This is a genomic window from Streptomyces sp. NPDC022910 (assembly GCF_055561075.1).
In genome coordinates this window covers 1-220,981 of sequence record NZ_JBVHHL010000001.1, presented here as the reverse complement: position 1 = coordinate 220,981, position 220,981 = coordinate 1, and the positions used below count along the sequence as shown (strand labels likewise).

At 70.6% G+C, this 220,981-nt stretch carries 226 protein-coding genes, 1 tRNA gene, 2 rRNA genes, 8 pseudogenes and 2 riboswitches (1 of these 239 cut by a window edge); of the genes and pseudogenes, 123 read left to right on the top strand and 114 right to left on the bottom strand.

What is annotated here, in order from left to right:
* Positions 1-1,210: the 5' portion of a sensor histidine kinase gene (locus ACZ3TS_RS01185; RefSeq protein ID WP_467612267.1), read on the bottom strand. 47 nt of this gene lie to the left of the window's left edge; the window shows 1,210 of its 1,257 coding nt (coding positions 1-1,210); it begins with the start codon at positions 1,208-1,210; its stop codon lies beyond the left edge, outside the window.
* Entirely contained in the window at positions 1,201-1,854 is a 654-nt protein-coding gene (locus tag ACZ3TS_RS01180) for a response regulator transcription factor (protein ID WP_467612264.1), read from the bottom strand. Before ACZ3TS_RS01180 ends, ACZ3TS_RS01185 begins: the two co-directional genes overlap by 10 nt.
* Before the next feature lie 56 nt (positions 1,855-1,910).
* On the opposite strand from ACZ3TS_RS01180, the gene ACZ3TS_RS01175 reads away from it, so the two are divergent.
* The 4 genes from ACZ3TS_RS01175 (at position 1,911) to ACZ3TS_RS01160 (ending at position 4,611) form a co-directional block, all read left to right on the top strand.
* Positions 1,911-2,171: a hypothetical protein gene (locus ACZ3TS_RS01175; protein WP_467612262.1), complete on the top strand. Its 261-nt coding sequence runs from the start codon at positions 1,911-1,913 to the stop codon at positions 2,169-2,171.
* 142 nt (positions 2,172-2,313) lie between these two features.
* Positions 2,314-3,099 (top strand): COG4705 family protein, encoded by a 786-nt coding sequence (locus tag ACZ3TS_RS01170; protein WP_467612259.1) that lies wholly within the window; start codon positions 2,314-2,316, stop codon positions 3,097-3,099.
* Positions 3,100-3,152: 53 nt separating this feature from the next.
* Positions 3,153-3,581 carry a BlaI/MecI/CopY family transcriptional regulator gene (locus ACZ3TS_RS01165; protein WP_467612256.1) on the top strand — a complete coding sequence of 143 codons (429 nt, stop codon included), beginning with the start codon at positions 3,153-3,155 and terminating at the stop codon, positions 3,579-3,581.
* A 4-nt stretch (positions 3,582-3,585) separates the two neighbouring features.
* Entirely contained in the window at positions 3,586-4,611 is a 1,026-nt protein-coding gene (locus tag ACZ3TS_RS01160) for a M56 family metallopeptidase (RefSeq protein ID WP_467612253.1), read from the top strand.
* 386 nt (positions 4,612-4,997) lie between these two features.
* Here ACZ3TS_RS01160 and ACZ3TS_RS01155 read toward each other — a convergent pair whose 3' ends face one another.
* Both ACZ3TS_RS01155 and ACZ3TS_RS01150 read right to left on the bottom strand, forming a co-directional pair.
* The gene (locus tag ACZ3TS_RS01155; RefSeq protein WP_467612250.1) at positions 4,998-5,675 is read right to left on the bottom strand and encodes a phosphatase PAP2 family protein; all 678 of its coding nucleotides are present in this window, start codon (positions 5,673-5,675) and stop codon (positions 4,998-5,000) included.
* A 438-nt stretch (positions 5,676-6,113) separates the two neighbouring features.
* Positions 6,114-6,782, bottom strand: a complete 669-nt coding sequence (locus tag ACZ3TS_RS01150; protein ID WP_467612247.1) for a DedA family protein — start codon at positions 6,780-6,782, stop codon at positions 6,114-6,116.
* 326 nt (positions 6,783-7,108) lie between these two features.
* Here ACZ3TS_RS01150 and ACZ3TS_RS01145 point away from each other — a divergent pair, with 326 nt between their 5' ends.
* From ACZ3TS_RS01145 to ACZ3TS_RS01135, 3 genes and pseudogenes are all read left to right on the top strand, one after another.
* The gene (locus tag ACZ3TS_RS01145; protein WP_467612245.1) at positions 7,109-8,443 is read left to right on the top strand and encodes an MGDG synthase family glycosyltransferase; all 1,335 of its coding nucleotides are present in this window, start codon (positions 7,109-7,111) and stop codon (positions 8,441-8,443) included.
* Entirely contained in the window at positions 8,440-9,192 is a 753-nt protein-coding gene (locus ACZ3TS_RS01140; RefSeq protein WP_467612242.1) for a polysaccharide deacetylase family protein, read from the top strand. Before ACZ3TS_RS01145 ends, ACZ3TS_RS01140 begins: the two co-directional genes overlap by 4 nt.
* Before the next feature lie 163 nt (positions 9,193-9,355).
* Positions 9,356-10,320 (top strand): annotated as a pseudogene (locus ACZ3TS_RS01135) (transposase family protein).
* Between the two features lie 100 nt (positions 10,321-10,420).
* Here ACZ3TS_RS01135 and ACZ3TS_RS01130 read toward each other — a convergent pair.
* Positions 10,421-12,643 (bottom strand): transglycosylase domain-containing protein, encoded by a 2,223-nt coding sequence (locus ACZ3TS_RS01130; protein WP_467612239.1) that lies wholly within the window; start codon positions 12,641-12,643, stop codon positions 10,421-10,423.
* A gap of 435 nt (positions 12,644-13,078) precedes the next feature.
* Here ACZ3TS_RS01130 and ACZ3TS_RS01125 point away from each other — a divergent pair.
* A pseudogene (locus ACZ3TS_RS01125) lies at positions 13,079-13,327 on the top strand (response regulator); the annotation flags it as partial.
* A gap of 193 nt (positions 13,328-13,520) precedes the next feature.
* Here ACZ3TS_RS01125 and ACZ3TS_RS01120 read toward each other — a convergent pair.
* The 3 genes from ACZ3TS_RS01120 to ACZ3TS_RS01110 all read right to left on the bottom strand — a co-directional run bounded on the left by ACZ3TS_RS01120 (position 13,521) and on the right by ACZ3TS_RS01110 (position 17,108).
* Entirely contained in the window at positions 13,521-14,696 is a 1,176-nt protein-coding gene (locus ACZ3TS_RS01120; RefSeq protein ID WP_467612236.1) for a PP2C family protein-serine/threonine phosphatase, read from the bottom strand.
* A 187-nt stretch (positions 14,697-14,883) separates the two neighbouring features.
* On the bottom strand, positions 14,884-16,530 hold the full coding sequence (locus ACZ3TS_RS01115) for an ATP-binding SpoIIE family protein phosphatase (protein ID WP_467612233.1): 1,647 nt from the start codon (positions 16,528-16,530) through the stop codon (positions 14,884-14,886).
* A gap of 173 nt (positions 16,531-16,703) precedes the next feature.
* Entirely contained in the window at positions 16,704-17,108 is a 405-nt protein-coding gene (locus ACZ3TS_RS01110) for a Fur family transcriptional regulator (protein ID WP_467612230.1), read from the bottom strand.
* Positions 17,109-17,602: 494 nt separating this feature from the next.
* Between ACZ3TS_RS01110 and ACZ3TS_RS01105 the strand changes: the two genes are divergently transcribed.
* From ACZ3TS_RS01105 to ACZ3TS_RS01060, 10 genes are all read left to right on the top strand, one after another.
* Entirely contained in the window at positions 17,603-17,827 is a 225-nt protein-coding gene (locus ACZ3TS_RS01105) for a hypothetical protein (RefSeq protein WP_467612227.1), read from the top strand.
* An 816-nt stretch (positions 17,828-18,643) separates the two neighbouring features.
* On the top strand, positions 18,644-19,486 hold the full coding sequence (locus ACZ3TS_RS01100) for a 1-deoxy-D-xylulose-5-phosphate synthase N-terminal domain-containing protein (protein ID WP_467612224.1): 843 nt from the start codon (positions 18,644-18,646) through the stop codon (positions 19,484-19,486).
* Complete coding sequence (locus ACZ3TS_RS01095; protein ID WP_467612221.1) at positions 19,479-20,483, top strand: transketolase family protein; 1,005 nt, start codon at positions 19,479-19,481, stop codon at positions 20,481-20,483. Before ACZ3TS_RS01100 ends, ACZ3TS_RS01095 begins: the two co-directional genes overlap by 8 nt.
* 116 nt (positions 20,484-20,599) lie before the next feature.
* Positions 20,600-21,916, top strand: coding sequence for a M24 family metallopeptidase (locus ACZ3TS_RS01090; protein WP_467612218.1), 1,317 nt, complete (start codon positions 20,600-20,602; stop codon positions 21,914-21,916).
* A gap of 64 nt (positions 21,917-21,980) precedes the next feature.
* Positions 21,981-22,889, top strand: a complete 909-nt coding sequence (locus tag ACZ3TS_RS01085; protein ID WP_467612215.1) for an NAD(P)-dependent oxidoreductase — start codon at positions 21,981-21,983, stop codon at positions 22,887-22,889.
* Between the two features lie 116 nt (positions 22,890-23,005).
* The gene (locus ACZ3TS_RS01080) at positions 23,006-23,932 is read left to right on the top strand and encodes an NAD(P)-dependent oxidoreductase (protein WP_467612212.1); all 927 of its coding nucleotides are present in this window, start codon (positions 23,006-23,008) and stop codon (positions 23,930-23,932) included.
* A 2-nt stretch (positions 23,933-23,934) separates the two neighbouring features.
* Positions 23,935-24,840 carry a cupin domain-containing protein gene (locus tag ACZ3TS_RS01075; RefSeq protein ID WP_467612209.1) on the top strand — a complete coding sequence of 302 codons (906 nt, stop codon included), beginning with the start codon at positions 23,935-23,937 and terminating at the stop codon, positions 24,838-24,840.
* Positions 24,841-24,849: 9 nt separating this feature from the next.
* On the top strand, positions 24,850-25,179 hold the full coding sequence (locus tag ACZ3TS_RS01070) for a Dabb family protein (RefSeq protein ID WP_467612206.1): 330 nt from the start codon (positions 24,850-24,852) through the stop codon (positions 25,177-25,179).
* Positions 25,176-25,898, top strand: a complete 723-nt coding sequence (locus ACZ3TS_RS01065; RefSeq protein ID WP_467612203.1) for an enoyl-CoA hydratase/isomerase family protein — start codon at positions 25,176-25,178, stop codon at positions 25,896-25,898. Before ACZ3TS_RS01070 ends, ACZ3TS_RS01065 begins: the two co-directional genes overlap by 4 nt.
* A gap of 120 nt (positions 25,899-26,018) precedes the next feature.
* Positions 26,019-26,813 carry a FadR/GntR family transcriptional regulator gene (locus ACZ3TS_RS01060; RefSeq protein WP_467612200.1) on the top strand — a complete coding sequence of 265 codons (795 nt, stop codon included), beginning with the start codon at positions 26,019-26,021 and terminating at the stop codon, positions 26,811-26,813.
* Between the two features lie 64 nt (positions 26,814-26,877).
* Here the strand turns inward: ACZ3TS_RS01060 and ACZ3TS_RS01055 are convergent, their stop codons facing one another.
* Positions 26,878-27,006 carry a hypothetical protein gene (locus ACZ3TS_RS01055; RefSeq protein ID WP_467612197.1) on the bottom strand — a complete coding sequence of 43 codons (129 nt, stop codon included), beginning with the start codon at positions 27,004-27,006 and terminating at the stop codon, positions 26,878-26,880.
* Positions 27,007-27,344: 338 nt separating this feature from the next.
* On the opposite strand from ACZ3TS_RS01055, the gene ACZ3TS_RS01050 reads away from it, so the two are divergent.
* A complete protein-coding gene (locus ACZ3TS_RS01050; RefSeq protein WP_467612194.1) occupies positions 27,345-28,031 on the top strand; it encodes an SDR family NAD(P)-dependent oxidoreductase in 687 nt (228 codons plus the stop codon).
* A 330-nt stretch (positions 28,032-28,361) separates the two neighbouring features.
* Here the strand turns inward: ACZ3TS_RS01050 and ACZ3TS_RS01045 are convergent, their stop codons facing one another.
* The 3 genes from ACZ3TS_RS01045 to ACZ3TS_RS01035 all read right to left on the bottom strand — a co-directional run bounded on the left by ACZ3TS_RS01045 (position 28,362) and on the right by ACZ3TS_RS01035 (position 29,007).
* Positions 28,362-28,487, bottom strand: coding sequence for a hypothetical protein (locus ACZ3TS_RS01045; protein WP_467612191.1), 126 nt, complete (start codon positions 28,485-28,487; stop codon positions 28,362-28,364).
* Between the two features lie 89 nt (positions 28,488-28,576).
* A complete protein-coding gene (locus tag ACZ3TS_RS01040) occupies positions 28,577-28,816 on the bottom strand; it encodes a hypothetical protein (RefSeq protein ID WP_467612188.1) in 240 nt (79 codons plus the stop codon).
* 117 nt (positions 28,817-28,933) lie between these two features.
* Positions 28,934-29,007: transfer RNA gene (locus ACZ3TS_RS01035), tRNA-Pro, on the bottom strand.
* A 300-nt stretch (positions 29,008-29,307) separates the two neighbouring features.
* Here ACZ3TS_RS01035 and ACZ3TS_RS01030 point away from each other — a divergent pair.
* Together ACZ3TS_RS01030 and ACZ3TS_RS01025 are read left to right on the top strand one after the other, a co-directional pair.
* Positions 29,308-29,727: a DUF7144 family membrane protein gene (locus ACZ3TS_RS01030; protein ID WP_467612185.1), complete on the top strand. Its 420-nt coding sequence runs from the start codon at positions 29,308-29,310 to the stop codon at positions 29,725-29,727.
* 728 nt (positions 29,728-30,455) lie between these two features.
* A complete protein-coding gene (locus tag ACZ3TS_RS01025) occupies positions 30,456-30,653 on the top strand; it encodes a hypothetical protein (RefSeq protein ID WP_467612182.1) in 198 nt (65 codons plus the stop codon).
* A 41-nt stretch (positions 30,654-30,694) separates the two neighbouring features.
* Here the strand turns inward: ACZ3TS_RS01025 and ACZ3TS_RS01020 are convergent, their stop codons facing one another.
* The 5 genes and pseudogenes from ACZ3TS_RS01020 to ACZ3TS_RS01000 form a co-directional block, all read right to left on the bottom strand.
* On the bottom strand, positions 30,695-33,385 hold the full coding sequence (locus tag ACZ3TS_RS01020; RefSeq protein WP_467612179.1) for a winged helix-turn-helix domain-containing protein: 2,691 nt from the start codon (positions 33,383-33,385) through the stop codon (positions 30,695-30,697).
* A 207-nt stretch (positions 33,386-33,592) separates the two neighbouring features.
* On the bottom strand, positions 33,593-34,507 hold the full coding sequence (locus ACZ3TS_RS01015; protein ID WP_467612176.1) for a YceI family protein: 915 nt from the start codon (positions 34,505-34,507) through the stop codon (positions 33,593-33,595).
* A gap of 144 nt (positions 34,508-34,651) precedes the next feature.
* Entirely contained in the window at positions 34,652-35,740 is a 1,089-nt protein-coding gene (locus ACZ3TS_RS01010; RefSeq protein ID WP_467612173.1) for a maleylacetate reductase, read from the bottom strand.
* Complete coding sequence (locus ACZ3TS_RS01005) at positions 35,737-36,606, bottom strand: intradiol ring-cleavage dioxygenase (RefSeq protein ID WP_467612170.1); 870 nt, start codon at positions 36,604-36,606, stop codon at positions 35,737-35,739. Before ACZ3TS_RS01005 ends, ACZ3TS_RS01010 begins: the two co-directional genes overlap by 4 nt.
* 49 nt (positions 36,607-36,655) lie before the next feature.
* A pseudogene (locus ACZ3TS_RS01000) lies at positions 36,656-37,135 on the bottom strand (aromatic-ring hydroxylase C-terminal domain-containing protein); the annotation flags it as partial.
* A gap of 69 nt (positions 37,136-37,204) precedes the next feature.
* Between ACZ3TS_RS01000 and ACZ3TS_RS00995 the strand changes: the two are divergent.
* The 4 genes from ACZ3TS_RS00995 to ACZ3TS_RS00980 all read left to right on the top strand — a co-directional run bounded on the left by ACZ3TS_RS00995 (position 37,205) and on the right by ACZ3TS_RS00980 (position 40,598).
* Positions 37,205-38,776, top strand: a complete 1,572-nt coding sequence (locus tag ACZ3TS_RS00995) for an AAA-type ATPase lid domain-containing protein (RefSeq protein ID WP_467612167.1) — start codon at positions 37,205-37,207, stop codon at positions 38,774-38,776.
* Between the two features lie 5 nt (positions 38,777-38,781).
* The gene (locus tag ACZ3TS_RS00990; RefSeq protein WP_467612164.1) at positions 38,782-38,877 is read left to right on the top strand and encodes a helix-turn-helix domain-containing protein; all 96 of its coding nucleotides are present in this window, start codon (positions 38,782-38,784) and stop codon (positions 38,875-38,877) included.
* 59 nt (positions 38,878-38,936) lie between these two features.
* Entirely contained in the window at positions 38,937-39,293 is a 357-nt protein-coding gene (locus ACZ3TS_RS00985) for a DUF779 domain-containing protein (RefSeq protein WP_467612608.1), read from the top strand.
* A 75-nt stretch (positions 39,294-39,368) separates the two neighbouring features.
* Positions 39,369-40,598, top strand: coding sequence for a phosphodiester glycosidase family protein (locus tag ACZ3TS_RS00980; protein ID WP_467612161.1), 1,230 nt, complete (start codon positions 39,369-39,371; stop codon positions 40,596-40,598).
* Positions 40,599-40,601: 3 nt separating this feature from the next.
* Here ACZ3TS_RS00980 and ACZ3TS_RS00975 read toward each other — a convergent pair whose 3' ends face one another.
* The 6 genes and pseudogenes from ACZ3TS_RS00975 to ACZ3TS_RS00950 all read right to left on the bottom strand — a co-directional run bounded on the left by ACZ3TS_RS00975 (position 40,602) and on the right by ACZ3TS_RS00950 (position 45,280).
* Positions 40,602-40,796 (bottom strand): hypothetical protein, encoded by a 195-nt coding sequence (locus ACZ3TS_RS00975; protein WP_467612159.1) that lies wholly within the window; start codon positions 40,794-40,796, stop codon positions 40,602-40,604.
* Positions 40,797-40,945: 149 nt separating this feature from the next.
* A pseudogene (locus ACZ3TS_RS00970) lies at positions 40,946-41,236 on the bottom strand (hypothetical protein); the annotation flags it as partial.
* A gap of 69 nt (positions 41,237-41,305) precedes the next feature.
* Positions 41,306-42,415: an acyl-CoA dehydrogenase family protein gene (locus ACZ3TS_RS00965; protein ID WP_467612156.1), complete on the bottom strand. Its 1,110-nt coding sequence runs from the start codon at positions 42,413-42,415 to the stop codon at positions 41,306-41,308.
* A complete protein-coding gene (locus ACZ3TS_RS00960; protein ID WP_467612153.1) occupies positions 42,394-43,575 on the bottom strand; it encodes an acyl-CoA dehydrogenase family protein in 1,182 nt (393 codons plus the stop codon). The genes ACZ3TS_RS00965 and ACZ3TS_RS00960 overlap by 22 nt, the downstream gene beginning before the upstream one ends.
* The gene (locus ACZ3TS_RS00955) at positions 43,572-44,543 is read right to left on the bottom strand and encodes an NADPH:quinone oxidoreductase family protein (RefSeq protein ID WP_467612150.1); all 972 of its coding nucleotides are present in this window, start codon (positions 44,541-44,543) and stop codon (positions 43,572-43,574) included. Before ACZ3TS_RS00955 ends, ACZ3TS_RS00960 begins: the two co-directional genes overlap by 4 nt.
* A 164-nt stretch (positions 44,544-44,707) precedes the next feature.
* The gene (locus tag ACZ3TS_RS00950) at positions 44,708-45,280 is read right to left on the bottom strand and encodes a helix-turn-helix domain-containing protein (protein WP_467612147.1); all 573 of its coding nucleotides are present in this window, start codon (positions 45,278-45,280) and stop codon (positions 44,708-44,710) included.
* A gap of 93 nt (positions 45,281-45,373) precedes the next feature.
* Here ACZ3TS_RS00950 and ACZ3TS_RS00945 point away from each other — a divergent pair, with 93 nt between their 5' ends.
* The 8 genes from ACZ3TS_RS00945 (at position 45,374) to ACZ3TS_RS00910 (ending at position 53,131) form a co-directional block, all read left to right on the top strand.
* Entirely contained in the window at positions 45,374-46,309 is a 936-nt protein-coding gene (locus tag ACZ3TS_RS00945; RefSeq protein WP_467612144.1) for an NAD(P)/FAD-dependent oxidoreductase, read from the top strand.
* 29 nt (positions 46,310-46,338) lie between these two features.
* Positions 46,339-47,877: an ATP-dependent DNA ligase gene (locus ACZ3TS_RS00940; RefSeq protein WP_467612141.1), complete on the top strand. Its 1,539-nt coding sequence runs from the start codon at positions 46,339-46,341 to the stop codon at positions 47,875-47,877.
* Entirely contained in the window at positions 47,874-48,344 is a 471-nt protein-coding gene (locus ACZ3TS_RS00935; protein ID WP_467612138.1) for an NUDIX hydrolase, read from the top strand. The genes ACZ3TS_RS00940 and ACZ3TS_RS00935 overlap by 4 nt, the downstream gene beginning before the upstream one ends.
* Before the next feature lie 76 nt (positions 48,345-48,420).
* A complete protein-coding gene (locus tag ACZ3TS_RS00930) occupies positions 48,421-49,806 on the top strand; it encodes an NADP-dependent succinic semialdehyde dehydrogenase (protein WP_467612135.1) in 1,386 nt (461 codons plus the stop codon).
* Between the two features lie 24 nt (positions 49,807-49,830).
* Positions 49,831-50,061, top strand: a complete 231-nt coding sequence (locus ACZ3TS_RS00925; protein ID WP_467612132.1) for a DUF6213 family protein — start codon at positions 49,831-49,833, stop codon at positions 50,059-50,061.
* Positions 50,062-50,266: 205 nt separating this feature from the next.
* The gene (locus ACZ3TS_RS00920; protein WP_467612129.1) at positions 50,267-51,370 is read left to right on the top strand and encodes a type III polyketide synthase; all 1,104 of its coding nucleotides are present in this window, start codon (positions 50,267-50,269) and stop codon (positions 51,368-51,370) included.
* Entirely contained in the window at positions 51,367-52,584 is a 1,218-nt protein-coding gene (locus ACZ3TS_RS00915; RefSeq protein ID WP_467612126.1) for a cytochrome P450, read from the top strand. The genes ACZ3TS_RS00920 and ACZ3TS_RS00915 overlap by 4 nt, the downstream gene beginning before the upstream one ends.
* 7 nt (positions 52,585-52,591) lie before the next feature.
* Positions 52,592-53,131: a cupin domain-containing protein gene (locus ACZ3TS_RS00910; protein ID WP_467612123.1), complete on the top strand. Its 540-nt coding sequence runs from the start codon at positions 52,592-52,594 to the stop codon at positions 53,129-53,131.
* 63 nt (positions 53,132-53,194) lie between these two features.
* On the opposite strand, the gene ACZ3TS_RS00905 is transcribed toward ACZ3TS_RS00910, so the two are convergent.
* On the bottom strand, positions 53,195-54,421 hold the full coding sequence (locus ACZ3TS_RS00905; protein ID WP_467612120.1) for an acyl-CoA dehydrogenase family protein: 1,227 nt from the start codon (positions 54,419-54,421) through the stop codon (positions 53,195-53,197).
* A 184-nt stretch (positions 54,422-54,605) separates the two neighbouring features.
* Here ACZ3TS_RS00905 and ACZ3TS_RS00900 point away from each other — a divergent pair, with 184 nt between their 5' ends.
* On the top strand, positions 54,606-55,250 hold the full coding sequence (locus ACZ3TS_RS00900; RefSeq protein ID WP_467612117.1) for a TetR/AcrR family transcriptional regulator: 645 nt from the start codon (positions 54,606-54,608) through the stop codon (positions 55,248-55,250).
* Positions 55,251-55,348: 98 nt separating this feature from the next.
* On the opposite strand, the gene def is transcribed toward ACZ3TS_RS00900, so the two are convergent.
* Positions 55,349-55,888 (bottom strand): peptide deformylase, encoded by a 540-nt coding sequence (gene def, locus ACZ3TS_RS00895; RefSeq protein WP_467612114.1) that lies wholly within the window; start codon positions 55,886-55,888, stop codon positions 55,349-55,351.
* A gap of 142 nt (positions 55,889-56,030) precedes the next feature.
* On the opposite strand from def, the gene ACZ3TS_RS00890 reads away from it, so the two are divergent.
* The 5 genes from ACZ3TS_RS00890 to ACZ3TS_RS00870 all read left to right on the top strand — a co-directional run bounded on the left by ACZ3TS_RS00890 (position 56,031) and on the right by ACZ3TS_RS00870 (position 60,778).
* Positions 56,031-57,269 carry a MurT ligase domain-containing protein gene (locus tag ACZ3TS_RS00890; protein ID WP_467612112.1) on the top strand — a complete coding sequence of 413 codons (1,239 nt, stop codon included), beginning with the start codon at positions 56,031-56,033 and terminating at the stop codon, positions 57,267-57,269.
* Positions 57,270-57,288: 19 nt separating this feature from the next.
* A complete protein-coding gene (locus ACZ3TS_RS00885) occupies positions 57,289-58,017 on the top strand; it encodes a type 1 glutamine amidotransferase (RefSeq protein WP_467612109.1) in 729 nt (242 codons plus the stop codon).
* A gap of 235 nt (positions 58,018-58,252) precedes the next feature.
* Positions 58,253-59,278 carry a 6-phosphofructokinase gene (locus ACZ3TS_RS00880; protein ID WP_467612107.1) on the top strand — a complete coding sequence of 342 codons (1,026 nt, stop codon included), beginning with the start codon at positions 58,253-58,255 and terminating at the stop codon, positions 59,276-59,278.
* 207 nt (positions 59,279-59,485) lie between these two features.
* Positions 59,486-60,436 carry a cytochrome c oxidase assembly protein gene (locus tag ACZ3TS_RS00875; RefSeq protein ID WP_467612104.1) on the top strand — a complete coding sequence of 317 codons (951 nt, stop codon included), beginning with the start codon at positions 59,486-59,488 and terminating at the stop codon, positions 60,434-60,436.
* A 183-nt stretch (positions 60,437-60,619) separates the two neighbouring features.
* Positions 60,620-60,778 (top strand): hypothetical protein, encoded by a 159-nt coding sequence (locus tag ACZ3TS_RS00870; RefSeq protein ID WP_467612101.1) that lies wholly within the window; start codon positions 60,620-60,622, stop codon positions 60,776-60,778.
* A 3-nt stretch (positions 60,779-60,781) separates the two neighbouring features.
* Here the strand turns inward: ACZ3TS_RS00870 and ACZ3TS_RS00865 are convergent, their stop codons facing one another.
* Genes ACZ3TS_RS00865 through ACZ3TS_RS00850 form a run of 4 tightly spaced genes read right to left on the bottom strand, consistent with a single transcriptional unit; the run spans position 60,782 to position 64,832 of the window.
* Positions 60,782-61,987 (bottom strand): sensor histidine kinase, encoded by a 1,206-nt coding sequence (locus tag ACZ3TS_RS00865; RefSeq protein WP_467612098.1) that lies wholly within the window; start codon positions 61,985-61,987, stop codon positions 60,782-60,784.
* Positions 61,984-63,696, bottom strand: coding sequence for a sodium/solute symporter (locus tag ACZ3TS_RS00860; RefSeq protein WP_467612095.1), 1,713 nt, complete (start codon positions 63,694-63,696; stop codon positions 61,984-61,986). The genes ACZ3TS_RS00865 and ACZ3TS_RS00860 overlap by 4 nt, the downstream gene beginning before the upstream one ends.
* 9 nt (positions 63,697-63,705) lie before the next feature.
* Complete coding sequence (locus ACZ3TS_RS00855) at positions 63,706-64,062, bottom strand: hypothetical protein (protein WP_467612092.1); 357 nt, start codon at positions 64,060-64,062, stop codon at positions 63,706-63,708.
* 11 nt (positions 64,063-64,073) lie between these two features.
* Positions 64,074-64,832, bottom strand: coding sequence for a LytR/AlgR family response regulator transcription factor (locus tag ACZ3TS_RS00850; protein WP_467612089.1), 759 nt, complete (start codon positions 64,830-64,832; stop codon positions 64,074-64,076).
* Between the two features lie 77 nt (positions 64,833-64,909).
* On the opposite strand from ACZ3TS_RS00850, the gene ACZ3TS_RS00845 reads away from it, so the two are divergent.
* From ACZ3TS_RS00845 to ACZ3TS_RS00830, 4 genes are all read left to right on the top strand, one after another.
* Positions 64,910-65,413 carry an Lrp/AsnC family transcriptional regulator gene (locus ACZ3TS_RS00845; protein ID WP_467612086.1) on the top strand — a complete coding sequence of 168 codons (504 nt, stop codon included), beginning with the start codon at positions 64,910-64,912 and terminating at the stop codon, positions 65,411-65,413.
* Positions 65,414-65,536: 123 nt separating this feature from the next.
* Positions 65,537-66,349 (top strand): dimethylargininase, encoded by an 813-nt coding sequence (ddaH, locus tag ACZ3TS_RS00840; RefSeq protein WP_467612083.1) that lies wholly within the window; start codon positions 65,537-65,539, stop codon positions 66,347-66,349.
* Complete coding sequence (rocD, locus tag ACZ3TS_RS00835; protein WP_467612080.1) at positions 66,346-67,566, top strand: ornithine--oxo-acid transaminase; 1,221 nt, start codon at positions 66,346-66,348, stop codon at positions 67,564-67,566. Before ddaH ends, rocD begins: the two co-directional genes overlap by 4 nt.
* Positions 67,567-67,683: 117 nt before the next feature.
* Positions 67,684-68,631, top strand: coding sequence for a GNAT family N-acetyltransferase (locus ACZ3TS_RS00830; protein WP_467612077.1), 948 nt, complete (start codon positions 67,684-67,686; stop codon positions 68,629-68,631).
* On the opposite strand, the gene ACZ3TS_RS00825 is transcribed toward ACZ3TS_RS00830, so the two are convergent.
* The 4 genes from ACZ3TS_RS00825 to ACZ3TS_RS00810 all read right to left on the bottom strand — a co-directional run bounded on the left by ACZ3TS_RS00825 (position 68,612) and on the right by ACZ3TS_RS00810 (position 71,226).
* Complete coding sequence (locus ACZ3TS_RS00825) at positions 68,612-69,088, bottom strand: TIGR00725 family protein (RefSeq protein ID WP_467612074.1); 477 nt, start codon at positions 69,086-69,088, stop codon at positions 68,612-68,614. The two genes, ACZ3TS_RS00830 and ACZ3TS_RS00825, sit on opposite strands and share 20 nt — an antisense overlap.
* Positions 69,089-69,218: 130 nt before the next feature.
* Complete coding sequence (locus ACZ3TS_RS00820; RefSeq protein ID WP_467612071.1) at positions 69,219-69,410, bottom strand: hypothetical protein; 192 nt, start codon at positions 69,408-69,410, stop codon at positions 69,219-69,221.
* Between the two features lie 327 nt (positions 69,411-69,737).
* Complete coding sequence (locus ACZ3TS_RS00815; RefSeq protein WP_467612068.1) at positions 69,738-70,766, bottom strand: SDR family oxidoreductase; 1,029 nt, start codon at positions 70,764-70,766, stop codon at positions 69,738-69,740.
* Between the two features lie 112 nt (positions 70,767-70,878).
* A complete protein-coding gene (locus ACZ3TS_RS00810) occupies positions 70,879-71,226 on the bottom strand; it encodes a helix-turn-helix transcriptional regulator (protein ID WP_467612065.1) in 348 nt (115 codons plus the stop codon).
* A 134-nt stretch (positions 71,227-71,360) separates the two neighbouring features.
* On the opposite strand from ACZ3TS_RS00810, the gene ACZ3TS_RS00805 reads away from it, so the two are divergent.
* From ACZ3TS_RS00805 to ACZ3TS_RS00785, 5 genes are all read left to right on the top strand, one after another.
* Positions 71,361-72,203, top strand: coding sequence for an anti-sigma factor antagonist (locus ACZ3TS_RS00805; protein WP_467612062.1), 843 nt, complete (start codon positions 71,361-71,363; stop codon positions 72,201-72,203).
* A 42-nt stretch (positions 72,204-72,245) separates the two neighbouring features.
* Complete coding sequence (locus ACZ3TS_RS00800; protein ID WP_467612059.1) at positions 72,246-72,614, top strand: low affinity iron permease family protein; 369 nt, start codon at positions 72,246-72,248, stop codon at positions 72,612-72,614.
* A gap of 113 nt (positions 72,615-72,727) precedes the next feature.
* Positions 72,728-72,916, top strand: a complete 189-nt coding sequence (locus ACZ3TS_RS00795; protein WP_467612056.1) for a hypothetical protein — start codon at positions 72,728-72,730, stop codon at positions 72,914-72,916.
* Between the two features lie 238 nt (positions 72,917-73,154).
* Positions 73,155-73,880 (top strand): lysophospholipid acyltransferase family protein, encoded by a 726-nt coding sequence (locus tag ACZ3TS_RS00790; RefSeq protein ID WP_467612053.1) that lies wholly within the window; start codon positions 73,155-73,157, stop codon positions 73,878-73,880.
* 427 nt (positions 73,881-74,307) lie between these two features.
* Positions 74,308-75,033, top strand: a complete 726-nt coding sequence (locus ACZ3TS_RS00785; RefSeq protein WP_467612050.1) for a LysM peptidoglycan-binding domain-containing protein — start codon at positions 74,308-74,310, stop codon at positions 75,031-75,033.
* 116 nt (positions 75,034-75,149) lie between these two features.
* Here the strand turns inward: ACZ3TS_RS00785 and ACZ3TS_RS00780 are convergent, their stop codons facing one another.
* The 9 genes from ACZ3TS_RS00780 to ACZ3TS_RS00740 all read right to left on the bottom strand — a co-directional run bounded on the left by ACZ3TS_RS00780 (position 75,150) and on the right by ACZ3TS_RS00740 (position 82,490).
* A complete protein-coding gene (locus ACZ3TS_RS00780) occupies positions 75,150-76,748 on the bottom strand; it encodes an alpha/beta hydrolase (RefSeq protein WP_467612047.1) in 1,599 nt (532 codons plus the stop codon).
* 137 nt (positions 76,749-76,885) lie between these two features.
* Complete coding sequence (locus ACZ3TS_RS00775; RefSeq protein ID WP_467612605.1) at positions 76,886-77,641, bottom strand: urease accessory protein UreD; 756 nt, start codon at positions 77,639-77,641, stop codon at positions 76,886-76,888.
* Positions 77,638-78,315 carry an urease accessory protein UreG gene (ureG, locus tag ACZ3TS_RS00770; protein WP_467612044.1) on the bottom strand — a complete coding sequence of 226 codons (678 nt, stop codon included), beginning with the start codon at positions 78,313-78,315 and terminating at the stop codon, positions 77,638-77,640. Before ureG ends, ACZ3TS_RS00775 begins: the two co-directional genes overlap by 4 nt.
* 47 nt (positions 78,316-78,362) lie before the next feature.
* Complete coding sequence (locus ACZ3TS_RS00765; protein WP_467612041.1) at positions 78,363-79,037, bottom strand: urease accessory protein UreF; 675 nt, start codon at positions 79,035-79,037, stop codon at positions 78,363-78,365.
* Complete coding sequence (locus ACZ3TS_RS00760) at positions 79,037-80,758, bottom strand: urease subunit alpha (RefSeq protein ID WP_467612038.1); 1,722 nt, start codon at positions 80,756-80,758, stop codon at positions 79,037-79,039. Before ACZ3TS_RS00760 ends, ACZ3TS_RS00765 begins: the two co-directional genes overlap by 1 nt.
* A complete protein-coding gene (locus tag ACZ3TS_RS00755; protein WP_467612035.1) occupies positions 80,751-81,062 on the bottom strand; it encodes an urease subunit beta in 312 nt (103 codons plus the stop codon). The genes ACZ3TS_RS00760 and ACZ3TS_RS00755 overlap by 8 nt, the downstream gene beginning before the upstream one ends.
* Positions 81,063-81,074: 12 nt before the next feature.
* On the bottom strand, positions 81,075-81,377 hold the full coding sequence (locus tag ACZ3TS_RS00750) for an urease subunit gamma (RefSeq protein ID WP_467612032.1): 303 nt from the start codon (positions 81,375-81,377) through the stop codon (positions 81,075-81,077).
* 375 nt (positions 81,378-81,752) lie between these two features.
* The gene (locus tag ACZ3TS_RS00745; protein WP_467612029.1) at positions 81,753-82,016 is read right to left on the bottom strand and encodes a TetR/AcrR family transcriptional regulator; all 264 of its coding nucleotides are present in this window, start codon (positions 82,014-82,016) and stop codon (positions 81,753-81,755) included.
* A 198-nt stretch (positions 82,017-82,214) separates the two neighbouring features.
* Entirely contained in the window at positions 82,215-82,490 is a 276-nt protein-coding gene (locus ACZ3TS_RS00740) for a type II toxin-antitoxin system Phd/YefM family antitoxin (protein ID WP_467612026.1), read from the bottom strand.
* A 152-nt stretch (positions 82,491-82,642) separates the two neighbouring features.
* Between ACZ3TS_RS00740 and ACZ3TS_RS00735 the strand changes: the two genes are divergently transcribed.
* The 4 genes from ACZ3TS_RS00735 to ACZ3TS_RS00720 all read left to right on the top strand — a co-directional run bounded on the left by ACZ3TS_RS00735 (position 82,643) and on the right by ACZ3TS_RS00720 (position 85,238).
* On the top strand, positions 82,643-83,278 hold the full coding sequence (locus tag ACZ3TS_RS00735; RefSeq protein WP_467612023.1) for an ATP-dependent Clp protease proteolytic subunit: 636 nt from the start codon (positions 82,643-82,645) through the stop codon (positions 83,276-83,278).
* A gap of 7 nt (positions 83,279-83,285) precedes the next feature.
* On the top strand, positions 83,286-83,588 hold the full coding sequence (locus ACZ3TS_RS00730) for a hypothetical protein (protein ID WP_467612020.1): 303 nt from the start codon (positions 83,286-83,288) through the stop codon (positions 83,586-83,588).
* A gap of 361 nt (positions 83,589-83,949) precedes the next feature.
* Positions 83,950-84,145: riboswitch (cyclic di-AMP (ydaO/yuaA leader) on the top strand.
* A gap of 3 nt (positions 84,146-84,148) precedes the next feature.
* Positions 84,149-84,622 (top strand): C40 family peptidase, encoded by a 474-nt coding sequence (locus ACZ3TS_RS00725; RefSeq protein WP_467612017.1) that lies wholly within the window; start codon positions 84,149-84,151, stop codon positions 84,620-84,622.
* Between the two features lie 79 nt (positions 84,623-84,701).
* The gene (locus tag ACZ3TS_RS00720; protein WP_467612014.1) at positions 84,702-85,238 is read left to right on the top strand and encodes a DUF6328 family protein; all 537 of its coding nucleotides are present in this window, start codon (positions 84,702-84,704) and stop codon (positions 85,236-85,238) included.
* A gap of 108 nt (positions 85,239-85,346) precedes the next feature.
* Here the strand turns inward: ACZ3TS_RS00720 and ACZ3TS_RS00715 are convergent, their stop codons facing one another.
* Positions 85,347-85,805 (bottom strand): ATP-binding protein, encoded by a 459-nt coding sequence (locus tag ACZ3TS_RS00715; RefSeq protein ID WP_467612011.1) that lies wholly within the window; start codon positions 85,803-85,805, stop codon positions 85,347-85,349.
* 250 nt (positions 85,806-86,055) lie between these two features.
* Between ACZ3TS_RS00715 and ACZ3TS_RS00710 the strand changes: the two genes are divergently transcribed.
* Positions 86,056-86,916 (top strand): helix-turn-helix domain-containing protein, encoded by an 861-nt coding sequence (locus ACZ3TS_RS00710; RefSeq protein ID WP_467612009.1) that lies wholly within the window; start codon positions 86,056-86,058, stop codon positions 86,914-86,916.
* A gap of 9 nt (positions 86,917-86,925) precedes the next feature.
* On the top strand, positions 86,926-87,150 hold the full coding sequence (locus ACZ3TS_RS00705) for a DUF397 domain-containing protein (protein ID WP_467612006.1): 225 nt from the start codon (positions 86,926-86,928) through the stop codon (positions 87,148-87,150).
* Between the two features lie 141 nt (positions 87,151-87,291).
* On the opposite strand, the gene ACZ3TS_RS00700 is transcribed toward ACZ3TS_RS00705, so the two are convergent.
* A complete protein-coding gene (locus tag ACZ3TS_RS00700; protein ID WP_467612003.1) occupies positions 87,292-88,419 on the bottom strand; it encodes an 8-amino-7-oxononanoate synthase in 1,128 nt (375 codons plus the stop codon).
* 146 nt (positions 88,420-88,565) lie between these two features.
* On the opposite strand from ACZ3TS_RS00700, the gene bioB reads away from it, so the two are divergent.
* The 4 genes from bioB (at position 88,566) to ACZ3TS_RS00680 (ending at position 92,771) form a co-directional block, all read left to right on the top strand.
* Complete coding sequence (gene bioB / locus ACZ3TS_RS00695) at positions 88,566-89,753, top strand: biotin synthase BioB (protein ID WP_467612000.1); 1,188 nt, start codon at positions 88,566-88,568, stop codon at positions 89,751-89,753.
* A complete protein-coding gene (locus tag ACZ3TS_RS00690; protein ID WP_467611997.1) occupies positions 89,746-91,026 on the top strand; it encodes an adenosylmethionine--8-amino-7-oxononanoate transaminase in 1,281 nt (426 codons plus the stop codon). Before bioB ends, ACZ3TS_RS00690 begins: the two co-directional genes overlap by 8 nt.
* Position 91,027: 1 nt before the next feature.
* Entirely contained in the window at positions 91,028-91,744 is a 717-nt protein-coding gene (gene bioD, locus ACZ3TS_RS00685; protein WP_467611994.1) for a dethiobiotin synthase, read from the top strand.
* A 364-nt stretch (positions 91,745-92,108) separates the two neighbouring features.
* Positions 92,109-92,771, top strand: coding sequence for a class I SAM-dependent methyltransferase (locus ACZ3TS_RS00680; protein WP_467611991.1), 663 nt, complete (start codon positions 92,109-92,111; stop codon positions 92,769-92,771).
* On the opposite strand, the gene ACZ3TS_RS00675 is transcribed toward ACZ3TS_RS00680, so the two are convergent.
* Positions 92,772-93,146 carry a fic family toxin-antitoxin system, toxin component gene (locus tag ACZ3TS_RS00675; protein ID WP_467611988.1) on the bottom strand — a complete coding sequence of 125 codons (375 nt, stop codon included), beginning with the start codon at positions 93,144-93,146 and terminating at the stop codon, positions 92,772-92,774.
* 4 nt (positions 93,147-93,150) lie between these two features.
* Entirely contained in the window at positions 93,151-93,414 is a 264-nt protein-coding gene (locus ACZ3TS_RS00670; RefSeq protein WP_467611985.1) for an antitoxin, read from the bottom strand.
* 214 nt (positions 93,415-93,628) lie between these two features.
* Here ACZ3TS_RS00670 and ACZ3TS_RS00665 point away from each other — a divergent pair, with 214 nt between their 5' ends.
* From ACZ3TS_RS00665 to mug, 16 genes and pseudogenes are all read left to right on the top strand, one after another.
* The gene (locus ACZ3TS_RS00665; RefSeq protein WP_467611982.1) at positions 93,629-94,444 is read left to right on the top strand and encodes an ABC transporter ATP-binding protein; all 816 of its coding nucleotides are present in this window, start codon (positions 93,629-93,631) and stop codon (positions 94,442-94,444) included.
* 48 nt (positions 94,445-94,492) lie between these two features.
* Positions 94,493-97,060 (top strand): ABC transporter permease, encoded by a 2,568-nt coding sequence (locus ACZ3TS_RS00660; RefSeq protein WP_467611979.1) that lies wholly within the window; start codon positions 94,493-94,495, stop codon positions 97,058-97,060.
* Between the two features lie 44 nt (positions 97,061-97,104).
* A complete protein-coding gene (locus tag ACZ3TS_RS00655) occupies positions 97,105-97,995 on the top strand; it encodes an LLM class F420-dependent oxidoreductase (protein ID WP_467611976.1) in 891 nt (296 codons plus the stop codon).
* Between the two features lie 8 nt (positions 97,996-98,003).
* Entirely contained in the window at positions 98,004-98,129 is a 126-nt protein-coding gene (locus ACZ3TS_RS00650; protein WP_467611973.1) for a hypothetical protein, read from the top strand.
* 320 nt (positions 98,130-98,449) lie between these two features.
* Complete coding sequence (locus ACZ3TS_RS00645; RefSeq protein ID WP_467611970.1) at positions 98,450-98,944, top strand: hypothetical protein; 495 nt, start codon at positions 98,450-98,452, stop codon at positions 98,942-98,944.
* A gap of 6 nt (positions 98,945-98,950) precedes the next feature.
* Positions 98,951-101,131, top strand: coding sequence for a M48 family metalloprotease (locus ACZ3TS_RS00640; protein ID WP_467611967.1), 2,181 nt, complete (start codon positions 98,951-98,953; stop codon positions 101,129-101,131).
* Positions 101,132-101,249: 118 nt separating this feature from the next.
* Positions 101,250-101,669, top strand: coding sequence for a GNAT family N-acetyltransferase (locus tag ACZ3TS_RS00635; protein ID WP_467611964.1), 420 nt, complete (start codon positions 101,250-101,252; stop codon positions 101,667-101,669).
* A 20-nt stretch (positions 101,670-101,689) separates the two neighbouring features.
* Positions 101,690-101,966: pseudogene (locus ACZ3TS_RS00630) on the top strand (GNAT family N-acetyltransferase); the annotation flags it as partial.
* A gap of 122 nt (positions 101,967-102,088) precedes the next feature.
* Positions 102,089-103,414, top strand: a complete 1,326-nt coding sequence (locus tag ACZ3TS_RS00625; protein ID WP_467611961.1) for a hemolysin family protein — start codon at positions 102,089-102,091, stop codon at positions 103,412-103,414.
* On the top strand, positions 103,411-104,442 hold the full coding sequence (locus ACZ3TS_RS00620) for a hemolysin family protein (RefSeq protein WP_467611958.1): 1,032 nt from the start codon (positions 103,411-103,413) through the stop codon (positions 104,440-104,442). The genes ACZ3TS_RS00625 and ACZ3TS_RS00620 overlap by 4 nt, the downstream gene beginning before the upstream one ends.
* 602 nt (positions 104,443-105,044) lie before the next feature.
* Positions 105,045-105,884 (top strand): SGNH/GDSL hydrolase family protein, encoded by an 840-nt coding sequence (locus ACZ3TS_RS00615; RefSeq protein WP_467611954.1) that lies wholly within the window; start codon positions 105,045-105,047, stop codon positions 105,882-105,884.
* A gap of 472 nt (positions 105,885-106,356) precedes the next feature.
* On the top strand, positions 106,357-107,901 hold the full coding sequence (locus ACZ3TS_RS00610) for an FMN-binding glutamate synthase family protein (RefSeq protein ID WP_467611952.1): 1,545 nt from the start codon (positions 106,357-106,359) through the stop codon (positions 107,899-107,901).
* 19 nt (positions 107,902-107,920) lie between these two features.
* A complete protein-coding gene (locus ACZ3TS_RS00605) occupies positions 107,921-108,700 on the top strand; it encodes an alpha/beta hydrolase family protein (RefSeq protein WP_467611949.1) in 780 nt (259 codons plus the stop codon).
* A gap of 359 nt (positions 108,701-109,059) precedes the next feature.
* Positions 109,060-109,419: a DUF4326 domain-containing protein gene (locus ACZ3TS_RS00600; protein ID WP_467611946.1), complete on the top strand. Its 360-nt coding sequence runs from the start codon at positions 109,060-109,062 to the stop codon at positions 109,417-109,419.
* A gap of 82 nt (positions 109,420-109,501) precedes the next feature.
* Complete coding sequence (gene purB, locus ACZ3TS_RS00595) at positions 109,502-110,944, top strand: adenylosuccinate lyase (protein ID WP_467611943.1); 1,443 nt, start codon at positions 109,502-109,504, stop codon at positions 110,942-110,944.
* Positions 110,941-111,486 (top strand): G/U mismatch-specific DNA glycosylase, encoded by a 546-nt coding sequence (mug, locus tag ACZ3TS_RS00590; RefSeq protein ID WP_467612601.1) that lies wholly within the window; start codon positions 110,941-110,943, stop codon positions 111,484-111,486. Before purB ends, mug begins: the two co-directional genes overlap by 4 nt.
* A gap of 4 nt (positions 111,487-111,490) precedes the next feature.
* On the opposite strand, the gene ACZ3TS_RS00585 is transcribed toward mug, so the two are convergent.
* Genes ACZ3TS_RS00585 through ACZ3TS_RS00575 form a run of 3 tightly spaced genes read right to left on the bottom strand, consistent with a single transcriptional unit; the run spans position 111,491 to position 112,881 of the window.
* Complete coding sequence (locus tag ACZ3TS_RS00585) at positions 111,491-111,934, bottom strand: hypothetical protein (RefSeq protein WP_467611940.1); 444 nt, start codon at positions 111,932-111,934, stop codon at positions 111,491-111,493.
* A gap of 57 nt (positions 111,935-111,991) precedes the next feature.
* Positions 111,992-112,714, bottom strand: a complete 723-nt coding sequence (locus ACZ3TS_RS00580; protein WP_467611937.1) for an ABC transporter permease — start codon at positions 112,712-112,714, stop codon at positions 111,992-111,994.
* 2 nt (positions 112,715-112,716) lie between these two features.
* A complete protein-coding gene (locus ACZ3TS_RS00575) occupies positions 112,717-112,881 on the bottom strand; it encodes a hypothetical protein (RefSeq protein WP_467611934.1) in 165 nt (54 codons plus the stop codon).
* A 57-nt stretch (positions 112,882-112,938) separates the two neighbouring features.
* Here ACZ3TS_RS00575 and ACZ3TS_RS00570 point away from each other — a divergent pair.
* From ACZ3TS_RS00570 to ACZ3TS_RS00560, 3 genes and pseudogenes are all read left to right on the top strand, one after another.
* Positions 112,939-113,316 (top strand): annotated as a pseudogene (locus tag ACZ3TS_RS00570) (sensor histidine kinase); the annotation flags it as partial.
* 14 nt (positions 113,317-113,330) lie between these two features.
* Positions 113,331-113,993 carry a response regulator gene (locus tag ACZ3TS_RS00565; RefSeq protein ID WP_467611931.1) on the top strand — a complete coding sequence of 221 codons (663 nt, stop codon included), beginning with the start codon at positions 113,331-113,333 and terminating at the stop codon, positions 113,991-113,993.
* Positions 113,994-114,140: 147 nt separating this feature from the next.
* On the top strand, positions 114,141-115,298 hold the full coding sequence (locus ACZ3TS_RS00560) for an ROK family transcriptional regulator (protein ID WP_467611928.1): 1,158 nt from the start codon (positions 114,141-114,143) through the stop codon (positions 115,296-115,298).
* Between the two features lie 129 nt (positions 115,299-115,427).
* Here ACZ3TS_RS00560 and ACZ3TS_RS00555 read toward each other — a convergent pair whose 3' ends face one another.
* Positions 115,428-116,189 (bottom strand): GntR family transcriptional regulator, encoded by a 762-nt coding sequence (locus ACZ3TS_RS00555; protein WP_467611926.1) that lies wholly within the window; start codon positions 116,187-116,189, stop codon positions 115,428-115,430.
* A 266-nt stretch (positions 116,190-116,455) separates the two neighbouring features.
* Positions 116,456-117,340, bottom strand: coding sequence for an RNA polymerase sigma-70 factor (locus ACZ3TS_RS00550; RefSeq protein ID WP_467611923.1), 885 nt, complete (start codon positions 117,338-117,340; stop codon positions 116,456-116,458).
* Between the two features lie 163 nt (positions 117,341-117,503).
* Here ACZ3TS_RS00550 and ACZ3TS_RS00545 point away from each other — a divergent pair, with 163 nt between their 5' ends.
* Entirely contained in the window at positions 117,504-118,334 is an 831-nt protein-coding gene (locus ACZ3TS_RS00545; RefSeq protein ID WP_467611920.1) for an alpha/beta fold hydrolase, read from the top strand.
* A gap of 323 nt (positions 118,335-118,657) precedes the next feature.
* On the opposite strand, the gene ACZ3TS_RS00540 is transcribed toward ACZ3TS_RS00545, so the two are convergent.
* Positions 118,658-118,900, bottom strand: a complete 243-nt coding sequence (locus ACZ3TS_RS00540; RefSeq protein ID WP_467612598.1) for a hypothetical protein — start codon at positions 118,898-118,900, stop codon at positions 118,658-118,660.
* A 239-nt stretch (positions 118,901-119,139) separates the two neighbouring features.
* On the opposite strand from ACZ3TS_RS00540, the gene ACZ3TS_RS00535 reads away from it, so the two are divergent.
* From ACZ3TS_RS00535 to ACZ3TS_RS00515, 5 genes and pseudogenes are all read left to right on the top strand, one after another.
* Positions 119,140-120,198, top strand: coding sequence for a sulfite oxidase (locus ACZ3TS_RS00535; RefSeq protein ID WP_467611917.1), 1,059 nt, complete (start codon positions 119,140-119,142; stop codon positions 120,196-120,198).
* Positions 120,199-120,261: 63 nt separating this feature from the next.
* Complete coding sequence (locus tag ACZ3TS_RS00530) at positions 120,262-120,444, top strand: hypothetical protein (RefSeq protein WP_467611914.1); 183 nt, start codon at positions 120,262-120,264, stop codon at positions 120,442-120,444.
* 304 nt (positions 120,445-120,748) lie between these two features.
* A pseudogene (locus ACZ3TS_RS00525) lies at positions 120,749-121,216 on the top strand (MocR-like pyridoxine biosynthesis transcription factor PdxR); the annotation flags it as partial.
* Positions 121,217-121,377: 161 nt separating this feature from the next.
* Positions 121,378-122,964, top strand: coding sequence for an alkaline phosphatase D family protein (locus ACZ3TS_RS00520; protein WP_467611911.1), 1,587 nt, complete (start codon positions 121,378-121,380; stop codon positions 122,962-122,964).
* 292 nt (positions 122,965-123,256) lie between these two features.
* Positions 123,257-124,681 (top strand): GNAT family N-acetyltransferase, encoded by a 1,425-nt coding sequence (locus ACZ3TS_RS00515; protein WP_467611908.1) that lies wholly within the window; start codon positions 123,257-123,259, stop codon positions 124,679-124,681.
* A gap of 103 nt (positions 124,682-124,784) precedes the next feature.
* On the opposite strand, the gene ACZ3TS_RS00510 is transcribed toward ACZ3TS_RS00515, so the two are convergent.
* The gene (locus ACZ3TS_RS00510; RefSeq protein WP_467611905.1) at positions 124,785-126,008 is read right to left on the bottom strand and encodes a trans-sulfuration enzyme family protein; all 1,224 of its coding nucleotides are present in this window, start codon (positions 126,006-126,008) and stop codon (positions 124,785-124,787) included.
* Between the two features lie 60 nt (positions 126,009-126,068).
* Between ACZ3TS_RS00510 and ACZ3TS_RS00505 the strand changes: the two genes are divergently transcribed.
* Together ACZ3TS_RS00505 and ACZ3TS_RS00500 are read left to right on the top strand one after the other, a co-directional pair.
* Positions 126,069-126,572: an Lrp/AsnC family transcriptional regulator gene (locus ACZ3TS_RS00505; RefSeq protein ID WP_467611902.1), complete on the top strand. Its 504-nt coding sequence runs from the start codon at positions 126,069-126,071 to the stop codon at positions 126,570-126,572.
* A 55-nt stretch (positions 126,573-126,627) separates the two neighbouring features.
* A complete protein-coding gene (locus tag ACZ3TS_RS00500) occupies positions 126,628-128,322 on the top strand; it encodes a DUF885 domain-containing protein (protein WP_467611899.1) in 1,695 nt (564 codons plus the stop codon).
* A gap of 45 nt (positions 128,323-128,367) precedes the next feature.
* Here ACZ3TS_RS00500 and ACZ3TS_RS00495 read toward each other — a convergent pair whose 3' ends face one another.
* The 3 genes from ACZ3TS_RS00495 to ACZ3TS_RS00485 form a co-directional block, all read right to left on the bottom strand.
* A complete protein-coding gene (locus ACZ3TS_RS00495; RefSeq protein WP_467611896.1) occupies positions 128,368-129,213 on the bottom strand; it encodes an SDR family oxidoreductase in 846 nt (281 codons plus the stop codon).
* A 64-nt stretch (positions 129,214-129,277) separates the two neighbouring features.
* Entirely contained in the window at positions 129,278-129,793 is a 516-nt protein-coding gene (locus tag ACZ3TS_RS00490) for an immunity 21 family protein (RefSeq protein WP_467611893.1), read from the bottom strand.
* Positions 129,794-129,843: 50 nt separating this feature from the next.
* The gene (locus ACZ3TS_RS00485) at positions 129,844-130,326 is read right to left on the bottom strand and encodes a rhodanese-like domain-containing protein (RefSeq protein WP_467611890.1); all 483 of its coding nucleotides are present in this window, start codon (positions 130,324-130,326) and stop codon (positions 129,844-129,846) included.
* A 123-nt stretch (positions 130,327-130,449) separates the two neighbouring features.
* On the opposite strand from ACZ3TS_RS00485, the gene ACZ3TS_RS00480 reads away from it, so the two are divergent.
* Positions 130,450-130,896, top strand: a complete 447-nt coding sequence (locus ACZ3TS_RS00480; RefSeq protein WP_467611887.1) for an Lrp/AsnC family transcriptional regulator — start codon at positions 130,450-130,452, stop codon at positions 130,894-130,896.
* A gap of 6 nt (positions 130,897-130,902) precedes the next feature.
* On the opposite strand, the gene ACZ3TS_RS00475 is transcribed toward ACZ3TS_RS00480, so the two are convergent.
* The 5 genes from ACZ3TS_RS00475 to ACZ3TS_RS00455 form a co-directional block, all read right to left on the bottom strand.
* Complete coding sequence (locus ACZ3TS_RS00475) at positions 130,903-133,896, bottom strand: AAA family ATPase (RefSeq protein ID WP_467611884.1); 2,994 nt, start codon at positions 133,894-133,896, stop codon at positions 130,903-130,905.
* 37 nt (positions 133,897-133,933) lie between these two features.
* The gene (locus ACZ3TS_RS00470) at positions 133,934-135,097 is read right to left on the bottom strand and encodes an exonuclease SbcCD subunit D (RefSeq protein WP_467611881.1); all 1,164 of its coding nucleotides are present in this window, start codon (positions 135,095-135,097) and stop codon (positions 133,934-133,936) included.
* 95 nt (positions 135,098-135,192) lie between these two features.
* Entirely contained in the window at positions 135,193-135,819 is a 627-nt protein-coding gene (locus ACZ3TS_RS00465; RefSeq protein WP_467611878.1) for a YigZ family protein, read from the bottom strand.
* 91 nt (positions 135,820-135,910) lie between these two features.
* Positions 135,911-136,477: a SixA phosphatase family protein gene (locus tag ACZ3TS_RS00460; protein WP_467611875.1), complete on the bottom strand. Its 567-nt coding sequence runs from the start codon at positions 136,475-136,477 to the stop codon at positions 135,911-135,913.
* Positions 136,474-137,157, bottom strand: a complete 684-nt coding sequence (locus ACZ3TS_RS00455; protein ID WP_467611872.1) for a hypothetical protein — start codon at positions 137,155-137,157, stop codon at positions 136,474-136,476. The genes ACZ3TS_RS00460 and ACZ3TS_RS00455 overlap by 4 nt, the downstream gene beginning before the upstream one ends.
* A gap of 198 nt (positions 137,158-137,355) precedes the next feature.
* On the opposite strand from ACZ3TS_RS00455, the gene ACZ3TS_RS00450 reads away from it, so the two are divergent.
* The 3 genes from ACZ3TS_RS00450 to ACZ3TS_RS00440 all read left to right on the top strand — a co-directional run bounded on the left by ACZ3TS_RS00450 (position 137,356) and on the right by ACZ3TS_RS00440 (position 139,219).
* The gene (locus ACZ3TS_RS00450) at positions 137,356-137,763 is read left to right on the top strand and encodes a CoA-binding protein (RefSeq protein ID WP_467611869.1); all 408 of its coding nucleotides are present in this window, start codon (positions 137,356-137,358) and stop codon (positions 137,761-137,763) included.
* 34 nt (positions 137,764-137,797) lie between these two features.
* Positions 137,798-138,466 carry a protein-L-isoaspartate(D-aspartate) O-methyltransferase gene (locus ACZ3TS_RS00445; protein WP_467611866.1) on the top strand — a complete coding sequence of 223 codons (669 nt, stop codon included), beginning with the start codon at positions 137,798-137,800 and terminating at the stop codon, positions 138,464-138,466.
* A 570-nt stretch (positions 138,467-139,036) separates the two neighbouring features.
* Positions 139,037-139,219, top strand: coding sequence for a hypothetical protein (locus ACZ3TS_RS00440; RefSeq protein WP_467611863.1), 183 nt, complete (start codon positions 139,037-139,039; stop codon positions 139,217-139,219).
* An 8-nt stretch (positions 139,220-139,227) separates the two neighbouring features.
* Here the strand turns inward: ACZ3TS_RS00440 and ACZ3TS_RS00435 are convergent, their stop codons facing one another.
* The 6 genes from ACZ3TS_RS00435 to ACZ3TS_RS00410 all read right to left on the bottom strand — a co-directional run bounded on the left by ACZ3TS_RS00435 (position 139,228) and on the right by ACZ3TS_RS00410 (position 143,847).
* Positions 139,228-140,088, bottom strand: coding sequence for an ABC transporter permease (locus tag ACZ3TS_RS00435; RefSeq protein ID WP_467611860.1), 861 nt, complete (start codon positions 140,086-140,088; stop codon positions 139,228-139,230).
* Positions 140,048-140,902 (bottom strand): ABC transporter ATP-binding protein, encoded by an 855-nt coding sequence (locus tag ACZ3TS_RS00430; protein WP_467611857.1) that lies wholly within the window; start codon positions 140,900-140,902, stop codon positions 140,048-140,050. Before ACZ3TS_RS00430 ends, ACZ3TS_RS00435 begins: the two co-directional genes overlap by 41 nt.
* Positions 140,899-141,354 (bottom strand): MarR family winged helix-turn-helix transcriptional regulator, encoded by a 456-nt coding sequence (locus ACZ3TS_RS00425; RefSeq protein ID WP_467611854.1) that lies wholly within the window; start codon positions 141,352-141,354, stop codon positions 140,899-140,901. Before ACZ3TS_RS00425 ends, ACZ3TS_RS00430 begins: the two co-directional genes overlap by 4 nt.
* 78 nt (positions 141,355-141,432) lie before the next feature.
* Positions 141,433-142,443 carry a cation diffusion facilitator family transporter gene (locus tag ACZ3TS_RS00420; RefSeq protein ID WP_467611851.1) on the bottom strand — a complete coding sequence of 337 codons (1,011 nt, stop codon included), beginning with the start codon at positions 142,441-142,443 and terminating at the stop codon, positions 141,433-141,435.
* Between the two features lie 161 nt (positions 142,444-142,604).
* Positions 142,605-143,156, bottom strand: coding sequence for a DinB family protein (locus ACZ3TS_RS00415; protein ID WP_467611849.1), 552 nt, complete (start codon positions 143,154-143,156; stop codon positions 142,605-142,607).
* 31 nt (positions 143,157-143,187) lie between these two features.
* Complete coding sequence (locus tag ACZ3TS_RS00410) at positions 143,188-143,847, bottom strand: TetR/AcrR family transcriptional regulator (protein ID WP_467611846.1); 660 nt, start codon at positions 143,845-143,847, stop codon at positions 143,188-143,190.
* A 146-nt stretch (positions 143,848-143,993) separates the two neighbouring features.
* On the opposite strand from ACZ3TS_RS00410, the gene ACZ3TS_RS00405 reads away from it, so the two are divergent.
* The 4 genes from ACZ3TS_RS00405 to ppk2 all read left to right on the top strand — a co-directional run bounded on the left by ACZ3TS_RS00405 (position 143,994) and on the right by ppk2 (position 147,125).
* Positions 143,994-144,551, top strand: a complete 558-nt coding sequence (locus ACZ3TS_RS00405; protein WP_467611843.1) for an NAD(P)H-dependent oxidoreductase — start codon at positions 143,994-143,996, stop codon at positions 144,549-144,551.
* A gap of 255 nt (positions 144,552-144,806) precedes the next feature.
* Complete coding sequence (locus tag ACZ3TS_RS00400) at positions 144,807-145,961, top strand: inorganic phosphate transporter (RefSeq protein WP_467611840.1); 1,155 nt, start codon at positions 144,807-144,809, stop codon at positions 145,959-145,961.
* Between the two features lie 19 nt (positions 145,962-145,980).
* On the top strand, positions 145,981-146,214 hold the full coding sequence (locus ACZ3TS_RS00395) for a hypothetical protein (protein ID WP_467611837.1): 234 nt from the start codon (positions 145,981-145,983) through the stop codon (positions 146,212-146,214).
* Positions 146,215-146,237: 23 nt separating this feature from the next.
* A complete protein-coding gene (ppk2, locus tag ACZ3TS_RS00390) occupies positions 146,238-147,125 on the top strand; it encodes a polyphosphate kinase 2 (protein ID WP_467611834.1) in 888 nt (295 codons plus the stop codon).
* Between the two features lie 130 nt (positions 147,126-147,255).
* On the opposite strand, the gene ACZ3TS_RS00385 is transcribed toward ppk2, so the two are convergent.
* A complete protein-coding gene (locus ACZ3TS_RS00385; protein WP_467611831.1) occupies positions 147,256-147,645 on the bottom strand; it encodes an ArsR/SmtB family transcription factor in 390 nt (129 codons plus the stop codon).
* A gap of 63 nt (positions 147,646-147,708) precedes the next feature.
* On the opposite strand from ACZ3TS_RS00385, the gene ACZ3TS_RS00380 reads away from it, so the two are divergent.
* Positions 147,709-148,821, top strand: a complete 1,113-nt coding sequence (locus tag ACZ3TS_RS00380) for a cation diffusion facilitator family transporter (protein ID WP_467611828.1) — start codon at positions 147,709-147,711, stop codon at positions 148,819-148,821.
* A gap of 77 nt (positions 148,822-148,898) precedes the next feature.
* Here the strand turns inward: ACZ3TS_RS00380 and ACZ3TS_RS00375 are convergent, their stop codons facing one another.
* Both ACZ3TS_RS00375 and ACZ3TS_RS00370 read right to left on the bottom strand, forming a co-directional pair.
* Positions 148,899-149,453 carry a YbaK/EbsC family protein gene (locus ACZ3TS_RS00375; RefSeq protein ID WP_467611825.1) on the bottom strand — a complete coding sequence of 185 codons (555 nt, stop codon included), beginning with the start codon at positions 149,451-149,453 and terminating at the stop codon, positions 148,899-148,901.
* Positions 149,454-149,496: 43 nt separating this feature from the next.
* On the bottom strand, positions 149,497-150,069 hold the full coding sequence (locus ACZ3TS_RS00370) for a helix-turn-helix domain-containing protein (protein WP_467611822.1): 573 nt from the start codon (positions 150,067-150,069) through the stop codon (positions 149,497-149,499).
* Between the two features lie 93 nt (positions 150,070-150,162).
* Between ACZ3TS_RS00370 and ACZ3TS_RS00365 the strand changes: the two genes are divergently transcribed.
* Positions 150,163-151,020 (top strand): EamA family transporter, encoded by an 858-nt coding sequence (locus ACZ3TS_RS00365; protein ID WP_467611819.1) that lies wholly within the window; start codon positions 150,163-150,165, stop codon positions 151,018-151,020.
* A gap of 1 nt (position 151,021) precedes the next feature.
* Here ACZ3TS_RS00365 and ACZ3TS_RS00360 read toward each other — a convergent pair whose 3' ends face one another.
* The gene (locus ACZ3TS_RS00360) at positions 151,022-151,786 is read right to left on the bottom strand and encodes an acyltransferase (protein WP_467611816.1); all 765 of its coding nucleotides are present in this window, start codon (positions 151,784-151,786) and stop codon (positions 151,022-151,024) included.
* 105 nt (positions 151,787-151,891) lie between these two features.
* Here ACZ3TS_RS00360 and ACZ3TS_RS00355 point away from each other — a divergent pair, with 105 nt between their 5' ends.
* A complete protein-coding gene (locus ACZ3TS_RS00355; protein WP_467611813.1) occupies positions 151,892-152,425 on the top strand; it encodes a gamma carbonic anhydrase family protein in 534 nt (177 codons plus the stop codon).
* A 3-nt stretch (positions 152,426-152,428) separates the two neighbouring features.
* On the opposite strand, the gene ACZ3TS_RS00350 is transcribed toward ACZ3TS_RS00355, so the two are convergent.
* The gene (locus ACZ3TS_RS00350; protein ID WP_467611810.1) at positions 152,429-153,079 is read right to left on the bottom strand and encodes a DedA family protein; all 651 of its coding nucleotides are present in this window, start codon (positions 153,077-153,079) and stop codon (positions 152,429-152,431) included.
* A 706-nt stretch (positions 153,080-153,785) separates the two neighbouring features.
* Here ACZ3TS_RS00350 and ACZ3TS_RS00345 point away from each other — a divergent pair.
* Positions 153,786-154,193, top strand: a complete 408-nt coding sequence (locus ACZ3TS_RS00345; RefSeq protein WP_467611807.1) for a DUF485 domain-containing protein — start codon at positions 153,786-153,788, stop codon at positions 154,191-154,193.
* The gene (locus ACZ3TS_RS00340) at positions 154,187-155,788 is read left to right on the top strand and encodes a solute symporter family protein (RefSeq protein WP_467611804.1); all 1,602 of its coding nucleotides are present in this window, start codon (positions 154,187-154,189) and stop codon (positions 155,786-155,788) included. Before ACZ3TS_RS00345 ends, ACZ3TS_RS00340 begins: the two co-directional genes overlap by 7 nt.
* Positions 155,789-155,999: 211 nt before the next feature.
* Here ACZ3TS_RS00340 and ACZ3TS_RS00335 read toward each other — a convergent pair whose 3' ends face one another.
* On the bottom strand, positions 156,000-156,437 hold the full coding sequence (locus ACZ3TS_RS00335; protein WP_467611801.1) for a DUF4442 domain-containing protein: 438 nt from the start codon (positions 156,435-156,437) through the stop codon (positions 156,000-156,002).
* On the opposite strand from ACZ3TS_RS00335, the gene ACZ3TS_RS00330 reads away from it, so the two are divergent.
* Together ACZ3TS_RS00330 and ACZ3TS_RS00325 are read left to right on the top strand one after the other, a co-directional pair.
* Positions 156,318-156,779, top strand: coding sequence for a DUF8017 domain-containing protein (locus ACZ3TS_RS00330; protein WP_467611798.1), 462 nt, complete (start codon positions 156,318-156,320; stop codon positions 156,777-156,779). The two genes, ACZ3TS_RS00335 and ACZ3TS_RS00330, sit on opposite strands and share 120 nt — an antisense overlap.
* Positions 156,780-156,855: 76 nt before the next feature.
* Positions 156,856-157,854: a DUF8017 domain-containing protein gene (locus tag ACZ3TS_RS00325; RefSeq protein ID WP_467611795.1), complete on the top strand. Its 999-nt coding sequence runs from the start codon at positions 156,856-156,858 to the stop codon at positions 157,852-157,854.
* Between the two features lie 56 nt (positions 157,855-157,910).
* On the opposite strand, the gene ACZ3TS_RS00320 is transcribed toward ACZ3TS_RS00325, so the two are convergent.
* Together ACZ3TS_RS00320 and tuf are read right to left on the bottom strand one after the other, a co-directional pair.
* Positions 157,911-158,756, bottom strand: a complete 846-nt coding sequence (locus ACZ3TS_RS00320; RefSeq protein ID WP_467611792.1) for a spermidine synthase — start codon at positions 158,754-158,756, stop codon at positions 157,911-157,913.
* Between the two features lie 112 nt (positions 158,757-158,868).
* Entirely contained in the window at positions 158,869-160,059 is a 1,191-nt protein-coding gene (gene tuf / locus ACZ3TS_RS00315; protein WP_467611788.1) for an elongation factor Tu, read from the bottom strand.
* A gap of 386 nt (positions 160,060-160,445) precedes the next feature.
* On the opposite strand from tuf, the gene ACZ3TS_RS00310 reads away from it, so the two are divergent.
* On the top strand, positions 160,446-161,231 hold the full coding sequence (locus ACZ3TS_RS00310) for a TVP38/TMEM64 family protein (protein WP_467611785.1): 786 nt from the start codon (positions 160,446-160,448) through the stop codon (positions 161,229-161,231).
* Between the two features lie 4 nt (positions 161,232-161,235).
* On the opposite strand, the gene ACZ3TS_RS00305 is transcribed toward ACZ3TS_RS00310, so the two are convergent.
* Positions 161,236-162,405, bottom strand: a complete 1,170-nt coding sequence (locus ACZ3TS_RS00305) for a thiolase family protein (protein ID WP_467611782.1) — start codon at positions 162,403-162,405, stop codon at positions 161,236-161,238.
* 114 nt (positions 162,406-162,519) lie between these two features.
* On the opposite strand from ACZ3TS_RS00305, the gene ACZ3TS_RS00300 reads away from it, so the two are divergent.
* Entirely contained in the window at positions 162,520-162,990 is a 471-nt protein-coding gene (locus tag ACZ3TS_RS00300; protein ID WP_467611779.1) for a winged helix-turn-helix transcriptional regulator, read from the top strand.
* A 29-nt stretch (positions 162,991-163,019) separates the two neighbouring features.
* Here ACZ3TS_RS00300 and ACZ3TS_RS00295 read toward each other — a convergent pair whose 3' ends face one another.
* The 3 genes from ACZ3TS_RS00295 to ACZ3TS_RS00285 are packed head-to-tail and all read right to left on the bottom strand — an operon-like array spanning position 163,020 to position 165,957.
* The gene (locus tag ACZ3TS_RS00295) at positions 163,020-163,742 is read right to left on the bottom strand and encodes a cupin domain-containing protein (protein ID WP_467611776.1); all 723 of its coding nucleotides are present in this window, start codon (positions 163,740-163,742) and stop codon (positions 163,020-163,022) included.
* The gene (locus ACZ3TS_RS00290) at positions 163,736-164,665 is read right to left on the bottom strand and encodes a DUF6807 domain-containing protein (RefSeq protein WP_467611773.1); all 930 of its coding nucleotides are present in this window, start codon (positions 164,663-164,665) and stop codon (positions 163,736-163,738) included. Before ACZ3TS_RS00290 ends, ACZ3TS_RS00295 begins: the two co-directional genes overlap by 7 nt.
* The gene (locus ACZ3TS_RS00285; RefSeq protein ID WP_467611770.1) at positions 164,662-165,957 is read right to left on the bottom strand and encodes a Gfo/Idh/MocA family protein; all 1,296 of its coding nucleotides are present in this window, start codon (positions 165,955-165,957) and stop codon (positions 164,662-164,664) included. The genes ACZ3TS_RS00290 and ACZ3TS_RS00285 overlap by 4 nt, the downstream gene beginning before the upstream one ends.
* Positions 165,958-166,299: 342 nt before the next feature.
* Between ACZ3TS_RS00285 and ACZ3TS_RS00280 the strand changes: the two genes are divergently transcribed.
* The gene (locus ACZ3TS_RS00280; protein WP_467611767.1) at positions 166,300-167,175 is read left to right on the top strand and encodes an undecaprenyl-diphosphate phosphatase; all 876 of its coding nucleotides are present in this window, start codon (positions 166,300-166,302) and stop codon (positions 167,173-167,175) included.
* 182 nt (positions 167,176-167,357) lie between these two features.
* Positions 167,358-167,537 (top strand): hypothetical protein, encoded by a 180-nt coding sequence (locus ACZ3TS_RS00275; protein ID WP_467611764.1) that lies wholly within the window; start codon positions 167,358-167,360, stop codon positions 167,535-167,537.
* Here ACZ3TS_RS00275 and ACZ3TS_RS00270 read toward each other — a convergent pair.
* Both ACZ3TS_RS00270 and ACZ3TS_RS00265 read right to left on the bottom strand, forming a co-directional pair.
* Positions 167,459-167,785 carry a phosphotransferase-like protein gene (locus ACZ3TS_RS00270; protein ID WP_467611761.1) on the bottom strand — a complete coding sequence of 109 codons (327 nt, stop codon included), beginning with the start codon at positions 167,783-167,785 and terminating at the stop codon, positions 167,459-167,461. The two genes, ACZ3TS_RS00275 and ACZ3TS_RS00270, sit on opposite strands and share 79 nt — an antisense overlap.
* Positions 167,704-168,213: an SDR family NAD(P)-dependent oxidoreductase gene (locus tag ACZ3TS_RS00265; protein WP_467611758.1), complete on the bottom strand. Its 510-nt coding sequence runs from the start codon at positions 168,211-168,213 to the stop codon at positions 167,704-167,706. The genes ACZ3TS_RS00270 and ACZ3TS_RS00265 overlap by 82 nt, the downstream gene beginning before the upstream one ends.
* A gap of 280 nt (positions 168,214-168,493) precedes the next feature.
* On the opposite strand from ACZ3TS_RS00265, the gene ACZ3TS_RS00260 reads away from it, so the two are divergent.
* The 3 genes from ACZ3TS_RS00260 (at position 168,494) to lnt (ending at position 171,470) form a co-directional block, all read left to right on the top strand.
* Positions 168,494-169,159 (top strand): hypothetical protein, encoded by a 666-nt coding sequence (locus tag ACZ3TS_RS00260; protein WP_467611755.1) that lies wholly within the window; start codon positions 168,494-168,496, stop codon positions 169,157-169,159.
* A gap of 147 nt (positions 169,160-169,306) precedes the next feature.
* Complete coding sequence (locus ACZ3TS_RS00255; RefSeq protein WP_467611752.1) at positions 169,307-169,786, top strand: nuclear transport factor 2 family protein; 480 nt, start codon at positions 169,307-169,309, stop codon at positions 169,784-169,786.
* Positions 169,787-169,895: 109 nt separating this feature from the next.
* Complete coding sequence (gene lnt / locus ACZ3TS_RS00250) at positions 169,896-171,470, top strand: apolipoprotein N-acyltransferase (protein WP_467611749.1); 1,575 nt, start codon at positions 169,896-169,898, stop codon at positions 171,468-171,470.
* Here lnt and ACZ3TS_RS00245 read toward each other — a convergent pair.
* Both ACZ3TS_RS00245 and ACZ3TS_RS00240 read right to left on the bottom strand, forming a co-directional pair.
* Positions 171,388-172,299 (bottom strand): Gfo/Idh/MocA family protein, encoded by a 912-nt coding sequence (locus tag ACZ3TS_RS00245; RefSeq protein ID WP_467611746.1) that lies wholly within the window; start codon positions 172,297-172,299, stop codon positions 171,388-171,390. The two genes, lnt and ACZ3TS_RS00245, sit on opposite strands and share 83 nt — an antisense overlap.
* 11 nt (positions 172,300-172,310) lie before the next feature.
* On the bottom strand, positions 172,311-173,531 hold the full coding sequence (locus tag ACZ3TS_RS00240) for an FAD-dependent monooxygenase (RefSeq protein WP_467611743.1): 1,221 nt from the start codon (positions 173,529-173,531) through the stop codon (positions 172,311-172,313).
* Between the two features lie 106 nt (positions 173,532-173,637).
* Between ACZ3TS_RS00240 and ACZ3TS_RS00235 the strand changes: the two genes are divergently transcribed.
* From ACZ3TS_RS00235 to ACZ3TS_RS00225, 3 genes are all read left to right on the top strand, one after another.
* Positions 173,638-174,225 (top strand): TetR/AcrR family transcriptional regulator, encoded by a 588-nt coding sequence (locus tag ACZ3TS_RS00235; RefSeq protein WP_467611739.1) that lies wholly within the window; start codon positions 173,638-173,640, stop codon positions 174,223-174,225.
* Between the two features lie 57 nt (positions 174,226-174,282).
* Positions 174,283-174,795 (top strand): DinB family protein, encoded by a 513-nt coding sequence (locus ACZ3TS_RS00230; protein ID WP_467611736.1) that lies wholly within the window; start codon positions 174,283-174,285, stop codon positions 174,793-174,795.
* Between the two features lie 112 nt (positions 174,796-174,907).
* Positions 174,908-175,372: a hypothetical protein gene (locus tag ACZ3TS_RS00225; RefSeq protein ID WP_467611733.1), complete on the top strand. Its 465-nt coding sequence runs from the start codon at positions 174,908-174,910 to the stop codon at positions 175,370-175,372.
* A 45-nt stretch (positions 175,373-175,417) separates the two neighbouring features.
* On the opposite strand, the gene ACZ3TS_RS00220 is transcribed toward ACZ3TS_RS00225, so the two are convergent.
* The 8 genes from ACZ3TS_RS00220 to ACZ3TS_RS00185 form a co-directional block, all read right to left on the bottom strand.
* Positions 175,418-175,996, bottom strand: a complete 579-nt coding sequence (locus ACZ3TS_RS00220; RefSeq protein ID WP_467611730.1) for a hypothetical protein — start codon at positions 175,994-175,996, stop codon at positions 175,418-175,420.
* Between the two features lie 130 nt (positions 175,997-176,126).
* The gene (locus ACZ3TS_RS00215) at positions 176,127-176,810 is read right to left on the bottom strand and encodes a uracil-DNA glycosylase (RefSeq protein ID WP_467611727.1); all 684 of its coding nucleotides are present in this window, start codon (positions 176,808-176,810) and stop codon (positions 176,127-176,129) included.
* 92 nt (positions 176,811-176,902) lie between these two features.
* On the bottom strand, positions 176,903-178,483 hold the full coding sequence (locus ACZ3TS_RS00210; RefSeq protein WP_467611724.1) for an ABC transporter substrate-binding protein: 1,581 nt from the start codon (positions 178,481-178,483) through the stop codon (positions 176,903-176,905).
* A gap of 191 nt (positions 178,484-178,674) precedes the next feature.
* Entirely contained in the window at positions 178,675-179,436 is a 762-nt protein-coding gene (locus ACZ3TS_RS00205; protein ID WP_467611721.1) for an SDR family oxidoreductase, read from the bottom strand.
* Positions 179,437-179,455: 19 nt separating this feature from the next.
* Entirely contained in the window at positions 179,456-180,217 is a 762-nt protein-coding gene (gene fabG / locus ACZ3TS_RS00200; RefSeq protein WP_467611718.1) for a 3-oxoacyl-ACP reductase FabG, read from the bottom strand.
* A gap of 161 nt (positions 180,218-180,378) precedes the next feature.
* Positions 180,379-180,762 carry a DUF3037 domain-containing protein gene (locus ACZ3TS_RS00195; RefSeq protein ID WP_467611715.1) on the bottom strand — a complete coding sequence of 128 codons (384 nt, stop codon included), beginning with the start codon at positions 180,760-180,762 and terminating at the stop codon, positions 180,379-180,381.
* Positions 180,759-181,532 (bottom strand): HipA family kinase, encoded by a 774-nt coding sequence (locus tag ACZ3TS_RS00190; protein ID WP_467611712.1) that lies wholly within the window; start codon positions 181,530-181,532, stop codon positions 180,759-180,761. Before ACZ3TS_RS00190 ends, ACZ3TS_RS00195 begins: the two co-directional genes overlap by 4 nt.
* 164 nt (positions 181,533-181,696) lie before the next feature.
* Positions 181,697-183,532 (bottom strand): serine hydrolase domain-containing protein, encoded by a 1,836-nt coding sequence (locus tag ACZ3TS_RS00185; RefSeq protein ID WP_467611709.1) that lies wholly within the window; start codon positions 183,530-183,532, stop codon positions 181,697-181,699.
* A gap of 363 nt (positions 183,533-183,895) precedes the next feature.
* Between ACZ3TS_RS00185 and ACZ3TS_RS00180 the strand changes: the two genes are divergently transcribed.
* Together ACZ3TS_RS00180 and ACZ3TS_RS00175 are read left to right on the top strand one after the other, a co-directional pair.
* Positions 183,896-185,707, top strand: coding sequence for a pectate lyase (locus tag ACZ3TS_RS00180; RefSeq protein ID WP_467611706.1), 1,812 nt, complete (start codon positions 183,896-183,898; stop codon positions 185,705-185,707).
* A gap of 822 nt (positions 185,708-186,529) precedes the next feature.
* Positions 186,530-187,024, top strand: a complete 495-nt coding sequence (locus tag ACZ3TS_RS00175; protein ID WP_467611703.1) for a Rieske (2Fe-2S) protein — start codon at positions 186,530-186,532, stop codon at positions 187,022-187,024.
* A 100-nt stretch (positions 187,025-187,124) separates the two neighbouring features.
* Here ACZ3TS_RS00175 and ACZ3TS_RS00170 read toward each other — a convergent pair whose 3' ends face one another.
* Entirely contained in the window at positions 187,125-187,775 is a 651-nt protein-coding gene (locus ACZ3TS_RS00170) for a cysteine hydrolase family protein (protein ID WP_467611700.1), read from the bottom strand.
* Positions 187,776-187,911: 136 nt separating this feature from the next.
* Between ACZ3TS_RS00170 and ACZ3TS_RS00165 the strand changes: the two genes are divergently transcribed.
* Positions 187,912-188,379 (top strand): pyridoxamine 5'-phosphate oxidase family protein, encoded by a 468-nt coding sequence (locus ACZ3TS_RS00165; protein WP_467611697.1) that lies wholly within the window; start codon positions 187,912-187,914, stop codon positions 188,377-188,379.
* 27 nt (positions 188,380-188,406) lie between these two features.
* On the opposite strand, the gene ACZ3TS_RS00160 is transcribed toward ACZ3TS_RS00165, so the two are convergent.
* Entirely contained in the window at positions 188,407-189,315 is a 909-nt protein-coding gene (locus tag ACZ3TS_RS00160; protein WP_467611694.1) for a LysR family transcriptional regulator, read from the bottom strand.
* Between the two features lie 38 nt (positions 189,316-189,353).
* Here ACZ3TS_RS00160 and ACZ3TS_RS00155 point away from each other — a divergent pair, with 38 nt between their 5' ends.
* Entirely contained in the window at positions 189,354-190,343 is a 990-nt protein-coding gene (locus ACZ3TS_RS00155) for a DMT family transporter (RefSeq protein ID WP_467611691.1), read from the top strand.
* Positions 190,344-190,413: 70 nt separating this feature from the next.
* Here ACZ3TS_RS00155 and ACZ3TS_RS00150 read toward each other — a convergent pair whose 3' ends face one another.
* Positions 190,414-191,748 (bottom strand): aminotransferase class I/II-fold pyridoxal phosphate-dependent enzyme, encoded by a 1,335-nt coding sequence (locus ACZ3TS_RS00150; RefSeq protein WP_467611688.1) that lies wholly within the window; start codon positions 191,746-191,748, stop codon positions 190,414-190,416.
* Positions 191,749-191,782: 34 nt separating this feature from the next.
* On the opposite strand from ACZ3TS_RS00150, the gene ACZ3TS_RS00145 reads away from it, so the two are divergent.
* Complete coding sequence (locus ACZ3TS_RS00145) at positions 191,783-192,469, top strand: pyridoxamine 5'-phosphate oxidase family protein (protein ID WP_467611685.1); 687 nt, start codon at positions 191,783-191,785, stop codon at positions 192,467-192,469.
* Positions 192,469-193,101 (top strand): FMN-binding negative transcriptional regulator, encoded by a 633-nt coding sequence (locus tag ACZ3TS_RS00140; RefSeq protein ID WP_467611682.1) that lies wholly within the window; start codon positions 192,469-192,471, stop codon positions 193,099-193,101. The genes ACZ3TS_RS00145 and ACZ3TS_RS00140 overlap by 1 nt, the downstream gene beginning before the upstream one ends.
* A gap of 42 nt (positions 193,102-193,143) precedes the next feature.
* On the opposite strand, the gene ACZ3TS_RS00135 is transcribed toward ACZ3TS_RS00140, so the two are convergent.
* The 3 genes from ACZ3TS_RS00135 to ACZ3TS_RS00125 form a co-directional block, all read right to left on the bottom strand.
* On the bottom strand, positions 193,144-194,094 hold the full coding sequence (locus ACZ3TS_RS00135) for a DMT family transporter (protein WP_467611679.1): 951 nt from the start codon (positions 194,092-194,094) through the stop codon (positions 193,144-193,146).
* Between the two features lie 177 nt (positions 194,095-194,271).
* Complete coding sequence (locus ACZ3TS_RS00130) at positions 194,272-195,276, bottom strand: EamA family transporter (RefSeq protein WP_467611676.1); 1,005 nt, start codon at positions 195,274-195,276, stop codon at positions 194,272-194,274.
* A 78-nt stretch (positions 195,277-195,354) separates the two neighbouring features.
* Entirely contained in the window at positions 195,355-195,987 is a 633-nt protein-coding gene (locus tag ACZ3TS_RS00125; RefSeq protein WP_467611673.1) for a peptidase, read from the bottom strand.
* Between the two features lie 243 nt (positions 195,988-196,230).
* On the opposite strand from ACZ3TS_RS00125, the gene ACZ3TS_RS00120 reads away from it, so the two are divergent.
* On the top strand, positions 196,231-196,659 hold the full coding sequence (locus tag ACZ3TS_RS00120) for a type II toxin-antitoxin system Rv0910 family toxin (RefSeq protein ID WP_467611670.1): 429 nt from the start codon (positions 196,231-196,233) through the stop codon (positions 196,657-196,659).
* Positions 196,660-196,730: 71 nt separating this feature from the next.
* On the opposite strand, the gene ACZ3TS_RS00115 is transcribed toward ACZ3TS_RS00120, so the two are convergent.
* Positions 196,731-197,387, bottom strand: a complete 657-nt coding sequence (locus tag ACZ3TS_RS00115; RefSeq protein ID WP_467611667.1) for a PadR family transcriptional regulator — start codon at positions 197,385-197,387, stop codon at positions 196,731-196,733.
* A 679-nt stretch (positions 197,388-198,066) separates the two neighbouring features.
* Positions 198,067-200,184, bottom strand: a complete 2,118-nt coding sequence (locus tag ACZ3TS_RS00110; RefSeq protein WP_467612595.1) for a catalase — start codon at positions 200,182-200,184, stop codon at positions 198,067-198,069.
* Between the two features lie 342 nt (positions 200,185-200,526).
* Here ACZ3TS_RS00110 and ACZ3TS_RS00105 point away from each other — a divergent pair.
* Together ACZ3TS_RS00105 and ACZ3TS_RS00100 are read left to right on the top strand one after the other, a co-directional pair.
* Positions 200,527-200,715: pseudogene (locus ACZ3TS_RS00105) on the top strand (IS982 family transposase); the annotation flags it as partial.
* 543 nt (positions 200,716-201,258) lie between these two features.
* Positions 201,259-202,068 (top strand): PhzF family phenazine biosynthesis protein, encoded by an 810-nt coding sequence (locus tag ACZ3TS_RS00100; protein WP_467611664.1) that lies wholly within the window; start codon positions 201,259-201,261, stop codon positions 202,066-202,068.
* 66 nt (positions 202,069-202,134) lie between these two features.
* Here the strand turns inward: ACZ3TS_RS00100 and ACZ3TS_RS00095 are convergent, their stop codons facing one another.
* Complete coding sequence (locus tag ACZ3TS_RS00095; RefSeq protein ID WP_467611660.1) at positions 202,135-202,935, bottom strand: CPBP family intramembrane glutamic endopeptidase; 801 nt, start codon at positions 202,933-202,935, stop codon at positions 202,135-202,137.
* A gap of 303 nt (positions 202,936-203,238) precedes the next feature.
* Here ACZ3TS_RS00095 and ACZ3TS_RS00090 point away from each other — a divergent pair, with 303 nt between their 5' ends.
* Complete coding sequence (locus ACZ3TS_RS00090; RefSeq protein ID WP_467611658.1) at positions 203,239-203,415, top strand: hypothetical protein; 177 nt, start codon at positions 203,239-203,241, stop codon at positions 203,413-203,415.
* On the opposite strand, the gene ACZ3TS_RS00085 is transcribed toward ACZ3TS_RS00090, so the two are convergent.
* On the bottom strand, positions 203,389-204,906 hold the full coding sequence (locus ACZ3TS_RS00085) for a glutamate-cysteine ligase family protein (RefSeq protein WP_467611655.1): 1,518 nt from the start codon (positions 204,904-204,906) through the stop codon (positions 203,389-203,391). The genes ACZ3TS_RS00090 and ACZ3TS_RS00085 overlap by 27 nt on opposite strands.
* A 540-nt stretch (positions 204,907-205,446) precedes the next feature.
* Between ACZ3TS_RS00085 and ACZ3TS_RS00080 the strand changes: the two genes are divergently transcribed.
* Both ACZ3TS_RS00080 and ACZ3TS_RS00075 read left to right on the top strand, forming a co-directional pair.
* On the top strand, positions 205,447-206,037 hold the full coding sequence (locus ACZ3TS_RS00080; protein ID WP_467611652.1) for a hypothetical protein: 591 nt from the start codon (positions 205,447-205,449) through the stop codon (positions 206,035-206,037).
* Between the two features lie 398 nt (positions 206,038-206,435).
* Positions 206,436-206,642: a DUF5999 family protein gene (locus tag ACZ3TS_RS00075; protein WP_467611649.1), complete on the top strand. Its 207-nt coding sequence runs from the start codon at positions 206,436-206,438 to the stop codon at positions 206,640-206,642.
* 92 nt (positions 206,643-206,734) lie between these two features.
* On the opposite strand, the gene gcvP is transcribed toward ACZ3TS_RS00075, so the two are convergent.
* Positions 206,735-209,620, bottom strand: coding sequence for an aminomethyl-transferring glycine dehydrogenase (gene gcvP / locus ACZ3TS_RS00070; RefSeq protein WP_467611646.1), 2,886 nt, complete (start codon positions 209,618-209,620; stop codon positions 206,735-206,737).
* A gap of 176 nt (positions 209,621-209,796) precedes the next feature.
* A riboswitch (glycine riboswitch) is annotated at positions 209,797-209,892 on the bottom strand.
* A gap of 114 nt (positions 209,893-210,006) precedes the next feature.
* On the opposite strand from gcvP, the gene ACZ3TS_RS00065 reads away from it, so the two are divergent.
* The gene (locus tag ACZ3TS_RS00065; protein WP_467611644.1) at positions 210,007-210,378 is read left to right on the top strand and encodes a PRC-barrel domain-containing protein; all 372 of its coding nucleotides are present in this window, start codon (positions 210,007-210,009) and stop codon (positions 210,376-210,378) included.
* Between the two features lie 114 nt (positions 210,379-210,492).
* Here the strand turns inward: ACZ3TS_RS00065 and ACZ3TS_RS00060 are convergent, their stop codons facing one another.
* From ACZ3TS_RS00060 to ACZ3TS_RS00005, 12 genes are all read right to left on the bottom strand, one after another.
* On the bottom strand, positions 210,493-211,890 hold the full coding sequence (locus tag ACZ3TS_RS00060) for a DNA polymerase IV (RefSeq protein ID WP_467611642.1): 1,398 nt from the start codon (positions 211,888-211,890) through the stop codon (positions 210,493-210,495).
* A gap of 55 nt (positions 211,891-211,945) precedes the next feature.
* Positions 211,946-212,581 carry a MerR family transcriptional regulator gene (locus ACZ3TS_RS00055; RefSeq protein ID WP_467611639.1) on the bottom strand — a complete coding sequence of 212 codons (636 nt, stop codon included), beginning with the start codon at positions 212,579-212,581 and terminating at the stop codon, positions 211,946-211,948.
* A gap of 255 nt (positions 212,582-212,836) precedes the next feature.
* Complete coding sequence (locus ACZ3TS_RS00050) at positions 212,837-213,310, bottom strand: bifunctional nuclease family protein (RefSeq protein ID WP_004002801.1); 474 nt, start codon at positions 213,308-213,310, stop codon at positions 212,837-212,839.
* Positions 213,311-213,393: 83 nt separating this feature from the next.
* Positions 213,394-214,149: a transcriptional regulator FtsR gene (gene ftsR / locus ACZ3TS_RS00045; RefSeq protein WP_467611636.1), complete on the bottom strand. Its 756-nt coding sequence runs from the start codon at positions 214,147-214,149 to the stop codon at positions 213,394-213,396.
* Between the two features lie 18 nt (positions 214,150-214,167).
* Positions 214,168-215,040 (bottom strand): FHA domain-containing protein, encoded by an 873-nt coding sequence (locus tag ACZ3TS_RS00040; RefSeq protein ID WP_467611633.1) that lies wholly within the window; start codon positions 215,038-215,040, stop codon positions 214,168-214,170.
* A 61-nt stretch (positions 215,041-215,101) separates the two neighbouring features.
* Complete coding sequence (locus ACZ3TS_RS00035) at positions 215,102-215,992, bottom strand: DUF881 domain-containing protein (protein WP_467611630.1); 891 nt, start codon at positions 215,990-215,992, stop codon at positions 215,102-215,104.
* A 5-nt stretch (positions 215,993-215,997) separates the two neighbouring features.
* Entirely contained in the window at positions 215,998-216,330 is a 333-nt protein-coding gene (locus ACZ3TS_RS00030) for a small basic family protein (RefSeq protein WP_019708255.1), read from the bottom strand.
* A complete protein-coding gene (locus tag ACZ3TS_RS00025) occupies positions 216,327-217,160 on the bottom strand; it encodes a DUF881 domain-containing protein (protein WP_467611627.1) in 834 nt (277 codons plus the stop codon). Before ACZ3TS_RS00025 ends, ACZ3TS_RS00030 begins: the two co-directional genes overlap by 4 nt.
* 167 nt (positions 217,161-217,327) lie before the next feature.
* Positions 217,328-219,823, bottom strand: a complete 2,496-nt coding sequence (locus ACZ3TS_RS00020) for a sugar phosphate nucleotidyltransferase (protein WP_467611624.1) — start codon at positions 219,821-219,823, stop codon at positions 217,328-217,330.
* Between the two features lie 113 nt (positions 219,824-219,936).
* The gene (locus ACZ3TS_RS00015; RefSeq protein WP_467611621.1) at positions 219,937-220,545 is read right to left on the bottom strand and encodes a CDP-alcohol phosphatidyltransferase family protein; all 609 of its coding nucleotides are present in this window, start codon (positions 220,543-220,545) and stop codon (positions 219,937-219,939) included.
* Between the two features lie 140 nt (positions 220,546-220,685).
* Positions 220,686-220,802 (bottom strand): 5S ribosomal RNA (gene rrf / locus ACZ3TS_RS00010).
* Positions 220,803-220,888: 86 nt separating this feature from the next.
* Positions 220,889-220,981, bottom strand: a 23S ribosomal RNA gene (locus tag ACZ3TS_RS00005); the annotation flags it as partial.

The window sequence follows — 220,981 nt, the reverse complement described above, 5'->3', positions numbered from 1 at the left end:
TCGCACGGACTGCCACTCCCGCGGACGCGGCGAGACGCTTTACCACGGCCAGTCCCAACCCGTGCCCGTTGCCGTTGGTCACGCCGGCTTCGAAGACCCGGTCGACCTCCGCCGGATCGAACCCCGGGCCATCGTCGAGGACATCGATCACGACGCCCTGGGGCTGGATCCGCGCCGTGACCCAAACCCGCGAGCTCGCATGCCGCAGGCCGTTCTCCAGCAGGGGTGACAACACAGCCACGACGAGTTCGGTTGCCACGGCGACGTCGACGTTGGTCGGGATGGCGAGTTCGATGGAGCGACCGGCGATCGCCTGTCGCGCCGCCGCTCTGAGATCGCAGCGGGTACCGCCGTCGATCCGTGTGCGGGCGGCACTCAGAATCGTCGTGATCGCCGTGTTCAGACGGTCGACCTCGGTCAGAACAGACTCTGGTGCGAGCTGGTGACCGGAGAGTTGCGCCAACTGTGCCTCGCCCCGCAGGGCCGTCAAGGGTGTCCGCAACTCGTGGGCGATCTCATCGGTGAGCCGGCGCTCGTCCGCGAGCGCGTTGTCTATGCGGTCAAGTAGGCGATCGAGAGTTCGCCCGAGCTCCCCGAATTCATCGCGAGGAACGCCGAGGTTGAATCGGCGCCCGGGTTCGTGATCGCCCCAGTCGTCGGCAAGAGCGGCCATTTCGTGAACCACCCGCAACGCACGACCCACCACGAGGTGTGCGACGACGCCTGCGAGCAGGATCGAGATGCCGCCCAACATGAGCGACATCGTCAGGCTGCGCTGCTCCGACGTCTCGTACGGCGTCAGATCCACCCTCACGACCGCCATGACGTGGTGGCCTTCGAGCCGGATTGGCTGGGCATACAGAAGGTGACTGCCGACCGTGGTGGTTTGGGACTGCCCGGAGCCGACAAGCGCATCGACGCGGTCAAGGACGCTGCCCGGCACGATCCCGTCAATGAGGTGCCCATCGGCATACACCCACGAGACCGTGTCCAGCGCTTCGTTGCCGCTCTCGATCAGCACGACGTGGCCACCGCGTACGGCTACGTTCGCCGCCACCGCCTCTGCACGTGTATGCGCCAGAGCGTTCGCGTCGGCGTCGGTCACCTGGCTCAGCAACACGTGTGAGACCACCACCAGCACTGCGACCACCGCGGTCGCGATCAGAACCGCAAGCGCGACGACCCTTCCACGGAAGCCCGTCACTCCCATCGATAGCCCACCCCACGGACCGTCGCCAGGCGATCGGCCACGCCCAGCGCACCGAGTTTGGTCCGTAGCCGGCGAACGAAGGAGTCAAGGGTGTTGTCGCTGACCTGCGCGCCATGCGGCCAACCGGCAGCAATGAGGGCGTGGCGGCGTACAGCGTCGCCCTGCGAGGCGATGAGCCTGCCCAACAACCGAAACTCGGTCGGCGTCAGGCTCTCGCTTGTCGAACCGTAGATCACGACATGTTTCGCCGGATCGAGAACGACACCCCTTGGTGGGGTCGTCGCGGTTGTTCTGCGGAGCAGGGCGCGGACCCTCACCAGCAACTCCGGGATGTCGAACGGTTTCGTCATGTAGTCGTCGGCTCCCGCCTCGAAGCCGCCCACCTTGTGACGCATGCCATCCAGAGCGGTGAGCATCAGCACCGGGGCATCAACACCACGTGCTCGCAGCGCCAAGCAGACATCGCGGCCATCAGCGTCCGGGAGCCCTAGATCCAGGACGATCAGGTGAGGGATCGGCTCAAGGTGCCGCAGCAGGCTGGCCGCCGTAGAAGCGACCGCGATCGTATGGCCGTCGTGCTCAAGTGCACGCTTGAGGACGTCGCGGACCGCCGCGTCATCCTCACACACCACAATAAAAGCCACACGCTGACCCTAGGTACTCCCGCGAGAGTTCTCCATTATCCCTGGTCAGCGCACTGGTGGTCCGCGAGATCCGTAACGGCTTCTACTTCCGGTGCGGCTGGACGGTCCTCGCCCCCGGCGAGCGCTTCGCGCTCGACCGCATCGTCCTGCCCTTCAGGCTCAGCCACCGCGATGGCCTCCGCCCCGGCCGTCGCCGCCCACGTCGTCACACCCCCGGCGGCTTCCGCGCTGTGCAGTCACGGACCTATCTCATCGCGGTTACCGGCACCCCGATGACGGTCACGACGGCCCGCGCGCCGCCCATATCATCCTCGTAACCACCCTGACCAGGCGCTCTGGCGAGGCATTCAGGTTGGGGTCAGGTTGAACGCGCGGTAGTGAAATTCATGCACCAGAAGTCCCCAAGCGACGGCAAAAGCGTCTGGGGCGGCGGGAGATGGCCATGCCATCGTGCGGACCATGACCTCAGACCGTCTCCTCGACGACCGCCCCCTCACCCCCCTGCGCACCATGGCGAACAAGGTGCCAGAAGTGACCGCCTACTTCTGGATCATCAAGGTTCTCACCACCGGGATGGGCGAGACCGCTTCGGACCTGCTGGCCAAGCTCCTCGGCCCGGTGCCGGCTGTCGGTCTCGGTGGTCTCGCCCTGGCGCTCTCCCTGGCCGTGCAGTTCGCCGTGCGCCGATACATCGCCTGGGTCTACTGGACGGCCGTCGTCATGGTCAGCGTCTTCGGCACGATGGCCGCCGACGTGCTGCACGTCGGTCTCGGCGTGCCATACACCGTGTCCACCCCGCTCTTCCTCGTCGCGCTGGCCGCGGTTTTCGCCCTCTGGTACGCCGTCGAGCGCACCCTGTCCATCCACAGCATCACCACCCGCAACCGCGAGCTCTTCTACTGGGCAGCCGTCCTGGCCACCTTCGCCCTCGGCACCGCCGCCGGCGACCTCACCGCGACCGCCGGATTCGGCTACCTCGGCTCAGTCGTCCTCTTCGCCGTGGCGATCTGCGTTCCCGCACTCGCCAACCGTTTCGGCGTCCTGGCCGCCGTGCCCGCCTTCTGGACGGCGTACGTCATCACCCGCCCCCTCGGCGCATCCCTCGCCGACTGGATGGCACTCGGGCACGCCCGTGGCGGCCTCGGGTTCGGCCTCGGTCCGGTCACCCTCGCTTGGACGGTCGCCATCGCCTGCTTCGTCGGCTACCTGGCGGTCTCGCGCAAGGACACGTCCTACGACAAGTAGGAGGCGGGCGGGTAGCCTGTACGCAACGAGAGCGAGGGAAGGCGGACGGCGAGGTGGCGGGCCAAGGAGACGAGGAAGCCCACGAGGCATCCGGCAGGCGTGCGCGGGGCGAACTGGAGAGCGATGTGCTCGCCGCGCTCTGGGCGGCCAACGGGCCGCTGACCGCGCGGGATGTCCGGGGACGGCTGCCGGGCGACCTCGCCTACACGACCGTACTGACCATCCTGTCCCGGCTGTACGACAAGGGCATGCTGGCACGGCACCGCGAGGGTCGTGGCTATGCCTACGAACCGGTCCGCGACGAGGCGTCGCACACGGCCCAGCGCATGCACTCCCTGCTGAAGGGCGGCTCCGACCGTCAGGCGGTACTGGCCCGCTTCGTCTCGGAACTGTCCGAACAAGACGAGCACCTGCTGCACCAGCTGCTGTCTGGGCACGACGACATACTCCCCGACAGCCGACGCTCACCTGGGAAGCGGTGAGCCGGTGCTGATCAGCGTCTACATCCCTTTCCTTGTCACGGCGACACTCGCCGTGCTCGCGCCCCCCGTGGCGCACCGGCTGCCCCCGCGCCCAGCGGCCCTGGCGCTGGCCTGTGCCGCGCTGGTGGCGGCGGCAGGCTGGGCGGGATCACTCGCCCTGCTGGCTTTCACCAGAGTGGCGCAGATACCGCAGATCGCCGAGGAGGGCCGCTGGTCCGTGTCCGCACTGCGCTCCCAGGACCCCGTCTATGCCGTGGTCGCGGCCGTCAGCACCCTGGTGCTCGCGGTCTGCGTCGTCTCACTCGGCGTGGCCGCCGCCCGGCAGGGCCACCACCTGCTCCGGGCCCGGCGGGAGTGCGCCAAACTGCCCGGGCACACGGAGCTAGCCGTACTTGATGACGACGTCCCGGTGGCCTTCGCGCTGCCTGGGGCACCGGGTCGGATCGTCGTCTCCCGGGGGATGCTGCGCCGCCTCAGTGACGCCGAGCGCGAGGCGCTGCTCGCCCACGAGCGGGCGCATCTGCGCGGGCGTCACCACGTCTTCCAGAGCGTGTGGCGGCTCACGGCCGCACTGAACCCGTTGCTGCGGCCGGTGGCCGTCGCGGGCAACTTCGTCCTGGAGCGCTGGGCCGACGAGGAGGCCGCCGAGCGGGTCGGTGACCGTACGGTCGTCGCTCACGCCGTGGGCCGCGCCGCGCTGGCATCCGCCGGTGCGTCCCGTCCCGCCGCGCTGGCCGCGACCGGCGGGGCGGTGCTCCAGCGGGTACGGGCCCTGCTGGCCCCACCGCCAGCCCGCCGGAGCCTGCCCTTGCTGGCGGGCGGTCTGCTGCTGGCGGTCTGCTGCGCCAGCCTGGCCAACGCCGCCTCGGACAGCGACCGGATGCTGGACAGCGCCCAGTGGGCACTGTGCACGGCACATGCCGACACCGCCACCGCCGCGCCGACCAACCACGACGATGACCCTGGGCACGGACCGCACGGCTGCTGTGCCAACCCCGATCGTCCGGAGCATGGAGAGCGGCACTTCTGACCTGCCCGGCGCCGGTGCTCACCCCGTCACGCGGTTGCCCGGGCGGACCGGCAGGAGCTCGGTGAACGTGGCCGGTGCACGGCTCGCCAGGGCGAGCCGGCCGCCGAGCGAGAAGGACAGTTCACGGGCGAGCGAGCCCGATGCCGGTGCCCGGCCCGGCGCCGGTGTGCAACGACTCGGCGGCGCCTGCGATCCCGATCGCCTTCTACGCCGGGTGTGCGTCCGCCGACACCGGCGGCCACAACGACAAAATCAGGATACGGCCGTCGTAGTGGTGTTCGGCTACCGGCTTCTGACCGGCCGGCTGTCCCTGGTGCCGGGACTCCTGGTCCTGGCCGTTCTGGCACGCCGCAAGGAGATGTGAGGCTGCGCTGTCGGACGGGTGGTCATAGTGGATCCCCGGTCGAAGCGGCTTGCCGGGCCGGCTGTGTGGTGGCGGTGGGCTCGGTCGTCAGCAACGGGCGCAGCGCCCCATGACTCAGGGAGCCGACCAGCGGGGCGGCCCAGCGGCGCAGTGCCGAGCTGATGAGGAAGGCGACGGGGAGGGCGAGGGCAGCGGAGCCGAGGACGTCATGGGGGTAGTGGGCGCCGACGTAGACCCGGCTGAAGCCCTCCAGTACGGCGAACACGGCGGCGACGGCGCTCAGCCGGCGGTCGAGCAGGAACAGCGCGGCCACGCTCGCGGCGGCAACCGTGGCGTGCCCGCTGGGGAAGGCGTAGTCCGAAGGTGCCGGGCAGGTGTCGACGAGGTAGGCGTGGGGCATCGACCGGCAGGGCCGCACCTCCGCGACGAGCTTCTTGACGACCTCGGCGGCGGCGAAGGCGGTCAGGACGGCGATCGGCGCGGCCAGCGCGAGGGTCATCACCTGCGGGCCACGGCGCCGTGCGGTCCACCAGCCCGCGATCATGAGGATCGCGAAGACCCCGAGACCTAGGTTGGTCCACACCTCCATGGGTGTGTTGAGCCACTTGGTGTCACGGGCGAAGTCGGTGACCGAGGTGAACAACGAGCCGTCGATGCCGGATCCGTCGAGGGCCAGTTGCGCGGTGGCGGCCGCGGCCATAGGGAGACGTCCTTCCGTCCTTATGAGTGCGTCGAGTGCTCACGGGATGAGCGAGCGGCTATGGGGTTCGGGCTGTGTCACCGGTCGCCTCGCGCCTGCGAGGTGACGTTTGGGTCACATGGCGACGACGCCAGAGTGATCGCCCAGCAAATCTACTACATCTTGTAGATGAAAGGATGATGGGCCACCGCCGTGCAGTGCGGCCAAGGTCGGGGTCTGCCCGGCAGCGGCCGCGGAGACCGGCACCTGGCGGGTCGAGCCCAAGGTGGGGGCGACGTTGTGTCCACCAGGTCGGATTGCCCCCGATCGGGGGCAAGGGGTTGCGAACGGGACGAGTCCACGCGGTTTGCCAGGTTCATCTGGTCCCGGGAGTCGACTACCGGCCTGCCTGTTCAGCGACGTGAATTCACCGCCCGGGAGGCCACCTGGTCACCGACGTCACACCCGCCCGGGGTCAGACGCGGACGGGGCCCGCGCGTCCGCCGCGGATGCATCACGGTCCGCCCCGGCCAGGACGGAGGGCGCCCGGCGGGTGCGCAGCCACTCGACGACAGGAGGGAGCAACCCGGCGGCGACTACAGCGGCGATGACAGGCGCCAGGTACGCCACCCCGTGCCGCCCGCTCTCGCCGAGCGCGTAACCGGCAAGCACCAGCGACTGCGACCAGACGATTCCGGCCAGGGATTGCCACAGGGTGAAGGATGCGGTCGGCATGCCCAGCAGCCCGGCCGCCGGGTGGACCAGGGTGCGCACCACCGGGACGAACCGCCCCAGCAATACCGCCCGCCGGGGCCCGTAACGCGTGAACAGCGCCTCGGCCCGGCGCGTGCGGGCCTCACCCCGGCTCCCCGGCCGGCGCAGCCGCATCGCCCGGCCGCCGCGCCGTCCCAGCCAGAAGCCGGTCTGCGCGCCGGCGAGCGAACCCACGCCTGCGCATGCCAGCACGAAGGGCAGTGACAGCCGGGCCGCACCGAGCGTACTGAGTGAGCACGCCAGTCCGGCCGGCAGCAGCAGGGTGTCACCGGGCAGGAAGACGCCCACGGCGGGCAGGGCGGTCTCGGCGAAGACCACGACCAGTACGGCCCACGCTCCGAACCTCGTCAGCATCGCCTGTGGATCCAGTGATGTCGCAATGGTCGTGAGACCTGGCGCCATCGGCGTCCCTTCCCTCGGTACACCACCGCTGCATCTACATCTCGTAGTGACTTGACCGGCACCAACCGGGATGCCGAAGCTTGGGTCGCCGCCGGATTCCCATCCCGCGACAACCGTTTCCCAAGTTCTACATCATGTAGTAACTTCGCCTCTCGGCACCACAGCGGTCGAGTCGTGGCCCTGGCCCGCGCACAGGCGCGGCCTCGGCCTGCCCGCAGCGCCGTCTGGACCGGGGCATGCCCGGCGTGCCCCGTAGCCCATCAGGAGGCTGATCGACCGTGGTCCACCGTGACGACCTGGCGCCGGAGTCGGCGCCCTCGCCGTCCGCCGCACCGCCGCAGGGCGATGCCGGGCGGATCGCGATCATCTCGGCCGGTGTCGGCGCGGGACACGACGGTGCGGCCGCGGGGCTGGCCGAGCGGCTGGCCGAGCACGGGTACCTGGTGGACCGGCACGACTTCCTCGACCTGCTGCCCGCCGGTACGGGCCGGCTGCTGTGCGGTACCTACCACCGCATGCTGACCTGGATACCGGACGGCTACCAACGCCTGTACGCGGCCACCGACCGGGCCGCACGCCCCGGCGCGGTGTGGCGGGCACTGTTCCGCGCAGCCGAGCAACGCACACTGCGGGCGCTCGCGCCGGACACCCGCGCGGTCGTCTCGACCTACCCCGGCGCCAGCCAGGTCCTCGGCGCGCTGCGCCGGCGCGGCAAGCTGACGGTGCCGGCCTTCACCTACCTCACCGACTTCTCCGTCCACACCCTATGGGTAGCCCCTGGAATCGACGCCCACCTGGCCGTGCACCCGGTGCCGGCGGCCCAAGCCCACGTACAGGGCGCGGCCGCCGCCACCGTCGTCGGTCCGGTCACCGATGCACGCTTCACCCCCGCAACCGCCGGGCAACGGACTGCCGCCCGCGAGCGGTTCGCCCTGCCCGCGGACGCGCCCCTGGCCCTGCTGGTCGCCGGGTCGTGGGGGGTCGGGCCGGTGCGACGGGCCGCTGCCGAGATACAGGAGACCGGGGTCGCGGTGCCCGTGGTGGTGTGCGGACGCAACGCGGCCCTCGTGGAGGAGTTGCGCGGGGACGGCGTCGAGCACGCTTTCGGCTGGGTGGACGACATGCCCGGGCTGATGCACGCCTGCGACATCCTGGTGCAGAACGCGGGCGGACTGACCTCGCTGGAGGCATTCGCCGCCGGGCTGCCGGTGGCCAGCTACCGCTGTATCCCCGGTCACGGCCAGACCAACGCGGACGCCCTGGAAGAGGCGGGCCTGGCGGCCTGGATCCGCGACCCGGCGGACCTCGGCCCGGTGCTGGCCGAACTCCTCCACGGACCGCGCGGTCGGGCCCAGCGCGCCGTGGGACTCGATCTGCACCGCCTGGCTCCCGGACCGGTAACCGCCATCGCCGCCAGAACCGGGCAGCAGCCGCCGCCGGACGCACAGCCTGCGGTGAGGCGCTTCCCCGGCCGACGACGGATCGCCCTGACAGCCGTCACCGTGGCGGCCACGGCCTGTCTGGGCGTCGCCGCCCCGCTGGCCTACGCCTACAACGAGACGCCCGCCCGCTTCACCGCCGTCGCCCATTACCTGGATGGAGACGGACGATGACCCCGGCCCGTCTCGCCCGTGCCACGGCGCTCGCCTCGGCAGCGGCGGTGCCCGCGCTCGCGGCATTGCACGCGGCACCCGTGATCTCCACGTTCGGGCCGCTGCGCAACGTGGCCATGCCACGCCTGGCCGGCCGAGGCCGGCCGGATCACGTCGCGCTCACCTTCGACGACGGCCCCGACCACCTGTCCACCCCGCGCTTCCTCAACTTCCTCGACGCACGCGGGCTGCGTGCCACCTTCTTCCTGCTCGGCTCGATGCTGGCCCGCTCACCGGAGCTGGCTGAGGAAATGGCCGCGGCCGGGCACGAGATCGCCGTCCACGGCTGGCACCACCGCCCGCTGCTGCTCCGCGGTCCCCGCGCCGCCTACGACGACCTCGCCCACGCCCGCGACGCCGTGGCCGACGTCACCGGCAGGCCACCCGTACTCTTCCGGCCGCCGTACGGGGTGATGAGCAGCGCCGCGCATCTCGCCTGCCGACGCCTCGGCCTGACCCCGGTGCTGTGGACCTGCTGGGGCGAGGACTGGCGCAGGCGGGCCACCCCTCAGTCCGTCGAGCACACCGTACTGACGAACCTGCGCGGTGGCGGCACCATCCTGCTCCACGACTCCGACTGCACCTCCGCCACCGGCTCCTGGCGCACCACCCTCGCTGCGCTGCCCCGCATCCTCGACACCTGCCAGGAACGCGGCTGGCAGGTCGGCCCCCTGCGCGAACACGGCGTCCCCGGCCTGCCCCGCCGGTGAGCTCGCCACTCGGCGAGGTGGTGTCGCTACGGCGAAGCTCGCGGCGGTTCGGGCCGGAGCACGTAGCCGGGGCCGGGCACAGTGTGGAGAGTCTGTCCAGCCAACGGGTCTGGCCCGTAGTCGGTGGTGACGTCGAGCAGCCATCCGCGATCATGATCTTGTGATGGATGTCAACTCCCGTATGGCTACGGTTTTTTTCCGGGCTGTCGGCGCTGGTCGTCGAGGACGTGGCGGACGGCGGTGACGCGGTGGTGGTCACGGCCCGCACCCGGGAGAACGCGGTGCCGTGTCCGGTGTGTGGAATGTCGTCGGCGAAGGTGCACGGGTACCACGAACGGACGGTGACGGACGTGCCGGTCGACGGCCGCCCGGTCGTCGTGCGCCTGCGCGTGTGCGGCTGGTCTGCCCGGTTCTGGGCTGTCTGCCGCGGACGTTCCGCGAGCAGATTCCCGGACTGCTGGAGCGCCATCAGCGCCGCACGGTGCGGCTTGCCGGGCAGATATCTCAGGTGGCGCGGGAGTTGTGCGGTCGGGCGGCCGCCCGCCTCGCCGCCCTGCTGGCCGTGCCCGTTTCGCAGCACCGCGCTGCGCCATCTGCGGCGCCTGCCGCTGCCCAAGCAGGCGGCCCCGCGGGTGATCGGCGTGGACGACTTCGCCCTGCGCTGCCGCCACCGCTATGCCGCGATCATCACGGATGCCGAGACCGGCAGACGCGTCGCGGTCCTGCCCAGCCGCGAGGCAACGACATTGGAGTCCCGGCTGCGCGAACATTCCGGAGTCGAGGTCGTGCGCCGGGACGGCTCGGCCACCTAAGATCGCCTCGGCCTGCCCGGAGATGACCGCACTCACCGATCTCGTACGCGGCTTCACTGTCCTGCTGAAACCGGCCGAGGGCAACGACGTGAAACTCACCGAGTGGATCAACGCTGCCCGCGCCGTCGACCTGCCCCACGTGCGCAGTCTCACCAACGGCCTCGAAATCGACCGGTCCGCCGTGGACGCCGGCCTCACCTTGCCCTACCGCAACGGCCGCACCGAAGGCGTCAACACCCGCACCAAGAGGATCATGAGGCAGATGCACGCACGCGCCGGATTCGACCTCCTCCGCCACCGCATCCTCCTACCCTGACGGACACCCAGCGTCACCACCGACCACGAGCCAGACCCGAAGACCGTACAGACCCCCTCCCACTGGCAAGTTGGGCAGCGCCGGACCGCCATGAGACGGCTCAAGGCCCACCGCGGACGCTTGTCGGCGCCGGTGTACTGGTCGTCGGTGTGGGTGAGGGTGGCGTGTTGCCGCCGGTTGTGCCGCCGAGGAGGCCGCCGCCAGTACCGGCAGTGGTTCCGGCGGTGTCGGTCGGACTCGGACTGACACAGTGCTTCCCGTGCCCGCGGCACGGTGCGGTGGTGGGGGTCGGGGTGGCCGGCGCGGTCGGGGTGGCCGGGGGCGTGCTCTGGGCCGCGGTGGCGGAGGGGGTGGGCGAGGGCGCGCCGTATTCGTCCGTGCTCTGGCCCAGTTGCGGTGCGGGCGGGAACTGCTGAACGGGTTGTCCCCTAAGGGCGGCTGTCATGTAGCCGGTCCATACCTCGGTGGGCATGTCGGCGCCGAAGACCTTGGCGTAGCCGCCGACACCCTGCATCGACTGGAGGCCGGCGTTCTTCGGGTCCTCCTTGAACATGCTCACGGCCGTGGTCAGCTGCGGGGTGTAGCCGATGAACCAGGCGGACTTGTAGTCGTCGGTCGTACCTGTCTTGCCGGCCGCCGGGCGCCCCAGGGCCTGGGCGTTGGTACCGGTGCCGTGTTCGACGACGCCTCGCAGGACGTCGGTGACGGTGTCGGCGGTCGAGGCGGGCATGGCCGTGGTGCCCTTGGGCTTGTCGAAGCCGGGCAGCTGCCGGCCGTCGGCGAAAACCTTGGTGACCGAGTACGGCTCGTGCTGGATCCCGCCGTCGTCGAAGGTGGCGTACGCGTCGGCCATCCGGATGGCCGACGGTGTGGAGGTACCGATGTAGAAGCCCGGGGTGTCGTACTGCAGGCTTGTGCGCAGGAGCCCCGCCTTCAGGGCCTCGCCCTCCACGTTGTCGTAGCCGACGTATTCGCCGAGCTGGACGTAGGGGGTGTTGACCGACTGCTCCATCGCCTTGCGCAGAGTGATGTAACCCCACTTGGTGGACACGTCGTTGCGCTGGTGCAGGAGCCCCGTGGGGTCCTTCGGGTCCGGTAGTTCCTGGCCTTGCCGGTTCTTGATGGTGATGCCGTCGTCGCCGTCGAACTTCGAATCCGGGGTGACCGGTGCGGCCGGCTGCCCAGGCGAGAAGACGGCGCCGTGGTCGAGGGCGGCAGCCAGGTCGACGGGTTTGAAGGTGGAGCCGACCGGCACGCCGGTTGCGTCCGCGTTGTCCGTCCAGTGCCCCTTGTTCCAGCCGGGCCCTCCGTAGAGCGCGACGATCGCGCCGGTGGACGGATCGATCGACGCCGCGCCGACCTGGACGTCCTTGTCGGCCGAGCGGTGCTGCGGGTCGAGGTGCTTCTGCTCCATCGCCGTGACGGACGTCGACAGGGCGCTGACCTTCTTCTTGTCGAAGGTGGTGTAGATCTGGTAACCGCCGTGGCCCAGCTGCTGGTCCGTGAGGGACGTGTGGGCCTCGACGTATTTCTCTGCGGTCTGCACCAGGTAACCGGTCTGCCCGGCCATCCCCGCCGCCGGCGTGTACGGCTTGGGCGTCGGGAATCCGGCCGCAAGGTACTGCTGTTCCTGGGCGTCGGTGAGCTTGTGGATCTTGACCATGCGGTCCAGTACGTACGTCCAGCGCGCCTTGGCCTGGGCCTTGGCCCGCGGGTCGGTGTCGGCGTGCATCAGCAGGCTCGGCTCATTGACCGTTGCGGCGATGAAGGCCCCCTGGCTGACGGTCAGCTGGAAGGCGTGCACGTGGTAGTAGGTACGGGCCGCGGCCTCGATGCCGTAGGCGTCCCGGCCGTAGTAACAGGTGTTGAGGTAGCCCTGCAGGATCTGCTTCTTGGACATCTGCCCGCCGATCTTCAGAGAGATCATGATCTCCCTGAGCTTGCGGGTGACCGACTGGTCCTGACTGAGGTAGGTGTTCTTCACGAACTGCTGGGTGATGGTGGACCCCGACTGCACCTCACCGCCCGTGGCCATGTGGTAAACGGCTCGGAGCATGCCCTGCGTATCGACACCCGGATCGGAGTAGAAGGTGGCGTTCTCCGCGGCGAGGAAGTCCCATTGCACCAGCTTCGGCACCTGGGCGAGGTCGACGTTCTGCCGGTTGGTCGCCCCCTGCGTGGTCATCACCGAGCCGTCCGACCAGTAGAAGGTGTTGCTCTGCGCTTGGGTATTGGGGTTCGCGCTGGGAATGGTCGTCGTGGCGTAGGCATAGCCGAACAAGCCCAGCAGGCCGACGACGAACAGCAGGAAGGTGCCCGACACCAGCTTCCACGACGGCAGCCACCGCCGGAGACCACGTCGGCCGGCCCGCGGGTAGTCGATCAGGCCCCGCCGACGGGACCGTGTGACGTCCGCACGTCGCGTGCCCGCAGTTCGGCGGGCACGCCCGTCCCGGGGCCGCGCAGCCCTGCGCGCCGCGGCCCGGCCACCGTTGTGCATACCGTCAGAGCCGGACGGTATGGTCCTCCCCGACGATCGGCGCCGGTGTTCGCTCATTCTCGCCACTCCTCAGCCAAGGGCCCGGCTCCGTCGGCGCCAAGAGGCCACCCACGGAGTGCCCCTTTGGGGTCTGCCGGAGCGCGCCTACACTCCCCGGCAACTCCTACATGTTGTAAGAGTAAGGTGCGCCCGCACTACGCATGCAGCCGCCCCGCGTTTGCGCCACGCGCTGTGGCCGGCGTCTGTGAGCCCTTCGGCATGCGTGTCTTGCTGATCGAGGACGACGACCGGGTGGCCGGGCCGTTGGCGGAGGGGCTGCGCCGTTTCGGGTTCACCGTGGAACACGCCAGAACGGCGGCCGAGGGTCTCGCAGGGCCGGAGGGGAGGTGGCGATGGTGCTGCTGGACGTGGGGCTGCCCGATATGGACGGCATCGACGTCTGCCGGGCGCTGAGGTCCCGCTCGTCAGTGCCGATCATCATGATCACGGCCAGAGACGATGCGCACTGGGAGAGGGCCATCGGGACGCCACTGCGCGAGGTCCTCGATCACGTCCTGCTCTGGGACAAGACATGGCGCTCGCGGGCTCATCGGCTTCGACGGGGCGTCGGCGCCGGGCGGTGGGGCCACCACCTCCCGGATGCTCGTCGGCGCCCGGGAGTCCGGGGGGCGTTCGGCACCGTCCTCGCAGCCTTCCCCCCTCAGCCGCCCGGTGCGACGCGATGGGCAACCAGGGCCGTGAGGTCGTCGTCGCGGGCGCCTGGGACGTAGGCGCACAGGTCCTGTTGGAGGTGGTCGAGGAGCTGGCGGGGAGTTGCCAAGGACCATCGGCGGATGCGCTGGCTGAGAGGGTAGAAGGTCCCGGTGAGGTCGCGACTCTCGCTGACGCCGTCGGTGTAGAGCAGCAGCCGATCGCCGACGGTGAAGGGGACGACGTCGACCTGGTAGTGGGCGCCGAGCAGGGCAGCCATGTTGACGGGCGGTGACGGCGCGCTGGGTTCCACCTCGCGCACTTCTCCGCCGTGCAGCAGCAGCGGAGGGGGGTGCCCGCAGTTGACCAGGCGCGCGAGGGGCTGCCCAGCGGGGATCTCGACCAGCAGGGTGGTGACGAAACGCTCCAGCGCGTCATCACTGGCAAGGTCCTCGCAGTATTCGCTCATGCTGGTCTCCAGCCGGGCTGCAAGCTCCGCCAGATCGGGTGCCTCGCGCACGTTCACCCGAAACGAGCTCAGTACCACGGAGGCGGCCTCGACGGCGGGAAGCCCCTTGCCGCGCACGTCGCCGATGATCAGCCGCACCCCGTGCTGGGTCTGGCGCGCTTCGTAGAAGTCGCCGCCGATCCGGGCGTGCGCGGCAGTGACCTGGTAGAGGAGTTCGATGTCGACGGACCCGAGATGGCGCGGTAGCGGACGTAGCAGCACCTGCTGCGCGGTCTCCGCTACGGTGCGAACCTCGGCGAGGGTGCGCTCCCGGTGCTGGCGTACCCGGCTGGCGTAGGCGGCGGCCAAGGTGATGGCCGTGATCGCCAGCAGGGTGAACAGGCTCGGTGTCCGGCCCAGGTCGTGGTTGGCGGCGGCCGAGAGCCCGATGGCGGCGATAAAGGCCAGCAGCCCGATGGCCAGCGTGCCGGCCACTGGCCACATGGCGGCGGCCAACGCCGGCGCCGCCCCCAGCAACCGGTTGAACTGCAGGTGGGGCGTGAGGACATCCGCCACCCCGGCCAGCGCGATCACCAGCAGTGGCGCAAGGAGCATCCACTCAAACGGCTGGCCCACTTGCCGCATCCGCCGAAGCAGCCGCTTCGGGCTGATCCGCTGCCGCAGCGACCGAAGGGTGATCCTCCGAGGTGCCGTGAGCTCCTTGACCTGCACACTCATGTCTGGGCTCCTTGGATGGGGATGGCACGTACACGCGCGCGTTCGTGGAGCGAGTACAGGTCCGACTACGCAGGGTTGGACTGGGCAGCTGCCGCCGGACCTGGTGCGGCGGGCTCGACTTCGACGCCCTCGGCGGCCAACGGCCAACGGGCACCCGAAGGGGCGTGGCGGCTTTCGGGATACGGGCTCATGTCGGAAGGTCTTGTTCGGCCCAGACGGTCTTGCCGGAAGCGGTGTAGCGAGTCCCCTGATGCTCTGTGAGCTGTGTCACGATGGACAGGCCACGGCCGCCCTCATCGCTCAGCTTCGGCTTCCGCAGGTGAGGAGCCGCACTGCTGGTATCGGAGACCTCGCAGATGAGCGTGCGGTCGTCATTGATCAGGCGGAGTTCCACCGGCCCCGTGGAGTAGCGCATGGCGTTGGTCACGAGTTCGCTGACGACCAAGGTGGTGGTGTAAGCGAGTTCGTCGAGCATCCATCTCGCCAACTGCCGGTTGGTCCACCTGCGGGCGGCGGCGACAGCGGCGGCGTCAGGCGGCAGACTCCGGGTCGCCACGTTCTCGGCGTCGAACGCCCGGGTGCGGGTCACCAGCAGAGCCGGCTCGCGTCCGGGAGACACGCCGCGACGGACACCCTCAACGATCTCCTGCGTATCCGTTCCGAACCGGCTCAACACCTCGTCGAGGCGTTCTGCCGTCGCCTGTGCATCGGAAAGCGGGTCGTCACCACCGCCGCTGTTCAGGAGCAGGACACTGCCCGAGTGTATGTCGATCTCGGTGGCCTCGAAGGGCTGCCCACCGGCGCCCAGGGGCGGATGGGAGGCCAGGACGGGGGCGCTGACGGTGCGGTCCGGGTGGACGACCACGAGATGAGCATGCCCCGCCCGGGACAGGGAGCAGTGCTCGGTGACGGGGTCGTAGACCACATATATACAGCTGGAACCGACGTACTTCAGGCCGAAAGGGTGCCGGCGTGGAGCCTCGTGTTCCCGGTCCAGACGGGCCGCCACCTCGTCCAGGCACGAGAGTATTTCTTCGGGCCCCAGGTCCTGCAGGGCGAGTGTGAGGATCATCGCTCTCAGCTGGCTCATGCCCACCGCAGTGAATGCGCCCTGCCCTTCTGCTACGCCCGCCACCAGCGCCACCCGTGCGCCGGACAGAGGGATGATGTCGAACCACTCGCCGCCGGAGCCTTCCACCGGGACGTGACTGCGGGCAGCCTCAAGTGCGCTGGGGGATGGAAGCACGTCAGGAAGCAGGGTTCGTTGCAGGAGTCGGGCGCGGGCGCGCTCCTGGATGCGGCGGCGGACGAGGTCGATACACGACGCAGCACTTTCCGCGAACCTGGCGGCTGCTTGAAGGTCGCCCACGCCGTAGGGAGCCGAGTCGGCCCGGCGATACAAGGCGACCACGCCGAGAACAACACCTTGCACAACGAGGGGGACCACCATGAGGGAGTGCACCCGTGCCTCCCGCATCACCCGTGCGCGCGCTGAATCGTGGGCGAGCCACTGGCTGTCCTCGTTCAGCTCGCGCATGAGGCGTGGGCACAGATGGGCAAGGCTCTGCCGGTAGGGGGTCGTCGGCGGGATCGGGCTCACATCACCGACCGCATACGCGGGCCGGACCCCACTGGCTCCCCGCACGGACTGGAAGGCGGCACGCCGAAACGGCGTGCTTCCGCAAAGGGCACCGGGCGGGGGCGCTTCGCCACGCAGGGTCAGCTCCAGCAGCTCCACGGTGACGATGTCGGCCAGCTCGGGCACTGCGGCCTCGGCGAGCTTGTCGGCAGCGCGGAACATGTCCGTGCCAGTGCCCCTCGCCAAGTTCTTCATTTCTGGATGGGTGCAGAAAGCCAAGGTGATCGTCCTATACGTATGGGCAGACTTTTGAGGTGAAAGTCCCGAGGCCACGTCATGGGTCTCCGAGACGGTGCTGCCGGTGAATCGGCCTCGGGTGGTTCCGTGAGGGATCTCGCTCACCGGGCGGACGCCGTGCCGCGCAACGATCACGCGTGCTCGGCGGGGGCGCAGCGCGGGCAGGCGCCCCGATAGGTCACCGCAGCTTCGTCCACCCGGTAGGACTCGGGCAGGTCGGCCTCAAGACACGGAGCCTCGCCGATCGCGCAAGCCACGTCGATGATGTCGCCACAGAACCGGCACACGAAGTGGTGGTGATTGTTGTGCCAATCGGCCTCGAACCGGGCCGGATGGCCGGTGATCTGTGTACAGCGGACCAGGCCGACCTCCGTGAGCACGCGCAGAACGTTGTAGGCGGCCTGCGGGGACAGCCCACCCGTGACCTCTTGAGCCCGAACCCGGACGGCCTCGGCGTCGGGGTGTCCGCCCAATTCCTCGATGGCCGTGAGCACCGCCATGCGCTGCACGGTCACCCGAACCTGCGCCTCGCGCAAACGCGCCGCGGCTCGAGCCATGGGCTCGTGCACATCTCGATCCTTGTCTGCTGTCCCGGCGCGATGGGTGTCCTGGTGCTCAAGACCTGCCGAGCCTGCTCGAAACTTAGTCATCGTTTCTCTTCTGGGTGGGAAGAAGCCCGGCGACCTCTCCGCGCCGGTTGCGGAGCCGCTCAAAGGCCGTGAGGTGGTGATCTCGGCGGCGTCCGACCTTGGGCCACATGGGCCGTTCGGCCTGTCTCGACCCACGCTAGAGACTTGAGTGATTCAAGACAAATGGGTGCATACATTCTTACCGTCCCTTAACCACCCCTAATGCGCCTAATTCAGATAAAACCCCTGAAAGCTCACCCGACCTTGCACGTGCCGGATATTGCATCCGTGCTGGTCACAGGACTGACGTGGGGTCAGTAATATGCGGCTGACCGGTCATCCTCCCGTGTAGGAAAGGACCGCCTGCAGCAGGCCTCGGCCGACTGCGAGGATGCTCGGCTGTGCTGTTGCGACTGTCGCGCCTCGTCCTGTCGACCGCCTTCAGCTTCATGCGGCTGTTGCCGATGGCGGACCGGGCGATGGATCTGGAGATCCTCGCCCTGCGCCACCAACTCGCTGTGCTGCAGCGTCAGGTGGACAAGCCGAAACTGACCTGGCCCGACGGGCACTGCTCGCCGCGCTGCTGCACCGCCTCCCCCGCGTGCAACTTCGCAAGCCCCACCTGATCGTCTCCCCCGACACCGTGCTGCGCCGGCACCGCGACCTCCTGCGCCGCCGCCACACCAAGGCCTCCCGCCCCAGGCACCCGGGCCGGCCCGCACCTCCGCTCCATCCGCTCCCGCGTACTACGACTCGTACGAGAGAATCCCCAAGTGGGGCTATCGGCGTGTGCACGGCGAACTCGCTGCACTGGGCATCAAAGTGGCCGCCTCGACCGTGTGGAGCATCGTCCGCATTCTCGGGGGCACTGCCTACCCGACCGCGGCATGGGTCACCCAACTCACAGGCTCACCCAGTCCCGCCTCCTGGCCGTCGGCGTGCTCCAACCCCGCCGGTCTCGCCCTCACCACACCCTCCTTGTACGACCCCAAGCTCTGGATTGTCCTGACCGTCGCCGGGCCGGCGGTCGCCGGCGCGGTCTGCCGTTCAAGGGAGCCGTCAACCAGACGGTTGCCACCGCCGGCCCTTCCTCCCGAGCCGGGGTTCTGGCCGTTTTCTTCGTCATCGCCCATCCCGGTCTTGGCCTGCCCTCCATCGCCTTCAGCTTGGTGATCCAGCACCGGCCCTCCGGCCGTCCATGATCGGCTTCGCCTCAGCGCTGTCGCTGGGCGCCGGCGTCACCGTGGCAGCAGGGAGAGGAGCCATGCGAACAGCGCGTTGACGGAACACCTCCCCGTCAAGCCCCAGGTCAGCGGACTGGGGGCTTCCTCGCCGCTCGCTGCGGACGCAGTTTCGGCCCCCCGCGGGCTTGACAGCGAGGCGTACCCGGCGGACAGTTTTGGTAAAGCCAATTAGCCACTTAGCCAATAAAGGAGGGCCGGGTGAATCCCTCGTCCCGTGTCTCCGATCCTGGTACCAGATGGACCGTCGACGATGTTCCGTCGCTGGCGACCCGGATCAGGCTCCGAGCCGTTCAGATGATTGCCCCGCAGGGCTTCGGCTACCTCGGCCAGGCGCTGTCCTCGGCCGAGCAGGTGGCGTCCGTGTTCGCTCACGCCCGTCCCGGCCTCGACCGGCTCGTCTGCTCCCCCGGGCACTACATCGTGTCCCCGTTCGCAGCGGCCGTGGAGCTCGGTCTGATGGACGAGGCGGACCTTGTCCGGTATGGCCAGGACGGATCCCCGATCGAGGCCATCGGCACCGAGAGGTCACCGGTGGTCGACTACACCTGCGGCTCACTCGGACAAGGCCTGTCCGCCGCGGTCGGCCTCGCGCTCGGCGACCGCTTCCACGGCAGCGAGGCCCGGACGTACGCACTCCTCAGCGACGGGGAGATGCAGGAGGGCCAGCTGTGGGAGGCCGCCCTGTTCGCGGCCCACCACCGCCTCAGCGCGGTCACGGCCCTGCTGGACGCCAACAACTCCCAGGTCGACGGCCCCGTAGACACCATCACCACGCTCGACCCGATCGCCGCCAAATGGGAGTCCTTCGGGTGGCAGGCGATCGAACTCGACGGCCACGACACCGCCGCCGTTGGAGCGGCTCTGGAGCAGGCCGCCCGTACCGCCGACCGGCCCACCGTACTGGTCTGCCGCACCTCGACCGTGCACGGCCTGGACTGCCTGCCCGACGACGCCGACGGCCACTTCATCAAGCTCCCTCCCGACCTCGCGGCCGCAGCACTGGCCGAGCTGACCGACAGACTGGAGCACCAAGGTGCTTGAGCCCCCCTTCCCGACGGTCCTCAAACCGTATGGCCGCGCGCTGGTCGAACTGGCCGCCGCGCGCCCGGAGATCCTGTGCCTGTCCGGCGATCTCACCAAGCAGTGCGAAGTCGACCTGTTCCAGGAGCGGTTCCCGGAACGGTTCATCCACGCGGGGATGGCCGAGGCCAACATGATGTCCATGGCCGGCGCCCTCGCCCGGCAGGGCTTCCTCCCGTACGTGCACACCTTCGGTGTGTTCGCGACCAGGCGCCCCCTCGACCAGGTCGTCAACGCCATCGCCTATCCGGCGCTGCCGGTGCGTCTCATCGGGTTCATGCCGGGTGTCTCGTCACCGGGCGGACCCAGTCACCAGGCCATCGAGGACGTCGCCCTCATGCGGGCACTGCCCAACATGACCGTGGTCGACGTGGGCGACTCCCAGGAGATCGCCCAGGTCGTTCCCGCGATCGCCGACCTGCCGGGGCCGGTCTACCTGCGGCTCAAACGCGGCGAGATTCCCACCGTCTTCGAGCCGCACCACCGCCTGTCGCTGAGCGCGGTGCACACCGTGGCCGAGGGCAGGGACGTCCTCCTGGTCACCAGCGGCATGATGCTTCCGGTCACCCTTCAGGCAGCGGCGACGCTGCGCGAGACCGGCGCCGACGTCGGCGTCGTCCACGTACCGGTGATCAAGCCCCTCGACCGCGACGGCGTGCTGCGCGCGGCGCGCCGGTCGGCTGCGGTCGTCACGGTGGAGAACCACAGCATCATCGGCGGACTCGGATCCGCCGTCGCCGAAGTCCTCGCCGAGGAGGGGGTGGCCGCCAGGCTGCGGCGGGTGGGCATCGCCGACACCTTCGCCGAAGGCGCCAAGAGCGGCCCCTACCTGTTCGAGAAATACGGGCTGTCCACCCAGCACATCGTGGACGCCGCATGGTCGCTCCTCGGACGGCCCGGACGCCCCCCGCAGTCACGCACTCAGCAGGCCGCTGCGGGCGAATACGCCCCCGTCTGACCCCGCGCCGACGCCCGCGGAGCCCGGCGCCATGGCGATCACGTCCGATCGCCCCCAAATCACCTCCCACCATCCGGCCGGCCCCCACGGCCGCACTCCACAGGAAGCCCACCGTCATGACCGCCAACAGCATTGCCTCCCCCGGCGCCGTCCTCGGCGTCGACTGGGAGGAGCGGGTCAACTTCGAACGCCTGCGCACCGAGCGGCTCGCACGGGCGAACGCCGCCCTGGAGACCTCCGACCTCGGCGCGCTGCTGCTGTTCGACATGAACAACATCCGCTACACCACCGCCACCCACATCGGGAACTGGGCCCGGGACAAGCTCTTCCGCTGTGCGCTGCTCATGCGGGGCCACGACCCGATCCTGTGGGACATCGGCTCCGCCGCACGCCAGCACAAGGCGCACGCCACCTGGCTGCCCGAGGACAGCTGGCGTGCCGGACTGTCAAGTTGGCGAGGTTCCATCCCCGAGGACGTCGGCGTCGAGGCGGGCAACGCCCGGCGCGTCGCCGACCTGCTGCGCGAGAACGGACTGGCGGACGAGCCCGTCGGCATCGACGTCGTGGAGATCCCCGTCCTGCGCGCTCTGGAGGCCGAGGGCCTGCACATCGTCAACGGCCAGGAACTCATGCAGCAGGCCCGCCGGATCAAGACGGTCGACGAGATCGCACTGCTCGACCACTCGGCAGGCATGGTGGACGCCGCCTACGACGAGCTGTACCGGTTCCTGTCCGTCGGAACCCGCGAGAACGATGCCGTGGCGCTGGTCAACCGCGTGCTGTACGAGCGGGGTTCGGAGGAGGTCGAGGCGGTCAACGCCATCTCGGGCGAGCGGTGCAGCCCCCATCCGCACGTCTTCAGCGACCGGGCCACCCGGCCCGGCGACACCGCGTACTTCGACATCATCCACTCCTTCAACGGCTATCGCACCTGTTACTACCGCACCCTCAACGTAGGCAGCTCCAACGCCCAGCAGCGGGACGCCTACAAGCGCGCCAGGGCCGCGATCGACGAGGCCATCGCGGCGGTGCGCCCCGGCGCGTCCAGCGCTGATGTCGCCCGTGCCCTGCCCAGCGCCGCCGACCTCGGTTACGCGAGTGAGGAGGAGGCTTTCGGCCTCCAGTACTGCCACGGTGTCGGCCTGTCGGTGTGGGAGCAGCCGTTGATCAGCCGCTACCACTCGCTGGAGCACCCGGTGCCGATCGAGGAGGGCATGGTCTTCGCCCTGGAGACCTACTGGCCCACAAAGGACGGCTCCTCGGCCGCCCGGATCGAGGAGGAGGTGGTCGTCACGGCCGACGGGCCGCGCATCATCACCCGTTTCCCCGCCGACCAGCTCTACGTGGCCGGCACCCGCTACTGGAACGGATTCGACTCCGGCACACAGCCCAGTGGCCGCGGCCCGGCCGACCCGGCGCCCAGCGGATCCTGACCGCCCGATGCCCGTGACGCGCGGGGACGACGCACCACGAGCCGGAACAGACGAGGACTGACGCATGACAGATCGGATCGGCTGGATCGGCACCGGCCGCATGGGAGCCGCCCTGGTGGGCCGCCTTCTGGATGCCGGGCAGCAGGTGACGGTGTGGAACCGTACGGCCGCCAAGACGGTGCCACTGGCTGCCCGGGGCGCGGCCGTCGCGGACGGCAAGGCCCGACTGGGCGAACTCGACATCGTCTTCACGATGGTCAGCACCTCCGCCGACCTGGAGGAGGTCGTGCTCGGACCGGAAGGACTGCTCAGCGGCTCGTCGGTGCCGGACATCGTGGTGGACTGCTCGACCGTCTCCGGCGAGGTCTCGGCACGCGTGCGCCGTGCGGCCGCCGGGTGGGGCGTCGAGTTCGTGGCAGCCCCGGTCAGCGGCAATCCCGATGTCGTCGCCGCAGGTGACTGCTGCATCGTCGCCTCGGGCCCACCCACCGCCATGGAGCGGGTGCAGCCCTATCTGGCGATGGCCGCGAAGACCGTCGTGCGGGCGGGCGACGCCGATCAGAGCCGACTGGTCAAGCTCTGCCACAACCTGTATCTGGGCATGATGGTGCAGGCGCTGGTCGAGGTCACCACGCTCGCCGAGAAGGGTGGCACCGACCGCGCGGCCTTCCTGGAGTTCCTCAACGGCACCGTGGTCAGTTCCGACTGGGTACGCAACCGCACGCCGGCCCTCGCAGCCCGGGACTGGGCGCCCACCTTCACCACCGAACTGCTGCGCAAGGACTTCGACCTCGGCCTGGCCGAAGCACGCTCCCTCGAGGTGCCGATGCCCGTCGGCGCCGCTGTGCACCAGCTCGTCCAGGCCGCGATCGGCGCGGGATGGCGCACCGAGGACTTCCTCTCGCTGTACGAACAGCAGGCCGGCAACGCGGGTCTCGCCAGCGCCGGCCCCCGCCCGCCCGACCCGTCGTGAGGCGATCCGGCAACCCGGTGGCGGGACAAGCGCCCGCCACCCGGTCGTCCGGCCGCACGGGGACCACCGTCTGCGCCGCCACACCTCGGCCCATAGCATCGAATTCAGGGAGTGTCATGGATGGAACACCTCAAGGGCCCAAAGTCGCCTTCGTGGGTCTCGGCCGGCTGGGCGGACCGCTGGCGGCGAACCTGGCGGCAGCCGGTTTCTCCGTCACCGGCTATGACCCGGACACGGCGGCCACCGGCAGGCTGGCAGGCAGCCGGATCGCCGTCGCCGGCACGGCGGGCGAGGCGATCCGGGACGCCTCGGCAGTACTGACCTGCGTACGCAGCAAGGCGGACCTGGACGCCATCTTCACCTCCGAGCATCTCGCGGCAGGCGCGGCCGACGCAGGGAGCGCGCAGACCGTACTCGACCTCAGCACGATCTCCACGGCCGACTCCGCCGCCTGCGCCGCACGACTCGGCCGAGAGGGCGTGTCGTACCTGCGGGTCGCCGTCAGCGGCAGCGCCCAGGCCGCCGCCGGCCGACAGGTGAGCTTCTTCTGCTCCGGGCCGAAGGAGGCGTACGAGCTCCACACGCCGCTGCTGGAGGCCATGGGCCGCAGCCACGTCTGGGTAGGGGATGAGGACGAGGCGCGTGCCGTCAAGATCGCGGTCAACGTCTTGGTGGGCATCGGGATGGCCGCTCTCGTCGAGGCGGTGAACCTCGCCGAGAGCCTGGGCATCGGCCGGCAGCAGTTCCTCGACGTGGTCGCCGGAACGCCGCTCGGCTCGCCGTTCTTCGCGGCCAAGACACCCGCCCTGATCGCGCGGGACTACGCGCCCGCCGCCAGCCTCGCCCTGATCACGAAGGACCTCGATCTTGCCCTGGACGCCGCCCGGCAGGAGGGCGCGCGGCTGCCCGTGACCCAACGCACCCAGGAGCTGTACCGGCTGTGCGAGCGGCGCGGCTGGGCCGAGCGGGACTTCGCCTGCCTCGATGACCTGTACACCTCCGCCGTCGGCCACCCGGCCGGCGGCAGCGCCGACGAGGAGTGACCGTGCCCGCAGTGACCCGACAGGACTGGAGCAGGGCGGAGGTCCCCTGGCCCTTCGCAACCCGGTCCGACGGCTTCGAACGACTGGCCCTCATCGGCCCGCACACCGGCAGTGTCCACACCGACCTCGGCGTCGGACGCCTGCAGCCGGGGGGCAGCACGGACCTGCACGTCCACTCCTACGAGGAGGCGATCTACGTCCTCGAGGGCGAGTTGGCGGTGCAGATCGACCACCGTGCCCACCTCCTGCTCCCCGGTGACTTCGCCTTCTTCCCCATCGGCTCCCTCCATGGCTTCCGCAACGCCGGCGGCACTCAGGCGCGCTGGATGGACGTCAACAGCCCGGTCGCGCTGCGGGAGGCGTCCGGGCGCAGGGACACCTTCTTCCCCCGGTATCCAGAGCGGCTGCTGCACAAGGCCGCGCCGCCGGACTTCTCCGACCCCACTCTCGTGCTCGTCGGACACTACGAGGGCACCGAGCCCGACCACGTCAGCCGGGCGACCGCGGCCGACCCGCGCGGCCGTTCCTCCGCGGGCATGGACACGGCCGTCCTGGCCTACAGCGGCATCTCGGTGAAGATGCTCGTGGACGAGCACCGAGGGGCCGACATGCTCACCATGTTCATGGTCGACTACGAGGTCAACGGCGCGGCCCAGGTGCACGACCACCCCTTCGAGGAGACGTACTTCTTCCTGAGCGGCGACACCGACTTCGAGCTCGACGGGACAGTCCACCACCTCGGGCCCGGGGATGTCGCCTGGGCCGGCGTCGGCGAGACGCATGCGTGCTTCAACACCGCCGGCGGTCGGGTCCGCTGGATCGAGACCCAGGCGCCGGTGCCCCCCACGCGGCACTCCTACCGCTGGCCGGCCGACTGGGACCACTACGAGCAAGAAAACTGCAGGTGAGGAGCTACCGTGCTGGAACATTACGTCGTCTTCAAGCCGCATCCGCAACGCGCCGGTGAGCTGGAGGACGCCCTGACGGCGTTCGCCTCGGGTTTGACGGGCAGCCTGCCCTGCCTGCTCGAACTCAGCTGGGGCGCCAACACCAACGCCTCGGGGCTGCGGCACGGATACACCCACGGCTGCTTCGCCCGGCTGACCTCGCATCAGGCCCTGACCGAGGAGTACTGGACCCATCCGGCCCACCAGCGCCTCCTGGCCCAGCTCGACGAACTGTGCGAGGACCGCTTCGCCCTGGACTACGTCACCGACGACGTGGTCAGAGGAGGTGCGGAAGGGTGACCGGACAGACGCGCTCCACCCCGGTCAGCGTGCGTGTCGAGGGACGTACCGCCGTGCTGGAACTGAACCGGCCCCCGGCCCATCTCATCGACGAGGCGATGGCGGTGCGGCTCCACGAGAGCCTGAGCGACCTCGACAGCCGCGCGGACGTCGACGCGATCGTGATGACCGGGGCCGGAGACGTCTTCTGCGGAGGCGCCGACGCCGCGGCGGTACGGGCTTCGGGCCGCGCCGCCCCCTTCGCTGACGCCGTCGCCCGCCTTTTCGCCTTCCTCCCGCGCTCCACGACCCCACTGGTGGCCGCGGTCAACGGCGACGCGCTGGCCGGCGGATTCGGCCTGATGTGCGCCTGCGATGTGGTCGTCGTGGCCGAGGGCGCACGGCTGGGCACCAACGAAGCTGCCTACGGAGCCTGGCCCGCCCTGGCCCAGGTCCCCGCGATCCGTCGGGTGCCGGAGAAGGCAGCCCTCACCAACGCGCTGACCGGTCAGCCCTTCAGCACCGACCAGGCGCTGCGGCTCGGCATCGTCGACGAGGTGGTGCCCCGGGCACAGCTGGATGCCCGGGCCCGCCACTGGGCGGCAGCGGTGACCGCCGCGGGATCCGCTGTCGCCACCGGCCGCCCGCTGTTCTACCGGGCCCGAGAACTGCCGTACGAGCAGGCCGTGGAAGAAGCCCGGCGGGCGCTCACTCGCGCCTTCAGCCCACCGGCGGCATAGGGCGTAACCCGCGTGCCGGCAGGCCGGAAACCGCTCGTCGGCCCCCACCTGCCGGCTCGCAGTAGCATCAAGGAGGAGTCCGCACCGGCTTCACGACAGACGACGACAAGGGAAGCGAACGTGGCGAAGAGGGGCGGGAACGGCACCGCGGGCGGAAACTCGCCGGTCGACATCAGCGCCATGGACAAGGTGGTCGTCAAACGACTCTCCGACGAGGTGGCGGAGAAGATCCGGACGTTCATCCTCGAACGCAACCTGGAGGAAGGCACCCGGCTGCCTTCCGAGCGCGTTCTCGCCGAGCAGTTCGGCGCCAGCCGCCCGACGGTGAGCCAGGCACTGCGGACCCTGTCGCTCATGGGCCTGGTGGAGATCCGCCGGGGATCGGGCGCCTACGTCCTGCGCCAGCCGGACATCACCATGCGGGCGTCGGTCGACCTGATGCTCGAACTGAAGGCCGGAAGCATCTCGAGGCTGGCCGACTTCCGCTTCTGGCTGGAGACGCTCGGCGTGCGGGAGTCGGCTGTCGGCCCCGGCCCCGACACCACACGGCTGGCGCGTACGGCCTTGGAGAGGCTGCGCACCAGCGTGGGAGAGACCTCCGCCTGGATCGCGGCCGACACGATCTTCCACTCCGCCATCGTCTCGCTCGCCGGCAACCCCTACCTGACCGCGGTCTACGAGAGCGTGCACACCGCGGTGATCTCCCACGAGTACCGCCCGTGGGTCGAGAACAACGACGTCCCCGACTGGCTGCGCCCCGATCAGGCCGAGCAGCAGATCGCCCTGCACGAACCCATCGTCGCCGCCATCGAGGCCGGTGACACCGAGGCCGCAGTGGACGCGGTGCGACACCACCACTTGGCGATGCTCCAGCACCTCCACCACAGCGGACGCGCGGCAGCAGCAGACAGCTGACCAGGGCATTCAGGCCGCCACTTCCAGCACGCCGTCCCGCAGGTCACGGGCCCTCAGATCCCGCCTATGGCTGGAAGTACTCCGACATCAGGCGGCTGACCCATTCCGGCTGATTGATGTTCGCCGGGCGGAACTCCGCCATCGTCGGCTTCAGGTCGACGACCGGGGTGCCCGAAACCGCGTCGAGGCCCACCACCGTCAGTTCGCGGCCGTGGACGGATTCGATGGCAATCGGATATGCATGGTGACGCCCCCGGAGGGATGCCGCGCGGCCGAGCCCTCACCGCCGACGTCGTACGTCGGCTCGCGACCCTTCGGGCGCCGGCGGACGAAGGGCCCATCAGTGGCTTGTTGTTGTCCCGCCGTACAGAACGCGCCGACTTCCCCGATGGTGCGTTCGGGTGGAGCGGTCGAACGGCGGACAGTTGCTGAGCCGTCCGAGTGGACCAGTCCGGCGGCGCCCGCACCGTCCAATCCTGGGCGCATAAAATACTCCATTGGCTTCATATCCCCTGAAGGGACCTGTGGATCATGGCCACCTCGATCATCGTCGGAGGCAGCGGCGCGCTGGGACGCGTTGTGGCTCAGCGATTCGCCGACCGCGGCGACAGCGTCATCATCACCAGCCGCGCCAGGGAGCGCGCCGATACCGTGGCCGCAGAAATCGCCGACACGGCCCGGGGTCTGGCCGTTGACCTGTCGCGGCCGGAGACCATCGACGGAGCGCTCGTCGATGTAGGGGACGTGGATAACTTGGTGATCACCGGCGTCTCAGAGGGTTTCAACACTCTCGCGGACTTCGACATCACCAAGGCGGTCGAAGCCGTGACCACCAAGCTGGTGGGGTACACCGAGACCGTGCGAGTCCTGCGTGACCGGTTCACCCGCGGCGCGTCGGTCGTCCTCTTCGGCGGCTTGGCCAAAGAACGCCCCTACCCCGGCTCCACCATCGTGACCGCCATCAACTCAGGTGTCACCGGATTGGTGAAGACTCTCGCAGTGGAGATCGCGCCTCACCGTGTCAACGCGATCCATCCGGGCGTGGTGGGCGACAGCCCGAGATGGCGCGACGTGCCCAACCACCCCCACGTGCCGCGTACCCCCATCGGGCGCCTTGTAACAATGGCGGAGGTCGCCGCGGCCACCGACTTCCTCCTCCGAAACACCGGCGTCAACGCCCAAGACCTGTTCGTCGACGGCGGACTGCGCGTCACCTGACACGACCGCCCTATCCGGTGTGACTTCGATCACCGAGGGCGCCGTCCGGTGGGCGACTTACAAGGGGTCGTGTTCGTGCTCTGTTGGCACACCGAACTCGTTCTGGCCGCACTGAAGATAGCGCTGTGGCAGCGCTACCGGACCGGCACCTGGCCGGTGGCGGGTGAGTTGATCCAGCACTTGGGTGCGGGTTCGCCCAATACACATCGATCAAGCTCACAACGCGACTGCTACGAGCGCGAGTTGAGACGTCCATGGGTTCCGTCGGGGACTCGTACGTCAACGCCCTTGCGGAGAACCTGTGGATACTGATCAAGCAATGCCGCGAAGTTAAGGCGTCGTAGCCGGTGTCAAGGCGTCCGGGAGCGCGATCTTGTAGGTGCTGGGGGCGGTGCGGGTCAGGATGCCGGTGCGGGCCGAGCGGCTGAGTTGGTTGCTGAGGCTCTTGATCTTCATGCCGGTGAGTCCGAGGGCGGAGGCGAGTTCCTGGAGGGGGGTTGGCTCCCTGCGGGCGCCGGGGCGGGCTTACTCGGCCGAGCGCCGGGTCACTCGGCCTCGACGTGCGCCCGCGTGACCTCCACCGGATCGTCGCCGGCGGCGTCGGCGTCCGGGTCCGGCGAGTACTCCTCCAGGTACCTCGCGAATTGTGCGGCCGCCAGCAGATAGTTGTACCGAGTGGTCTCCGGGTAGTTCCCCGCCCGCAGCGAGCGGTCCCAGTCCCGCAGGAACCCCGACCAGGCCTTCGACAGACCCGCGGTCATCTTCTCCAGATTCAGCAACGGCATCTCCGCCGGCCTCCGAGTAAAGGTGCCGATGAGCGGCATGCTCAACCTCGAAGATCGGAAACGACCCACGCGAAAAGGGCCCCCACAGGCTCTCGCCTGCGAAGACCCTTCGCACCGTCGGGACGACAGGATTTGAACCTGCGACCCCTTGACCCCCAGTCAAGTGCGCTACCAAGCTGCGCCACGTCCCGGTGCGTCTCCCCGCGGTGTTCCGCGGGATCGTGCAGGTAAACCCTACCGCACGGTCCTGAGGGGGTCTCACACGGGCGTCGGCACAGTGGCCGGGCCGTAGCCGACATCGGCTCACCGCCTGTCCCGGCGCGGCGCGAACTCGGACCGGACCGGCGGCCCAGGAGGCACCGACGCCAGTCGATCACACGTGCGAGTCCCCCGTCCTCACCCTTCCCGGGTGAGGAACACGGCGCACGTCGAGCGCACGCTCACTGGTGAGCGGCTGCCAGCAGCAGCCGGGCAACGAATGGAGATCCCTCATGGCCACCACCCGATCGCACCAGCGCTCGGCCGGAACCATGGCGTCGGCGACCGGTCTGACCCTCTTCGCCGCCGTGATGCTCTTCGTCTCCGGCGTCCTCGACATCTTCCGGGGCATCATGGCGATCGCCCGGGACGACGTCTTCCTCTCCACCCGCAACTACGTCTTCAGGTTCGACCTCACGGGCTGGGGCTGGATCCACCTGATCCTCGGAGCGCTCGCCGTGGTCGTGAGCCTCGGCCTGTTCACGATGGCCGCCTGGGCCAGGGCCATCGGGGTGGCGATCGCGTCCCTGCTGATCATCACCAACTTCCTGTCCATCCCGTACTACCCCGTGTGGTCGCTCACTTTGATCGCGCTGTACGGGTTCATCATCTGGGCACTGTGCGTGGCGCCGAGGGACACCGTCCCGCGGTAGCCGTCGCCGAAGGCCCCATGACCGCTGCGCACGATCGCGGCTCCCCCCGATCCATAGGGGTGCGGCGCCGCGGTCGACCCGTGGCAGGAGTGCGCGGGCACGGTCGGGCACGCGATCGCGCGGAGCGCGGCCACGGTGGTCCTCGCGGCACGGGGAGCCTACGAACGCACGCCGGACTCCGCGGCAACCTGGGCGTACGCACGCCGGATCACACCGGACGGTCCGGGGACGTGAACTCAGGAGCCCCGTCAGTGGATCACCCTGGGTCCCGCTGCCGGCCGCGAGCGGCAGGGCCACGTCCGAGGCGGAGCACCCGACGCCGGGCCCGCCCGAGGACGCCCGCCGGGCAGATCCTCACCCGCCGCAGGTGATGCCGGACCCGGGCAGGTGACCTCACATCACGACGATGTCCGGCGGCATCAGCGGGTTGACCAGCGGGCCCACGCCGAGGGCCCCCGCACGGCCACCCGTACCGGGTGATCCCGTCGCCCCGCGCCGGATTCACCGTTGGGTGCGTCAGGAGTCGCTTCCCCGCCCGAGCCGTCGAGCGGGCGGGCCGGGCGACTGGTGGCCGTCGTGAGCGACTACCCCCTCCAGGCCCAGGAGCCGGGCGTTCCGCTCGTGTGTGCGGGAGGCCGCCGCCTCCGGGCCCACGGCCGGTATGAGCAAGGTCGAGGAGCCGGCCGGCCGGGGCACAAGGCACCGTACGACCGCGAGGGAGCGCTCTCATGCGATACGAGATCCGCGTCGCCGGGCAGATGTCCGAGACACTGACCAAGGCGTTCCCGGAACTGGACAGCGTCGTCGTGCCGCACCAGACCGTGCTGTCCGGCCAGATCATCGACGAGGCGCATCTGTACGGCCTGCTGGCGCGCTGTCAGTCGCTGGGGCTGCACGTGGTGGAGATGCGGCGTCTTCCCGAGTGATCCGGACGCCCCTTTCGCCGTGGTTGCCGCCGAAGGGCCGATCAGAGCAGATGCAGGTCCCTGGCGCGGCGCACGGCCTCACCCCTCCGGGTCGCCGCGAGCTTGCGGTAAAGGCTCTTCAGGTGCGTCTTGACGGTGTTCACCGACAGATACAGGTCCGCGGCGATCTCCTCCGTCGACATCATCTGCGCCAGCCGTTCCAGTACCTCGTGCTCGCGTTCGCTGAGCGGCTCGGTCACCGGCGCGGGACCGCCCTCGGCCGCCTCCGTGGCCGGGGCATGCCCGACCAGGGAGGCCGGCAGCCACTCGTGCCCCTGTGTCAGGTCCGGCCGACGGCGCGCCAGCCGCCGCAGCCACGGCCCGGCCTCCAGGAACGGACGCCGCAGGCGCTCCGGCCGGGCCAGGCTCAGGGCCCGTGCGACCAGGCGCTGGGCGTCGGGTCCGTCACCCAGTGCGTCGGCGATCTGGGCCCGTGCAAGCAGCGCCCGTACCGTGATGGCCGGGCCCTCGCCGTGCCCCGTGGGGAGCGTCGCCAGCAGATCGTGGGCCGCTTCGCCGTCGCCCGTGGCGAGCCGGGCACGTGCGGCCGCGACCACGCTCTCCGGTCCGGCGGTCCCCTCTTCATCGAGCACCTCCCGCGCGGCCTGCGGACGTCCGTCGGCGAGGTAGGCGCCGGCCATCGTCAGGGCCGTGCGGTCGTTCACCCATGGCGAGGCCTCCATCAGGGCTGGGCTTCGCTCCTGTTCCTCCAGCAGCCGCAGCGCCGCCCGCGGGTGCCCCCGGGCGAGCAGGAGGCGGGACCGCAGCAACGCCAGCCCCGCGCTGACGAGGGGGTCGCGCGGGAGCGTGGAGGAGGCGGCGTGGTCCAGGTGGGCGCGTGCCGTGTCGAGGTCGTCGCGGTCGATGGCGACGGCGGCCAGCACGAGCTGGGCGATGCCGGTACGGGCGTCGGGCGGCAGTCCCGAACGCTCGGCCTCCGCGACCGCCTCCCGGGCGTGTGCCTCGGCGCGCCCCGGCCAGCCGTGCAGGAAGTCGATCAATGCCAGCCGGCTGAGGCACTCGTGCCGCGGCAACGCGGTCTGCGGCCCGGCGTCCACCTTCGCTGCGGCGGACAACGTGGACTGCGCGGCGTCGAACCGTCCTGCCCACAGCTGCGCCGATCCCAGGTCCGTGAGCATCAGGGCGGGCAGTTCCGGGTGCCGGGCCAGCCGCTCGGCGGGAAGGTCCTGCTCCGCCGCTTCCACTTCGTCGGCGGCGGCCTCGGCCAGGTCGGCCGAGCCGGTCATCCTGGCGGCGAGGACGCGCAGCAGGGCGCAGCTGAGCCGCACGGCCGCGGAGTCGGAGGCCTCGGCGCCGGGGAGGTTCGCTTCGGCGCGCCGCAGGTGCTCGAGGCCGCGGTCGACGTCGTGGCGGGCCAGTTCGCGGGCGGCGCGCACCAGGTCCGCCGACGGCCCCGAGGCGTCCGGGGGCATCCGGGAAAAGAGCGCGTCGAGCTGCTCGGCGTCCAGTCCGGTCAGCAGTCGCCCGATCGCCAGCTCGTCGATGAACCGGGTGGCGGCCAGCTCCCAGTCGCCCGCGTCCGCCGCGTGCGGGAGGGCCTCGGTGAGCAGGCCTGCCTCGCTCAGCCAGTGCGCCGCCCTGCGGTGGAGTTCGGATTCGAGTCCGGGGTGCCGGACACGCAGATGGACCCGGAGAATCTCGGCGAACAGGGGGTGGAGGCGGTACCAGGAATGGCCGATGGCCTCGACGAAGGCGTTCGCGCGCTGTAGTCCGGCCAGGATCGCTTCCGCGTCGTCCCGGCCGGTGAGGGCGTTGGTGAGGTCGGGGTGGATCTGTTCGAGGATGCTGGTGCGCAACAGGAGGTCCTGCGTCTCGGCGGGCTGGGTGTCGAGTACCTCGGCGAGCAGGAAGTCGGCGAGTGTGCTCTGGCCCGCCTCGAAGTCCTTCAGGAAGGTCTCCGGGTCGTCGGCGCCCTGGGCCGCCAGGGTGCACAGCCGCAGTCCGGCCGCCCAGCCGCCGGTGCGCTCCGTCAAGGCGCGTGTGCCGTCGTCCGACAGGTGCATGCCGTGGCGGCCCAGCAGTTCGGCCGTCTCCTGCGGGCGGAAGGCCAGGTCGGCGCCGCGGATGTCGGTGACCTCGCCGGCAGCCCGGTAGCGGTGCAACGGCAGCAGGGGCTCAGTGCGGCTGATGATCACCAGGCGCAGCCCGTCGCCCGCGTGCCGGAGCACGAACTGGAGTTCCTCGGCGACCTCCGCCGAGGTGCCCACCCGGTCGAACTCGTCGAGGACGAGGACCATGGGCTCCGTCCGCCGGCTCAGTTGCGCGGCGAGCCTGGTCAGCAGCGAGTGGTCGACCTCGCCGGAGCGGGCCGGGCTGCCGATGTCGTCCGGGGTCTGCAGGCCGTTTCGCCGCAGGGACTCCAGTACATAGGTCCAGAAGACACCGGGCCCGTTGTCCTCGGGTGCCACCGTCAGCCACGCCACCCGGCCCGGGGCGGCCCCGGCGGGGATCCAGTCGGCGACGAGCAGGGTCTTGCCGGCTCCCGCGGCCCCGTTGACCAGCGTCAGGGGTCCTCGCACGCCGTGGCTGAGCCGCTCCGTCAGACGGGGCCTGCGCACGAAGGTCTTCGGGGGCACGGGCACGCTGAACCGCGCGGCGAGGACGGGGTCCCCGTTCGGGGCGACGGGTCCCGGGGGAGGGTCCCGGTGGCCGCCGGATGTCGGATGAGGCATGGCACCCACCACAGCACCCCAGCTCGTGTAGCCGGACAGTCCTCTTGATCCTCGCGCCATGCCCGCGAGGCCGCAACGGAAGGCGCCCGCGCAGCACGGGCCCGGCTCCCGGTGGTATGCGCCCCTCGCGACGGCCGGGAGCTCCCCGAACCACCGTGCCCTCGCCCCGCGTCACGGGGCGAGGGCACGGCCGGTCCGCTCGAGCGCTTACTCCGGCGGCGTGGGCGTGTCGTGGGTGCGGTACATCGCCTGGACGTCCAGTTCCAGCTGCACCGTCGGCCCCACCACCGCGATCCCGCGGGCCAGCATCGACCACCAGTTCAGCGTGTAGTCCTCACGGTGCAGTTCCGCCTTCGCCAGGGCGGCGCAGCGCAGCTCCTCGCCGTAGCCGCCGTTCACGGTGCCGAGGTACGCCGTGTCCAGTGACACCGAGCGGCTGACGCCGTGCATCGTCAGAGAACCCTGGAGTGTCCACTTGCTGCCGCCCCGGTAGGCGAAGCGCGTGCTCGTGAAGTCGATGTACGGGAAGCGCTCGACGTCCAGGAAGTCGGCGGAACGCAGATGGTTGTCGCGTGTGTTGTTGCCGGTGTTGATGCTGGTGGCGTCGATGCGGACGTGGACACGGGACTGCGTCATGTCCTCGGCGACCTGGATGCCTCCCTCGAAGCGTTCGAAGCGGCCGTGGACATGGGCCATGCCGACGTGTTTGGCGATGAAGCGGATCGCCGTGTGCGGGGGGTCCAAGAGCCAGGTGCCCGGCACCGGCAGCTGCAGGCTCTCGGCCGGCTGCAGCCAGATGCGCTCGCCGGCGACAGCCGCGCCCGGCACGATCTCGACCGTCTCGCGGTGCGGTTGCAGCCCCTCCGCCGCGATCAGGAGGCTGTACCGGCCGGGCGGCAGCGCCGCGAGGAAGAAGCCGTACGGATCGGTCGTGCCGCGGGCCGCGACGCGGTGCGTGTCGAGGGCGGTGACCGTGACGTCGGCGGCTGCCATGGGCGAGCCCATCGGGTCGACGACCTCACGGGCGACGCCGCCCGCGCCCGCCGGGAGGGGGAGCGAAAGGCCCGCCGCCACGGCAGAGGCGCCCTTGGGCCGCCGGCGCCGGAGCTGTGCGAGGGCCATGATGTTCACCTTTCTTCGGGACGCGGCCGTGTGAGCAGCGGTTGTGGGCACGCCGAAGCGGCCGCGCCTGCATGCGGTCCCCCCGTCTCGATCTTGTGGCACACCGCTCCGGCACGGGTGTCTCATTACGAGACAGTCCGCGCACTACTCCGGCGCCCCGGAGGACTCCGGCTCCCGCCCCTCGTACGCCGCCCTCAGGACGCCCAGCACCCCGTCCGCCGTCACCGGGCGGGGGTTGACGTACGGCTGGCCGGTCACCTGAGCGGCCGCGACCGTCAAGTCCTCTTCCTTGAGGCCGAGTTCGGCGAGCGAACGCGGTGCACCGAGGCTTCCCGCGAGCTGCCGCAGAGCACGCGGCACGTCCTGCGCGCCCAGGGCCCCGCGCAGTGCCGTCACCGCCTGCGGTGCCGCGGGCGTGTTGTGGGCGAGGACGTACGGAAGCACCACCGTGTGCGTCTCCGCGTGCGGCAGCCCGAACGTGCCGCCCAGCACATGGCACAGCTTGTGGTGCAGCCCCATGGTGGTCGCGCCGAGGCACGCTCCGCACAGCCACGCCCCGTACAGGGCCCGGCCGCGCGCGTCGAGGTCGTCCGGGTCCGCGGCCACCGCCGGCAGCGCGCCGGCCACCGCGCGGACGCCCTCCTGCGCCATGAGCGAGACCAGTGGCGAGGCGTCCGGGGCGTACAGCGCCTCGACGGCGTGCGCGAGCGCGTTCATGCCGCTGGTCACGGTGAGCGGCACGGGGAGGGAGAGGGTGAGTTCGGGGTCGTAGACGACACTGCGGGGCTGGACCACCGGGTCGCGGCCGGTGCGCTTGACTCCGTGTTCGGTCAGGCCCCAGACCGGGGTCATCTCCGAACCCGAGTAGGTCGACGGCACGGCGATCAGCGGCAGCCGGGTGCGCAGCGCGACCACCTTGCCGAGCCCGATCGCGGAGCCGCCGCCGACCGCTACGCAGCCGTCGGCCCCGGCCGCCCGGACCGCTTCCACGGCCCGATCGGCGACTTCCACGGGTACGTGCATACGGGCCTCGGCGTGCAGTCCCACACAGGCGTCGCCGAGCACCCCCGCGACCGCCCGTGCGGTGGCCTCACCCCTGCTGCCGCAGACGACGAGCAGCCGCCGCAGGCCGAGGCGTTCGGCCTCGTCCGGGGTCGCGGTCAGGGCGGCGCCCGGGCGGAAGACGACCCGTACGGGCCGGGTCTCGTAGGAGAAGTCGATGGAGATCGTCATGTCGCACGCTCCAGTACGAGATCGAAGCGGGCATACCGGAACGGGTTCGGGACGCCGAACCCGCGGGCCAGGGACGGGTCGTCGGTCACGGCGAAGTCCTGTACCAAGCTCCGCTTCACCGCGAACACGGCGTCGGAGTCCAGATGGTCGCTGCCGCCGACGAAGATGTGCGTGGTGACCGGCGTGTGGTCCTCGGCCGTGGCGATGAAGTGGATGTGCGCGGGCCGGTAGGGGTGCCGGCCGGTGGCACGCAGGAGTTCACCGACCGGGCCGTCGGTGGGGATCGGATACGGAGCGGGCACGCAGGTGCGGAACCAGAAGCGGCCCTCGGCGTCGGCGGTGAACAGTCCGCGCCCGTTGCCCGCGGGCCGGCGGTCCGGCTGCTGCACGTCGTAGTAGCCCTCGGCGTCCGCCTGCCAGACGTCGAGGACCGCGCCGGGCAGCGGCGTTCCGTCCCGGGACAGCACCCGGCCGCTGACCACACACGCCTCGCCGCCGCCCACCAGGCCGATGTCGTCGCCGAGTTCGCGCTCCGGCGACTCGGTCATGTGGAAGGGGCCGAGGACGGTCGACTCGGTGGCGCCCGGTGCGCGGTCGCCGTTGATGGTCTCGACGAGCATGGAGACACCGAGGACGTCCGACAGGAGGATGAACTCCTGCCGGGTGTCCGAGCAGGTCTGCCCGGTCGCGGTCAGAAAGCCGACGGCCTTCTCCCACTCCCCCCGGGTCGGCCGCGTCTCGCGCACGAAGTCGTGCAGATGGCGGACGAGGCCGCCGAGCAGCTCGCGCAGCCGCGGGTCGGCGCACTGGCGCAGACTGGCGACGACCTCCTCGGTGACAGCGGTCTCGGTGGCGTCCGTGGTCATACCGGCTCCTCGTCGTCTGCGACGTCCCGTCTACTCCATGCTCCCGCGCTCAGGCGTGTCCGAGAATCCGCCGCAGCGCGTCCGCCAGCAGTTCTGCGGCGTCCGCGGCGGCCGACGCGTGGCGGAAGGCGACGAAGCCGTCGGGCCGCACCAGCAGGGCTCCCGCGTCGGACACCTCGCTCAGTCGCGCCCAGTCACCGTACGGATCCTCGTACTCCTGTCCCGGGCCGATGACCACGGTGGCGATCTCGGTCTCCTGGGCCGCGGCCGCCCGCACCCAGTCGTCGCCGCCGATCCCGGTCAGCAGGGTGAAGCGCTCCTTTCCGACCGTGTCGAGGGTGGAGAGGGTGCGGGTGCCGGGGGTGATCCAGGCGTGCGGGAGCCGGGCGCCGGGGCGCGTGCCGGCCTGGTGGTACAGCTCGGCCTCGTGGTACAGCTCGGGGTCGCACGTGAAACCGAGGTCGGGGGTGCCGTCCGGGACGATCGCCTCCGAGACGTAGCGCTGGTTGAGGTCGACGCCGTGCGCGTTGACGCGCGAGGCCGGGCCGCCAGGGCAGTTGTTGCTTCTTCAACCGAACCCGCTGCGGTGGGATGCGTCGTGACCACCACAGAGCACTCCGCCGCCGCCCCCTCTCTCGCACCGCTGCGCCTGGCGCGTGAACGGTTCCTGTCGGGGCGTCCGCTGCCCGCCGGCGTACCGGAGGAGGTCGTCGCCGGGTGGCGGCGTGCGCGGTTCTTCGGCGTGCCGCACGACTTGGCGGAGGGTGCCTCCGGTCCCGTACGGCCGGGGGAGTCGGCCCTGCTCGGTGCCGCCCGCCCCGTACTCGAACGGATCGCCTCCGCCCTCGGTACCGGCCGCTCGGTCCTCGTCCTCAGCGACGAGCGGCTGCGCGTGCTGTGGACGGCCGGAAGCGCACCCGGCCTCGCGCCGTGGCCCGGTCTGTCTGAGCAGGAGGTCGGCCACAACAGCGCGGCCCTCGCGCTGCGCACCCGGCGCCGGGCCGAGGTGCACGGGCCCGAGCACTTCCTCGACCTGTGGCAGAACGTGTCGGCGGTCAGCGTCCCGGTGCTCGCACCGGACAGCGGGCAGGCGCTCGGCACGGTCACCGTCGCGTCCGGGCTGTGCGCCGGGGGCCCGCCGCATCCGGGCGCGGCGCTCGCCGAGGCCGCCGCCACGGCGGTGGAGGCCGAACTGCTCGCGCGGGTGCGACGGGCCGAGCGGGTCCTGCTCGACGCCTATCTGCGCGCCGCTCAGGGACAGGACCGTGCGGTGGCCGCGCTGGACGGCCGCAACCGCCTGGTCAGCGCCGCCGCGGAGCGGACCCTGTCACCGCAGGCGCTGGAGGCTCTGGAACGGACCGCGGTGGCCGTGCGGCAGCGGGACGTCCCGGTCGATGCCGTCCTGCGCGAGGGCACGGGGTGCACCGCGCGGGTCAGCCCGGTGCGTCACGAGGGCGCGGTCATCGGGGTCGTGGCCGTGCTGGAGCCGCTGGGCGACCCCGTACCGCCCGTGCCACTCCCGGCCGTCGCCCTGACCGGCTCCTCCGTCCCCTGGCGGTACGCCACCGGTCGCGCCGTCGCGCTGGCGCGTTCCGGGGAGCCGCTGCTGCTGACCGGCGAGCGGGGCACGGGCAAGACGGCGCTCGCGCGGGAACTGCTCGGCGGGCGCGCCGCACGGGTCGTCGACGCCGCGGAGGACACCGTACTCGACGTCCACTACGCGGAGTTGGCGGCCGGGCAGCCGCTCCTGCTCCGCCACGCCGAGCGGCTCGCGCAGCCCGGGGTGGCCGCCCTCAACTCGCTGCTCGACGAGCATCCGGACGCGCACCTGCTGGTGACCTACACGCCCGGGGCGCCGCCCGGCCCTTGTCTTCAGCGGCTCCTGGACACGCTGGCCGCCTGCTCGGTCCCGCTGCCCGCACTGCGTGAACGCCCCGAGGACATACGCGAGTTGCTCCCGGGTCTGGTGCCGCGGCCCGAGCCCGGGCGGCCTCCGCTGACCTGGACGCTCGACGCCCTGCGTGCGCTGGAGCGGTATCCGTGGCCCGGGAACGTCACCGAACTCGCCCATGTCGTAAGGGCTTGGCGGAGCACCGGCGGACATCCGGGCCGGTCCGCCGGGCCGAGCTGCCGGATCGCATGCGCGAAGGGCCCCCGGCCCGGCCTCTGAGCCCGATGGAGGACGCCGAACGTGCCACGATCCTGGAGGCACTGCGCCGCCACGGCGGCAACAAGGCGCGCACGGCTGCCGCGCTGGGGATGGGCTCCTGAGCGCCCCGGGTACGCAACGTCGTTGCAACGTGCCCCGTGTTGGGATGGGGCGCGTGACCATGGACATGATCCCGCGTGTGGAGCTGACCCCTGCGGCCGCCGAACTGGTGCGGCGGCTGCGGGAGGTCCACGGGCCGCTGATGTTCCACCAGTCGGGCGGCTGCTGCGACGGCAGCGCCCCGATGTGCTACCCGGAGGGTGAGTTCCGTACCGGCGGCGCGGACGTGCTGCTCGCGGAACTCGACGTCGACGGCGTCGACGAGCCGGTGGGCTTCTGGATGTCCCGCAACCAGTACGAGGTGTGGAGCCACACCCGGCTGATCGTCGACGTCGTGGCAGGCCGAGGCAGCGGCTTCTCCCTGGAAGCACCCGAAGGAGTGCGTTTTCTCATCCGTTCCCGCGTCGTCGACGCCTGAACACCGCACGGGCCACCGCTATCTGGTGCACTTCCCCTGAGTCCCAGGCAAGTTGACGAGACATCAGGGGGAACGGTGACGCGTCGCGACAGACGGTTCAGAACGGCACTGACGGTTCTCGTGGCATGGAGCGCGCTGGCCGGCGCGGCCCTCGTGGGGGCGGCACCGGCCAGTGGTGCGCCAAGGGCCCGGACGATCGCGCCGGGAGTCCAGTACAGCCAGTTCGACATCGCGGCGGCCCACGGGGGGACGCACGCGCACCTCGTCACCGTCGACCTGCGCGACCAGCACGTACGGGTCGGCCTGCTGCATCCGGGTGCCGTGTCGGCACGGGCCGCCGTGTCCCGGCTCGCCGACGCGCAACGAGCCGTGGCGGGGATCAACGGCGACTTCTTCAACATCTCCGAGACCCAGCACCCGGGGGTCGAGGCGACCGGCTCGGCCGTCGGTCCGGCCGTCGCGAACGGGCGTACCCTCAAGGCCGCCGTGCCACGCGGGCAGCGCTTCGGGCCCGCGCTTCCGGCGGGGACGAGCACCGAGGACGTCCTGGGGGTGGGCACCGACCGCACGGCCCGCCTGGACCGGCTGTCCCTCTCCGGGTACGTGATCGAACCGGGAGGGCGGCTGCCCCTGCGCGGGCTCAACCAGTACGCGCTGCCCCAGGGGTCGATCGGGGCGTACACCTCGGACTGGGGCAGCGTCTCGCGGGTGCGGGCCACCTGCGGCACCGACACGAACCGGGGCGGGCCGTGCAGTGGCGACACCTATGAGGTGACGATCAGGAACGGCCGGGTCGTCGGCACTGCGGACACACCGGGCAAGGGGGCCATCGCGCCCGGCACCACGGTGCTGGTCGGCCGTGAGGCGGGGGCACAACAGCTGCGCAAGATGTTCGTCGGCGAGAAAGTCCAGGTGAACCACCGCCTGGTGGCAGCCTCTTCCGGCGTCCCGTACCTCTTCGCCATCGGCGGCTTCCCGGTGCTGCGGAACGGCGCGCCGCTGCCCGGCCTCGACGGCACGACGTCCGCCGTGCGCACCGCGGTGGGCATCGCGGACGGCGGCCACCGCCTGCTGCTTCTGGCCCTGGACGGTGGGACCGCCTACCGCAGCGGTCTCACCGTCGCCGAAGTCGCCCGGACCCTGCAGAGCCTGGGCGCCACGGACGGCTTCAACCTCGACGGCGGCGGCTCCACGACGCTGGTGACCCGGACGAGCGGCGCGAGCACGGTGACGGTGCGCAACCACCCCAGCGGAGGCGCCGAACGCCCGGTCCCGGACGGGATCGGCGTCTTCTCCGGCTCCTGAGGGTCAGGGGCGCAGGCTGCCGACGATCTGCGCCGTCGCCGCCAGCCCTTGGTGGATGGTCGGAGCCATGCTCGAACTGGCCAGGAAGAAGCCGAGCAGTATGCAGATGATGGCGTGTGAGATCTTCATCGCGCCGTTGCGCACGAAGATCACCACAATGATCAGGAGCAACAGCACCACAGAGATGGAAACGGCCATCGTCAACCTCCTCCGCCACGCCCACGTCGCGGCCCGGCCGCAAGTGTGGCGTAGCGGAGGGTTGGTCCGGGCGGCTGACGTGTCCCCCGAACGTGTGGTTCTACGGCCGCTCGTGTTTGTCGAGGAACGTCGGGGTGTGGCCCAGAAGCGCGCCAGCGCCGGAGGTGACGGTCGAGTTCGAGGTAGGTCGGGAGCCCTCGGTCTTGATGTCGATCAGGAGTTGCAAGGGATCGAGGTGCCTCGACGCTGCCGAAGCGGTGGTCGAGGGAGTCGAAGAGGGGACGCGGGTGCTCGTGATCGTTGTGCGCGTGGGCGCGTCACAGCGGCCGCGCGCCGCGCTGGCCCGCGCCCGCCGAGGCGCGCGCGGCGGGCGGGGCGACCGAGCCTGCGAGGGCGGCGCCGAGGGTGGTGAGGGCTCTGCGACGAGTGGTGAGGGCCATTCTTCACTTCGCCGGAGCAGGTGCACGGAAAAGCCCGCCGCAGGTGGGGCGGGCTTCACGCGCCGTATGTCAGGGTGCCTGGAGGTCGACCAGTTCGGCCAGTGCCTCCCGGTGGGCGCCCGCGGTGCCGTAGGCGATCGAGTCGGCCTTGGCCCGCTTCAGGTACAGGTGGACCGGGTGCTCCCAGGTCATGCCGATGCCTCCGTGTAGCTGCAGCGCCTCTTCGGCGGCGCGTACGGCGACGGGGGCGGCGTAGGCCTGGGCGACGGCCACCGTGACGTCAGTGTCCTCGCCGGTGGCGAGAGCGTCGGCGGCGGCGCGGGCGGCGGCCCGGAGGTCGACGACCTCCAGCCACAGCTCGGCGAGCCGGTGTTTGAGCGCCTGGAAGCCGCCGACCGGCCGGTTGAACTGCTTGCGCTCCTTCAGGTAGCGCACGGTCTCGGTCAACGCCCAGTCGGCGACGCCCAGTTGTTCTGAGGCGAGCAGTCCGGCCGCAGAGCGCAGGGCCCGTCTTACGGCGGGTTCGGCGGCGCCGAGGCGACGGCCCGGAACCCCGTCGAGACCCACGCGTGCCACCGGTCGGGTCTGGTCCAGGGAGACCTGCGGGGTGATGGTCGCGACGGCGGCCGCGACCTCATACAGGCCGCCGTCGTCGGCCGGCACGAGCAGGACGTCGGCGACGGTCGCGTCGGCGATCGCGGTCAACTCACCGTGCAGGGTGCCGTTCTCCAGTCGTACGACCGGGAAGGGGGCGCCCGGGGCGGTGTGCAGCCCGACGACCAGCGCGCCGATCGACGTCGCGGAGGCCAGCTCGGACAGCAGGTCGTCGGCCCCGCACGCCAGCAGCGCCTCGGTGGCCACGACGGCACTGGTCAGATAGGGCACGGGCGCGACCGCGCGGCCCAGCTCCTCCAGCACGACGGCGACTTCCCGATGGGTGGCGCCCTGGCCGCCCAACGCCTCGGGCACGAGCAGTCCGGCGAGGCCCATGCCGTCGGTGAGCGCCTTCCACAGCGGCAAGTCGTGCGGGGCGTCCGACTCGGTGCGGACGATGACGTCGGCGGAGGCGCAGTGGTCGGCGAGCAGGTCGCGGACGGCCGCGCGCAGGGCGTCTTCCTCCTCCGAGTACAGCAGGTCGGGCTCGGTGCTCGTCGTGCTCATCGGGCCAGGTCCTTCCATGCGACGTCCTTGTCGGTGCGCGGCTCGGAGGGCAGGCCGAGGACTCGCTCGGCGACGATGTTGAGCAGGACCTCGCTGGTCCCGCCCTCGATGCTGTTGCCCTTGGAGCGGAGATAGCGGTATCCGGCCTCGCGGCCGGTGAAGTCGACGAGTTCGGGCCGGCGCATGGTCCAGTCGTCGTACAACAGGCCCTCCTCGCCGAGCAGCTCCACTTCCAGACCGCTGATCTCCTGGTTGAGGCGGGCGAAGGCGAGCTTCATGCCGGAGCCCTCGGGGCCGGGCTGACCCGCAGCGAGCTGCTGCCGCAACCGCTCGCCGGTGAGCCGGAGGACCTCGGCCTCGACCCACAGCTTCAGCAGCCGCTGGTGCAGGTCGTGGGTGCGCAGTTCGGGGCGCTCGCGCCAGGCCTTCGTGACCGGGCCGATCATGCCGCCCTCGCGTGGGATGCGCATTCCACCGATGGACACGCGCTCGTTCATCAGCGTGGTCTGCGCGACGCGCCAGCCGTCGCCGATATCCCCGAGGCGGCGGGAGTCGGGGATGCGGACATCGGTGAGGAAGACCTCGTTGAACTCGGCCTCGCCCGTGACCTGCCGCAGCGGCCGGACCTCGACGCCCGGATCGGTCATGTCGCAGATGAAGTAGGTGATGCCCTGGTGCTTGGGCACGTCCGGGTCGGTCCGGGCGATGAGGATGGCCCAGCGGGCCAGGTGGGCGCTGGAGGTCCACACCTTCTGACCGTTGACGACCCAGTCGTCGCCTTCACGGGCCGCGCGCGTGCCCAGCGCCGCGAGGTCGGAACCGGCGCCGGGCTCGCTGAACAGCTGGCACCACACCTCCTCGCCCACCCACAGGGGCCTGAGGTAGCGCTGTTTCTGCTCCTCGGTGCCGAAGCGCAGGATCGTCGGCGCGGCCATGCCCAGGCCGATGCCGATGCGTCGTGGGCCGTTGTCGGGAGCGCCCGCGGCCTCCAACTCCGCGTCCACCACGGCCTGGAGCGAGCGCGGGGCGCCGAGGCCCCCGAGGCTCTCCGGGTAGTGCACCCAGGCGAGCCCCGCGTCGAAGCGGGCCTTGAGGAAGTCGAGGCGGTCGGTGCCGGCGGGTGGGTGCGCGGCCAGCAACTCCCGGGTGCGCTTGCGCAGTTCGGCTGCGTCGGTCATGCGGCGGCTCCGTTCTCCGGTACGACGACGACCCGGCCGGTGGTCACACCGTCGGCGACGCGCTGCACGGCGGCCGCGGCCCCGCCGAGCGGCACTCGCTCGCTCACAAGGGGCTTGACGGCGCCCCGGGCGGCCAGTTCGGTGAGCTGCTCGTGGCAGTGCTGGACCAGCTTCGGGTTCTTGGTGTTGTACAGGCCCCAGTGCAGGCCGAGGATCGCGTAGTTCTTGACGAGGGCGTGGTTGAGCGCCGGGCTGGGGATGGAGCCGCTGGCGAAGCCCACCACGACGATGCGCCCCTCGAAGGCGACGACCTTCGCTGACTGCGCGTAGGCCTCGCCGCCCACCGGGTCGTAGACGACGTCGGCGCCCCGCCCGCGGGTGGCCTCCTTCACGGCCGCGACGACGTCCTGCGCACGCCGGTCGATCACGACGTCGCAACCCAGCTCCCGGGCCACGGCGGCCTTGTCGGCACCGCCGACGACGCCGATGACGACGGCTCCCGCGGCCTTGCCGAGCTGCACGGCCGCGCTGCCGACCCCTCCTGCGGCAGCGTGGACGAGCAGCGTCTCGCCCGCCTCCAGACCGGCGCGGCGGTGCAGACCGAACCAGCCCGTCTGGTAGCCGATGTGCAGGGCGGCGGCCTCGGCGTCGTCGAGGGACTCGGGAGCGGGCAGAACGGCCGCGGCATCGGCGACGGCGTACTCGGCGAAACCGCCGTACGGCAGCGCCGGATTGGCGATCACCCGGCGCCCGTCCTCCGTCTCGCCGCAGATCTCCACCCCCGGAGTGAACGGCAGCGGGGGCCTGACCTGGTACTGGCCGCGGCACAGCAGCGCGTCGGGGAAGTTGATGTTCGCGGCCCGCACCTTGAGCAGGACCTGGCCCTCGCCGGGCGTTGGCCGCTCCACGTCGTGGAGCCGCATCACCTCGCTCGGCTCGCCGTTCTCGTGCACTTGCCATGCCTGCATGCGGGGCCTCCAGCTGGTTCTGTTCGCCTCCCGAGCGCCTCGACCGGTGTCGAGAGACTGACCGGGGTCGATCGCATACTAAGCGGTCGCTTGCCGATCAGGGAACAGTCGCGTGCGTCACCAAGGCCCGGCCGCGGTCGTCATGAACGCCCGGGCCTCGGGCGTCATGAACGGCTGGGCCGCGCCCGTACGTGCATCCGCTCGCCCTGCGGTCCGAACAGGCTGAGGAACTCCGCCGGCCCCTCCCCCGTCGACCCGAACCAGTGCGGGACCCGTGTGTCGAACTCGGCCGCCTCCCCCGCCGTCAGCACCACGTCGTGCTCCCCGAGCACCAGCCGCAGCCGCCCCGACAGCACGTACAGCCACTCGTAGCCCTCGTGCGTCCGAGGTTCCGGTTCGAGCTTCCGCTGCGGTTCGAGCACCTTGAAGGCCTGCAGGCCGCCGGGCTGCCGGGTGAGCGGCCAGTGGGTGCGCCCGTACCGCACGATCGGCTTGGCCCGTACCCGCGGATCGCCGACCGGTGGAGCGCCCACCAACTCGTCCAGCGGAACCTGGTGGGCCTGTGCGATCGGCAGCAGCAGTTCGAGGCTGGGTTTGCGCAGGCCCGACTCCAGGCGCGAGAGGGTACTGACGGAGATGCCGGTGGCCTCGGACAGCGCCGCCAGGGTCACCTCCCGCTCCTTCCGGATCCGCCGCAGCCTCGGGCCCACGCCCGCCAGAACGTCATCGGTACTCATGGATCCATTGTGATGACCGCCTTGCCGAATCGGCAAAGAAGTTTGTTGATCCGGCAGCGTCGGGGCCACCGTCTCCGATGGAGGTGGTCATCCATGACCGAGAAGTACGAAGTGGTGGTCGTCGGAGGCGGCGCGGCCGGACTGTCGGCGGCTCTGGTCCTCGGGCGCGCGCGGCGCCGCACGCTCGTCGTCGACGCGGGTGAGCCGCGGAACGCGCCCGCGGCCCACATGCACGGCTATCTGTCCCGTGACGGAATGTCGCCGGCCGAGTTCCTCGCCGCGGGGCGCGAGGAGATCGCCCGGTACGGCGTGGAACTCGTCCGGGACCGGGCGGTGGACGCCGTCCGGGACGCGGACGGGGAGTTCGGTGTGACGCTCGCGGGCGGGCGGACCGTGCACGCCCGGAGTCTGGTGGTCGCCACCGGCCTGAAGGACGAGCCGCCCACGGTCCCCGGCGTCGCCGAACGCTTCGGGCGCGACGTGCTGCACTGCCCGTACTGCCACGGATGGGAGGTGCGCGACCAGGCGTTCGGTGTGCTCGCCTCGACGCCGATGAGCGTGCACCAGGCGCTGATGGTCTCCCAGTGGTCGAAGGACGTGACCCTGTTCCTGCACACGGTCACCGAGGACGAACTCTCCGACGAGGACCTGCGCCGGCTCGCGGCGGCCGGAGTGGCCGTGGTTCCGGGCGAGGTCGCGGGTCTGGTGGTCGACGACGACCGGCTCACCGGGGTCCGGCTCGCGGACGGTACGGTCCACGACGGCACGGTGCTGTTCGTGGCGCCCCGCCCCGTCCCCCAGACCGCTCTGGTCGAGCGACTGGGCGCCGAGCTGCGCCCGACTCCCTTCGGCACCTACCCGGTGGTCGACGAGAGGGGTCTGACCACCGTGCCCGGACTGTGGGCGGCGGGCAATGCGAGCGGTTTCGCTGAGCAGGTCGTGAACGCGGCGAGCCGCGGATACCGGGCGGGGGCCGCGATCAACGGCGAGCTGCTCATGGCGGATCTGGACGCGACCGCGCGGGTGTAGACCGGGCGCCCGCGGTGCACCATGACTGCATGCTGCTGAGCCGCCTCGCCCGTGTGTCCCGGGAGGTCGCCGCCACGTCGGCGCGGTCCCGGAAGATCGCGTTGCTCGGGGAGCTGTTCCGGGCCGCAGACGCGCAGGACGTACCCGTCGTCATCCCGTACCTGGCCGGGCGCCTGCCGCAGGGGCGGCTCGGCATCGGGTGGAAACTGCTCGGTCAGCCGGTTGCGCCGGCCGTCGAGCCCACGCTCACCGTGCGTGACGTGGACGCCCGGCTGACCCGGATCGGCGCGGTCGCCGGCACCGGTTCGCAGGCCGAACGCAAACGTCTGGTGGCCGCATTGCTGGCCGCGGCCACCGAGGACGAGCAGCGGTTCCTGGTCGGGCTGCTCACCGGCGAGGTGCGGCAGGGCGCTCTCGACGCCCTCGCCGCGGAAGGTCTGGCGGAGGCGACGGGGGTCGGCCCGGCGGATGTACGGCGGGCCGTCATGCTCGCCGGATCGCTCCAGACCGTGGCCCAGGCCCTGCTCGCCGACGGCCCGCAGGCCCTGGACGGTTTCCGGCTCACGGTGGGCCGCCCGGTCCTGCCGATGCTCGCGCAGACGGCGTCGTCGGTCGCCGAGGCGGTCGGGAAGCTGGGCGCGTGCGCCGTCGAGGAGAAGCTCGACGGCATCCGCGTCCAGGTGCACCGGGACGGCGCCGAGGTACGCATCCACACGCGCACCCTCGATGACATCACCGACCGGCTGCCGGAGGTGACCTCGGCCGCCCTGGAGCTTGCGGGCGAACGGTTCATTCTCGACGGCGAGGTCATCGCCCTGGACGAGGAGGGGCGGCCGCGCTCGTTCCAGGAGACCGCCGGGCGCGTCGGCTCCCGGGTGGACGTGGCGACGGCCTCGGCGGCCGTCCCCGTCTCCCCCGTCTTCTTCGACGCGCTGTCCGTGGACGGCCGGGACCTGCTGGACCTGCCGTTCAGCGACCGCCACGCCGAGTTGGCCCGGCTCGTACCAGAACCGATGCGGGTACGGCGCACGGTGGTGGAGGGGCCCGAGGACCTGGCCGCCGCCGAGACCTTCCTCGCCGAGACCCTCGAGCGCGGCCACGAGGGGGTGGTGGTCAAGGCGCTCGACGCCCCCTACAGCGCGGGCCGGCGCGGTGCCTCCTGGCTCAAGGTCAAGCCCGTCCACACCCTCGACCTGGTGGTGCTGGCCGCCGAGTGGGGCCACGGCCGGCGCACCGGCAGGCTGTCCAACCTCCACCTCGGCGCCCGCAACCCGGACGGCTCCTTCGCCATGCTCGGCAAGACGTTCAAGGGCATGACGGACTCGATGCTCGCCTGGCAGACCGAGCGGCTCCAGGAGCTGGCCGTGGACGACAACGGCTGGGTGGTGACCGTACGCCCCGAACTCGTGGTCGAGATCGCGTACGACGGGCTGCAGAGGTCGACCCGTTATCCCGCGGGCGTCACCCTGCGCTTCGCCCGGGTCGTGCGCTACCGGGAGGACAAGCGGCCGGAGGACGCCGACACCGTGGAGACCCTGCTGGCCGCCCACCCGAAGGTGGCACCGTGAGCAATCGGGAGAGGCGCAGCGCCGGTCTCCTGTTGTTCCGGCACACCGATCACGCTCTGGAGGTCCTGCTCGGCCATATGGGAGGCCCCTTCTTCGCCCGCCGCGACGCCGGGGCGTGGACCGTGCCGAAGGGCGAGTACGAGCCCGACGAACCCTCCTGGGACGCCGCTCGCCGCGAGTTCCAGGAGGAGCTCGGGGTGCCGCCGCCGGACGGGGAGGCCATCCCGCTCGGCGAGGTGCGGCAGACCGGCGGCAAGATCGTCGCCGTCTGGGCGATCGAGGCGGACCTCGACCCGGCGACGATCGAGCCGGGCACCTTCACGATGGAGTGGCCGCCGAAGTCGGGGCGCCTGAAGGAGTTCCCCGAACTGGACCGTGTGGAGTGGTTCGGCCTCGACCGGGCCCGGGATGTGATCGTGAAGGCACAGGCGGCGTTTCTCGACCGGCTCGCGGAGCACTCGGGCTGAACAAACAGCACCCGCGTTGCGGCGGCCACCGCGCCGCGAGAAGGTCGAGACAGAGCCTGTTCTCAGGAGGTCAGCCATGCCCATCGCCACCGTGAACCCGGCGACCGGCGAGACGCTCAAGACGTACGACGCCCTGGGCGAGGAGGAGATCGAGCGCAGGCTCGCCGCCGCCGATGCCGCGTTCCGCACCCACCGTACGACCACGTTCGCCGAACGGGCGCTGCGCATGCACAAGGCGGCCGACCTGCTCGACGAGGACCAGCAGAACATCGCCCGGGTGATGACCACCGAGATGGGCAAGCCCATCAAGCAGGCCCGCGCCGAGGCCGCGAAGTGCGCCAAGGCGATGCGCTGGTACGCCTACCACGCCGAGGAACTGCTCGCCGACGAGGAGCCCACCGAGCGGGACGTGAAGGACTCGGGCGCCGCCTGGGCCCTCGTACGCTGCCGGCCCCTCGGCCCGGTGCTCGCCGTGATGCCTTGGAACTTCCCGCTGTGGCAGGTGGTCCGGTTCGCGGCGCCCGCGCTGATGGCGGGCAACGTGGGACTGCTCAAGCACGCCTCGAACGTCCCGCAGACCGCGCTGTACCTGGAGGACCTCTTCCGCCGCGGGGGCTTCGCCGAGGGCTGCTTCCAGACCCTGCTCATCGGTTCCGGCGCGGTCGAGCGGGTCCTGCGTGATCCACGGGTGCGGGCGGCGACGCTCACCGGCAGCGAGCCCGCGGGCCGCTCGGTCGCCTCGGTCGCCGGGGACGAGATCAAGAAGACGGTCCTGGAGCTCGGCGGCAGCGACCCGTTCATCGTCATGCCGTCCGCTGACCTCGACCGGGCCGCAGAGGTCGCGGTGACGGCGCGGGTGCAGAACAACGGGCAATCGTGCATCGCCGCAAAGCGGTTCATCGTGCACGCGGACGTGTTCGACGCCTTCGCCGAGCGGTTCGCGGCCGGGATGAAGGCGCTGAAGGTCGGCGACCCGATGGAGGAGGAGACCGAGGTCGGGCCGCTCTCCAGCGAACAGGGTCGCGCCGACCTGGAGGAACTCGTCGACGACGCGGTCCGCGGCGGCGCGAGCGTGCTGTGCGGCGCCGAGCGTCCCGACCGGCCCGGCTGGTACTACCCGCCGACGGTGCTCACCGGCATCACGCCGCGGATGCGCATCCACCGCGAGGAGGCGTTCGGCCCCGTCGCCACGCTCTACCGGGCCGCTGACCTCGACGAGGCGGTGACGATCGCGAACGACTCGCCGTTCGGACTGAGTTCCAACGTATGGACGCACAACGGGATCGAGGTCGACCGCTTCGTACAGGATCTACAGGCCGGCGGCGTGTACATCAACGGGATGACGGCGTCCCACCCGGCGTTCCCGTTCGGCGGCGTCAAGCGCTCCGGATACGGCCGCGAGCTGTCCGAGCACGGAATTCGCGAGTTCTGCAACATCACCACCGTATGGCACGGGGCGTGAGCGTTCCGCGGTTACGATCCCTCTGTGAACCGCGAAGTGACCCTGCCTCTGATCGTCGACGACCACGGCACGTTGCAGGTGGCTGCCGCGGACGTCAGCAAGCTGCTGCGCACGCTCGGCGGCCGGTGGGTACGTCTGGTGGAGGCCGGTGAGGACGGGCTGGACGAGGACACGGTGGCGGCGCTGACCATCGAGCTGGCGAAGCTGGCGGACCGGATCGACGTGGCCTGCATCGCGCACAGTTCGCTCCGCTAGGAGAGCGCGGGACGCAGCGCCACACCCAGGCATCATCACTTTGGGTAGCGGGTCAGTCACACAGTGTCCATCACTGAAGTGGAGTAGGCCGACGAGATATCCCCGCGCCGCCGGGTGATCGTGGGTGGGCACCCGCGTACGGGTGAACCCCCCTTCCGCCGGGGGACCGGCAAATCCCCCGCCAAGGCGAAAGAAGGCGCGCTCCATGGCTACTCTGTGCAGACCCGCGGTCTCCGTTCCGGAATACGTGATCACGATGGAGGAGACGCTCGAACTGGCGCGCTCCCGTCACCCGGACCACCCCCAACTCCCGCTGGCACTGCGACTGATCGAGAACACCGGGGTCCACACCCGGCACATCGTGCAGCCCATCGAGGAGACCCTGAAGCACCCGGGCTTCGAGGAGCGCAACAACCTCTACGAGGCCGAGGCGAAGGCCCGCGTCCCCCCGGTCGTCCAGCGGGCGCTGGACGACGCCGAACTGCTCACCACCGACATCGACATGATCATCTATGTGTCGTGCACCGGGTTCATGATGCCCTCACTGACCGCGTGGCTGATCAACTCGATGGACTTCAACACCGACACCCGGCAGGTACCCATCGCCCAGTTGGGCTGCGCCGCGGGCGGCGCGGCCATCAACCGGGCGCACGACTTCTGCACGGCCTACCCGGACGCCAACGCGCTGATCGTGGCCTGCGAGTTCTGCTCGCTGTGCTACCAGCCCACCGACCTGGGCGTCGGTTCGCTGCTGTCCAACGGCCTGTTCGGCGACGGCATAGCGGCCGCGGCCGTCCGCGGCAACGGCGGCACCGGCATCAAGCTGGAACGCAACGGCTCGTATCTGATCCCCAAGACCGAGGAGTGGATCGCGTACGACGTCCGGGCCACCGGATTCCACTTCCTGCTGGACAAACGGGTGCCGACCACGATGGAACCGCTCGCCCCGGCGCTCCAGGAACTGGCGAGACAGCACGGCTGGGACGCCTCCGACCTGGACTTCTACATCATCCATGCGGGCGGCCCGCGCATCCTGGACGACCTGAGCAAGTTTCTGCGGGTGCCGCCGGAGGCCTTCCGGTTCAGCCGGGCCACGCTCACCGAGTACGGCAACATCGCGAGCGCCGTCGTTCTGGACGCGCTGCGCCGGCTCTTCGATGCGGGCGGCGCCGAGCACACGGCGCGCGGGCTGATGGCCGGCTTCGGGCCGGGCATCACCGCGGAGATGGCCCTGGGCCGCTGGCACATTTCCGGCAACGGAACCAAGGGAGATGACGGGCGACACGGACAGCGAGGCGGCATGAGATGACCGAAGAAGCGATCAGCGGCACCATGCCGCCGGTCCGCCAGTGGCCGGCCGCCGACCTGATGGGCGTCGACTTCGCCCCGGTCCTGGCCGAGTGGATGCCCGAGGGCGGCCCGGTCACCCGGATACGGCTGCCCGGCGGTCAGGGCTGGGCCTGGCTCGTGACCCGCTACGACGACGTACGCACGGTCACCAACGACCCCCGCTTCAGCCGCGAGGCATCCATGGACCAGCAGACCATCCGGCTCGCCCCGCACTTCGCCCCACGCCCGGATGCGGTCGGCTTCCTCGACGCGCCCGACCACACCCGGCTGCGCGGCTCGGTCGCCCTGGCCTTCACCTCACACGGCGTCGAACGGGTGCGTGAGAAGTCGCGGCTGATGCTCGACGAACTCGTCGACGAGCTGCTCCAGGACGGGCCGCCCGCCGATCTCGCCGCCACCGTGCTCGGCCCCTTCACCATCGGCGTGATCTGCGAGCTGATGGGCGTACCGGCCGCCGACCGGCAGAACATGCACACCTGGACCCAGCTCATCCTGTCCTCCTCGCACGGCGCGAAGGCCGGCGAGAACGCCAGGGACGAGATGGGCGCGTACTTCGCCGATCTCATCGGCGTCCGCGAGGGCAGCACCGACGAGGACGTCATCTCGCTGCTCGGCGCCGCCGTGGGCCGGGGCGAGGTGACACCGCACGAGGCGGTGGGGCTCGCCGTGGTTCTGCAGATCGGCGGCGAGGCGGTCACCCACGACAGCGGGCAGTTGTTCTTCGTCCTGCTGACCCGCCCCGACCTGGCGCAGCGGCTGCGGGCCGAGCCGGAGATCCGCCCCCAGGCCGTCGACGAGCTGCTGCGCTACCTCCCGCACGGCGAGGCGGTGGGGCTGTCCCGCGTCGCGACGGAGGACGTGGAGATCGGGGGCGTGAGGATCCGGGCGGGCGAGGCGGTGTACGTGTCGTACCTGGCCGCGAACCACGACCCGGACGTCTTCCCGGACCCGGGGACGATCGACTTCGCGCGCTACCCCAACTCCCATGCGGCGTTCGGCTTCGGACCGCACCACTGCCCGGGCGGAATGCTGGCCAGGCTGGAGTCCGGACTGCTGGTGGACGCCCTCCTGGACCGGGTGCCCGGAATGCGCCTTGCGGTGCCGCCGGACCAAGTGCCCTTCCGAAAGGGCGCGGTGACCGGCGGGCTCGAGGCCCTGCCCGTGACGTGGTGAGCGGCCGATGACGACGACAGACAGAGTGGCGGCTTCCGAAGGCCTGTTCGTGCCTCCGGGCCATGGCCGCGTCGTCCGGACGCCGGCCCAGCACGTCACGTTCAAGGTCACCGGCTCGCACTCGCGCATGGCCTCCACGTTCGAGGTCATCGTGCCGCCGGGCTTCGACGTGGGCGCGCATGTCCACACGCGCAGCGAGGAGCTGTTCTACGTCCTCGAGGGCGAACTGGACGTGCTCGCCTTCGAGCCGCGGGTGCGGACCCCCGACAACTGGCAGAAGTGGGAGTCGAGTTCGGGCCGCCGCGTGGTGCGGGCCACGCCGGGCACGGTCATCGTCGTACCGCCCGGCTGCCCGCACGCGTTCGCGAACCCCACGGAGGCCCCCACGAAGGTGTTCTTCCAGGCGTCCCCGCCGCCCGATCACGAGCGGTACTTCGAGGAACTGCTGGAGATCCTGGGCAGCGGCGGCCCGCCGGACCACCAGGCGATCGAGGCGCTGCGCAGGCGGTACGACATCGAGCAGCTGACACCGCTCAAGCATCGGTGACCAGGTCCCGTCGTCGAACTCCCGCCTGCCTCCGGGCGGACGACGGGAGCCCGACGAGAGGACCTAGCGGATCGGCATCCCTGCCAACGTACGCGCGATCACCAGCCGCTGGATCTCACTCGTACCCTCGAAGATCGTGTAGATCGCCGCGTCACGGTGCATGCGCTCCACCGGGTACTCACGGGTGTAGCCGTTGCCCCCGAGAATCTGTATCGCCTCGGCCGTGACCTTCTTGGCCGTCTCGCTGGCGAACAGCTTCGACATGGAGCCTTCGGCCGCCGTGAACGGCCTGCCGCTGATCGCCATCCACGAGGCGCGCCACACCAGCAGACGGGCGGCGTCGATCTGCGTCCGCATGTCCGCGAGCTGGAAGGCGACGCCCTGGTTGTCGATGATCGGGCGCCCGAACTGCTCGCGCGTCTTCGCATAGTCGAGGGCCACCTCGTACGCGGCCCGGGCGGTCCCCACGGCCATCGCTCCGACGGCCGGACGGGACGCCTCGAACGTGGCCATGGCGGCGTTCTTCACGCGCTCTCCGCTCGCCTTCGCCTTCTCACGGGCGCGGGCCAGGCGCTCGTCCAGCTTCTCCTTGCCGCCGAGCAGGCAGGAGCCGGGGACGCGGACGTTGTCGAGGATCACCTCGGCGGTGTGGGAGGCGCGGATGCCGTGCTTCTTGAACTTCTGCCCCTGGGCCAGGCCCGGGGTGTTCGGCGGGACGATGAAGGACGCGTGGCCCTTGGAGCCCAGCTCCGGGTCGACGACCGCGACCACGACGTGGACATTGGCGATGCCGCCGTTGGTCGCCCAGGTCTTGGTGCCGTTGATCACCCATTCGTCCTTCGCCTCGTCGTACACGGCACGCGTACGCATGGAGGCGACGTCGGAGCCGGCGTCGGGTTCGGAGGAGCAGAACGCGGCGACCTTGACATCGTTGGCATCGCCGTACATCTGGGGGATCCAGGTGCCGATCTGCTCCTCGGTGCCGTTGGCGAGGACGCCCACGGCGGCGAGGCCGGTGCCGACGATGGAGAGCGCAATGCCCGCGTCGCCCCAGAACAGCTCCTCCATGGCCACGGGGAGGCCCAGGCCGGTGGGGTCGAAGTACTGCTGGGCGTAGAAGTCCAGGGAGTAGATGCCGACCTTCGCGGCCTCCTGGATGACCGGCCAGGGAGTCTCCTCACGCTCGTCCCATTCGGCGGCCGCGGGGCGGATCACATCGGCGGCGAAGCCGTGCAGCCAGTCCCGGACCTCCTTCTGTTCGTCGTTGAGCTCCATGGTGAACTCGGCCATGTCCCCTCCACTGCGCTAACGCGTTACTTGCGGTAACCACAGTCTGTTACTCGCCAGTAGGAAAGTCAACTCCGAGCCGGGCGGAACGTCTCCGGCGGGTGGTCGGCAGCTCGTTCGATACCGGCCCGCCTTTCAGTGTTACTTTGCGCAGGCGTCACCGATACAACACGGGTGGGGAGAGATCATGGACACCACGCAGCGGGCCGATCAGCAGCGGTCCGCCGACCGCCGACGGCGAGAACTGCTGGAGGCCGCCGACAGAGTGGTGCTGCGCGACGGCCCTGGGGCCTCGATGAACGCCATCGCCGCGGAGGCCGGCATCACCAAGCCGATCCTCTACCGCCACTTCGGCGACAAGGGCGGGCTCTACGCCGCGCTCGCCCAACGCCACACGGACGCGCTCCTCGACTCGCTGCGGGCGGCGCTGGACGCCCCGGCCGACCGGCGGGAGCGGGTCGAGTCCACACTGGACACTTATCTCGCGGCGATCGAGGCACGGCCGCAGGTCTACCGCTTCCTGATGCATCCGGCGGAGGGCGGCTCGCAGAACGACCAGGGCTTCGACACGGGCCGGCACGCCATTCCGCTGCTGCGCCGCATGGGCGAGGAGCTGGCCCAGGTCATCGAGGAGCGACTGGACCTCGGCCCGGACAGCCACCAGCTCGCCCGGGTGTGGGGACACGGCATCGTCGGCATGATGCACGCGGCGGGTGACTGGTGGCTGGGAGAACGGCCCTGCTCCCGGACCGAGTTGGTGCGGAGCCTGGCGGACCTGCTGTGGGGCCGGCTGGCCGCGGCAGGGGATCGCATCGGAGGCCCCGGGTTCTGAAGCCCCCGAGAGGGGCGCGGGGCTGTGTCGATATGCGGCTCGGCCGTCCGCGGCGTGGGCGCGACAAGCCACGGGCAACCCGCAGTCGCCGAGAACGCTCAACGACCCCAGGCCGCTCGCGCCACCTGTCGCATCACCCGACGGTGGCGCCAGCCACCGAGCCGGTCCACATAGAGAGCCCCGTCAAGGTGGTCGCACTCGTGCTGGAGGCACCGGGCGAACCACCCGGTGCCGTGCACCATGACCGGCTCGCCGTCCACGGTGAAGCCCTCGACGACAGCGTGGTCGTACCGCTCCGTCCCCGCTTCGAGCCCCGGCAGGGACAGGCACCCCTCCGGTCCACGGAGCACCACACCGTCCGCCTCGACGAGCCGCGGGTTCACCACATGCCCCAGATGACGGACGTCCTCGTCGTCCTCGCAGTCGTACACGAACACACGTAGGGGCACGCCGACCTGATTCGCGGCCAGGCCGACCCCCCGGGCGGCGTACATCGTGGCGAACATGTCCTCGACGAGCCGGGCCAGTTCGGAGCCGAATTCGGTGACCTCCGCGCACGGCGTGCGCAGTACCGGGTCGCCGAGCAGGATGAGGGGCCTCACGCGCCCTCGGGCGCCCGGGATGGAGCCGTGTCGCATGGCGGCAAGGGTACGGTCCTCAAGGTCGCGCGGGCGCCGGGGTGGTGCCGCGATTCGGGTGCGTGAACGGATCTCGATAGGCTGAGGTCCACACGTTGCCGGGACAGGGCGCGGCGCCGTACGCAAGGAGGATCGAGAACTGATGGCAGGCAACTCGGACCCGCTGACGCCGCGGGCCAAGCTGGCCGTGACCGCGGGCAAGGCGGTCGCTGCGGCATCGCGCGCCGCGGGGCGCGGCAGCGGATCGGTGATCGGCGGCCGAGTCGCGCTCAAACTCGACCCCGACCTCCTCGCCCGGCTCGCGCAGAACCTGGACGTGATCCTGGTCTCCGCGACCAACGGCAAGACCACGACCACCCGGCTCATCGCCGAGGCGCTGCGTGCCGCGGGCCCGGTGGTCTCCAACGCGCTCGGCGCCAACATGCCGGCGGGCATCACCTCGGCGCTGGCCGGCGGCTCGGACGCCAAGTTCGGTGTCATCGAGGTCGACGAGAAGTACCTCGCCGGGGTCGCCAGGGACACCGATCCGAAGTGCATCGCGCTGCTGAACCTCTCCCGCGACCAGCTCGACCGCGCCGCCGAGACCCGTATGCTCGCCGAGAACTGGCGGGAGGGCCTGGCCGGATCCAAGGCCGTCGTCGTCGCCAACGCGGACGACCCGCTGGTCGTGTGGGCCGCCTCCTCCTCGCCCAACGTGATCTGGGTCGCCGCGGGCCAGATGTGGAAGGACGACGCCTGGTCCTGCCCGTCCTGCGGCGGTGTGATGCAGCGCCCCGGCGACGACTGGTACTGCGGCGAGTGCGGCTTCCGCCGGCCGACCCCCTCCTGGGCTCTGTCCGGCGACCATGTCCTGGACCCGCACGGCTCCGCCTGGCCGATCCATCTTCAGCTGCCCGGCCGCGCCAACAAGGCGAACGCCGCCACCTCGGCCGCCGTCGCCGCCGTCTTCGGCGTGCCCCCGCAGGTCGCCCTGGAGCGCATGTATCAGGTGCAGGCCGTGGCCGGGCGCTATGACGTCGTCCAGTTCCAGGGTCGCGACCTGCGCCTGCTGCTCGCGAAGAACCCGGCCGGATGGCTGGAGACGTTCTCGCTCATCGACCCGCCGCCGACCCCGGTGATCCTCTCGGTGAACGCGCGCAGCGCGGACGGCACCGACACCTCCTGGCTGTGGGACGTGGACTACACACGGCTGACCGGCCACCCGATCTTCGTCATCGGCGACCGCAAGCTGGACCTCGCCGTGCGCCTGGAGGTCGCGAACCAGTCCTTCCAGGTCTGCGAGAACCTCGACCAGGCCGTCCAGCAGGCCCCGCCGGGCCGGATCGAGGTCATCGCGAACTACACCGCGTTCCAGGACCTGCGCCGCCGCGTCGGCAACTGACCACTAAGGACGATCATCGATGAGTGACAACAGCCTGCGTCTGGTGTGGATCTACCCGGACCTGCTGAGCACCTACGGCGACCAGGGCAACGCGCTCGTCGTGGAGCGCCGGGCACGCCAGCGCCGCCTCGACGTCGCCCGCCTGGACGTGCGCAGCGACCAGCCCATCCCCACCTCCGGGGACATCTACCTGATCGGCGGCGGCGAGGACCGTCCGCAGCGGCTCGCGGCCGAGCGGCTGCGCCGCGACGGCGGTCTGTACCGGGCCGTCGAGAACGGCGCGATCGTTTTCTCGGTCTGCGCCGGCTACCAGATCCTGGGCCACGAGTTCGTCAACGACCTGGGGCAGCGCGAGCCGGGTCTCGGCCTGCTCGACGTGGTCTCGGTGCGCGGCGAGGGTGAGCGATGCGTCGGCGACGTCCTCGCGGACATCGACCCGCGCCTCGGCCTGCCCCAGCTCACGGGCTTCGAGAACCACCAGGGCGTCACCCACCTCGGCCCCACCGCCCGCCCGCTCGCGCAGGTGCGGCTCGGCAGGGGCAACGGCACGGGCGACGGCACGGAGGGCGCGTACAACGACACGGTCTTCGGTACGTACATGCACGGTCCCGTTCTCGCCCGCAACCCGCAGATCGCCGACCTGCTGCTGAAGCTGGCGCTGGACGTCAACGCCCTCCCGCCGGTCGACGACCGCTGGTACGAAGCGCTGCGCAACGAGCGGATCGCGGCTGCCGAGCAGCCTGCCTAGAGTCCGCCGCGGGGCAGCCCCGAAGGGGTTCCTCGACGCCCGCCCGACGCCCGTACACCCGCTGGACCGCCCGGCGTAACCAGCCCGTCTGACGGTACGTCCGCACAGCTGAGCGGGCACGTCCAGCAGGCGGACGCACGATGCGGCCCCGCCCCCTGTCGCCGGTAGGGTGGCGGGGATCGAACCGGACAGCGTGGTCCGGTCCCCGGCCCACGGTGAGAAGGTATTTCGGGCTATGCGCATTGGTGTCCTCACGTCCGGCGGTGACTGCCCCGGCCTGAACGCCGTCATCCGGTCCGTCGTGCACCGCGCCGTCGTCGACCACGGCGACGAGGTCATCGGCTTCCGGGACGGCTGGAAGGGCCTTCTGGAGTGCGACTACCTCAAGCTCGACCTCGACGCGGTGAGCGGCATCCTGGCTCGCGGCGGCACCATCCTCGGTTCCTCCAGGGTCCGTCCCGAGCACCTGCGGGACGGTGTGGAGCGGGCCAGGGGCCATGTCGAGGAGCTCGGTCTCGACGCCATCATCCCGATCGGCGGTGAGGGCACGCTCAAAGCCGCCCGCCTGCTGTCCGACAACGGGCTGCCGATCGTCGGTGTGCCCAAGACCATCGACAACGACATCGCGGTCACGGACGTCACCTTCGGCTTCGACACGGCCGTGGGCGTGGCGACCGAGGCCCTCGACCGGCTGAAGACCACCGCCGAGTCCCACCAGCGGGTGCTGATCGTGGAGGTCATGGGCCGCCACACCGGCTGGATCGCGCTGCACTCCGGCATGGCCGCGGGCGCCCACGCGATCGTCGTACCGGAACGCCCCTTCGACATCGAGGAGTTGGCGGCACGGGTCGGCGAGAGGTTCGACGCCGGCAAGCGGTTCGCGATCGTCGTCGCCGCCGAGGGCGCCAAGCCGAGGCCGGGCACCATGGACTTCGACGAGGGCGGCAAGGACGCCTACGGCCACGAGCGCTTCGCCGGCATCGCCCGCCAGCTCTCCCTGGAGCTGGAGCAGCGGCTCGGCAAGGAGGCCCGTCCGGTGATCCTCGGGCACGTCCAGCGCGGCGGAACACCGACGGCGTACGACCGCGTCCTCGCCACCCGCTTCGGCTGGCACGCCGTGGAGGCCGTGCACCGGGGCGAGTTCGGGAAGATGACCGCGCTGCGCGGCACCGACATCGTGATGGTGTCGCTGGCGGAGGCGGTGGAGACCCTGAAGACGGTGCCTTTGGAGCGGTACGCCGAGGCGGAGTGCGTGCTCTAGCCGAGGGCTGCACCGTAGGTATGCGGGTGGTTCGTCGGCTGCGGATCGTCCGTGGCTTGTCGCGCCCGCGCGGCGGAGCCGCATGTCGACACGGCCCCGCGCCCCTGACGGGGCGCTGCAACGCCCCCGGTGGCAGTGGCCGCCGGGGGCGGTTCTAGTCTGGTCCGGACAGACAGCGCGCAACCCCCACGAAACAGGAGCCGGCGGATGGATCACAGCGGGCACGGCATGACCATGGATCTGCCGCCGTTCACGCTGGGGCGGGGTCTCGAGTGGTCGGCGGACCCGTTCTTCCTCGTCGCCTGCCTGGCCGGTCTCGCCCTCTACGGGTGGGGTGTCGTACGGCTCGTCCGCCGCGGCGACAAGTGGCCCGTGAGCCGCACGGTCGCGTACGTCATCGGCGTACTGACGGTGATGCTGGCCATGTGCACCAAGCTGAACGACTATGGCATGGTCATGTTCAGCGTGCACATGGTGCAGCACATGGTGATCAGTATGCTGTCCCCGATCCTGATCCTGCTCGGCGCGCCGTTCACCTTGGCGCTGCGCGCGCTGCCGACCGCGGGCCGCGGCCGCAAGGGTCCGCGCGAACTGCTGCTGATGCTGCTGCACAGCCGCTACATGCGCATCATCACGCACCCGGCGTTCACGATCCCGCTGTTCATCGCGAGCCTGTACGGGCTGTACTTCAGCCCGCTCTTCGACTACCTGATGGGGTCCAAGGCAGGGCACATCGCGATGATGGTGCATTTCCTCGCCGTCGGCCTGGTCTTCTTCTGGCCGATCATGGGCATCGACCCGGGACCCCACCGCCCCGGCTACCTGATGCGGATGCTGGAGCTGTTCGCGGGCATGCCGTTCCACGCGTTCTTCGGCATCGCGCTGATGATGGCGTCCTCACCGATGGTCGACACCTACAGGCATCCGCCCGCCTCGCTCGGCATCGACGCCCTGGCGGATCAGACCGCGGCGGGTGGCATCGCCTGGGCGTTCAGCGAGATCCCCTCCGTGCTCGTGCTCCTTGCGCTGCTCTTCCAGTGGTACGGATCGGAGCAGCGGCAGGCCAGGCGGAAGGACAGGGCCGCGGACCGCGACGGCGACAAGGAACTCGAGGCGTACAACGCCTATCTGGCATCACTCAACGCACGCGGCCACTGAGTTCTCCCACACCGCTGAATCCCTTTCAGCGTGAGGACTACGTCTACGACCCGTCCGTTGCGAGGCTGCGTCCCAGACCGGAAAGGGAGCATGGACGTCCGGAACTCATCCGGTCGTCTGCACCGTACGCAAGCAGAACGGGGGGCACCATGAGAGGGGACAAACCATGAGGAGGGTGTTGCGATGCCCGGTTCCACGAAGGCGATGGGAGTGCTCACCGTAGGTGGGCTCGTCGTTGTGACGGCCTACACGGTGGCGCTGGGAAGCAGCGGCTGGCTGTGGTTCGGCTGGGTCGTGCTCGGCCTGATCACGCTCGGCATGGTGGTCTCCCGCAACAACTGACCATCACTGCCGGGGCAGCCGTCCCGCCGAGTGCACTCCCGGCTGGTACTTCGGCAACCGGACGGTGATCTTCATGCCCGCTCCCACCGCGGTCTCGATGACGAGCCCGTGGTCGTCGCCGTAGACCTGGCGCAGCCGGTCGTCCACGTTGGACAGACCGATGCCGCCCGACGGGCTGACCTCTCCGGCGAGGATGCGCCGCAGCAGCTCCGGATCCATTCCGACGCCGTCGTCCTCGATGACGACCAGGGCTTCGGCGCCCGCGTCCTGCGCGGTGATGCTGATCTGGCGTTTGTCGGTGGTGCCCTCCAGACCGTGCTTGACGGCGTTCTCGACGAGCGGCTGGAGGCAGAGGAAGGGCAGGGCGACGGGAAGCACCTCGGGCGCGATCTGGAGAGTGACCGAGAGCCGGTCACCGAAGCGGGCCCGCACCAGGGCCAGATAGTGGTCGATGGCGTGGAGTTCGTCGGCGAGCGTGGTGAAGTCGCCGCGTCGCCGGAACGAGTAACGGGTGAAGTCAGCGAATTCCAGGAGGAGTTCGCGGGCGCGCTCGGGGTCGGTGCGGACGAACGAGGCGATCACGGCGAGCGAGTTGAAGATGAAGTGGGGGGAGATCTGGGCGCGCAGGGCCTTGATCTCAGCCTCGATGAGCCGGGTCCGGGACTGGTCGAGGTCCGCCAGCTCCAGTTGCACGGAGACCCAGCGGGCGACCTCGCCTGCGGCCCGTACGAGGACGGCGGACTCGCGGGGCGCGCAGGCCACCAGTGCGCCGTGCACCCGGTCGTCGACGGTGAGAGGGGCGACGACGGCCCAGCGCAGTGGGCAGTCCGGCTCCTCGCACCGGAGGCGGAAGGCCTCCCCGCGGCCGCTCTCCAGCGGGCCGCCGAGCCGCTCCAGCACCTCCTCGCGGTGGTGCTCCCCCGCGCCGTCCCAGGCCAGCACGGCCTCCCGGTCGGTGAGGCAGAGCGCGTCGGTGCCGAGCAGGGTGCGCAGCCGGCGTGCGGACTTGCGGGCCGTCTCCTCGGTGAGACCGGCGCGCAGGGGCGGCGCGGCAAGGGAGGCGGTGTGCAGGGTCTGGAAGGTGGCGTGCTCGACGGGGGTGCCGAGCCCGCCGAGGCTTTCGGGGCGCGCGGTGCGCCGGCCCAGCCAGAACCCGGCGGCCAGCAGCGGGAGGACGGCCACGCACAGGCCGGCGAGGAAGCCGCTCACGCCTTCACCTCCGCCCGGAGTTCCTCAGGCAGATGGAACCGGGCCAGGATCGCCGCCGTCCCGGCCGGAACCCGCCCCGGCGTGGCCAGTGACACCACCACCATGGTCAGGAATCCGAGCGGCACCGACCAGAGCGCGGGCCAGGCGAGGAGGGCGTGCAGGGTGCCGGTGCCCGGACAGCCCGCCATCGTGGCCGCCACGGCGACGAGCGCCGAACCGCCCCCGACCAGCATGCCCGCTGCAGCCCCCGGTGGCGTCAGCCGCCGCCACCAGATGCCCAGGACGAGCAGCGGACAGAACGACGACGCGGACACGGCGAACGCGAGCCCGACCGCGTCGGCCACCGGGAGCCCGCCCACCAGGACGCTCGCCGCCAGGGGCACCGCCATCGCCAGCACCGTGCCCAGCCGGAAGTGCCGTACACCGCGCGACGGCAGCACGTCCTGGGTGAGCACCCCGGCCACCGCCATGGTGAGCCCCGACGCCGTGGACAGGAACGCGGCGAAGGCCCCGCCCGCGACCAGAGCGCCCAGCAGATCCGCGCCGACGCCGCCGATCATCCGGCCGGGCAGCAGCAGCACGGCGGCGTCCGCGTCCCCGGAGAGGGTGAGCTCGGGGGCGTAGAGCCGTCCCAGTGCCCCGTAGACGGGGGGCAGGAAGTAGAAGGCGCCGATCAGGGCGAGCACGGCGACGGTGGTGCGGCGGGCCGCGACGCCGTGCGGGCTGGTGTAGAAGCGGACGACGACGTGCGGCAGACCCATGGTGCCGAGGAACGTGGCGAGGATCAGCCCGTAGGTGGCGTACAGCGGGCGTTCCTCACGGCCGGACGCCAGCGAGGTCGACATGCCGCCGTTGCTGACGCGGTCGGCGACGGGGACGGTGTCGCCCCTGCCGAAGGTCAGCCGGGTGCCGCGCTCGATGCGGTGGACGCCCACGGCGAGGTCCACCCGCTGCCCTGCGTAGCGCCGGCCGTCGATCGTGCCCGTCGCGGCGGCCTCGAGCGGGCGGGACAGTGTGAGGTCGAGGCTGTCGTCGATCCGCACGACGCGGTGTTCGCGGAAGGTCGCCGGTTCGGTGAAGGCGTCGCGCGGCGCGCCGTCCCCCTGCCAGGCCAGCACGAGGAAGAGTGCGGGGACGAGCAGGGCCGTGAGTTTGAGCCAGTACTGGAAGGCCTGCACGAAGGTGATGCTGCGCATGCCGCCGGCGGCGACGGTCGCGACCACCACGACCGCCACGATGACCCCGCCGAGCGGATCGGGCGCGCCGGTCAGCACGGTCAACGTCAGCCCGGCTCCCTGGAGTTGCGGCAGCAGATACAGCCAGCCGACGCCGACGACGAACGCCCCCGCGAGCCTGCGCACCTGGTGCGAGGCGAGCCGGGCCTCGGCGAAGTCGGGCAGTGTGTAGGCGCCGGAGCGGCGCAGCGGAGCGGCGACGAACAGGAGGAGGACGAGATAGCCGGCGGTGTAGCCGACCGGGTACCAGAGCATGTCGGGGCCCTGGACGAGGACGAGCCCCGCGATCCCCAGGAAGGAGGCGGCGGAGAGGTACTCTCCGCTGATCGCGGCCGCGTTGAGGCGAGGCCCGACGGTACGGGAGGCGACGTAGAAGTCGGAGGTGGTGCGGGAGATGCGCAGTCCGAAGGCGCCGACCAGGACGGTGGCCAGGACGACGAGCGCGACTGCGGGGACGGCGTAGTTCTGGTTCACGACGGCGCCTCAGCGGTCCTCGACGAGGCGGACGAAGTCCTTCTCGTTGCGCTCGGCACGGCGCACGTACCAGCGGGCGAGCAGGACCAGCGGCGGGTAGAGACCGAAGCCCAGCACGATCCATTCCAGGCCGGCGTTCCGTGTGGTGGCGAAGACCAGGGGCAGCGGCCCCACCAGGAGGACCAGCACCGTGAAAACGGCGAGTGCCACCCGCAACTGGCTGCGCATCAGCGAACGGACGTAGGTGTGACCGAGTGTGGTCTGTTCGTCGATCTCGGTACGCGGCCGGTAGTAGCCGGAGGCCCGGCGGATGCGCCGGGGTGGCCCGGTGACGACGACTCGGCGTTCGGTGGGGTCCTGCGGCACGCCGTTCCCCCTCACTGGCCCGCGGTCCGGCGCATCAGCAGGTCCCGCAGTTCGCGGGCGTGCCGTCGGCTGACCTGGAGTTCGACGGATTCGACGCGGACGCTCACCGTGCCTGCGTCCAGGCGGAGTTCGTCGATGTGGCGCAGTGCGACGAGGTGGCGGCGGTGGATGCGGACGAAGCCGCGTGAGCGCCAGCGCTCCTCCAGGGTGGACAGCGGGATCCGCACGAGATGGCTGCCCAGGGGGGTGTGCAGGCGGGCGTAGTCGCCCTGCGCCTCCACGTGGGTGATGTCCTCGACGGGCACGAACCGCATCACGCCGCCGAGTTCCACGGATATGTGGTCGGGGTCGGGCTCGTGCACGGGTATCAGCGGTGCGGTCTCCCGCAGCTGGGCGGCGCGGCGTACCGCCTCGGCGAGCCGCTCGCGGCGTACGGGCTTGAGGACGTAGTCGACGGCCTTGAGGTCGAATGCCTGCACGGCGAAGCCCTCGTGGGCGGTGACGAACACGACGAGCGGCGGCCGGGCGAAGCCGGTCAGCAGCCTGGCCATCTCCAGGCCGTCGAGTCCGGGCATGTGGATGTCCAGGAAGACGACGTCGATCGCGTCGGGGCCGTCGTGCCCCGACTCCAGGGCGCGGTTGATGCGGCGCAGCGCCTCGGTCGCGTCGCTCGCGCCCTCCACGCTGCTGATCCGCGGGTCCGCGTGCAGCAGATACAGAAGCTCCTCGAGCGAGGGGCGTTCGTCGTCGACGGCGAGGGCGCGCAGCATGAACGTGGAGTCTAGGAGCATTCGGTACGCCTGGACATGTGCGGAGCATGGACGTTCCTGCTGGATACAGTGCCCGCATGAACAGCAGGCCAGCGCCGTTCGACGAGCTCGACCGGAAGATCATCACCGCTCTGATGGCGAACGCCAGGACCAGTTTCGCCGAGATCGGGGCGGCCGTCGGCCTGTCGTCGACGGCGGTCAAGCGCCGAGTGGACCGGCTGCGCGAGTCGGGTGTGATCACCGGTTTCACGGCCACGGTGAAGCCGTCGGCGCTGGGCTGGCGCACGGAGGCGTACGTCGAGGTGTACTGCGAGGGTGCGGCGCCGCCCCGGCGCCTGGCGGAGGTCGTGCGCAACCATCCGGAGATCACCGCGGCGATGACGGTGACCGGCGGCGCGGACGCGCTGCTGCACGTGCGGGCCAGGGACGTGGAGCACTTCGAGGAGGTGCTGGAGCGCATCCGCACGGAGCCGTTCATCCGGAAGACGATCAGCGTGATGGTGCTGTCCCACCTCCTCCCGGAAAGCCCGGAGGCCGGTGCCAGCCACGCAGCCCCGGATGGCGCAGCAGACGTGCGCTGACCAGCCCGAAGACGCAGTATTACTGCGTGAACGCGCAGTCATCGTTCCTTGTCGTGCGTCCACGTCACTTCCTACCTTGGTGTCACCCCTTGGTGACACCCCAGGAAGCGGAGGTACCCCTCTGTGCCCGACAGCCGTGTGCCGCGCCGGCGGCGCTTCCTCGTCTGCGAACCCAGACATTTCGCCGTGCAGTACGCGATCAACCCCTGGATGCATCCCGACACGCAGGTCGACGTCGATCTGGCACGCGAGCAGTGGCAGGGGCTGATCAGCGCCTACCGTGCCCACGGCCACAACGTCGACGCCGTGGACCCGGTCCCTGGCCTCCCGGACATGGTGTTCGCCGCGAACTCGGCGGTCGTCGTCGGCGGCCGCGTCTTCGGCTCCCTCTTCCATGCGCCCGAGCGGCGCCCCGAGTCGGTCCATTACGAGACGTGGTTCAAAGCGGCCGGCTTCGACGTCCACCGCCCCGAATCCGTCTGCGAGGGCGAGGGCGACCTGGTCTGGACAGGGCGGTACGTCCTGGCCGGCACCGGGTTCCGCACGACCCGCGAGGCGCACCGCGAGGTGCAGGAGTTCTTCGGTCACCCGGTGATCAGCCTGACCCTGGTGGACCCGTACTTCTACCACCTGGACACGGCGCTGTTCGTCCTCGACGACGACAACATCGTGTACTACCCGGAGGCGTTCTCGCCCGGCAGCCGTGAGGTCCTCGCCCGGCTGTACCCGGACGCGGTGCTCGCCACCCGGGACGACGCGATGGCCTTCGGCCTCAACTCCGTCTCCGACGGGCGCCACGTGTTCATCGCACCGAAGGCCGAGGCGCTGGCCGCCCGGCTCGCCGACCACGGCTACGACCCCGTCCCCGTCGACCTCTCGGAGTTCCACAAGGCCGGCGGAGGCATCAAGTGCTGCACCCAGGAGATCCGTTCATGACCGCACCTGCCCGCACGCGTTCGTCCGCCGAGCTGATCCGCGCCGAGGGGCCGGTCCTCGCGCACAACTACCACCCGCTGCCCGTGGTCGTCGCCCGGGCCGAGGGCACCTGGGTGGAGGACGTCGAGGGCCGCCGCTACCTCGACATGCTGGCCGGCTATTCCGCCCTCAACTTCGGGCACCGCAACCCGGTGCTGATCGAGGCGGCGCACCGCCAGCTGGACCGGCTGACCCTCACTTCCCGGGCCTTCCACAACGACCAGCTGGCCGACTTCGCCGAGTCCCTCGCTGCCCTCACGGGGCTGGACATGGTGCTGCCGATGAACACGGGCGCGGAGGCCGTGGAGAGCGCCGTCAAGGTGGCCCGCAAATGGGCGTACGAGGTCAAGGGTGTTCCGGCCGACCGGGCGACGATCGTGGTGGCGGACGGCAACTTCCACGGCCGTACGACGACGATCGTCAGCTTCTCCACGGACGAGACGGCGCGGACGGGCTTCGGCCCGTTCACGCCGGGCTTCCGCATCGTCCCGTACAACGACCTGGCCGCGCTGGAGGCGGCGGTCGACGAGACGACGGCGGCCGTGCTGATCGAGCCCATTCAGGGCGAGGCGGGTGTGATCATCCCGGACGAGGGCTATCTCACCGCGGTCCGCGAGCTCACCCGTCGGGCCGGGTGCCTGTTCATCGCCGACGAGATCCAGTCGGGCCTCGGCCGCACGGGCCGCACGCTCGCCGTGGAGCACGAGGGCGTCGCACCCGACGTCCTGCTGCTCGGCAAGGCGCTGGGCGGCGGGATCGTGCCGGTGTCCGCGGTGGTGGCCCGCCGGGACGTCCTCGGCGTCCTGCGGCCCGGCGAGCACGGCTCGACGTTCGGCGGCAACCCGTTGGCCGCCGCGGTCGGTTCGGCGGTGGTCGACCTGCTGGAGACGGGCGAATTCCAGCGTCGGGCGGCCGAGCTGGGCGTGGTGCTGCGGGACGGACTCGCCGCTCTCGTCGGCAAGGGCGTCGTGGGCTTCCGCTCGCGCGGCCTGTGGGCCGGCGTGGACGTGGACCCCGCCATCGGCGCGGGGCGCGAGGTCAGCGAGCGCCTGATGCGGGAAGGGATTCTGGTCAAGGACACCCACGGTTCGACGATCCGCCTGGCTCCGCCGCTGACCATCACGGACGACGAACTGCGCTCGGCGCTGGGGGCACTGGAGAAGGTGCTGGCGGCCTGACACGACGCGGCACCCGGGGGCCGCATGTGAGCGGGCCCCGGGTGCCGCACCTCGTACCGCCGCACACCGCGCGTTTATTTCGTTGCGACGTCGTACCGGCTCGCCGAGAGTGAGCGGATGAATCTCACCGTGCGCCCGGCCAACCTCGACGACACGACCGCATTGTGCGAACTCCTCAACGCGGTCGACGTGGCCGAGATCGGGCAGCCGGAGACCGATCCGCACACGGTGGAGACCGATCTGCGGCGTCCGGGTGTGGACCTGGCACGCGACTCGTGGATCGGGGTCGACGGAGACGGGCGGTTCGTGGCGTACGGGCTGCTGTGGGACGTCGCGTGCGGCGAACGGATCGACATCGACCTGTACACACTGCCCGCCGAGGATGCGGCCGGGCGCCTGCTGCTGGAGCTGATGGAGGCGCGGGCTGCCGGGAAGGCCGCGGAGAACGGTGCCTCACGTGCCGTGGTGCACCTGTATCTCAACTCCGCCCCCACCCTGGACACCTCGCTGCTCGCTGCCCGCGGCTGGCACGTGATACGCCGGTTCAACGTGCTCACCCGCCCCTTGCCGGCGGCCGACGACCGGGCGCCCGACCCGTTGCCCGGCGTGACACTGCGCGAGTGCCGCACGGAGGCGGACCGCCGGCGGGTGCACGCACTGCTGGACGCCGCCTTCAGCGACCACTTCGAGTACCACGCTCGCCCCTATGACCAGTGGCTGGAGACCCTGGGCGCCGACCGGACGGACTGGTCACTGGTCTGGATCGCCTCCGTGTCCGGCCTCGGCGACGCGGGCGTGCTCATCGCGAGGAACGACGACACGAGCATGGGCTGGATCCGCCATCTCGGCGTCCTGGAGGCGGCGCGGGGCCGCGGGGTCGGCAGCCACCTCCTGCGGCACGCCTTCGCCGCGTTCGCGGCCCGCGGCCGGGACCTGGTGGGACTCGGGGTGGACACGCAGAACACCTCCGAGGCTCTGCGGCTGTACCTGCGCCACGGCATGACGCTCCACTACGCCGTGGACACCTGGCGTGTCGAAGTACCGGTCAGGGCCACAGCCCGGTGAGGTCCAGCGCCTCGGCAGGCGTGCGCGCACGCCGGACGCCGGGTGGTTCCTGACCGTCCGCGTCGACGAGCCGCCAGCCGTCGCCGAGCTGGACCACGGGCACACCGCCCCGGCGCATGGCGAGGGCCAGTTCCGAGAGTGTGCCCCAGGATCCGCCGACCACGACGACGGCGTCCCCGCTGTGCACGATCACGCTGTTGCGCGCCTGCCCGAGGCCTGTGGCGATCGCGACGCTGAGATCCGGCCCGGCACCGGTCCGATCGGCTCCCGGCAGCACTCCGACGACGAGGCCGTCTCCCGAGCGGGCGCCCGCCGCCACCGCGGCCATCACCCCGCCGTGCCCACCGCAGATCACCACGGCCCCGCGCTCCGCGAGCAGCCGGCCCAGCTCGTACGCGAGGGTCCGTTCCCGCTCGCCGCACTGCGCCGGCCCGCACACCGCCACCTGCACCGCCATGCCGGCCCACCTCCGGCGCGCACGATACTGCCGGGCGCGCCACTTCAGCCGTAGCCTCGCCGTCTCGTCCCGTCCGGGCAAGGCGGCCGGCGGCCGGCGCCGGCGGGGCCCGGGCTGACCTCGGCGTCCTTCAGCCCACCCGGTAACGCTCGGCGCGGTTGGCGTTCAGGGTCAGCCCCAGGCCGGGGCAACGGTCGCGTCCCGGGATGAGGGCGCCTCCGGCGGGGTCGAGAACGCCGTCGAAGAGGAGGCGTTCGATGCGCACGCGGTCGTGGAACCACTCCAGATGGCGGATGTTGGGCACGGCGGCCGCGGCATGCACGTGGGCGTGCGGCGCCCGGGGCGTACGTGTAACCGAGCCCGGTGACGCCGCCGCAGCCGACGGTGGCCAGGACGAGGGTGGTCGCGTCCCAGCTCAGCGTGCCGTCCGCCTCGGGCGTGCCGGTGGGCACGGTCCAGACGGCGGTGTCCACCCGCTCGACGCGCGGCTTCTCGGAGGCGATGGTCATCGGCGTCGTCGCCGGTGGCGGGCGATGCCGCGGCCGACCGTCGCGGCGGGGCGGCTGGCTACGACTGGAGTTTCGCGATGCGTTCCGGTCAAACAGGGCGGGGGCGGCCGCGGTCGCCCGAGGGCCGCCGCACCGGATTCTCAGCCGACCTTGCGCCCCTGAAGAGGCGCTGTCCGGTCGCCGGCGCCTTCCTGAAGCCCGTGCAGGAATTCCTCCAGGACCTCGGTCGCGGTCCGCTCCGGCCGCCAGCCCAGTTCGGTGTGGGCACGTGTGCAGTCCATGAGCGGGAGCCGCAGCACGGCGTCGAAGAGGTGCGGCGACGCGGGAAGCAGACGCAGCCCCCACGCGGCGGCGATCGCCGACCGTGCGGCCGTCCGCGGCATCCGTACGGGACGGGATCCCAGCAGTTCGCCGAGCACCGCCGCGTCGAGGGGCGGGTCGGCGGCCAGGTTGAACGCGCCCCGGACCTCACCGCGGACCGCGAGCTGATAGGCGCGGGCCGCGTCGTGGGTGTGCAGGGCCTGCACCCGAAGTCCCAGGACGTCCGGCAGGAACGGCAGCAGTTCCGGCCGGACCAGCGGCCCGGGCAGGAGCCGTCCGCCGAAGATACGGCGCTGCTCGCTCGCCGACTCGCGCTTGAACAGGAACGCGGGCCGCATCCGTACGACCCGGATCGCGGGGTGCTCGTACTCGAAGGCGTCGAGGGTCCGCTCCAGGTAGGCCTTCTCGCGTGTGTAGGCGGCGTCGGGCCAGCCGTGCGTGGGCCATGACTCGTCCACGGTCCGGTCCTTGGGACCCGGGGAGTAGGCGCCGACGGACGATGCGTGCACCAGGGCCGGCACCTTGGCTGCGGCGACGGCCTCGAACACCCGTATGCTGCCGAGCACGTTGGTCTGCCAGGTCGCGACCGGATCGTGCGTCGGCTGGAACGCCCACGCCAGGTGCACGACCCCGTCGGCACCGGCGAACTCCTTCACCAGGTCCACTTCGTCCGACGCGAGGTCGGCCTCCGACCACTCCACGCGGTCCGGGCCGAGATCGGGAACGCGGCGTGCCAGGCCCCGCACACGTGCGACGTCCGGGTCCTCGGCGAGCAGGCGCACAAGGCTGGTGCCCACATTGCCGGTGGCACCCGTGACGACGATCTTACTGCCTGTTACGGTGCTCACTTCGGGCTCCTCTCGCTGACCGGTACCTGCGAGTACCCGCTGAGCGTGAAGGCACGTCACAGCTCGGCGGCCGAACGAGACGGCTCACAGCTCGCGGTCGGCAAAACCCGGGTCAGGAGTCCGCTACGGAGTGCTCGTGTCGGCCTTGCAGGCTGTGCTGGGCGTCATGCCGGACGAGGAGGGCGAGCAGCTCGGACACGGTCAGGCTGGCCTCCGCCGGGTGGCGCAGCGCGGTTCCCGGCTGGATGCGGTAGGTGTTGGAGCGCCCCTCACGGGTGTGGGTGAGATAGCCGCCCTCTTCCAGATCGGAAATGATCTTCTGGACGGCGCGTTCCGTGAGCCGGCAGCGGGCCGCGATGTCACGGATACGAGTGGTCTGGTCGTCGGCTATCGCGGCCAGCACCCGTGCATGGTTGGTAAGAAACGTCCACCCGTTGTGCGGCTCAGTCACTCCGTCCATGCATCGAGAGTAGGCGCCCTGTTTCATGAATACAAAAAGGCGAAAGAGAATTCCTGTATCGCTTGACAGGTGATGCGGGGCGGGCAGAGCCTGGCTGAGGGGGTACGTACGGCGGACGAGCTCGGGAGGCTGCCATGGTGGAGTACGTGTCCGGGCCCGAGAGCCCGGACGACGACATCCGGGTGGCCTGCGCCCGCCCGCCGAGGCAGCCGCCGTCGTCCTCTCTGACGGTGGAGACACACGAGGACGGGGACCGGGTGGCGGTAGCGGTCTCCGGGGAACTGGACCTCGAAACCGAGCAGGCATTGTACGCCGCCCTCAGGGACGCCTTGCGCCGCTCGGTCAGTGGTGTCGATCTCGATCTCGGCGGCGTGGACTTCTGCGACTGCTCCGGCCTCAACGTGCTGCTGTGCGTCCGCCGCCAGGCCCTGGAGGACACCAAGACCCTCGCCCTCGGCGCGACCGGATCCACGGTGGACAGACTGCTCTCGCTGACCGGCACACGCTCCCTTTTCGACCGGGTCGGCGCCGCCACCCCGAGGACCGCGGTGAACGAGCACGAACGGCTCCGCCGGCAGGAGGGTGCCCCCTCACCCGACGGCGGGCGGCCCGAGGGCACCGACCAGGACCTGCGCATCGAACTCGTCCAGCTGCGGCGCGCCATGCGGACCCGGCCGATGATCGACCTGGCCCGAGGCGTGCTGATGGCGTCCTTCTCCCTGGGCCCCCAGGACGCCTGGAGCGTGCTGGTCACCGTCTCCCAGAGGACCAACACGAAGCTGCATCAAGTCGCCGAGGACCTGGTGGCGGCGGTCACCGGCGACGCCCCGGCGGGACCGGTGCAACAGGAAGTGGCGGCCGCGGTCACCGCACTCAAGGGGCGGCCGGCGACGGAGCCGGTACCCCCGGAGCGCACGCCGGAAACCGACTCCCCCGCGCGAGTGCATGCCCCCGGCCCGACGACCGGCCAACGGTAAGTCCGCCCGCAGCAGCGGGCGGGGCAGGGTGATGCTTCCCCCATGACCTTTGAGAGTCCCGCCGAACGCGGCGGTCCGCAGCGAGGCAGATTCGAGGAACTGGCGGAAAGAGTCTCCAATTTGACGAGCTCCCCCGTCTTCTTCCTGATCTGTCTGGCGTTCGTCGGCTTCTTCATCGCCGCCCACGTGGCGAAGCTGCCCCTGGAGTGGCTCCTGCTCGCGGGGGAGTCCATGACCGCGGTCACCCTCCTCCTGCTCGCGCTGCTGAAGAACTCGGAGATGCGGGCGGAGCACGCCATTCAGCGCAAGCTCGACGCGATCGCCCGCGCTCTGCTGGAGATGAACCAGGGCAAGGACAGCCGCGCCCTCAAGGAGCTCCAGGACTCGATCCGCATGGAGGAGGAAACCTAGGGCACCGCCTCCCGCCCGACGCGCGGGCCGATATGCAGGGAAATGCCACTCGTGCCACGCTGATCAGGGGCGGAGCTGCGCCCTTTACTCGCCTCATCGAGGAGTGAGCCGACATGACCGACCGGGGACGCGACCCGTACGCGGATGAATCGGGTCACCTCAGGGACATGACCGAGGAGACCCTCGGCGCCCAGGAGCAGGCGCGTCAGGAACGCCAGCACCGGCAGGAGCAGCAGCAGAGCGGCCGCCGGACGGACGACGAGACCTCCTACCCCGATCAGGGAGACGACGACTACCTGTGATCATCCACTCCCAGTTTCACTGTCCGCTTCGTGCGGTCCGCCCTCGCGGACCGCACGAAGTGGTTTCGGGCGCGCCTTCTTCCCTGTCGGTCCGTCAGAACTGCCGGTGCCGGGGCGAGTCCGGCCGGGCACGGTTCCGGCGGACCCCGCCTGACCCTAGACTTGCACCCCACGACAGGCCGGTTGAGCTGTAAGAACGCGGCGGTTGAGCCGATCCGCTGGAGTGAGGAGCGACCCCTTGTTCTACTACCTGCTCAAATACGTGATTCTCGGACCACTGCTGAGACTGGTCTTCCGGCCGCGAATAGAGGGTCTCGAACACGTACCGGCGGACGGCCCGGCCATCATCGCCGGCAACCACCTTTCTTTTTCCGACCACTTCCTGATGCCCGCGATCCTGAAGCGGCGCATCACTTTTCTCGCCAAGGCCGAGTACTTCACCGGTCCGGGCATCAAGGGCCGTCTTACCGCCGCCTTCTTCCGCAGCGCCGGACAGATTCCCGTGGATCGCTCGGGCAAAGACGCCGGGCAGGCCGCGATCCGTGAGGGCCTCGGCGTGCTGAGCAAGGGCGAGTTGCTGGGCATCTACCCGGAGGGCACCCGCTCTCACGACGGCCGCCTGTACAAGGGCAAAGTGGGCGTCGCGGTGATGGCTCTCAAGGCCCGGGTGCCCGTCGTCCCCTGCGCGATGATCGGCACCTTCGAGGCGCAGCCGCCGGGCCAGGTCGTCCCGAACATCCACCCGGTGGTGATCCGCTTCGGCAAGCCCCTGGACTTCTCCCGTTATGCCGGCATGGAGAACGAGAAGGCCATCCTGCGCGCCGTCACCGACGAGATCATGTACGCCATCCTGACCCTCTCCGAGCAGGAGTACGTCGACCAGTACGCGGCGGTCGTCAAGGCGGAGGAGGCCGCGGAGAAGGCGGAGCGAGTCCGTAAGCTCCCCCGGCTGCCGCTGAGTTGACAGCGAACGGCGGGCCAGAGCGCAGCAGCCGCCCCGGACTTTCTTGGGATATGCCACATATGCGGCTACGTCCGATTTGGCCCATTAAATACCAAAGCATCGTTAAGTCGTTATTTTACAGCGCCGGGCACTTTAGACTGAACTGCCACTTAAATTCCCTGAACTCGGCGTGACGCACTTCACTTACGAAGTCGGCTAGTGCTTTACGTGCCCCTTAATTCCCCCTTACCCGCCCGGGTTGCAGGGGTTAAGGCGTCGGCAGCGAATGAGGCATCCACTAACCCGCTTAGTAAGTAAAGCAATTGTTTTGTGATTTGCGGCGGCTAAGAATGACCCCGCCGCAGCGCACCGCTCAATGAAATGCGGGGCTGTTTGTCGAGGGAACCGGCAGCTGCGGACAAGTAATCCCGAGAACGAGGTCCGCACCATGTCTATTCCTGCCTCCCATCGCCGAGTCCGGGCGCGCCGGCTCTCCACGGGTCGCGCTGCCATAGTCGGCACGTTCGCCCTGGCCTGCACGGCCGTTCTCGGAACGGCCCAGTCCGCCGGCGCCGCTCCGGCAACAACGGCTGTCGCAGGAACTGCGGCTCCGACCACCGACAAGATCACCTACACCGTCAAGGCCGGCGACACCCTGGCCAAGATCGCCCGGACCTATAAGGTGCCGGGCGGGTGGAAGGCCATCGCGTCGACCAACCAGCTCTACAGCCCGGACCACATCGTGCCTGGTCAGGTCCTGACCCTGCCCACCGGGTCGACCTCACCCACCGCGGCGGCCACGGCAGCCACGACGACCAAGGCGACCGCCGCGTCCACCCCCGTGAAGACCTACGCCAACAACCTGGACGGCTGGATCAAGCAGTCGCTGGCGGTCATGGCGCAGCACGGCATCCCGGGCAGCTACAACGGCATCCACCGCAACATCATGCGCGAGTCCTCCGGCAACCCGAAGGCCATCAACCTCTGGGACTCCAACGCCGCCGCCGGCATCCCCTCCAAGGGCCTGCTCCAGGTGATCCCGCCCACGTTCAACGCCTACCACGTGCCCGGCACCTCGTGGGACATCTACGACCCGGTCGCCAACATCACCGCCGCGTGCAACTACGCGTACCACCGCTACGGCTCGATCGACAACGTGAACGGCCCGTACTGACGGGTCCCGAGAACAGCTGTACCGCATCGAACGTCTCCCGGCGCTCCTGACGGCGCCTTCCAGGGACGACGAGGGGGCGGCCGGATCCCGGCCGCCCCCTCGTGATTGCGTTGCGACTACGGCGTCGGGGTGGCGTGCGGCGTGCACGTCACGTCGGCGCCGTCCGTCTTGCCGGTGAGCAGGTACGTGTCCACCCGGCTGTTGATGCACGGGTTGACCAGACCGGTCACACCATGGGATCCCGCGTTCTTCTCGATGATCAGACGGGAACCCTTGAAACGCTTGTGCAGCTCGACCGCGCCTTCGAAGGGCGTCGCGGCATCCCGAGTGGACTGCACGATCAGGACGGTCGGCAGACCCTTGCCGGTCTTCACGTCCACCGGGGTCTGCTGCTTGACCGGCCACGTGGCGCACGGCAGGTTCATCCATGCGTTCGCCCACGTCATGAACGGGTAGTCCTTGTTGAGCCGGGTGTTGTCCCGGTCCCACTTCCGCCAGCTCGTGGGCCACTTGGCGTCGGTGCACTCGACGGCCGTGTAGACCGCGTTGCCGTTCTCGGAGGCGATGTTGCCGGCCGTGTCCGACAGGTCGGGCGCCGCCGCGTCGACGAGCGCCTGGGTGTCCCCGGCGACGTACTTGCTGAAGACGGTGGCGACCGGCACCCACGAGGAGTCGTAGTACGGAGCGCTCTGGAAGAAGGAGATCAGCTCGGCCGGGCCGACGACGCCGCCGATGGGCGCCTTCTTCGCCGTGGCGCGCAGCTGAAGCCACTTCTCCTGCACCGCGGCGCGAGTGGTGCCCAGGTGGAAGGAGGCGTCGTTCGCGGCGACCCAGTCCTCCCAGTCCTTCCAGCGGCCCTCGAACGCGACGTCCTGGTCCAGGTTGGCCTGGTACCAGATCTTCTCGCGTGACGGGTTGACCACGCTGTCGACGATCATGCGGCGCAGGTGGCCCGGGAAGAGCGTGCCGTAGACGGCGCCGATGTACGTGCCGTACGAGACGCCCAGGTAGTTGAGCTTCTTCTCGCCCAGTGCGGCGCGAATGACGTCCAGGTCGCGCACGGTGTTGGGCGTGGTCATCTGCTGCAGCACCGCCAGGCCGGAGCGCTCCGCGCAGCCCTCCGCGTACTCACGGGCGAGCCCCCGCTGGGCGAGCTTGTCCGCCTCGGAGTCGGGGACCGGGTCCGCCTTGGGCGCCTTCACGAACTCCTGCGGGTCCGCGCAGGAGATGGGCGCCGAGTGGCCGACGCCGCGCGGGTCGAAGCCGACGAAGTCGTACGCCTTCGCCACGTTGGCCCAGATCGGGCTCTTGGTGGTGACCCGGCGCGGGAAGCGCAGCCCGGAGCCGCCCGGCCCGCCCGGGTTGTAGACGAGGGCGCCCTGACGCTCCTCCTTGGTGCCCGTGTTCCCGATGCGGTCCACGGCGAGCTTGATCTGCTTGCCGTTCGGGTGGGCGTAGTCGAGCGGAACGGTGACCCAGCCGCACTGGATGGGCTTCTCGAGCCCCCAGTCGGCCGGACAGTCCCGCCAGTCGATGCCGGCCTCGGCGGCCCGCGCGGCGGCGATCGCGGCGCCGCGGGCCTCCCGGTCCTGGCCGTGACGTGTGTCGGCGGTGGCCGACGGTGCCGCCACGGCGCCGGCTATCAGCGTCGCCGTGACGAGCGCCCCCGCGGATCCGAGCGCGCTCGCCCGTCTCGTCGCTCTGATTCCCCTCAAGTGGGTCCTCCCCGTGCATCGTTGCGATTGGTACGGGGATCTTTTCGGCTATGAGGTCCCTGAGAACAGGGGGAACTTGACTTTCTTTGCCAATCCGATAACCGGTACTTCACCCTCCGTTGAGCGGAGAGGACCGCTCAAGCCAGGTCGCGCAGCGCCTCGTCCAGGACACGGCGCAGTCGCAGCGCATCGGGCGCGACCGCGGTGACCAGCACCGCGGGTCCGGCCAGCGGGGCGAGAGCGGCGTACTCCCCCAGCAGCCGGGGCTCGGCGGCTGTCCGCACGAACTCGGGCCGTACGACGACGAGCTGCCCGAGCGCCCGGTGTCCCGCCAGCACGGCAGGGCCGTCCCATCCACCGGGGGCGCCGGGTCCGCAGGCCACCTCCTGGTCGAGCAGCGGCCGTCCGTCCAGCCGTACGGTGAGACGACTGGTGAGCCGCCCGGGTTCCTCGCCGAAGCGCCCGAGGACCTGTTCCTCGCGGTGGACGAGACGGGCGCCCGGCGCCAGGTCGATGCGCGAGGAGACGTACAGCTCGCTGCCCTGCGTCGAGATCAACTGCTCGGGCAGCCAGCGCAGTTCACCCCCGGCGGCCACATCGAGACGGACGTCGTAGCGGGCCTCGCCCTTGGCCTGCCCGGGCAGTGCGATGGTGGCGGCGGCCGATCCCACGTGGAGCCGGGCACCGCTCGCCACTTCCGCCTCGACCGTGAAGTGGTCGCCGCCGAGCGGCCCGCTCATCGCGCCGACGAGCATGACGCGCGCCTCGTCACCGCTCGCACGGGTGCGGCGCAGCGCGAGCGGCCCCTCGCCCGACAGCACCGGCAGGGACGTACCGCCCCGGCCGTCCTCGCGGGCCACGATCCGTGCGGTGGCCCTCACCCCCGCGGTCACGCGGTCCACGCGGCCAGCTGCGCCCGCACCCAGCCGGCGACGTCGGTGACCCCCGCCTCGCTTCGCAGCGACTGGAACACGACGGGCAGCTCGGCCCGCTGTGCCTTCGCGTCGGCGGCCATCCGGGCGAGATCGGAACCGACATACGGCGCGAGGTCGGTCTTGTTGACGACGAGCAGATCGGCGGTGGTGACACCGGGACCGCCCTTGCGCGGAATGTCGTCCCCGCCCGCGACATCGATCACGAAGATCTGCGCGTCGACGAGCCCTTTGGAGAAGGTGGCCGTGAGGTTGTCCCCACCGGACTCGACGAGAACGATATCGAGCGGTCCGACCTCGTCCTCCAGGTCCTCCACGGCTTCGAGGTTGGCGGAGATGTCGTCCCGGATGGCGGTGTGCGGACAGGCTCCCGTCTCGACGGCGGTGATCCGCTCGGGCGGCAGCACGGCCTCGCGCAGCAGGAACTCGGCGTCCTCCCGGGTGTAGATGTCGTTGGTCACGACGGCGAGGGACAACTCCTCCCGCAGGGCCCGGCAGAGTGCGGCCACAGTGGCGGTCTTGCCGGATCCGACGGGGCCACCGAGCCCGATCCGCAGGGCACGGCGGGAGCCGTCGGGCCGGTGGGCGTCGGCGCTGAGGGCCGCGGGTCCGTCGTGGGAGTGGTCGAGGTGCATGATGTACGGCTCCAAATGTCATGTGGGGCGGCGGGGGGAAGGTGCTCCTACGACGCGAACAGACGCACAGGCCAGGCCGCATGCGCCTCCGCACTGATGTCCAGCAACGGAGCGGAAGCGGCAGGCAGGGCATCGACCCCCTCGTCGACCACGCGCCGGGCCGCCTCGCTCGCCTGATCGGCGACCAGATCCAGCTCGGGCGCCAGGCGCGCGAGAACGCCCGACGCATCGAAGGGGTCAAGGCTCAGCAACCGCACGACGGCCGTGGCCGGTCCGCTCACGTTCTCGTATGCGCAGCAGTGCGCGGCATCCTCGGCCCCCAGCCCGGCCGCCCGCGCCGCCAGCCCCAGTACGACCGGCTGATGCGCCCCCTTGGGGAACTCCCGCGCCACCGCCTCGAGCTCCCCGGAGGGCCACGTCGCCCTGGCCGCCCGCATCAGCTGCCGCCCCAGCCTGCGCGCGGCGACGCGCAGCGCGGGCGAGGGTGTACGGGCGTCCGCGGCGGCGTCCAACGCGACCGGGTCCACGCCGAGCGCGGCCGCCGCGGCGAGCGAGGCGGACACCAGCCCCGCCGTGTACAGCCGCCCGCGGCAGAACTCCTCCAGCGTCCCTGCCCCGGTGATCCGCCCGGCGCGCACGGCCGCCTCGGCCCCGCCGGAGTGTGCGTGCCCTCCGGCGGGGAAGCGGCCGTCGGCCAGTACGAGTAGCGCTGCGCGGGACATCAGAAAAGGAAGTACCGCTGGGCCATGGGAAGTTCAGCGGCAGGTGTCGCCTCGACCAGCTCACCGTCGATGTGGACGGCGAAACTGTCGGGGTCGACTCGCACCTGCGGACGGGCGTCGTTCTCGCGCATGTCCGCCTTGGTGACCCCGCGCGTCGACTCGATGGCCACGAACTTCTTCCCGAGCGAGAGCCGCTCCGGCAGCCCGTCCTCGATCGCCAGCGGCGCCACGAAGTTCACCGAGTTCGAAGCCGGTGCCCGCCCGATCGCCCCGTACATCGGCCGCGGCAGGATCGGCTGCGGCGTCGGGATGGACGCGTTGGCGTCGCCCATCTGCGCGTAGGCGATCTGTCCGCCCTTGATGACGAGGTGCGGCTTGACCCCGAAGAACGCCGGCTCCCACAGCACCAGGTCGGCGAGCTTACCGGTCTCCACGGAGCCGATCTCGTGGGCGAGACCCTGGGCGAGCGCCGGGTTGATCGTGTACTTGGCGACATAGCGACGTACGCGGTGGTTGTCCGCGCGGCCGTCGCCCGGTAGCGCACCCCGCCGCCCCTTCATCACATGGGCGGTCTGCCAGGTCCGCATGATGACCTCGCCGACCCGGCCCATGGCCTGGGAGTCGGAGGAGATGATCGAAACCGCGCCCAGATCGTGAAGTATGTCCTCCGCACCGATCGTGGACGGCCTGATCCGCGACTCGGCGAACGCCAGATCCTCGGGCACCGCCGGGTTCAGGTGGTGGCACACCATCAGCATGTCGAGGTGTTCCTCGGCGGTGTTGACGGTGAAGGGCCGGGTCGGGTTGGTGGAGCTGGGCAGTACGTGCGACTCGGACACCACGGTCATGATGTCCGGCGCGTGCCCGCCGCCCGCGCCCTCCGTGTGGTACGCGTGGATGCCGCGGCCGTTGATCGCGGCGAGCGTGTCACCCACGAACCCGGCCTCGTTGAGGGTGTCCGTGTGAATGGCGATCTGGACGCCGGTGCGGTCGGCGACCGTCAGGGCCGCGTCGATGACGGCGGGCGTGGAGCCCCAGTCCTCGTGCAGCTTCAGGCCGAGTGCGCCCCCACGGATCTGGGAGAGCATCGCGTCCTGTGAGACGGTGTTGCCCTTGCCGAGGAGACCGAAGTTGAGCGGGTACGCCTCCATCGCCTCCAGCATCCGTGCCAGATGCCAGGGGCCGGGCGTGACGGTGGTCGCCTTGGAGCCCTCGGCCGGTCCGGTACCGCCGCCGATCAGCGTGGTGATGCCCGAGGAGAGCGCCTCGTCGGCGATCTGCGGACAGATGAAGTGGACATGCGCGTCGATGGCGCCGGCCGTGACGATCCGGCCGTTGCCCGCGATGATCTCCGTCTCCGGGCCGATCACCAGGTCCGGGTGGACGCCGTCCATGGTGTCCGGGTTGCCGGCCTTGCCGATGGCGCTGATCCGGCCGTCGCGGATGCCGATGTCGGCCTTGACGATCCCCCAGTGGTCGACGATGACGACACCGGTGATGACGGTGTCGGGGGTGCCGTCCGCGCGTGTGGCACGTGACTGGCCCATGGATTCACGGATGACCTTGCCGCCGCCGAACACAGCCTCGTCCCCGGCAAGTCCAGGGCCGCCGGAACGATCCTCCTCGATCTCGACGATCAGATCGGTGTCGGCGAGGCGGATGCGGTCCCCGGTGGTCGGTCCGAACAGGTCGGCGTACGCGGCACGCGAGATCTCAGGCATCGAGGGCACCTCCGGTCTCCCCGCGCAGTCCGGGCACGACGCGGGCGCCGGCGAGCGGAACGAGTTCGACGTCGACGGGGATGCCGGGCTCGAAGCGCACCGCGGTGCCGGCGGCGATGTTCAGCCGCTTGCCGCGCGCGGCTGCGCGGTCGAAGTCCAGGCCCGGGTTCGCCTCGGCGAAGTGATAGTGGGAGCCGACCTGGACGGGCCGGTCGGCGGCGTTGAGCACGGTCAGCAGGGTGACCTCACGGCCCTCGTTGTAGACGATCGGGTCGTCCGCGAACAGGATCTCTCCCGGAATCATGGCCGCTCCCCGTCAGACGATCGGGTCGTGGACGGTGACGAGCTTGGTGCCGTCCGGGAAGGTCGCCTCGACCTGGACGTCATGGATCATCTCGGGGATGCCTTCCATCACGTCGTCCCGGGTGAGCAGTTTGCGCCCGGAGGCCATGAGCTCGGAGACCGTACGGCCGTCACGCGCGCCTTCGAGGATGTGCGACGTGATGAGCGCGACCGCCTCGGGGTGGTTCAGCTTGAGCCCGCGGGCCCGGCGCTTCTCGGCGACGTCGGCCGCCACATGGATCAGCAGCCTCTCTTGCTCGTGCGGGGTCAGTTGCACGTGCCCACCTCACAGTCCTCGCTCCGGACCGTGCGGGGCCCGGTTGCCGCAGCCACGGGGCAAAGTCCCTGGTGGCGTGGATGGGCAGGCTAGTTGGACCGAGTTTCAAGCAAGTTAACCGAGCTGTGATCCAGTCAGGCTAAGCGCCATGGCCTCGGAGTCGGCGTCGTTCGCGATCAGGCCGCGGGCTTGTAGCCCTCCACGACCCTCGCCCACGCGGCCGGACCTGGTCGTAGCCCGTGTGGGCCACGGCGGACAACCGGTCGTTGCGCAGGACCTCCGTCCAGACCTGGATCAGCAGGCGCGGGAAGACGCATTCACCGCTGTCCAGCACCCCCGGCCTGATCTCCTGCATCTGCGCGAGGGCGCGGGAGATCAGCACGTCGGGCAGTGGCGGCGGCGTCTCGACGGCCGCCCCCTCATACGTTCGCGCAGCGCGTCGAGCACCTCGCCGACGATCGCGGCGATGAGCTCCTCCTTCCCGCTGAAGTAGCGGTAGACAGCGCCCGCGGAGAGGTCGGCCTCCTTCAGCACATCCTGCGCGGTGGCGTGGAACCCGTTGCGCGCGAAGCAGAGCGCCGCGCCGTCGAGAATCTGCCGACGGCGGGCCTCGAGGTGTTCCTGGGATACATGGGCCATGGCGACCCGCATTGTAAAACGAACGTTCGTTCTCACAGCCGCGGCGTATCTGCGCACGGTGGGCCGCAGACAAAACGAACGCTGGCGGGCGGCGATCGGCCTGGCCTGGTACTGCTCGGAGGCAGTGCGCGGCGCGGGCAGAACGTCGAGCCTGTCGCAAACGAGCGGGAGACGGCCCGAATGAACCCCCGACCGTCGTCAGGACGCGTTGGGCCCCCGGTGCTCGGCCGCGATGCCGAAGCGGCGGCGCTCACGCGGGGCCGAAGAAACGTCGCGGACGCTGGATACCGAGCTGATCATCTGCTCCTCGGCAGCGTCCAGTGCGGCGAGCCGCTCGAGGTCGGCGGCGGAGACCAGGGCGACGAGAGGCTTTCCGTGCCGCGTCACGACGACGCGCTCGCCGCCGTACACCACCCGGTTGATCAGATCGGCGAGCTCAGCCCTGGCTTGCGTCACCGGAATCTCGTAGGCCATGCGTCCAGCTTAGACCGAGGTCCTGACAGGCCTCCGAGAGCGGAAGATCCGGCCGGGGACTTCGCGGTTTTCGCTCTCAGCATGCTCCACTCTCTGAGGAACGTACGTCCTGTACATTTTTTACAGGAGCGATTCCGAGGAGGCGCGTGCCCATGAACCGACCGTCCGCCCGCTACGTCCTGCCCGAGTTCACCGAACGCACCGGCTACGGACAGCGGACCCTTGACCCGTACGCCAAGCTGCTGGACGAGCGGATCGTGTTCCTCGGGACGCCGATCGACGACACCTCGGCCAACGACGTGATGGCGCAGTTCATGCACCTCGAGTACCTGGACCCGGACCGGGACATCTCGCTGTACATCAACTCCCCTGGCGGCACGTTCAGCGCGATGACCGCCGTCTACGACACGATGCAGTACGTCGGTTGCGACGTGGAGACGATCTGCCTCGGCCAGGCGGCTTCCGCCGCGGCCGTCCTGCTCGCCGGGGGCACACCGGGCAAGCGGTTCGCGCTGCCAGGAGCGCGGGTGCTGATCCACCAGCCGTCCCTGCCGGAGCCCATCCAGGGGCAGGCCACCGACCTGGCCATCCAGGCCGAGGAACTGACACGCACCCGCAGGCGACTGGAGGAGATGCTCGCCCGGCACACCGGGCAGAGCCCGGAGCGGATCGCCGCCGACATCGAGCGGGACAAGATCCTCGACGCGCCGGCTGCGGTGGAGTACGGACTCGTCGACCGCATCATCCCGAGCCGCAAGGCGTCGCGCACCGCGCCGGGCGCGAGGTGAGCCGCCGATGCTGCCGCCCGAACTGCCCCCGTTGCCCGCGCTGACCCGCGCCGAGGCCGAGTTGATCGACCGTTACCTCGACGTGGTCGACCTGCTCGGCCGCATCAACCCGGCGCACTCCGGAGACACGTATCGCGGACTGAGAGCTGCCCAGGCCCTGGTGAGCAAGGCAACAGCCCTGCGCGAGGCGCTGACGCTGATGCACCAGCGCGGGGAGAACGAACTGCACGGCCCCACCCTCGCCCGCGCCCTCCGCGTCCTCGACGGCGAACGCCGCGCCGCCCGCGTCACGGTACCTCCGGCACTCTGACGAGTAGTGACCAACCCACAGCGACAGGGACGTTGGGGCGGTCCGGCCCTCCGGCATCGGGCCTTCCCCGTCCACCGCGACACAAACGATCCAAACGGGGGACCCGCGGTCGGAGTAGACGCTCCTCCGTCCGTGGGCCCGGAAATCATGCGCAACACGCCCGGTCCCAGGCCGGAATGACGTGCTCCGGTGCAGGTCCGAGCCTCGTCAAGCCCCTCAACACCCCCCGAACGGACGGCTGTCCATCCGAACGGGTGAGTGGTGAGTAATGCCACAAACCCCCGGTTCCATTGTGATTTTCGGACATCGGTGCGTGAAGATCCCTTCCTGACGACAAGCCCCCGCCACCGCGGCGGGGCGGTCCGGGCGGACGCCGAATCCTGCCGCCGCCCGGATGACCGGTCGACAGGAGTGGATCGGCAGGAGTGGAGGACCCAGCAAGGCGGGCCACCGGAGAGATCCGGGCGGTCCTTGGGGTGAAGCCGCGCGAGCGGCCGGGCTACTTCGCCAGTCCGAATCCGACAGGTCATCCTTCACAGGCGGCTGACGAAGGGTTGCGCATGACTGCGCTCAATCGTGTCCCGTCGCTGCTGACCCGGGCCGGCACGGCCTCGGCCCTCACCCTTGCCGCCGTCGGCGGCGGCATCGCGGCCCCCGGCCTCGCCACCGACGCGACCGCCGCGACTCCGGCGACGAAGGCGCTGCAGATCGCGGCGTCCAAGAAGGGATCCCCCTACAAGTACGGCGCCACCGGGCCGCGCCGCTTCGACTGCTCGGGGCTCACGCTCTACGCGTTCAAGAAGGCGGGCAAGAAACTGCCCCGCACGGCCGCGGCGCAGTACAACAAGACGCACCACATTTCCGCGTCCCATCGCAGGGCGGGAGACCTGGTGTTCTTCCACTCGGGCCGGTACGTCTACCACGTCGGCATCTACGCCGGGAAGGGAAAGATCTGGCACTCGCCGAAGACCGGAGACGTGGTCAGGCTCCAGAAGATCTGGACGAAGAGCGTCTGGTACGGACGGGTCAGCTGACCCGTCCGGTGGGGTGACGGCTCGTACGCCGTCACCCCCACCGAGGCGTGAGGCGGGCCGGAATGGTTACTCGTTCACCATGGCGGACCGACCTCCTCCCCAGGCACGGCACGAGACACCCCTGGAGCGCGCCGACCGCAACTTCGCCGAGCTGTTGCAGGAACTGCGCGTCACCCAGACCGGGGTGCAGATCCTCTTCGCCTTCCTGCTGACCCTGGCGTTCACCCCGCGCTTTCCGTCCCTCGACACCGTCCAGCGTGTCACGTACGTCACCACGCTCCTGCTGTCCGTGCTGGCCGCGGCCCTGTTCACGGCTCCCGCCGCGCTGCACCGCGCGCTCTTCCAGCAGAACCTCAAGCCCGCCATCGTGCGGATCTCGTCCCGCCTGGCCGCGCTCGGGCTGCTGGTGCTGACCCTGGCGTTCACCGGGTCGGTACTGCTCGTGGTGGACGTGTCCCTCGGCCGCGTCGCCGGTGTCGCCGCCGGTACGGGAACCTTCCTGGTCTGCGTCGGCCTGTGGCGCTTCATGCCCCGGATGGTCCAGCGGGCCGTCGCCACAGCACCTCAGGCTCCAGAACGAGCGGGAGACCGGGAACCGCCGGATGGCTCCCGGTGACTCCCTAGGGGCGTCTGTGTGGTCCGCGGCCGACGGGCGGGTGCGGGCGCGCCTCGGCCGGAAGTGCCGGACGAGCCGGAGCGGGCGCGGACGCGGTCAGCCGCGGCTTCAAGGCTCTTGCTGACCGCCCGCCGTGACCGACTCCACCGGCGTGGCCCACGGCAGTTCGATGGCGACCGTCTTGCCGCCCTCGCGGGTGGGCCGCACGCTCAGCGTGCCGCCGTTCTCCGCGGCGAGCCAACGGATGATCACCATCCCGCGGCCGTTGTCCTGTTGTACGGCCGCGGGCAGCCGTTTGGGGAAGCGCGGGTGGCTGTCGGTGACACCGATGCGCAGTAACTCGTCCCGGTCGAGCGCGATGTCGACCGTGAACGTGGGTGACTGCCCGAAGGTGTGCTGCACGGCGTTGGTGGCGAGTTCCGAAACGATCAGTCGCACGGCGTCGGCGACTTCGGCGTCGCTCGGCATACCCCATTCGGTGAGGACGCCTGAGACGTATTTTCTGGCGGCGGAGACCGAGGCGGGATCGCTCGGCAGAGTGACGGAGGCTTCCTGATGGTCTGCCATGGCGACGTCGTCCCTTTCCCACGGGACCGGAGTCCGACACGGAGCGGTTGGTTCGAGTAACGGTCCCGGACTTGGTGCTGCGCGCCAGACTGCCATCACCGGGGCCCTGTCGGGTGCGATCCCCCGAGATATGCATATATCTGTCGCTCGAAGCGGTGAACTCTCCGACGACCGACCGTATTTGGGCAGCACCCGGGCCCATCCTCTAGCGTCGCCGTGAAAACCGCGCGCCGTGCGGAAGGAGTCGGCCATGCAGTACGGACCAGCGGTACGCCGCCGCAAACTCGGTGCCGAATTGCGCGCTCTGCGCGCCCGGGCGGGACTCACGAGCGGTGAGGCGGCCACCCTCGTCGGCTGGCACCAGTCGAAGGTGAGCCGGATCGAGACGGGCGCCAGCGGGGTCAAACCGGCGGACGTACGTCTACTGCTGGACGCCTACGGCGTCAAGGACGCCGAACTGCGGGAACTGCTGCTCGTGCTTGCGGGCTCGGAGGACGGCGGCGGGCGGCAGAACTGGTGGCACGCGTACCGCGGGGTGCTGCCGCCGACCTACCGCGATTTCATCAGTCTGGAGTCCCAGGCGAGCGGGATGCGCACACTGGAGACCTCTGTGGTGCCGGGTCTACTGCAGACGCCCGAGTACGCCCGGGCCGTGACCCGGGCCGCCGTCGGCACCCTGGAGGACGACAAGCTGGATGCCCTGGTGGAGGTGCGCCTGGCCCGGCAGGACGTGCTGCGCGCCGATCCGCCGCTGGAACTGAGCGCCGTCCTGGACGAGGCGGTGCTGCGCCGGGAGGTCGGCGGGCCGGAGGTCATGGCGCGTCAGCTGAAGCGGCTGCTGCACGCGGCCAGACTGCCCCAGGTGCGGCTCCAGCTCCTTCCGTTCGCCGCCGGGGCACACATCGGCGTTACCGGACCTTTCGTTATCTTCTCATTTCCGAGCAGGTCCGATCTGGATGTGGTCGTTCTCGACCACTTGACGAGTAGCCTCTACCTCGAGCGGAAAGAAGACCTTCAGGCCTACAGCGAGGCCTTCAACGCCCTTCAGGTCCACGCCCTTTCACCCGAGGACACGTTGGATTACATCGCCGCGTTGGCCGGCGACGCATAAGGAGGCACCATGTCAGCACTGCCTCGGCACGTCCCTTCCAGTACCTCCCTGCACGGTGCGCGGTGGCTGCGCAGCAGCCGCAGTACCGGAATGAACAACTGCGTCGAGACCGCCCGACCGGGCCCGGGGCCCTGGTCCGGACTGGTGGCGGTGCGCGACTCGAAGAACGTGACCGGACCCGCCCTGCTCTTCACTCCCGAGGCCTGGGAGGAGTTCCTGACCGGACTGAGCTGATCACGTTCGTGCGACCAGGTCGTAAATCGGCCAATTTCGAGCCGATTTCCGAGTCGCTCCTGTAGCGGTTACTCCTCCACCACATCGCACCGGTCGGTGCGATCATCCGTACGACGCGCGATGCACGGCCGTTTCGCCGACTCACGGTCGCGTCTCGCCGATCACGCGTACGGCGCGCTCGACCTGCCACTCGGTGAGGTCGGCGCGAGCGGTCAGACGCAGCCGTGAGATGCCGTCGGGCACCGACGGCGGACGGAAGCAGCCGACGGCGACCCCCGCCGCCCGGCAGTCGGCCGCCCACCGTAGGGCCTGTTCCGGGGAGGGTGCCCGCACGGAGACCACGGCGGCGTCCGGCCGCACCGCCTCATGGCCCTCGGCCGTGAGGCGGGCGTGCAGGGCCGTCGCCACCGTGCGGGCCCGAGCGGCGCGCTCCGGCTCGCGGCGCAGCAGACGCAGCGCCGCGAGAGCCGCGCCCGCCGCCGCCGGGGCGAGCCCGGTGTCGAAGATGAAGGTCCGGGCCGCGTTCACCAGATGGTCGATCACACGCGCCGGACCGAGGACGGCGCCGCCCTGGCTGCCCAGCGACTTCGACAGCGTCACCGTCACCACCACGTCCGGCGCGCCCGCGAGGCCCGCCGCGTACGGGGCGCCACGGCCACCGGCCCCGAGGACGCCGAGCCCGTGCGCGTCGTCGACGATGAGCCCGGCCTCGAACGCACGGCACACAGATGCCAGTTCGCCCAAGGGGGCGGCGTCGCCGTCCACGGAGAACACCGTGTCGGAGACCGCGACGGCGGGTCCGCGGTGAGTGTCGAGCGCCTTGCGGACCGCCTCGGGGTCGGCGTGCGCGACGACCTGGGTGGTGCCGCGCGCGAGCCGGCAGCCGTCGATGAGCGAGGCGTGGTTGCCCGCGTCGGAGACGACCAGCGAGCCGTGCGGTGCCAGCGCGGTGACCGCCGCGAGGTTGGCCGTGTAACCGGAGGAGAAGACGAGAGCCGCCTCGAAGCCGCAGAAGTCAGCCAGTTCGCACTCCAGTTCCCTGTGCAGTTCGGTGGTGCCGGTGACGAGCCGTGAACCGGTCGAGCCGCCGCCCCACAGACGGGCCGCCTCCGCAGCGCCCTCGGCGATCTCGGGATGGCGGGCCAGGCCCAGGTAGTCGTTGCTCGCGAGGTCGAGGAGCGGGGAGTCGGCGGCTCGGGGGCGCAGGGTGCGGACGAGTCCGGCCCGGCGGCGCGCCCGCGCCTGCTCGTCGATCCAGCCGAACGCCATGGCTCCTCCGGGCTTTTGTAGGCAGTGCACAGACACTAGCGGGACGACCAGCCGCCCAGGGTGTGGCAATACCCACACGTCGAACGGTGTCTGTTGTGCGAACTCTCCTTGGCCCAGGACGCTCCCGTAGGACAGGATCGGCTCTCATGGACCTGCTGAACACGCTGGTGGACAAGGGGCTGCGGCGCGAACTGCCGACCCGCGAGGAAGCTCTGGCCGTCCTCGCCACTTCCGACGACGACGTGCTCGATGTGGTGGCCGCGGCCGGCAAGGTACGCCGCCACTGGTTCGGCCGACGGGTGAAACTCAACTATCTCGTCAACCTGAAGTCCGGCCTGTGCCCCGAGGACTGTTCCTACTGTTCCCAGCGGCTCGGTTCGAAGGCCGACATCCTGAAGTACACCTGGCTCAAGCCGGACGAAGCCTCCGACGCCGCGGCGGCGGGAGTCGCGGGCGGGGCGAAGCGGGTCTGCCTGGTGGCGAGCGGCCGCGGGCCCACCGACCGGGACGTGGACCGGGTCTCGGACACCATCAGGACCATCAAGGAGCAGAACGAGGGCGTCGAGGTGTGCGCCTGCCTCGGTCTGCTCTCCGACGGCCAGGCTGAGCGGCTGCGCACCGCGGGCGCCGACGCCTACAACCACAACCTCAACACGTCCGAGGCGACCTACGGGGACATCACCACCACGCACACCTACGCCGACCGGGTCGACACGGTGCATAAGGCGCACGCCGCCGGCCTGTCGGCCTGCTCCGGACTGATCGCGGGCATGGGCGAGAGCGATCAGGACCTGGTCGACGTCGTCTTCTCGCTGCGAGAGCTCGACCCGGACTCCGTTCCGGTGAACTTCCTGATCCCGTTCGAAGGAACCCCGCTCGCCCAGGAGTGGAACCTGACCCCGCAGCGGTGTCTGCGGGTCCTCGCCATGGTGCGGTTCGTGTGCCCGGACGTGGAGGTGCGCATCGCGGGCGGCCGGGAGGTCCACCTCCGTACGCTGCAGCCGCTGGCCCTGCACCTGGCCAACTCCGTCTTCCTGGGCGACTACCTGACCAGCGAGGGCCAGGCGGGCAGGGCGGACCTGGAGATGATCGCGGACGCCGGGTTCGAGGTGGAGGGCACGGACCAGGTGACGCTGCCCCAGCACCGGGCGGCAGGTGGCTGCGGGTCCCACGGGGGCGACGGCTGCGGGTCCGGAGAAGGCGCCGGATGCGGGTCCCACGGGAGCGCCGGTGTCTGTGGTTCCGCCTCGGCGCCGCACGTCAACGAGGCCCGTACGGACCTGGTCGCCGTACGCCGCCGGGGTGCCGGAACGGACCTCGCGCCCAATGCCTGACCTGGCCGTGGACGAGCTGCTGGCGCTGGACCGGCAGCACGTCTGGCATCCGTACGGGCCCATGCCCGGCCGACAGCAGCCGCTCGTCGTGGAGTGCGCGAGCGGAGTGCGTCTGCGCCTGGCCGACGGCTCCGGCGAACTGGTCGACGGCATGTCGTCCTGGTGGTCGGCCATCCACGGCTACAACCACCCGGTGCTCAACGAGGCCGCGCGCGAACAGTTGGCGCGGATGAGCCATGTGATGTTCGGGGGGCTCACCCACGAGCCCGCCGTCCGACTCGCGAAGCTCCTTGTCGACATGTCACCCGAAGGTCTCGAGCATGTGTTCCTCGCGGACTCCGGCTCGGTCTCGGTCGAGGTCGCGGTCAAGATGTGCCTGCAGTACTGGCGTTCGCTCGGCCGCCCCGCCAAGCAGCGGCTGCTGACCTGGCGCGGCGGATACCACGGCGACACCTGGCACCCGATGTCGGTGTGCGACCCCGACGGGGGTATGCACGAGCTGTGGCGGGGCGTCCTGCCCCGCCAGGTGTTCGAGGAGGCGCCACCGGCCGTCTACGAGGAGTCCTACGCCGAGCGGTTGCGCGCGACGGTCGAGCGGCACGCGGACGAGCTCGCAGCGGTGATCGTGGAGCCGGTGGTGCAGGGCGCGGGCGGGATGCGCTTCCACTCCCCCGCGTATCTGCGGGTACTGCGAGAGGCGTGCGACGCGCACGACGTGCTGCTCGTGTTCGACGAGATCGCCACCGGGTTCGGGCGCACGGGCGCGCTGTTCGCCGCGGACCACGCGGCGGTGACGCCGGATGTGATGTGTGTGGGCAAGGCGCTGACCGGCGGCTATATGACCATGGCGGCGACACTGTGCACGCCGCGGGTGGCCGACGGGATCTCCGGCGGCGCTGTGCCGGTGCTCGCGCACGGCCCCACCTTCATGGGCAACCCCCTGGCGGCGGCCGTGGCCTGCGCCTCCATCGGACTGCTGCTCGGCCAGGACTGGCAGTCGGAGGTCAAGCGGATCGAGACGGGCCTCAGGGATGGGCTCGCTCAGGCGGCGGCCGTGCCGGGGGTGCGCGAGGTGCGGGTCCTCGGTGCCATCGGGGTCGTCCAGCTCGACCACGAGGTCGACATGGAGGCGGCGACGCGGGCCGCGATGCGCGAGGGCGTGTGGCTGCGCCCGTTCCGCGACCTCGTCTACACGATGCCCCCGTACGTGACGGGGGACGCGGACGTGGCACGGATCGCGCGCGCGGTGTGCGCGGCGGCACGGGAAGGCTGACATGTCGGTACTGGTGATCACAGGGACCGGCACGGAGGTCGGCAAGACAATCACGACTGCTGCCGTCGCGGTGGTCGCGGTCGCCGCCGGGCGCTCGGTGGCCGTCCTCAAGCCCGCGCAGACGGGTGTGGGGCCCGACGAGCACGGGGACGCCGATGAGGTGGCCCGGCTCTCGGGCGCCGTGACGAGGCGTGAACTCGCCCGGTACCCCGAGCCGTTGGCGCCCGCCACGGCGGCACGGCGGGCAGGTATGCCGCCCGTGCGGCCGCACGAGATTGCGGAGGCGGCCGCCGAACTGGCCGTCGAACACGACCTCGTGCTCGTCGAGGGTGCGGGCGGGCTGCTCGTACGGTTCGACGACGAGGGCGGCACCCTGGCGGACGCGGCGCGGCTGCTGGCTGCACCTGTGCTGGTGGTCGCGCCGGCGGGCCTCGGCACACTCAACGCGAGCGAGCTGACGGCGCGCGAACTGCGGCACCGGAAAGTGGACTTGACGGGCGTGGTCATCGGCAGCTGGCCCGATGCCCCCGATCTCGCCTCGCGGTGCAACCTCGCGGACCTTCCGGAGGTGACCGAGGCGCCCCTGCTCGGCGCGCTGCCCACGGGAGCCGGGGCCTGCGCGCCCGCCGCCTTCCGTGCCGCGGCACCCGGCTGGCTGGCTCCCCGGCTGGGCGGCACGTGGGACGCGGAGGCGTTCTCCTCCGCATTCGCACCGTAGGGCGCCGCGTCCCGCACACCGATGAACGACGAGTGACCGCGTACCGGCAGGTGCGGGGCCTCCAGCGCCCAAGGTGCGCACCGGGCCGCTGCTGCACCTCACGGCGGGTAGGTCACTGCTGGACCTCGCACCGGTGCTGGCCCGCACCGGGCTCGCGGCCGGCAGTCAACGGCCCACCGCCGTCGTTCTCGACGCCACCGGGGCACGGGACGTCGACGCACTCCCGAGGTGCACGCCGCCCTCCACCCCGTCGTGCCCCCGTCCATGGTCCCGGCGGCGACGGGGCCATGGGACGGGCGTGCGCGCGGCGCGTCCGGGGGACAATCCCATTGTCGCCCGCCCTTCACCCCCCGGGAGGCCCGTCATGCCGGCCAGTGCCGCCAAGGACGCCGTCCATCACCCCCTCTTCGCCCGCTTCTACGCCCGGTTCAGCGTCACCGCCGAACGGGCCGTCGGGCCGCACCGGGATGTCCTCCTCGCCGGTCTGTCGGGGCGGGTGATCGAGATCGGCGCGGGCAACGGTCTGAACTTCGCGCACTACCCCGGCACGGTGGCCGAGGTGGTCGCGATCGAGCCGGAGCGTGCGCTGCGACAGCTCGCCCTGACCGCGGCCCTGCGCGCCGACGTGCCCGTGGACGTGGCGCCGGGCGCGGCGGAGGCCCTGCCGGTGAAGAGCGAGGCCTTCGACGCGGCGGTGGTGTCGCTGGTGTTGTGCAGTGTGCGGGATGTCTCACGCGCCCTGTCGGAGATACGACGGGTGCTGCGCCCGGGCGGTGAACTGCGCTTCTTCGAGCACGGCCGGGGCGGCGGGCGCGTGATGGAGGCAGCCCAGCGGACGCTGGACCGCACCGTGTGGCCGCGGCTGTTCGGCGGCTGCCACGTCGGCCGGGACCCGGTCGCCGCGATCAGGTCGGCCGGCTTCGAACTGGGGCCCTACCGCCGGGTGTTGGTGCCCTCCAAAGGGCCGCGGTGGCCCTCCTCCTACTGTGTGCTGGGCACGGCCCGCCGGCCCGGCCGTGAAGCGTAGTCACAGACTCCACTGCCGCAGCTCCTGCGCGATGTCGTGAACCGACGCCTCGCCGCTCTTGACCAGCAGGGCCAGATCGCGCACCTGTTCCGGTGAGGTGACGACCTTGACGCCGCTGGCGACCAGATAGCCGTAGGCGACCGCGGACGCGAACAGCGCGTTGGAACGCTCCAACGCCGGGACGTGCAGCAGGAGTTGGAGCAGGGCGGCGGCGCAGGCGTGCGGAGTGTCGTAGACAGGGACGCCGAATATCTCCGCCTCATGGCGGCTGACCGCGGCGACGAGCGCGCCCCAGTCCGTGATCTGGGGATCTCCGGGTGTCTTCTGTTCCGCGACCATCAGCAGCCAGGCGAGGTCGATTCTGAGGTTGCTCAAGGGATCAGCGACGACCGTCGCTCCGGTGCTCGCCCGAGACCCCGCCTCGGCCCTCGCGGGCGGCGCCGAACTCCTCGGCGAAGACGGACTCGTACTGTTTCATGAAGTCGGCGGCGGCCTCGACGAACGTGTGACCGACTTCCCCGGTGTCCTGCCGTACCAGCTCTTCTATGTAGCGGTTGACGCTCATGCCACGCTCCAGGGCGCGCTCGCGGGCGGCTCGGGCGGTGTCCTCGTCCACCCTCACGTTCAGCTGGGTCTTCGCCATGCTTCGACGCTAGCGCCGAGGTGCTAGCGGCGGCAAGTGGGCGGCAGGAATCCACCACAGGGTGGAAAGTGCCCCTTACACCGGCATCAGGGGCACGACCTGTGGTGGAGACGTGTCTGGACTTCGGGGGGATACCGGCTGTGCGGTGCGTCACACTACGCTCGGCCGGAAGAGGGAAGACGGAAGGTCGGACGTCACGAGCGAGGAGGCGGTCTTGTCCACTGCTGCTGCCGAACACGCCCCGGGCCGCGCGGAGGCGGACGGGATCGCCGCCCGCGCCCGGGGTCTGACGAAGGCGCACGGCTCGGGCGAGACGACGGTGCTCGCCCTCGACGCGGTCGACGTGGACATCGCACGCGGCCGCTTCACCGCGGTCATGGGTCCCTCCGGTTCCGGGAAGTCCACCCTGATGCACTGCCTCGCGGGGCTCGACACCGTATCGGCCGGTCAGGTGTGGCTCGGCGACACCGAGATCACGGGCCTGAAGGAACGCGAGCTGACCCGGCTGCGCCGGGACCGGATCGGCTTCATGTTCCAGTCGTTCAATCTGATCCCGACGCTCAACGCGGCCGAGAACATCACGCTCCCGATGGACATCGCGGGCCAGAAACCCGACCAGAAGTGGCTGGACCAGGTGATCGACACGCTCGGGCTGCGGGACCGGTTGAAGCACCGGCCGGCGCAGCTGTCGGGCGGACAGCAGCAGCGCGTCGCCTGTGCTCGAGCGCTCGCCTCCCGCCCCGAGCTGATCTTCGCGGACGAGCCCACGGGCAACCTGGACTCCCGGGCGGGCCTCGAGGTGCTGGGCTTTCTGCGCGAGGCGGTGGACGAGCTGGGACAGACCGTGGTGATGGTCACGCATGATCCGGGCGCGGCCGCCCACTCCGACCTGGTGCTTTTCCTGGCGGACGGGCGGATCGTGGACGAGATGGAGCAGCCCACGGCGGAGGCGGTGCTGGAGCGAATGAAGCGTTTCGACTCGATCCGGGCGACGTTCGACGACGCGTCCGGCCCCGAGGACCGGCGCTGAGGGCCGCGGACTGAGACCCGAGGACTGAGACCCGAGGACTGAGGCACCGTGCTGAAGGCGACTCTGCGCAGCTTCCTCGCGCACAAGGGACGGCTGGCCCTCTCGGCGCTGGCCGTCATCCTGTCCGTCGCGTTCGTCGCGGGCAGCCTGATCTTCTCGGACACGGTCACCCGGACCTTCGACCGGCTGTTCGCCTCCACGGCGGCCGATGTGACCGTGGGCCCCAAGGAGGACCTCTCTTCGCAGGTCCCCTCCGGGGTCACGGCGACCCTCCCCGCCTCACTGGCCGCTCGGGTGGCCAAGGTCGACGGCGTCGCGGCCGCCCACGTGGACGCCTCCGTCACCGACATCACGGTCGTCGACCACAAGAACGACCCCGTGGGACCGACCACGGGCGCGCCCACCATCGCCAAGAACTGGTACGTCACCGAGCGCAGCCCGGTGAAGCTCACCTCCGGACACGCGCCGCAGGGGCAGGGTGAGGCACTCCTGGACGCGGACACCGCCCGGCACAAGGACGTGCGGATCGGCGACACACTGACGGTCCTCGCCCGGCCCGGCTCGTTCAAGGTGCGGGTCGTCGGGATCGCCACCTTCACGACCACCAACCCGGGTGCCGCCCTGGTCTTCCTGGACACCCCGACCGCGCAGACCAAGCTGCTGGGCAGCCCCGACGCGGCCACGAGCATTTCGGTGGACGCGGCGGGAGGCGTCAGTGACCGGCAGCTCAAACAGCGGATCGTCGCACAGCTCCACTCCTCCGCCTACGACCTGAAGACCGCTGGCGAACAGGCCAAGTCCGACACCGACAAGCTCGGCACGTTCCTCGACGTGATCAAGTACGTGATGCTGGGCTTCGCCGGCATCGCCGTGCTCGTGGGTGTGTTCCTGATCGTCAACACGTTCGCGATGCTCATCGCGCAGCGCACCCGCGAACTCGGCCTGTTGCGCGCCCTGGGCGCGGACCGGCGGCAGGTGCGCCGGTCCGTGCTGATGGAGGCGCTGCTGCTCGGTGTGGTCGGCTCGACGGTCGGGCTCGCCGCGGGCATCGGGCTCGCGGCCGCGCTCATCCGCCTGATGAGCGCGTTCGGCATGAACCTGAAGTCCACCGAAATGGTGATCGGCTGGGCGACTCCCGTCGCCGCCTACCTGGTCGGGGTCGGCGTGACCTTCGTGGCCGCCTATGTCCCGGCGCGGCGCGCGGCCGGAGTCTCCCCCATGGCGGCCCTGGCGGACGCAGAGGTCGCAGGTGTGGGCCGGCCGTTGAAGGTCCGTGCGGTGGCGGGCGCGATCGTCGGCACCTTGGGCGTGGCCGCACTCGTGGGGTGCGTCCGGGCGACGAAGACCGCGTCGGCTGTCTCGCTGCTCGGGCTCGGCGTGATCCTCACGCTCGTCGCGACCGTGATCGCAGGCCCGCTGCTGGTGCGTCCGGTGATCCGGGTGCTGAGTGCCGCCTTCCCCGCTGTGTTCGGCTCGATCGGGCGGATGAGCCGACGCAACGCCCTGCGCAACCCGCGCCGCACCGGTGCCACAGCCTCCGCCCTGATGGTGGGGCTCGCGCTGGTGGCAGGAATGTCGGTGGCGAGCGAATCCCTCTCGAAGTCCTTCGACCAGCAGATCGACAAGACGCTGGGCGCCGACTTCGTGGTCCAGAACAGAAACTTCCAGCCTTTCCCGCAGGAAATCACCGACCGGGTCCGCGCCACCGACGGTGCCGGTCTCGTCGTACGCCAAAGGTTCACGCCCGTCGCGGTGAGCCTGCCCGACGGAAAGCGCGTGGAGACGACCGCCGCGGGTTACGACGCTCGCCTCGACGACATCGCCCAGGTCATCTACGCCCAGGGCGACACGGCGGCCGCACTCGGGCAGGGCGCCATCGCCATGGATGTGAAGTTCGCGAAGAGCCACGACGTACAGTCCGGCAGCAGGATCCCCGTCCAGTTCCCGGGCGAACGCCACACCGTCCTCAAGGTCGGTGCGCTCACCGACCAGGACGGAGTCGAGGGGTTCGGCGTCGAGGGCGGCCTGTACTTCGGGATGGCGACACTCCAGAAGTACGTGCCGGACGGACAGGACTCCGGCCTGTACGTGAACGCCGCGCCCGGAACGCCGAAAGACCAACTGCGGTCCCGGCTGGAGAAGACCCTCGCCCCGTACCCCCAGGTCCAGGTCCGCGACCAGGCCGACTACAAGAAGCTGGTGCACGACCAGATCGCGGTTCTGCTCTACCTGGTGTACGCGCTGCTCGGCCTCGCCATCGTCATCGCGGTGCTCGGGGTGGTCAACACCCTGGCCCTGTCGGTCGTCGAACGCACCCGTGAGATCGGCCTGCTGCGTGCGATCGGGCTCGCCCGGCGGCAGCTGCGCCGGATGATCCGGCTGGAGTCGGTGGTGATCGCCGTGTTCGGGGCCGTGCTCGGGCTCGCGCTGGGGCTCGTGTGGGGCGTGTGCACCCAGCAGGTGCTCGCACTGCAGGGAATGAAGGCACTGGCCATCCCCTGGGGCACGATCGTGGCCGTGGTGGTCGGTTCGGCGGTCGTGGGCGTGGTCGCGGCGCTTCTGCCCGCGTTGCGTGCGTCGCGCATGAATGTGCTGGCGGCGATCGCGCACGAATGATGTACTCGGCACGCGCTCAAGTCGCTTACTGCTGAGGAGAGTTCATGCCGCGCCCATTTCGCTTCGGCGTCAACCTGCTCGAACCCGCACCGGCCGGCGAGTGGCGTGCCAAGTGCCGCCGGGCCGAGGAACTCGGCTACGACGTCATACTCGTCCCCGACCACCTCGGCTGGCCTGCGCCGTTTCCGGCCCTCGTCGCGGCGGCGGAGGCGACCGAGCGTCCCAGGGTGGGCACCTTCGTGCTCAACGCGGGTTTCTGGAATCCGGCGCTCCTGGCCCGCGAGGTGGCGACAACGGACGCGCTGACCGGCGGCCGTCTCGAACTCGGCCTGGGCACCGGCTACGTGCAGGCCGAGCACGACACGGCGGGGCTGCCGTACGGCTCGCCGGGCGAGCGCGTCGACCATCTGCGCCGCACGGTGGAGGAGCTGGACCGGCTGCTCGGCTCCGAGGAGCACAGGCCGCAGGCGGTGCAGAAGCCCCGGGTGCCGCTGCTGATCGGAGCCAACGGCGACCGGATGCTGAGGCTGACCGCCGAACACGCCGACATCGCGGCCTTCACGGGGGCGCGCTCGGTGCCGGGGAGCACCACGGGGCAGCTGGCACCGCTCGGGGCCGGGGAACTCGACGAGCGCGTGGCCCGGTACCGGGAGCTCGCGGCGGGCCGCAAGGAGCCGGCCGAGCTGAACCTGCTCATCCAGCAGGTCGCGGTCACCGAGGACCCCGCCGGTGTGGTCCGCCCGCTGCTGGACCACATCCCCGGCCTGACCCTCGATCAGGCCCTGGCGCTGCCCATATTCCTGCTCGGCACCCTGGAGCAGATCACCGAGCGGGTGCGGGCGCTGCGCGAGCGCTACGGGTTCTCGTATCTGACGGTCCTGGAGCCGTCCATGGAGGCGTTCGCGGCGGTGATCGAGGCACTGCGCGGCGCATAGCCGTCCCCGTGGCCCGGGATCCCGAGGCGCTGATCGTCGCCGAGCACGGCGGCGAACCGGTCGGCACCGTGATCGCGGGCTTCGACGGGCGGAGCGTTCACCTCCACGACGAAATCCACCCCTCGGAACCGTGAAGCCCCGGCGATGGTGCATGGCCGTCCTGTCGCCGTCACCGCGGCGATGAGACAGTGCGGGTGTGGGACACCTCCCGCACGCCCATCTGTCGGTCGGTGGTCAGCTCCCGGGCGCGCTCCGACTCAGCCTCGCCCTGGGTGACAGCGACGGGCGGTCGTCCACCAGTGCCGTCGCCACCGCGTCCACATCACCACCGCGGCCGGTCAGCGTGCACGGAAAGTCGGGAGTCACCTTGGGATATTCCGCTTCGAACACCGACTGCCGCCAGTACTTTGTGAGTTGACTGGACTGGTGTGTGCGCACGTGGCAGGAGGGTGCAGTGAGCCGCGAAGAGGGCGAGGGAGAGCACGCCGAGCTGGCGATGGCGCGCCATTTGGTCGCCCGCCTGGCGCCCGAGGAGCTGGCGTTGTTCGACGAGACGGTGGCCGCCGCGCCGCGTGGGGGGCAGGTGAAGCGACGGCGCGACGATCCGCTCGGTTTCGGAGCCGTGGAAGCCGCCGCGGTGGTGTTCACCACCGTGGCCTGCGGGGTGGCGACTGAGGTGGTCAAGAGCCTGGCCGAGGACGCCGGGAGGCAGGCCGCCGACCGTACGAAGGGCTGGCTGCGGCGTCTGCGGCGCGCGCGGCGGTCAACGCCCTCGGCCGACGGAGACGCGGGGGCGGCTGTGGCGCCGCCGCCCTCGGAGGTACTCGCCGACCTGCGGGGAGTTGCGCGGCGCCGAGCGGTGCTGCTTGGCCTTGCGGAGGACCGGGCCGAGTTGCTGGCTGACACGATCGTGGCCTATCTGCGTGAACGCACCGACGACGAGGGCTGAGCCGCCGTGAACCTGCGGGGTCCGGCGCCGAGTGCCGGGGAGGGTGCGGCCGCTTCTCGGAACCGGCCGTTCCTGCTGCCGTCCGCCACGCTGACCACGTTCGTCCTGCTGATCATCGCGGTCCTGGCGTTCACTGTGATCATGGAGCCGGACTACTACCGGCTCTTCACCGGCGGCTGGCAGGACAGCCCGAGCGATCCGGTCGACTCCTGCCTGCGGCGGGGCATCGCACGGGTCGGCGGGCCCGACGCCGCAATGGAGTTATGGGCGCGGGGCCGTCGGCTGCCCGGCGTGGCAGAGTGCAACCGCGACGCCCCCGACAGGGCGCACTCTCAATCGTTTCTGATCACCTGCGGGCTGCTGGTCGTCGCCACCGGCCTCCACTACTGGTTCCGCGCCACCAGCCGGGCCCGCCGCCGCGGGGTGCGGCCCATCACCGCCGAGAACCTGCCGCACCTCCACGCCGAGCTGCTGTGCCTGGCCGACCGTGCCGTTCCGGGGCAGCATGTGCGGTTCCTGATCGGCCTGCTCGACCCGGCGGCGAACGGCGTGGCGTTCGGCCGGGCCGGTCGGCGGTACGTGCTCCTCGGGCGGGGTGTGCTGGCCCTGTTCGACCGCGACCGGGAGGCGTTCGAGGCGCTGGTCCTGCACGAGCTGGCGCACATCCGCAACCGCGACGTCGACCTGACGATGATCACGCTCGGATTCCTGCGGGCGTACGCTCTGCTCGTGTTCACGCCCGTCGCGGTGGGTCGGCTGCTGTACGTGGTATTCGGCGTCCACCCTGGGCTCTACGCGGCGAACTTCGCACAGATGCTGGGACTTGCCCTGCTGCTCGTCGTGGCGCGGGCGCAGGTCTTGCGGACCCGGGAGTATCAGGCCGACGCGCGTGTCGTCGCCTGGCAGGGGCGGCCAGAGCCGCTGCGGCGGCTCCTCGTCGGCGTGGCCGAGACGTCGGACACCGCGGGCCGGCCGTGGGCGCCGTTGCGGCAGCTGAGCGGCACCCACCCGACCGCGGCCGCGCGGGCTGCCGCGCTGACGGACCCGGGGCCGCTGATGGCGCCCACCTTCGGTTTCGCTCTGGTGCTGGGTGCGTGCCTGGTACTGGTGTGGGATCCGAGCAGCTCGCCGACCGCTCGGTGGAGCTACGGCGCGATCTGGGACCTGTGGCGGCCCGAACCGTTGACCGTGCTGCTGATAGTGGTGCTCGGGCTGGCCGTTCTGCGCGCTGCCCTGTACCGGGACACGCCTCGGTTGCATGCGCTTCGCTGGGGCCTGGCCCTCGGCCTGGTGGTGGGCATGGCGCTTTCGCCCATGCTGATCGCCAACGGGCTGGGCATGCCGACGTCCTGGGGGATCGAGGTGGGCAGCGCGCTGTTGCGGGGCGCATTGGTGGTGCTGCTCGTCCTGTGGTGCGAGTACCTGGCCGTCGCGTGGGCACCGGCGGTGGCCGCGGCTCGCCGTCCACTGGGCGTGGCCCTTGTGCCCTGTGCCGCCATCGTCGCCGTCACCCTGGCCGCTGCCCGGCCGGTGTTCGAGATGCATGCGACCTTCATCCTCGCGCAGTACGACGGGACGGCGATGAGCGACCTGCCTGGGCCGCTGCTCGTGTTCGCCGTGGCCCAGACGAAAGCCCTCGTGCTCTACTTCAGCGACGTGCCGTGGCTGCTGGGCGCGGCGGCCCTGCTCTTCGGCGCTCCGGCCCTGGGGCGGCTCTGCGGGCCGTGCCCGGCTGCTTCGCCCCCGGCGCAGCACGTCCGGCTCGCGAGCCGGAGGTCGACCTGGCTCGCCGGCGGCCTGACCTACGTCGGACTGTGGTGGGTGCTGACCGGCTACCTCGACGTGCTGTGGGGGACAACGCCGACACCGCTGTCGGACGGGATGCTGGTGGCCGGCGCGCCCGCCGCGGCGGGCGCCGCCGTGGCTGTGTTCGCCCCGCATCCCCTGCGGTGGTCGGTCATCGCGTCCGTACTCGTCGGCCTGCCCTTCGGCGCGCTGTTCGCGGTGGTCTGGGACATGCCGACGATCTTCATGCGCGACTCCCTCGTCTTCGGCGTCGAGGGCGCCTTCCTCGCCGCACTCGTCATCTCCGGCCTCACCGCCACGATGCGCCCCGCGGAACGTCCCCGCACGCCGCCCGCGACACGGGGCGACAAGGTCATTGAGCCTCCCGAACTTCCGCGATAGGCACCGGCAAGGGTTCCACAGGAGCGGCATCGCCGGACAACGGCTCTGATTCCAGGAATCGATTCCTCAGCACGGAAATCGCTCGCCGAACAGGTCGGCAGCCTGCTTGGCTCGCCCCATGAGCGATCTCCACATCCGCTGCGCCACTTTCTCGGACATCGACACCGTGCTGCAGTTCTGGCGCGAAGCCGCAGAAGGAACGAGCATCAGCGACGACCACGACGGAGTGGCCCGACTCATCACACGAGACCCCGAAGCCCTGCTCGTCGCAGAGCGCGACGGCCTCCTCACCGGAACCGTCATAGCCGGCTTCGACGGATGGCGATGCTCCGCCTACCGACTGGCCGTACACCCCGACCACCGTCGGCAAGGCATCGCCACCGCCCTACTGCAAGCCGCAGAACAACGCTTCTCCACCCTCGGCGGGCGACGCGTCGACGCCATGGTCCTGGAAGCCAACGAACAGGCCCACCACGCGTGGGCCGCCACTGGCTACCATCGCGAGGACCACTGGCGACGCTGGGTCAAACCGCTGTAGGCGATGTTTGTGAGGAGCAAGGATTCGACGGATGGCGCTGCCATCTGTACCGGCTCGCGGTGCACCCGGGACGCCGGCGGCAGGGCGTCGGCTCGGCGCTCCTCGCGGCGGCCGAGGAACGGTTCACGACTCGGAGGGCGCCGTGGGGACGCGATGGTGCTGCAGCGCAACGAAACAGCCCACCATGCGTCGCGGGCGGCGGGGTACACACCCGAGGAGCACTGGCGTCGCTGGGTGAAGCCCCTCACAGACTCAAGGACTTTACTGATCCTTTACCATGGAGTGGTCAAGCCGTAGTCCCGACGGGTCAACTCGTCCCACCATGGAAGGTGTGAGCGTCCGCCGATGGGCGAGCCTCCCAGTACCCGACCTCGCGCGGTCCCCGCGTCCCTGGCCGATCCTGGGACGGAGGTGACCCGATGATCGAAGTGCTCCTCCTGCTGGTGGCGGTCCTGCTCTCGCTCGCCTGCGGTGTCTTCGTCTCGGCGGAGTTCTCGCTCACCACCGTCGAGCGCAGCGCCCTGGAGCACGCCGCGCGGCGCGGTGAGCGCGGCGCGGCGGGCGCCCTCAAGGCCGCGCGGAACCTGACGTTCCAGCTCTCCGGCGCCCAGCTCGGGATCACGGTCACCAACCTGGTGGTCGGCATGCTCTCCGAGCCGTCGATCGCCAAGCTGATCGCGGACCCGCTGGAGTCCGTGGGTCTGTCGCGCTCCGCGGCCACGTCCGTCGCCCTGGTCATCGGTACCGGTCTGTCGACCGTATTCCTGATGGTGGTCGGCGAGCTGGTGCCCAAGAACTGGGCGATCTCCTCGCCGCTGGCCGTGGCCAAGCGTGTGGGCACGCCGCAGCGTTGGTTCAGCGCCGCGTTCCGCCCCTTCATCACCCATCTGAACAACACGGCCAACCACGTCGTCCGCCGCTTCGGCATCGAGCCGGCCGAGGAGCTGGCCTCCGCGCGCGGGCCCCAGGAACTGGTGGCCCTCGCCCGGCACTCCGCGAAGGAGGGAGCCCTGGAGGCGGACACCGCCGAACTGTTCGTCCGCACCCTCAACCTCGCCGATCTCACCGCGGAGAACGTGATGACCCCGCGTGTCCAGGTCATCGCCCTCGACGTCCAGGCGACCTGCGAGGACGTGGCGAACGCGACCCGCGCGACGGGGCTGTCCCGCTTCCCCGTCTACCGCGGCAACCTCGACTCGGTCGTGGGCATCGTGCACATCAAGGACGTCCTGGCCGTGCCCGCCGAGCAGCGGCCGCACCGTTCGGTCGCCCAGGTGATGCGCGAACCGCTCTTCGTCCCGGAGACCCTCACCGTGGACAGACTGCTGGACCGGCTCTCCGGCAAGAACACCATGGCCGTCGTCATCGACGAGTACGGGGGCAGCGCCGGGGTCGTCACGTTGGAGGACATCGTCGAGGAGGTCGTGGGCGAGGTGCGCGACGAGCACGACCCGCAGGAGATGCCGGACCTGGCCCCGGCCGGCGTGGACGACGCCGGCCGCGCGCTGTACCGGGCCGACGGTTCGGCCCGCATCGACCATCTTGCGCGCCTGGGGCTGCGGGTGCCCGAGGGCCCGTACGAGACACTGGCCGGTCTCATCGCCACCGAACTCGGCCGGATACCGGTCAAGGGCGACAGCGTCGAACTCGCCGGCTGGCGCCTCGACGTGGTGGACGCCTCGGGACGCCGGGCCGCGCGCGTGCTGATGCATGCGCCGCCCGCCGGGTGGGAGGGAGAGCAGTGACCGTCGTCCAGCTGCTGATCGGTCTGCTGACGCTCGTCGCGAACGCCTTCTTCGTGGGCGGCGAATTCGCGCTGATCTCCGTCCGCCGCAGTCAGATCGAGCCCCACGCCGAGGTGGGCGACCGGCGCGCGCGCAGCGTGCTGTGGGGTCTTGAGCACGTGTCCGCGTTGCTGGCGGCCGCGCAGCTCGGCATCACCCTGTGCACCCTGGTCCTCGGTGTCGTCGCCGAGCCTGCGATCGAACATCTGCTGGAACCCGTGTTCCATGCGCTGGGCATCCCGGAGGGTGCGGGCCGCGCGGTGTCGTTCGTGATCGCGCTGACCCTGGCGACCTATCTGCACATGCTCTTCGGCGAGATGGTGCCGAAGAACATCGCGCTCGCCGAACCGGTGCGCCTGGCGCTGCTGCTCGGCCCGCCGCTGGTCGGCCTGTCCCGAGCCCTGCGCCCGGTGATCTTCACCGTGAACGCCTTCGCGAACGCCCTGCTCGCGCTGTTGCGCGTGGAGACGAGGGACGAGGTCTCGGCCACCTTCTCGGACGACGAACTGGCCCGGCTCGTCAAAGCCTCCACCGAGGCCGGACTCATCGACGACCGCGCCCGGGAGCGGCTGCACGACGCCCTTGAACTGGGCCGTCGGCCTGTGCGCGACGTGGTCGTCCCGCTGGAACGCGTGGTCTACGCCCGCCTGGGTATCACTCCGGAGCAGCTGGAGCGACTGTCGGCGGAGTCCGGGTTCTCCCGCTTCCCGGTCGTGGACGACAACCGGCGGATCAGCGGCTATCTGCACGTCAAGGACGCGCTGGACGCGTCGCCGCGGGACAAGCCGTTCCGGGTGCGGGACATACGTCCCATCCCCCGGGTGCGCGAGAACACCCCGCTCGACGACGTGCTCACCGCCATGCGCCGCAGCCGTACGCACCTGGCGGCGGTGATCGGCGAGGACGGACGACTGGCGGGGCTGGTCACGATGGAGGACGTGCTGCGGGAGCTGTTCGGTCAGCCGCGCGAGCCGGGGCCGGTCGTCTGACGCGGGCCCCTGCCGGTGAGCACGGTGGACCGGTCCCTCGGCCGACGCCCCACGACCACTCGGCCGACGCCAGCCGCGACCGGGGCCCTGCCGATGAGCCCCGGTGGGCCGGGCCCCTCGGTCAACGAGAGCCACGACCGCCCGACCGATCGCGGCCACCACCGGGCCCCTGCCAACCGTGAGCCCCGGTCAACCAGTCCCCCCACCAACAGGAACCACATCCCCCGGCCGATCGCAGCCCTGCCGATCATGAGCCGAGGTCAGCCATTCCCCCCGGCCGACAGGAACCACCACCGCCCGACCGATCGCAGCCGCCACCGCGGCCCTGCCAACCGTGAGCCACAGTCAACCAGGGCCCCCCGACCGACAGGGCCACACGCCCCGACCGATCGCGGCCCCCACCGGGCCCCTGCCAACCGTGAGCCCCGGTCAACCAGTCCCCGGCCAACGAGAGCCATCACTGCCCGGCCGGCGTGGGCGAGGCCGGCGTGGGCGAGGCCAACCGGGCCGGGCGGGGCGCCTGAGTGCCGGCAGGGGAGCCGCCGTGGCGATGCGGGGCGACCGACCGACGGGTATGTGCACGGGATACCATCGTCGACGCCATGCACACGAACCCCACCTACACCAGCCTGGTCGCGGTCGGCGACTCCTTCACCGAGGGCATGTCGGACCTGCTGCCCGACGGCTCCTACCGCGGCTGGGCCGACGTCCTCGCGGGCCGGATGGCTGCCACGACGCCCGGATTCCGGTACGCCAACCTCGCCGTGCGCGGCAAGCTGATCGGGCAGATCGTCGATGCGCAGGTGGACGTCGCCGCCGCGATGCGGGCCGATGTGATCACGCTGGTCGGTGGCCTGAACGACACGCTGCGACCCAAGTGCGACATGGGGCGCGTACGGGGTCTGCTGACGGAGGCCGTGGAGCGCCTGGCTCCGTCGTGCAAGCAGCTCGTCCTGATGCGCAGCCCCGGCCGCCAGGGTCCGGTCCTCGAACGCTTCCGCCCCCGTATGGAGGAGCTGTTCGAGTGTGTCGACGAGCTCGCCGAGCGGCACGGCGCACTCGTGGTCGACCTGTACGGGGCGGCGTCGCTCGCCGATCCGCGCATGTGGGACGTGGACCGGCTGCATCTGACGGCCGAGGGTCACCGCCGGGTGGCGGAAGCCGTATGGCAGACGCTCCGGTACGAGGCGCAGGATACGGAGTGGCGTAACCCGCTGCCCCTGTCCGCGCCCCCGAACTGGCTCGCCCGCAGGACCGCGGACGTCCGTTTCACCCGGCAGCATCTGCTGCCCTGGATAGGGCGGCGGCTGACGGGTCGCTCGTCCGGCGACGGTCGGACAGGCGCCCAGTTTAGCGCTGAGCTGGGCAAAGCCTTCTGGGTCACCCCTGCGGACCACACAAACCCCGGCCCTGTGACGGACTGGCGACGGGTGGAGCCCTGACCCGGAGGCGCCTTGCCCCGGGAGAAGAGCCTCCGGTCCTGACCGAGGCGCATCGCGACGCACAGACCGAGGCCATGAAAGCCTTCCAGGACTACGTACCCTCGCGAGACCTGTACTGGGCCACCCGGTGGGGGCGCGAGGGTAAGAAGTCCTGACCGCACCGTCTCGGCTGACGTGCCCACAACGCCTGGCGCCGCGCCCACGAGGCGGGCAGCCACTGACACGAAACCCGTAACGAAAAGACCCCCGCCTCGCTCGCCGAAAGGCTTTGGTGTGCGGGCGAGGCCTGGGCCCGGTCGTTTGGGTGGTGTGATTGCCGTCGCTGTGCATATTCGTGTGGCCTTTTAGAGTCGTCTCACTTTTCTTCGATGGCGCTGGCGCGCCCTTGACTGTGTGCGCCGTCTGGCGCCCGATGTGACACAAGCGGCCTCCATCGCGTGGCGATAGAGCCGTGCCTCGAGGAGGAACGTCCATGCAGGCCCGGAGGATCGGCGCGGTCGCCGCAACAGCAGTGGCGCTGGTGGCAGCCCGCGACCTTGTCCAGAAGCGGCACGCACTGCTGCGGAACTTCCCGGTGATCGGGCACGCCCGGTACCTGTTGGAGACGATCGGGCCGGAGCTGCGGCAGTACATCGTGACCTCCAACGAGGAGGAGCGCCCATTCAGCCGTGACCAGCGCACCTGGATCTACGCGTCGGCGAAGGAGGAGAACAACTACTTCGGGTTCGGCACCGAGGTCGACGTCGAGCACGTCCAGGGACACGCCTACCTGAAGCAGCGCACCTTCGCCAGCGCTCTGCCCGACGCGCACGACCCGCAGGCCCCGTTGCCCTCGGCCAAGGTGCTGGGCGGTCCGCGCGGGCGCGCCAAGGCCTTCCGGCCGGCGAGCGTTGTGAACATCTCGGCGATGAGCTTCGGCTCGCTCTCCGGCGCGGCCATCACGGCGCTCAACAAGGGAGCGGCGCTGGCGGGCACGATGCACAACACCGGCGAGGGCGGCCTGTCGCCGTACCACCGCAACGGCGGCGACTTGGTGCTGCAGATAGGCACCTCGTACTTCGGCTGCCGCAACGAGGACGGCAGCTTCAACCTCGACAAGCTCAAGGACGTGGTCGCGAGCGCCCCCGTCAAGGCGATCGAGATCAAGCTCTCCCAGGGTGCCAAGCCGGGGCTGGGCGGGATGCTGCCGGGCGCGAAGGTGACCCCGGAGATCGCCGGGATCCGCGGCATCCCCGTCGGCAAGGACTGCGCCTCCCCGTCGCGGCACACCGCGTTCAGCGACGTTGACTCGATGCTCGACTTCGTCGAGCTGCTCGCCATCGAGACCGGTCTGCCGGTCGGGGTCAAGAGCGCGGTGGGCGAGTTGGGCTTCTGGCAGGAGCTGGCCGCGCTGATGGCGCGTGGTGACCGTGGAGTCGACTTCGTGACCGTCGACGGCAGCGAGGGCGGCACCGGAGCGGCGCCGCGGATCTTCGCCGACTCGGTGTCGTTGCCGTTCCGGATGGGCTTCTCCCGGGTCTACGGCACTTTCGCCGAGCTCGGGCTCACCGACGAGCTGACCTTCATCGGCTCCGGCAAGCTCGGCCTGCCCGAGAACGCCGCGGTCGCCTTCGCCCTGGGCGCCGACATGATCAACGTGGCCCGTGAGGCGATGCTGTCGATCGGCTGCATCCAGTCGCAGAAGTGCCACACTGACAAGTGCCCCACCGGCATCGCCACCCAGAACCAGTGGCTCGCCCGCGGCCTGGACCCGGCCTCGAAGGCTACCCGGGCCGCTGTCTACCTGCGCACCCTGCGCAGGGAGCTGATGAAGGTCTCGTCGGCTGTCGGCGTCGCCCACCCCGGACTCATCACCGCCGACGACATCGAGATCATGAACGGCGACTACGAGGCCCGCACCCTGGCCGGCGTCTACGGCTACAAGGACGGCTGGGGCGAGCTCGGCCCGCACCTTTCCAAGGAGATCACCGAGCTGCTCGTCGGCACGCCGACCTCCACGAACAACCGGCCGGAGTGATCGCAACGTGTCCGAAGAAGTGAGATTCAAGAGCGTCGTCGGCCCCGAGCTGGCCGGGTCGATCGACCTGCCGGAGGGCGAGGTCCGGGGCTGGGGGATCTTCGTCCACGGATTCACGCTCGGCAAGAACTCGCCGGCCGCCTCGCGGGTCAGCAAGCAGTTGGCCCGCGAGGGGATCGGCATGCTGCGCTACGACAACCTCGGGATCGGCGATTCCGACGGCGACTGGGGTGACGGTTCCTTCACTGTCAAGGTCCAGGACACCGTCCGCGCGGCAGAGCTGATGGCAGAGCGGGGGACTCCGGCGGATCTGCTGGTGGGTCACTCGTGGGGAGGCGCCGCCGCCATCGCCGCGGCGGCCGAGGCGACCGGCGTCCGCGCGGTCGCCACGATCGGGGCGCCCGCCGACCCCAGTCACGTGGAGCACCAGTACGACGCGGTCGTGGACCGCGTGCTCAGTGAGGGACAGCACGAGTGGTTCGTCGGCGGGCGGACCCTGGTCCTCAAACGCGCCTTCGTCGAGGACGTCCGCCGCGCCCGTCTGCACGACCGGGTCCGTGAGTTGGACCGGCCGCTGCTCGTGATGCACTCGCCCACCGACGACACCGTCGACATCGCCAACGCCGGGGAGATCTTCAGCATGGCGCGGCACCCGCGAAGCTTCGTCTCGCTCGAAGGAGCGGACCACCTCCTGACCGCACGAGGGCAGGCGCAGCGAGCCGCCCACATCATCAGCGCCTGGGCCGACCAGTACATCCACGCCTCACGACCCGCAGGAAAGGACGTCTTGGGTGTTTGAGAGGTCGTTTTCGGCTCTCGCCTCTCGTGTGACAGGCCCGTCCGCGACGAGACGAGACCAGATCAATCTCCTATACGGCATACCTTGGAGCGGGGCAGACTTCAGTGGATGAGACTGGCAAACCGGGCTGCCGCGGGATCTCACCAGCCGCAGGGGCGCAGTGACGCCCCAGAAGTCACACCTCGGCGGTGGAGCTATTTTTCAAGTTCCTGCTCTTGCGCAGGCAGAGGTCTATGAGAGGCTCGACGGCCATGGGTGTCACACCGTCCGGCGACGGCCTCCCGGCCAAGCGCCCGGAACTGCTGCCGTACGAGGGGCCGGCCGCGTAGGAGCAAGGAACGCTCCGGAGGGAGTCCCACGTGACCACCGAGGTGATCAACCTGAAGGGCCGTCTTCAGGAGCTCGGCCCGCGGCTCGAGCGCGCCCCCGAGGACGTCGTCTACATCGGCCGCCGTATGACCAGGGGCGGCTGGGACCTCCCCCAGCACCCGCTGTACAACCCGTTCCAGATCGACACCCCGAAGAAGAAGCACGACGGGACGCGGGCGGAGGTGATGGCCAAGTACCGGGCGTACCTGATGGCGCGCCCCGACCTGCTGGACCTGGTACCCGGACTCCGCGGCAGAACGCTGGCATGCTGGTGCGCGCCCGAGCTGTGCCACGGGTACATCCTGTCGGAGATCGCGGACCGGTCGAGGCGTCCGGGGCACCGGTCATAGCCGCCGTGACGGGGGTCTCGTAGGTTCCGCCGAATCGGCCCATGGCGCTGGCCTGCACGAATCGCCAGTAGAATCCGTGTACGTGACTGCTGCGCCCGCAAAGCCCCGTATCCCGAACGTCCTCGCCGGACGCTACGCCTCCGCCGAGCTCGCCACGCTCTGGTCGCCCGAGCAGAAGGTGAGGCTGGAGCGGCAGCTCTGGCTCGCCGTGCTGCGGGCCCAGAAGGACCTGGGGATCGAGGTGCCGGACGAGGCGATCGCCGACTACGAGCGCGTTCTCGACCAGGTCGACCTCGCCTCGATCGCCGAGCGCGAGAAGGTCACGCGGCACGACGTGAAGGCGCGGATCGAGGAGTTCAACGCCCTCGCCGGGCACGAGCACGTACACAAGGGCATGACCTCCCGCGACCTGACCGAGAACGTGGAGCAGCTGCAGATCCGCCTCTCGCTGGAGCTGATGCGCGGCCGCACGGTGGCCGTGCTGGCGCGCCTCGGCAAGCTCGCGGGTGAGTACGGCGAGCTGGTCATGGCCGGCCGCTCCCACAACGTCGCCGCGCAGGCCACTACCCTCGGCAAGCGTTTCGCGACCGCCGCCGACGAGCTGCTGGTCGCCTTCGGCCGGGTCGAGGAGCTGCTCGGCCGCTACCCGCTGCGCGGCATCAAGGGTCCGGTCGGCACTGCGCAGGACATGCTGGACCTGCTCGGCGGCGACGCGGCCAAGCTCGCCGAACTGGAGCGCCGGATCGCGGGGCATCTGGGCTTCTCGCAGGCGTTCACCTCGGTGGGCCAGGTCTACCCGCGCTCGCTGGACTACGAGGTCGTCACCGCGCTGGTCCAGCTGGCGGCGGCGCCCTCCTCGCTGGCGAAGACGATCCGGCTGATGGCCGGACACGAACTGGTGACCGAGGGCTTCAAGCCCGGCCAGGTCGGCTCCTCCGCGATGCCGCACAAGATGAACACCCGCTCCTGCGAGCGTGTCAACGGCCTGATGGTCGTCCTGCGCGGCTACGCCTCGATGACCGGCGAGCTGGCGGGCGACCAGTGGAACGAGGGCGACGTGTCCTGCTCCGTGGTGCGCCGAATCGCCCTGCCGGACGCCTTCTTCGCGCTGGACGGCCTGCTCGAGACGTTCCTGACGGTGCTCGACGAGTTCGGCGCCTTCCCGGCGGTCATCGCGCGGGAGCTCGACCGCTATCTGCCGTTCCTCGCCACCACCAAGGTGCTGATGGCCTCGGTGCGCGCGGGCGTCGGCCGCGAGGTCGCCCACGAGGCCATCAAGGAGAACGCCGTCGCCTGCGCCCTGGCGATGCGTGAGCAGGGTGCCGAGCGCAACGAGCTGCTGGACAAGCTGGCCGCCGACGAGCGCATCCCGCTCGACCGCGCGCGGCTGGACGACCTGATGGCGGACAAGCTGTCCTTCACGGGCGCCGCGGCCGACCAGGTCGGCGCGGTCGTCGCCCGCATCGAGGAGATCGTCAAGCAGCACCCGGAGGCCGCCGGCTACACCCCTGGGGCGATCCTCTGACCCGGTTCACCCCGGCGGAACTGGAGGCCGCCCGCGACCGTCTGGTACCGGACGTGGCCGCGGACGGCCTCAAGGTCCTTTTCTGCGGCATCAATCCGGGACTCATGACGGCGGCGACGGGCCATCACTTCGCCCGCCCCGGCAATCGCTTCTGGACCGTGCTGCACTTGTCCGGCTTCACCCCGCGACTGTTCGCACCGGCGGAACAGGCCGAGTTGCTGTCATACGGGCTCGGTATCACCAATGTCGTGGCGCGGGCGACCGCACGGGCCGACGAGTTGACCGCCGAGGAGTACCGGGACGGCGGGCGGATCCTCAGCGCCAAAGTGGAACGGCTGCGGCCCACGTGGCTGGCGGTGGTGGGGGTGACGGCGTACCGCGCGGCCTTCGACGACCGCAAGGCGCGTGTCGGTCCTCAGGAGCGGACGATCGGGTCCAGCCGGGTCTGGGTGCTGCCCAACCCCAGTGGCCTCAACGCTCACTGGACAGCGGCGACGATGGCGCAGGAGTTCGCGCGGCTGCGCGTGGCCGCGGAGAGGTGAGCCGTCAGGGCGGGTCCCTGTCCGTGACGGCTGCCAGGAGCCGTATCTCGTCCGTCACGTCGCGCTCGGCCACACCGAGGGCCACCCATCGGCCGGTGCCGTCGGCCCGCCACAGATACAGATCGTCCACGAGGTCGCTGAGCATCGCCCACGGCTCCGGTATCTCCTCGCCGCGTGCTCTGCGCACACCGACGGTCAGTGGCCACCAGCGCAGCCCGTCTCCCCACCTCTCGTTCAGCCGCTGGGCGATCGCCTCCTTCCAGGCGTCGAAGTCCTCCGCCGTCCGCTCCCGCTCCGCGCCGTCACCCGTGCCGAGGCCGACGCTCGCCGCCAGCGTGGCGACATGGAAGCCGGGACCCCCGAAGCCCGAGTCCCACCCGCCGCGCCGCGCGGAGAACTCCCGCGCGCACAGCAGATCGATCGTGGCCAGGTGCTGGTCGATGGTCATGCATCCAGTAGAACAGCCGGTACTGACAATTGGCGGGGTGTCAGTTGCCCGGTGGGGTCAGGCATCCCGGCGTTCCAGGCTCCAAGCGCCCAGGAGCAAGGCCGTCCCCGCCCACAGCGCCGTCACCGCAAGCCCCGTCCACGGCCCGAGCATCCCGTCGGACGACTCGTGCAGGATCACCTGTCCCGCCTTGTCCGGCAGCAGATCGGCGGCCGTGCCCGACACTCCCCCGATCACGAAGGAGACGATGAGCAGGAACGGCACCAGCACGCTCAGCGTGGCGATCCCGCTGCGCAGCAACGCCGTGAGCCCGGCGGCCAGCAGCGCCATCAGTGTGAGGTAAAACCCGCAGCCGACGACCCCGCGCAGCCCCTGCGACCAGGTCGGTCCGCTCGCGTCGGCCCCGAGGACCGCCTTGCCCACCAGCAGACTCACCGATCCGGTGATCAGGCCGACGACGAGTACCGGCGCCCCGATCGCCGCCGCCTTGGCGGTGAACCACCGTCGGCGTCTTGGCACCGCGGCCAGGGAGAGCCTCAGCGTGCCGCCCTGGAACTCGGACGAGACGGCCGTCGTACCGAAGGCGATGGCCGCGATCTGCCCGAAACTGACGCCGAAGAACACCGAGAACAGCGGGTCGAAGTCCCGGCCCTCGGTGTCGAGTCCGGCGAGCGCCGAGAAGAGTGCCGTGACGAGCACCATCGCGAGAAGCGCGCCGACCAGCGACCGCAGCGTACGGATCTTGATCCACTCGGAGTGGAGTACGGGCGTGAGCGTCATCGTCAGGCCTCCTGGCGGTGCTTCGAACGGGACGTGAACTCGGTCTCGGCGGCCGTGAGATCGAGATAGGCCTGCTCCAAGGTGCCCTGCTCGGTGGTGAGTTCGAGAACAGGCAGGCCCGCGCCCGACGCGAGCCGGCCGATGTCCTCCACGCGGGCGTCGAGCACACTCCACCCTCCGTCGGCCGTCTCGGCAGCTTCGTACCGGTGCTCCTTGAGCAGCGCGCCCGTCCCACACTGGCGGACTCCGACCGGCTCCTGGAGTCGGCACGCGCGTCCGGCGCGAAGGTCGACGCCGATCTGTCCGGCCCCCTGGACAGGGTCCCCGGACCAGTGTCTCGCGAGGGCTACCGCATACTCCAGGAGTCGCTCACCAATGTGCTCCGTCACGCGGGCGGTGTGCCGGTCGGCGTCCGCATCGGTGTCGACGCGGACAGGCTCGCCCTGGAGGTCCGCAATCCGCTGGCCGCCGGGATTCCCGGGCCCGGGCGGGGCAGCGGTCTGCGCGGCATTCGCGAGCGCGCGGCACTGCTCGGCGGACGGGCGCGGACGGGGCCGGACGGAGGCGACTGGCAGGTCCATGTCGAGCTGCCGCTGCGTTGATCTACGCTGGCCCGATGCCGGTCACCGTCCTGCTCGTCGACGACGAGCCCCTGGTCCGCGCGGGCCTGCGCGCCGTCCTGGAGGCGCAGTCCGACATCGAGGTCGTCGGCGAGGCGGCCGACGGGGCGGCGGTGATCCCGCTGGCACGGCAGCTACGGCCGGACGTGGTCGCCATGGACGTCCGCATGCCCCTCATGAACGGTATCGAGGCCACGCGCGCGGTGCTGCGGACGGTCGAAGCACCGCCGAAGATCGTCGTGGTGACCACGTTCGAGAACGACGAGTACGTCTACGAAGCGCTGCGCGCGGGCGCGGACGGCTTTCTGCTCAAGCGGGCGCGGCCGGCCGAGATCGTGCACGCGGTGCGGCTGGTCGCCGAGGGCGAGTCGCTGCTTTTCCCGGCGTCGGTACGGCAGCTGGCCGCGGCGTACGGGGACGGCGGCGGCAACCACGAGGCCCGGGCGGCGATGCGGCGGGCCGCGCTGACCGAGCGAGAGGCGGCGGTGCTGCGGCTGATGGCGCGTGGTCTGTCGAACGCGGAGATCGCCGGAGAGCTGGTCGTCGGCACGGAGACGGTGAAGTCGCATGTCAGCGCGGTGCTGGCCAAGTTGGGAACGCGCGACCGCACGCAGGCGGTGATCCTGGCCTACGAGTCGGGGTTCGTCGTGCCGGGCTGAGGCCGAGGCAGGCGGAGCGGCCTTCCCGCTCGGCGGAGGAGAGTCCGGCCCCGGCATCGATCCGCTCAGCTGGTGCCCGGCCCTCGCGGGTGTGCGCTACGCCGAGTACGATCCGCCCAACACGCGCACGAGCTGGGAGGACGGACGTTGGGGCGGCTGACCGGCGGGGACCCCTCTCTGCTGAGAAGGATCAACTCGGCGGTGGTGCTGCACGCGCTGCGCGCCACGGACTGCGCGACACTCACCGAGATCACCCGGGTGACCGGACTGTCCCGGCCGACCGTCGAGGGCGTCGTCGAGGGGCTCATCGAGGCCGGGCTCGTGGTGGAGAAGGCGGCCGAGGAAGGCGCGGCCCGAAGGCAGGGGCGGCCCGCGCGGAGGTTCCGCTTCCGGGCGGAGGCGGGCCATCTGCTGGGCCTGGACGTCGGCGCGCACCGGGTGACAGCGGTTCTCGCCGATCTCGACGGCCGGGAGCTGGGCACCTTGTCCAAGGACGTCTCCGAGACGGCGTCGGCCGACGAGCGCCTGGAGCGGCTGCGGAGCACGGTCGCCGAGCTCCTGCGCCGGGCGGGCGTCTCCCGCGGCTCGCTGCGCGCGGTGGGCGTGGGCAGTCCCGGGATCGTGGAGGCGGACGGCACCGTGCGCCTCGGCACCGCCCTGCCCGAGTGGACCGGTCTGAAACTGGGTGATCGGCTCAGCCGCTCCTTCAAGTGCCCGGTACTGGTCGAGAACGACGCCAACGCGGCGGCCGTGGCCGAGCACTGGAAGGGTGCCGCCACCCAGTCCGACGACATCGTGTTCGTGCTCGCAGGGCTGAGCCCCGGCGCCGGTTCGCTGATCGGCGGACGGCTGCACCGCGGCTACGGCGGGGCGGCCGGGGAGATCGGCGCGCTGCATCTGCTGGGCCGCGAGGCCACTCCGGAGACACTGCTGTCGACCACGGACGAGCCGCTGCACCCGCTGGACGAACAGCAGGTCGCCGACGTGTTCGCGCTCGCCCGCGAGGGCGACCAGCGGGCCCGCGCGGCCGTGGAACGCTTCATTCAGCGGCTCGTGCACGACGTGGCGGCGCTCGTCCTGGCACTCGACCCCGAACTGGTCGTCATCGGCGGCTGGGCGGCGGGCCTGGACGGCGTACTGGACCCCCTGCGCCAAGAGCTGGCCCGCTACTGTCTTCGCCCTCCGAAGGTCACCCTGTCGCAGCTCGGCGAGGCCGCGGTGGCCACGGGGGCGCTGCGGCTGGCGCTGGGCCATGTGGAGGAGGAGCTGTTCGCGGTGGAGGGCACGGTGACGGCACGGCGCTGAGCCCGGCCTCACGACCGGGCCCGACCGGACAACACATCGCCCCCGGATCGGTTCCTCCAAGGCGCGACACGCACGGCTTACGGCACCGGCCTGCGGACCGCACGCGTCGCCCTCCACCCGACGCCGCACTCAGGAGGCGCGGCGCTCAGGGTCATGATGGATCTCGACACCGCCGGTGGCACCGAAGGTCAGACGGCACGTGTCGGCACGGTACGTGGCCACGGACACGGCCGCGGTGCGTCCCACCGCGTAGAAGCGGGTGGTGACGACGAGGACGGGCGCGCCGGGCAGCCGGTCGAGCTCCTTGGCGTCCTCGGCGCTGGCCGAGCCCAGCTCGACGGCCTGGTCCTGGCCCTCCAGCTCCAGGTGCTGCAACTCGCGCAGCACCGCGCGCGAGCGTGCCGCGCCCGAGGGCGCGTCGATCGCGGAGAGGTCGGGAACCGAGGACTCCGGGATGTAGAGCAGCTCCGCGGCGACGGGCTGGCCGTGCGTCACACGGGAGCGGCGCACCGTGTGCACCTGCTCGTCCCGGTCGGTCTCGAGTAGGTCCGCCACGGCGGCGGGCGGGGGCGCGAGGGTGCAGCCCGTGGACTGCCAGGCATCCTCGGTCGCACCCGGCCAGGTGTGCTGCTCGGAGCCGACGGCCACACCCATGCGGGGCGGGGCGACGGTGGTGCCGACTCCGCGGCGGCGCTGCAGCCGGCCTTCCAGTTCGAGCTGTTCGAGCGCCTGTCGGAGCGTGGCACGGGCGACGCCGAAGCGGGCCGCGAGGTCCCGTTCGTTGGGCAGGATCTCGCCCACGGAGAACTCGGAGTCGAGTGCTTCGGTGAGCACGGTCTTGAGGTGCCAGTACTTAGGCTCCGGCACCGATTCCAGCTGCGTGGTCCCCACCCTGTCCTCCGCAATCGCCGTGGCCCGGCGGCGTTTCAGCGCCCTTGTTTATTAAAGGTTGTTGCACTTCTCTGCGACCATAAGGCGACCCCCACCCTTGGTCAAGACCAATCCTCGATCCCTTACGGAGTGCACGCGTGCCGTGCCGCAGAGCGTTCACACAGCGTTCGCGGTGGGCGACATGGGTGACATGACGGCGAAGCCGGCGTTCATGAACGTTCAGGAACGCCGGCTTCGCGATTGCTTCGCGATGGCCCTGCAGAGGGTTAGTCGACCGGCAGGGACACCAGCTTCTCCGGGTTGCGGATGATGTAGACGCACTGGATGCGCCCGTCCGCGATGTCCACCTGGAGGACGCTGTCGGGTTTGCCGCCGGACAGGAGCAGGAGGGCCGGTCCGCCGTTGAGCTCCAGGAAACGGAACGAGAAGTCCGGGATGCCCTTGCCGGCCACCCCGGCGATGAAGCGGCCGACCTTGTCGGCGCTCTCCAGGACACGCAGCGGAGCCTTGGCGCGGCCGCCGCTGTCGCCGACCAGGCGGACGTCCGGGGCGAGCAGCCGCATGAGTCCGTCAAGGTCGCCCTCGGCCGAGGCGGCCAGAAACCGCTCGGTGAGATCACGGCGTTCGGCCGGGTCGACCTCGTAGCGCGGCCGCCGTTCGCCGACGTGTCTGCGGGCCCGGCCGGCGAGTTGGCGCACCGCGGCCTCGCTGCGGTCCAGGGTGGCCGCGATCTCCGCGAACGGGTACCCGAAGGCCTCTCGGAGCACGAACACCGCGCGCTCCAGCGGTGACAGGGACTCCAGGACGACGAGGACGGCGAGCGAGACGGAGTCGGCGAGCACGGCCCGCTCCGCCGCGTCCGGGACGGCGTCGCCGAAGTCGGTGACGTACGGATCGGGCAACCAGGGGCCCACGTACGCCTCCCTGTGGGCCTGTGCCTGACGCAGCCGGTCGACGGCCAGCCGGGTGGTGATGCGTACGAGGTATCCACGCGGTTCACGGACGGCGTCGCGGTCGGCACCGGACCAGCGCAGCCAGGCCTCCTGGACCACGTCCTCGGCGTCGGCCACCCGGCCGAGCATGCGGTAGGCGACGCCCATCAGAACAGGGCGATGCTCTTCGAAGACCTCGGTCGCGGTGTCGGCGCTCACCGCTCCATCCCATCCGACACACGCCGCGGTTTCAACCCTGAGGTGCGACCGGCACGTTGAGGGTCCATCGTTCACGGCGACGGGGGCTACCCGTGGGTAGCAGTTGCTGACAAGCTGTCTACAGGAGTGATTCGTCAGCGTGTCCCAGACGAGGAGCAGCACCATGACCGCCACGGTCTCCTTCATTGTTCCCTCTCCGCACGGCCCGCGGACGGTGACCGTCGCCTACGCGCGCGTGGGCACCGGCGAACCGCTCCTCCTGCTGCACGGAATCGGCCATCACCGGCAGGCCTGGGACCCGGTCGTGGACATCCTGGCGACCGAGCGCGACGTGATCGCGGTCGACCTCCCCGGCTTCGGCGCGTCCCCGGCCCTGCCGGACGGCGTCGCCTACGGCCTGTCGACCGTGGTGCCCGCGCTCGGTGCGCTGTGCCAGGCACTGGAGATCGAGCGCCCGCATGTGGCGGGCAACTCCCTGGGCGGCCTGCTGGCTCTGGAGCTGGGCCGCGAGAGGCTCGTACGGTCCGTCACCGCACTCTCCCCCGCCGGATTTTGGACCCCGGCCGAACGGCGGTACGCGTTCACGGTCCTCGTTGCGATGCGGCAGGCCGCGCGGAGCATGCCGCAGCCCGTAGTGGAACGGCTGTCGCGGACGGCGGCCGGGCGGACGGTACTGACGAGCACCATCTACGCCCGTCCCGGCCGCCGTTCACCCGAGGCCGTCGTCGCCGAGACGCTCGCACTGGCCCGTGCCGAGGGATTCGCCGACACCCTCCGGGCCGGTACGTCCGTCCAGTTCACCGAGGACGTGCCCGGACTGCCTGTCACCGTGGCGTGGGGCACCCGGGACCGGCTCCTGGTGCGCCGTCAGGGCGTCCGCGCCAAGCGGATCATTCCCAAGGCCCGGCTGGTGCGGCTGCCCGGCTGCGGGCACGTCCCGATGAACGACGATCCGGCGCTGGTCGCGCGGGTCATCCTGGACGGCAGCCGCTGAGCGACCCGGGTGCGGGCCATCCGAACGGGCTGCCGTCGAGCGCCCTACGGGCAACGCGCCCGAGCCCAGCGCCACCCCGGCGCCCACCAGCGCGCTTCCGGCGGCCTGCGGGAGGCCCCGTGCGCGCCGGTGCCGACAACCGGCGCAGTGCTGGCGGCGGCGACCGGGATGAGGCCGGAGAAGAGCGTGGCACGCTCCGCTCCGAACCGCTGCATGCCCATGTACCAGCACACGAAGCCATCGAGGGTGACGACCGCCGCCTGCCACAACAGCGCGGCGGCAAGGACATCCGCGGGCCGTCATTCGTCCTGGCCGTACTGGCGTCACCAGAGCACCAACAGGGCGGCAGCGAGTGCGACGGTCAATACGGCGCCTGCGGCCAGTGGTCCTCCGGTTCGACTGGCGGCGCGAAGCCGTTCGTGCCTGATATCGGCTGCGGCGTTCCGGTAGCGCACTGCGGAGTGAGCCAGCCCAGTTGCTCCGACAGCCATCAGCAGAGCACCTGCGGCCAGTGAACGGGTACGGCTGCCTTCGACGAACTTGGCCACGGCCAGCCCTAGCGCCATCACGTTCGCGGATGTGCGCAACCATGCGAGGTAGGTGCGCTCGCTCGCCAGATGATCTCGGGTGCGGGTTGGGTCTGTGTCATCCCCGGGTCGTTCCTTGCCCATGACTCGCTCTCCTACTGCAGGCCGCAGCGATGCTCGTTCTGTCGCTGTCGCCGAAACCGGGCGGGATCGAAAGTGCCGCTTGGGAGGACTTCGAGCATAGTGGCGGTATGGGCATATGGGATAAACGAGACGATATGATCGTGCACCAGACCGAGCCCTACAACGCTGAACCACCTCCTGGCGCGCTCCTGGACCCGGTCACCCCTCTCGACACCTTCTATAGCCGCAACCATGCCCCGATTCCCCGCGCGGAGGGGGCGAGCTGGCGGCTGCGGGTGGACGGCATGGTCGACCGCCCCCTGGAATTGTCGCTGGACGAACTGCGGTACCGATTCCCCGAACGGAAGGTGCTCGCCACTTTGCAGTGCGCGGGCAACCGCCGCGCCGACCTCATGGAGTTCCGCGACATACCCGGCCAGGTCCCCTGGGGCCCCGGAGCTATCTCCACGGCATGGTGGACCGGGGTGAGCCTGGCGGATGTGCTGGCCGAGGCAGGGCTGCAGGCCGAAGCGGCCCACATCGCCTTCACCGGCGCCGACGTGTCACAGGATGCCGACCCGCCACAGCCCTTCGGCGCCTCCATTCCGGCGGCGAAGGCCACCTCCAGCGAGGTGCTCCTGGCCTGGGCGATGAACGATCAGGCTCTTCCCGTCGCGCACGGCGCCCCGCTGCGCGTCGTCGTCCCGGGCTATATCGGCGCCCGCAGCGTCAAATGGCTCCAGCGCATCACCGCACAGACCGAACCGTCCGACAACTACTTCCAGTGGGAATACAGCCTCCTGCCTCCCGAGGCCGACCCCCGCAAGGCAGGACCAGGCGACGGCATCACTCTCGGGCCGGTCGTCATTCACAGTGCCATCGTGCGGCCCGGCAAAGGCGCCCACCTACCGTCCGGGCCTACCGAGGTCACCGGCTTCGCCTTCGCCGGCGACGATCGAACGGTGACGCGCGTGGACGTGTCCGCCGACGGAGGCACCACGTGGGTTCACGCCGATCTGGACGCACCGGACAACCTATGGACGTGGCAGCACTGGCGCGCCACGCTCACCCTCCCCGCGGGCGAGACGGAACTCCTCGCCCGCGCCTGGGACTCCGCCGCAGGCGTGCAGCCCGAATCGCCGGCCACAATCTGGAACCCCAAGGGCTACGCCAACAACGCCTGGGCCCGCCTCCACGTCACCTGCGACCGCTGAAAGCCCAGCGGCCGTACCGCGGCGGGTGCGGATCCTGGGCGCCACCGCACACCCCACGGCGGAGTGGATCGTGCAGCTCGGGCGCAATCTCCTCATGAGGCCGTCCGCATCGGCGACTGCGACGTCTCCCCGCAGGCCCTGTCCTACACCGCCCTGCGCACCGTGACCCGCTTCTGCCGCTCCGCCGACCCCGCCATCGGCCGCCACCACGTGCCGCGCCTGCGCGGCATCGAGACCCTCTCGTAGCCTGCTCCACTCCTTCACCCGGTGGCGGATCGTCCAGTCCGAGCACCCGACCTGGGCCATCCTCTCGTATCCCGCACCGTGGACGAGCTTCTCGACCACGCGCTCGAACACCGTCGGTCCGGGATCCGCCGCCGGTGGCGTCCGAGCGGATGATCCGGATGAACCTCGGGACGCTCGGGGAGCAGTACGGAGAACTGCTCCCAGACCGGTTCCGGCAGGCATGAGGGGACAGCGGGCACAGGCCCTCCTGGGACTACGAAGCGTGAAGAACTCCATGACGCCATCGGGGACCAATTCGGAGGCGTCGCTCGCCCCGGGACTGCGGCTCGGCTGGCTGCTCGTCCCCTGGGCGTTCACCGACGAGGTCGTCGAACGCAAGCGGACCACGGACCTCGGGCATCCGGTCGTCGACCAGGCGCTGCTCGCCCGGTTCGTGGAGCGCGGCGACTACGACCGGCATCTGCGCCGGTGCCAGCGCGCCTACGAAGAGCGTCGCGACACCCTGGTGTCCGCCCTGAAAGAGCACTTTCCGGGGGCCGAGGTGACCGGGATAGCGGCCGGTCTGCACGCCATCGCCCGGCTGCCCGAACGGTACGGACCGCTGGAGCGTTTCCTCAAGGGCGCCACGGCGGCCCAGGGGGCGGTGTGTCCGGTCGCCGCGTACGGGACGGTGGCCGACGACGGCGTACACCTGGTGCTCGGGTACGCGCATCTGTCTCCCTCGCGGATCCGGGAGGGTGGGCGGGCCACGGCGTCCGCCACGCGCGCGTGATGCGCCTCCCCCGTCCGGCGTGTCCGGCGCGCCTCATGCCTTCCGCGGTCGTTCCGGTGTCACGACGGTCAGTTGTTCACTTGTGGTTTCCGTGCGCGCTGCGGCGCACCAGTAGTTGTGGCAGTGCCTATTGGCCGGAACCGTCCACTGGAGGCACCTCCATGTCACACCGCCCCTTCCCGGGCCGCCGCAGCGTCCTGCGCGGCTCCCTGGCCGCATCGGCGGCCCTCACCCTGCCCACCGCGCTCGGCGCGGCACCGGCGTTCGCCCTGTCGGGGCGCCCGAAGGCGGGATGGGGCGTCCAGGCCGGTGACGTGACCGCCCACTCAGGTCTCGTCTGGGTGCGCTCCGACCGCCCGGCGCGGATGATCGTCGAGACCTCCGCGACCGAGTCGTTCCGCAATCCGCGCAGATGGCAGGGGGCGCTGCTGGGCGCGGACACCGACTTCACGGGCACGACGCGGCTGCACGGGCTGCCGGCGGGCGAGCAGATCCACTACCGCGTGCTCCTGGCCGACCCGGACGACCCGCGGCGCACCGGCGAACCGGTGACGGGCACCTTCCGTACGACGCCGCTCGGGCGCCGCCGCGGGGTGCGCTTCCTGTGGTCGGGCGACCTGGCGGGCCAGGGCTGGGGCATCAACCCCGACCTCGGCGGTTACCGCATCTACGACGCCATGGCGAAGCTCGACCCCGACTTCTTCCTCTGCAGCGGCGACAACATCTACGCCGACGGTCCGATCTCGGCGACCCAGGCCCTGCCCGACGGCAGCACCTGGCGGAACATCACCACCGAGGAGAAGTCGAAGGTCGCCGAGACCCTGGCCGAGTACCGCGGCAACTTCCGCTACAACCTGCTGGACGAGAACCTCAAGCGGTTCAACGCCCAGGTGCCGTCGATCATCCAGTGGGACGACCACGAGGTCCGCAACAACTGGTACCCCGGTGAGGTGATCGCCTCCTCCGACACCCGCTACACCGAGAAGAGCATCGACGTGCTCGCGGCCCGGGCGCGGCGCGCCTTCAGCGAGTACTTCCCGATCTCGAGCCTGCAGCCGGGTGACAGGAACGGCCGTGTGTACCGGGTCATGCGCCACGGACCGATGCTGGACGTCTTCGTCCTCGACATGCGCACCTACCGCAACGCCAACTCGGCCGACGACCAGACCGTCGACCCGCAGGGCATCCTCGGGGCAGAGCAGCTTGAGTGGCTCAAGCGGGAGCTGGCCGGGTCGCGCGCTGTGTGGAAGGTGATCGCCGCGGACATGCCGCTCGGCCTGGTGGTTCCGGACACCACGGAGAACAAGCCCAACATCGAGGCGGTGGCGCAGGGCGACCCCGGCGCGCCGCTCGGGCGGGAGCTGCAGATCGCTGAGCTGCTGCGGTTCATCAAGCACCGGAAGATCACGGGCACGCTGTGGCTCACGGCCGACGTGCACCACACCTCGGCCCAGCACTACCAGCCCTCGCGGGCCGCGTTCACCGACTTCGAGCCGTTCTGGGAGTTCGTCTCGGGACCGCTCAACGCCGGTGCGTTCCCGGCGAGCGCGCTCGACAACACGTTCGGTCCCGAGCGGGTGTTCGTGAAGGCGCCAACCGCCTCGAACGTCTCGCCGGCGGGCGGCTACCAGTTCTTCGGCGAGGTCGACATCGACGGTGACAGCGGCGAACTGACCGTCCGGCTGCGCGAGCAGGACGGGACGGTACTGTTCACCCAGGTGCTTCAGCCGGGACGCGTGGGCCAGTAACTCGCCTTCACCTAGGGTGGTTTGAGGACACACGGCCGAGCCGACGGCCGGCCGGGCCGGTTCCGCGATCGGCCCCCGGCTCGCGTACCCTCGGTCACCACGCCGCGCACCGGAGTCATCCCCCGGTGCGCGGCGCCCGACCGGGCGCGCTTTTCACCGGACGGTCGGTCCGCACCACCGTCGCTTTGTCAAAAGAACAACAAAAAGGACAGAAGCACACTTTACCCGCCAGACACAAAGCGTTTGTGATCACGCAACACCCTTCCTTCACAGTGGTTGCATGAGTCCAGACATGTCTGATGTGACGCGAGCGAAGCACGGTCGCCCGGTGCACCACTGGCGACGTGACCTGATCGAACTCGCCGCACTGTTCACGGCGGTCGCGGTGGCGGACGCGGTGGCCAACCTCGTCGGGCACGGACCCGACGGTCCCGCCCTGCTCGTGCTCTCGGCGGTGGCACTGGTCGCGACGGCCGGATTCCACACCTGGTGGGCACGCCGCCACGGTCATGCTCCGCCCACAGGTGATACCGGCGCCCGGCCGCTCGCCGAGGGGCGGCAGGCCGGGCCGTCCGGGACCGACGCCGACGGCGGGGCGACCGCGCTGTGGCGGATGCGGACGACGGTGAGGGACGAGCCCGGCTCGCTGGCCGCGCTGTGCACGGCACTGGCGGGACTGCGGATCGACATCCTGAGCCTGCAGACGCACCCCCTGGCGCAGGGCACGGTCGACGAATTCCTGCTGCGGGCACCGGCTGAGCTGGAGGCGGCCGGGATCACGCGGGCCGTCTCGCTGGCCGGGGGCACCGAGAGCTGGATCGAACGGGCCGACGCGCACGACCTGGTGGACGCCCCGACCCGGATCCTGGGTCTGGCCACGCGCACCGCACTGGACGCTGCGGAACTACCGCTCGCACTGCGCCAGTTGCTCGGCAGGTGCACCATCCGCTCCCTGCCCGCCGTCTCCCCCGGCTCGGGCCGGGCTCAGGAGGAGGCGCCCGTCGAGGGCGCCCTGGAGGACACGGTGATGCGGCTGCGGGCGCCGGAGGGCGGGGTGCTCACGGTGGAGCGGCCGTATCTGCCGTTCACGCCCGCGGAGTTCGCGCGGGCGCGGGCGCTGGTGGAGCTCGACACCCGGCTCGGTCCGCGCATTCCCCTCAGCCAGGACGTGCTGACGCTGCCGGAGGGCAACGCCATCACCGTACGGCGGGCCGACACAGCCGACCTGCAGGCGGCCAAGGAGATGCAGGCCCGGTGCTCGACGCGCACGCTGAGCATGCGCTACCACGGACCGGTCGGCGACGCGGACCGTTACCTCAGGCACCTGCTGAGCCCGCGGTTCGGCCGGACCCTAGCGGTACAGACGACGTCGGGCCTCATCGTCGGCCTCGGGCACCTTCTGTGGGACGGTGACGAGACGGAGGTCGCGCTGCTCATCGAGGACGAATGGCAGCGGCGCGGCATCGGCACGGAACTGCTCGGGCGTCTGGTGACGATGGCGGTCGAGGCCGGCTGCGAGAACGTCTACGCGGTCACCCAGGCGTCCAACACGGGCATGGTCGCCGCGATGCGCGGCCTCGGACTGCCCCTCGACTACCAGATCGAGGAGGGCACCCTCGTCATCACCGCCCGTCTGGACGCGACCCCGGTGGCCTCGCGTCTGCCGTACGGCCAGACACACGAGTCGCACCACGGCACGAGGGGCCCGCGGGACTGACCGCGCGCGGGCGCGCACTCGACGTGGAACGGCCCGGCGCACTCCGCCGGGCCGTTCGGCGTGCGAGGGCCCGGACCGCCCGCGAGCCCACGCCCCACCGGGTCTACCGCCCAGCGGTCTCCTGCTGCCGCCGGTGGCCCATCGTGCGCTCCGACCCCAACGCTCCCTCGAGATCGGCCCACAGGTCCCCGACGTCCTCCAAACCCACCGACAGCCGCAGCAACCGGTCGCTGACCCCGGCATCCCTGCGGTCCGTCGCGTCGACGATGCGGTGGCTGATGGACGCCGGATGCTGGATGAGGGTGTCGACACTGCCGAGGCTGACCGCCGGGGTGATCAGACGGGTCCCGGCGATCACCGCGTGCGGATCGCCGTGCACCTCGAAGGCGATCATCGCGCCGCCGATCCGTGGATAGTGGACGCGGGCCACCCGCGGGTCGGCGTCGAGCCGGCGGGCGAGTTCGGCGGCGGTGGCGGACGCGGCCCGGACCCGTACCGGCAGTGTGGACAGACCGCGCAGCAGCAGATAGCCGGCGAGCGGGTGGAGCACCCCGCCCGTCGCGAAGCGCACCTGGCGCAGCCGCCGCGCCAGCTCCTCGTCGCAGGCCACCACCCCGCCCATCACATCGCCGTGCCCGCCGAGGTACTTCGTGGCACTGTGCAGCACCAGTCGCGCCCCCAGCCCGGCGGGGCGCTGCAGCACGGGCGTCGCGAAGGTGTTGTCCGCCAGCAACGGCACGGAACCGCAGGCGTGGGCCACCGCACGCAGGTCTACTTCCGCGAGTGTCGGGTTGGCCGGGGACTCGACCACGACGAGGCCGGTGTCCGGGCGCAGGGCGTCCGCGATGCCGGCCGGATCGGTCCAGGTCACCTCGGAGCCGAGCAATCCGGCTGTCAGCAGATGGTCGCTGCAGCCGTACAGCGGCCGTACGGCGACGACATGGCGCAGCCCCAGCGCGTTCCGTGCGAGCAGGACCGCACTCAGCGCCGCCATGCCGCTCGCGAAGGCGACCGCGCTCTCGGTGCCCTCGAGCCGTGCGAGCGCGGTCTCGAAGCGGGCGACGGTGGGATTGCCGAGCCGCCCGTAGACGGGCGGGCCCACCAGCTCCGCGCCTTCGGCAGCGAAGGCGTCGAGACGGGCGGCCTCGCCACGGCTGTCGTGGGACGGGTAGGTCGTGGAGAAGTCGAGGGGCGGGGCGTGCAGCCCCTGCTCGGCGAGGTCCTCGCGTCCGGCGTGCACGGCCTCGGTGGCGAGTGCCCGGCGGGCGGGGAGATCCACTGCGCATCCGTCCTGCGCGTCGTACGCGACATGAGTACGGGAATCCATGGACGGCAGACTGAACACCGGCCGGGGCGATGGCAGAGAAACCCGTGTTACGTTCGGCAGATGACCGAATCCGTCGTACTGGACCCGGTGGACCTCCGCCTTCTGCGGCTGTTGCAGAACGACGCCCGGACGACCTACCGCGACCTGGCGGCGCAGGTCGGGGTCGCGCCCTCGACCTGTCTCGACCGGGTGACCAGACTGCGCCGCTCGGGCGTCATTCTCGGCCATCAGCTGCGCCTCGACCCTGCGAAGCTGGGGCGCGGCCTGGAAGCGCTGCTGTCCGTGCAGGTCAGGCCGCACCGTCGGGAGTTGGTGGGCCCCTTCGTGGAGCGGATCAGGGCGCTGCCCGAGTCCCGAACGGTCTTCCACCTCACCGGCCCCGACGACTACCTCGTGCATGTCGCGGTCGCGGACATGGCGGATCTCCAGCGGCTGGTCCTCGACGAGTTCACGGCACGGCGCGAGGTGGCGCGGGTGGAGACCCGGCTGATCTTCCAGCAGTGGGACTGCGGCCCCCTGCTGCCTCCGGGCCATGCCGTGCCGAAACCCGCTGAACAGACGTAAGCCGAGCGCGGAATCCCCGTGACGCGGACCACGTCGGCGTATCAGGATTGTGCGCATGTCAGACACCACCAGGAGCCCCCTGCCCCGGGAGGTCGCCGACGCCTATGTCGACGCCCTCGTCGCCCTCGACCCCGTCACCGGTACGTACCTCGGTGTGAAGGAGAGTTCGAGCAGCCTGCCCGACACCTCGCCCGCGGGCCAGGAGGCGCTCGCCGAGCTGGCGCGGGCGACCCTCGCCCGACTCGACGAGGCGGAGCGCCTGCCGGGCGCGGACAGTGACATCGAGCGCCGGTGCGCGCGACTGCTGCGCGAGCGCCTCACCGCTGAACTTGCGGTGCACGAGGCCGACGAGGGTCTCAGAGCGGTGGGCAACATGCACACCTCGGTGCACTCCGTGCGTGAGGTCTTCACGATCACGCCCGTCGCGACGGAGGAGGACTGGGCGGCGATCGCCGAGCGGCTGCGCGCCTTTCCCGCCGCTCTGCGCGGATACCGCGAGTCCCTCGCCCTCGGTCTGGAGCGCAAGCTGTACGCGGGACCGCGCCCGACCGCGACCTTCGTCGAGCAGCTCACCGAGTGGTCGGACACGGACGGCCAGGGCCGCGGCTGGTTCGAGGACTTCGTGTCCCAGGGTCCCGAGACGCTGCGTGCGGAACTGGACGACGCCGCCCGGGCGGCGACCGCGGCCATCGTGGAACTGCGGGACTGGGCGCGCGACGTGTACGCGCCGACGATCGAGGGCGCACCGAACACGGTCGGCCGCGAGCGCTACGCCCGCTGGGCCCGCTACTTCAACGGTACGGACCTGGACCTCGACGAGGCGTACGCGTACGGCTGGTCGGAGTACCACCGGATCCTCGGCGAAATGAAGAAGGAGGCCGAGAAGGTCCTGCCCGGCGCCGAGACACCGTGGGTGGCGCTCGCGCACCTCGACGAGCACGGCACCCACATCGAGGGGGTCGACGAGGTCCGTGGGTGGCTCCAGGGTCTGATGGACGAGGCGATCGGGGCGCTCGACGGCACGCACTTCGAACTGGCCGAGCGGGTGCGGAAGGTGGAGGCCCGCATCGCCCCTCCGGGAGGCGCCGCGGCGCCCTACTACACGGCCCCGTCCCAGGACTTCTCCCGCCCGGGCCGGACCTGGCTGCCGACCATGGGACAGAACAGGTTCCCGGTGTACGACCTGGTCTCGACCTGGTACCACGAAGGAGTCCCGGGCCATCACCTGCAACTCGCCCAGTGGGTGCACGTGGCGCAGAACCTCTCGCGCTATCAGGCGACGGTCGGCATCGTCAGCGCCAACGCGGAGGGCTGGGCCCTGTACGCCGAGCGCCTCATGGACGAGCTGGGCTTCCTCACCGACCCGGAGCGGCGACTCGGCTATCTGGACGCCCAGATGATGCGGGCCGTCCGCGTCATCATCGACATCGGCATGCATCTGGAACTTCCGATCCCGGCCGACTCGCCGTTCCACCCGGGCGAGCGCTGGACGCCGGAGCTGGCGCAGGAGTTCTTCGGCGCGCACAGCAGCCGTCCGGCGGACTTCGTGGAGAGCGAGCTGATCCGCTACCTCTCGATGCCCGGCCAGGCGATCGGCTACAAGCTGGGCGAGCGCGCATGGCTGCTGGGCCGTGAGAACGCCAGACAGCGCCGCGGCGACGCGTTCGACGCGAAGGCCTGGCACATGGCGGCCCTCTCGCAGGGGTCGCTGGGCCTGGACGACCTGGTGGACGAACTGTCGCAGCTCTGAGCGCCGACGCGCGGCCGGGCCGGGGCATCGCCCCGAGCCCGGCCGTCAGCGTCGGAAGCCGCCCTCCGAGTCGATGACCTGCCCGGTGATCCAGGCCGCCTCGTCCGTGGCGAGCCAGGCGATCAGACGGGCGGGGTCGTCCGGCACACCCCAGTGTCCGGCCGGGAAGCTCGCGGCGACGGCCTCGTACGCGTCACCGGTCAGGTAGTCGGTGTCCACGGGACCGGGGTTGATTGTGTTGACGGTGATGGCCTGCTCAGCGAGGGCGGTCGACAGCGAGCGCGTGATCGAGGCGAGGGCTCCCTTCTGGAGGGCGTACGCGATCTCGCCCGGCATGCCACCCGCGATGTCCTGCCCCGAGGTCATCATCACCACCCGCCCGCCCGGGCCACCCGGCGGCAACGCGGTGCGCAGCCGGGCGTACGCCTGGACCAGGAGAAGCACCGAGCGTGTGTCCACGGCCCAGTGGGCGTCCAGCATGGCGGCGTCGATGGTGTCGAGCGTGCCGTCGCTGCCGCTGAGCGCGTGGTTGGCGACGAGGATGTCGATCCGTCCGCCAAGCGCCTCGGCGGCCCTCTCGATCAGTGCGGCGGGGGCCGCCGGGTCGGAAAGGTCGGCCGGTCCGTCGGCCACGGGCGCGTCGGGATCGCCGAGCGCCGCGCGCACTCCGGCGACGACGTCCTCGGGGCGGTCGGCGCCCCAGGGCATGTCCGCGTCGTGCGGCACATGGTGGTGCAGATAGACGCCGGCACCGTATGCGGCCAGCCGCCGGGCCACCGCGTATCCGATGCCCGCGCGTCGGCTGGCCCCGGTGACGAGCGCGGTCCGCCCGCGCAGGGGCAGGACGTCGCGGCGAAGGTCTTCGGGAGCGGGGTGTGGGAGTCTCGGCATGAGCGCCATGATGCGGAAGGGAGGCGGGTGCCCGCACGCGCATTCACGGCGTCCCCGCCGTCCGTCAGTCCCCGGTCCTGCGCACCTGGACGAGCCCCATCCACACCTCAGGGCCGGGTTCCACGTACGCCGCCCGTACCGCGTACCGCCCCGGTTCGAGCGTCACGCGCAGATGGTCGGTGCGCACGGACTCCTTTCCCGGCCAGGCCGCGTCGAACAGCACCACGTCGCCCGGCACGTCCCACTGCACCTCCGGCTCCCAGTCCGCCGACCGGAGCGCATCGGGGAGGCGGTCGAGCAGCGCGGCCTCGGAGTCCGCGGCGCACCACCGTACGAACGTGCCGTGCTCCGGCAGGAAGGCAGTGGAGGCGGGCTCGTCCCCGAGCACCAGGGCACGGGTGTCACCGACCGGTACGAGACCGATGTACCCCTCGACCTCACATGCCCGGTCGTAGTCGGAGGACATCTCGTCGCCGTCGGCGCCCGCCCAGAACGGCAGGACCACCTCCGGTATCGCGATGAGCGGTCCGCCGCCCGACTCCACCCACTCGACAGCATCTTGATCCGCGTATCTGGCCATGCCCAGAAGCTACACGCAGGACGCGTAGCGGAGGCACACCTTCCAGCCGATCAGCAGCCGCAGTCCGCCGCCTCCTGCGGTGCCGTCAGCAGGTCGGCGGCGCGGCGCTCGCGAGCCTCCCAGGTCTCGAACTCGAAACCCTCGCGCACCCAGTACTCGAAGCCGCCGAGCATCTCCTTGACACGGAAGCCGAGTTCGGCGAGGGCGAGCGCCGCACGGGTCGCGCCGTTGCAGCCCGGACCCCAGCAGTACGTGACCACCGGCACCGACTTGTCGAGGAGCTGCTCGGCCTGTTCCGGGACGAGGGCGGTGGGCAGGTGGACCGCGCCGGGGATGTGGCCCTGGTCCCAGGCGGCGGTGGAGCGCGAGTCGAGGAGGACGAAGCCCGGGTCGCCGCCGGCCGACAGCGCGGCGGCGACGTCGGACACATCGGCGTGGAAGGCGAGGCTCGCCCGGAAGTGGGCGGCGGCCGCGGCGGGGGCGGCCGGAGGAACGCGCAGGACGGGGTTCACGGCAGTCGTGCCGATGCTCATGGTCGGGCCTTTCCGTGGCGGATCTCGATGTCCGGAAATCTACGGTCGTTGATCGACTTCCTGAAGGCGCGATCCACGGCACAGCCCTTGATCCGCCGGGGATTCTCCTGTTATTTCTCGGAAATGACCGCGTATTCCCCGGACGCCACCGACTGGCGCATCCTCGATGTCCTGCAGCGCGAAGGCCGCGCCAGCTATGCCGAGCTGGCCCGTGCCGTCTCCATGTCCCCGAGCGCGGTCACCGAACGGGTCCGCAGGCTGGAGGAGGCCGGAGTCATCCAGGGGTACGCGGCGGTCGTGGATCCGGAGCGCCTGGGCTTGCCGATCCTGGCGTTCGTCCGGCTGCGATACCCGAACGGCAACTACAAGCCGTTCCACGACCTCGTGTCGGCGACTCCCGAGATACTGGAGGCGCACCACGTCACCGGCGACGACTGCTTCGTCATCAAGGTCGCGGCGCGCTCGATGAGGCACCTGGAGGAGGTGTCGGGCAGGATCGGCGCACTGGGCTCGGTGACGACCAGCGTCGTTTACTCCTCGCCCCTGCCCCGCCGCCCCCTCGGCCGCTGAGCCTTGTCAGCCTGCTCCCCGCTGCCGCACGACCGATCCCGTCCTGCCCTTCACGACCTCCAACTGTGCGTGGATGCGCCGCCGCAGGTCCGCGACATGGCTGACGATGCCCACGCTGCGGTCCCGCTCCCGCAGTGAGTCGAGCACGTCGAGGACCTCGTCGAGGGTCTGGTCGTCGAGGCTGCCGAACCCCTCGTCGATGAAGAGTGTGTCGAGGCGGACCCCGCCGGCCTCGTCGGTGACGACGTCCGCGAGGCCGAGTGCGAGCGCGAGGGACGCGAAGAACGTCTCCCCGCCGGACAGGGTCGCCGTGTCGCGCTCCCGCCCGGTCCACGCGTCGACCACATGCAGTCCGAGGCCGCTTCGGCCCCGTCCGGAGCGGTCGTCCGAGTGAACCAGGGTGTACCGGCCCGACGACATGCGCTGCAGCCGTACGGTCGCGGCGGCCGCCACCTGTTCGAGACGGGCGGCGAGCACATATGACTCCAGTCGCATCTTGCGCTCGTTGTCGGCGGAGGTGCCGGCCGCCAGGGACGCCAGCCGGGCCACACGGTCGTACTGTTCGCGCAGGGGCGCAAGGCGCCGTACGGACGCGGTGGCACGCGCGGACAGCCGGTCGAGTTCCCCGCAGCGGCGGCCCGCCGCGTCCTGGGCGGACGCCGCCTCCTGGAGCCGGCGGGCCGCGGCCTCGGCAGCCCGTTCGGCGCCCTTAAGGTCGGTGGGCGGCTGCTGCGCGGCGGCCGCCGTGTCGGCCTCGGTGAGAACCGCGCGCACGGCTGCCTCCTCCTGCTCCCAGGCGTCGAGCCGCCGTTGCAGCTCGCGGTGACCCGCGCCGTCGAGGAGGGCGGCGGCCGCCGCCTGCGGGGTGTCGAACCCGGCGCGGAACGCGGCGTCGGCGAGGCGCGCGTCGGCGTCCTTGAGCCGCTGGGCGGTGTCCTCGGCGGAGCGTGCGGCGTCGGCGGCCTCGGTGAGCAGCGCGGCCCGGCGCTCGAGGTGCTCCGAGCGCGCGGAGACGCTCACCGCGTCACCTCGGACGCGGATCAACTCCTCTTCCAGTACCGCCCGTTCGCGGTCCAGGGCGTCCCGGCGGGAGACGCGGGCCGCCCCGCGCAGGGCAGCCTGTTGCCGGTCCGCGGCACGCCGCTCCCGCTCGTGCTCCGCCCGTCTCAGCTCCTCCTGCGCGGGGTGCAGCTGTCCGGCGCCCTCCCGTGCCGCACTGTGGAGCCGCTCCAGCTCCTCGGCCTGCTGCAGCAGTTGTACGGTCGGGGAGTCGCCGGCCTCGGCGGTGGCGGCGGCGAGTGCCTCCCGTACGACCCCGAGCCGCCGTTCGTCCTCGGCGCGCTCCTCCTCGGCGTGCCGATAAGCGGCCAGCGCCCGCTCCTCCGCCTCCCGGTCGACGTGTCCGGCGACCTTCCGTGCGGGCGCGGGGTGTTCCACCGCGCCGCAGACGGCGCAGGGTTCGCCCTCGACGAGCCCGGCGGCGAGTTCCGCGGCGATGCCCTTGAGTCGCTGTTCCTTGAGGTCGAGCCAGTGTTCGTGGGCCTTCAGCGCGCGTTCGCGGGAGGCGAGGGCACGGGCATGGGCGGCATCCGTGTCCCGGGCGAACTCGTCGCGCTGGCGGGCCACCCTCAGCCGTCTCTGCGCGGGCTCGCGCTGTACCGCGAGCTGCTCGGCCCGGGTGGCGTCCTGCTGTGCGGCGTCGATCCGGCCCTGCAGGGCCGCCCGGGTCTCCTCCCAACCGGCCAGCCACTCCTCGGCGTCCTGGAGGACCGCCTCGTCGGCCCGCTCCTCGCGGTCCAGGTCCGCCCGTTCGGCGGCGAGTCCGGCCAGGCGCTGTTCCGCGCGGCGGGCCGACTCCAGACCGCCGAGCTCCTCTGCGGCCCGGCGCGCGGCGGCGGCGAGCCCGGCCGCCCCGTCCTCCGCGAACGTCTCCGGGAGCTCGGCACGCAAGCGTGCCTCCTCTGCGGCGGCACGCCGGTGTTCGGTCTCCGCGGTCTCGCGCAGGTCGAGGGCGGGCGCCACGGCCTCGGCCTTGCGGGCGCGCTCCATGCGCACCTGCGCCGCACGGTGAGCGTCGGCCCGCTGCTCGAGCAGCGCCGCGCGCTCCCGGGCCTCGGCGAACCGCCGTTGGAGCCGGGCCCGTTCGCGTACGTCGTCGAGGACGCGTTCGGCGGCGGCCCGGGCCGACTCGGCGGCCGTGCGCGCGCAGTGCGCGATGGTGAGCCGCTCACGGGCCGTGCTGCGGGCGACGGCCGCCCAGCTCAGGACGGCGTCGGCGACCCCGGGGTCGCCCGGCGAGAGGTCCGGCAGGGGCAGGGAATCACCCGCCGCCTGCTGCATCCGGTGGGCGTCGGCGAGCAACGCGGCGTCCCCGTCCCTCACCTCTGTCTCCGCCGCCCGGCGCCGCTCGGCGAGGCGCTTTTCGACCTCGGCGAAGCGGTGGGTGTCGAACAGACGGCCAAGCAGCTTGCCGCGGGCCTCGGCGTCGGCGCGCAGGAAGCGGGCGAAGTCGCCCTGAGGCAGCAGCACGACCTGGCAGAACTGCTCACGGCTCATACCGAGCAGGTGGGTGATCTCCTCACCGATCTCCTGGTGGGAGCGGCTGAGGTCCTTCCAGGCGCCGGCCGCGGCGTCGTACTCGCGCAGCCAGCTCTGCGCCTTGTCCGTCGTCGTTCCGGAGCCGCGCTTCTTCGGACGCTCCCACGGCGGCTGCCGGGTGATCTCCAGCCGACGCCCGGCGACAGTGAGTTCGAGCCGTATCTCGGTGCGTGTCTGGCGTGCGGCGTGGTCGCTGCGCAGGGACAGTCCCTGGCCGCTCTGTCGGGCGCCGGGCACGGCGCCGTACAGCGCGTAACACACGGCGTCCAGGACGGACGTCTTGCCGGCGCCCGTCGGTCCGTGCAGCAGGAACAGGCCGGCGGCGGCCAGTTCGTCGAAGTCGACCTTCTGGGTGCCGCCGAATGGGCCGAAGGCCGTGATGTCGAGCCGGTGCAGCCTCACAGGGCTCCCTCCGTCTCCCGCTCATGCGCACACGTCGTCACCGGGCGATCTCCCTGACCGCCTCGTCGGCGCGCACCGCGTCGAACGCGTCCTGGAGCACGGCCCGTTCGCGTTCGTCGGGCCCCGCTCCGCGCACATGGGCCACGAAGTCCTCGGCGATCTCCTGGTCGGAGCGGCCCGCCAGCCGCCGGGCATACGACACTCCGGGCTCCTCCGGAGCACGCTCGGGCTCGAAGACGAGACTGAGGGTGTGCGGAAAGCGCTCGGTCAGCCGGGCCATGGGCTCGGCGGGCCGCACCGGGTCGGTGAGGGTGACCTCCACCCACGCCTCCTCGTGGCGCACAAGCTCCGGGTCCGCGAGCAGGTCCTCCAGCCGCCCCCGGATCCGGGCGAGGGGGCGCGGCACCGGGCAGTCGACGCGCTCGGCCGCGAGAGAGCCGTCGGGCCCCAGGTCGACGAGCCACATGCTCTTGCGGTGGCCGGCCTCCGAGAAGGAGTACGCCAACGGGGAGCCGGAGTAGCGGACCCGCTCGGTGATGGTCTGGCTGCCGTGGAGATGGCCCAGCGCCGCGTAGTCCACTCCCCCGAAGAGGCCGGCGGGTACCGCGGCGACCCCGCCGACCGTGATGTCCCGCTCACTGTCGCTGGGCTCGCCGCCGGTGACGAAGGCATGGGCGAGGACGACGGAGCGGGTGCCCGGCGCGCGGGTGGCGAGGTCGGCGCGGACCCGGTCCATGGCGACGGCGACCACCGCTTCGTGGCCCGCCTTCTGGACCCCGAACTCGTCCTTCACCAGGGCAGGTTCGAGATACGGCAGGCCGTAGAAGGCCACGTCCCCGTGCGCGTCGGCCAGCACGACCGGTGTTCCGCAGGCCGCGGGTTCCGTGCGCAGATGTATGCCCGCACGGCCGATGAGCCCCGCGCCGACGCCGAGGCGGCGCGCCGAGTCGTGGTTGCCGGAGATCATCACCGTGGGCACGCCGAGGTCGGCGAGGCGGTGCAGGGCGTCGTCGAACAGCTCGACCGCGGCCAGCGGTGGCACCGCCCGGTCGTACACGTCCCCCGACACGACCACCGCGTCCACGCCGCGCTCACGCACGGTCGCGACGAGGTGGCCGATGAACTCGGCCTGGGCATCGAGCATGTTCACGCGGTGGAACGCCCGGCCCAGATGCCAGTCGGAAGTGTGCAGCAGCCTCATGATCCCCGAGACTAACGGCCGGGTCTGACATCACGGGCGGTTACTCCTGTATCGGCCCGCCTGGGCCGACCGTCCGTCGGCGTCCGGTCGGTCCGTCATGCGTCCCCGTACGCCTCTCCGCCCGGTTCGAACCCGGCCGTGCCCGCGGTGACGTCCGCGAGCCACGCCCGGAAGGTCTCCACATCGGCGTCCGGCAGCCCGATCTCGATGGTGACGGCCTCCCCGTAGCGCACGTCCCGCACCTCACGGCCGGTCGCCCGCAGGTCGTTCTCGACCTTGCCCGCGCGCTGGTGGTCGACCGTCACCGTGGCGAGCCGGAAGCGACGGCGGGTGATGGTGCCGAGCGTGTCCAGAGCCTCGCCCACGGCTCCCCCGTACGCCCTGATGAGCCCGCCCGCGCCGAGCTTCACCCCGCCGTAGTAGCGGGTGACGACGGCCACGACGTACCGCATGTCGCGGCGCAGCAGCATCTGGAGCATGGGGACGCCCGCGGTGCCGCCCGGTTCGCCGTCGTCACTCGCCTTCTGGATCCCGGCGTCGGCGCCGATGACGTACGCGTAGCAGTTGTGGGTGGCGTCGGCGTGCTCCTTGCGGACGCCGGCGATGAAGTCCTGGGCCTCCTTTTCGGTGGCGGCCGGGGCGAGGGCGCACAGGAAGCGGGAGCGGTTGACCTCGGTCTCGTGCACGCCCGGGCGGGCGACTGTGCGGTACTCGTCCTGCATCGGACCAGCGTATGCGGCGCCCGCGCGGGCGCCGCACGAGGGCCGGGACGCCGCCCCCGGATCCATGACGGCCGGTCCCCCGCTCCTTCTGCTACTTCTGCTTCTCTTGCTTCTTCGGCTTCTTCTTGCCCCTCGGCACGGTCACATCCGTCAGGAGTGCCGTGCCGGGGGCGAGGGAGCCCCAGGTGCCGCTGTGCCAGGCGAGGACGGCGATCGCCGAGGTGGGGAACTTCGTACGGACCCGGTCCAGCGTGTCGTCGAGTTCGTCCCCGGCGAGTTCCACGACCAGCTCCTCGAGCCCCGGATTGTGACCGATCAGCAGCAACGTGCGTACCGCGGCGGGCACTTCGTGCACGGCCTCCAGCAGATCGGGCACATCGGCGGCGTACAGCCGCGGGTCGAGCCGTACGGGCGGCGGGGTGCCCCACTGGGCCGAGGCGAGCTCCCAGGTCTGGCGGGCGCGGACGGCGGTCGAGCACAGCGCGAGATCCGGCAGGCAGTCGGCCGCGGCGAGCGCGCGTCCGGCGGCCGGGGCGTCCCGGCGGCCGCGTGGCGCGAGCGGCCGTTCGTGGTCCGCGACGCCGGCGGGCCAGGCGGACTTGGCGTGCCGCAGCACGACGAGTCGGTGCAGCGGGCCCGCGCCGGAACGGGTGATCATGTCCAGGCCCCGATCTCGCGGGTGAGTTCCAGGCCGAGCAACCGGTCGGCGAAGGCGTACGTCTCGAAGCGCGCCCCGTCCGGCATGTCGTGGGCGCTTTCCACGCGCCGCAACACCTCCAGGACGGCCGGCACGTCGAGATCGTCCTCCCAGGCGGCGCGCAGCTCGTCCCGTACCCGCTGGGGGATGGGTTTGGAGGGGCGGTTCGCCCACGACGCGACGGCCTTGCGCCAGTGTGCGAGCGTGTCCCGCGCCTCGGCCAGGACGGCGGTGTCGAGGTCCACGGGATGCCTGCGCGGGCGGGCGAGCAGGGCGAGACGGACGATCGACGGCGGTGCGGCGGTGTCGGCGGGTCCGGTGGCCGGGGCGACCTCGAGGTGTACCCCGTCGGGTGCGGTGCCCCGCGTCCCGAGGACGTGCAGTACGCGTCCGACACCCGGCGCATCCGGCTCCATGGGCCGGATACCGAGGTCGCCGGCGCGTAGCCGGAGTGCGGCGGGCGGAGTGGCGACGGTGACGACGGGCGTTCCCCCCAGTTCCAGGGCCCGGGCCAGCACGTCGGCCACGAGCAGGACCCGCAGAGCCGAGGTGTCGGCGCCGGCCACGTGCGCGTGGACGCGGATCAGGCCCGGGCGGACCTCTGTGGGCTCGCCGCTGCGGGCGTCGATGATACGGAGCACGGGGTGAGCGTAGGCGGACGAGGCTCCCGGCGCAGGGAGGCGGGCACCGTTCCGGACACGCGCACCCCGTCGGATCACCGGACCGATGTCCCGCAGCCGGTTCGCCGGCCTGAAGGAATCCCCGTCTGCCATCCGCTGTTGCCACCACAGCAGGCGGCGCGGGACTGCCGCGCCGCGGAACGTCGAAGGAGACCGGCCGTGTACGGCGACTCAGCAACGATCCGCAAGATCCTCACCGAGCTGGGCGACACCTGGGCGGTCGTGGGCCTGTCCACGAATGAGAGCCGAGCCGCCTACCGGGTCGCCGCCGTACTGCAGCGCTTCGGCAAGCGCATCGTGCCGGTCCACCCGAAGGCCGAGACGGTCCACGGCGAGCAGGGCTACCCGTCGTTGGACGCGATCCCGTTCCCGGTCGATGTCGTCGACGTCTTCGTGAACGGCGACCTGGCGGGGCCGGTCGCCGACGAGGCCGTCGCGATCGGCGCCAAGGCAGTCTGGTACCAGCTGGGTGTCATCGACGAGCAGGCGTACGACCGTACGCGCGAGGCGGGCCTCGAGATGGTGATGGACCGCTGCCCGGCGATTGAAATCAATTCCCTCGGTTAGTCGGACCTGTGCCGGCGGTGGGGGTGAGTCGCCCGTGAACTCGAACTCTGTACCCCGCAAACCTGAAGATCTCGTGCGGGCCCTCAGAGCTGCCGGTATCAGGAACGAGCGGCTGCTCGAGGCCGTGCGGACGACGCCCCGGGCGGAATTCGTCCCTGCCGATCAGACGGCTGCCGCCTACCGGGATATACCCGTACCGATCGGGCAGGGGCAGGTCACGACGCAACCGTCGTTGTCCGCCATGATGATCGAGAGCCTTGATCTGGACGGGAGCGAGCACGTCCTCGAGGTCGGTACCGGCCTCGGCTTCCAGACCGCGCTGCTCGCCCGGCTGGCCGCCGACGTGGTCAGTATCGAGATGCGGCCGGACATCGCCCGGCAGGCACGGGGCAATCTCACGAGGCAGGGCGTGCGGAACGTGGAGTTGCGGGTCGGCGACGGCAGCGGCGGTGTGCCGAGCCGGGCTCCGTACGACGCGGTCGTGGTGTCGGCCGCGTTCCCGGAGGTGCCCGCACCGCTGGTCGCGCAGATGCGGCCGTCCGGCCGCCTCGTGCAGCCGATCGGTCCGGGTGGGCACGAGCTGGTGGTGTGCTTCGTCCGCACCGCGTCGGGGCTGGAGGAGTGGCGGGTTGTGACAGCGGCGTGCTTCGTCCGGTTGCAGGGACGGTACGGGTTTCCGCGGGACGACGCGGATGCGACCTGAGGGACGGCACGGACCTGCGCCGCAGGGCCTCCCCGGCGGCTCGGTCGAACCGTCGGTGCGGATGAGGTGGCGGTCGCCGTCGACCGGCGGGTTGTCGGGGCGTCGGAGTCGGCGTCCGGCCTACCCGAACGGCTGGACGGCAGGCGACCCAACGAGTGAACGGATGTGCGGGTCAGGCGTGTCCAGGTTGCCCTCGCGGATATCGTCGATAGCGCGAAGCAACTGGTCAGGCGGCGACGAGGAGTCTGCCCCGCCACCGCCGCGTCGACGAGACGGAGCCCCAGGGGGCTCCCGACTCGCCGGACTCTATGACGCCGTCCCGCCGAACTCGCGGAGCAGGACAACGCGGTCAGTGGTGTCCAGCCGCTCGACGTACGGGCGCCGCACCATGCCGACCGGGTGGAGGAAGGCTTCCTCGGTTTGGATCCGCCCTCCCTTCCTGGACCACGCCGCCGCCGTCCGCAGTCGACGGGCGCCGTTCGATGACAGGCGTCCGCCTGCGTTCGCTGAGGTCTTCGCGCAAGGGCGAAGCCTCTCGGAAGCGGCGGGCGGGACCGTCAGGGAGGCAGTATGTGGACCGTGCTGGAGCAAGTGGCCGCAGCTGCTCCGCAGCTCTTCGTTTACGTCGTCGGCCTCTTCGTCGTCATGATCCTTCTCTCTCTCGTCATCAGCCTGCGCCAGGCGGAGGCGTCGGAACGTCCCGAGATCATCAGGGCCCTGGCGGATCTGATGGCCTTCTGGAAGAAGAGGTGACCGCTGTGTCAGCGGGCCAGCCGCCCCAGCAGCGAAGAGGCGGAGGTGATGCCCAGGGCCGCGGCCACCACCAGGACGGCGAAGTCGGGCAGCAGATGGGACGGCGTGCCCAGCAGGAGCCCGCGCAGGGCGTCGACCTGGTAGCTCAGGGGATTGACCTTGCTGACGGCCTGGAGCCAGCCGGGCATGACGGACACCGGGTAGAGGGCGTTGGAGCCGAAGAACAACGGCATGGTGATCGCCTGGCCGATACCCATCAGACGGTCACGGGTGAGGACGATGCCCGCGATCGTCATCGACAGACAGGAGAAGAAGGCCGACCCCAGGACCACCGCGAGCGCCACGCCCAGCAGGCGCAGGGGGTTCCAGGTCATCGCGACGCCCAGCACCGCCGCGATGAGGACGACCACGATGGCCTGGATCAGCGCCTTCACCCCGGCGGCGAAGGCCTTCCCGGTGATGAGCGCTGCCCGCGGGGTCGGTGTGACCAGCAGCTTGGTGAGGATCCCCGCGTCCCGCTCCCAGATGATCATGATGCCGTAGAAGATGGCGATGAACATCGCGGACTGGGCGATGATGCCCGGCGCCAGGTAGTCGAGGTAGGGGATGCCGCCGGTGGGTATCGCCCTGATCCGGGTGAACGTCTCGCCGAAGATCAGCAGCCACAGCGCCGGCTGGACCGCACGGGTGTACAGCTCGGTGCGGTCGTGGCGCAGCTTCTGCAACTCGACGGCGCACATCGCGCCGACCCGTGCGGGCAGCACTTTCCAGCCGGTACGGGCGCGCGGCGGAGTCAACAGCAGGTCGAGCTCCGCCGGGTGGGTGGCTTCAGCCGACACGGGACGCGGTGCGGCGGGTGCTTCGGACATCGCGGAAGTCTCCTGACTGGTCGTCGAGTCCGCTGCCGGCGACGTCGCGGAAGACGTCCTCCAGGGTCGGCAGAGGGCCTTCGGTGCCGAGCCGTGCCCCGAGACCGCTCCTCAGCTCGTCGGGCGTGCCGAGGGCGCGGACGCGACCCCGATGCATCAGGGCGACCCGGTCGCAGTACTGGTCGGCCTCGTCCATGTAGTGGGTCGTGACGAGGACGGTCATACCGGTGGCGGCGCGTACGGCGTTGATGTGCTCCCACACGTTGGTCCGGGCGATGGGGTCGAGCCCGATGGTCGGCTCGTCGAGGATCAGCAGCCGGGGCGCGCTCACCAGGGCCTGGGCGAGTTCGAGCCGGCGGACCATGCCGCCCGAGTACGTCTTCGCCAGCCGGTCGGCCGTGGACGTGAGGTCGACGGCCGTGAGCGCCTGCTCGACACGCCGGGCACGCTCGCGACGGGAGACGTCGAACACGCGGGCGAACAGGGCGACGTTCTCGCGGCCGGTGAGCCCGGAGTCGGCGGAGAGCTGCTGCGGCACATAGCCCAGCAGTCGCCGTACGGCCATGCGTTCGCGGGTCGCGTCGTGACCGAAGACGCGGACCATTCCCGCCGGGACCGGAAGAAGGGTGGTGATGCAGCGGATGGCGGTGGTCTTGCCGGCTCCGTTGGGGCCGAGCAGTCCGAACACCTCGCCGTCGCGGACGGAGAGGTCGAGCCCGTCGACCGCGTTCGTCTCCCCGAAGGAGTAGCGCAGTCCGGCACAGGTGACGGCGTCGACAGCCGGTGCCTCGCCGTCCGTCGCGTTTCGCGTCATGTCTCCTCGGCCTCCTCGCGCAGGTTCTCCGCCAGCTTGCGCAGAGCCGGAAGGGCCGCCTCCAGCGCCTTGCGGTCCACCTCGTCGAGGCGGGCCATCTGTCGGCGCACGAGTGCCGTGCGCCGCTCGCGCCAGTCGCGCAGCCGCGCCTGGGCCGCCTCCGTGGGCACCAGTCGCGCGGCCCGCCGGTCGGCGGGGTTCGTCTCGCGGATCAGATAGCCGTCCCGCGCCAGTTGGTTGACCAGCGTCGAGACCGAGTTTCCCGCCAGATACAGCTCCTTGGCGGCGACCGACACACCGATCCCCGGCCGCTCCACGACCAGGCGCAGCAGCTCGACCTCGGCACCGCGCAGCCGCGGCGCCGTCATCTCACGGCGCAGCCGCCGCCGGATCAGCCGCTGCACTCCGACGAGCGCGCCGGCCAGGTCGTCGGCAAGGCTCTCTGGTTCCACACCTCCGAGATTAGCTCTGTGTCAGAGGTATTCGAGGAAAGGAATGGTCAAGATGGAGGACGGGACCGGCCGGCGCCGTCAGTGGTGGTGCGGTTCCTCCCGGTGCACCGGGCCGTGCGGGGCCTCGCAGTGCGCGGAGTCCTCCGCCGTGCTCCGGTCGCCGGGCAGCGCCACCTGCAGGACCTGCTCGGGGGTGTGGTCGACCTGGAGATTGGTGTGGGTGATGCCGTAGTCGTGACGCAGGACGTCCTCGAGGTCGCGGCGGACGGCATGACAGTCCCCGCCGGGCTCGACCAGGACGTGCGCGGACAGCGCGGCCTGGCCGGAGGTGATCTGCCAGACGTGCAGGTCGTGTACCTCGACGACGTCCGGCCGGGCGACGAGCCGGTCGCCGAGCGCGTCCGGGTCGACGTTCGCGGGCGCCGCCTCCAGGAAGATGCGGCCGGATTCGCGCAGCAGCCCGTACGCCGCCTTCACCATGAGCGCGACGACCACGAGCGTGGCGATGGGGTCGGCACGCTCGAAGCCGGTCAGGACGATGACCAGTGCGGCGACCGCGGTGCCGACGAAGGCGAACAGGTCGTTGAGGATGTGCTGGTAGGCGCCCTCCACATTGAGGGAGGTGCGGTTGGCCTTGGAGATGCACCAGGCGGCGGCCACGTTCACGGCGATGCCGACGAGCGCGGTCACCAGCATCGGTCCGCCCGCGACCGCGGGTGGGGCGATGAGGCGCCGTACGGCCTCGTACGCGAGCCACGCACTCAGCAGGAGCAGCGTGAGGCCGTTCACCTGGGCGGAGAGGATCTCCGCGCGCTTGAGCCCGTAGGTGTAACCGCCGCGGGCCGGGCGGGCGGCGAGCCGCATCGCGATCAGGGCGAGCACGATGGACGCGGCGTCGGTGAGCATGTGGGCCGCGTCGGAGATCAGGGCGAGGGAGCCGGCGAGGACACCGACCACGACCTCGGCCGCCATGAACACGGTGATCAGGGCGAGCGCCAGGCCCAGCCACCGGCGGTCGGCGTCGGCCGACACACCATGGGAGTGCCCGGCGTGGCCGCCCGGGCCGTGGTCGTGATAGTGGTCGCTCATAGGGTCCGCCTTCCCCCCTCGCATCGAGTGCCTCGACCGCAGTGAAACGCATCGTTACGCCCCTCGGCAAAGGCTGCACCGGTGACCGTTGTCATGTCCGATAGTACGCCTCTGACCTGCATAAACGTCATGGGCTCAAGCGGCGCGCGGCGGGGCGCCCCTCACACGCCGATCGCCCCGTCGATGCGCTCCCGCAGCAGGTCCGCGTGGCCGTTGTGACGGGCGTACTCCTCGATCATGTGGATGAGCACCCAGCGGAGCGAAACAGTGCCGCGCCAGGAGTCGTGCCCCTCGACGTCGAGATGGGGCGCGTCGGCGACGAACGCCTGGGCGAAGGCGATCTCGGCGCGCCAGGCCTCCCAGGCCCGGGAAACTACCTCCGGGTCGGGGATCGCGCCGGTGAAGTCTCCGTCCGGGTCGGACGGCGTGCAGAACAGAGGTGGAACGTCCTGACCGGCCAGGACCTGCCGGAACCAGCGGCGTTCGACGTCGGCGAGGTGGCGCACCAGACCGAGCAGCGAGAGCGTGGACGGTGCCACGGAGCGCTGCGACAACCGCGTGCCCAGGCCTTGGCACTTGAGTTCCAGCGTGGCGCGCTGCGCGCCGAGGAAGTCGACGAGGAGGGTGCGTTCTTCGCCCGTGGCGGGGCCGAGGACGCGGGGGTCGCGCTCGGCCGGGACGAACATCTCGGCTCTTCTGCTCGGAGTGGTCATGTCCACCATCATCGGGCGCGGGGTGAGTGCGTCAGTCGGTACATCGGCCCGTGAACCGGTCCACCAGGTCGTACCAGCCGACCTCCAGGCGCTCCAGGGACATCCCGCGCCCGGTGAGCAGGTGGTCGATGAGCACCGTCTCCAGATAGCCGAGCAGCGTGTGCGCGACGAGCTCGATGTCGCCGTCGGCCCGCGCCTCGCGCAGCAGCATGCAGACGTGGGCCAGCCGGAACTGGTACGGCGGACTCGTACGGCGGCGGCCCGGCTCCGCATGGGCGGCCAGGTACAGGTCCCGGTGGGCGTGTTCGTGCCGCATGGCTGCCGAGCCGAAGGCGTGCAGCCGCTCCGCCGCGGGCGCCCCCGGGCCGACCGGCGGCGACCCGGAGATCAAGGCGGCCTGGAGCTGCTTCTCCTGATGACTGAGCAGCTCCACGAGCAGACCCGTGCGGTCCCCGAACCGCCGGAAGACGGTGCCCTTGCCCACCCCTGCACCACAGGCGATGTCTTCCATGGTCACGTTCGCGATGCCGCGCTCGGCGGCCAGCCGGGCAGCCACCTCCAGCAGCCGGATGCGGTTGCGCGCGGCATCGGCGCGCAGATGCAGGGGCTCGCCGCTCGGCATGAGGGTGAGGTCCGTCAGGCCGTCGCGGTTGCCCTGCGGCGCGGAGGAGAGCGGAAGCGGCTCGGTCATGTGAGTCAGCCTAGCGCCCGGGAAGACAATCGGACCTCGGTCCGCTTAGCGTGATAGAAGTGGACCAGGGTCCGGTTAGAGTGGTACAACATTCAACGGACTCAGACAGTCCGTTTGTACTGATCGCACATCCTGGGAGCTTTGCCATGTCCGTACGCATTCTCGCCCTGGTCGGCAGCCTTCGCGCCGGTTCGCACAACCGCCAGCTCGCCGAGGCCGCCGTGAAGCACGCCCCCGAAGGCGTCGAGGTGGTGCTGCACGAGGGTCTGGCCGACGTGCCCTTCTACAACGAGGACATCGACGTCGAGGGCAACGTGCCCGCGGGCGCCGCCGCGCTGCGCGCCGCTGCCGGCCAGGCCGACGCTCTGCTGCTCTTCTCGCCCGAGTACAACGGCACCATCCCGGCCGTCCTGAAGAACGCGATCGACTGGCTGTCCCGTCCGTACGGCGCCGGCGCCCTGTCCGGTAAGCCGGTCGCCGTCGTCGGCACCGCGTTCGGCCAGTACGGCGGCGTGTGGGCGCAGGACGAGGCCCGCAAGGCAGTGGGCATCGCCGGCGGCACGGTCGTCGAGGAGGCCAAGCTGTCCATCCCCGGCTCCGTTACCCGCTTCGCCGAGACCCACCCGGCGGACGACAGCGAGGTCATCGAGGGTCTGACCAAGGTCATCGACCAGCTCTCTCAGGCCGCCCCCGCCGCCGCCTGATCTCCCGGGATCCGGGCCCGTCGACGGTCCGGTCCGTGACACGGCTGTGGGCCAGGACCCGCCGTCCTGGCCCACAGCCGTGTCCGCGCCCCACCGGGACGGCCTTCGCCCACCCGGAAGCGGTCGCCTACCCCGTCGGCGCGCCGCCAGACCCCTGTCCGGCCGTGCTTTCGGTGCCCGTTCGCCCACCAGACACACGGCCCGGCTTCGCGTGTGATTCGCCGTCAGTACGCCTTGGGTTGCTTAGATCGGGGAATGGACCACATCACGTTCCTCGTGGCCGTCGTCATCGTCACGGCGCTGGCCTTCGACTTCACGAACGGATTCCATGACACCGCGAACGCGATGGCGACCTCCATCGCCACCGGCGCCCTCAAACCGAGGACCGCGGTCCTGATCAGCGGCGTGCTGAACGTCGTCGGCGCCTTCCTGTCCACCGAGGTCGCGAAGACCATCTCGGGCGGCATCGTGGACGACACCCTGGTGACCCCGGAGATGATCTTCGCCGGGCTGGTGGGCGCGATCCTGTGGAACCTGCTGACCTGGCTCCTCGGACTGCCGTCGAGTTCGTCGCACGCGCTGTTCGGCGGTCTGGTGGGGGCCGTGTGGGTGGGTGCGGGCAGCCACGGCGTGCATTTTGACAAGGTTGTCGAGAAGGTACTGATCCCGGCCGTCGCCTCCCCCGTCGTGGCCGGCGTCGCCGCCCTGCTGGCCACCTACCTCGCGTACCGGATCACCGCCCGGGCCCGCAAGGAGTCCGTGACCAGGGGCTTCCGCCTCGGCCAGATCGCCTCGGCCTCACTGGTCTCCCTGGCCCACGGCACCAACGACGCGCAGAAGACCATGGGCGTGATCACTCTCACGCTGATCTCGGCCGGAGCGCTCGGACACGACGCGGGTCCGCCGGCGTGGGTGATCGCGTCGGCCGGTCTGGCCATCGGTCTGGGCACCTACCTGGGCGGCTGGCGGATCATCCGCACGATGGGCAAGGGCCTGACGGACATCCAGTCGCCGCAGGGCTTCGCCGCCGAGGCCGCGTCCACCACCGTCATCCTGACCTCCGCCCACCTCGGTTTCGCCCTGTCCACCACGCAGGTCTGCTCCGGCGGCATCCTCGGCGCGGGTCTAGGACGACGGCTCGCCGAGGTGCGCTGGGGCACCGCGGGCCGCATGGTGATCGCCTGGCTGGTCACGCTCCCGGCTGCGGCACTGGTCGGCGGCGTGTCCGCGAGCGTGGTGAAACACGGCGGGAACGCCGGCACCGTGGTGATCGCCCTCGTCGCCGCCGCCGTCGCGGCGTTCATCGTGGTCGCCTCGCGCCGCAATCCGGTCCACGCGAACAACGTGAACGACAGCCACAAGGTCACCATTCGCAGCATCTCCCCCACGAGTGTCGGCACCGCCGCCTGAGCCAGGAAGAGTTCGAGCCATGCACCTTGACTGGACCGCCCTCGGCGAGGTCACCGGGGTCAGCATCGGAGTTACCGTCGGGGTCGTCGTCGTCTTCGCGCTCGGCGTCCTCGGCCTCGCACAGGTCGAGGCCGCCCGTGAGCGGGACGGCGGCACCCACGCCCTCGGCATCGCCCAGGCCGGGCTCTGTTTTCTGGCCTGTGCTGCCGTGGTCGCGTACGGGATCTATCTGATCGTGCCGCAGTTCCACTGAGACGCGCGGGGAAGGACGAGGGGATGACACCTCTGGTGACGGACGGCCTGCGGGTCGACTACACCGACCACGACGACCCGGTGCTGCTCAGGCCCGACGGCAGGCCGGTGGAGACCTGGCGGGAGAACTACCCGTACGACCAGCGGATGGAGCGCAAGGAGTACGAGTGGCACAAGCGGCTCCAGCAGATAGAGCTGCTGAAGCTGCAGAGCTGGATCAAGGAGAGCGGCAGGCGGCTCGTGATCGTCTTCGAGGGCCGGGACGCGGCCGGCAAGGGCGGCACGATCAAGCGTTTCACCGAGCATCTCAACCCGCGCGGCGCCCGGGTGGTGGCGCTGGAGAAGCCGACCGAGCGCGAGCGCGGGCAATGGTACTTCCAGCGGTATGTCGAACACCTCCCGACCGCGGGGGAGATCGTCATGTTCGACAGGTCCTGGTACAACCGGGCCGGTGTCGAGCGCGTGATGGGCTTCTGCACGGACGACGAGTACCGCCGCTTCATGCGCCAGGCGCCGCTGTTCGAGCGGATGCTGGTGGACGACGGCGTGGACCTGGTGAAGTTCTGGTTCTCCGTCTCGCAGAGCGAGCAGCGCACTCGTTTCACGATCCGCCAGGTCGACCCCGTACGGCAGTGGAAGCTGAGCCCGATGGACCTGGCTTCCCTGGATCGCTGGGACGACTACACCGCCGCCAAGGTCGCCATGTTCCGCGAGACGGACACCGACTTCGCGCCGTGGACCGTGGTGAAGAGCAACGACAAGAAGCGGGCGCGCGTCGAGGCCATGCGCAGCGTCCTGGCCCGCTTCGGTTACACCGACAAGGACGCAGAGGTGGTCGGCAGGCCCGACCCCAGCATCGTGGGCGCTGCGGCGAACCTGCTGGAGGCGGGCGAGGACGACAGCAACCAGTGAACGGACTCCGCGGGCGCTGGGCCCAGACGTGCGTCGACGCCACGGCCTCGCGCACCTCCTCCTGGCTCAGCGCCTCGTCGTCCCGTTCCGCGTGCTCAGGGGTGCGCGCCGCGCTCGTACGGCCAGACCGTCAGTCGTCTGCCGGGCGGTTGGTGAGCCGATGGTCGGCCAGGCTGAGCGCCTCGTCCACGACCCGGCGCAGATGGCCGTCACGCAGCGAGTGGATCACGCGACGGCCCACCTTGCGCGTGTCCACCAACCCTGCCAGCCGCAGCCGCGCCAGGTGCTGGCTGACCGCGGGCCGGGCCGCGCCGCACGTCTCCGTGAGCGTGGAGACGTCGGCCTCTCCACCGGCCAGGGCGTGCAGCAGGGTGAGCCGGGTCCGGTCGCCGAGCAGTGCGAGCAGCTCGGCGGCAAGGGCGAACTGCTCCTCACCGGGGACGCGGGGATGACCGTCCGCCGCGCCGCCCGTGCGCGGCTGCGCACCATGTGCAGGTGATAGGTGCATGCGTGCGCTCATACGCACATAATGGCCCGTGGGGGCGAACACGTCCACTGCCGCGCGGCGGAAAGGGGCCTTTCAATGGGACAGGAGCATGCGGGACACGAACACGGTGGGGCACACGTGCACGGTCATGGCCACGACCCCGCGCGCCCGCACCACCATCACGGCCACGACCACCCTCATCCGCACCGCCACGGTCCCGGCCCCCTCGCCCGCCTCCGCCACCTCCTCACGCCCCACTCCCACGAGACCGCCGACAAGCTCGACCCCGCGCTGGAGTCCTCCGCGCGTGGCATGCGCGCGCTGTGGGTCTCGCTGGCCGTGCTCGGCGGGACGGCGCTGGCGCAGGCGGCCGTGGTCGTGGTCTCCGGGTCGGTCGCGTTGCTCAGCGACACCGTGCACAACGCCGCCGACGCCTTGACCGCCGTGCCGCTCGGCGTCGCCTTCCTCCTGGGCCGGCGTGCGGCCACGCGCCGTTTCACCTACGGATACGGCCGTGCGGAGGACCTCGCCGGAATCGTGATCGTGCTGACCATCGCGGCCTCGGCCGCATTCGCCGCCTGGGCGGCGGTCGAACGGCTGCTGAACCCGCGTCCCGTGCAGCACATCCCCGCCGTCGCCGTCGCGGCCGTCATCGGTTTCGCGGGCAACGAGTGGGTGGCCCGTCACCGCATCCGGGTGGGCCGCGCGATCGGTTCGGCCGCGCTGGTCGCCGACGGACTGCACGCGCGCACGGACGGATTCACCTCGCTCGCGGTGCTCGTCGGCGCGGGCGGCGCGGCGCTCGGCCTGCAGCTCGCCGACCCGCTCGTGGGGCTGGCCATCACGGCCGCGATCGTCCTGGTGCTGCGGGACGCGGCGCGCGAGGTGTTCCGGCGGGTGCTGGACGCCGTGGATCCGGCGCTGGTGGACCGGGCCGAGCAGGCGCTCCGCGCGGTGCCGGGCGTGCGCGAGGTGGGTGAACTGCGGCTGCGCTGGATCGGGCACCGTCTTCGCGCCGAGGTGGCGGTCGTCGTCGACGGCGAGGTCAGCGTGCGCCAGGCGCACGACATCGCGGTCGCGGCGGAACACGCCCTGCTGCACGCGGTCCCGAAGCTCACCGCGGCCCTGGTCCATGCCGACCCGGCCCCCGCACCGGGCGCATCGGACCCACATCGCGCGCTGGCCCACCACGCCCGCACCGTGGCCTGACACACCAGCTCCCGATGCGACAGGTCCACGCCTGCCGCACGGGCCGTCACATCAGGGGGCCCGACCCGGCACGGCCGTCAGACCCCCAGCCCCTCCAGCACCACCGCGTTCGTCAGCTCCGCGAACGCCTTCCCCGGCACCAGCAGCTTGCCCCGGCGACGGCCACTGCCGACCAGCACGTACGGCAGGTCGACGACCGCCGGGTCCACCAACACCGGCCAGGCGCCGGGCAGTCCGATCGGTGTGATGCCGCCGTACTCCATGCCGGTCTCCCCCGTCGCCACCTCCATCGACGCGAACGACGCCTTGCGGGCGCCGAGTTGACGACGGACCACGCCGTTCACGTCGGCCCGGGTGGCGGAGAGGACCACACAGGCGGCCAGCGTCGTCTCGCCACCCCGCTTGCCCGCGACCACCACGCAGTTGGCGGACCGGTCGAGCAGCTCCTTGCCGTAGTGCTCCAGGAAGACCGAGGTGTCGGCCCACTCGGGATTCGTGTCGACGTAGACGATCTGGTCGGCGGGCACGCTGCCGCTCCAGTGGCGTACGGCGTCCGCGACCGGGCGGGTCAGCTCCTCGAGGCAGTCGGGGGCGGGCCTGGCGTTGTCGAAGTCTCCGATGGGTGCGCGCATGGCCGCACGTTAACAGGCGTATGCCTGCCGCCGGACCCGCGTCTCAGCGCACGGGCGGCACCGAGATCGCCATCACCATCTCCATCGGCACATCTCCGTCGTTGCCGTATGTGTGCGGGGTGTTGGCCTCGAAGGAGGCGCTGGCACCGGTGGGCACGCGGTACTCGACGCCGTCGACGGTGAGCGTCAGCTCCCCGGCGGTGACGTGGACGAGTTCCACCGTTCCTGCGGGATGCGGATCGGAGGCGCTGCGGTCCCCCGGCATCAGCCGCCAGTCCCACATCTCCAGCGGGCCGGGCGCCTCGGTACCCGCGAGGAGCCGGTTGTAGCTGCCCGCATCGGTATGCCAGAGGCGTACAGCCTGCTCGGCGGGGACGATGCGGACCTTGGGGCCCTGCTCGTAGTCGAGCAGCGTGCTGATGCTGACGCCGAGCGCGTCGCCGATCTTGACCACCGTCCCGATGCTCGGGTTGGTGCGGGCCTGCTCGATCTGGATGAGCATGCCGCGGCTGACTCCGGCACGGGCGGCGAGCGCGTCCAGCGTGAAGCCCCGCTCGGTGCGCCAGCGCTTGACGTTGCGCGCCAGGGACTGGGTCAGCAGGTCGAGGTCCGACACATTCCGTCCAATATTGTGTATGACAGAGTTTAAGAAAATGAACTATGGTGTGGTGCACCTGATTGTTCACTGAACTGTACTGCGAGGCGGTCCATGACAGCATTCTTCGCCCTGTCCACCAGCCTCCTGTGGGGACTGGCCGACTTCGGTGGCGGGCTGCTGACCCGACGGATGCCCGCACTGACGGTGGTCGTCGTCTCACAGGGCATCGCCGCGGTGGTGCTCGGCGCGCTCGTGGTCGCCACCGGCGGCTGGAGCGAGGCGGGACCGCGCCTGTGGTTCGCGCTCGCCGCGGGGCTGATAGGGCCGATCGCCCTGCTCTCCTTCTACCAGGCGCTCGCCCTGGGCCCGATGGGCGTGGTCTCTCCGCTCGCCACCCTCAGCGTGGCGGTCCCCGTCGGCGTCGGGATCTTCCTCGGCGAGCGTCCGGGGCTGCTGCAGGCCGCGGGGATCGCCGTCGCCGTCTTCGGGGTCGTGCTCGCGGGCGGGCCCCAGCTCAAGGCCGCGCCGGTCCAGCGGCGGGCGATCCTGCTCACGCTGGTCGCGGCGCTCGGCTTCGGCACCGTCTTCGCCCTGGTCGCCGAGGCGTCCACCACGGTCACCGGGCTCTTCCTGGCGCTCTTCGTGCAACGCGTGACCAACGTCGTCGCGGGCGGCGCCGCCCTGTACGTCTCCGTGCGGCGGGGTGCCACGGCGCTCCCGGGCGAGGGCTTCCCCTGGCGTTCCCTGCCCACGCTCGGCTTCGTCGGACTCGCCGACGTGGCCGCCAACGGCACCTACGCGATCGCCGCGCAGCACGGCCCGGTCACGGTGGCCGCCGTGCTCGCCTCCCTCTACCCGGTGGTCACGGCGCTCGCCGCGCGCGGCTTCCTCAGCGAGCGGCTGCGCGCCATACAGGCTGCGGGCGCGGGCCTCGCCCTGGTGGGTACGGTACTGCTCGCCACGGGCTGAGTCAGGATTCGGCGTCCAGCTGCGCGAGCCGGGCGACGTCCTCCTCGTCCAGCTCCGACAGCGCCAGCAGCTGCTCCGGCGTGACCCCGTCCGGTATCGGCACCGGCGCCGGCGTTCTGAGCGGCGGCTGCCAGCCGGCATCGGGCGTCCAGCGCCGCACCACCCGTGCCGGGGCCCCGGCCACCACCGAGTGGTCCGGCACCTCTCCCCGTACGACCGCCCCGGCCGCGACCACCACGTTCCGCCCGATCCGCGCGCCCGGCAGGATCACTGCGCCCGTCCCGATCCAGCACCCCGGGCCGATCTCCACCGGTTCCATCCGCGGCCACTGCCTGCCGATGGGTTCGTGCGGATCGTCGTACGAGTGGTTCGTCGACGTCACATAGACGTACGGCCCGAAGTAGCAGTCGCTGCCGATGGAGACCGTGGTGTCGGCGATGACGTGGCTGCCACGGCCCAGGACGACGCCGTCACCGACGCGCAGGATCGGGTCGGGTCCGAGATCGAGGTCGGGCATCAGCCCGGCGGTCAGCGTGACCTGCTCGCCGATGATGCAGTGCGCGCCGAGATGGATCCAGGGTTCGCCGAAGACCGTGCCGAGCGGGAAGGCGAGCCTGGTACCCGTTCCCATCGCTCCGAAGCGGAAGTGTCCGGGGTGCTCCGCGGTCACGGACCCTGTGCGCTGCACCCAGGCCCAGCCCGCATGGACGGCTCGCTGGGCGAGGCCGCGACGCCACGATGAGAACGTGTTCCTGTTTCTGGGCACCCGCACACCGTACTCAGCGCGGGGTGCGCCCATGAGCCGGCACGGCTGTGATCTTCGCCCCACCGATGGCGTACGGTGCCGGTGTAACGACCACGAGGAGAGGCAATGACGCACAAGGCGCTGATCGCGGGGATCGGCGACAGGGATCCCGAGGTGGACGAGGAAGCGTTCGTCGCTCCCACGTCCGTGGTGATCGGGGACGTGACGCTGCACGCGGGCGCCAGCGTCTGGTACGGCGCGGTACTGCGCGGCGACGTCGAGCGGATCACCATCGGCGCGAGCAGCAACGTGCAGGACAACTGCACCCTGCATGCCGACCCGGGCTTCCCGGTGACTGTCGGCGAGCGCGTCTCCATCGGGCACAACGCCGTGGTCCACGGCGCCACCGTCGAGGACGACTGCCTGGTCGGCATGGGCGCCACGGTCCTCAACGGAGCGGTGATCGGCGCGGGTTCCCTGGTCGCCGCTCAAGCGCTGGTGCCGCAGGGCATGCGGGTGCCCCCGGGTTCACTGGTGGCGGGCGTGCCCGCGAAGGTCAAGCGGGAGCTGACCGCCGAGGAGCGCGAGGTCGTCACGCTGAACGGCACGATGTACGCGGATCTGGCGCGGGCGCATTGCGAGGTGCACGAGAAGCCCTGAGGCTCACTCGGCGGCCGGGACCGTTTCCGGTTCGACCGCCTCCCTCTCCGCTGTCGCCTTCTTCGCCTTCCGCTTGAGGATCAGCATCGAGGCAAGGCCGATCACCACCGCCGCCACCAGACCCAGCCACGAGAACTTCTTCAGCCAGGACTCGGCGACCACGCCGACGTAGTAGATGACCGCGGTGGTGCCGCCCGCCCAGATCACGCCGCCCAGGAAGTTGGCGATCAGGAACTTCCAGTACGGCATCCGCAGCACACCGGCGAGCGGGCCGGCGAAGATCCGCAGCAGAGCGACGAAGCGGCCGAAGAAGACGGCCCACATGCCCCACTTCTCGAAGGAACGCTCGGCGGTCGCGACATGGCCCTCGCTGAAGTGCCTGGGGAACTTCCTCCCGAGCCAGGCCAGCAGCGGCCGTCCGCCCTTGCGCCCGATCGCGTAGCCGATGGAGTCGCCGATCACGGCGCCGAGACTCGCGCAGGCGCCCAGGACCACCGGGTTGATGCCGCCGTGCTGGGAGGACAGCAGCGCGGCCGACACCAGGACGATCTCGCCCGGCAGCGGGATGCCGAGGCTCTCCAGGCCGATGACCAGGGCCACCACCGCGTAGACGGCGGCCGCGGGTACCGTGTCGAGCCATTCCTGGACGTGCACAGCCGGTGCCTCCCCGATTCGCGTCCGCGTCTTCCTGGGGGCGCGCCCGCTCGGGCGGACCCCCGGGAAGCCTACCTGCTCAGCCGACCACGGAGGCGTCCGCGCGGTCGGCGCACTCGCGCGAGTGGACCGCACCGCGTCCGGCCGGAAGGCCGTCGAGCCGCGAACCCCGACCCATGACCCGCGGGTACCGCGCGGGCGTGAGCGGATCGCCGTTCAGTCGAAGCGCGAGAACGCGCACACGCGCCCTCGCCCCGTTCGCGCCGCTGAGCACCGATCCGCCCCGCCGCTCCCACCGCCGCACGGACCCCCTGGGCCCGCTCCCATACGACCCGGAGGAAACAGGTGCGGCGTGCATTCAAGCCACTCGAAAAGCGGAAACGATCCTGTTCACATATCGCCTCCCCGCGGGCGGTTGATAGTTGAATGGCCGCGCTGCAATACTCCGCATCCGACCCCGTTGCCACCCCTCAGACAGGGCCGCCCCGGCCTTCCGGAAATCCCGACGCCGGGGGCATCACGAATCCCCCACAAAGCCCGCACACAAAGCCCGCACACAAAGCCCGGCTTCGGCACCCGGAAGTTCTCGATGAGCCATTCCACGGGAGAACCTGACCACGGGCTCATCTCTCTGACCTGCTCCGAAGCCGACCCCGGGGACCGGCGCCGCCGGGAGCGCGGCACAAGGCAGCAAAGAAGGTGCGTCATGAACGGATTTCCACCGCAGCACGCCGACTGGCACTCCTCCGCCGCCGCAGCCGATTACACGAGACCTCGGTCCATACACGGACATCCCGAATTCCAGTCGATGCGCGGCGCCTTCCGTTCCTTCGGGGCTACCGCGGTGACACTCGTGGTGGGCGGATTTCTGCTGTACGTGCTGCTGTCGAGTTTCGCTTCCGGCGTCATGAACCGCCCCCTGGCCGGCCACCTCACCCTCGGCCTCGCACTCGGGCTCGCCCAGTTCGCCGTCATGGCCCTGGCGGTATGGCGCCACACGGTGCACATGCGCCGGCGCATCGACCCGGTGGCACGCGGGCTCCGTGCCGAGCTGGACCGCATGGGACCGGGCAGGTCCCGCGCCCCGCAGGAGAGGCGGCCGCGCGCATGGTGACGATCTCGGCAAGCGTCGCGGACCGGTTCAGCCTGCAGTTGACCTTCCTCCTCTTCCTGTCCGTTGTCGTGGTCACGCTGTTCACGGCGCTGCTCACGGCCCCTCAGCGCGACGAGATCAGCGAGTTCTACCTCGGCAACCGCAACATGTCCCCGCTGCGCAACGGTCTGGCGATGTGCGGCGACTACGTGTCGGCCGCAACCCTGCTGGGCAGTACCGGCCTCGTCGCCCTCACGGGCTACGACGGCCTGCTCTACCTGGGCGGGACGACGGTCGCCTGGATGACGGTGCTGCTCGTGATCGCCGAACCCCTGCACAACACGGGCAGGTTCACCCTCGGAGACACCCTGGTACTGCGTCTGCCCCGCCTCCAACGGCCGGTGCGCCTCGCCCTCGCCGTCTGCACCCTGGTCATCTGCACCCTCTACCTCGTGGCGCAACTCATCGGGAGCGTCGCCCTGCTGACCCAGTTCGTCGGCGAGCCCAGCCAGGCCACCCGCACCCTGTGCGTCGTCGTCATCGGCACCATCGTCGTGGTCTACGCCGCGCTCGGCGGCATGCCCGGGGCAACCTTCATCCAGGTCGTCAAGGCCGTGATGCTGGTGTCCGGCGTGGCGATCACGGCGGTCGTCGTGCTGACCCACTTCCACTGGAACGCCAACGCGCTGCTGTCGGCCGCGGAGCACAACAGCGGCGTCGGGCGGCGCTTCCTGGAGTCCGGACTGCGCTACGGGGCCGGCACCACGAGCAAGCTCGACTTCTTCAGTCTGGAACTGGCCATCGTGCTCGGACTGGCCGCACTCCCCCACGTGGTGATGCGGCTGCTCGCCCCTCGCACCAACCGTGTGCTGCGCACCTCCGTCGTCTGGGCCATGGGCCTCGTCGGCTTCGTCTGCCTGGCCGCGGGCATCCTCGGCCTGGGCGCGACCGCGATCGTGGGCCGGCAGGCCATCACGAAGATCGACCCCAAGGGCGACGCCGCCGTTCTGCTGCTCGCCCAGTCCGTCGGCGGCGGCGTGCTCACCGCACTGATCTCCTGCCTGGCCTTCGTGACGCTGCTCGCGGTCGCGGCCGGCCTCACCCTGGCCGCAGCGTCCTCGCTCGCCCATGACCTGTACGGGGAGGTCATCCGCAAGGGCCGGGCAACACAGGCCGAGGAACTGGGCGTGGCACGGCTGGCCGCGGCGGTCATCGGCGTCCTGGGCATGCTGCTCGCCCTGCTGCCGTGGGAGATCAGCACGGCGAGCCTGGCGTTCCTCGCCTTCGCCATCGCCGCGTCCGCCATCCTGCCGGCCCTCGTCTACAGCCTGTTCTGGCGCCGCTTCACCGCGCACGGTGCGCTGCTCAGCCTGTACGGCGGTCTGGTCTGCTCCGTGCTCCTCGTGGTCTTCTCCCCCGTGGTCTCCGGCACGCCCACCTCGGTCTACCCGGACACCGACTTCGCCTGGTTCCCGTTGCAGAACCCCGGGCTCGTCTCGATCCCCGTCGGCTTTCTCCTGGGCTGGCTGGGCAGCGTGCGGAGGCCCGACGAAGACACAGCCGCCGCGTACGAGGAGTTCGAGGTCCGCTCGCTGGTGGGAGCGGGCCGACGCTGACGCCGTGGCCGTACCGGCCGGTGCCTCGGTGCCTCGGTGCCGACCATGGCGATCGGCCGGAATGTCCGCGCACGGGGGCGAGGTGCGGGCCGGCGAGCGGAGCGAGGTGCGACGCACCCTCACTGCCGTCCAACGCGACGGCGGCCCGCCGAAGGGCCCCTGTCCGGGACGTCTCCCGGGCCGGGGCCCTTCGGCGTTCGGCACGGTGTCGTCAGCCGTTGGGGCGCAGGGTCCACACGACCGTCATCTCTCCGGTGATGGCGCCGTCCCCGCGCCGGATGGCGATGGAGACGGGGAACTCGGGTCGTCGGCCGGCGTCCAGTTCGGCGACGACCTCGGCCGCGGGGCGGCCGAGCGTGGCGGTCGCGGTGACCGGGCCCATCGCGAGCTTCCTGTAGGCGATCTCGGCGCTGACGGCGAGCGGCACGGCCCGCGACAGCTGCTCCCCGAACGCGGCCAGCACGATCGCACCGCTCGCCGACTCGCCAAGCGTGAACATCGCGCCGGCGTGCGGCCCGCCGACGTGGTTGTGGAAGTCGCCCTGGTCCGGCAGGGCCACCACGGCCTTCTCCGGCGTGGTCTCCAGGAACTCCAGGTTCAGGGTCCTGGCCATCGGCACCGTGGCGGCGAGCATCTCGCCGATCGACATCTGGTCTGCGCTCATACCGAGAGGTTACCCACGGGTAGCCACCTCTGGCCAGGCTCCGGAGCCGATCGTCAGGGCAAAGGTGAAGTCGGGTGCGTGGAGCCGTTCACGGCCGATTCCGGCATCAAGGGCAGTGTGGGCAGCGCCCGGTCCGCAGGTGTGGAGAAATCGAAAAAGTGCGCAACGGACGGCCAGGCGTGGACCTTTGCCTTCAGGAACGCCCGAGGGGATCCCGGCTCCCGGTCGGTCTTCGGCGCCCAGGACCTATCCGACGAGGTACCGGACGCGACCGTACTGAAGATCGCCGGGGCCCTACGGCTCTCCAAGGGCACATCGGGGTCCTGAACTCCGGGCTTCCGGTACGGGTCTGACGATGGGCAGTGACCGAAACGTGTCACAGACAGCACTAGGGTTGCTGCGCATGTGGCCAGGACAGCAGCCGCCCGGGGGCGAGCAGAACCCGCAGAACCAGAACCCCTACCAGCAGCCGGGGTACCAGCAGCCGAACCCGTACCAGCAGCCGGGCTATCAGCAGCCGAATCCCTACCAGCAACCCGGCCGGCCACAGTGGGGGGCGCCCTCGCCCGTGGGGGCGCCGCAGCCGCCGAGCGGCGGGGGCGGCGGGAACCGCACGAGGGCAGTCGCGATCGGTGCGGCCACGGCCGTGGTCGTGGCGGCCGGTGTCACCGGGTTCCTGGTCCTGGGCGGCAACAAGGACGACGACTCCGGCGGAGGCAAGGCCAAGGCGTCGGCGAGTTCCGGGCAGAGCGCGACGGCCTCGGCGTCCGCGTCCGACAACCCGCGAAGCACGGAGACCGAGAAGCCGACCGTCGCCGGCTGGAAAGTCGTCGTCAACCCCAAGTGGGGCATAGCCTTCGACGTGCCGGCTGACTGGGAGGTGAGGCCCCCGACCACCGGCCTCGCCTTCGAGGACGAGAAGACCGGCAAGCCGATCGCCTACATGTCGGGCACAGCCGAGTACAAGTCGAAGTGGTGCACGTCCGACGACGACAAGGACGGCAGGACCGAGGACACGTCGCTGGGCGCTACGGGCACCAAAGGTGCGGGCGGCGCCAAGAACACCGACGAGGTCGCCGTCAACACGGTGGCCTGGTGGGTGTACGGCGGCTACACGCAGCCGGACAAGAAGAGCGTCAGCTTCGACAAGAAGGCCCAGCCCTACACGACCAGCGCAGGGGTCAAGGGAAGCATCGCCTGGGCCCAGTCGACGAACACGCCCGCGAAGGGCAAGTGCGCGAGCGATGGCAAGGCACTCACGTTCGGCTTCAAGAACTCCGCCGGTGACTTCGTGTCCTGGAACTTCTTCGGCGCCAAGGGCGTTCAGGAGGAGGTCCCCAAGGCGACCATCATGAAGATCCTCAGCACGGTTCGGCTGCACGGCGATCCGACGGCGTCCTGAAACCGCGCACGGGGTGCCACGGCGACCGTGGCACCCCCGCGGGCCGGGGACTGCGATCAGCCGATGGTGAAGGCTCCGTCGGGCGGTTCGGGTGACGGGACCGCGTTCTCGTCGTGCACGGGCTCGGCGTCGCCCATGAAGTCCCGCAGCGCGGCGCCGTGTTCGACGCGGGCCGGGAACGCGTCCGCGGCGGTGCGGCGGGCGAGGGGGGCCACATCGAGCGGCTGGTGGGCGGCGATGAGTACGGCGTTGCCGAAGCGGCGACCGCGTAGCACGCTCGGCTCGGCGACGAGCGCGAGTTCCTCGAACACCTCGGCGAACGTGGCGAGTTGGGATCGGAGGAAGGTGAAGGGCGCCGCATCGGCGAGATTCGCCAGGTAGACGCCGTCCGTGCGGAGCACCCGCTCGGCGGCGCGTGCGTACGCCACCGTCGTGAGGTGGGCGGGAACGCGGGAGCCGCCGAAGACATCCGCGATCACGACGTCGGCCATGGCCGGCGGTGCGGCCTCCAGCCAGGCACGGGCGTCGGCCGTGTGCAGCGCGATATCCGCCTCGTCGGGCAACGGCAGGTGCTCCACGACGAGGGACAGCAGGCCCCGGTCGGCCTCGACCACGTCCTGCCGTGAGCCCGGCCGGGTGGCGGCGACATAGCGCGGCAGGGTGAGCGCGCCCCCGCCGAGGTGCAGCACCTCAAGGGGCCGCCCCGGCTCCGTCACCGTGTCGAGCACATGGCCGAGCCGTCGCGCGTACTCGAACTCCAGATGCGTCGGCGCGTCCAGGTCGACGTACGACTGCGGCGCCCCGTCGACCGTCAGCAGCCAGGCCCGATCACGGTCGACGTCGGGCATCAGCTTGGCGTTCCCGTGATCCACGGCACGGGTCACGGGTATCGGCTCGGTCACCACTCCATTGTGCCGGTAGGGATGGACGCCGGACGCCTAAGCGCCCCTCAAGGGGCGTGGGGAACTGCGGCCCAGGACGGCCCGCAGTTCCCCACCCGGAGCAACCGGCTCCTCATCCCACGGCTGTCACCGTGCCCGCGCCGACCGTCCGGCCGCCCTCGCGGATCGCGAAGCCGAGGCCGGGCTCCAGCGGGACCTCGCGGCCCAGCTCCACCGTCATGGTGACCGTGTCACCGGGCCGGGCGACGGCCGTCTCTCCTAGGTCGACGTCGCCGACCACGTCCGCGGTGCGGATGTAGAACTGCGGCCGGTACCCCGTCGACACCGGGGTCGTACGGCCGCCCTCCCGCGTCGACAGGACGTACACCCGCGCGGAGAAGCGGCGGCTCGGCACGACGCTGCCGGGCGCCGCGACGATGTGCCCGCGGCGCACCGCGTCGCGCGGCACTCCGCGCAGCAGCAGCGCCACGTTGTCACCGGCCTGCGCCTCCTCCATGGGCTTGCCGAAGGTCTCGAGACCGGTGACCACCGTCTCCAGACCGGCGCCGAGCACCTCGACCCGGTCGCCCACGCGGACCGTGCCGCGCTCGACGGCGCCCGTGACGACCGTGCCGCGGCCCGTGATGGTGAGCACGTTCTCCACCGGCAGCAGGAACGGCGCGTCCACGTACCGCTCGGGCATGGGCACGTAGGTGTCCACCGCGTCGAGCAGCGCGTCGATCGCCGCGGTCCAACGGGGGTCGCCCTCCAGGGCCCTGAGTCCGGAGACGCGTACCACCGGTACGGAGTCGCCGGGATAGCCCTGCGCGGTGAGCAGGTCGCGGACCTCCAGCTCGACGAGGTCGATGAGCTCGGCGTCCTCGCCGTCGTCGACGGCGTCGGCCTTGTTCAGGGCGACGACGATGTGGTCGACGCCCACCTGCCGGGCGAGCAGCACGTGTTCGGCGGTCTGCGGCATGATCCCGTCGAGCGCGGAGACGACGAGGATCGCCCCGTCGAGCTGTGCGGCCCCGGTGACCATGTTCTTGACGTAGTCGGCGTGGCCCGGCATGTCCACATGCGCGTAGTGCCGGGTGTCGGTCTCGTACTCGACGTGCGCGATGTTGATGGTGATGCCACGCTCCGCCTCCTCCGGGGCCCGGTCGATCCGGTCGAACGGTACGTAACGAGTGCTGCTGCCGGTGCCGCGGTCGGCGAGGACCTTGGTGATGGCGGCGGTCAGCGTGGTCTTGCCGTGGTCGACGTGCCCCATGGTGCCGATGTTCAGGTGCGGTTTGGTGCGCACGTACGCCGTCTTGGGCATGGCTGTACCTCAAAGCCTCTTCGGTGGTGCGAGGTGATGGCCCCGGCGTCGGGAGACCGGCCGGGACGGGGACCCCAAGGACTTGCCGACCCTCCCCCTGCGGGGTCCGCCGGACGATCCGGGAAGGGTCAGCTTCGGGCGCCGTCGACTGCGGCCACGAGGATCGGGACGGCAGCCTTCGGGGCATCCGCGGCGGCGGATGCTGCGAGGACGAAGGCGTACCGGAACATGCCGTAGATCTTCGTCCACTCACCCGCCCACGTCGAATGGTTTTCGCGCGGGGCGAGTTCGGCGGGACGAAAGCGGGATGAAGACTTCCCGAACCTGTGACGCCGGTGAGACGAACCATACGGCGATCACAGACATCGGTCGGTTACTGTCGCCGAATGCTCGATGCCACCACCCGCTCTGGCGGCACCGCCACGGCCTCTCCCCGGGCCGACACGGAGTTCACCGCCGCTCCGGCGGCGGCCGTCGTCGTACCGCTCGATCCGCTCGGTTTCACCGCCCGCTGCACGCGAGTACTGCTCTCGCCCTGGTCGCGCCTGTCCCTGCTCCTTGCGCTGCTCGCCGCGGCCGTGTCCTGCGTGCTGCTGTTCGAGCCGCAGAAGCTGCTGACGCACGGCTGGCCGCCGCAGCTCGGGGGTGCCGCGGCGGCCGTCGTCTTCGCGGTGGCGTACGGGCTGTGCACGGTCGCGTTCGTGCCGCGCCCGCTGCTCAATCTGGCGGCGGGCGCGCTGTTCGGCTCGCAGCTGGGCACGGGCACCGCTCTCGGGGGCACGGTGCTCGGAGCCGGGATCGCCTTCGGTCTCGGCCGGGCGCTCGGGCAGGACGCGCTGCGCCCGCTGCTGCGCGGCCGCTGGCTGAAGGCCGCGGACGGGCAGCTCAGCCGGCACGGCTTCCGCTCGATGATGGCGGCCCGGCTGTTCCCGGGATTGCCGTTCTGGGGGGTCAACTACTGCGCGGCCGTCTCCCGGATGCGCTGGGCGCCCTTCCTGCTCGCGACGGCGCTCGGGTCCATCCCGAACACCGCCGCCTACGTCGTCGCCGGGGCGCGCGCCTCCACGCCGACCTCGCCGGTCTTCCTGATCGCGGTGGGCTCGATCGCGGTGCCGACGCTGGTCGGTGCGGTCGTGGCCTGGCGCAAGCGCCACCACCTGCGCGCCCGCTGAGCGATCAGACCGCTTCCAGGATCATCGCGTTGGCGAGGCCGCCCGCCTCGCACATCGTCTGCAGGCCGTAGCGGGCTCCCCGTGCGCGGAGTGCGTGCACGAGGGTGGTCGTCAGACGCGTGCCGCTCGCGCCCAACGGGTGGCCGATGGCGATGGCCCCGCCGTGGACGTTGACCTTGGCGAGGTCGGCGCCGGTTTCCTGCTGCCAGGCCAGTACGACGCTGGAGAAAGCCTCGTTCACCTCGAAGAGGTCGATGTCGTCGAGGGCCAACCCCGCCTTGCGCAGGACCTTTTCGGTGGCGGGGACGACACCGGTGAGCATCAGCAGGGGGTCGGAGCCGGTCACGGCGAAGCTGTGCAGCCGGGCCAGCGGGCGCAGGCCGAGGCGGGCCGCGGTCTCGCTGGAGGTGATCAGCACGGCCGAGGCGCCGTCGTTGATGGGGCTCGCGTTGCCGGGGGTGACGTTCCACTCGATCTGCGGGAAGCGCTCGGCGAACCCGGGGTCGTAGTAGGCGGGCTTGAGCCCGGCGAGGACCTCGGGAGTGCTGGACGGCCGGATGCACTCGTCGCGCGTGAGGTCCTCCAAGGGGGCCGTCTCGGCGTCGAACAGGCCGGCGTCCCAGGCCGCTGCGGCCTTGCGGTGCGAGGAAACGGCGAAGGCGTCCATCTGCTCGCGGGTGATCGACCACTTGGCGGCGATCAGTTCGGCACTGACACCCTGCGGGACCAGACCGTCCGGGTAGCGATCGGCGACTCCGGGACCGAAGGGGTCCTTGCCGGCGGGCACGTTCGACCACATCGGCACACGGCTCATGGACTCCACTCCGCAGGCCACGACGATGTCGTACGCGCCCGAGAGCACACCCTGCGCGGCGAAGTGCACGGCCTGCTGGGAGGAGCCGCACTGACGGTCCACGGTGGTCGCGGGCACCGTCTCCGGGAAGCCCGCCGACAGGACGGCGTACCGGGTGGTGTTCATGGCCTGCTCGCCGACCTGGTCGACGGTGCCGCCGATGACGTCGTCGATGAGCGCCGGGTCGATGCCGGAGCGGTCGACGAGGGTGCGCAACGTGTGTGCGAGGAGCTCGACGGGGTGGACATGGGCGAGGGCGCCGTTCGGCTTGCCCTTGCCCACCGGGGTGCGTACCGCTTCGACGATCACGGCGTCGCGCATGCTGCGGGCCTCCTTCCCCGGCGGGTGCCGGTGTGGCGTTACTGGTGAGTAGGAAATCTGGATCCACCATAACGCCGAGAGTTGGAAAAGCAAACCCTCACCTAGACTGGGCCCATGGCCGCCCCCAAAGACCCGCGCCCCTGTTCGATCGCCGACACGCTGACCCTCGTCGGCGAGAAGTACTCCCTGCTCGTCCTGCGTGAGGTGTGCCTCGGCAACGGACGCTTCGACCAGCTCGTGCGCAACATCGGTGCCCCGCGCGACATCCTGGCCGCGCGGCTGAAGCGTCTGGTGGACGCGGGAATCCTGACGAAGAAGATGTACAGCGAGCGACCGCAGCGGTTCGAGTACCGGCCCACGACAGCGGGCCTGGAGCTGGAGTCGGTCCTGATGACCCTCATGGCCTGGGGCGACCGTCACCTCCGGAAGGACGACGGTCGCCCCATGGTGATCGAACACAGCTGCGGCAACGAGCTCGTCCCGGTCGTCACCTGCTCCGTCTGCCGCGAGGAAGTCCGCCACGGGGACCTGACACCGCACCCCCAGGCACCGGGCTGGACGGTGTCCGGACCGGCCGCCGCATAGGTCTTCCTGCTCCGTCCCCCTGAGCCTGCCTACGCCGTTCCCTTGTACACGTTCAGCCGCCCGCACATCCCGAACTTCCCGTACACGGAAGGCTGCTCGGCCTGTACGACCGCGTCGGCGAGGTAGAAGACGTCACCGCGCTCCAGGCGGCCGAGCTGCTCGCCCGTGGCCGCGGCAGCGGTCCGGGCCCCGCGCCGCCACCGCTCGCGCCACTCGGCCAGGCGCGGCCCCACGAGCGCGGCGGCGGCCCGATGGAAGGCGGCCAGCGCCTCCGGTCCCCCTGCGTCGCGCAGTGCCCAGTAGCCCTCCAGGGCCAGATCGCGGCGGGCCCGGGCGATCCGCTCCTGCTCCTCCTCGGGCGCGTCGGCCGGGATCGCGGTCGCGGCGGCATACGTCTGCGGATCGGTCAGGTACTCGGGAGGCAGGGTGAGGACGGCGTCGCCCGCCTCCGGCAACCCGCTGTTCTGCATGAGGACGGTGATGCGCAGGTCGTCCTCGTTGACCAGCCGGTGGACGGTGCCGGGCATGAACCAGGCGACCGTGCCGGGCACGAGGGGCGTGACCTCGTACCCGGAAGTCGTCAGTGTCTGCACCGTGCCGCGCCCGCCGGTGACGACATACGCCTCCGAGCAGGCCAGATGCAGATGGGGAGTCCCACCGCACACACCGTCGGCCGCGGGCCAGTCGTAGACGGACAGGTGCGAGACGGCTACGGCGCCCGGCAGCCCGGTGAACTCCCCGGCGCTCACCACGGGTGCTCCTCGAGGTACTTGGCGACCTCCTCACGCTCCCACGCCCCGTCCGCCACCACAACCCGGTAGCGGCGTCGGAGCGTCTCACCCGGGGCCAGCTCCAGCTTGTCGTAGAAGGCCCAGGACGGGGCGACGGCCGCGAAGGGCTCATTGCGGACGAACCAGTGGGCGGGGTGCGTGCCTCGCTCGCCCAGGTGATCGTTCTCCGGGGCGTGCGCGAAGACGAGGGTGGCGTGCCCGTCGGTCCCGTCGTGCTCCCCCGAGTACGCGAGCCAGGGCGCCTGCCGCCCCATCAGCCCGGGCCCCTCGGAGTCGGGCCCGATGACCCGTCCGCCCCGGAAGGCGCGCGGTCCGCGCCAGAACAGTCCCGTGTAGCCGGCCATCTCCCGTCCGGCCGTGGTCGGGCTGCCGAACAGCAGCGGCTCGTCACGGCGGTTGGTGATCGCGGAGGTCCAGGTCAGCGCCCAGGACCGCGAGGCGAGGTCGACATCGTGCACCTCGATGCGGCGCTCCTCGTCGGCCCACACCTCGCCGGTGTACGGATGCCAGGTGAGCCGCTCGGCGACGACCGCCCGGCCGCCGACCGCGTCGACCTCGTCGAAGGCGACGTGCGCCATCGAGCCGACGCGCGCCGGCAGTGCGAGATATCCCTCGCCGTGCACATAGGTGTTGCCGCCCCACAGGTTCTGCCCGGACAGGTGCGAGGCGGTCAGCTGCAGGCCCTTGTGCCAGCGGTGGTCGCTCGGCCGGTAGTCGGTGACGACGTCACCGGCGAGCGTCCGGACCGGGTGCAGATACGGCTTGGGGGCTTCCCAGGCCGCCTCGGGGCCGTACATGTAACTGAACAGTTCGACGCCGGTGGCCGGTTCGGTGAGCGTGATGCGATCGCCGTGCGCGTGCACGATGCGCAAGGTCCCGGTCATGCGGACAGCTCCTCGCTCGGCGCCGCGGCGGACGCCTCGGTCACCACGGGCGCCCAGCCGGGCGCGCCTCCGTGCAGGGCCGTGTAGTACGGGTCGCCGGGGCCGATGTCCCCGGAGCGGACGGTCGTGTCGGTGAACGCGGACTTGTACAGCGCGGTGATCAGTTCCAGGCTGGTGCGCCCGTCCGGGCCGCTGCTGCGCGGCCGCCGGCCGGCACGCATGCTCGCGACCAGCTCGCGCAACTGCTCCCGGTGCGAGCTCGGCACGTCCGCACCGAAGTCGCGCCAGGCCACGACCTCCTCCTCGGGTGCGTCGGGAGCGGGCGTGATGCGCCAGTTGTCGTTGCTGTGGCCGTACAGATGCGTCAGTTCCACGGTGGCGCGCTCGCAGTCGATGCGGATACGACTGACCTCGTCGGGGCTGAGCACGCTGTTCACGATCGTGGCGAGCGCACCGTTCTCGAACCGCACGAGCGCCGTCGAGACGTCCTCCGTCTCCACATCGTGCACCAGGCGCCCGGCCATCGCCCGCACCTCGCTCCACGGTCCGAGCAGGTCGAGCAGGAGGTCCATCTGGTGGATGCCGTGCCCCATGGCGGGACCGCCGCCCTCGGTCCGCCAGCGGCCGCGCCAGGGCACGGCGTAGTAGGCAGCGCTGCGGTACCAGGTGGTCTGGCAGTGCGCCACCAGCGGGCGGCCCATGGCCCGCTCGGCGAGCAGCCGCCTGACGTGCCGGGCACCGGAGCCGAAGCGGTGCTGAAAGACGATCGCCGCGTACGGGCCGCCGTCGGTGCCCTCCTCCGCCTCGACGGCGTCGAAGTCGGCCAGCGTCGGCACCGGCGGCTTCTCGCACCACACCCAGGCTCCGGCCCGAAGTGCGGCGACGGTCTGCTCCCGGTGCAGGGTGGGCGGCGTGCAGATGCTGACCAGGTCGGGCCGCTGTTCCTCGAGCATGCGGTCGAGGTCGGTGTACGGGTGGGGGATGCCGCCCTCCACGCACAGCCGCTTGACCGCGTCGGCGTCGATGTCGACGGCGGCGACGATCTCGATCTCGCCCTCCTCGGCGAGCCGGGCGAGCGCGGGCAGGTGGGAGTCACGGGCAATGGCGCCCGTGCCGATGAGGGCGGCCCTGACGCGACGGCCGGCGAATCGGGATGCCCGGCGGTCCGAACGCGGGTTCGACTTCCGGTCCGGATGCACGGTCGGGTCCGCAGCTCCCCTCGGGCTCTGAGCCAAGGCGGTATCGGGGCTGGTGGCGTTGTCGGCTACGGACGCGTTGCGGTCTGTGGGCATGAACGTGATCAGCGCTCCATCGGACGTGACGTCAGACGTTGGCCAACGCGTGGTGACTCCGGAGGACCCGGCGGCAGCAAGCGCTTTCCCTCCATGGCAAAGTAAGCGGCGCTCGAGGGGCCGGTCAACACCACGGACGTGACCGTTCCCCATGTGGACCTGGACTCGGGCACGGGCGGCGCCTACGGGGCACCCCAAGCGTTGGTAAAGCCCCGGTGACGGCACCGTCATCCCGGGGCGCTACGCTGCCGCCGACACACTTGATCGCCGGCTGCGCCACATCAGCCGCGGCCGGTGTGCGTGTCACCCTTTCCACGATCAGCGCTTGGACCCCATCACTTCATGTCTTGGCTTGAATCCCTCATCCTCGGACTCGTCCAGGGGCTGACCGAGTTCCTCCCCGTCTCCTCCAGCGCCCACCTGCGGCTGACCGCGGCCTTCGCGGGCTGGGAGGACCCGGGGGCGGCCTTCACGGCGATCACCCAGATCGGCACGGAGTCCGCGGTGCTGATCTATTTCCGCAAGGACATCGCGAACATCGTCTCGGCGTGGTTCCGCTCTCTGTTCGACAAGAGGATGCGGCAGGACCACGACGCACAGATGGGCTGGCTGGTGATCATCGGCTCGATACCCATCGGCGTGCTCGGTGTGACCCTGAAGGACCAGATCGAGGGGCCGTTCCGCGATCTGCGGGTCACGGCGACCATGCTGATCGTCGTCGGCGTGATCATCGGTGTCGCCGACCGGCTCGCGGCGCGCGACGAGACGGGTGGCCGGCACCGCGCGCCGAAGCAGCGCAAGACGCTCCAGGACCTGAACACCAAGGACGGCCTGGTCTACGGCGTCTGCCAGGCGATGGCCCTCATCCCCGGCGTCTCGCGCTCCGGGGCCACGATCAGCGGCGGTCTGTTCCTCGGCTACAGGCGCGAGGCGGCAGCCCGCTACTCCTTCCTGCTCGCCGTTCCGGCCGTGCTCGCCTCGGGGGCGTTCGAACTCAAGGACGCCGCGGAGACGGGACATGTCAGCTGGGGGCCCACCTTGTTCGCGACGGTGATCGCGTTCGTGTCGGGCTACGCGGTCATCGCCTGGTTCATGAAGTTCATCTCGAACAAGAGCTTCATGCCGTTCGTCTGGTACCGCATCGCGCTCGGCATCGCCATCATCGCGCTGGTCGCGACGGGTGCGCTCAGCCCGCACGCGGCCGAGTCCGCGGGCTGACGCCGCGCGTCGGAATGGCCCGGGGCCCCAGGGATCGGGCTCGGCGGCGACCCGGCCACCGCACCGGAGTCGGCGGCGTAAGTCTCCAACTCCCGTCCGTGGCAGGGACCGTGACCAACCGCATACCGTGCGCGTAGCCGCGCGGTAGCGCGCTGTCAGTCCTTGCCCCTAGGCTTGTCCGCATGCCCCCCGAGTCCATGAGCCCTGGTTCCGCACGGTCTGCCGCCGATTTGAACGAGCGGATCCGCGCGCTGTGGCTGCGTGCGGGCGGTTCCCTGTCGGCTCAGGAGCGTGCGGAGTACGAGCTGTTGGTCGCGGAGTGGGCGGCGGCGATACGCGGCGAGGTCATCGAGGCGGCCTGAACACGTGTTGACGCGCCCGGAGCCACCGCCACCGGAAGGTGGCCGACCGCGGGCGCCCCGGCCAGTAACTCCTCCATGCGGCGGGCCCGCTGACCCGGATCCTCACCGCTGGTGTCCACCTCCAGGACACACAACCCCTGGGCGTGCACCACATCCGGTTGCCGTGTCACCGGCCCCAAGGGGCGATCCCCTTGAGCCCGTTCGCGCCGCTCCAGGTCCTCCGGCGGACAGTCCTCCCCACCACGCACGCATGGATCTCGGTGTCGATCACCCCGGGGCCACCGTGTCGCCGCGGATGCCGTCCGGGGGCACGGCGTGAACTCAGCGGCGTCCCCGAGAGGTTGACCTCCACGACCCGGCGCAGATCGTCGGTGTCCGTGCCCACGAGCCGGCCCGGCCGGCCCGTCACCCCGGCGTTGTTCACCAGGCCCGTCACCGGTCCCAGCTCCCCGGAGGCCACCTCGAAGAGCGGCTCGACGTCAGTCTGGTCAGAGGCGTCCGGCCACACGGTGACGCACCGCGCGCCTGCGGACCGCCGGCGGACGCGGTCCGCCGCAGCCGCCTCGTCCCCTACGTCCGCGAGCGCCACGTAGTGCCTCTCGACCTCGAGCCGGACGCACGTCGCAGCACCGATCCGCCCGGCTGCCGCCCGTACCACGGTGACGGCACGCGTCATGGGCGTCTCCCTCTGCCGAGCGCACGTGAAGTGGATCACTCCACGATCCACGAGCGGGCAACGGCGGCGCATTGCGGCCGAATTCGTTCCCGTCACGCTTTCTGACAGGACGACAGGCACGTCAGATGTGCGGCGACACGCCGTCGGCACCGCGTTTGCACCCGACCGGTCCTGCGGCATCACCCATCGGACATATCCGACAGGCAAGTAAAAGTGGCTATCAGTACGTTCATCGCAGATCGGCTGCCCGGCCGGCGTCTCTGCGACAGAAAGAACTGACATGTCCACGCGCACCATCGCCGTGAGCGCCGCCGCAATGGGCGCGGCGGTCCTTGTCACCACCGGCATGACCTACGCGTCCGCCACCGAATCCACCCATGCCGCCGCGTCCGTCAAGCGGGCGGCTCCGGCCGCTCACAAAGCAGCTCCGCCCGCTCACAAGGCGGCCCCGCCTCTCCAGAGGGTCGCTGTCCCCGCGACCGCTCCCCGCGGTGACGACAACCAGCGCGGAAAGCAGAACGCGGACCATGGAGACCACGGCGACTACGGCGACTACGGCGACTACGGCGACCACGGCGACCACGGCGACCACGGCGACCACGGCGACAAGCGGGTGGGAAGGATCTACTTCAACGAGCGATCCTTCCCGGCCCTGGCGGACGGCTGCATGGTCGCCGCCAGCGGGCTGGGCTCCAACAGCTTCAGCATCGACAACGACAGCAACAAAGTCGTCGAGGTCTATCGCGGATTCAACTGCAACAACGGCGCCCCGGTCGCCACCGTCGGCCCCTACGGCAGCACCTTCGGCGTCGCGACCAGCAACGACTACGGAGGCGCGTTCTCCGACGGTGGCTTCCCCGGGGGAGGGTCCTTCGGAGGAGGGTTCTTCGACGACGCCGTGGTGGGCAGCATCCGAGTGATCAGCCGCCACCACGACGACTGGTGACGGCACGCTCCCGGAACCGTCCGGAACGCCGGCCCGCCGGAATCGGGCCGACGTTTCCGGTATCGCGGACAGAGCACGAAGCGGACAGAGCACGAAACTGCCCGCACACCCCTTGGCTCCGCGTCCTCCGTCCCCAAAACTGAGCCGATGACCCAGCGTGTGCAGCTCGCCACCATGATGGACCGGCTGGCAGTCGACGGCCTCGTCACCGAGTACGCAGTGGCCGTGGACGACGGTGACTGGGAAACGTACCGAGGGCTGTTCACCGTGGACGGGCGCGCCGACTACCGTTCGGCCGGCGGCGTCGAGGGCGACGCCGAGCAGGTCGCCGACTGGCTGGCGGGGAGCATGCGGCTGTTCGCCATGCGCCAGCACCTGATCGTGAACCGGCGGGTGCGGTTCGGCGTGCTGGACCAGGACGTCGGGGACACCGCCCGGGTCCAGGCGGACTACGTCAATCCCATGCGGTTCGCCGGACAGGACGGCGGCCCGTCCGAGCCCGACTTCGTCTGCGGTGGCCGGTACGCGTTCGCGTTCCTGCGCACCGACGAGGGCTGGCGGCTGCGAGAAGTTGTCGTCCAGGAGAAATGGCGCCGCACACCGCACCCGCACCCGCACCCGCACTAGGAGGACGCCGGTATCTGAGCGAGCCCCTCCCCGCACGCCTCCACGCCCCCTGTCGTAGATCTTCCGCGGCGCGCACACTGGAGACGTGCACCAGGGAGGGAGGCGCCGAATGACGATCTCCAGCGACTGGCTCGCCTCCCGCTGGAGGCGCGGCACCGCTGCCGCACTTGCGGGTTCGCTGCCGGTGCTCGCCTTCCCGGCGCCGTCCTGGTGGTGGTTCGCGTACGTCTCCCTGGTCCCGTGGATTCTTCTCGCCCGCTCCGCGCCGACCGGCAGACGGGCCCTCTATGACGGCTGGCTCGGCGGCTTCGGCTTCATGGTGGCCGTGCACCACTGGCTGATCCCGAGCCTGAACGTGTTCACGTTCGTCATAGCCGCGCTGCTCGGCGCTCTGTGGGCGCCCTGGGGGTGGCTGGTGCGGCGTTTCCTGGGCGGGATGCCCAGGCCGAGACGGGTGGGCGCCGCCCTCGTCGTGCTGCCGTCCGGCTGGCTGATGGTCGAGCTCGTGCGCTCCTGGCAGGGGCTCGGCGGCCCCTGGGGGCTGCTCGGGTCGAGCCAGTGGCAGGTGGCACCCGCGCTGCGGCTCGCCTCGATCGGCGGGGTGTGGCTGCTGAGCTTCCTGGTGGTGGGCGTCAACGTCGCCGTCGCCGTACTCGTCTCGGTGCGCGAGTCTCGCGTTCCGGCCGTGGCCGGGCTCGTCGCCACGGCGGCCGCGACGTCGGCCGCCTGGGTCTGGTCGCCGCGACCGGACCTCGACGGACGGGTACGGATCGCCGTCGTCCAGCCCGGGATCGTCGACGGCACGGGCAGCGGCATGAAGCGGTTCGACCGCGAGGAACGGCTGACCCGTGAGCTCGCCGGGCAGCACGTGGACCTGGTGGTCTGGGGCGAGAGCAGTGTCGGATTCGACCTCGCGCAGCGGCCCGATCTGGCCGATCGGATCGCGCAGCTGTCCCGGCTGGTGAAGGCCGACATCCTCGTCAACGTCGACGCCCGCCGCGCCGACCACCCCGGCATATACAAGAGTTCCGTCCTCGTCGGTCCGGACGGCCCGACCGGCGACCGCTACGACAAGATGCGGCTCGTCCCCTTCGGCGAGTACATACCGGCGCGGTCCGTGCTCGGCTGGGCCACCTCCGTCGGCAAGGCGGCCGCCGAGGACCGCAGGCGCGGCGCCGAGCAGGTGGTCATGAACGTCGGGCACGGGCTGCGCGTAGGGCCGATGGTCTGCTTCGAGTCCGCGTTCCCGGACATGAGCCGCCATCTCGCGGAGGACGGCGCTGAAGTGCTGCTCGCCCAGTCCGCCACGTCCACGTTCCAGCACAGCTGGGCGCCGGAGCAGCACGCCTCGCTGGCCGCGCTGCGCGCCGCGGAGACGGGCCGCCCGATGGTGCACGCCACGCTGACCGGGGTCTCCGCCGTCTACGGCCCGAGCGGCGAGCCCGTCGGCTCCTGGCTCGGCACCGACCGGAGCGCGTCAGCGGTGTACGACGTCCCGCTCGCGCACGGCGTCACCCCGTACGTGCGCTTCGGCGACTGGCCCGTGCACGGGGCCCTGCTGGTCCTGGCCGGGCTGTGCGCGGCGGAGGGCCTCCGGGCGCTCAGAGTGCGACGGGGGGCTCCTGCACCGCAGCCACCACCCGCTCACACAGTTCGTGAGTCGCCAGTGCGTCACGGGCACTGAGGAACTTGCCCGCGCGGACGGCGTCGAGGAAGGCCAGCGCGGCCTGCTCGATGCCGCGCTGCCGGGCCACCGGCACCCAGTCCCCGCGCCGCCGCACGGTCGGCTGGCCCTTGTGGTCGACGATCTCGGCGAGGTTGAACACCTGTCGCTTGGTGTCCTGTCCGGAGACCTCCAGGATCTCCTCGGCCGACCCGCTCAGCCGGTTCATCACGCCGAGCGCGGTGAATCCGTCCCCGGACAGCTGGAGCACCACATGGTGCAGCAGCCCGTTCTCGACCCGGGCCCGTACCGTCACGTCGTCGACCGGACCCGGCACCAGGAACCGCAGGGTGTCGACGACGTGGATGAAGTCGTCGAGGATCATCGTGCGCGGTTCCTCGGGCAGTCCGACGCGGTTCTTCTGCATCAGGATCAGCTCGCGCGGATGGTCGGCGCACTGCACGTACCCGGGTGCGTAGCGCCGGTTGAAGCCGACCGCCAGCGTGACGTTCCGCTCCTCCGCGAGCCGCACCAGCCGTTCGGAGTCGGCGAGTTCGTAGGCGAGGGGCTTGTCGACGTACGTCGGTACGCCCGCCTCGAGCAGCCGGGCGACGATCTCGGCGTGGGCGCCGGTCGGCGCGTGCACGAACGCCGCGTCGAGGTCCTGGGCGAGCAGCGCGTCCAGACCGACGTGCCGCTGCTCCCGCGGAAGATGCAGGCTGTCGGCGATGCGGTGCAGCGTCGCGGGGGTCCGGGTCTGGAGATGCAGTTCGAGCCCCGGCTGCAGCGCGAGCACCGGCAGATAGGCCTTCTGCGCGATGTCGCCGAGTCCGATGCAGCCGACCTTCACGGGGACGTCTCCTAGGGATTGTCGACGGGTGCCTCGTCGGAAGCATACGGCCTCCCCCACTCCCGGATTCGCTCGAACGGAGGGTCCTCCACCGGGGGCCGCCAGCCGGCGATGTCGTCGAAGTCGCGCAGCAGCAGTGTGGGGGCCGCCTTCGACAGCGCGGCGATCGCGGCGTTGCGGACGGCGATCCCGACCGGGCTGCTCATCATGTTGAGGCGGGCGACCCTCACTGCCTGGCGGGTGATCGCCGTCGTACGGGGCAGCCGGGCCGCCGTGTAGGCGGCCGGGTCGTCGACATGGTGGGCGAGCACGATCGCGTCCTCGATGGCCTGGTTGCCACCCTGGCCGAGCGTCGGCGGCATGGCGTGCGCGGCGTCGCCGAGCAGGGCGACCCGGCCGCGGTGGAAGGCGGGCAGCGGCTCGGCGATGTGATGGACGTCGTGGCGCAGGACGTCCTCGGGGCGGGCGGCGGCGAGGACGGCGGGAATCGGGTCGTGCCAGTCGCCGAAGCGCCGTATCAGTTCGGCCTTCTCGTCGTCCGGCGCGCATCGCCCGGCGGGCACGACGGCCGCGGCGTACGCGTAGACCCGGCCGTCCTTGAGTGGATGCGTGCCCCAGATACAGCCACGGCTCCACGTCTCGTGGGAGGCGAACTCCACGCCGGGCAGCGGGATCACGACCCGCCAGGTGGTGAATCCGGAGTAGACGGGTCCTGGGTGGTCGGGAAACAGCGTCCGGCGTACGCCGGAGCCAACGCCGTCGGCGGCCACGACCAGGTCGGCCTCCAACTCACCGCCCGAGGTGGTCACGCGGGCCGGGCGTTCGGCGTCGCCCGGGTCGGCGAGCCTCGCGGCGGCGGTCGTACGGATCGCACCCGACGGGATGCGGGCGGCCAGGCTGTTGATGAGGGTGGCCCGGTGCAGCAGGACGAGCGGGCCCCCGAAGCGCGCGGCCGCGGCGGCGGCGCTGGTGCGGGAGAGCCAGCGCCCGCGCGGGATGCGCAGCCCCCCGTCGCCCTGCCATGCGGCCAGGTCACGGATCTCGTCGCCGATGCCGATCGCGTCCAGAGCGCGCAGGGCGTTCGGGGAGAGCGCGATCGCCGCGCCGACCGGCTCGAGGGAGCGGGCCCGCTCGAGCACGGTGACCCGCAGCCCGCGCTGGTGGAGCGCCACGGCCGCGGTGAGGCCTCCGATGCCGCCGCCGATGACGACGGCGCGCGACGACTGTGCCATGGCTCCTCCTGAGAGCGTCGGCGATCAACCCAGCAACCACTACATATGTAGTGACGCGATGAGCCGACGGTACTACGGATGTAGTCGCACGGGTAGGTTGACCTTCATGTCCGCACGCACCACGGGCGCCCCGCGCGCCGATCTCGTCGCCGACACCGCGCTCGCCCTGCTCGCCGAGCGCGGTATGCGCGGGCTGACGCACCGGGCGGTAGACGAGGCGGCGGGGCTGCCCCAGGGCTCGACCTCGAACCTCGCGCGGAGCCGCCTGGCGCTCCTGGAGCTCGCGGTACGACGCCTCGCCGACCGGGAGGCACGGGTGCTCGCGGTGCACGAGATGCCCGGCCCCGGGAGCGGACTCGGCCACCTGGTGGACGGCCTGGCCCTGGCCACCCACCGCTCCCTGACCCGCAACCGCGCGCTGACCCTCGCCCGCTACGAGCTGGCCCTGGAGGCCACGCGTCGGCCCGAACTGCGGCGGCACTTCGACGCGGCGGGCGCCCGTTTCCGGGACCAGCTCACCGCCCTCGTCACGGCCATGGGTTCGACGGAGCCCGCGCGCCACGCGCTGTCACTGGTGGCCTGGCTGGACGGGCTGATGTTCTCGTGCGTGGCCGGGTCCTTCACCGCGGGCGTGCCCACCCTGGACGACGTGCGCACCGGCCTGCGCGAACTGCTCGACGGCATGCTCCGCTGACGGGCCGCCGCGGAAAATGTCTGGAGGCGGTGTGGGCGGCTGGGACAGGATGCCGGCATGACCCTTGAGCGCCGTGAACCCGCCCAGAACGCCGACGAACGCACCATGCTGGAAGGCTGGCTCGACTACCACCGCCGCACACTCGCCTGGAAGTGCGAGGGTCTTACCGACGCCCAGCTCAGGACGGCCTCGGCGGCACCGTCCGAGCTCTCCCTGATGGGGCTCGTACGGCACATGGCGGAGGTGGAGCGCGGCTGGTTCCGCAAGGTCCTCCAAGGTGACGACCCGGGGCCGATCTACTTCAGCGACGAGGACCGGGACGGCGAGTTCCACCTGACCGAGGCCGACACCTGGGCAGAGGCCTACGCCACCTGGCAGGCCGAGATCAAGACCGCCCGGCGCCACGCGGCCGGCTTCGGCCTGGACGACCTCTCCAAAGGCCGGAGCAGGTTCACCGAAGAGCCCTTCAGCCTGCGCTGGATCTACACGCACATGATCGAGGAGTACGCGCGCCACAACGGCCACGCCGACCTGATCCGCGAACGGATCGACGGGGCCACCGGGGACTGACGTCACCCAGGGCGGGTCCGCGCCCCCCCGGACGGGGCCGGAGATCACCCGTGCGGGGCATCCTGCGCCTGTCCGCTCCCCAAAGTGGTCCCGACCCAGCAGAGTTGCCCGGGTGCATCGAACGACGACGACCGCAGCGCTCCTGGTCACCGTGGCCGTCTCGGCCCTCACCGGGTGTGTGACCGTCCAGCGACCGCCCGTTTCCGGCCCGCCGCCCGCACCCTCGCTTCCGTCGGCTCCGCGCCCCGACGGGAGCGCGGAGCCCCACGACGTCCAGGCTCCGGCACGGGAGGCGCTGGAGATGGTCCGCCCCTCCGCCCGTTCCTCGCCGTCCATCGTGCCCCCGGGCCGCGCGCCCCGGCCGGACCCCGGCGCGGCGTTGTCGGCCGTCCCGCACCGCCCGCCCGCGGGCCGGCACCCGAAGCGGACCCGTCCCGGCGCGCGCGTGGAGGTACCGCCGGCCGTCTCCGAGGTGTTCCCGAAAAACGCGGACGTGTGCGCGCTCGGCCGCAGGTACGGAGGATGGAAGCCGGGCAGCCCCGAGGCGGACATCTGCGGAAGCACCTACGGGCGATGAGCCCCGGAGCTCCCGTTGCCCGGCCTGACCCGACAGCCTTCCCCCTCAGGGACGCTGTCTCTGGGGGCCCAGCGTCTCCCCGCCCGGGCCGTCCAGGGGGCCGGGCTCCGGTGTGCCGCCCCACGGCCACTCCTCCGCGAGCCGCCGCTCCAGACGTGAGATCCCGGCCCTGATGCCGTCGCCGTAACCGTCCTCGCCGAGGGCGCCGACCGCGCCACGGGCCCGGCCCAGATGGACACGGGCCGCCTCGGAGCGGCCGAGCTTCACGTAGTCGGAGGCCAGGTTCAGATGGAGCGACGGGTAGAACGCGCGTACCGCGAGCGCCCCCGCGTGGCCGGCGAGGCGCTCGTCGGTGAGTTCCTCGGCGGCCGACAGCGCTCTCAGGTCCCAGGCGAGCTCGTCCGAAGGGTCGTCCTGCGTGTCCGCCATGTAGTGCGCCAGTGTGCAGCGATGCAGCGGGTCGCCGTCCTCGCCGATCTCGGCCCACAGACGCAGAAAGCGGTCCCGGGCCTCCTCGCGGTCGCCGCCGTGGTGCAGCATGACGACCTGTCCGATCCGGGTCATGACGGCGTCCGGCGCCGCCTGCTCGTGTCGCTTCGCCACCGCGTCCTCCGCGCTCGTCATGCTCCCCCATCCACGACGCTAACCGCCGCCACCGGCAATCGCGGTCAGGCGGCTCCGTACGGGCGCTGGGCCAACACGGTGACGCATCATGGAAACGGCGACGGAGGGCGGGTCCGGACCCGCACGGGTTTCATCCCAGGTTCGGGATGGTCCAGTCGATCGGCTCGTGCCCCTGCCGGGCCACCGCCTCGTTGATCTGAGTGAACGGACGCGAGCCGAAGAACTTCTTCGCGGACAGCGGCGAGGGGTGCGCGCCCTTGACGACGACATGCCGCGTCTCGTCGATCAGCGGCAGTTTCTTCTGCGCGTAGTTGCCCCACAGCACGAACACCGCCGGATCCGGTCGGCCGGCCACGGCACGGATCACCGCGTCCGTGAACTTCTCCCAGCCCCTGCCCTTGTGCGAGTTCGCCTCGCCGGCGCGCACGGTCAGCACCGCGTTCAGCAGCAGCACGCCCTGCTCGGCCCACGGCATCAGATAGCCGTTGTCCGGGATCGGTGTGCCCAGCTCCTCCCGCAGTTCCTTGTAGATGTTCCGCAGCGAGGGCGGAGTCTTCACGCCCGGCCGCACGGAGAAGCACAGGCCGTGTCCCTGGCCCTCGCCGTGGTACGGGTCCTGGCCGAGGACGAGGACCTTCACCTTCTCGTACGGCGTGGCGTCGAGGGCGGCGAAGACCTCCTCACGCGGAGGGTAGACGGGACCCTTGGCGCGCTCCTCCTCGACGAACTCCACGAGTTCCTTGAAGTAGGGCTGCTGCAGTTCGTCGCCCAGAACGCCCCGCCAGGACTCCGGCAGCATGGCGATGTCGGTCACGTCAACTTCCTCCGATGTGCGGTCACTTCCAGGCCTCAGAACCTACAGGCGACCACTGACAACGGGCTCCCGGACCCGGCCCCTGGGCCGGGCTACCAGCTGGTCTTGCGGTACAGCTCCCACATCATCATGATCGTCGACGGGTCCAGCGCCCGCTCGCCGCCGGAGATCTCCCCGCTCGCCGCGACGAACTGCTTGCCCTGCCACAGGGGAAGCAGCCGGGCGTCGTTCACCAGGATCTGCTGGGCCTGCTCGAACTCCTTGACCACGTTGGCGCGGTCGCTCTCGCGCCGCGACTGCGGCAGCAGCACGTCGGTGATCTCCGGCGACGGGTAGGGCGTGCCGAGCGCGTTCTGCCGGCCCACGAAGGGGGCGATGTAGTTGTCGGGGTCCGGGAAGTCGGGGAACCAGCCTCGCCCGAACACCGGGTACTCCCCCTTCTGGTAGCCCTCCACGTACGTCTTCCAGGGACGGCTCCTGAGCGTCACCTGGAAGAGACCGGAGTCCTCGAGCTGGCGCTTGAGCTCCTGGAACTCGGGGGCGGTCTCGGAGCCGTAGCGGTCGGTGGTGTACCAGAAGGTCAGCGGGACGCGCTGGGTGATGCCCGCCGCCAAGAGGATCTTGCGGGCCTTGGAGGTGCTGGGGTCCCCGAAGTCGTCGAAGAAGCCCGTGGTGTGTCCGGTCAGACCCGCCGGGATCATGGAGTAGAGCGGTTCGACGGTGTCCTTGTAGGCGTTGTGGGCGATCGCGGCACGGTCCACGACCTGGGCCACGGCTCTGCGGACGGCGGGCTTCCTGGCCCACGGGTCCTTCGGGTTGAACACCAGGTAACTGATCTCGATGCCCGCGTTCTCCACGAGCTGGATACCGTTGTCGGACCCGCGGCCCTGGAGGGAGACGATGTCGGAGGCGCCGAGACCGCGGTAGGTGACATCGATCTTCCGGCTCTTGAGGGCGTCCACCATGCTGGAGGAGTTCTGGAAGTAGCGGATGGTGACCGCGTCGTTCTTCCGCTGGGCGTAGCCCTTGTAGCGGCTGTTCCCGGCGAGCCGGGCCTCCTTGCCCTCCTGGTAGGACTGCAGCGTGTACGGCCCGGACCCGGTGACCTTGCCGTCCTTGCGCACCTGCGTGGCGGAGTAGTCGGCCGGGTCGACGATGGACATGGCGGGGGTGGCCAGAACGAAGGGGAAGGTGGCGTCCGGCTCGCCGAGGTGGAAGACGACCTCGCGGTCGCCCTTCACCTCGACCCGCTCGAGGCTGCCCAGCAGCCCCGCCGGGCCGCCGGACACGTTGATGCGCTTGATCCGGTCGATCGAGTACTTCACGGCACGGGCGTCGAGCTTGTCCCCGTTGGAGAACGTCAGGCCCTCACGCAGGACACAGCGGTACGCCAGGTTCCCGGCGTCGGTGAACCCGCAGCTTTCCGCTGCGTCCGGCCCCGGCTCGGTCGCGCCGTCGGGGTAGTTCAGCAGGGTCTGGTAGACGTTGCGGAACAGTTCCCAGGAGCTGTCCCAGGAGGCGGCCGGATCCAGTGTGCTCGGAGAGCTGGTGGTGCCGACGACGATCGGCCCCTTGTCGTCGGAGGACCCCGAGGAGAGCGCACCGCAGCCGGCCACCAGGGATATGGACGTGATCGCCGCCAGCCGACGCAGACAACGGTTCCGGTTGAACACGCGCGCACTCCTCGATCTGCCGTACCAGGGGACGGCGGCAGACCCTACCGCAGCGCCCGGCCGACTGAGCCTGCTTCGCGCAGGGCACTTGATCAGCGCGTATATGACGACGTTGTCATCCGTCTGTGAGTCTTGTGGACCTCGACACGGGCGCCGTTCTGTCCAGGCGGCGCCCGTGTCCGGTGCTCAGCTCATCCGACCCCGGCGTTCAGGAAGATGCCGCCGTCGACGACGAGCGTCTGGCCGGTGATCCAGTCGGACTGGTCCGACGTGAGGAACGCGGCGGCGCCGCCGATGTCCGAGGGCACGCCGAGCCGGCCGAGCGGGTAGGCCGCGGCGGCCTCCGCCTCCCGGCCCTCGTACAGGGCCTGGGCGAACTTGGTCTTCACGACGGCCGGCGCGATCGCGTTGACCCGCACCAGGGGTGCGAACTCGTGCGCGAGCTGAAGGGTCAGGTTGATCATGGCGGCCTTGCTGATGCCGTACGCGCCGATGAACGGCGAGGCGGAGAGGCCGGCCACCGAGGCGATGTTGACGATCGCGCCGCCGTTGTCCTTCTGCCAGGCGTGCCAGGTCCGCTGGGCGAAACCGAGCGCCGAGACGACGTTCGTCTCGAACACCTTGCGCGCCACGTTCAGGTCGAGGTCGGCGATCGGGCCGAACACCGGATTCGTGCCGGCGTTGTTGACCAGGAAGTCGACCCTGCCGAAGACCTCCATGGTGCGTTCCACGGCGAGGGCCTGGTGGTTTTCGTCGTGGGCCTTGCCGGCGACGCCGATGACACGGTCGGCGCCGAGTTTCTCGACGGCCTCCTTGAGGGCGTCCTCGTTGCGTCCGGTGATGCAGACCCGGTCGCCGCGGGCGATGAGCGCCTCGGCGACGCCGTAGCCGATGCCGCGGCTCGCGCCCGTGACGAGGGCGACCTTGCCGGAGAGTTCGGGCAGTGCAGTCATGTGTCCGTGTCCCCTGGCCCTAGTCGAGCGGTCCGCCGGCGACGTACAGCACCTGACCGGAGACGAATCCGGCCGCGTCGCCCGTGAAGAAGGCGATCGCGTTGGCGATGTCGTCGGGCTCGCCGACGCGCTGTACGGGGATCTGGGTGGCGGCCGCGGCCTTGAAGTCCTCGAAGCCCATGCCGACCCGGTCGGCGGTCGCCTTGGTCATCTCGGTGGCGATGAAGCCGGGGGCGACGGCGTTCGCGGTGATGCCGAACTTGCCGAGCTCCTTGGCCAGGGTCTTGGTGAAGCCCTGCAGACCGGCCTTGGCGGCGGAGTAGTTCACCTGGCCGCGATTGCCGAGGGCGGAGGACGAGGAGAGGTTGACGATACGGCCGAAGCCCGCGTCCACCATGTGCTTCTGGACCGCGCGCGACATCAGGAACGCACCGCGCAGGTGCACGTTCATGACGGTGTCCCAGTCCGAGACGCTCATCTTGAACAGCAGGTTGTCGCGGAGCACACCCGCGTTGTTGACGAGGATCGTCGGCGCGCCCAGTTCCTCGGTGATGCGCGCAATGGCCGCCTCGACCTGCGCCTCGTCCGAGACGTCACAGCCGACGGCGATGGCCTTGCCGCCGGCGGCGCCGATCTTCTCCACGGTGTCCTTGCACGCGGCCTCGTCGAGGTCGATCACTGCGACGGCACGGCCCTCGGCGGCCAGTCGTACGGCGGTGGCGGCGCCGATGCCGCGCGCACCGCCGGTCACGACGGCGACCCGCTGCTCAGTGGTGGACATTGCTGGTTCTCCTCGCCCTTGGAAAGCCTGGAACACCTTCGGAAAGTCTGCGGCTCCCACGGTACGCCCCTCAGGTGAGCGACCGCTTAGTACCTTCAGCAGACGTGACGCTAGAAGCCCTGGCACCCGGTGTCAACGGCACACTCGGTGCGTGTGATCCATTACCTCACCAGAAGGTCGAGCAACCGCTCCGCCTCGGCCGCCGGATCCGCGGTCAGCCCGGTGTGCACGGGCCCGGGCTGGACGACCGTCGAGCGGGGCGCGATCAGCCAGCGGAAACGCCGCCCGGCGTCGTCGTGTGCCGCCTGCCCGGCGGCCGCGCCGCCCGCGCACACGCCCTCGACGGCGCCGAGTGCGGCGCGCACGCCTGCCACGTCCGCACCGGGGTCCAGCGCCAGCAGTCTTCCCTCGTCCAGATGCGTCCGGGCGGCGACGAACGACTTCGCGCGGCAGTACACCAACACGCCCGCGTTTATGCACTCGCCCCGCTCCACCCGCGGCACGATCCGCAGCAACGCGTACTCGAAGACGTCCCGCTCGCTCACTTGTCCCCCCGAGGGGCCTCGATGCCCCGGATGCGTTCGTGGATGTCGGTGGCGCGCCCCAGCAGCGCTCGCGCGTACGCCCGGCGCAGCTCGTCCGCGGTGTCGAAGCCGGGCTCGCCGGTCAACCACTCGTCCGGGACCTGGCCGGTCACCTCGGCCAGCAGGTCTTCGGTCACCAGCGGGGCCAGTTCGGCGGCTGCGCCGGCCACATCCGGAGCGAAAGGGGCCAGCGCGTGGTCGGAGGCGTCGTAGGGCCGGGCGGCGGAGGCCTCGGCACCGGGCCAGTTGTGGTGCCAGATCATGGTGGCACCGTGGTCGATGAGCCACAGGTCGCCGTGCCACATCAGGAGGTTGGGGTTGCGCCAGGAGCGGTCGACGTTGTTCACGAGCGCGTCGAACCAGACGACGCGGCCCGCCTCCTCGGCGCCGATACCGAAGGCGAGCGGGTCGAAGCCGATGGCCCGGCTGAGGAAGTCCATGCCGAGATTGCGTCCGCCGCTCGCCTTGAGCAGCTCCTGCACCTCCTGGTCGGGTTCGCCGAGGCCCAGCACCGGGTCGAGGCCGATGGTCACGAGGCCGGGCACCCGCAGTCCCAGCCGGCGGGCGAGTTCACCGCAGACGACCTCCGCGACGAGCGTCTTGCGCCCCTGTCCGGCGCCGGTGAACTTCATGACGTACGTCCCGAGGTCGTCGGCCTCGACGAGCCCCGGCAGCGACCCGCCCTCACGCAGCGGCGTGACGTAGCGGGTCGCTGTTACTTCCTTAAGCATTTTCCCAGGCTATCCGGTCAATTGGGCCACCGATCCAAGGACCGGCCCAGATCCCTGGCTCGCCCCGGGTCGGGCTTCCCCCTTGGGGAGGATCCGGGGAGTTGGAGCAGCAGGCTTCACACGCACCGTCGATCACATGGCTGAGACCGGTCCCGACACCCGTCTCAGTCCCGCTCTCGTGTCCAACCCGCGGAATTCACACGCGAGTTGTCGCCGGGACGGGCGTCGGAATACAGCAGTGTGCTCCCAGACCGCACCTCCAGCGCCCCGACGTACACCCCGCGCCCCACGTACCGCGTGTCCGTGGTGTACCGCCAGCGCAACAGCAGGGACGGCCCGACGGGGAGCGTGGCGTCGAGCGTGTGCCAGACGCGGCCGTTGTAGCCGGACACGGCACCGTCGTCGTGGGTCACGGGTCCCGCGCCGCCCGGCGCCCGGGTGGTGAACGGCAGCGGCTGCCAGGTCGCGCCGCCGTCGCTGGACGTCTCGGCACGCAACGCGTCGAAGCCCGGCTCGGTGTCCCACCACAGGTCGCACGCGAGCCGCGCCCCGGCAGAGGTGTCGAGCGCGGGCAGGGTCAGCGTGGCAGTGCTCGCGCTCGCCATACCGCCGAACCACGCCTTCTCGCCGTGGGCGGGGCGCACCGGAACCGCCCGCGCGAACCGGTCTCCGGCGGCCACCCTGGGCGCCGAACCCGACCGCCAGGTGCGCACCGGATGAACGGAGTTGCCCATGATGACGAGGAAGGAGTCCGTCGTGGGGTCGAGGACGATGCTGGTCCCGGTGAAGCCCGTGTGCCCCGCTGTGCGCGGCGAGGCCATCGCACCCATGTACCAGTGCTGGTAGAGCTCGAAGCCGAGGCCGTGGTTGTCGCCGGGAAAGGCCGTGTTGAAGTCGGAGAACATCAACTCCACCGATTCCTCGCGAAGGACGCGCACGCCGCCGTACGTGCCGCCGTTGAGCAGGGTTCGCGCGAGGACAGCCATGTCCCAGGCCCGGGAGAAGACACCGGCGTGCCCGGCCACGCCGTCGAAGGCGTAGGCGTTCTCGTCGTGCACCTCGCCCCACACCAGACCCCGGTCCAGCCCCGACCAGGGCAGCCGGGCGACCTCGGTGGCCGCGATGCGCGGCTTCCAGGAGACGGGCGGGTTGTAGCGGGTGGCCGTCATGCCGAGCGGCCCGGTCACCCCTTCCGCGACCAGCGCGTCGAGCGGCTTGCCGGTGACCCGCTCGAGGACCTGCTGCAAGGAGATCATGCTGAGGTCGGAGTACAGGTAGACGGTCCCGGGCTCGTTGACCGGCTTCTCGTCCCACAGGGCCTGCAGCATCTCCTGTCGGCTGCCCAGCTTGTAGAAGGCGATGTCGGCCTGCAGTCCCGACGTGTGGGTGAGCAACTGCCGTATGGTGATGTCCTGTTTTCCACCGCCCGCGTACTCCGGCACGTACCGCGCGGCGGGTGCCTCCAGTTCGATGCGGCCGCGCTCGATGAGCTGCAGGGCGACGAGCGAGGTGAACAGCTTCGACAGCGAGGCCAGGTCGTAGACCGTGTCGGATGTGGCGTCGATCTGCCGGTCGGGCGGGAACTCGATGCCGGTGTCGGTGGCGGAGTCGTAGTCCTGGTACCGCACGGCCTTGCCGACCGCCCTCTCCAGGGCGACCGTTCCCCCACGCCCGGCGAGCACGACGGCGCTGGACCAGTACGGATGTGTGGGTGACGGTCCGAGGTACCGCTCGGCGACGGCAGTGACCTCGTCCAAGTGCTCCGGCAGCAGCCCGGTCCGCATGGCGGGGCCGCGCCGCAGAGTCGGTCCGTGGCCCGCTGCCGGTCCCGGCAGCACGGCCGTCGCGCGGCCTCCGCCGTCCGCCACCGCCGACCCGGTCCCCAGGGGCGCGACCACCAGCGCCCCGCCGAAGGACAGGACTCCCGCTCCGAACCGGCGCCGGCTGAGCGGACCCCGACCGGGCCCGCTGAGCTCAGCGGGCCGTTCCACCTGCTCCATGGAACCTCCGAAAGAAGTTTTCATTCCGACCCTCGCGGCCTGAAACTTTCCTTCCTCGACAGTGTTCTGTCAATCCCCGTCCGTCACAGGCGTATTGGGTGAGCTATAGGTGGCCTGGCGGATCGAACCGTACTGCGGAACAGGGCAGGCCTTGGGCGTTATGGTTCCGGTATCAAACTCATGTCCACATACTTGTCCGACCATGGCGAACTCATTACCGTCCACCCAGGCATGAAGCGCCCGTGTTCATGTCGATGGACCGGGCGACCGGGCGGCGAGAACAGGACAACGGAGTGCAACCGCTGTGCCGCCGGAGCCGCGCCCACCTTCCGGACTACGCATACGTGAGGAAGGCACTTCGTCGTGAAGAACTTGAGCCGCCGCACGTTCAGTCGACTCGCCGTCAGCCCGTTGCTTGCCACGCCCGCCGTGACCCACCCGGGACCGGCCGCGGCATGGTCTCCCGGCACGGCCCGGACCAGCGCCGATCAGCGGACCGAGACGATCCGCGCCATGAGCGGAGCCGCCGCCTATATGGACGGCACCGTCTCCTATCGGGGCGGCTATGTCTGGAACTATCTGCCCGACCTCTCGGTGACGTGGGGCGAGATGCAGGCCAAGCGCACCATGTGCTGGGTTCAGCCGCCCGGTACCCCATCCGTCGGGCACAGCATGCTCGACGCCTACCACGCCACCGGTGACGAGGTGTTCTACCGGGCCGCGGAGCACACCGGGCTCGCCCTCGTGGACGCCCAACTACCGGTCGGCGGATGGAACTACATCCACGACTTCGCCGGCGAGAAGTCCCTCAGGGACTGGTACGAGACCATCGGCGCGAACGGCTGGCGGCTGGAGGAGTTCCAGCACTACTACGGAAACGCCACCTTCGACGACGCGGGCACCTCTGCCGCCTCCCAACTGATCCTGCGACTGTACGTGGAGCGCCGCGATCGGCGGTTCGAGCGGGCCCTGGACCTCGCGATCGGTTTCGTGCTGAGCGCCCAGTTCAGCAACGGTGTCGCCGACGGCGGCTGGCCGCAGCGCCACCCCGCGTATCACGGCTCGGTCAGCCGGATGCCGTGGCCCGCGCGGCGGCCGCCATGGCTCCCCGGCGACGTGACGCACGGGATGGAGGACGGCGACTACACCCAGCACGTCACCTTCAACGACGATGTGCTCGGCGAGAACATCAAGTTCCTGCTGATGTGCATCTCCGCGCTGGACCGGCGCGACCTGATCGATCCTGTCCGGCGAGCCATGGAATGCCTGCGCCGGATGCAGCAGCCCGGGCCGCAGGCCGGCTGGGGACTCCAGCATCTGTCCCGCGCCAAGTACGGCCGTCCCGCCGGAGCACCCGCCGGCGCCCGGTCGTACGAACCGCGCGCGCTCACCACGCACACCACTCAGACCAACATCCAGCAGCTGTTCCACTACTTCCGGCTGACCGGCGACCGGAGGTACCTCAGCCGGATCCCGGAAGCACTGGACTGGCTGGACAGCTGTCGGCTGACGCAGCGCCAGATTTCCGAGAACCCGCTGCTGGCCGGGCGCACCCACCCGACCTTCGTCGAACTGGGCACCAACCGTGCCCGCTTCGTGCATCGCTTCGGATCCAACATCCGCAACGGCGCCTACTACCACGACTACGACCACCGCGACACCCTGAGCCACTACTCCGCGGGCCGCTCCGTCGACGTGGCGGGACTCCGCGCCGGATACGAGCAACTGGTTTCCATGACACCGACCGAGGTGGCCGAGTTGCGCGCCCGGTCCCCGCTCACCAGTGGTGAGCCGATCCCCCTGCCGCGCTACTTCTCCCTGCGCGACATCCAGCTCTCCGACCTGCTGCGCGACGCACCTCTCCCGCTGCCGGTGGTGTCGGATGCCGAGGCGGCCTCCCTGGTCGCCGGACTCGGCGACCGGGACCACTGGCTGACCCCGCTGGAGGCTGTGACCAACCCCTACCTGGGGCCCGGCACGCGGGAGCCGTACGACGGAAAGGCGTACATGAGCAAGCATGTCGGCGATCTCCGGGACACCTCGCCGTACAACCCGCAGGATCCGCCGGCCGAACCGCCCTACCAGCCGCGGGAGGCCCCGCTGGGCATCAGCTCGGCGGCCTACGTCGCCAACATGGCCAAGCTGATCGGCTACGTGGCACGGCCGACGAGCTGAGCCGACGGGCGTCTGCGGCCGCGCCACACCGTCCGTCCACCCCACCTGTCGAGCGGGGTGGACGGACCACATGGGACACCAGGCGACACTCCGCCCCCGGGGAGGGTCAGCCGTGCGGACGATCGGTCAGCGCGACGTCGAAGACGTGCATGATGCCCCGGTCGGTGCCCTGTGGCAGAACGACGGAGGCGACGCGCTTGGCCGGGTCGAGGGCTGTTGCCCTTGTTCTGAGAGGCGTCCAGCCGGGTGCCGATGAACTGGTCCACGGCGTGAAAGGGGTCGATGGTGCTGCTCCCGGCCACTGCCGTGCCGGGCAGCAGACCGGCCGGCACGCCGCCCAGCGCCAGCACGCCGACGAGCAATCGGCGCGAGCGGACGCCGGGTCGCGGCCGGGCTCCAGAAACTGATCTCCACATGGGTGTCTTGATCCTCTGCAGCCGTCAACAGGGCCCCGTGAGCGGACTCGCGCATCAACGGGCCACCTTGGTGATCAACCGCGGCGCGCAGACAGACCGGCGGCAGCCGTCGCTTGAATCCCCGGGGAACCCCACCGAACACGGTCACGGACCGGCCTCGGCCCGCGTTTGCACACAGACCGGGCAGCGGCGGCCCGCGGTTGAGCATCCCCGGGCCACTGGCGTCTCGGTGGCCGCCGGAGGCGGGCTTTCGCCTTCCGGGTCCCTCTGACAGCGGAACGACAGCCGTGTCTTACGCCCGCCTGATCTCGAAGCGGTCAAGATCTCGACAGCATCTGAACAGCTACTGCTCACAGGCCGTACCACTGTCCAGAGGTACGAAGCATCCGTGGAAGGGAACGTCAGCATGACCAGCGAATCGCTCCACCCCGTCCCGGCACCGGCCCGCCGCACCGTCGTGGCGGCAGTCGGCGCGACGGGGCTCGCCGTCGCGCTGACGGCATGCGGGGGCTCGAACGACAACTCGTCCTCGGGCTCCTCCAGCACACAGGACACCAGCACCGCCGGCAGCGGCAGCACCGGTGGGGGCAGCACCGCCGAGGGCAGCTCCGGCGGCACGGCGCTGGCGAAGACCTCCGACATCCCCGAGGGCGGCGGCAAGGTCTTCGCCGACCAGGGCGTGGTGGTGACCCAGCCGTCGGCGGGCACGTTCAAGGCGTTCTCGTCCAAGTGCACCCACGCGGGCTGCGCCGTGAAGGACATCTCGGACGGCGTGATCACGTGCCCCTGCCACAACAGCCAGTTCTCCGCGACCGACGGCAGTGTGAAGAAGGGGCCCGCGACCCAGCCGCTGGCCGCCGCGAACATCACCGTGTCCGGGGACGAGATCAAGCTCGCCTGATTCGTAAATAGATCGCGTCCAAGGTCGAGAACCCCGATCCGCCTTCGATTTACAGGCCAACAGGGTGGGGCTTGGCCTCCGGACTACTGACCCGGTGCCCTCACGCCCGCGCCGCCCGGCGCGGTGGCTTGAGGGCGGCCAGCACCTCGTCCGTGGTCGCGACCGTGGCGACCAGCGCGAGGGTGTTGCGGATCATCGCGGGGGTGTAGTCGGAGGGCACCCCGGCGATGGCGTCCGCGGGCACGACGGCGGTGTAGCCCCGGTTGACCGCGTCGAACACCGCGTTGGGGATCGCCACGTTGGCCGAGACGCCGGTGACGATGAGGGTGCGACAGCCCAGGTTGCGCAGCAGCGCGTCGACCTCGGTGCCCGCGATGGGCGACAGGCCGTGCAGCCGGCGTACGACGAAGTCCTCTTCCGTCACCTCGATGGGCGCCGCGACGCGCACCGCCGTGGTGCCGGTCAGCTGCTGCACCGGGAGCCGCTGGGCCGCGCGGAAGAGGCGGGCGTTGTGGCTCGCGCCCCGTCCGTCCGGGCGGCGCTCGGCGATCGCGTGGATCACCTGCACCCCGCCCTCGTGCGCGGCGGCGACCAGCCGGGCCACGTTGGCGAGCGCACCCGAGGAGCGTGCCTCCTTGGCGAGTTCGGGCAGCGCGCTGTCCGGGCCGACGACGCCCTGCTGGCACTCGACGGTGAGCAGCACCGTGGTCGCGGGGTCGAGGAGTTCTGTGAGCGGTTCGTGCGACGGCATTGTTCCCCTTGTCGTCGACGGTCGGAGGCGGCGAGAGTAACGACCATTGCGGGTGGACGGAAGACACTTCATTCTTTTCTGACGTGATGTCAGAGGATCTCTCTGGCACGACGTGGGAGAAGAAGAGGGGGACCGGATGACCGACACGCAGCGCCGGGGTCGGAAGATCATGATGACGCCCGGTGAGCTGGACGATTTCCTCGCCACCCAGCGCACCTGCCGGGTGGCGACCGTGTCGGCCGACGGCGCCCCGCACGTGAGCGCCCTCTGGTTCGCCTGGGACGGCACCTCACTGTGGCTGTACTCCGTCGTGCGCAGCAAGCGCTGGGCCGATCTGAGCCGCGATCCGCGGATCGCCGTCGTGGTCGACACGGGCGAGGACTACGGGCAACTGCGGGGGGCCGAGCTGTCCGGCACCGCGGAGTTCGTGGGCGAGATCCCCCGCACCGGGGAGCTGTGCGCCGAGCTGGACGCGCCGGAGACCCTGTTCGCGCGCAAGAACTTCGGTCTTGAGGAGATGCCCTACGACGGCCGCCACGCGTGGATCAGGCTGACGCCGCGGAAGATCGTCTCCTGGGACTTCCGCAAGCTCGGGGCGCTGTAACCGGCCCGTTCGGGTTTCCGTTGCGGTTCACCCGTCCGCCACGGCCTGCCCCGCCGCCCACAGCGCCTCCACCGCCGCCCGGATCGACGGGCGGCGGTCTGCGTCGGCCCGCCATACCACGTAGACGTGCCGTCGCACGCGCTGCCGCAGCGGCACGGTGACGACACGGGGCGGCATCGGATCACGCCCGAGGAGCGGTGCGATGCACACGCCGAGCCCGGCGGCGACCAGCCCCAGCTGCGTGTGCGTCTCGGCGGCACGGTGACCGATGCGCGGCTCGACGCCCTTGGAGCGCAGGGTGAACATCAGCCACTCGTGGCAGAACTCGCCCTCGCCCCAGGTGATCCACTCGTCGTCGGCGAACTCCCCGAGGTCCACCTCCGCCCGGTCCGCCAGCCGGTGCCCCACGGGCATCGCCACATCCGCCGGATCGTCGAGGATCGCAGCCTTCACCAGGCCCTCGGGCAGCGGCATCGGCTTGTTGTACCAGTCCAGGACCACCGCGAGATCGAGGTCGCCGCGCACCACGCCCGCGACGCCGGCCTCGGGTTCCAGCTCGCACGAGCGCAGCCGCAGCGCGGGGTGCTCGGTGCGCAGCGCGGCCAGCGCGGTCGGGAAGAGACCGCGTGCGGCGGTCGGAAAGGCCGACAGGCGCAGTTCGCCGGCCACCTGCCCGCGCTGCGCCTCAAGGTCGGCCTCGGCCAGCTCGACCTGCGACAGGATGCGCGCCGCATGATCGGCGAGCAGTCGTCCGGCGTCCGTGAGCCGCACCCCCCGCCCCTTCTTCGCCAGGAGCTGCTGCCCCACCTCCCGTTCGAGCTTGGCCATCTGCTGGGAGACGGCCGAGGTCGTCACGTGCAGCCCCTCCGCCGCCCCACTGACCGAGCCGTGCCGGGCGAGGGCGTCGAGGGTGCGCAGGCGGTCCAGGTTCAACATATAAGAAATGCTACGAGGTATCGGGTGCGAAATCTCGATTGTGCTACGAGATCGTCTGCGTCATCGTTACGGCCATGAGCACCGCCGCCGCCCAACGGACCCCTGCCGCGACCACCGTCGTCCCGCACCGTCGGCCCGCCCTCGACTGGCGGATCCGTTTCGGCGTTCTCTCGCTGATCTGGGGCTTCAGCTTCCTGTTCATCAAGGTCGGCACGGAGGCGTACGCCCCGTTCCAGGTCACTCTCGGCCGCCTGGTGTTCGGCACGGCTGTACTGGCGGCCGTGATGACCGTCAAGTGCGAACGTCTCCCGCGCGGCACCCGCACCTGGGGCCATCTCACCGTCGCGGCGTTCCTCCTCAACGCGCTGCCGTTCTCGCTCTTCGCCTACTCGGAGCTCACGGTCCCGTCCACCCTGGCGGGCATCTGCAATGCGACCTCGCCCCTGTGGGGCATGGCACTGTCCCTGGTCGCGCTCGTTGAGGACCGGCCGACGCGGCGCCGGGTCGCGGGGCTCGGTATCGGCTTCCTCGGCGTGCTGACGGTGCTCGGGGCCTGGCAGGGCTTCCACGGCCTGGACGTGGCGGGCACGGCGATGGCCCTGCTGGCCTCGCTCAGCTACCCCATCGGCTGGATCTACGTACGTCGCACCCTGGCGGGCGTCGGCCACTCCCATCTGTCACTGACCGGCGCACAGCTACTGCTGGCCACCATCCAACTGGCCCTGGTCACCCCACTGTTCACCAACATGCCGAGCCACCTCCCGGTCGTCCCGCTGCTCGCGGTCGCAGCGCTGGGCGCCCTGGGCACCGGGCTCGCCGTGCTCATCCAGTACGGCCTGGTCGCCGAGGTCGGCCCGACGACCGCGCAGATGGTCACGTACTTCATCCCGGTCATCGCCACCGCGGCGGGCGTCGCGATCCTGGGCGAGTCGCTGACCTGGTCGACCCCGGTCGGGGCGGTGATCGTACTGGCGGGCGCGGCACTGACGCAGACCAGGCCGAAGGCGTCCCCCCAGGACCGGACGTAGCTCCGGACGGGGCCGGGCCCGGGGCTCTATGGGCTTGCACGGAACCAAGGTGTTGCTTCCCTGCAAGCCCTCAGACGTAGCTCCGGGCAGCGGGCGCAGGGCGCAGGGCGGCGGCGACCGCGTCCGCCAGGGGCCCGGCCTCCTCCGCGGTCAGCGTCGAGACGGTGACCCTGATGCCGGGCGGCGCGCTCATCCGGAAGCGGGCGCCCGGAGCGACGGCCCAGCCGGCGTGCAGCAGTCGCGCGACCGCGCCCGTCTCGTCCGGTACTGGAACCCACACATTCATCCCACTGCGCCCATGGGCCTCGACACCGCGCTCCGCGAGGGCGGCGATCAGCGCGTCGCGGCGCTTGCCGTACTCCGCCGCCACCGTCCGCGCGTCCACCGCGCCGTCGGCCCACAGCCGCACCACGGCCCGCTGCAGGACCCGGCTGACCCAACCCGGCCCCAGCCGCTGCCGCCCGCGGACCCGGTCGACGGTGACGGTGTCCCCGGTGAGCACGGCGAGCCGCAGATCGGGTCCGTACGCCTTGGCGACCGAGCGCACGAACGCCCAGTGCCGCGTGACCCCGGCCAGGGGATGAAGGGGCACGTCGACGATCCCGTGACCGTGGTCGTCCTCGATCAGCAATGTCTCGGGGTACGCGCGCAGCACGGATCGCAGGGCACGCGCGCGTGTGGCACTCACCGCGGCACCGGTCGGGTTCTGCGCCCGGTCCGTCACGATCAGCGCACGCGCCCCGGCCTCCAGGGCACCGCGAACGTGGTCGGGGAGCGGCCCTTCGTCGTCGACGCCGACCGGTACGGTGCGCAGCCCGAGCGCGGGAACGAGGTCGAGGGTCCTGTCCCACCCGGGATCCTCGACGGCGACGGTGTCCCCTGGCTTGAGGTGGGCCGCAAGGACACGCTCGACGGCGTCGAGCGATCCGGAGACCACGGCGAGCGGCCCTTCCGGCACCCCGTCCGCGTCCAGGTCGGTCCGTGCGATGCGCGCCAGTTCCGGTTCCACGGCGACGTCCCCATAGAGCACCGGCTCCCGGTCGCCCTGCGTGGCGGCCGCCGCGAACGCCGGCGCCAGAGGGGGCAGCAGGACCTGGTCCGGGTTTCCACTCGACACATCGCGTACGCCCTCGGGTACCTCGACACGCATGTGGTCCCGACCCGTGGTGGCCGGCGCGGGCCGCACCCGGCTGCCCCGGCGCCCGGCGGTCTCGATGACCCCGCGCTCGCGCAGGATGCGGTACGCGGCCGCGACGGTGTTGGGATTCACCCCCAGCTCGACGGCCAACTCCCGCATGGGCGGCAGCAGTCGACCGGGTTCCAGCTCTCCTGTCCCCACGGCACGCTCGACGCTCGCCGCAATCTCTGCTGCACGTCGCCCCTGGATCGGATAATCTCCTAGCACAAAGCAGATTATGCACTAGTGCAATGGAGAGGGCATGCAGGGGACCCAGCAGCCGAAGTCGCGGCCCACCGACGCCTACACGCCGACCGACCGCACGATCCCCACGCGTGCCGCGCACAAGGCGTCCTACGACAAGGAACTGGTGCACGCGATACTCGACGAGGGGTACGTCTGCCACCTGGGCTTCGTCCGCGACGGCTCCCCTGTCGTGCTGCCCACGCTGTACGGCCGGGTCGGCGAGCGGCTCTACGTCCACGGCTCCACGGGCTCGCGCCCGCTGCGGATGACGGACGAGGCCGACCCGGGACTCGCGGTCTGCCTGACGGTGACGCACGTCGACGGTCTGGTCCTGGCCCGCTCCGCCTTCCACCACTCGATCAACTACCGCTCCGTGGTGGTGCATGGTATGGCCCACCAGGTCACCGACCCCGAGGAGAAGCTGACGGCCCTCGACGCACTGGTCGACCACGTCGTGCCGGGCCGCGCCGCCGACTCCCGGCCCGCCAACAAGAAGGAACTGGCCGCCACCGCCGTGATCCGTCTGGACCTGGACGAGGTCTCCGCCAAGCTGCGCACCGGCGGCGTGAACGACGAGCCCGAGGACCTCTCGCTCCCCCACTGGGCCGGCGTGATCCCGGTCCGCAAGGAGTACGGCGCCCCGCTCGCCGACCCGGCCCTGGCGCCCGGCACCGAGCTGCCGGGCTATCTGGCGGTGCTGTGATGCTGATCCACCCCTGGGACGCTCCCCACGACGACGCCGAGTGGCAACACTGGCTCGCCGTCCATGACTTCGGGCAGCTCGCCGTCAACGGCCGGCCGGGCGAACCGCCGTACGTCCAGCCACTGCACTTCGCGTACGACGCGGAACGCGGCGAGGCCCTGGGCCATCTGGCGCGTCCGAACCCGCTGTGGCCCGCGCTGGAGGCGCACCCGGAGGTGCTGCTGAGCGTGGTCGACGACTATGTGTATGTGCCCGGCCCCTGGCAGGCGGCACCGGACGGCCCGTCCGAGCACGGCGTGCCCACGAGCTTCTACGCGGCGGTCCAGCTCCGCTGCACGGCCCATGTCGTGGACGATCCGGCCGAGAAGGCGGACCTGCTGAACCGCCAGATGGGCCACTTCCAGCCGGAAGGCGGCTCCGCCCGGGCCGCGGCGGGTGAGGAACCGTACGGCCGCATGCTGTCCGGCATCCGCGGCCTGCGGCTCGAAGTGACGGGTGTCCGCGCGAAGTTCAAGTACGCGGGCCGGAAACCGGAAGAGGTCCAGGACCGCATCGCCGCCGGACTGGCGGGGCGAGGCGGTCCGCGCGACGCGGTCGCGCGTGAGCACCTGCTGCGCAGGCGCGAGGCGTGAAGCGGGGTGCGGGGTCCGGTGAGGCACCCCGCACCCGCCCTGTCACACGAGGACGGCCGCGTCCTCCGGTACCCGCGCCCCGCGTGCCTCCGCCAGAGCGAGCCCCGCGACCGAGCCGAGCATCAGCGCGGTACCGACAACAGTCGCCGCCGTGAGCCGCTCGCCGAGCAGGGCGACGGCGAGCACCGCCGCGCTGACCGGCTCGAGCAGCATGATCACGGAGACCGTTGCGGAGCGTACGACGGCCGCGCCCGCGAAGTAGAGGGCGTAGGCCAGCGCCGTGGGAACCGCCGCGATGTACGCCACCAGCCCTACGAGAGCCAGCGGTTGCGAGGTGTGCGGCACCAGTCCCTCGACCAGCGCGAACGGCAGCAGACACAGACTGGTGACTGCGAACGCCGACACGGTCGTACCGGACACGTCGGCCTCGCCGTCACGGCCCCACCACCGGGTGAGCAGCGTCATGCCGGAGTAGCCGGCCGCCGACACGACGGCGAGCAGCACGCCCGACGGACGCACGGTCGCACCGCCACTGCCGAGCACGAGCACCCCGAGCCCGGCGAGCGCCCCGACGACGGCGGTCGCACCGCCGCGCCCGAGCCGCTCACCCATCGTGAGACGGGCCCCGAGCGCGATGAGCACGGGTCCGGCACCGAGGGTGACGACGGTCGCCACGGCCAGTCCGGTGGCGGAGACGGCACCGAAGTAGGCGGTCTGGAAGACAGCGAGCCCAAGACCGGTGGCAGTCGCGCGCAGCGCCCTGCGGCCGAGCGGTTCGGACCCCGCCGTCCGAGTGCGCGGGCGCAGGTGCCGGACGGCGGCCAGCAGGACGAGTCCGGCCGCGCAGCGCCAGAAGGACAGTGCCACAGGCCCCGTGTCACTGGCCCGGTAGACCAGGGAGGCGGCCGCGCCCGCGGTGCCCCAGGCGGCACCGGCGACGATCAGATAGAGGAGGCCTCGCCCGACGGGCAGGCCGGAGGCAGCATTCGACATGAGTTGTCTCCGCAGATTGCAGAAGTTCGGGCAGGGACCCCGGAGCGTCGGGGTCCGTGGACTTCATCTGCGGGCGGCACCGTTCCGCCCGGCGACCCGCCGGGCGTGTTTCCGGAGGGCCCGCCTCAGGCGGCGGGGGGCGGAAGAACGAGTGCGTCCGAATGCATGATCGACACCTTATGCGGCCGTTCCGCGGACCGACAACTCCCTTTCGGCGCCACCGCTCGCCACCGGCTCGGCGGAGACCTTCGCGGGCGCCGACGACTGGGCCGCGAACGCGCCGACCACGACGACCACGCCGCCGACGATCTGCGGCGCCGACAGGTGCTCGCCCAGCAGCACCCAGGCCAGAACGGTCGCAATGACCGCTTCGAGACATGCCACGATGCCCGCCACCTGGGGCGAGAGCCGGCGCACGGACAGCACGCCGGTCACGTACGCGACGACCGTGGCGACCAGGACGATCCAGGTCAGCAGCACGACGGCCGGTACGGGTGTGCCGTTCATGCGTGCGCTACCCGCGAGGACGGACCAGTCCATGCCCCAGGGTCGGGCGACGACGGTCAGCACGGCGGCGCCGACGAGCAGCCCGTACGCGATGACGCCGAGCGGTTCAGGAGCCTCGTCGCCGGCCTCACTGCCTTGGTCGGCCAGGACGAAGTAGCCGACCTGGCAGCAAGCGGCGCCGAGCGCGAGCACCAGGCCGAGGGCATCGAAGCTCAGGCCGGACCACACCTCCACGACACAGGCGAGTCCGCCGACCGCGAGCACCACACCGACCGCTGCGGCGCGGGTCACGGGCCGCCGCTGCACGAAGCGCACCCAGCCCAGCACGAGCGCGGGCGCGAGGTACTCGATGAGCAGGGCGACACCGACGGGTATGCGGGAGAGCGCGGCGAAGTAGCAGGCCTGGACACCGGCCACGGCGAGCAGACCGAACCCGGCGAGCAGCGCGGGGCGGCGGCGCAACAGCGCGCGGTGGCGCACGGCGAGCGGCAGCATCACGAGCGCGGCGCCCGTGACCCGCAGCCACACCACATGGAGCGGGTCGAGCCCCGCCTCGATCAGCGGCTTGGCCGCGACACCCGATCCGCCGAAGGCGACCGCTGACACCAGGGCGAGCCCCAGCCCGACGCCCCTGCCACGGTTGCCTTGACTCCCCTGAGACGTATGCACCGGCACATGATGACAGGCGAGGACATGAGCGTCACCCCCGAACGCACCTGTCTCAGAGGTTGGACCCGTCCGTCCGGCGCACCGTCACCGGTCCCCGTCGAACCAGGCCCCGGCCCAGCGGCCGGCGTCCCCTCCCCCTGGGCCTCCGCCCGCGTACTCCCCCACTCCGGTCGCCGCCTCGATCCGCACTGTCAGCGCCCGTACGTCGACACCTGCGCGGCCGAGGACCTCGACGGCCCGCGACTCGGGGTCCGCGACGATCGCCGCGAGCAGGTCGAGCCCCCGGGCCCGTACGTCGCCTCGCCGCGTCGCGCGCCCGTGCGCCGTACCCAGGGCACTCGCCGCCGCGGGCGACCAGCCCTCCGGTTCGTTCAGCGCCGGTACGGCACCGGAGTCCTCGACGGTGCCCTGCCAGCGCAGGCCGTAGCCGATGGCACGCTGGACGAGATAGCCCAGCAGCCGCGCGACCTGCGGACCGTCGAAGACGGCGCGCACCTCGGGGTCGGACTCCAGCAGCGTGTGCAGCAGATGAGCCGTGTCGATCTGCCGGTCCCCGTCCCGCAGCGCTCTCCTGCGCGCACCCGAGACCACCGCTGCCAGCTCGGCGGTGAGTCTGACATCGGGCTCCGTGTGGTGAGCGCCGCGCTCCGCGGCCGGTTGCTGGGGCTGATGGGGTGGCACGTCTCCCACCCCATCAGCCCCAGCGGCCCGGGACATCCCCGGCGGGCAGCATTTTCGCGTCCGACACAGGTTGGGCAAGACTGAACGGGTTCTCCTCCTTACGGATGACATCACGCCGTTCTCCCCGGCAACCGCGCGCCGTCTTGCCCGGCGCCCCTACGTGAACCGCTTCCACAATTTCTGACGGTTCATCAGTATTGAATGTTCCGGGTCCCGCGGCTACGTTCCGCGACACCGTAGCTGCGCTCGGCGCAGCACCCGACGCGAAGGGGTGGTCGCATGGCCGAAGTCAGCGCGGAAGCACGCATCGAGGCGCCTGCCGAGAAGGTGTGGGCCCAGCTCACGGACTGGTCGGCGTACGGCGAGTGGAACGCGACCCACACCGGTTTCCCGAAGGGCGGCCCGGAAGCGCTGGAGGTGGGCGGGACCTTCGAGGAGAACATGAAGCTCATGGGCTTCCCGGCCGAAGTGACCTGGACGATCGACGAGTTGCAGCCCGGACGCGTTCCGACCATCCGTGGCAAGGGACCCATGTCCGTGAACGTCGCCACCCGCTACACGCTGACGCCGGACGGCGAGGCGACCTTGGTCCACATCGACGGAGAGTTCACCGGGGCGGCGGTCTCCCTCATGGCGGGCAAGCTCAAGGACTCGGCGACGGCCGCGCTCAACGAGTCCCTCCGCGAACTGGGGGCACTGGTGTCCTGAGAGAGGCTCGCGGACACGAAGGCGCCCCGCGGACGTGTTCCGCGGGGCGCCTCTCGCACCTCCACCTGCCGTCAGCTCTCGTCAGCGAGGATCAGGTACAGCTTCTTCCGGGCTTCGTTGATGACCGCCAGGGCCTTGTCGCGCTGGTCCTTGCTGCCGGTCTTCCAGACCTGGCTGAACGCCTCCATCAGACCGAAGCCCGCCTGCCGGATCTCGTGCAGGGCTTCCCAGTCGACGCCGCGCGTTGCCTCTTCCCACGGGGCCTCGGGGCCCTCGTCGGCAGCGGCGCGGCCCTCCTCGGTGAGCTCGAAGAGCTTCTTGCCGCCCTCGCTCTCACTGGTGATCAGGCCCTCGTCCTCCAGCAGCTGAAGGGTGGGGTAGACCGAGCCCGGGCTGGGCTTCCACGCCCCGCCGCTACGCTCGGCGATCTCCTGGATCATCTCGTAGCCGTGCATGGGCCGGTCCTTGAGGAGGGCCAGGATCGACGCGCGTACGTCGCCGCGCCGCGCCCTTCCCCTGGGTCCGCCCCGCCCGCGCCCGCCCCAGGGGCCACCCGGGCCGAAGAAGCCCGGTCCGCCGAAGCCGGGACCACCGGGACCACCGGGCCCGCCGGGACCGAAGGGCCCGAAGGCTCCGCGCCGGCCGTCGAAACCGCCCCGAGCGCGATGACCGGGGCCGCCCTGGTGTCCGTGTCGTTCGTATCCGAAGTCCTGTACACGGGAACGCATCGCCATCACTCCATTCCATCGTTGATCTGTCGCGATGCTTCAACGATATATCGGAATGGGGCGCATGCCAACCCTCGAGGACCTGGACCGATTCATCACCCGCGCCAGCCCCGGGGAAACGCGTGCCACTCTGAGAGGGCGTTTGACGTCGATTCGCGATGGGCAATTTCACCCCATTTGCAGGGTTTACTTCCGACGTACATGACTCGAAATGGCTGGAAGCTCCGCCCTCAGTGCGGATCTTCCGCCTCATCCCTAAAGGTCCGGAAGTCTGGAAGCGATGAACAGCATCGATCCGCCGAAAGGCCTCATCGCGCCCGACAGCCACGATGATGCCGAACTGCGGACACCGGATCGGGTACGGCGCGTAGATAGTCGTCGTGCTGGGTCCTCGGCATCGCGCTCTTCCCCTGAGGATGGGATTGGGGGAGCGGGGCCCGGGCACTTCCGGATGAGTGCACGGGCTGTGGCGCGCCAGTTTCGCGGTGTCGGGATACTTGCCGACCCGAAAAAGCGGCAAGGGCACTCGTGCCTCAGTAAGCCATGTTATGTCGTGCTGACGGAGGACGGCCCGCTGCTCGTGCCAGGCTCGGGGGAGGCAACTCTCGCCGACGGCACCGTGACCGTGTCCACTCGATTTGCCGTGGCGGTCCGCACCCACCAGGATACGTCAGGGCATTCAGTCGACGGCTCCCGGATTGAGCAATCCGGGACGCCGCATGAAGCGGTGTTGCCCGATCGCGGCCACGAAGGCGTCCCCGATGTCATCGGCACTGCTACCGCTGATCACGCCCTGCTCGGCCCCGGCACCGTTCAGCACCTCAGCCGGGAGCCTGGCCGCGCCCAGTAGCTGTTCGCCTTCGCCTTGAACAGCGATCGGTTTGCCGTGGCGGTAGCTTTCCTCCACGAAACGCACCGCAGCAGGGTCGTCCAGCAGTGTCTGTACAGCTTGCTTGCCGCCGGGAACCAGCAGGGCATCGTAGAGTACGGATCCCATCGTCGGCAGGGCCCGGTCCACTTCCAGCACCGCGCTGTCGGCGCCACGCACGCTGCCCTCGGAGGCTGCGAGCACCTCGGCCACGGCGCCTTCCTCGGTCAGCCTGCCGCGCACCGCCTCGACGGGCTCGACGTCGGTGCCGTCCGCCGCCAGCACGGCGACCTTACGGGTGCTGATGCCATTGCCACGGAGGTTTTCCTGGCTCAGCGCTGCGGATGAGGACGAGGGGACGGCGGAGGCGCCTTGCGGCGTGGGCAGCCCGAGGCCCGCTGCCACGGCGGCGCACAGATCGCCGTGGACGTTGGACAGGTTGGCCACCATGCGTTCGCGTACTTCGGCCGATGCGACCTTGCCGAGTTCGAAGCGGAACGCCTCGACGATATGTGCCTTCTCCCAGTCCGACATGCTGTTCCAGAACAACGTGGCCTGGCTGTAGTGGTCACGGAAGCTCTCACTGCGCACCCGGACCTTCTCGCCCGCCACCCGTTCCTGGTAGTGACGGAATACACCACTGGCGTCACCCGCACCGGCGTGCGCCGGACAGCCGCCGCTCAGCGAGTTCGGGAAGTAGCTGTTTCCCGGCTGTATGACTTGTTGGCCGTAGCCGTCACGGTGGTTGGTGTTGACGTCGGCGATGGGCCTGTTGACCGGCAATTGGGCGAAATTGGGTCCGCCCAGCCTGATCAACTGGGTATCCAGATAGGAGAAGTTGCGGCCTTGGAGCAACGGGTCGTTGGTGAAGTCGATACCGGGAACCACGTTGGCTGTGTGGAAAGCGACCTGTTCGGTCTCGGCGAAGAAATTCTGCGGATTGCGGTCGAGAACCATGCGCCCTATGGGCCGTACGGGAACCTGCTCCTCAGGAATGATCTTGGTCGCGTCCAGGAGATCGAAATCGAAGGCGTCTTCGTCCTCCTCCGCCACCAACTGCACGCCCAGTTCGTACTCCGGGTAGTTGCCCGCCTCGATGGCCTCCCACAGATCCCGACGGTTGAAGTCGGGATCCCGGCCGGCGGCGATCTGTGCCTCGTCCCACACCAGGGAGTTGACACCGAGCACAGGCTTCCAGTGGAACTTGACGAAAGTCCCGCGCCCCGCCGCGCTGACGAATCGGAAGGTGTGCACACCGAAGCCCTGCATCATCCGGAAACTGCGTGGAATGGCCCGGTCGGACATCAGCCACATCAGCATGTGGGTCGACTCCGGTTGCAGCGAGCAGAAGTCCCAGAAGGTGTCGTGCGCCGAAGCGCCCGTGGGGATTTCGTTGTGCGGCTCCATCTTCACCGCGTGCACGAAGTCAGGGAACTTGACGGCGTCCTGGATGAAGAACACCGGGAAGTTGTTTCCCACAAGGTCGTAGTTGCCCTCGCGCGTGTAGAACTTCGTCGCGAAGCCACGCACGTCCCGCACGGTGTCCGCCGAACCCCGCGGCCCCTGGACGGTGGAGAAACGTACAAACACCGGGGTGCGCCGCCCCGGCTCCTGGAGGAAGTCCGCACAGGTGTACTCGGCCAGCGACTCGTACGGCTCGAAGTAGCCGTACGCGCCCGCGCCACGCGCGTGCACCACCCGTTCCGGTATGCGTTCATGGTCGAAGTGGGTGAGCTTCTCCCTGTTGTGAAAGTCCTCCAGCAGGGTGGGACCGCGCTCCCCGACGCGCAGCGCGTTGTCCGTGTCGTCCACCCGTACCCCCTGATCCGTGGTGAGCGCATCGGACTCCGGTGCCGCCCGGAAGCGGTCGAGCTGCCTGTCCTTGTCATCGTGGTCACGCCACTGGGGATTCGGAGTTCCGGAAGCCATGACTGAGCTCCTTCGCTGTCGGAAAGCGTCCTCACCTTTACCTGGGGTCTGGTCGATCACCCGCCCTTCGCCCGCGGGGCCGGGAACGCCGAGGCCCAACGGTCCGGAAGGCGTCGTCGTGGTCGCGTAGCTTCGCCCTCTGGGCACGCTTGCACTCCCCTGTGCTCATCGCAGTGCCCCTTGCGTGGCCTTATTCGGGAGTTTCTCTACCGCGGGTAGCCCTGGTCGCGTCACCCAAACAACGACGGACGATGCCACGCAGCAGGAGACAGGCCAAGCGCCCCCTAGACGAGTCTGTCCAAATGCCTGCGGGCATGAAGAGAGGGGGTTCAAGATCCGTTTGTGACGACAGAACTGAACACCCTCGTGACCGCACTGTACGTGAAGATCGACGACGAGTGGGCGGGGATCGCCCGCCTGCCCGGACGGCCGCCGAAGCTCAGTCATTCGGAGTTGCTGCGCCTGGCCGTCATGCAGGCACTGCTGGGCTTCCCTTGCGAGGCCCGCCGGCTGCGGCACCTGCGTGCGCATTTCGACTACCCCTGTCCCCGGATCTCCGAGACCTTCCACCCGAGCGAGGCCTACGCGAGGCAACTCCGGCGCCGTGCCCGCACCCACCTCACCACGGCGCCGCTCCGCCCGGTGAGCACCACCGCGCACCCAGCGCCTCCCAGGGGCGTTCCTCGTCGCCGCGGGCACCGGTGACCTCTGCGATCTGGAAGACCTGCTCATCGCCGACGTCGGCCATCAGGTTGCCGTGTCGACAGCCCCACCGCACCGGAGGTCTTCACCCGCGGCCCCCTGTCGGGGCGGTGTGGCGCAGGACACGGGAACGGGGTCGAGCCGGCGGAGAGTACAGAGTGTGAGGCACACAGAACCCAGTACCAGCTCACGACAGACCTTTGGTGAGACCGTTCGCTGAAAGTCTCACGTGCGCGAGGTGCCCTTCGGCGCCGTTCCGCGGTGCCACCCGCTCGCTCCTCCAAGCCGACGGGCGGAGCACACGCGCCCACAAGTCCAGACACCCCGAATTGGCCTTGGCCCGGGCCGCCCGCCGGCCTCTACCGTCGGGCCATGCGGATTCGAATCGTCGACGCCTTCACCGACCGCCCCTTCGCCGGCAACCCGGCCGGCGTCCTCCTCCTCGACGCCTTCCCGGACGACGTCTGGCTCCAGGACGTGGCCCGCGAGGTCAACCACGCCGAGACCGCGTTCGCCCACCGCCTGCCCGAGGGCGGCGAGGCCGACTGGGCACTGCGCTGGTTCACACCCGCCACCGAGGTCGTGATGTGCGGCCACGCCACCCTGGCCACCGCCCACGTGCTGCGCACCACGGGCGCCCACGACGGCCCCGTACGGTTCGCCACCCGCAGCGGCGTGCTGAGCGCCACGCCACGTGAGGACGACTCCATCACCCTCGACTTCCCCACCGCCCCTCTCACCCCCGTCGAGATCCCGGAGGGCGTGGCCGAGGCCCTCGGCGCGGTGCCCCTCACCGCCTTCGACACCGGCCCGAACGTCGGCGACCTGGTCCTCGAACTCGCCGACGAGAAGACGGTCCTCGGCCTCACCCCCGACCACAAGGCGCTCGGCCGCCACTCGGCACGCGGCATCATCGCCACCGCCCGAGCCGAAGACCCCTCCCGCGGGTACGACTTCGTCTCGCGCTGCTTCTTCCCCAACGTCGGCATCGACGAGGACCCCGTCACCGGCAGCGCCCACACCGCGCTCGCCCCCTACTGGTCCGAGCGCCTCGGCCGCCCCGACCTCACCGGCCTGCAGGCGTCGCCCCGCTCCGGCCGCGTCCGCACGGAACTGCGCGGCGACCGCACCCTGCTCACCGGCCGCGCGGTCACCGTCATCGAGGGCGAACTGCTCGCCTGACGCAGGGCAGGGGCGTACGACGTCCTCGTTCGCCCCTGCCCAGACCTCCCGAACGCTTTCCGACCTCTACGCCGTCGGCAGCCAGCCCACCTTGCCCGCCAGCAGCGCGTATCCCACGAACGCCCCGATGTCGAGCAGCGAGTGGGCCACCACCAGGGGACCGACCCTCCCCCACCGCCGGTACAGATAGACGAAGACCACACCCATCGCCATGTTGCCGAGGAATCCGCCGATCCCCTGGTAGAGGTGGTACGAGCCGCGCAGCACCGAGCTGGCCACCAGGACCGTGCCGGGCGTCCAGCCCAACTGGCCGAGCCGGCGCAGCAGATAGCCGACGACGATGACCTCCTCGAGGACCGCGTTCTGCACCGCCGAGAGGACCAGCACGGGATACTTCCACCACACGTCGGGCAGCGCCTCGGGCACCACGGTGAGGTTGGCACCGAGACCGCGGGCGACCAGATAGAAGGCGATGCCCGTGGAGCCGATGACCGCGGCAATCCCCGCTCCGCGCCCCAGATCCGGCCACGGCCGCGTCCGGTCGAAGCCCAGCGTGCGCAGCGACGCGCCCTCCCGCAGCAGGAAGTGCGCGACCAGCGCGACCGGCACCAGCGCCGTCGTGATCCCGAAGAGCTGCCAGGCAAGATCAAGCCAGGGACGGCCGGGCGCGGCCGAGGCATTGAGTGTGGCCGCCTGCTCCTTGAGGCCTCCCGGTTTGGTGACCGATCCCACAAAGCTGATCAGCGCGGACACCCCGCTCGCACCGAGCGAGAGCCCCAGAACCAGCAGCGTCTCGTCCCGGAAAATCCGTCGCGTCGGCTGCTCCGTCGGAAAAGAATCGGCCACCGACCCTGCCTCCACCTGCACTCCCGCCTCCCATTGAGCAATCCCGCCTCATGCCCATCTTCGCCCGGCCAGGGTCTCGAAAGAAGTTACGAAGATCGTGCGTGACAGGCCGTTGGGGGACGGACGCCGTACGGGGCGTACCTCCCCCTCGGTTCTTCCCTATACGGCCGCTGCACGGCACGGTCTCGGCAGGGAGGGGCACCAGGGGAGGGGCACCACCCGTCATTGGATGTCCCAGCTTGCCCGATCACCGTGGGGCGGGCGCCATCGACCCCCGTCCAGCCGCGCGCCGCCGCACCGTGACCGGCGCGACGGGCGATCGCGATGCACCCGGAGGCATCCCGGGACGAGGCCCGGCAGATCGCCGGGGCGACCGGCGGCTCGGGGCACCAGGTGAAGGACCGCTCGCGGATCCACTCCGTGATCCCCAAGGCGGTCGTGCAGGCGGGCAGCCGGGCATGGACGTCCGGTCGCTCACCCCAGGAGCACCGGTTCGCGTAACCCGACGGGCCAGGTGTGCACCGGCTCGCCGGCATGCATCAGCTCGCAGTACCTCCGGGTCGTCGCGGCCAGCGCGGCCTCCCGGTCGAGCCCCTGTTCCAGGGCCCGATGGAAGGTGGCGGCCTGCCAGCTCGCGCCATTGACCCTCAGCCGGCACCGCTCCTCGATCACCCCGAGGTAGAAGTCCCGGTCGGCGGGCTCGACACCCCAGGCGTCGAGCCCCGCCTCGGCCAGCGGCAGCAGTTCGTCGCGTACGAGGTCCACGGCGTCCACCTCGGTGATCCCGCCGTAGCGCCCGCGCCGTGGCCACCGAAGGCGAGCCTCGATGCCGTACCTGCAGGCGGTGTCGAAGTTGACCGCGGCGGCCTCGAACGGCAGTCGCGTCCACACCGGCCGTGGCTCCTCGGCGAGGGCGCGGACGACGCCGTAGTAGAAGGCCGCGTTGGCGATCACGTCGGTGACGGTGGGTCCGGCGGGCAGCACCCGGTTCTCCACGCGAAGATGCGGGACACCGTCGGCGATGCCGTAGACAGGCCGGTTCCACCGGTACACCGTGCCGTTGTGCAGGACGAGTTCGGCGAGCTTGGGTGTTCCCCCCTCGTCGAGGGTGCGCAGGGGGTCCTCGTCGTCGCAGATCGGCAGCAGGGCCGGGAAGTAGCGCAGGTTCTCCTCGAACAGCTCGTACGCCGACGTGATCCAGCGCTCCCCGAACCAGGTGCGCGGTCGCACCCCCTGCGCCTGCAGTTCGGGCGGCCGGGTGTCGGTGGACTGCTGGAACAGCGGTGGCCGGGACTCGCGCCACAGCTCACGCCCGAACAGAAACGGGGAGTTGGCGCCCACGGCGACCTGCGCGGCCGCCACGGCCTGCGCGGCGTTCCACACGTCCGCGAAGCGCGCCGGGGTGACTTGGAGGTGCAACTGGACGGACGTGCAGGCGGCTTCGGGCGCGATCGAGCGCGAGGTGCACTCCAGCCGCTCCACCCCTTCGATGTCGAGCGTGAAGTCCTCACCGCGAGCGGCCACGATCTGGTCGTTGAGCAGGGTGTAGCGGTCGACGGCGGAGAGGTTGGAGGAGACCAGGTCGTCGCGGTCGAGCGTGGGCAGAATGCCGATCATGACGATTCCGGCATCGACCTCGCTCGCTTTCCGGTCGGCGTAGGCGAGCGAGGTGCGCAGCTCTTCGGCGAGCTGGTCGAGTACCCGGCCGCCCAGCCGATGTGGAGCTATGTTGACTTCCAGATTGAACATGGCGAGTTCTGTTTGGAAATCTCGACTTGCAATCTTTTCCAGTACTTGCGCATTCATCATTCTCGGCATGCCGTCGGATCCGACGAGATTCAGTTCGATCTCCAGACCCATCAGGTTCTTGGGCCTGTCGAACCGCTTCTCCTCCAGCAGCCGCGCCAGCCCCGCCAGGCACTGCCTCAACTTGCCTCGGTAGCGCTGACGATCGGACAGGTCGAACTGCCCTGCCACGACCTTCTCTCCCATCGAAGCATCCCTCCTGAGATGGGCAGGCCGACGATCCGGCCGCTGCTGTCCCGGGTCTCGGTGGATGATGCCCCGGCAAGGCGATCGATAACGTCCCGCAGGGGCGCTGTCGCACGCTAGGCTGGTGGCCGACGCCTCCGGGCACATTCACGAGGCATGAGGCAATACGCAGTTTCGCCGAGCAACCATGTCGTGAAAAACGCCGACGAGAATCGGCCGACCGTTACGGAGAAGTATTCCGAGGTCGCCGCCGGGATGCCCGTGCAGGACCGGGACGAATCCCACTTATCACCGGCCGAATATCCCCTTGTTCGTCATACGCGCGACGACTAGACGAAACACTGCATGAACACGCGTCGTATAAACTTTCAGCACGGGGTAGAGAGTTGGCACTCGCGGTCCTGAGCCCAGTCGTCAAAGCGCCGCCCTTCGTCCGGGCACCATCCTCCCGCCCCTCTGACCCCGAGAGCTGACAGCGCCGTCCGCCCACCCCGCCACGCCCTCGCGCCACCGTGCCTGTCGAATGAGAGGCGACCCACCATGCAGCTGCATGTCCCCCCGGCTCCCGCGCCCGCCCTCCGCTCCGTCCTCACCGCACTCGGTTCCCCCACCGCGGTCCGCGAGGCTGCCACCCCGTCCCTGCGCACAGCTCAGGGGCCCGCGACACCCGAACTCCCCCTGCCGGTACACGTGCTGGACCGCATCACCCCGGCGGGCGCGTCGGCCACCCGGCTCGCCGGGTGGCGTTTCCTCATCCGCTGCGGCGACCGCGCCGTGGCGGCCGCCGAGACCATGCTGACTCCGGACGGCTGGGCGTTCTCGCACTTCTTCGAGGGCCCGTACGTCGCCTCCACCGAGCATGCCCTGCGCCAGGCGGAGACGATGACACAGCCCTACCAGGCCCGGCTGCTGTCCGTGCCCGAGCTTTACATGCTCACGCTGTGGCTGCACGGCGACTGCACGGCCGACGGGGCGACCGGCCATCCGGCCGCGGCCGACCTGCTGGTGCCGCTCGCGCCGGCTCCGCCCGGCATCGCGGCGCACCGCCCGCACCGTGTCGCCGATCTCCTCCCGGTGCTCACCCTCCGGGTCACCCGGACTCCGCTGCTCGGCTCGCCGACGCTCGCATGACCCACGCTCTCGCGCCGTGCCCCGCGGCCGTCTCCGGCGGCGGGGCACGGCGCATGTCCGGGTGGTCAACACCTTGGGAACCTGTCGCTCGTTCGTGCCCCATCCCGCTCGTACGAGGGACAAAGCACTGGCGGGCCGCGCGGACTAGCCCCTCCCGGCCATCATGAACCACCCGAAGGGACGGTCGTGTTGGAATGAACCGTCCGCGCGAGTGATGCGTCATGAACCTGTGAGAAGCGGTGCTGCGAAATCCCTGCGGTTTGACGCCCGTAGGGCAACACTGGGTTCCAGACCGATGCATCACCAACGGGGGGGCGGCCATGAACGACTCGACGAGCCGCAGGACAGACACAACAGCCATCTCACACATCACGACAGAGCGAAAGATCCCATCCACCATGTGCCAGCACCAGCCACCGTGCCCGACAGCCGAATCCGCCGACCGGGACTCCGCCCGCCTCGTGGCGCACCACCCGGAGCAGGGATGGAGCCTGATGTGCAACGGCATTCTGCTCTTCGAGGACACCGGTGAGCTTCTGCCCGACGGCCAGATCATCGCCCCGCACCGCCCGCTGGGCACCGACCAGGTGATGACGGCCGCCTGAGCCGCGCACAATGGGGCACCCACTGCCCCCGCAGCGTGGGCCGGCCCGGAGACGCACACTCCGAACCGGCCCCTACGCATGTCCGAGGGCGATTACTCGTCGTAAGCGTCCAGCGGCGGGCAGGAACAGACCAGGTTCCGGTCACCGAAGGCCTGGTCGATGCGGCGCACCGGCGGCCAGTACTTGTCCGCGGCCGAGACACCGGCCGGGAAGACGGCCTCCTCGCGCGTGTAGGCGTGCTTCCACTCCCCGCCCAGTGCCGCGGCCGTATGCGGAGCGTTGCCCAGCGGGTTGTCCTCGGCGGGCCACTCGCCCGAGCCGACCTTCTCGACCTCCGCGCGAATGGCGATCATCGCCTCACAGAACCGGTCGAGTTCGGCGAGGTCCTCGGACTCGGTCGGCTCGATCATCAGCGTGCCGGCCACCGGGAACGACATCGTCGGCGCGTGGAACCCGTAGTCGATCAGCCGCTTGGCGACGTCGTCGACGCTCACTCCGGTCGCCTTGGTCAGCGGCCGCAGGTCGATGATGCACTCGTGCGCGACCAGGCCGCCGGGGCCGGTGTAGAGGACCGGGTAGTGCGGTTCCAGGCGCTTGGCGATGTAGTTCGCGGACAGCACGGCCACCTGTGTGGCGCGCTTGAGGCCCTCGCCGCCCATGAGCCGGACGTACGCCCACGAGATCGGCAGGATGCCGGCGGAGCCCCAGGGAGCGGCCGAGATCGGGCCGACACCCGTCTCGGGACCGGCCGCGGGCTGCAGCGGGTGGTTGGGCAGGTACGGCGCCAGGTGCGCGCGGACGCCGACCGGGCCGACGCCCGGACCACCGCCCCCGTGCGGGATGCAGAACGTCTTGTGAAGGTTGAGGTGCGAGACGTCACCGCCGAAGTGACCCGGCTTGGCGAGGCCCACCAAGGCGTTGAGGTTGGCGCCGTCGACGTACACCTGACCGCCGGCCACGTGCACGGCCGCGCAGATGTCGGCGACGTGCTCCTCGAACACGCCGTGCGTGGACGGGTACGTGATCATCAGAACCGCGAGCTCGTCCCGGTACTGCTCGATCTTGGCCCGCAGGTCCTCGATGTCGATCTCGCCGTCCTCCGCGGTCCTCACCACGACGACCTTCATGCCGGCCATGACTGCGCTGGCCGCGTTGGTGCCGTGCGCCGAGGACGGGATCAGGCAGACGGTGCGCTGGTCGTCGCCGTTGGCGCGGTGGTAGCCGCGCACGGCGAGCAGACCGGCCAGCTCGCCCTGCGAACCGGCGTTGGGCTGGAGGGAGACCTTGTCATAGCCGGTGACCTCGGCGAGCCGCTCCTCCAGCTCACGGATGAGCGTGAGGTAACCCTGCGCCTGCTCGGCAGGCGCGAAGGGGTGCAGCTGCCCGAACTCGGGCCAGGTGACCGGCTCCATCTCGGTGGTCGCGTTGAGCTTCATGGTGCACGAGCCCAGCGGGATCATGCCGCGGTCGAGCGCGTAGTCCCGATCCGCCAGCCGACGCAGGTAGCGCAGCATCGCGGTCTCGGAACGGTGCTGGTGGAAGACTGGGTGCGTGAGGTAGTCGTCGGTGCGCAGCAACGTCTCGGGGAGCGCGTCCTCGGTGCTCGCGTCCAGCGCCTCGACGTCGCCCTCGACCCCGAGCGCGGTCCAGACGGCGCCCAGCTGAGCGCGCCCGGTCGTCTCGTCGCACGAGATCGACACGTGGTCGGCGTCCACGAGGCGCAGGTTCACACCGCGCTCGCGGGCGGAGGCGACCACCGTGTCGGCGCGGCCAGGCACCCGCACGGTCAGCGTGTCGAAGAAGTCGCCGTGGACGACATCGACCCCGCCCGCCGTGAGACCCGCGGCGAGAATCGCGGCGTACCGATGAGTGCGCCGCGCGATGGTCCGCAGGCCCTCGGGCCCGTGGTAGACGGCGTACATCCCGGCCATCACGGCGAGCAGCACCTGGGCGGTGCAGATGTTGCTCGTCGCCTTCTCGCGGCGAATGTGCTGCTCCCGCGTCTGCAGGGCGAGCCGGTACGCCTTGTGCCCGTCCGCGTCGAGGGAGACGCCCACGAGCCTGCCGGGCAGACTGCGGGCGAATTTCTCGTGGACCGCCATGTATCCCGCGTGCGGCCCGCCGAAGCCCATCGGCACGCCGAAGCGCTGCGTCGTCCCGACGGCGATGTCGGCGCCCAGCTCGCCGGGCGAGGTGAGCAGCGTCAGCGCCAGCAGGTCCGCGGCGACCGTGACGAGCGCCCCCAGCCCGTGGGCCTGTTCGATGACCGGCTTGAGGTCGCGTACGGCACCGGAGGCACCCGGGTACTGGATCAGTACGCCGTTGATCTCCCGCTCGGCGACGTCGGCCGGGATACCGTCGCTGAGGTCGGCGACGACGACCTCGACACCGGCGGGCTCCGCGCGGGTCTGGATCACGGCGATGGTCTGCGGAAGCGCGTCCGCGTCGACCAGGAAGAGGCCCTTCTTGTTCTTGCCCATGCGCCGGGACAGCGCCATGGCCTCGGCGGCGGCCGTGCCCTCGTCGAGCAGGGAGGCTCCGGAGGTCGGCAGGCCGGTGAGGTCGGCGACCATGGTCTGGAAGTTGAGCAGGGCCTCGAGCCGGCCCTGGGAGATCTCCGGCTGGTAGGGCGTGTACGCGGTGTACCAGGCCGGGTTCTCCATCACGTTCCGCAGGATCACCGGCGGCGTGAAGGTCCCGTAGTAGCCGAGACCGATCATGGAGTCGAGGACCTGGTTGCGGTCGGCAAGGGAGCGCAGCTCGGCCAGTACCTCGGCCTCGGTGCGCGCGCCCGGCAGGTCCAGCGCGTCGGCGTTCTTGATCACATCGGGGACGGCGGCGGCCGTGAGCTCGTCGAGCGAGCCGTAGCCGACCTGCGCGAGCATCTTGGCCCGCGCCTCCTGGTCGGGCCCGATATGACGCTGCTCGAAGGGTGTCCCCCGTTCGAGCTCGAAGAGCGGAATGCGGTGGGCGGTCATGCGGAGGCCTCCTGGTCTGGCGCGACCTTCGAGGGGCACCACGGCGCGGGTACCCCGACGGCCTCCCCCTCTGTCATCACAACCTGAGAGTTTCACCGGTCCGCCCGAAGGCGCTCCGGTTTTCACCGTCGGTGAGAGCGGAAGCCGTCGACACCCGCCCTGCTTTCCAGAGTGACCTCGTCCGTGCGGTACGTGTGCCTGAGAGATTCCGGGGAGGGTTTGCTCCTTCGGCGCCTCCGGGTCACTCCGGAGGACTCTCCCGCACGGGGTCAGCAGCCGATTGCCAGACTACCAGCGGGGACAACCCGGGGACCTTCGAGTGGCCGCCCTCCTGAATGTGCTCTTTTGTAGTGCTTATGAACGAGTTGCGACCAGCTGGAGGCACCGTGAAGACCGATATCGATCCGCGGAATCTGATCGGCCGCAAGGCGTTCGACCGCAATGGGAACAAGATCGGCACGATCGACGAGGTCTACCTCGACGACGCCACCGGTGTGCCCGAGTGGGCGGCCATACGAACGGGTCTGTTCGGCCGGGACGCGTTCGTCCCGCTGGAACCCAGTGAGCTGGTCGAGGGCGCGCTGTTCGTCCCCTTCGAACGCTCCCTGATCAAGGACGCCCCCGACTTCGGCGTCGGCCGGCATCTCTCCCCCGAACAGGAGCTGCAGCTCTACCACCACTACGGACTCGACGTGGCCTCACCACCTCCCGCCCCGGACCGCGACTTCGGGCATCTCGCGGGGTCCGACGAGACGTGAGAACCGCCTGTCCCGGCCGAATCCCCATCACGGCTCCGTCCGGGACGGCGGCCTGTCGGGCGAACCTCCCCTCTGCCTCTGGGTGCGTCCGACGGCCTTCGCCCGGCCGCTCCGTCATGCCCCGGCCCCGGACGGCGCCGCCCGGGGCCCCGCGGCCTCCGGTCTTCGCGGCACCAGGGGCAGCGGATCCGCCGGCTCGAGCCGGGGGTCGTCGACGCGGAAGGTGCGGACGCGTCCCGGCTCCGAGTCGGGCGTCTCGAACCGTACGGTCACCCTGCCGAGACCGCTGCCCTGCACCCACCCGTGCCCGTACTCGGCGTGCCGTACGTCGTGGCCCGCACGCCAGACGTGCTCGGACGACGTCGCCGGCTGATCCTCGGTGGGTTCGGCCGTCTCCTCCGCCTCCGCGTGCTCCTCCGTCCCGGCCTCCCCCGCGGCCAGGTGCGCCTGGGCGAACAGATCCTCCTGGGTGTAGTCGGCGAGCCCGCTGACGCCGACGCCGAGCAGCCGCACCCCACCGGTCGTGTCCACGGACTCCAGCAGCCTCGCGGCGGCCTCACGCACCACCGCTGGGTCGTCCGTGGGTCCACGCAGGGTCTCGGACCGGGTCAGAGTCGAGAAGTCGTATCTGCGGACCTTCAGCACGATGGTGCGGCCCGACAGCCCGGCGTCCCGCAGCCGGCGCACACACCGGTCGGCGAGCCGCTGCACCTCGAGTCCGACCCGGACCCGGTCGTGGATGTCGACGTCGTACGTGTCCTCGACCGACACCGACTTGGCCTCCCGCTCGGCCACCACAGGCCGCTCGTCGTGCGCGAGCGCCATGGCGTACAGCGCGTGCCCATGAGCCTTGCCCAGCAGCCGCACGAGCTCGTCCTCGCCCGCCTCGGCGATCTCGTCGACCGTGGTGATCCCGGCCCGCCGCAGGTGGTCACCGGTGGCGGGCCCGACGCCCGGGAGCGTGCGCACCGACAGAGGACCGAGCAACGCGCGCTCGGTGCCCGGCTGTATCAGCACCAGGCCGTCCGGCTTTGCCTGCTCCGAGGCGATCTTGGCGAGCATCTTGGATGCGGCGAGGCCCACCGAGCCCGTGAGCCCTGTGACGGCCCGGATGTCGGCGCGCAGCTTCACCCCGGTCAGCCGCGCCGATTCCTCGTCCCAGGCGGCTCCCCCGGCCTCCAGATCCACGAACGCCTCGTCCAGGCTCAACGGCTCCACCAGCGGCGACAGGGCCCGCAGCAGCCCCATCACCTGCTCACTGATCTCCCGGTAGAACCCGAAGCGCGGCACGAGATACGCGGCGTTCGGCGCGAGCCGACGTGCCTGGGCCATGGGCATCGCCGAGTGGACCCCGAACACCCGCGCCTCGTACGAGGCCGTGGCCACCACCCCGCGCGGCCCGAGCCCGCCCACGACGACGGCCTTCCCACGCAGGCTCGGCTTGGATGCCTGCTCCGCCGAGGCGTAGAAGGCATCCATGTCGAGATGCAGGATCGTGGGCGCGGTTCTCACATCTCCGATGCTGCCCTACACCACTGACAATGCGGCCCGACCGCGGCGGCGTGGTTCAGACGGCCCGGTTGCGTCGCCGTGCCAGCTCGTCCGCCGGGTTGTGACCCACGAGGGTCTCGCCCGTGTCGACGCGCTCACCATGCAGTTGCGAGAGCGCGCTCTCCACGTCCCGCCACACGACGCCGACGGCGATGCCGAAGATGCCCTGTCCGCCCTGAAGCAGGGCGTGGACCTCGTCCGGTGACGTGCATTCGTACACTGTCGCGCCGTCACTCATCAGCGTCATCCGTTCCAGGTCCCGGAAACCGCGCTCCCGGAGGTGCTGGACCGCTGTTCGGATGTTCTGGAGCGACACACCGGTGTCGAGGAACCGCTTGACGATCTTCAGGACGACGACGTCCCGGAAGCTGTACAGCCGCTGCGTACCCGACCCGTAGGCGGGGCGCACGCTCGGTTCGACGAGACCTGTCCTGGCCCAGTAGTCCAACTGGCGGTAGGTGATGCCCGCAGCGGCGCATGCCGTGGGGCCGCGATAGCCGATCTGCTCGGAAGCCGCCCCTCCGTCGCCCCGCACGGCCGTCGGCCGCTGAGGGGCGGAGCCGGCCGCGCTGCCGTGAAGCGGGTACGGGCCGCCCTCCCCCAGACTGCGTCCGGGGGCACCCCCCGCCGTACCGCCGCCGCTGATTCTCACGCCGACCTCCGTCCTTGACCTGCCTTCTCGACGGTAGGCAGTCACCAGGGGTGCGTCAACGATCGCCACACTCGGCACGCCGAGTGATAATCACCCTAGGAGTGGTTTCCCGTGCCCTTCCGTGGGGAAAGGCTAGCCGAATGCTCTGGCAGGGGGCTTCGAGACGGCGCACTGGCCGCCGGCACATGCCGCACCGCCGGAACCGACCGGTCCCGCCCCCCGTAAGGAACCACACCCGTGGCCCGAAGAGGACCGTCACTGACTGCTGGTCCCGAAGTCCTCGGGCGAGATCTGGTCGAGGAACTCGCGGAACTTCTCGACCTCGTCCTCCTGCTCGTCCGGGATCGCGATGCCCGCGTCGTCGAGCACCCCGTCACTGCCGTAGATCGGCGTCCCGGTGCGCAGCGCCAGCGCTATGGCGTCGGACGGGCGGGCGCTCACCTCGACACCGCTGGCGAAGACCAGCTCCGCGTAGAAGACGCCTTCACGCAGATCCGTGATGCGTACCTCCGTGAGCTCCTGGCCGACGGCCTCCAGCACGTCCTTGAACAGGTCGTGGGTCAGCGGTCGTGCGGGGGCCATGCCCTGCTGGGCGAACGCGATAGCCGTCGCCTCCCCGGGGCCGATCCAGATGGGGAGGTAGCGGTCGCCTCCCACTTCACGCAGGAGCACGATCGGTTGGTTGGAGGGCATCTCGACCCGGACACCTACGACATCGAGCTCGTTCACACAGCAACCCTAGGCCGTGCCCGGGACGTTTGGGTAGTCGGGCACAGAACGGCCGAGCGATCCGCCGACGGCGAACACCCGGCTCAGGGCAGCCGCACGCCCAGCGCGGACTGCACCAGCGCGGCGTGCAGCTTGACCGCGAGCCCCGCCAGCTCCTTCGTACGCGCCTCGGCGTGTGCCCTGGTCTGCGGATTGCGGTGGCGCCGCAGCGGGGCCAGCACCTGGTCCACCAGGCCCGCCTCGCGGTCCGCGGCGGCCTTCATCACCCGCAGATGGCGCGGCTCGATCCCGTGCCTGCCCAGTTCGGCCACCAGAGTGGCCACGGTGACCGTCTCGGCGTCGTACACGCCGTCCGGCAGCGGTGCGACGAGACCGTAGGACTCCCACTCCTCGAGCTGCTCCGGGCTGATCCCCGTGGCCGTCAGCAGCTCGTCACGGCCGATCCGCACGGCCGCGGCGGCCTCCGGCTCGCCCAGGATGTCCCCGAGCGGCTCTCCCTCACCCCCATCACGCGGACGGCCCAGGGAGGGCAGCCGTACCTCTTCGCCCCGCTCCAGGGCGTCCAGATGCTCGCGGATGACCTTCAACGGCAGATAGTGGTCCCGCTGCATCCTCAGCACCTGGCCGAGGCGCTCGACGTCGCCCGCGCTGAACTTGCGGTACCCCGAAGGGCTGCGCTGCGGTTCGATGAGCCCCTCGGCCTCCAGGAACCGGATCTTGGAGATGGTGACTTCCGGGAACTCCTCGCGCAGCACGTTCAGCACGGTGCCGATGCTCATCAGCCCGCTGTCCGCGGCGGCGGTGCCGCTGTCGGCACCGCCGCTCGGTGTGTGAAGCATGGACCCTTCCCTGGCGGGTCAGATGCCCCGCTGACTCGCGTAGAAGACCAGCCTGTACTTGCCGATCTGCACCTCGTCACCGTTGTGGAGCGCGACCTGGTCGATGCGCTCGCGGTTGACGTATGTGCCGTTGAGGCTGCCGACGTCGGCGACCGTGAATGTGCCGTCCGGGCTCCGGCGGAACTCCACGTGCCGACGTGAGACCGTCACATCATCCAGGAAGATGTCGCTCTGCGGATGGCGCCCCGCCGTGGTCAGATCGCTGTCCAACAAGAAGCGACTGCCCGAGTTGGGGCCGCGGCGCACCACCAGCAGCGCCGAGCCGAGCGGCAGCGCGTCGACGGCCGCCTGTGCCTCCGGAAAGAGCGTCGGGATCGGCGTCTGGCCGGTGGCCTCCGCGTCGTAGGCCTCCAGACCCGAGATCGAGATCGTGGAGGTCGTCTCCGACGCACGCTCCGGAACCGCCCCAGCGCGAAGCGGGGCACCGCAGTTGGAACAGAAGCGGCTGTTCTCCGCGTTGCGGTTACCGCACCTCGTACACACCAGAGCCGACATGTCCCCGAAACCTATGGGGCCGGACGCGCCAGGGTCAACAGACGCCGCGCCCTGACCTCCCGAAATGCCGCCACCCGGAGCAGCGACCTGGTCCCGGAACAGCGGGCGCTGGCCCTCCGCTTCTCCCGGCTGTGCGCGATGACGGGCAGTCGCACTGTCGCGGCCCTCTCGCGCGCTCTTGCCGAACAACTTCGCAAACAACTTCACGGGCGATTCCCCTTGACCGAAACAGACCCGCCCGTGGGGCAGGACGAACCCTGATTGCATACACCGGCCGACCCGGACATCCTCACAACGTCCGTATCCACCTGACAGTTTCCACCACGCACCACCCATTCGGTGCGCCGACCCCCCGCAACCTCATGCCCCTGCCGGACGGCGTCCATGCACCCCCGGTTCACGGGGAGGACGACCGAGCGTAGTCAGGCTGCTTCGCCGCTCGCAAGGCATCCACGACGATCTTCGTCGAACGCTCCACAGTGACCGTGGCCTGCTCCTTCTCGAGGGTCTGCACCACGCCTCCCGGAATGTTGAGCGCCGGCTCGAGGTCCTGCGGCTTGCCGATGACCTTGAAACGATAGGGCTGGGTGATCTTGTTCCCGTCGACGCTCACGCTCTTCCCGAAGTCCGACAGATACGTGCTGGCGACGACCCGAACTCCGTTCACCTGGATGGCCTCCGCGCCGGCCGCGCGCAGCTCCTGGATCGCGTCGAGCAGCATGTCCGCCTGGACCGTTCCCTTCGTGTCCCCGATGGTCATCGTGATGCCGGGTCCCTCTGCCGCCACCGTGCCCGCAAGGATGCCGAGTTGTTTCTCCTTCTCGGCGGTCTGCTTGCGGGCCTCCTCAGCCCGGTTCGAGCTGTTCTCGAGCTCCGACCGCTGATCTTCGAGACCCTGCTTCTCGTCTTGAAGACGTTGCGTACGGTCATCGAGTTCATCCAGGATGCGCACAAGATCCTCCTGGCGCGCGCCGCGCAGGGCGCTGCCGCCGTCACTGTTGGAGGCGACCTGGACAGCCAGACCGAAGCCGAGGCCGAACAGCAGCAGCGCGACGATGAGTTGGGCCCGCGTCACTCGCGGCGGCCACAGCCCCTTGGCCAGGCGCTGACGGCCTGTCAGCGCCGCCTCGGGGTCCTCCTGCGACGCCCCGGACGTGCCTTCGGCCGCCGCCGGGACCTCCTGCGGCAGCTCCTTGCGCAACCGGTGCTCGGGACTCTGCGACGGCTCGGGCGTCTGCGACGGCTTGGACGTCTGCGGTGCCCTGGGCGTCTCTTCCTCGTTGCTCATCGGCCTCACGCCCGGAACACGTGCCGACGGATCGCCGCGGCGTTCGAGAAGATGCGGATGCCGAGGACGACGACCACACCGGTGGAAAGCTGCGCGCCGACGCCCAACTTGTCGCCCAGGAAGACGATCAGCGCCGCCACCACCACGTTCGACAGGAACGACACCACGAAGACCTTGTCGTCGAAGATGCCGTCGAGCATCGCCCGCAGGCCGCCGAACACGGCGTCGAGCGCCGCCACGACGGCGATCGGAAGGTAAGGTTCGACGACCGCCGGAACCTCCGGCCGGACCAACAGGCCGACCACGACTCCGACGACGAGGCCCAGTACGGCGATCACGATGTGCCCTTCTCTGTGCTCGGTTGTGCTGTACGTACGGTCACACTCGGTGCGGCGGGCAGCCGGACGTCACCCTCGACGGAAATGCCGGTCCGGATCCCGTAGTTCTCCTGCAGCGCATGCAGGTACAACCCGTCGGCGCTGTTCTGGAACCTGGTGCTGAACCGCTCGCCGTCCCCCACCGCCAGCACCGTGTACGGCGGTACCAGCGGTCTGTTGTCGACCAGTATCGCGTTGCCCGCGGCCCTGATCGCCGACAGTGCCGTCAGCCGCTGCCCGTTGATGGCGATGGCTTCGGCGCCCGACTCCCACAACCCGTTGACGACGCGCTGCATGTCGCGGTCCCGGACGCGGCCGGTGTCGGAGAAGTCGGAGGTCTCGCGCGGATCGCCGTTGCTGCCCATGGTGGCTTCCTTGGCGTCGTTCACGACGAGCTTCACACCCGGGCCGTGCACGGCGACGGCACCCGACAGGATCCCGGCGAGGTCGGCGTCGCCGCCGCCGTCCTTTTTGAGGGCTTCGCGCTGCCGTGCGCTCACCTCGTCGCGCAGCTTGTCGACCGTCCCCTCCAGCTTGTCCGCGGCCGCGGTCTCACGCTGGATGCGGTCGATGAGCTCCTGGCGTTCCTTGGCGACGGTCGGGGCTGCTATGCGCGCCTGCGCGGCGCCCACGGTCACCACCAGGGCGGCGAGCACGAGTCCCACCGCGAGACCGAGCCTGGCCCGCACCGTCCCGGGCATACCCCCGGCGCCCTCGGCCTCCTTCCGCGCGGCCGCCTCGGCGTATCCGTCGTCGAGGCTGTGATCCATGACATTGGTCAGCAACGACATGGAGGCGTCCGGACGCGTGGGGCGCCCTGGCGTGCTCCGAACGGGGGGCGGCTGCGGCATGCCGCACATAGTCGCACGTCGTGAACGCATACTCCGAATGGCCCCACCGGCGTGCCGGACAGGCCCCCGTGGGGGCGCCCGTCCGGCACGCGCGCGCGTTGTGGGTTCTACCGACCGGCGCTGTCCACGACCCCCGACCACTCGTCGAGCAGGGCCTGCGCGGAGGCGTCGTCGGGCCCTTCCGCCCACAGGTGCGTGACGGCCTCGGCGGGGTCGGGCAGCACCAGTACCCACCGCCCGTCGGTCTCCACGACCCGCACCCCGTCGGTCGTGTCGACGAATCGGTCTCCTGCCGCCTCCACGACCCGGCGCATCACGAGACCCTTGACGGCCCAGGGTGTCGCCAGATCGCGCCTGAGGACGTGCGCCCTCGGAATCCGCGCGTCGATCTGGCTGAGGGTGAGTTGCGTCCGCGCCACCAGCCCGATGAGCCGTACGAAGGCGGCCGTACCGTCGAAGACGCTGCTGAACTCCGGCACGATGAACCCACCGCGCCCGTCTCCGCCGAAGATGGTCGACTCCTCACCGCCCACGCGCGTGAGGTCGTCGGGGGAGGTGGTGGTCCACTCGACCTGTGTCCCGTGGTACGCCGCCACCTGTTCAGCGATCCGTGTCGTGGTCACCGGCAGGGCCACCTTACCGCTGCGGCGCTCCGCGGCCACCAAGTCGAGCATCACGAGCAGCGCCCGATCGTCCTCGACGATCCGCCCCTTCTCGTCGACCAGCGACAGCCGCTCGCCGACCGGGTCGAACCGCACACCGAAGGCAGCCCGCGACGAGGCGACGATCTCACCGAGCCGCATCAGCCCCGAACGCCGCGCGTCGGCGCTCTCCGTCGGCCGGGACTCGTCGAGCCCCGGATTGATCGTCAGCGAGTCCACGCCGAGCTTGCCGAGGAGGCTCGGCAGGACCAGCCCGGCACTGCCGTTCGAGGCGTCCACGACGACCTTGAGCCCCGACTCGGCTATCCCCGAGGTGTCGACGCTCCGCAGCAGCGATCCTGTGTACGAGTCGAAGACACTGGACGGGAAGTACAGGTCACCGATCTCACCCGGAAAGGCCCGCCGGTACTCCTGCCGCGCGAACACCCGGTCCAGCTTCCGCTGACCCGCCTGCGAGAGGTCGGCGCCCTGGCTGTCGAAGAACATGATGTCGACCGAGTCCGGAACGCCGGGCGAGGTCCGGATCATGATCCCGCCGGCGCTGCCCCGCGCGGTCTGCTGCCGGGCGACGGGCAGCGGCACGTTCTCCAGGTCGCGCACGTCGATGGCGCTGGCCTGGAGCGCCGAGATGACCGCGCGCTTCAGCGCACGCGCGCCCCGGGAGTGGTCGCGGGCGGTGGTGACCGTGGACCCCTTCTTCAGCGTGGTGGCGTACGCGCCGGCCAGCCGCACGGCCAGCTCGGGCGTGATCTCCACGTTCAGGATCCCGGACACACCACGGGCTCCGAAGAGATGCGCCTGGCTGCGCGACTCCCAGATGACCGAGGTGTTGACGAAGGCGCCGGCCTCGATCGTCTTGAACGGGTAGACACGCACGTTGCCCTGAACGATCGATTCCTCGCCGATGAGGCATTCGTCGCCGATGACCGCGCCGTCCTCGATCCGGGCCGCGCGCATGATGTCGGTGTTCTTTCCGATCACGCAGCCGCGCAGATTGCTGTGCGGACCGATGTACACGTTGTCGTGGACAACGGCGCGGTGAAGAAATGCTCCGCTCTTCACGACGACGTTCGAGCCGACGACCGTGTGCTCACGGATTTCGGCACCGGCCTCGACCTTGGCGTAGTCACCGATGTAGAGCGGGCCGCGCAGCACCGCGTCGGCGTGCAGCTCCGCCCCCTCCGCCACCCATACACCCGGGGAGATCTCGAAGCCGTCGATCTCGACGTCGACCTTGCCCTCCAGGACGTCGGCCTGCGCCTTCACATAGCTCTCGTGGGTGCCGACGTCCTCCCAGTAGCCCTCGGCGATGTAGCCGTAGATCGGCTTGCCTTCCTTCATCAGCTGCGGGAAGACATCGCCGGACCAGTCGACGGGCACATCGGCTTCGACGTAGTCGAAGACCTCGGGCTCCATGACATAGATACCGGTGTTCACGGTGTCCGAGAAGACCTGGCCCCAGGTCGGCTTCTCGAGGAAGCGCTCGACCTTTCCCTCTTCGTCGACGATGGTGATGCCGAATTCCAGCGGATTGGGCACACGGGTCAGACAGACGGTGACCAGCGCACCCTTTTCCTTGTGGAAATTGATCAGATCGGTGAGGTCGAAGTCGGTCAAGGCATCACCGGAGATGACAAGGAATGCGTCGTCCTTCAGTGCTTCCTCGGCGTTCTTGACGCTCCCGGCGGTACCGAGTGGCTTCTCCTCGTTGGCATACGTGAGCTCCATCCCGAGTTCCTCGCCGTCACCGAAGTAGTTCTTGACCAGCGAGGCCAGGAACTGCACGGTAACGACTGTCTCGTTGAGCCCATGCCTTTTGAGCAGCCGCAGCACGTGCTCCATAATTGGCCGGTTGACCACCGGCAGGAGTGGCTTGGGCATACTCGAGGTCATCGGACGAAGGCGTGTGCCTTCGCCTCCGGCCATCACGACGGCCTTCATGTCGGAAGCGTCCTCCTCTAAGAGACGACGGTCCAGCCGACTTCACCCGTCTAGATTGTCCCGCAGTTTCCCCCCGCGGGCCATCGAGCCACTACGGCCGCCAATCGGCGGGCTCAATCGGCCATGGCGTCCGCCCTCACAAGTCGGCGGACCTGGACCACGTAGAGGACTCCTGCCCACCAGTACAGGGTTGTACCCCATCCGGCGAAGGCCCATCCGAAAATAGCAGCGAGTGACGCAATCCATCCGCTTCCGTCACTCAGAAGCAGGAGCGGGAACGCGTACATCAAGTTGAAGGTGGCGGCCTTCCCAAGGAAGTTCACCTGGGGTGGCGGATAGCCATGGCGCCTGAGGATGCCCACCATCACGAGCAGGACCAGTTCTCGCGCCACGAGCACGGCCGTCAACCAGAGAGGCAGGATCTCGCGCCAGGTGAGTCCGACCAGCGTCGACGCGATGTAGAGTCGGTCGGCCGCGGGATCGAGGAGCCGGCCGAGGCTGCTGATCTGGTTCCAGCGCCGCGCTAGCTTTCCGTCCAGATAGTCACTGACGCCGCTCAGCACGAGCACGAGCAGCGCCCAGCCGTCGCTCTTCGGCCCGCCGAACTCGGGCCTGAGGATCAGCCACAGGAAGATGGGCACGCCGACGAGCCGCGCCATACTCAGGATGTTCGGGATGGTGAGGACCCGGTCCGTCTGAACGCGGGTCTCCTGGACCTCCACCCGGGGGCCTCCTGCGGGAAATGAGCCAACGATGCCCCCTGACCTTACCCGCAGGGTTCACGGCCCGGTGCAGAGGGGTGGGAACATCCCCTTGAACACAGAAAACCCCGCACCATACGGTGCGGGGTTCCTCAAGATTTGTTCGGCGGTGTCCTACTCTCCCACAGGGTCCCCCCTGCAGTACCATCGGCGCTGTAAGGCTTAGCTTCCGGGTTCGGAATGTAACCGGGCGTTTCCCTCACGCTATGACCACCGAAACACTATGAAACTCTCAACCCGGCCGCTGTGACCTACAGCGGGGCTGTTCGTGGTTTCAGAACCAACACAGTGGACGCGAGCACCTGAGGACAAGCCCTCGGCCTATTAGTACCGGTCACCTCCACCCGTTACCAGGCTTCCAGATCCGGCCTATCAACCCAGTCGTCTACTGGGAGCC

Bases quoted from the DNA above. Each gene is read 5' to 3' on its own strand.
- ACZ3TS_RS00140 (WP_467611682.1), top strand. From the start codon at position 192,469: ATGCTGATCCACCCCTGGGACGCTCCCCACGACGACGCCGAGTGGCAA.
- ACZ3TS_RS00345 (WP_467611807.1), top strand. From the start codon at position 153,786: ATGAACGGATTTCCACCGCAGCACGCCGACTGGCACTCCTCCGCCGCC.
- ACZ3TS_RS00080 (WP_467611652.1), top strand. From the start codon at position 205,447: ATGCAGCTGCATGTCCCCCCGGCTCCCGCGCCCGCCCTCCGCTCCGTC.
- ACZ3TS_RS01170 (WP_467612259.1), top strand. From the start codon at position 2,314: ATGACCTCAGACCGTCTCCTCGACGACCGCCCCCTCACCCCCCTGCGC.
- ACZ3TS_RS00465 (WP_467611878.1), bottom strand. From the start codon at position 135,819: ATGCAGGACGAGTACCGCACAGTCGCCCGCCCGGGCGTGCACGAGACC.
- ACZ3TS_RS00310 (WP_467611785.1), top strand. From the start codon at position 160,446: ATGCTCGATGCCACCACCCGCTCTGGCGGCACCGCCACGGCCTCTCCC.
- ACZ3TS_RS00305 (WP_467611782.1), bottom strand. From the start codon at position 162,405: ATGCGCGACGCCGTGATCGTCGAAGCGGTACGCACCCCGGTGGGCAAG.
- ACZ3TS_RS00910 (WP_467612123.1), top strand. From the start codon at position 52,592: ATGACGACGACAGACAGAGTGGCGGCTTCCGAAGGCCTGTTCGTGCCT.
- gcvP (WP_467611646.1), bottom strand. From the start codon at position 209,620: ATGACCGCCCACCGCATTCCGCTCTTCGAGCTCGAACGGGGGACACCC.
- ACZ3TS_RS00535 (WP_467611917.1), top strand. From the start codon at position 119,140: ATGATCGTGCACCAGACCGAGCCCTACAACGCTGAACCACCTCCTGGC.
- ACZ3TS_RS00565 (WP_467611931.1), top strand. From the start codon at position 113,331: ATGCCGGTCACCGTCCTGCTCGTCGACGACGAGCCCCTGGTCCGCGCG.
- ACZ3TS_RS00400 (WP_467611840.1), top strand. From the start codon at position 144,807: ATGGACCACATCACGTTCCTCGTGGCCGTCGTCATCGTCACGGCGCTG.
- ACZ3TS_RS01085 (WP_467612215.1), top strand. From the start codon at position 21,981: ATGACAGATCGGATCGGCTGGATCGGCACCGGCCGCATGGGAGCCGCC.
- ACZ3TS_RS00415 (WP_467611849.1), bottom strand. From the start codon at position 143,156: ATGACCACTCCGAGCAGAAGAGCCGAGATGTTCGTCCCGGCCGAGCGC.
- ACZ3TS_RS00965 (WP_467612156.1), bottom strand. From the start codon at position 42,415: ATGGAAGGACCTGGCCCGATGAGCACGACGAGCACCGAGCCCGACCTG.
- fabG (WP_467611718.1), bottom strand. From the start codon at position 180,217: ATGTCCACCACTGAGCAGCGGGTCGCCGTCGTGACCGGCGGTGCGCGC.
- ACZ3TS_RS00355 (WP_467611813.1), top strand. From the start codon at position 151,892: ATGACGCACAAGGCGCTGATCGCGGGGATCGGCGACAGGGATCCCGAG.
- ACZ3TS_RS00405 (WP_467611843.1), top strand. From the start codon at position 143,994: ATGTCCGTACGCATTCTCGCCCTGGTCGGCAGCCTTCGCGCCGGTTCG.
- ACZ3TS_RS00325 (WP_467611795.1), top strand. From the start codon at position 156,856: ATGTGGCCAGGACAGCAGCCGCCCGGGGGCGAGCAGAACCCGCAGAAC.
- ACZ3TS_RS01115 (WP_467612233.1), bottom strand. From the start codon at position 16,530: ATGAAGAACTTGGCGAGGGGCACTGGCACGGACATGTTCCGCGCTGCC.
- ACZ3TS_RS00470 (WP_467611881.1), bottom strand. From the start codon at position 135,097: ATGAGGCTGCTGCACACTTCCGACTGGCATCTGGGCCGGGCGTTCCAC.
- ACZ3TS_RS00185 (WP_467611709.1), bottom strand. From the start codon at position 183,532: ATGGAGCAGGTGGAACGGCCCGCTGAGCTCAGCGGGCCCGGTCGGGGT.
- ureG (WP_467612044.1), bottom strand. From the start codon at position 78,315: ATGCACCTCGACCACTCCCACGACGGACCCGCGGCCCTCAGCGCCGAC.
- ACZ3TS_RS00720 (WP_467612014.1), top strand. From the start codon at position 84,702: ATGGCGGACCGACCTCCTCCCCAGGCACGGCACGAGACACCCCTGGAG.
- ACZ3TS_RS00745 (WP_467612029.1), bottom strand. From the start codon at position 82,016: ATGGCCCATGTATCCCAGGAACACCTCGAGGCCCGCCGTCGGCAGATT.
- ACZ3TS_RS00670 (WP_467611985.1), bottom strand. From the start codon at position 93,414: ATGGCGAAGACCCAGCTGAACGTGAGGGTGGACGAGGACACCGCCCGA.
- ACZ3TS_RS00985 (WP_467612608.1), top strand. From the start codon at position 38,937: ATGGACATGATCCCGCGTGTGGAGCTGACCCCTGCGGCCGCCGAACTG.
- ACZ3TS_RS00610 (WP_467611952.1), top strand. From the start codon at position 106,357: ATGCAGGCCCGGAGGATCGGCGCGGTCGCCGCAACAGCAGTGGCGCTG.
- ACZ3TS_RS00100 (WP_467611664.1), top strand. From the start codon at position 201,259: ATGCGGATTCGAATCGTCGACGCCTTCACCGACCGCCCCTTCGCCGGC.
- ACZ3TS_RS00765 (WP_467612041.1), bottom strand. From the start codon at position 79,037: ATGTCCCGCGCAGCGCTACTCGTACTGGCCGACGGCCGCTTCCCCGCC.
- ACZ3TS_RS00955 (WP_467612150.1), bottom strand. From the start codon at position 44,543: ATGCAGGCATGGCAAGTGCACGAGAACGGCGAGCCGAGCGAGGTGATG.
- ACZ3TS_RS00110 (WP_467612595.1), bottom strand. From the start codon at position 200,184: ATGGCTTCCGGAACTCCGAATCCCCAGTGGCGTGACCACGATGACAAG.
- ACZ3TS_RS00800 (WP_467612059.1), top strand. From the start codon at position 72,246: ATGACCTTTGAGAGTCCCGCCGAACGCGGCGGTCCGCAGCGAGGCAGA.
- ACZ3TS_RS00825 (WP_467612074.1), bottom strand. From the start codon at position 69,088: ATGGCGGTGCAGGTGGCGGTGTGCGGGCCGGCGCAGTGCGGCGAGCGG.
- ACZ3TS_RS00040 (WP_467611633.1), bottom strand. From the start codon at position 215,040: ATGGGTGGTGCGTGGTGGAAACTGTCAGGTGGATACGGACGTTGTGAG.
- ACZ3TS_RS00690 (WP_467611997.1), top strand. From the start codon at position 89,746: ATGCCTGACCTGGCCGTGGACGAGCTGCTGGCGCTGGACCGGCAGCAC.
- ACZ3TS_RS00020 (WP_467611624.1), bottom strand. From the start codon at position 219,823: ATGAAGGCCGTCGTGATGGCCGGAGGCGAAGGCACACGCCTTCGTCCG.
- ACZ3TS_RS00290 (WP_467611773.1), bottom strand. From the start codon at position 164,665: ATGACCGGGACCTTGCGCATCGTGCACGCGCACGGCGATCGCATCACG.
- ACZ3TS_RS00715 (WP_467612011.1), bottom strand. From the start codon at position 85,805: ATGGCAGACCATCAGGAAGCCTCCGTCACTCTGCCGAGCGATCCCGCC.
- ACZ3TS_RS00730 (WP_467612020.1), top strand. From the start codon at position 83,286: ATGCTGCCGCCCGAACTGCCCCCGTTGCCCGCGCTGACCCGCGCCGAG.
- ACZ3TS_RS01010 (WP_467612173.1), bottom strand. From the start codon at position 35,740: ATGACGATCTCCATCGACTTCTCCTACGAGACCCGGCCCGTACGGGTC.
- ACZ3TS_RS00495 (WP_467611896.1), bottom strand. From the start codon at position 129,213: ATGCCGAGACTCCCACACCCCGCTCCCGAAGACCTTCGCCGCGACGTC.
- ACZ3TS_RS00375 (WP_467611825.1), bottom strand. From the start codon at position 149,453: ATGCGCGCACCCATCGGAGACTTCGACAACGCCAGGCCCGCCCCCGAC.
- ACZ3TS_RS00710 (WP_467612009.1), top strand. From the start codon at position 86,056: ATGCAGTACGGACCAGCGGTACGCCGCCGCAAACTCGGTGCCGAATTG.
- ACZ3TS_RS00220 (WP_467611730.1), bottom strand. From the start codon at position 175,996: ATGACGAGCGCGGAGGACGCGGTGGCGAAGCGACACGAGCAGGCGGCG.
- ACZ3TS_RS00160 (WP_467611694.1), bottom strand. From the start codon at position 189,315: ATGTTGAACCTGGACCGCCTGCGCACCCTCGACGCCCTCGCCCGGCAC.
- bioB (WP_467612000.1), top strand. From the start codon at position 88,566: ATGGACCTGCTGAACACGCTGGTGGACAAGGGGCTGCGGCGCGAACTG.
- ACZ3TS_RS00725 (WP_467612017.1), top strand. From the start codon at position 84,149: ATGACTGCGCTCAATCGTGTCCCGTCGCTGCTGACCCGGGCCGGCACG.
- ACZ3TS_RS00125 (WP_467611673.1), bottom strand. From the start codon at position 195,987: ATGTCCCGGGCCGCTGGGGCTGATGGGGTGGGAGACGTGCCACCCCAT.
- ACZ3TS_RS00880 (WP_467612107.1), top strand. From the start codon at position 58,253: ATGCGCATTGGTGTCCTCACGTCCGGCGGTGACTGCCCCGGCCTGAAC.
- ACZ3TS_RS00385 (WP_467611831.1), bottom strand. From the start codon at position 147,645: ATGAGCGCACGCATGCACCTATCACCTGCACATGGTGCGCAGCCGCGC.
- ACZ3TS_RS00230 (WP_467611736.1), top strand. From the start codon at position 174,283: ATGACCCTTGAGCGCCGTGAACCCGCCCAGAACGCCGACGAACGCACC.
- ACZ3TS_RS00625 (WP_467611961.1), top strand. From the start codon at position 102,089: ATGATCGAAGTGCTCCTCCTGCTGGTGGCGGTCCTGCTCTCGCTCGCC.
- ACZ3TS_RS00235 (WP_467611739.1), top strand. From the start codon at position 173,638: ATGTCCGCACGCACCACGGGCGCCCCGCGCGCCGATCTCGTCGCCGAC.
- ACZ3TS_RS00430 (WP_467611857.1), bottom strand. From the start codon at position 140,902: ATGACGCGAAACGCGACGGACGGCGAGGCACCGGCTGTCGACGCCGTC.
- ACZ3TS_RS00240 (WP_467611743.1), bottom strand. From the start codon at position 173,531: ATGGCACAGTCGTCGCGCGCCGTCGTCATCGGCGGCGGCATCGGAGGC.
- ACZ3TS_RS00440 (WP_467611863.1), top strand. From the start codon at position 139,037: ATGTGGACCGTGCTGGAGCAAGTGGCCGCAGCTGCTCCGCAGCTCTTC.
- ACZ3TS_RS00085 (WP_467611655.1), bottom strand. From the start codon at position 204,906: ATGGGAGAGAAGGTCGTGGCAGGGCAGTTCGACCTGTCCGATCGTCAG.
- ACZ3TS_RS00805 (WP_467612062.1), top strand. From the start codon at position 71,361: ATGGTGGAGTACGTGTCCGGGCCCGAGAGCCCGGACGACGACATCCGG.
- ACZ3TS_RS00280 (WP_467611767.1), top strand. From the start codon at position 166,300: ATGTCTTGGCTTGAATCCCTCATCCTCGGACTCGTCCAGGGGCTGACC.
- ACZ3TS_RS00175 (WP_467611703.1), top strand. From the start codon at position 186,530: ATGACCAGCGAATCGCTCCACCCCGTCCCGGCACCGGCCCGCCGCACC.
- ACZ3TS_RS00420 (WP_467611851.1), bottom strand. From the start codon at position 142,443: ATGAGCGACCACTATCACGACCACGGCCCGGGCGGCCACGCCGGGCAC.
- ACZ3TS_RS00265 (WP_467611758.1), bottom strand. From the start codon at position 168,213: ATGACGCGTGCCGTCACCGTGGTACGGGCGGCAGCCGGGCGGATCGGT.
- bioD (WP_467611994.1), top strand. From the start codon at position 91,028: ATGTCGGTACTGGTGATCACAGGGACCGGCACGGAGGTCGGCAAGACA.
- ACZ3TS_RS00435 (WP_467611860.1), bottom strand. From the start codon at position 140,088: ATGTCCGAAGCACCCGCCGCACCGCGTCCCGTGTCGGCTGAAGCCACC.
- ACZ3TS_RS00460 (WP_467611875.1), bottom strand. From the start codon at position 136,477: ATGATCACCCGTTCCGGCGCGGGCCCGCTGCACCGACTCGTCGTGCTG.
- ACZ3TS_RS00830 (WP_467612077.1), top strand. From the start codon at position 67,684: ATGAATCTCACCGTGCGCCCGGCCAACCTCGACGACACGACCGCATTG.
- ACZ3TS_RS00285 (WP_467611770.1), bottom strand. From the start codon at position 165,957: ATGCCCACAGACCGCAACGCGTCCGTAGCCGACAACGCCACCAGCCCC.
- ACZ3TS_RS00480 (WP_467611887.1), top strand. From the start codon at position 130,450: ATGACCGCGTATTCCCCGGACGCCACCGACTGGCGCATCCTCGATGTC.
- ACZ3TS_RS00335 (WP_467611801.1), bottom strand. From the start codon at position 156,437: ATGTCGATCGGCGAGATGCTCGCCGCCACGGTGCCGATGGCCAGGACC.
- ACZ3TS_RS00115 (WP_467611667.1), bottom strand. From the start codon at position 197,387: ATGCGTTCCCGTGTACAGGACTTCGGATACGAACGACACGGACACCAG.
- ACZ3TS_RS00365 (WP_467611819.1), top strand. From the start codon at position 150,163: ATGACAGCATTCTTCGCCCTGTCCACCAGCCTCCTGTGGGGACTGGCC.
- ACZ3TS_RS00075 (WP_467611649.1), top strand. From the start codon at position 206,436: ATGTGCCAGCACCAGCCACCGTGCCCGACAGCCGAATCCGCCGACCGG.
- ACZ3TS_RS00190 (WP_467611712.1), bottom strand. From the start codon at position 181,532: ATGCTTAAGGAAGTAACAGCGACCCGCTACGTCACGCCGCTGCGTGAG.
- def (WP_467612114.1), bottom strand. From the start codon at position 55,888: ATGCGACACGGCTCCATCCCGGGCGCCCGAGGGCGCGTGAGGCCCCTC.
- ACZ3TS_RS00135 (WP_467611679.1), bottom strand. From the start codon at position 194,094: ATGTCGAATGCTGCCTCCGGCCTGCCCGTCGGGCGAGGCCTCCTCTAT.
- ACZ3TS_RS01015 (WP_467612176.1), bottom strand. From the start codon at position 34,507: ATGGCCCTCGCACAGCTCCGGCGCCGGCGGCCCAAGGGCGCCTCTGCC.
- ACZ3TS_RS00500 (WP_467611899.1), top strand. From the start codon at position 126,628: ATGTCAGACACCACCAGGAGCCCCCTGCCCCGGGAGGTCGCCGACGCC.
- ACZ3TS_RS00165 (WP_467611697.1), top strand. From the start codon at position 187,912: ATGACCGACACGCAGCGCCGGGGTCGGAAGATCATGATGACGCCCGGT.
- ACZ3TS_RS00875 (WP_467612104.1), top strand. From the start codon at position 59,486: ATGGATCACAGCGGGCACGGCATGACCATGGATCTGCCGCCGTTCACG.
- ACZ3TS_RS00845 (WP_467612086.1), top strand. From the start codon at position 64,910: ATGAACAGCAGGCCAGCGCCGTTCGACGAGCTCGACCGGAAGATCATC.
- ACZ3TS_RS00890 (WP_467612112.1), top strand. From the start codon at position 56,031: ATGGCAGGCAACTCGGACCCGCTGACGCCGCGGGCCAAGCTGGCCGTG.
- ACZ3TS_RS01120 (WP_467612236.1), bottom strand. From the start codon at position 14,696: ATGAGTGTGCAGGTCAAGGAGCTCACGGCACCTCGGAGGATCACCCTT.
- ACZ3TS_RS00395 (WP_467611837.1), top strand. From the start codon at position 145,981: ATGCACCTTGACTGGACCGCCCTCGGCGAGGTCACCGGGGTCAGCATC.
- ACZ3TS_RS00520 (WP_467611911.1), top strand. From the start codon at position 121,378: ATGTCACACCGCCCCTTCCCGGGCCGCCGCAGCGTCCTGCGCGGCTCC.
- ACZ3TS_RS00940 (WP_467612141.1), top strand. From the start codon at position 46,339: ATGCTGCTGAGCCGCCTCGCCCGTGTGTCCCGGGAGGTCGCCGCCACG.
- ACZ3TS_RS00785 (WP_467612050.1), top strand. From the start codon at position 74,308: ATGTCTATTCCTGCCTCCCATCGCCGAGTCCGGGCGCGCCGGCTCTCC.
- ACZ3TS_RS00945 (WP_467612144.1), top strand. From the start codon at position 45,374: ATGACCGAGAAGTACGAAGTGGTGGTCGTCGGAGGCGGCGCGGCCGGA.
- ACZ3TS_RS00635 (WP_467611964.1), top strand. From the start codon at position 101,250: ATGAGCGATCTCCACATCCGCTGCGCCACTTTCTCGGACATCGACACC.
- ACZ3TS_RS00515 (WP_467611908.1), top strand. From the start codon at position 123,257: ATGTCTGATGTGACGCGAGCGAAGCACGGTCGCCCGGTGCACCACTGG.
- ACZ3TS_RS01050 (WP_467612194.1), top strand. From the start codon at position 27,345: ATGGCCACCTCGATCATCGTCGGAGGCAGCGGCGCGCTGGGACGCGTT.
- ACZ3TS_RS00255 (WP_467611752.1), top strand. From the start codon at position 169,307: ATGACCCAGCGTGTGCAGCTCGCCACCATGATGGACCGGCTGGCAGTC.
- ACZ3TS_RS00490 (WP_467611893.1), bottom strand. From the start codon at position 129,793: ATGGCCAGATACGCGGATCAAGATGCTGTCGAGTGGGTGGAGTCGGGC.
- ACZ3TS_RS00505 (WP_467611902.1), top strand. From the start codon at position 126,069: ATGACCGAATCCGTCGTACTGGACCCGGTGGACCTCCGCCTTCTGCGG.
- ACZ3TS_RS00680 (WP_467611991.1), top strand. From the start codon at position 92,109: ATGCCGGCCAGTGCCGCCAAGGACGCCGTCCATCACCCCCTCTTCGCC.
- ACZ3TS_RS00025 (WP_467611627.1), bottom strand. From the start codon at position 217,160: ATGTCGTTGCTGACCAATGTCATGGATCACAGCCTCGACGACGGATAC.
- ACZ3TS_RS00275 (WP_467611764.1), top strand. From the start codon at position 167,358: ATGCCCCCCGAGTCCATGAGCCCTGGTTCCGCACGGTCTGCCGCCGAT.
- ACZ3TS_RS00915 (WP_467612126.1), top strand. From the start codon at position 51,367: ATGACCGAAGAAGCGATCAGCGGCACCATGCCGCCGGTCCGCCAGTGG.
- ACZ3TS_RS00870 (WP_467612101.1), top strand. From the start codon at position 60,620: ATGCCCGGTTCCACGAAGGCGATGGGAGTGCTCACCGTAGGTGGGCTC.
- ACZ3TS_RS00810 (WP_467612065.1), bottom strand. From the start codon at position 71,226: ATGGACGGAGTGACTGAGCCGCACAACGGGTGGACGTTTCTTACCAAC.
- ACZ3TS_RS00885 (WP_467612109.1), top strand. From the start codon at position 57,289: ATGAGTGACAACAGCCTGCGTCTGGTGTGGATCTACCCGGACCTGCTG.
- ACZ3TS_RS00920 (WP_467612129.1), top strand. From the start codon at position 50,267: ATGGCTACTCTGTGCAGACCCGCGGTCTCCGTTCCGGAATACGTGATC.
- ACZ3TS_RS00300 (WP_467611779.1), top strand. From the start codon at position 162,520: ATGGCCGCCCCCAAAGACCCGCGCCCCTGTTCGATCGCCGACACGCTG.
- ACZ3TS_RS00120 (WP_467611670.1), top strand. From the start codon at position 196,231: ATGGCCGAAGTCAGCGCGGAAGCACGCATCGAGGCGCCTGCCGAGAAG.
- ACZ3TS_RS00090 (WP_467611658.1), top strand. From the start codon at position 203,239: ATGCACCCGGAGGCATCCCGGGACGAGGCCCGGCAGATCGCCGGGGCG.
- ACZ3TS_RS00545 (WP_467611920.1), top strand. From the start codon at position 117,504: ATGACCGCCACGGTCTCCTTCATTGTTCCCTCTCCGCACGGCCCGCGG.
- ACZ3TS_RS00585 (WP_467611940.1), bottom strand. From the start codon at position 111,934: ATGACCATCGACCAGCACCTGGCCACGATCGATCTGCTGTGCGCGCGG.
- ACZ3TS_RS00740 (WP_467612026.1), bottom strand. From the start codon at position 82,490: ATGGCCTACGAGATTCCGGTGACGCAAGCCAGGGCTGAGCTCGCCGAT.
- ACZ3TS_RS00795 (WP_467612056.1), top strand. From the start codon at position 72,728: ATGACCGACCGGGGACGCGACCCGTACGCGGATGAATCGGGTCACCTC.
- ACZ3TS_RS01005 (WP_467612170.1), bottom strand. From the start codon at position 36,606: ATGACCACGGACGCCACCGAGACCGCTGTCACCGAGGAGGTCGTCGCC.
- ACZ3TS_RS01020 (WP_467612179.1), bottom strand. From the start codon at position 33,385: ATGCCTCATCCGACATCCGGCGGCCACCGGGACCCTCCCCCGGGACCC.
- ACZ3TS_RS00975 (WP_467612159.1), bottom strand. From the start codon at position 40,796: ATGGCCGTTTCCATCTCTGTGGTGCTGTTGCTCCTGATCATTGTGGTG.
- ACZ3TS_RS01025 (WP_467612182.1), top strand. From the start codon at position 30,456: ATGCGATACGAGATCCGCGTCGCCGGGCAGATGTCCGAGACACTGACC.
- ACZ3TS_RS01030 (WP_467612185.1), top strand. From the start codon at position 29,308: ATGGCCACCACCCGATCGCACCAGCGCTCGGCCGGAACCATGGCGTCG.
- ACZ3TS_RS01150 (WP_467612247.1), bottom strand. From the start codon at position 6,782: ATGCTGACGAGGTTCGGAGCGTGGGCCGTACTGGTCGTGGTCTTCGCC.
- ACZ3TS_RS00580 (WP_467611937.1), bottom strand. From the start codon at position 112,714: ATGACGCTCACGCCCGTACTCCACTCCGAGTGGATCAAGATCCGTACG.
- ACZ3TS_RS01155 (WP_467612250.1), bottom strand. From the start codon at position 5,675: ATGGCCGCGGCCGCCACCGCGCAACTGGCCCTCGACGGATCCGGCATC.
- ACZ3TS_RS00950 (WP_467612147.1), bottom strand. From the start codon at position 45,280: ATGAGTACCGATGACGTTCTGGCGGGCGTGGGCCCGAGGCTGCGGCGG.
- ACZ3TS_RS00900 (WP_467612117.1), top strand. From the start codon at position 54,606: ATGGACACCACGCAGCGGGCCGATCAGCAGCGGTCCGCCGACCGCCGA.
- ACZ3TS_RS00340 (WP_467611804.1), top strand. From the start codon at position 154,187: ATGGTGACGATCTCGGCAAGCGTCGCGGACCGGTTCAGCCTGCAGTTG.
- ACZ3TS_RS01040 (WP_467612188.1), bottom strand. From the start codon at position 28,816: ATGCCGTTGCTGAATCTGGAGAAGATGACCGCGGGTCTGTCGAAGGCC.
- ACZ3TS_RS01140 (WP_467612242.1), top strand. From the start codon at position 8,440: ATGACCCCGGCCCGTCTCGCCCGTGCCACGGCGCTCGCCTCGGCAGCG.
- ACZ3TS_RS01045 (WP_467612191.1), bottom strand. From the start codon at position 28,487: ATGAAGATCAAGAGCCTCAGCAACCAACTCAGCCGCTCGGCCCGCACC.
- ACZ3TS_RS00755 (WP_467612035.1), bottom strand. From the start codon at position 81,062: ATGATTCCGGGAGAGATCCTGTTCGCGGACGACCCGATCGTCTACAAC.
- ACZ3TS_RS00655 (WP_467611976.1), top strand. From the start codon at position 97,105: ATGCCGCGCCCATTTCGCTTCGGCGTCAACCTGCTCGAACCCGCACCG.
- tuf (WP_467611788.1), bottom strand. From the start codon at position 160,059: ATGCCCAAGACGGCGTACGTGCGCACCAAACCGCACCTGAACATCGGC.
- ACZ3TS_RS00540 (WP_467612598.1), bottom strand. From the start codon at position 118,900: ATGGCGCTAGGGCTGGCCGTGGCCAAGTTCGTCGAAGGCAGCCGTACC.
- ACZ3TS_RS00380 (WP_467611828.1), top strand. From the start codon at position 147,709: ATGGGACAGGAGCATGCGGGACACGAACACGGTGGGGCACACGTGCAC.
- ACZ3TS_RS00735 (WP_467612023.1), top strand. From the start codon at position 82,643: ATGAACCGACCGTCCGCCCGCTACGTCCTGCCCGAGTTCACCGAACGC.
- rocD (WP_467612080.1), top strand. From the start codon at position 66,346: ATGACCGCACCTGCCCGCACGCGTTCGTCCGCCGAGCTGATCCGCGCC.
- ACZ3TS_RS00960 (WP_467612153.1), bottom strand. From the start codon at position 43,575: ATGACCGACGCAGCCGAACTGCGCAAGCGCACCCGGGAGTTGCTGGCC.
- ACZ3TS_RS00615 (WP_467611954.1), top strand. From the start codon at position 105,045: ATGCACACGAACCCCACCTACACCAGCCTGGTCGCGGTCGGCGACTCC.
- ACZ3TS_RS00705 (WP_467612006.1), top strand. From the start codon at position 86,926: ATGTCAGCACTGCCTCGGCACGTCCCTTCCAGTACCTCCCTGCACGGT.
- ACZ3TS_RS01080 (WP_467612212.1), top strand. From the start codon at position 23,006: ATGGATGGAACACCTCAAGGGCCCAAAGTCGCCTTCGTGGGTCTCGGC.
- ACZ3TS_RS00485 (WP_467611890.1), bottom strand. From the start codon at position 130,326: ATGAGCATCGGCACGACTGCCGTGAACCCCGTCCTGCGCGTTCCTCCG.
- ACZ3TS_RS00850 (WP_467612089.1), bottom strand. From the start codon at position 64,832: ATGCTGCGCGCCCTCGCCGTCGACGACGAACGCCCCTCGCTCGAGGAG.
- ppk2 (WP_467611834.1), top strand. From the start codon at position 146,238: ATGACACCTCTGGTGACGGACGGCCTGCGGGTCGACTACACCGACCAC.
- ftsR (WP_467611636.1), bottom strand. From the start codon at position 214,149: ATGCTTCACACACCGAGCGGCGGTGCCGACAGCGGCACCGCCGCCGCG.
- lnt (WP_467611749.1), top strand. From the start codon at position 169,896: ATGACGATCTCCAGCGACTGGCTCGCCTCCCGCTGGAGGCGCGGCACC.
- ACZ3TS_RS00410 (WP_467611846.1), bottom strand. From the start codon at position 143,847: ATGACCGAGCCGCTTCCGCTCTCCTCCGCGCCGCAGGGCAACCGCGAC.
- ACZ3TS_RS00035 (WP_467611630.1), bottom strand. From the start codon at position 215,992: ATGAGCAACGAGGAAGAGACGCCCAGGGCACCGCAGACGTCCAAGCCG.
- ACZ3TS_RS00260 (WP_467611755.1), top strand. From the start codon at position 168,494: ATGTCCACGCGCACCATCGCCGTGAGCGCCGCCGCAATGGGCGCGGCG.
- ACZ3TS_RS00205 (WP_467611721.1), bottom strand. From the start codon at position 179,436: ATGACTGCACTGCCCGAACTCTCCGGCAAGGTCGCCCTCGTCACGGGC.
- ACZ3TS_RS00145 (WP_467611685.1), top strand. From the start codon at position 191,783: ATGCAGGGGACCCAGCAGCCGAAGTCGCGGCCCACCGACGCCTACACG.
- ACZ3TS_RS00170 (WP_467611700.1), bottom strand. From the start codon at position 187,775: ATGCCGTCGCACGAACCGCTCACAGAACTCCTCGACCCCGCGACCACG.
- ACZ3TS_RS00700 (WP_467612003.1), bottom strand. From the start codon at position 88,419: ATGGCGTTCGGCTGGATCGACGAGCAGGCGCGGGCGCGCCGCCGGGCC.
- ACZ3TS_RS00905 (WP_467612120.1), bottom strand. From the start codon at position 54,421: ATGGCCGAGTTCACCATGGAGCTCAACGACGAACAGAAGGAGGTCCGG.
- ACZ3TS_RS00990 (WP_467612164.1), top strand. From the start codon at position 38,782: ATGGAGGACGCCGAACGTGCCACGATCCTGGAGGCACTGCGCCGCCAC.
- ACZ3TS_RS01090 (WP_467612218.1), top strand. From the start codon at position 20,600: ATGACCGCCAACAGCATTGCCTCCCCCGGCGCCGTCCTCGGCGTCGAC.
- ACZ3TS_RS00930 (WP_467612135.1), top strand. From the start codon at position 48,421: ATGCCCATCGCCACCGTGAACCCGGCGACCGGCGAGACGCTCAAGACG.
- ACZ3TS_RS00510 (WP_467611905.1), bottom strand. From the start codon at position 126,008: ATGGATTCCCGTACTCATGTCGCGTACGACGCGCAGGACGGATGCGCA.
- ACZ3TS_RS00760 (WP_467612038.1), bottom strand. From the start codon at position 80,758: ATGCCTGAGATCTCGCGTGCCGCGTACGCCGACCTGTTCGGACCGACC.